Source organism: Leisingera sp. ANG1 (assembly GCF_000203975.2).
Lineage (GTDB): Bacteria > Pseudomonadota > Alphaproteobacteria > Rhodobacterales > Rhodobacteraceae > Leisingera.
In genome coordinates, this window is the sequence record NZ_AFCF02000003.1 from 64998 (window position 1) to 294104 (window position 229107).

Consider the following 229107-nt stretch of genomic DNA (forward strand, 5'->3'; position numbering starts at 1 on the left):
GATGTGATGCATGCAGCAAAATCAAAATTGGACGAATTATTGCGAAAAATCAGGTATTGACGCAACAGCTGTATGCAGCTTAGCAAATTGATCAGGCCGATATTTCGATTCGAGCCGCGACTGAAACACGAACAGGGAGGAAACCTTCGTGGGGATCGCAACATTTTTCAAAGCGGGTGCCGCTGCCGCAGGAATGCTGGCCGCGACGCTGCCGGCCGCGCATGCCGAAGACATCATTCTGGGCCATGTGATGGACACCCAGCACATTTTTCACCAAGTCTCCGAGCGTTTCTCGGCGCGGCTGGATGAGCTGTCCGGCGGTGAGCTGAACGTCGACTACCACCCGGGCGGCGATCTGGGTGACTGGACCTCGATTGTCGAGCAGGTGTCGCAGGGCGCGGTGCAGATGACCATGTCCTGGAACCATTCGGAACTGGACCCGCGCTGGGACGTCTCTGTCCTGGGCTATGTCGCCAGCGACTGGGAAACCGGGCGCGAGATCTATGGCCCGGGTTCGGTGATGAACGGTGTCTATGACGGCATCATGAACGATCTGGGTATGGTGCTCTTGGGAACCATTCCAACCGATTTCACTGGATTCGTAGTGCGCAAGGGCGTCGACGTGCCGACCAATTTCCCAGACGAGGCCCAGGGCTTCAAGATGCGGGTGCCGGGCATGCCGATGGCGATCGAGCGCTACAAGGCCACCGGCTTTGCACCCGTCCCGATGGCCTTCAGCGAGGTGCATACAGCGCTGCAGACCGGCGCCATCGACGGCCGCGCCTATTCGCCGCCGTCCGAAGTGCTGCTGTTCAAGGATGTGGTCAGCGCTTACGTCTTCACCCGCGAAAACTTCGAGCATACTTTCTGGACCGCCAACAAGCGCTGGTTCGATGGCCTGAGCGAAGAACAGCAGGGCTGGATCCGCACCGCCGCGGATGAGGCCGTGACCTGGGCCTGGGAAAACGCCGAAGCCGAAAGCCCCAAGTGGTTTGCCCAGATGACAGAGGCCGGCATCGAGGTTGTCGAGCTGACGCCCGAGCAGCTGGACGCTTACCGCCAGCAGGTGACCGCGGTGGAATACCCCTACATGGAGCAGATCATCGGCGCCGAAGTGATGGGCCAGATCAAGGCTGCCGCTGGCAGCAACTGATCCATCCCCCTCTGCGCCCGCCTCTCCCGCGGGCGCAGACCCCTTTCATGCACTGACCAGGGAGGAGAGCGCATGACCAAAGAGCTTCTGCATACGGACAGTCTGGACAATGTCCTGACCCCGGAACCGATCATGCCGGCAGGCGGCGACGCTGCAGCGCCGGTCTACCGCGGCCTTGGCGGGCTTTATGCCATCGAGGACAAGGCAGCACTCTTGATGCGGGTAATCCTGTTCGCCGCCATGATCGCGCTGGGGCTTTTGATGGCGGCTCAGGTGTTCATGCGCTACGTGATCGCCTCGCCCTTCCTAGGGATCGAGGAGCTGGCGCCGATGCTGGCCCTGTGGATCTACTTCATCGGCATGGCCTATTGCACCCGCGAGCGTGACCATATCGAGGGCGGCGTGCTGACCCTGCTGACGCAGAACCGCAAGACCCTGCTGTCTGTCCGCCTGTTCGGCACCCTATGCTGTCTGGTGACGGTTCTGGTCTTCGCCTGGTTTGCCTGGGATTTCGCAGCCTACAACCTCTCCCTGAACCGCAAGAGCACCTACATGCGGCTGCCCAAATACATCTGGGATTTCAGCATGGTCTCCGGCTTTGCGCTGATGATCCTCTACCTGGTTCTGCAATTTTTTCTCGAAGCGCGCGCGCTTGTGACCGGACAGGGCGGAGACTGACCTCATGACCTTCTTCCTCATTGCCTTCCTGGCCATCATCTTCCTGTTGCTGATTGAGGTTCCGGTCGGGTTCGCCTTCGGCGCCGGGGCGCTTGGCTACGGGCTGATGTCCGGCACCAATATCTCCTTCCATGCCGGCTACGGCTATTCTCAGGTCAGCGCTTTCTCGCTGCTGGCAATCCCGCTGTTCATCCTGTCCGGCACGCTGATGGGCGCCTCCGGCATCTCCGAGCGGCTGTTGAACTTCGTCAATTCCTTTGTCGGCCGCACCAAGGGGGGCTTGGGCGCGGTGACCGTGCTGACCTGCGCCCTGTTCGGAGCAATTTCGGGCAGTGCTTCGGCCGCCATCGCCGCCATTGGCAAGATCATGGTGCCGCGGATGATCAAGGAGGGCTACCCGCCCGGCCATGCCACCGCGCTTGTTGCTGTGTCCTCGGTGCTGGCGCTGATGATCCCGCCTTCGATCCCGATGATCGTTTTCGCCATTGCAATCAGGGAGTCTGTCGCCAAGTGCTTCCTCGCCACGATGGGGCCGGGCGTGCTGCTGGCGCTGATCTACTGCGGGCTGAACTTCTTTTTCCTGCGCAATAACACAACCATCACAACGGCACCCAAACTGCCGATGCGTGAAACCCTGGCCGAGGCTGCACATACAGGCAAGAAAGCCAGCCTGGCCATCATCATGCCGGTGATCGTTCTGGGCGGCATCTACAGCGGCATCGCCACCCCGACCGAGGCAGGCGCGGTGGCACTGGTCTACACGCTGATCGTGGGCATTGCGATCTACCGCTCGCTGCCGATGCAGATGCTGTTTAACTCCACCGTCGAGGCGGCGCGGCTGACCGGTGCGATCCTGATGGTGCTGTTCTTTCTGTTCGTGATGAGCCGCGGCATGGTGCTAGCCAAGGTGCCGACCCAGTTTGCCGACCTGCTGCTGACGATTTCAGACAACAAGATCGTGATCCTGCTGCTGATCAACCTGCTGCTGCTGATCATGGGGATGATCATCGACGATGTCTCCGGCGGCGTGCTGGCAGCCATCATCCTTCTGCCCGTCACCCAGAAAATCGGCCTGGACCCGATCCACTTTGCTGCCATCGTCGGCACCAACCTGGGGCTGGGCAATATCTCCCCGCCCTGCGCCCCGCTGCTCTACATGGCCGGCGGCGTCACCCGCCAACCGCTGTCGGTTTATGTCGGCCCGACGATGAAGTTCCTGCTTCTGGGGCATTTTCCGATGGTCCTGATCGTGACCTTCGTGCCGCCAGTAGCCCTGTATCTGCCGGGGCTGCTGGACTGATCCGTCCACAGTCCACCCCTCAATCCACCTAACAGAAGGAAGTCAGCACATGCTGGAAGAAGCCAAGAAACGCACCCTCATCCTGCAGGACCGCATGCGCCAGGCAGGTATCGGCAAAGCCGTGTTCACCGATGAAAGCTCGATCGCCTACCTGGCGGGCTTCTGGGGCTATCTCGGGATCGAATTCGGCCGTCCCTCAATGCTGGTGGTCGATGCGCAGGACGCGCCGGTTGTCATCACCCCGCTGATGGAATCCGAGATGGTGGCAGAAATGACCTGGGTCGAGGATGTGCAGACCTGGGAAGACATCGGCCCGCGCAGCTGGGGCCGCGCCCTGGCCAATGCCCTGGGTGAGAGCCCCAAGGAGATCTGGATCGAACGCGGCACCATCCCCGCGATCGTGCGCAACCACTTGGATGACACCTATCCCGGCGTGCCGCTGCGGGATATCTCGCCGGTGCTTGGTGCCATGCGCACCATCAAGACACCGTTTGAAATCGGCGTCATGAAAGAAGCCGGGCAGATCGCCGGCGCAATGATGGCAGCGGCGCATGACAGCTTGCGGGAAGGCGCACAGGAGTATGAATCCGCGCTCGCCGTGATCGAAGCAGGCTCACGCAAGGCGGCCTCCTTCTTGACGGACAAGGGCTGGGACCGCTTCGTCTCGCCGATGATCCACAACCTGCAGATCCTGCAGAGCGGCACCGATGCCTCCATGGTGCACCGCCGCGCCAGCGTCAAAGCCTATGAAAAATTCGATCCGGTCTATTTCTGTTTCTGCAACATGGCGCAGTTCAAGCAGTACAAGCTGGGCTTCGACCGCATGTTCCACATCGGCGATGTGACCGACCAGGCACGTGATGTGCAGGAGGCTGCCATTGAAGCGCAGCAAGCCGCGATTGCTGCCATGCGCCCGGGCGTTTTGGCCGAGGATGTCGCCGCCGCGGCCAATGAGGTCTACCGCGCGCGCGGATATGAGACCGGCTACCGCACCGGCCGTTCCATCGGTGTCGCCTATCTGGAGGCACCGGAGCTGAAGGAAGGCGACAAGACTGTTCTGCAGCCGGGCATGACCTTTGCGGTCGATGGCGGCATTTCGGTGGACGGTCTGACCGCGGGCCGGATCGGCGACTCGGTTGTGGTGACTGAAACCGGCATTGAATACATCACCAGCTATCCCCGCGAAATCCTGCTGAGCAAGGGCTGAGCCATGACAGGCAACCTGAATATCGCAGTTGCCCAAAGCCCTGCGGACCTTGACGGTCCGCAGGCGCGGCTGGCGTGGCTTGGCAGCTGTCTGACCCGGCTGCAAGGGCAGCACACCGATCTGCTGGTGCTGCCTGAGCTGTTTCTGACCGGATATAACATCGGCAGCCGGGTTTCGGACTGGGCGGAACCAGCAGACGGTCCATCGGCGCAGGTGGTCGCGGAACTCGCCCGGGAGCACCAGGTGGCGATCCACTACGGATTTGCGGAGCAATCTGGCGGTGACCTGTTTAACTCAGCCTCGTGCATCGGCAAGGATGGAAACCTGCTGGCAAGCCACCGCAAACTGCTGCTGCCTCCTGGCTTTGAAGGGGACCATTTCAGCCCTGGCGAAACCTACACGCTGTTCGAGCTGGAAGGGTTCAAAGCTGCCACACTGATCTGCTATGACGCCGAGTTCCCTGAAACCTTCCGGGCGGTTGCTCAAGCCGGGGCAGAGCTGGTTCTGGTTCCCACCGCTTTGGGCGCGCAATGGGGTGTGGTGGCAAACACCGTCATCCCTGCGCGCGCGTTCGAAAACGGGGTGTTCGTTTGCTACGCAAATTCCTGCGGGCATGAAAATGGTATGGACTATTTCGGGGGCAGCTGTGTCGTCGCGCCCAATGGGCAGGACTTGGCCAGAGCAGGGACGGGCGAAGAATTGTTGAAGGCACGCATGGGAAAAGGCGCGGTTCCAATGGCCCAATCCCGATTGCCATACCTGACCGACCGGCTAAAACTCCCCGATCTGATCAACTGAAAAGATGAATGGAACCTGGCGATTGGCCATTTGTGCAACAAAAGAGGTTCACTGACTTCGAAATGGCTGAACTGGCGTACTGAATGGGAGAGTCTCCAATCGGACCGTGTCAGCCAATTCGTTTGAGTTTTCCTTCAGCACTTCGGCAACCGGAAAGTGATCGTGGCAGTCATACTTGAATGAGATCAAAAATGATCTGGGAATAAGCTCTTTGCAATGTAAAGGCAGGTGCGCTCTGCCTTGCTGCGGTCGAATTCTTCTGCATGCAGGTGGAAGTCAGTCCACGTTCCCTCAAGGAGCGCTATCAGGCCGTCAGTTGCGAGTTCTGCGTCGGCATCAAGGTAATTCCCCTCGTCAATAAGAGTTTGGCAGAGCTCAATCATTACATCCCGCAGGCTCGCATCCCTGGAATCGATAGACTTGCGGTATTCCGGGTTCGAGTAAACCTCGGAGCGGAAGGCGAACCAAACAGCGACGTCACGCCGGTTCAGAAAGTCCGGGGAAAGATCCAGCTGGATGATCCTCCTCAACTTTTCTGCAGCGGGCAAGTCCGGGTCCAGGGCCACCTTGTTCCAGCGTTCGGAGTAACTGTTCGACAAGTCTTCGGCGACAGCCAGCAGAAGGTTTTCCTTGGTCTTGAAGTGCAGGTTGATCATGCCCCGAGACAGGCCTGAAATCTCCTGGATTGCGGCAATGGTTGCGCCCCGGAAGCCGTGTTTGAAAATGGCTTCCGCGGCGGAATCCAACAGGTGGCGCCGATTCTTCGACTTGCTGAATTCCCTGGCATTCAGCCCTTCCTCATGCTGGCCGGTATCGCTCACGTCTCCTCTGGACCTCTCTGCATTGAGTGAATGACCTTGAGTTTCCAATGACTTCCCACAGCCAAAGCCTAAAGGCAAAAGCTTTTGTTGACTTTGAATGTATGTATGTTCAGATTGTGATAAATGTTACAACACGGGTAAGGTCATGACGCTGCTGAATACCGATTTCGAAACCGTCCGCGATTGGGACAACGGGCATTTTGTTCACCCGTGGGAGGGGATGGCCTATATCGGCCAGAATGACCGCACCTTCACCGAAGGCGGTGAAGGCATCTATGTCACGACGGAAACGGGCGAGCGCCTGATCGATGGACCGGCAGGCATGTGGTGCGTGCAGATCGGTTACGGAAACACTGAGATCGTCGATGCGATGGCGGAACAGGCGCGCGAGCTGGCTTATTTCTCGCCATTCAACAACGCGAACTCCACCTCCGCACGCCTGGCCCACGAAATAGCCAAACGTACGCCGGGGGATCTGAACCACGTGTTCTTCACCACCGGTGGTTCGACCGCCGTGGACAGCGCGCTGCGGTTCATCCAGTTCCGTAACAACATTCTGGGACGGCCGGAAAAGAAAATCGTCATCTCGCGCCAGAAGGCTTATCACGGCTCGACCTATCTGTCGGCCTCGGTGAGCGGCAAGGAGCGCGACAAGGGCTGGCTGGATCAGGCGGAGCATCTGGCTCATTTCTTGCCCAACGTGAACCCTTATGTCCGCGCCGAAGGCCAGAGCATCGAGGCCTTTCTGGATGAAAAGGTGGCGGATCTGGAGAACGCCATTCTGCAGATCGGCGCTCATAAGGTGGCGGCATTCATTGCTGAGCCGATACTGTGTTCCGGCGGGGTGATTGTCCCGCCGGCGGGCTACCACAAACGCTGCCTCGAGGTGTGCCGTCGGCATGACGTGCTTTACATCTCGGATGAGGTGGTCACCGGTTTCGGCCGCCTGGGCCACTGGTTCGCCTCGGAAGAGGTGTTCGATATCGTTCCCGATATCATCACCTGCGCCAAGGGCATGACCTCAGGCTATGTGCCGATGGGTGCCTGTATCATCTCCGACCGCTTGGTCGCCGAGGTATCCGGGGACAAGTCGCAGGGCGCGACATTCTCTAACGGGTTCACTTACTCGGGCCATCCGGTCAGCGCAGCCGCTGCGCTCAAGAATATCGAGATCATCGAACGCGAAGGCATCCTTGAGCATGTTCGAAATGTCACTCCCCATTTCGAAGCACGGCTCGGAGCCCTCGCGGACCTCCCACTTGTCGGCGATGCGCGCGGCAAGGGGCTGGTCGGCTGTGTCGAGTGCGTGGCAGATGCGTCGGCCGACGATGTGCTCGCACTCGACAAGACCGTGGGTGCGATGATCGACGCCCATTGCCAGGAAAACGGCCTCATCCTGCGCCCGATCATCAACATGTGCGTGTTCTCACCGCCGCTGGTGATCACGGACGGTCAAATCGACCAAATGTTTGACATCCTGGAGGACGGTATCCGCAAGACAACCGACGATCTCATCAAACAGGGGGTGAACCTCGCATGACACAGTACCGCATGCCTCCCGAGTGGGTCCCGCATGAGCGCACCTGGATGGCCTGGCCTTGTGCCGAAGGAACCTTTGGCGACAGCCTGCCGCAAGTGCGGCGCGAATATGCTGATGTCGCCAAGGCCATCGCACAGTTCGAACCTCTGACCATGCTCTATGACCCGGAGAACTGCGATGGGCTCGGAGAGCTTGAAGGCGAAACCAATATTGAGCTGGTCGCTTGCCCGCTGGATGACAGTTGGCTGCGCGACAACGGGCCGACCTTCGTGCTGGGCGACGATGGCTCGCTTGCTGGTGTGGACTGGACCTTTGATGGTTGGGGCGGCGAGTGGCCTCACAAGAAAGATGCCAATGTTGCAGCCCGGATAATTGAGCTGGCGGGCGCAAAGCGGAACCCGTCCGCCATGGTCTACGAGGGAGGTGCGCTCAATATTGATGGCAAAGGCACCTGCGTTGTCACGCGGCAATGCTATGAACACCGCACCCGCAATGGCGGGCCAACCCCGGAAGAGTTCGAAGCAGAGCTGTGCAGACAACTGGGCCTGTCCAAGGTCATTTGGCTGAACCGCACGCTGGAGAATGATTCGACCAATGGCCACGTCGATGTCGTTGCGGCTTTTGTGCCCGGCGGCGTCCTATGCCAGGTCAGCGCCGATCCGGAGGATTCCGACTATCAGAACCTGCTGGACAACCGCGCCATTCTGGAAGCGGAGACTGATGCGGCAGGCCAGCCGCTGACCATTTTCCAGGTGACGTCGCCGCCTGTAGACCGCAAACCGGACGGCAGCCGCCGCTTTCTGTCGTACATCAACTTCTATCTGGTGAACGGCGGCGTGATCGTCCCGCAATACGGTTTCCCCGAGCACGACCAGGAGGCGCTGGACGTCCTGTCCAGCCTGTTCCCGGACCGCATTGTCGTCGGCGTTCTGACCAACGCGATCGCCGATGGCGGCGGCAACATCCATTGCATCACCCAGCAGCAACCCAAAGCCGGAGCCCCCGTCCATGCGTAATGTAACCCTCGCTGCCACCCAGATGAGCTGTTCCTGGGACAAGGAAAACAATATTGCCAAGGCTGAGGAGCTCGTGCGCGACGCAGCCGGCCGCGGTGCCAATGTGATCCTGATCCAGGAACTGTTTGAGACGCCCTATTTCTGCATCGAACAGGCGCACAAACATTTCGCGCTGGCCAGCACTGTGGAAGAAAACACGGCAATCCGGCATTTTTCCTCCGTAGCCAGGGAGTTGGGGGTGGTCCTGCCGGTATCCTTCTTTGAACGTGCCGGGCAGAGCTACTTCAATTCGTTGGCAATGATTGACGCAGACGGAACGGTAATGGGGATTTATCGTAAGTCGCATATCCCCAATGACGTCGCTTACCAGGAGAAACAGTTCTTCAGCCCCGGCGATACCGGCTTCAAGGTCTGGGATACAGCCTTCGGGCGCGTGGGCGCGGCGATCTGCTGGGACCAGTGGTTCCCTGAAGCCGCCCGCTGCATGGTGTTGCAGGGTGCGGAAATGCTGCTTTTTCCCACCGCCATCGGCTCCGAACCGACCCGCCCGGATGCCGATTGCATTCCCCATTGGCAGACCGTGATGTGCGGCCATGCCGGTGCCAACCTGGTGCCGGTCGTTGCCAGCAACAGGGTGGGCGAGGAAGTCGCCACGGAGGACGATAAACTGCGCATGGCCTTCTTCGGCGGCTCCTTCATCGCCGACCAATTTGGCCAGAAAGTAGCCGAGGCCGAGCGCGAGGACGGTGTGGTTCTGACCGCGGAGTTCGACCTGGATGCGGTGGCCGAAACGCGCCGCTACTGGGGGGTCTTCCGGGACCGCCGGCCGGACCTCTATGGCGCGATCAGCACCTTTGATGGACGCACGGGCTGACGGCCGGAGGGAGAAGCAAGGTGACTTTGGACAAGAATGCCAGACTGGGTCTGCTGCTGGCCACGCCGACGACGCTCTATGTTCTGTTGCTGATTGCAGCGCCTGTGGGGATGACGATTGCTTACTCCTTCTGGACCCAGGAATTCGTGGATGTGACGCGCGACTTCACCTGGGCCAACTACCGGGAAGTCTTTACAGACCCATTGTACCGCACGCTGATCTTCCGCTCGGTCCGGATCGCTGCGATGGTGACGCTGCTGACCGTTCTGCTGGCTTACCCTGTGGCCTACCACATCGCGTTAAATGTCAAGAAAAACAAGGCGATGTGGCTGTTTCTGGTGACCATCCCCTTCTGGACAAGCTACTTGCTGCGGGTGTTCTCTTGGAAGCTCATCCTTGCACAGAACGGGGTGGTCAATTCCGCGCTGCTGTGGCTCGGTGTCATCGACACCCCCATCGACACTCTGCTTTACAACTCCGAAGCCGTGGTGGTGACCCTGGCACACGCCTGGGCTCCCTTTGCGATCCTGCCGATCTTTGTGTCACTGGAAAAGATCGACCGCAGCTATTTGGAGGCGGCAAAAGATCTGGGGGAGGGGCCGGTGCGCAGCTTCCTGCGGGTGACCCTTCCGCTGTCGATCCCCGGCATCATCGGTGCCAGCATGATCATCTTCATTCCCACTGTTGGCGATTACGTCACCCCGGCGCTGGTTGGCGGGTCGGACGGCGCAATGGTCGCCAACATGATCCAGGTCCAGTTCGGCAAGGCCAACAACTGGCCTTTGGGGGCGGCGCTGGCGCTGTCGGCCGTGGTCTGCGTGACTGGTGCTGCCTGCCTGCTGGTGCTTTGCCTGAAACTGATTGAAAGGAGCCTGAAATGAACCGCGTTGTTGCCGTGCTGTCGCGGATTGGCAGGCTGCTGCCCGCCTATGCGGTGCTCTATATCGGGTTCTTGTACCTGCCGATCCTGCTGCTGCCGCTGTTTTCCTTCAATGACTCCAAAGTACTCGGTTTCCCGCTGACAGGCTTCACGACAAAATGGTACGCGAGCCTGGCTGAACAGACGGCCCTGTTTGAGGCTTTGAAAAACAGTCTGATCGTGGCCGTTGTTTCGGCGGTGGTGGCCACCAGCCTGGGCACGCTGATCTCACGCGCGATCACCAAGCACCGCTACCCGCTGCGCCGGACCAGCCAGACCATCGTCATGGCACCGCTGGTGATGCCCGAAATCATCATCGCCATTTCGCTGCTGATCGTGTTCCTCGGCATCGGCATCGGCACCACGCTTTTCACCGTGATCCTGGCCCATTCGCTGCTGACCATTCCGTTCTGCGTGTCGATCATGACATCAGCCTTCGGTCAGTTCGATGATGCGCTGGAAGAGGCCGCCGTTGACCTCGGGGAAACCTCCTGGGGCGCACTGCGGCGGGTGACGCTGCCGGTTGTCTCGCCGGGGATCATTTCCTGCCTGCTGATCAGCTTCACGGTCTCCTTCGATGAGTTCATCCTGGCCTTCTTCCTGTCCGGCAACAGCCCGACGCTGCCGGTCTATATCTGGAGCCAGGTGCGTTTCCCCGCGAAGCTGCCGAACGTGATCGCGCTCGGCTCGCTCCTCATCCTTGTTTCCATCCTGTTCCTGCTGGTGGCCGAACGCTTCCGCCACCGCAGCGAACGTTTCACCCAGCAACCCGAGTAGGACCGCCCGGCATGGATCAACAAATCGCCGTCAATATCGCCAATGTCAGCAAGTCCTTCGGCAGCTTCCAGGCTGTCAGGAACGTGAAGCTGCAGCTTAAGGAAGGGGAGTTCTTCTCGCTGCTCGGACCGTCGGGCTGCGGCAAGTCCACGCTGCTCAGAATGATCGCAGGCTTTGAGGAACCGTCGGAAGGCACCATCTCCATCGGCGGTCTGCCTATGGCCGGGATTGATGCCAACCACCGGCCAACGAATATGGTGTTTCAGAGCTACGCCATCTTTCCGCATTTGAACGTCGAGGAGAACATCATCTTCGGCCTGGCGCGCTCCGGTCTGAGTCGATCAGAAAAGCGGGCCAGGGCGGAAGACATGCTGGCCAAGGTCGGCCTGGAGGGGCTGGGCCGGCGCGGCGCGCATGAGCTGTCCGGCGGCCAGCGCCAGCGGGTGGCCCTGGCCCGGGCCCTGGTACTGGAACCCAAGGTCCTGCTGCTGGACGAGCCGATGTCGGCGCTCGACAAGAAGCTGCGCGAACAGATGCAGATGGAGCTGCGGGCATTACAGCGCTCGGTTGGGATCACCTTCCTGATGGTAACCCATGACCAGAATGAGGCGATGACGATCTCGGACCGCTGCGGCGTGATGTTCGAGGGCAGGCTCGCCCAGGTGGCTACACCGCACGAACTCTATCAGAAGCCCAATACCAAGCAGGTTGCCGATTTCATCGGCGGGATGAACTTCTTCGATGCCAGCATCAAGGCCAATGGCGGTGAAAAGCTCGAGGTCGAACTGCCCCGGTTCGGACAGCTTTCGATGGACGCGCATGGCGTTTCGGATGGCGTTGGAGCCGCAGTCACGATCGGCTTGCGGCCGGAGCGCGTTCATGTCGGCAGCAACCGTCCTGAAGGGGCCGATGTGGCGGTTCCGGCACGGGTAATCGACCGGGCCTTCTATGGCGAAACGATCCACTATTACCTGGAGTTGGAGGGCCGGGCTGACCCCCTGGTCGCTTCGGTCACCAATTTCGAACGGGCCGATCATTTTGAAATCGGCGATTCCGTGTGGTCGGGCTTCCGCGGTGGCGCCGCCGTGGCCCTGCCCCCGAAATAATCGAATAACCTGAGAGGAGGACTACCCATGAAGATCAAATCTCTTTCGGCCGGTCTGGCCCTGGGAACGCTGGCCGCCTTTGGCGCCAGTGCGGGCCAGATCACCGTGTTTGACTGGTCAGGCTACGACGATCCAGGCTTCTTTAACGCCTATGTCGAAAAACATGGAAGCGCCCCCGACTTCTCGTTTTTTGCGGATGACCACGAGGGCTTCAACAAGCTGCGTTCCGGTTTCAAGGCCGATCTGGCCCATCCCTGCAGTGGGTTGATCGGTAAGATGCGCGCTGCCGACCTGATCAAGCCGATTGACACCGCGCGCTTGGATGCCTGGGGCGAACTGCTTCCCACATTGGCTCAACTGCCGGAAGTGTCGTCGGACGGCCAAGTCTGGATGGTGCCTTTTGATTGGGGAAATACCGGTCTCGTCTACCGGACAGATCTCGTCGAAGGCGATATCGACCTGAAGATGCTGGCGGACCCGGCGCTGGCCGGCAAGGTTTCACTGCCGGACGTCGTCGAAGATGCCTACGGGTTTGCAGCGCTGGCTGTTGGCGTCAACGACTGGAGCGAAATGACGGATGAGAAATTCCAGGAGGCGTCGGACTTCCTGCGGGCTGTCCATAAAAACGTGCGTTTCTACTGGAGCGATCAAGGGCAGTTGGATGCGGCCATCAAGTCAGGAGAGATCCACGCCGCCTGGGCCTGGAATGCGACCGAACTGGCGCTGATCTTCGATAATGTTCCGGTGAAACTGGTGCGTGACCTTGAAGTGGGCGTTGCCAGCTGGGCTTGCGGCTATGTGCATCTCAAGGACGGCGAAGGCAGCGATGAGGACGTGTATGACTTCCTAAACGCGCTGTCGGATGCCGAGAGCGGTAAATACCTGATCGAGGCTTGGGGCTATGCACACGCCAACGCTGGTTCCTATAGGATCGCCGATCAGGAGGCTGTGAGAGCTTACGGCTATTCCGATCCCGAAGGCTTCATGGCTGAAAGCCTGTTCGGTTTCCGCGTGCCCAACGAGATGGCTGCGAAAATGCTGAAGGAATTCGAGCGGATCAAGGCCGGTTTCTGATCCGGCCGCAGATCACCCAATGGCGGCGCCAGCGCCGCCGCAACCCTGCCACCACATGAGAGATCCATGGTAAAAACACCCTACGCTGACGGTTTCCGTATGCCTGCCCGGTTTGCACCCCACGCCCGCACCTACATCGGCTGGCCGACCGAGCTGAACTACCGAAGTGACTTGGCGCGGTCCCGGGCGGAATATGCCGGTGTTGTCCGTGCGGTGGCGGAATTTGAGCCGGTGACCGTGATCGCCGACCCCGGCGACGCGGCCGACGCGCGGGCCGCGCTTGCCGATTGCGGCAATTCCGAGATTCTGGAAATCCCGATCAACGACGCCTGGCTGCGCGACAGCGGCTGGATCTTCGTCAAGAACGATGACGGCGAAGTCGCACTGGTCCAATTCCAGTTTAACGGCTGGGGCGGAAAATACGCCTGCGACAAGGACATGCGCGTTGCTGAACATCTTGCCGACCATCTCGGCATCAGGCTCTATCATGCGCCGTTCATTTGCGAGGGCGGCGGCATCACTGTCGACGGCGAAGGCACGCTGATCACCACCGAACAGGTGATGCGCAATGCCAACCGGTATAACGGTGTGTCGCGGGACGATCTCGAAGGGTTGCTGCGGGATTACCTTGGCATTGAGGAGGTCATCTGGCTGGGGCTGGGGCTGGTCGAGGACGCCGGCACCGACGGCCATGCCGACAACGTGGTGGAATACCTCGCGCCGGGTGTTGTGCTGGCTCAAACGGTGACAGATCCGTCGAACCCGAACTATCAGCTGTGCCAGGAAAACCTGCGCCGCCTCAAAGACGCCACGGACGCAAAAGGGCGCAAGCTCGAAGTGATCGAGATGCCGCGCTTGCCCTACACCGATCCGGCCCATGGGGAGCCCATGCCGGTGCCCTATGTGAATGCCTACGCCGTCAATAATGCGCTGATCACCCCGATGCTGGGAGGGGCAGATGATGATCAGGCCCGCGCCGAATTGGAAGGGCTGTTCCCCGGCCGCAGAATCGTGGGCGTTGACAGCACCTTCATTGCGCTCGATGGCGGCGGTATCGGCTGCATCACACAGCAGCAGCCTGCCGGTGCTTTGGCTGCTCCATTAGGCGCTGCAGGGCAAAATTAGTGAAAGTTGGCCTCGTACGGGGCCAACTTGACTTGGTGTTTGCCTCACGCGCATCGGTAAGTTTGGGCACTGACCCGGGTCTCTCGGCAAGCAGCAGAAAAGTCCGTTTTGGAGACGCTGCACAGCGGCGCAAGGAACTCCGGCAAATGGCAGGTTAGGGCCGTCCTTTACGAACCGCTGGCTTGGTTCAAGGCGGATGCTGCGCCGCATCCGAGGTCGGCTGAGAGCCCATTTTGCAAGATCTCGCGCGCTGCATCAATGGCAGGTTTGCTATCCTTGCTGCAGGAGCGCCTCCACAATTTTTCTAGGTCCATGCAACAATGTGGTCGATCAAGAGGCGCGAAAGAGAACGTCGCCGGCTGGTGCCGGGCCAGACGCCATAGGTGCCTAGATCCGGAATTGACCAGTCAGGGAGCACTTCAGCAAGGGTTCCGTTTTCCAGCTCTGGATCTGCCACCAAGGCAGGCAGTCTTTGGATCCCCAAACCTGCGCAAAGCGCAGACCGCAAGGCGGCAAAGCTATCGACAACCACGCGGCCCCGATTGGTGTGCAATGTTCTTTGGTCTTCGCCCTTTGTGAGGACAACCTGATCAATCAGACCTTCCATGGCTACAAAATCTGCGGTTTTCAGATCATCCGGCGTTGTCACGCCCGAAAGGGTTGCCAGATAGGACGGTGCGCAAACGAGCTTTCTGCCTGCGCTGCCCAAACGGTGCGAGCGCAGATTGGAATCGGGCAAGTCCCCCACACGCAAGGCCAGATCAATCCCTTCGGCCACCAGGTCAAAATTGCGGTCAAGGTAGCGGACGGTAAGTGCCACCGCCCGGTGCTGAAACGCGAAATCCCAGATGGCCCGTTCGTAACTGCTGCCTGCCATAAAGGCAGGCAGGGTTATAGTAAGTGCTCCGGCTGGCTCATTGCTGATGTCAACGACGCTGTTCAACCCGTCTTCAGCAGCTGCAACCATGCGCTGCGTGTGCTCAAGAAGCCTCTTGCCCTCACTGGTCAGCGAAAGCGAGCGGGTAGACCGGTAGAACAGCGTGACACCGAGCCGGTCCTCCAGCTTGGTCACATGTTGGCTGATCCCCGAAGTGGCCAGCCGCAGCCGTCGGCCCGCAGCCGAGAAACTGCCGGTTTCAGCGACAGTAGCGAAAATGGCCATGGCGCGAAGGTCATCGATCATCTTTCATCCTGACTGAATAATGATTTCAACATGATCCATATTTTTGAAAAGCGCTGCAACCGCTAGCTTGTTGCCAGAAGAGGACCTTGAACATGACACTCATCAGCATCTTTGTTGGGCTTCTCTCGGCCTTTTTTCTGTTTGCCAGTTCGATCAAGATTTTCGGCTGGCAAAAGTTTATCTTCGACACCCAATTAACGATGTTCATAAAATACGGCCTGAACCGGCAGATCATGATGCTTGTCGGTCTTGCCGAGTTGTTCGGAGCAGTTGCAATCTGGTTTCAGGGCTCAGTGTTTGGAACCTTGGGGGCACTGGCGCTCCTCGGCACCTCAATCGGCGCCGTCGGGTGCCACCTGATCTGGGACACATGGAAAGAAGGCGTTCCTGCGATGATCACAGGCATACTTTCTGCCGTTGTCGTGTGGTCGTGAATTCCGGCGCTCTTGGGCCTCCTCGGACTTTTCTAGTTCGCGCAGTTGGAGAAAAAACATGACAGAGAGCATCCGCGTTTCAATTGCAAAGGGTCTGTATCTGGAAGGCATTCGCGACGGCAAAATGGCCGAGGCCCTCGAAAAGTATACAGGCGATAGATATACCCAGCACTCCACTGGCGTGCGAGACGGCAAGGAGGGGTTATTGAATTCTTCACACCCTTTCTGGAACGCAATCCTGTCCGTGACATTCAGGTAGTGCGAACCATCGAGGACGGGCGTTTCCTTTTTTGCCACGTCTACCAAAGCCTCAACAACGGCGAGGTGCAGTGGGTCACCGGCGACATATTCGACACCGATGATGAAGGCCGTATCGTTGAGCATTGGGACGTCATCGCCGAATACAAATGGCCGACTGTTTCCGGGCGCACCATGGTGGACGGCCCCACCGGGATTGAGGACCTAGACCAGAAAAAGGCGAATAAGGCCTTAGTGCAGGACTTTGCCGAAAAGGTGCTGATAGACGGGCGCACCGATCTGGCACCCAACTACATCTCCGCCGGCCAATACGACCAGCACAACCCCGAAACAGGCGACGGGCTGGAAGGCTTGGCCAAGCACCTGAAAGAGATGATGAGGAGTGGCTAGGCCGCGCAATATGTGAAAAGTCACCGTTTGCTGAGCGAGGGCAACTTCGTGGTGATCTACAGCCATGTGAAACAAGGCGGTGATGACTGGGCCTTCTTCGATCTGTTTCGCCTCAAAGGGGGCAAGATCGTCGAGCACTGGGACATTCAGGAAAAGATCGGTCCAAAGGAGACCTGGAGAAACTCGGGCAAGTTCTATAGCCGCGTTCCACTCAAGCAGTCATTGCAAAATCGGTAACAAATTTTGGCTCCGTCCGGCACTATGTGAGTTTACCGGCCCCAAGTCCTCGCAGTCGCGGCGAACGGCAGAAACGGCGGGCTGCACCACAGAATCAGGATGCTGTTGCCAAGGTCGGGAATGGGCCGGATCATACGCAATCAGCCTTGGATCTTCGGAGCAGTGAAAAACACGTCACTGAACGAACATCGGTCGCAGCATGTCATCGGTGTCAAGGTTAAGTGCGCTGCGCCAGAGCGGGCTTTTAAACACATGACACACCTGCTTGGCAGGGCCGTCTTCGCGGGTCTCGAGTAGCAACCCCGCCCATTCGAGCGGTCGTAGCACGCAAGATGAGAACGCGGCCATCTCTCGCCACCCCTCGGTGTGCCAATCTTGTGGCTCACCATAGAAGGCTTCGAACAAAGCAGCCTCGGTCGTGCCCTGATCAGCCTCTACGTTTATCACGTTCATCCAGACGTCCCATTCTCCTATGGGGCGGTCGTCGAAGCGCGCATAGGCAGCGTGATCAATCCGGAACACAAAGTAGGGGATCAGCTTGGAAAACAAGTGGCCAGGGGCTTGTGCCAGTTGTGTACCACTCTTGGTCAGCCGAAATTCCCCCTTGAAGTGACGTCCCAGGCGCAGGGAAATCAGCAGGAAATGCAAAACCTCGAGCGGGGGAAACTCATACTCATTGATCACCTTGTTGTAGCGGAACATCTCTTCTGCACTTCTCCCCGGCCAGTCGAAATGCTCGACGGCCCAATGGACGAAGACGCGCTTGAAGGCCTTGGTTTTGGTCAAACCGATTGATCCGTGCTTCTGCGCATATTGCAGAGTAAGCAGAGCGCCCCGAAGCAGCGGAGAATGCGCGAGGTCGGGATGGTCATCGGCGAGAGTGCGGAATTCGATCATGCCAGGATGCTGCCACAGTCCGCGCTGTAGTGCCATGATGTCCGCACAGGGTGAATTTGGCGTTATCAGAATTTCGCGCCTGCAGCGAATGGCCAGTAAGACAGGCCGCGCGGCAACATGCGGCTTAATGCTGAATGGCAGTTGTGGGCCGTCTTTTCGGTGGATTTTGCCGCCATTGCGCAGATGTTGCGTGGTAACGAGGTTAGCTGTGAGGCCAATTTACCGGAATCGAACCATTCAAAATGGGTTTAGCGCTTCGGGCCAGCGCCTGGGATGTTCAGTAATCACCAGCAACACATCCGCCCCGGTCAGCGCCTTGCGCGCATCCTGGATCATTCGCAAATTCAGACTGTTGATTTCTGCCGCCGAGACCGGGCGGCCGGGATTGTAATAGACCGTCACCAAGAAAGTACGCCCAAGTTTGGTGACCGACATGTCCTGCAGCGCGCCGCCATCCTCGGCGATTGCAGAACGCAGGCTTTGCCGGGCTGCAGCGATACTCTCAGGGCTAGCGCTGGCACCGGCCAGTCGCCCAGCCCAACGCGAAAATCCCGAACATAGGAACCGATCGCCAGCAGACAAAGCAGCAGGACAGTCACTGAATCACCCACCGGTGCGACCGGCGCCAGCGGACCATCCCGGAACAAGTAGATGGCGCCCAGAGCGCGCAATTAATCCTTGGCGGACTTCGTACGGGCGCTATCAGAAGAAAACCGGTACGCCGCCGGGGGTGTAAAAGGCCTGGGACTGCCCGCAGCAATGTTTTCCTTCATTTCTTCGGGCCTATGCCAGCGGCCATGTATTCAAGCAGCTCGAGGCAGCGTTGAGCGGACGGGTTGCCCCGACCGAACCGGGTAAGCTTTGCATAGAGCCGGGTGCATCTTGAGTGCCAATCCACGGGCATTTCAACCAAGGAACCCCTGGCAAGATAGGAATCGGCAAAGCTGCGCCAACCCAGTCCCAAGCCGGCGCCGGCCGCAGCGGCCTCCAGCAAATAGACGTAGCTGTCGAACTTCTCTCTGACCTGCCAGCCAGAAAAGTCAGGATGTGCCCGTTGCCAGTCCCGCCAAGTCATCCAGCCGAAATTGTCCTTGCTCAATTCCAGCAGCGGCGGAGGGGCACAGGAACTTTCGAGCGCTGCTTTCGCCTGCTCGATCAGTTCAGGCGTGCCGACCGGTTTGATTTCCTCCTCGCAAACCACGACGTGCTCTTCCGTCGGAGGGAGTGATGAGTACTCGAATACGATATCAGCTCCAGTATCTATTGCCGACCGGGTGAGGTTGTATTCTGCGGTCAGCAGGCGCAGCTCAACCTCCGGGCCCAGAGCTTTACGCAGCTGACCATGGCGCGGCATCAGCAAAAGATGTGAAACCGAATGCGAACAGACCAGGGTGACCAGATTCCCGGTCCGCGCCAGGCCGCGGACCGAATCCTGCAGCATGTCGAGGCCCTGTACCGTCCCAGCATAGAATTGCTGCCCCTTTCTTGTCAGGCGGATGGGTGAGCTTCCCCGGTCAAACAGCAGTGTGCCGAAGCGGATTTCGAGATTGCGGATATGGCGGCTTATGGCGGGCTGTGACGTGTTCAACTCCTCCGCCGCGCGGGCAAACCCCTGAAGGCGGGCCACCGCTTCGAATGCAGTCAGCGCGTTGAAGGAGGGGAGAGAGTATTTCCGTTCCGGCATATCAGTTTCGATATGTCGCCATAGACGCAAAAGCAATGGAAATCCGCGGGGATCCCAGGGAAGCTCCTGTGTGAAAGACACCCTAACCGACCGGCAGATTGCAGCATGGACGACTACGAAAAACCACGTAAATGGGCGGATCCCAAGGTAAAGCTCTTCCCGCACCAGGTGGGCTTTACCTGCCCGCCGCATGATTTCGATGCAGCCCCTTCGGACTTCCTCCGCATGGCGCCGCGCAGTGTCGGAGCCCACGGCTGGATGCTGCATGTGCCAGATTATGCGCACCGGCTGGACCAGCGAAAAAAGAACTTCGGCATGCTTGAGGATTTTCTGGAATGCATGGCGAACAATGGTGCCGATGTTTGCGGCCAGGTGGGGTCGAACTGGGTGCATGCCTCCGGCCTTGGGGTCGAAGGGATCCGCCAGCACTGCGAAATGCTGAGCGATAAATACGAGACCCCGTTTCACATGGCCGGCTACGCCATGGTTGAAGCTCTGCGTGCAAGCAATGTCGAGAAGGTGGCGCTGAATGCCTGCTACCATCCTGCCAGCTGGTATCAGGGCACCGCGGGTTTTCTGAAGGAGGCCGGGTTCGACGTGCTTTGGGCCGGGAACTTCTTTGATCAGGGCTGGTTTGCTTCTCAGCAGGAGGTCGACGACTGCATCTGGTGTTTCGACGAAGAACTGATCTGGAAGTCATTTGAGTTTACCGCAGAGCAAGCCCCCGATGCCGATGCTTACCTGATCAACGGAATGAGCAATTACCGCCGCCCATCGGACGGGATTGCGCAGCGCCCGGTCCATTATGCCGCCGCGCTGGAGGAGCGTTTGGGCAAGCCGGTCATCGGCCATGACATCGCGCTTTACTGGCAGATTTTCAAAACTCTCGGCATTGCGCCGGAAACCCCGCTCGGCAGCCTGCTTTCATCTTTGAAGGACTGATCATGCATAAGATTGTTGCCCTTTGGGCCATTCCCCGTTCTACCTCCACCGCGTTTGAGTGGATGATGCGGCAGCGCGGTGATCTGGATTGCCTGCACGAGCCTTTTGGTGAGGCTTGGTATCAGGGCGAAGACCCTCTGTGGCCGCGGTTCAGGGAGGGGGAAAAAACAACGCCCGGTCTGACACTGGACAGTGTGTGGGATGATATCCGGGAACGGGCGCGCAAGGGTCCGGTCTTCCTTAAGGACTTTCCGCACTACATCAATCACATGTGGGACGCGAAGTTCCTGTCGCAATTTACCCATGCTTTCCTGATCCGCGATCCGGCCAAAACCATCACATCGATGCACCACAAGTGGCCCGACTTTGATGAGCTGGAAGTGGGATTTCCCGAGCAGCGGGCCCTGTTCGATCTGCTGACGGCGCTGAATGGCACACCTCCGCCGGTCGTCGACAGCGACGATCTGCTGGAATACCCGGAGGAGATGACACGGGCCTTCTGCGATGCAGTTGGCATCCCCTTCATTCAAGAGGCGCTGACATGGGAAGCGGGTGGCGACCCCTCTGCCCACAGTTGGTGGGACGGCGGGTCGTTTCATGCAAACCTGGCCCAATCCACCGGCCTGACGCCGCAGAGGCGCAAGTACATCGATCTTGAGGACACGCCGGAATGGGTCCAACGGGTGCATCGCCGGATGAAGCCGCACTATGATCACCTGTACAAGCACCGCATACGTGTGCTGCAACCCGCAGATTAAAGCAGGAGTATTTAGAGGATGCAGCAGCCCGGTTCAGTGAAAGAAGTCGTCGAAGCCGGTCTATGCATCGGCTGCGGACTGTGCGAGGCGCTGGCGCCTGAACGCTGGAAAATGGCCTTTACGCCGAAGGGCCGCCTGCGCCCGTCCAGGATAGGCGCGGGATCTGATGCGGAGATCCTGCAGGCCTGTCCAGGGGTGATCGCCCGCCCCATCAGCGAGGCCGCACCGCGGACGGACACGGTTTGGGGCGGCTATCACCGGATGCAGGAAGCCTGGGCGGTTGATCCGGACACCAGGTTCCGGGCGGCATCTGGCGGTGTCCTGACTGCGCTGGCTGCGCATCTTCTGCGAACCGGCGAGGTGGAATTTATCCTGCATTGCGAGGCTGACCCGCAGGCGCCGATGCGTTCTAAGTGGTGTCTCAGCGATACGCCGGGGCAGGTGCTGGATCGGGCCGGGTCGCGCTATGGGCCGAGCGACACGCTGGCAGGTCTGGCCGCTGCGCTTGACTGGGATGCGCCCTTTGCTGTGGTCGCAAAACCCTGCGACGCCGGTGCGCTGCGCGAGCTTGCCAAAACCGATCAGCGGCTTACCCGCAACCTTGTGGCGGTGCTGGTTATGGTCTGCGGCGGGGCCTCGGACCTGGGCAAGTCGCAGGCCGTGCTGGATGAGTACGATCTGTCCGAGGATGACATCGCTCTGTTCCGCTACCGCGGTTATGGCAACCCAGGGCTGACCCGGATCGAAACAAGCGATGGCCGGGCCTTTCAGAAAACCTATGGCGAGATGTGGGCAGACGAAAGCGGCTGGCGCATCCAGACCCGCTGCAAGATTTGTCCCGATGCCTTGGGGGAAGCCGCGGATGTAGCAGCCGCGGATATATGGCCGGATGCCAGCCCTGATGGCGATGACGAAGGCTTCAACGGGGTGATCACACGGACAGCGGCCGGCGAGCAGCTCTTCCGTGCCGCGAGCGAAGCAGGGAGCCTGACCGCCGGCGCAGACATCACCCCCCGCCAGTTCGACTCCTTTCAGCCGCATCAGGTCCGCAAGAAACACGCCTTGTCCGCTCGGCTCAGGGGCATGGCTGCCGCAGGCTCCCCGGTATATGAACATGAAGGTCTAAGGCTGGAAGCTCTCGACACCCACGATGCCCAGGAGGAGATGGGAACCCTGCAGCGTGTCCGCTGTGGCAAGTTCCATGAAGAACTTCCGTAGCAGGGTCCAGCCCAAAGGATTTGACCTGCGATGAAACTGGCGTACGCCGCACAGCAGCTTGTGTTAAGGTCCGCCTTGGTCCGAACTGATCGTTCAGCGGGACTTCCCAGGCAGTGATGCGTACGATCTTCATCGGTGGCTTCTTCTGGTGCTGTGCGCAGTTCCTATCTGGCGCGGATTTCATATGAGGCGACGGGCTTTCCGAAGATGCCGGTGTCGGGAGTAACGCCCAGCCCAGGCGTATCGGGTGGCGTGGCTTTGCCCCCGATGTTGCGTGCGCCCTGGCCCGGGACCGGATCGACCCCCAGATGATAGTGGCATAGCCAGCTGTCCATGTGATGCTCAGGCGGGGTGCTGCTGGCCAGGTGGACCGCCGCGGTGTCAGCCAGGGCGGATCCGCCTAGATCCTCGATATGCATCTTCCAGCCGACGGATACGGCGAAATCGCGCACCTGCAGGGATTTGGTCAGCCCGCCAAGCCGGTTGGGTTTGACCTTCAGCCCCGCGCAGGCATCTGTTTTCCAGGCGCGCAGATGATCGTCGAATGTGTGCAGACATTCGTCCAGCAGAACAGGTTGGCGCACATTTTGGGCGACATAGGCGCATTGTTCCAGCGTTTCGCAGGGCTGTTCGATCCAGCTGCGGGCATCCGACACGGTGTTCAGAACTTGCAATGCCACGCCCGGCAGCCAGGTCCGGTTGATGTCATAAGTCACGAATTCAGAAGGCAGCAGAGCCGAAGTTATCGCCTCGATCCGTTCGATATCGGTTTGCGGGTCGGACCCGCCTAGCTTTGCAGAATGGGTGCGGTACCCGGCGGCGCGCGCTTCGAGGATAAGAGCGATCATTTCATCGGGTGTGCCGGTGGAGATAGAGCTATTGACATGAACCGGCGCGGCTTGGGCTCCGCCCATCAGCTGCCACAGCGGCATTCCGCTGGCCTGCCCCAGAATGTCCCAGCAGGCCATGTCGACCGGGGATTTCACGTAAGGGTGGCCGGGCAGTTGTACGTCCATCAGCCGGTTTATGTGCCCAAGGCTGCGGGGGTCTTCGCCGATCAGAAACGGGGCCAGCGTTTCCAGGCCCGCACGGATGCCGGGCCCATGCGCCGGCAGATAGGTATGGCCCCACGGGCAGCCTTCGCCCCAGCCGGTAATTCCTTCATCGGTGTCGACGCGCACGAAGGTGGAATCGAGCTTTTCGAATTTCAGCCGCCCGCCGGACAGCCAGTAGGGCTTGGTGAGTGGCAAATCGAGCTGGTAGACTGTAATGCGCGAGATTTTCATGTTGCTGTCTCCTCTGCGGGCATTTGAGGATTGTCCGCGGCGGCGTTTTCTACCGACCGCCCCTCATGGGATTGCACTTTGCTCAGCGTCATTTCAGAGAGGTGGGCTGCTAACGCTGTGCTGCAGGCCGGAAGCGGCGGTGTGAATTCTGCGGCTTCTGATTTGCTGACAGTCATGCCGCCTGCCCCGCAAGCTCGAAAACCGGCGCCCCGAGATTGTAAAAGTCCGGCGTCACGCCCAGCCCCGGGGTGTCAGAGGCATAGAGCTTGCCATCACGCGCTGCCGGTCCGCCGATCCCGGTGCTGCGCGTGTTGTAATTCATCAGATCCGTCGAGTTGACCAGCATTTCCTCTGGCATGGAGGCGGCGAAATGCGCCACCGCCGAGGTCGTGATCTGACCTCCCCAAGAATCTTCGGAAACCACCGGTATGCCATGGTCAATCAGGAAATCACGCACCCGGCGGGCTTTGGACAGGCCGCCAAGGTTGGAGATCTTCAGACAGCAGATCTCAGCCCCGCGGTCATTCACGATGCGGCGGGCCATTTCGATGCCCGTCACGCATTCATCCAGCTTCATCGGCTGCTCTGCCACACGGCGCACCTGTTGGCATTCGTCATAGCTGTGACAGGGTTGCTCCAGGATAAAGTCCAGATCGCGGGTCGCGCGTGCCACACGGATGGCATTGTCGACACGCCAGCCCTGGTTCGCATCGGCCATTGCCTTCTCACCCGGTTTCAGCAGCGGCACGCCGTCGCGGATGCGGTCGATGTCGGTGACCCAGTCGCCGCCCACCTTGATCTGAAACTGCCGGTAGCCCGCTGCGCGATGCAGCTCCATCTCGGCAATGGTTTCTTCCAGCACAGGTTTTTGCGGCACAACCCGGTACATCGGCGCGCCATCGGTGAGCTTGCCCCCCATCAGCATCCACACCGGCTGGTTGGTGGATTGCCCAAGAATGTCCCAGCAGGCCGCATCAAAAGGAGCCTTGGCATAGCCATGGCCCTGCACGAATTTATCCATCAGCCGCTCGATCCGGCGCAGCTGGCGCGGGTCTTCCCCGAGCAGGCGCGGCGCGGCTAGGCGGGCAAACGCCTCCACCCCTTCAGAATGGGCAACCATGTAGTTTTCACCGCAAGGAGCAAACTCGCCGCAGCCTTGCAGCCCTGCGTCAGTATCAACCACAACCACCGACGACATCGAGGTGGTTATGGCGTTGCCCGCCCCCCAGCCATAGGAGCCGCCGACATAGGGCAGCGGGGTCTTGAATACTCGAATGCGTGTTATTTTCATGGTGTCACCACGATGTTTCCGACGTGCGATTTGGTCATGAAGGCCTGTTGCGCAGCGGCCAGATCGCGCAGCGGATATGTTTCAGCCAGAAGCGGCTTCAGGGCGCCGGTCTCGATCATGCCGACGACGCGCTGCATGGTGCCGGGCGGGCAAATCGTCGCGCCGGTCAGCTGCAGGTCCTTGTAAACCAGCTGGCGCAGGTCGAATTCCGCCATTTGCCCGGCAATGCAGCCGGAGGTCGAATAGCGGCCGCCCTGGCGCAGTGCGTTGATCAGCGGCATGAACATTGGCGCACCCACCACATCGAGAGCGATATCCACCAGCCCAACGGCAGCCTTGCGGATTGCAGCTTCCAAATCGGGCGTGTTGCGGTCGATGACGATGGCAGCACCCAGTTCCAGAAGCAGTGCCGCCTTGGCTGGGCTGGCCACCGCGATCACCTTGCAGCCCCGCAGCCGACACAGCTGAATGGCGGCGGAGCCGACGCCGCCCGATGCGCCAGTGATCACCACGGTCTCGCCAGGGCGCGGCGCGGTGCGCTGCACAAGGTTCTCGGCGGTGGTGTAGGCGCAGGGGAAGGTGGCCAGTTCCGCATCGCTGAGTGTGCTGTTGACAGGAACCGCGTTGGCCGCACGCACTATGGTATATTCGGCAAAGCCGCCATCGGCTTCGGATCCGAAGTAGCCGGAGTTTTCCGTGTTGAGCCAGTCACCATGGCCAAGCAGCCAAGGGTCGATCATGACCCGCTCACCGATCCGCGTTGCGTCTACGCCTTCCCCGACGCCAACGATTTCACCAGCAACATCCGCGCCCTGAATGACCGGAAAGTTCAAAGAGCCGCTGCCCCAGGTGCCGTCACCGGCATCCGCTTCCTCGAAGCCATCGGTGCTGCCGCTGCCCAATTCTGCATCGACGGATTTGGAATACCAGGCGGTACGCGTGTTGATATCGGTGTTGTTCAGCCCGCATGCGCCGACCTTGACCAGCACTTCGCCCTTACCGGGCTGGGGCGTCGGCACATCTGTGTACACCAGCTTGTCGAGCCCGCCGTGGCCGGTCAACACAACTGCTTTCATCGTTTTCGGGATCATCCCGGCCTCCCTGGTTTTCTTTGATATGTCTTTCTATCGGCGTTAAGGAGCGGCAGCTTCGCCGCTCCTTCTTGCGGATCATGCCGGCTGGTGAACGGCGTCGGTTGGTGGGCGCCCCGATTTCGGATCATAGGCCGGCCCACTCAGGATACGGCCCTTGCGCGGCTCACCTGCGGCGATGATCTCAACCTCCTTACCCAGCACATTCACGTGCAGTTTCACGAAGGCAAATGCGAGGATCTTGCCGACGGAGTGACCGTAGGCGACCGACGCGGTTGCACAGTCGGCAAGATCGGCATGCGTTCGAAGGAGTTTTCTAGCCAGGGCATGACGCGGTCGTAATCAGCCTCGAACAGCCAGTTTTCATATTCCCAGGGACATTCATTGTGCCAGACGGAGTTCGAGTTCTCTTTCTCGTAGATCCCGATCCGCCCCTTCTTTTGCACCATGCGGATGTAGCCCGAGGCCAACTTGTCGTCGCGGATCACCGGCAGTTCAGTGTCTAGATCCTTGAATCCGGGCACGTCCTCGGTGACGAAATAGTGGTGGGTCATCGACGTCATCGGCAGTTGCAGATCGGACCATTTGACCATCTGGCGTGCATAGGTGCCGCCGGCGTTGACGACGTGCTCGCAGATGACGGAGCCTTGCTCGGTTTCAACAACCCACTCACCGGCGTCGTTCTGGGTGATGTTCGTCGCGCGGAATTGGCGGAAGAGTTTCACTCCCTTTTGTCGGGCGCCAGTGGCCATCGCCATTGTCACGTTGGAGGGGGCAACGAGGCCGTCGTCTGGAGTGTACAGAGCGCCAATGACACCTTCGAGGTTATAGTAAGGGTGTTTCTCGGCGATGAATTCCAGACCGACCAGTTCGATATTGAAGCCAAGCGAGCGGCCAACAGACAAGGTGTGTCGCAGCCAGTCCATTTCGTCTTCTGTGTAAGCCAGACGGAAAGAGCCACAAGCGTGCGACGTGGAGCCTGAGGTGAGCTCCGCCTGTTCCAGCAGCACCGTTTTTTCGCCCCAGGCTTCATGACCCAATGATTGGCCTGGCCGCAGCCCAAAACGCCACCGCCGACAATGACGACCTTGGCGGTTCTTTTTTTGGACATCGCAATTTTCCTGTTCGAGAGACATGGGGTTCGATAGGCGCCCTGCTGCTACGTATGTACCAAAGTTACCATCAAATGGCACATATGTACATGCTTTGGATGAGCATGAATTACCCATTACACAAATGTACCAATCTCTGTTTTGAGGTCGCTTTCGTCAGATTTGGACGAGTTGACCCCTCAGCTGCGGAAGACCGCACGTTACGTAGGACATGTTGACAAAAGGGATTCACACTACCCGCTGAGCGTAATTCAAGCTGGTATCTGCGATGGAGACCAGCTCGGCACGAAATTTGATGCCGGACGAGGAGTGGGTGTTCTTTGAACGGTTAATCCTATCTGTCTGAGCCCCGTACGAACGCAAGCCCACCAAACACCGCCTTGTTCTCGATGGAATTTTCTGGATCGCCCGCACCGGCGTCTCTTGGCGCGATTTGACTAAGGAGTTCGGCAAGAGGTTAAGTGTCTACCGCCAGTTCCGGCTCTGGGAACAGATCATGGGTGTTTTGAACGAAGGCGGCACCGTTCCGGACCTGCTGCGCTTTGAAAGAAGCGGACCTACGGTCGCGGCTTCTTTCAGCACGGCGCTACGCCAAGCTAATCTTCTACCGTTTGCTGATCGAATTTGCCGGGACCTCCAGCCGCTTGGAAACAACGTCTACCTTTTCTCCGAAAGCAATATCGAGTTCGGTTCCAACAACGATCTGCGCGGGGTGCAGGTGGGGACAGGCGAGGAGCTGAAGCTGGGGGCTTGCCAAGCGAGTGGCTCGCTGGCTGCTGGAGCGGTCAGGGCGCAGTATTCCCAGCTACCTCTGACGCCCCCCGCTCTGACGGGAAGGCGATGTTTTCCGGCCAGTGTTGCAGGAAAAATCCGCCAGTGGGAAAAAATTAAGGAATGCTTTGCCTGTGCCGTGTAACCTCTGTGCTTGGGTGTCCCCATGAGACAAATTGAGTTTTTTTGCCTTCCTGGCTGCGCAGTTTGCGGTATTCAGTTCCTTGCTCCGCGCTGTCTGCAGAAAAAGAGAGGAATAGCCCTGTGAGCTTCAAGAATGCAGTTTCATTAACCTGCTTTTGTCTCAGCCTGCTGTTTGGTCATGTTGCGGCAGCCCGCAACCTGGTCATTGGCACGATCAGCGACGAGCCTGTAAAGGAAGCCCGGGTTTTCCTGCCTTTTGCCGAATATCTTGCAGCGCAACTGCAGGATGAGAGTATCACAGCAGGAGAAGTCAGAATTGCCCGGAACATTGCGCATATGGCGGAATTGCTGCGCAGCGGCGAGGTCGATGTCTTTGTCGACAGCCCGCTTGTCTCGCTCGCGGTCAGGGCAAAATGCGGTAGCCGCTTGGTGGCGCGAAGATGGAAAAAGGGTGTCGCCGAATACCGGTCTGTAGTCTTTGTCCGCCGGGACAGCGGCATCCAGTCGCTGGAAGATCTCAAGGGCAGGGTCATCGCCTTTGAAGAGGCCTTCTCCTCCAGCGGTTACATCCTGCCCCGGCACACGATTGCAACGCAAGGTGTTCAGCTCACCGCGATGAGCGGCCCGCGGGCGGCGCGGCCTGCGGAGGCCACGGGCTATGTGTTTTCCGGTGATGACGAAAACACCATCGAATGGGTGCTGCGCGGGCTGGTTGATGCCGGCGCCATGTCGCTGAATGGGCTGAAAAAACGCGCCGGAGATGATTTCGGCAGCCTTGACGTGCTTGTCCAGACGGAAAGTATCCCGCGGCATGTGGTCAGTTTGTCTCCTGGGGCATCCACAGAGTTCACCGCGGCGGTGCAGGCCGTGCTGATCGACATGGATCAAAGCGATGAAGGCCGCGGGATTCTGGAAAATTTTGAAAGAACGACGAAATTCGATGCCATACCGGATCAAACGCTGGACATGCTGGAAGAGTTTGAGACGCCGGTGACAGCCCTGATTGGCGACTATTGAGTTTCGCATGTCGGGCCTCAGGACAAAACTGGTTGTCTACACGGTTTTGATCGTCTTTGCGGTTACAGGGGCGGTTTCGGCCATTTCGATAACTTTGGCCCACCAAGCATCAGTTGCTGCGTTCGAACGCCATGCAAAGGTGCTGGCAAAGACACTGGGCGAGGCGGTTCTGGAACCGTTGTATGAGCTGAATGTCAAACTGATGCGCCAGCAGGTGAGCTCGGTCCTGGTCGGCGAGAGTGCCTTGCGGGTGATGATCCTGGATGCGGGCACGCGTGTTCTGACCGATGGAACCGATGAAAACCCGCTGCGGGGAAGGGAGTTCAACGAACCCTATCTGCGGCAGGCCAGGGAACGCGCTGAATGGGTCACCTCGCTGCAGGACGGCGTGATCCGGGTTGCCGGACCGGTGCAGGCAACGGCGGACCGGCGGCTGGGGTATGTGGTGCTGGAATATTCCACCGCGCAGCTTGATGCCGAATGGATGAAGCACATCCGGCTGACCCTGCTATTGGCCGGTGTCTGTGCCGGACTTGCCTCAATAGCAGCTGTTATCATGGCGAGCTGGATAACCCGGCCGATCAAGCGGCTGACGGACTTTGCCACCAGTATCCGCCTGGGCAGTGCCATGCGGAAAATCCCTGAGTGCGGCCACGATGAAGTCGGCCGCTTGGCAGATGCTTTCACCGACGTTCTGAGCCACTTGGATCATAGCAATGCCGAGCTCAAAGAGCTGGCAAATTCGCTTGAGCAAAAGGTAAAAGAAAGGACACAAGCGGCGGAAGCGGGCAACAAGGCGAAGTCCGAGTTTCTGGCGACAATGAGCCATGAAATCAGGACCCCGATGAACGCGGTGCTGGGCATGGCCTCGCTGCTGGAGGAAACCAGCCTGGACGAGGAGCAGGCGCTGTATGCCAGGACGATCTCTGAATCCGGCGAAGCGCTGCTGGACATCATCAACGGGCTACTCGATTTCTCCAAGGTAGAGGCCGGGAAACTGGAGTTGCGGACTGCGCCGCTTGATCTGGAGGAGCTTCTGAGCGGGGTGGTCCGTATGCTGGCCCCCAATCCGGCGGAAAGCCGGGTCTCGCTGCGGCTGGAATATGATCCTGAGGTGCCGAAGGACATCCTGGGGGATGAAGGGCGGATCCGGCAGATCATTGTGAACCTTGTCGGCAATGCGCTGAAATTCACCGAGGTTGGGTCGGTGACCATAAGAGTCACCGGCCGGACTGCTGGCGGCATGGCGAAGCTGCGGATCGCCGTGGCAGACACCGGGGTGGGCATTCCCGAAGACAGTCTCGAGAAGATCTTCACTGCGTTTTCCCAAGTTAACGGCACCGCTTCCCGGGATTTCGGCGGCACCGGGCTGGGTCTGGCGATCGCTTCCCGTCTCGCGCATCTGATGGGGGGCGGTATTGAGGTCCAGTCCGTGCTCGGGAAGGGGTCCACGTTCACCTTCACATGCGCCCTTGCAACCGCTGAAGATTTGGTGACGGGGTAACTGCGGTGTGCAAGGCCGGAGGCCTTGGCCTGGCTGGGCGGCATTGCAGGGGCGCGGAGAAACCAAAAGCTGAACTGAGCTGGCCGACGAACCCGGTCGCTGCGGGTCGTGTGTCACTTGGATTGCGTTTGCCATTGTCCCTAGGAAAGCCATGCGGCAGGTGGAGGAAGTCATGAAAGCAAAGATCAGCTTCAAGCAGCTGCAGGCCCTGGAAGCCGTGGCCAGGCATGGCAGCTTCACCCTAGCGGCAAGAGAGCTTGGCATGTCGCAGCCGACGGTCTCCAACCTCGTCTATAACGGCGGCTATGATGCTGTCCGGCGTTACGCGGCCACGTGGTCCATTTGCTGCCGCCGGACCTGGGTGGGTCGCCACATACAGCCGCTGTCACGCAATCGGTTTTGAATAGTCTTAGGCCGAACACATAATGATCGGAGTGGCCCACTTGGTCATCTTTGAGCCCATTGCTGCCGCCGGCCGCCAGGCTCTCCCTCGCATGTGCAGCGCATCGCGAACGGCGCTAAGCGGCCCTTGCAAGTTCAGCTAAGGAAAAACGGCTGACGGAATGCGCTCGGCGACACAACTGCGATGTGGGAGTATTGCCGCAGAACTAGCGCATCTCCTGGTGGCCTCCAGCCAGCCAGTCAAAAACCAACCGCGCCCGGTCTGATGACTGATTGTGCAGTTTGACATAGAACTCCAGCGGTGCCGTAATGGTGTCAGGCAGCAGCTTGACCAGCTTGCCGGATGCGACCAGATCTGCAGTCAAGCCCTCCCAGCCGAGCACGGCCCCCATGTCGTCCTGCGCGGCTTGCAGTGCGATGACATAATTGTTGACGCGGTGGGTAGACTTCAGCGGTCCTGAATAGCCCAAGGCCTGGGCCCACCCCTGCCAGTCGGTGCCGCCGGTTTCCAGCGAATCGAGATGGATCAGCGGAACCTCCGCGATGCCTGCCACGCTGCCTATCGGGTGCTGATCGGCAAACCGCGGGCTGCACAGCGCCATGATCCGGTCCCGGAACAATGCTCTGCAGTGGCCGCTGTCGCGGGACATATCGCTGTAATGCAGGCTGAGGTCGCAGTCGCCACCCGCCTTTTCCGTATCACTGACGATCTGGGCCACCGAGATATGCTCGTAGCTGCGCCAGAAATGCGCCAGCCGCGGCGTCAGCCACAGGGAACTGACAGCGGTGCTGGAGCGGATCGTTACCGAGCTTCGACCGTGCTGGGCCCGCAGCTGTTCAAATGCATCATTGATCCCCTCAAACCCCCTTTGCAAAGCGACCAGTAAGTAAGCACCGCTTTCCGTCAGTTCGACGCCGCGGTGAAACCGGTTGAACAGGCTGCACTGTAACTCGCGCTCGAGCGTCTTGATCTGATGGCTGACCGCCGCGGGGGTGACGTTCAGCTCTGCCGCGGCCAGTTTAAAGCTGGTGTTCCGGGCGGCGGCTTCGAAGCTGACCAGGGAGCTCATCCGGGGCAAATCATAGGGGCGGTTGGGCAAGGCGGTTTTATCCTACTGACAAAAATGCTGCTTTCTGGCTGCATCTTTTCTCGCATTTGGGCAAATTAAACTAAGCCAAGATGAAAATTTTTACAATTGCCGAATGAGGGAATGACGCCAGAATGCAGCATCATCCTCCGGCTCAGGATCAACACCAGCCGGGCGAGACAGTCAGGAATTCTGCCGCTGCAGCCAAGGCTGCCGGAAACCCGCAAACAGGAGTTGGACAATGAAGTCGCATGCAAAAGTGGTGGTCGTCGGCGGCGGCTGTGTCGGGGCCTCGATCCTTTACGGGCTGACCCAGCATGGCTGCAGCGATGCGGTGATGCTAGAGCGCACCACGCTGACTTCGGGGTCGACCTGGCACGCGGCGGGCCTCCTGGTGACCTTCGTGCGCTCGCACAACATCTCCAAGATGACGATGGAAACCATCCGCATCTATGGCGAGGTGGAGCAGAAGCTGGGCACCTCTGTCGGGCTGCGCCAGGTCGGCCAGCTGCGGGTCGCCAACAGCCAGAAGCGCTGGGATGAATTCCAGTCCTATATCTCCATCGCCGAAGCCGCGGGCGTGCCCTGCCGCCTGGTGAGCCCGGAGGAGATCAAGGAGATCCACCCGCTGCTGGCGCAGCACGAGAACATCCGCGGCGGCATCCTGCATGACCAGGACGGCTATGTGAACCCGGCGGACATCACCATGGGGCTGGCCAAGCTGGCCCGCGACCAGGGCGCAACCGTCTATCAGAACACCGAGGCGCAGGCCTATGAGAAGCTGGACAACGGCCATTGGAAGGTGACCACCAGCAAGGGCGAGATCACCTGCGAGCATCTGATCTTTGCCACCGGCAATTATGCCCGCGAGAACGCCCGCCGGGTGGGGCTGGACCTGCCCTGCATCCCGATCGTGCACCAGTACTGGACGACGGAGACCGTGCCGCTCTTGAAGGAGCGCCGCGCCGAAGGGCTGCCGGAGTTCCCGATCCTGCGCGACGAGGACTACGGCGCCTACCTGCGCGAGGATGTCGGCGGCTTCCAGTTCGGGCCTTATGAGTTCGAAAAGGACCTCAAGCTGTTTGCAGAGGACCGCGTGCCGCCCGAGTTCGGCGCCGACCTGCTGCCGGAGGATTTCGAGGCGGTGGAAACCCAGTGGGAGCGCGCGCTGGAGCGGGTGCCTGCCCTGGGCGAGGTCGGCATCAAGGCCAACACCCGCGGGCCGTTCCAGATGACCCCGGACGAGCTGCCGCTGTGCGGCCCGGCGCCGGGCCATGAAAACCTGTGGCTGGCCGAGGGCGTGCCCGGCGGCATCCTGTGGGGCGGCACCATGGGCGAGCGGCTGGCGCGCTGGATCGTCAATGGCCATCCCGGTATGGACATGTCGGAGATCGACCCGCGCCGCTTTGGCGACTATGCCTCCAAGCGCTGGACCATGGACAAGGTGCGTGAGACCTGGGGCACCCATATGGATGCCCATGTTCCGGGCGAGGATTTCCCCAACGCGCGGCCGATGAAGACGATGCCGTCCTACGATCTGCTGACGGCGCATGGCGCGGTCTGGACCACCTTCAACGGCTTTGAGTTCCCGCGCTGGTTTGCCAAATCGCCCGCCGAGGCCGTCCCAGAGCACAGCTTCCGCCGCACCAACCACATGGAGCTGGTGCAGGAAGAGGTGCGGCTGACCCGGGAGGAGGCTGCGTTCATCGAGATGTCGCCAATGACCAAGTTCACCGTCCGCGGCCGCGGTGCCGCCAAATGGCTGGACGGGATCATGGCCAACAAGCTGCCCAAGGTTGGCCGCATGACCCTGGCCGTGGCGCTGAACCTGCAGGGCGGCATGGAGGGCGAATACACCATCGTCCGTTATGGCGAGAACGACTTCTACCTGGTCTCGACCCCGAACGGGCAGGTCTACAACTGGGATTATCTCTCGCGCTTGCTGCCGGATGACGGCTCGGTTGTGATGGAGGATATTTCGGAACAGCTGGGCGTGATTGCCCTGGCAGGGCCGAAGTCGCGCGAGATCCTGCAGCAGCTGACCGACAACGATCTGTCGAACGAAGCCTTCCCCTGGCTCAGCGCCCAGATGGGCGAGGTGGGCTATGCCAAGGGCGTCCACCTGCTGCGCGTCAGCTACACCGGCGAGCTGGGCTGGGAGCTGCATCACCCGGTCGGATACAACCGGCATCTGGTGGATCAGCTGCTGAAGGCAGGTGTGAAACCTTTTGGCCTGGAGGCGCTGGAATCGATGCGGCTGGAGAAGTCCTACCGCGCGATCAACCGGGAGATCTGCAAGGACATGACCCCGTTTGAGGCCGGGCTGGACCGCTTTGTGGCGCTGGAAGGGCGTGAGTTCATCGGCCGTGATGCGCTGGTCCGGCAGAAGGAGGCGGGCGGTTACAACACGCTTGTCACCCTGAAGCTGCCGTTCTGCGACACTTCGGTGATGGCAGATGAGAGCGTCTATAAGGACGGCACGCTTGTCGGCCGCGTGACCTCGGGCGGGTTCTCCTATTACTGCAACCATGACATCGCGATGGCGCTGGTGCCGCAGGAACTCACCGCTGAGGGCACGCGCCTGCAGGTGATGGTCCACAACGAGCTGCGCGAGGCTGAGGTGATCGGCATCTGCGCGGTCGACCCAACCAGCGCACGCGCCCGGGCCTGATCCCGGCCTAGCCACAGGAGCATGACATGACGGAACTGAACACACGGGCGCCGCGCGGCGCCCGGGGCGGACGGGCTGCGCGCGTCAAAGCCCGCACCAACCCGGCCCCGGTCTATCTGCCCGCGCTGAACCGCCGGGTCGGCCCCATTGATCTTTTGGGTCCGGAAGGGGTGGAGAAGATCCACAATGCGGCGATGACGATCCTGGAAACCACCGGCATCGAGTTCCGCGACCCGGTGGCGCTGGCCGACTGGAAACGCGCCGGCGCCGATGTGCAGGGCGAGCGGGTGCGCATCGGCCGCGATATGCTGATGGAGCTGATTTCCTCGGTGCCATCGGAATGGGGCTATGCCGCCCGCAACCCGGAGCGCTCGCTGCGGGTGGGCAACCGGCACTCGGTCTTTGCCAATGCCTATGGCGCGCCTTTTGTCTATGACTTGGACGGTGTGCGTCGCCCCTCGGTGCTGGAGGATGCGCATAACTTCTTCAAGCTGAGCCAGATGAGCCAGTCGATGATGGTTCCGGGCATCCTGCCGGTGGAGCCGCAGGACGTGCCGGTGCCCGAGCGCCATCTGGAGCTGGTGCATGCGGCCCTGACGCTGACTGACAAGCCGATCAAGGGCTCGGTGCTGTCGGAGCAGGCGGCGCGCGACACGGTGGAGATGGTGCGCATCGTCTTTGGCGAGGAATTTGTCGACAGCAACGTGGTGCTGGCAGCACTTTTGAACTGCAACACGCCGCTGGTTTGGGATGAGACCATGCTGCAGTCTTTGCGGGTCTATGCCGGTGCCAACCAGCCCTGCCTGTTGTCGCCTTTTGTCTTGGCAGGCGCCTCGGCCCCTGCCAGCCTGCAGGGCGGTGTGGCGCTGCTGATTGCCGAAAGCCTGGCGGGTATGGCCTACAGCCAGATCATCCGCCGCGGTGCGCCGATGGTGCTGGGGGTGGCGATCATGGGCGTTTCGATGAAGACCGGCGCCCCGATGATGGGTTCGCCCGAGCCGGGGCTGATGAATCTGCTAGTGGGCCAGATGGCGCGGTTTTACGACGTGCCCTGGCGGACCTGCACCATGTGGACCGGTTCAAAATCGCCGGACATGCAGGCCGGGTTTGACACCGCCAACACCATGTGGCCGGTTCTGCTGGGCGGTGCGAACTACATCGTGCATTCGGCCGGTTTCCTGGAGGGAGCGCTGGGGGTCAGTTACTCGAAATGGGTGCAGGACACGCTGCAGCTTGAGAACTTTCACCGGTTCTTCAGCGGCCTGCAGGAGGAAAACCTGGATGCGCTGCTGGGTGATATCGAAGCGATCGGCCCCGGCGGCCATTTCCTGGGTACCGACCACACCCGCGAAAACCCGATGCATATGAACCCGCTGCAGAACAACGACAGTTTCGAGCAGTGGGAGGCAGAAGGCGCCAAAACCGCGGAACTGGTGGGCCGCGAAGAGGCGCAGCGGATGCTGGACAGCTACGTGCAGCCGCCGATGCCGGACGACCAGCGCAGCAAGCTGGATGAATTTGTTGCCAAAAAGCGCGCGCTGTACCAAGCCTGACACGAGCGGGCGCCAAGGCGCCCCTTTGACCCGACACAAGGACAGGATTTGAGCCCATGACCGCATCTTCGACAAAAACGCTCTCACTCGCCGAAGTGCGGGGTTTGGCCAAATCTGTCCTTGTGGCCGCGGGGATGGACGCGGCGGGCAGCGATGTGATTGCCGATATCGTCACCTGCTCTGAGCGCGACGGCCCGCGCAGCCACGGGCTGCGGATGCTGCCGGTCTATGCGCAGAGCTTCACCTCAGGCTATGCCAATGGCGCCGCGGCGCCGTCGGTTGAAAAGATAGCGCCGGGCGTGCTGCGCGGCGATGCGGACAACGGGTATTACCAGATCGCTGCGGCGGCCGCGCGTGATGAGCTGATTGCCCTGGCGCGGGAAAACGGCATTGCCGCCTTTACCTGTTCCAATTGCCACCACCTGGGGGGGCTGCGTTTTGACACCGAACCGCTGGCCGAGGCCGGGCTGGTGGCGCTGGCGGTAATCAACTCGCTGTCGATGGTGGTGCCGCAGGGGGGCGTTAAGCCGGTATTTGGCACCAACCCGATGTCCTTTGCCTGCCCGCGCGAGGGCGGTGAACCGGTGGTCTGGGATCAGGCGGCCTCGATGGTGGCGCTGATGGATATCCGAATGGCCGCGGCTGAGGGCCACGAGCTGCCGCGGCCGGCTGGGCTGGACCCCGAGGGCAATGCAAGCACCGACCCGAATGCCATCCTGGAAACCCGCAGCCTGTTGCCCTTTGGTGAGCACAAGGGCGCCGCGATTGCTTTTATGATCGAAGTGCTGGGCGCGGCTTTGGCAGGCGGGACCCTGTCCGTTGACAATCAGGAGCGTGAATCCTTCGGGGCCCTCAACATCAAGGGCGGCGCCACCCTGATTGCCATTGATCCGTCCCGTTTCGGAAATGCCGCCTTTGGCGACTACATCACCCGTATCTGCGCCGAAATTGAAGGCAATGGCGCCGCCCGGGTGCCCGGCGACGGGCGGCTGAAAAAACGCGCGGCGGCAGAAGCAGACGGCGTTGAAGTCAGCACCGAATTGCTGGCGCAGCTAAACCAGCTGGCAGGCGCCTGATGAAGCGGGTGGTGATCGCAGGCGGCGGCGTTGTCGGCATCTCCTGCGCGCTGGCGCTGCAGGCCGAGGGCCACCGCGTTACCGTGCTGGAGCCGGGACCGGTGGGCGAAGGCGCCAGCTGGGCCTCCTGCGGCTGTATTGCCGTAGGGGAAATTGTGCCGCTGTCGCAGCCGGGCATGCTGATGAAAGTGCCGGGCTGGCTGCGGGACCCCGAGGCGCCTCTGTCCCTGCGCCCGGCATCTGCACTGGGGCTGCTGCCGTGGTTTGCCCGCTTCACCGCCAATTCAATGCCCTTCCGCATGCGGACGATCGCTGCCGACCTGTCGCGGCTGACCTTTGCTGCAACAGCCGACTTCAAGGCGCAACTGGCGGACATCGGCGCTCCGGAATTGCTGGTGGAGCGCCCGGTGATCAAGCTGTTCGATGATGAGCGCGACAAGGCTACTATGGGCGCGGCCTTTGATCTGGCGCGCGAACTTGGCTGCATCATTGACGACATCTCCGGGCAGGAAGCCCATGAGATGGATCCGGCCATCGCCGCCGATTTCAAATATGCCTCGGTGCTGCGGGACTGGAGCTTTGTCACCTGCCCCAAGCGGCTGGTGGAAAAGCTGATGCAAACCTTTCTGCAGCGCGGCGGCACGGTGCTGCCGCTGGCCTGTGCAGGCTTTCAGCGCGACGGCGCCTGGGTTTCCGGTGTCCAAACAGCTGATGGCCAGCTGCTGCCCGCCGATGAGGTAGTGATTGCGGCTGGCACCCAGTCCAAGGGTCTCTCCAGGCAGCTGGGCATCCCGCTTCGCCTGGAAGGCGTCATGGGTTACTCAACCGGTTTGCAGGATCCAGGCGTGAATCTGAAGCACACGGTTTTCTACCCGGCGGGCGGGTTCGGCATCACACCTTACGAGAGCGAGCTGGCGGTTGCCGGCACGGTGGAATTTGCCAGCCTCTCTGCCGCCCCCAAATGGCGCCGGGCCGATGTGTTGGTCAAACGCGCCCACCGGGTACTGCCAGGGCTGCAGGATAGCCACCGCAGCCGCCGCATGGGCCGCCGCCCCTTCACTCCCGACACCCGCCCCATCATCGGGAGAACCGGCAAACTGGCCAATGTGACACTTGCTGCCGGTCACGGTCAGCTCGGGTTGACGTTAGGAGCCACCACCGGACGGATCATTGCGGACGTCATTGCAGGGCGGCGGCTAGGCGAGGAAATCAGCGCCTTCAGCCCGGACCGGTTTTAGGTTCGGACAATTCAGCATTGCCGGACTTGAGTGCGGCGCATTCAGAAGCGGCAGTTGCCGGTCGGCGCCCCCCCCGGTCTGGCCAACAACATACTTTGCCGGGTTGGCAATTATTAAACGCCGGAACGCCTTTCCTTCAGAGGCATCCCGTCCAACGTTTAAACTCCTGGCTCACGCTAGACACTTCGAACTGCGGACCCGAAAGAACGGCGCTATTCCGCAAGCCTGCCATCTAACCGCCGCTCGTGAAATGGCTCCTTCCACTTTAACGGGCATGCTGCCGCAGGACGGCTTTGAGCTGGGAGCTGTCCTTTCCAACTGCCCCGCGAACGTCCGGTTTGTCCTGTGTGGATGACGTCTGCAAAGTGGAGTTCGTCCCGATTTCCGGACAGTTTGATTATTGACCCTATGCAGCGTTTTTCCAATCCATGTTTTCATACGCTTGCGCGGGTGTTTGATAGCCGATGGCTGAATGCCGCCTCTGACGGTTGTAGAAGACCTCAATGTATTCGAAGATCGCAGCCTTTGCCTGGGCGCGCGTTTTGAAGCGCTCCCGATGAACCAGTTCCTTTTTCAGTGATGCGAAGAAACTTTCCATTGGTGCGTTATCCAGGCATTCGCCGGTTCGGCTCATTGATTGGATGATCTTCGCGGACCCGAGCAGCGCGCGGTATTCGCTGCCTGCATATTGCACGCCGCGATCCGAATGATGAATGAGCCCAGGAACGGGGCCACTGCGTCCCAGGGCCATGTTCAAGGCATCATAGCACAGTTCGGATCGCAGATGATCGTCCATGGCCCAACCCACGATTTCACGCGTGGCCATGTCCTTGATGGCGGCAACGTAGAGCCATCCTTCGTTCGTATCGACGTAAGTAATGTCCACTGCCTGACAGTGCATTCGCATCGCGAATGTCACGAGAAGGGTCGAGCCAAACCCGGTTCGGAACGGTACAATTGAACTGTTGCTCCAACAGATTTGGTGAGGGTTTGAGGCTGTGATTGCTGTCTGTGGTGCGCGGCTTTCGACGCTTGTGCAGGCGCGGAGAGACCCGGTTTTCCCGCATTATTCTGGCCACACGCCGCTCGGAGACATGGATCCCATCGGCGATCAGATCGCGGTGTATGCGCTTTGAGCCATATCGCTTCTTACTTCGAGAGAAAGCCGCTTTGATCTTGGCCAGCAGGTCTGCGTCCCGGTCGTCGCGCAACTTTTGCCGCTGATTTCGGGCTGGTTGCGACTGAGTAGAACCATAAAACCAACTGCGACCGATCCCCAGAATGCAGCACAGCAGGGAAATGGGATAAAGGGTCTTATGGGCAACGACAAATGCATGTTTCGCGGTCATGTTTTCGCTGCCCTTGAGGCGAAAAAAGCGGAAGCTTTCTCGAGGATTTCATTTTCCAGCTTCAAACGTTTGTTTTCCTTCCGCAGACGATCCAGTTCCGCCGCATCCGCCTGCTGCCTGCGCAGCGCCGCCATTGATCCTGCCGCTTCGATCTCCAAGCGCCACGTCTTCAACTGCGAGCTCGTCACTCCAAGCTCCTTGGCAACACCGCCTTGTGTGGCCCCAGGCTTATAAAGCCGACCAACAGCTGCGGCTTTGAACTCATCTGTGAACGTCCGTCTCGATTGTCCCATTCCATGCTCCATTCGTGGACAGGGGTAATTTACCCCGCTGTCCGGGAACAGGGACGAAGTTCACTGTACCTTGGATTTTCTCGCTGCGTGCGCTCGCAGCACGCCGGATACCGCAGATCCAGAAAAGTACGCGCTGCCTCGCCGCGTTCAAAGCCGCCATGGGTCGAAGTTGCAGCAAAAATTGACCAGGGAAGGATCGAGGCGCCGGACAAAGCCGTCGCTCCCGTCGCCGGGGACAATGGCTGCAGGCCGCCGTATTGCGAACCTTCGTCCTTATAGCAGATCACCGGGGTCGTTCATGCTCGCCGGGCGGAAGGCAAAAGTTCGCGGCAGCCAGCCTTCCACAAATTTTGCGCCATTAAATCGGACGTTCAAATGGGAGGTCTGGCGATCTATTGAAAACGAGACATCGACCCTTTGAACGTTGCCAGCGGGCTGGAATGGCGGTTTTTGGGGCAGTATAAGGCTTGTCTCTTTCCATGCCCTTCGCAGGCTACCTAATGTTTCACTATGTGAAGAGGCCGGAGAAAGCTGCAGTCAGCCGGTAAAGGTCGTCCGGAATGTAAAGCTGTAGCCGCCGGGTGCCAGGGCTTTGGGAGCACGCGGCATACGGGCTCTTTTTACCGCGGCTACTGCCGCTTGATCTAACTTGGCGTTGCCGGAGCTTCGGGTAACAGTAACGGTCATCAAACGCCCCTGGTTTGAGACCGTCAGGTGCAGCCGCACTGTCCCCTCCCCGCCGCCGCGGGGCGGGCGTTTCTGCCGCTCGATCCGTGAGATGATTGCTGCGCCCCAGCGGTTCTTGAGACTGGCAGTGCGCTTTGTATCTCCGGTGGTGGCCGCATCTGCGCCGCCGTCGCCCTTGGCCTGTTGGCGGCTGCTGCCGGCAGCTTGCTCTTGCATACTTTCCGTTGAAGGTGCGGGGGATGGGCCGGGTGCCGCTGCAGCGGGCGGAGGTGGTGGAGGCGGCGGTGATACTTGCCGCGCAGGTGCTGTGTCCGCGGCGAGTGCAGCGGCAAGCACAGGCGAACTGACAGCTGCCGGAGCGTGCGGGGCATAAGGCGCAGCCGGAGCGGCAGCCTGCACAGGCTGCTGCGGTGGGTCGGCCGGAGCCTTGGCAGGCGCTGGCGTGTGGATCTCCGGCGGACGGTTCCAGTCAGAGACCTGCTGCGTCAGCGCCTCAGAGGCGGCCGCCAGTGTCACTTGCCCGCTGCCGCTGCTGCCGAAGCCGGCTGCCCTTGTGCCGCCCTCGCGCATTGTCAGAAATGGCAAGGCGTGCAGCACAGCGGCGGCGGCAAGGCAGGCGGGGAACAAGGCGCGCCGGGTCAAGAGCCTGTGCCTGTCAGGCTGACAGCCTTGATGCCTGCGTCGCGCAGCCGGGAGATCAGCGCCGCAACCTCGCGGGCAGGCACCTCGGCATCGGCGCGCAGAGTTAGGACCTCAAGTTCTGCTGCCTGCGCCGCAACAGCGGCCAGGGCGTCCCCGCCTTCAGCCCCGGAGAAATGCAGCTGGCCGTCTGCGGCCATGAACAGCACCGCCTCCCGCATCGGAGGTTCACCGCTTTCCAGCTCCGGCGGGGTCACCGCAAAGGGCGCGCGTGGCGCGATTTGTGAGGACAGAAGGAAGAAGATCAGCAGCAGGAACACCACATTGATCATCGGCAGGATTGGCTCGCCTGCTTGCCGCTTTTGGGGGGTCGAGAAATTCATGCCGCTCACTCCATCACCACCAGGCCGGTGAAGCCGGCTCCGGACAGCAGACCAGCCGCATCCATCAGCTGCTGCAGCGAGGCGTTGGCGTCCGGTTGCAGGATGATCGCATCCGATTTCTTGTGGGTCAGCGCAGTCAACCTCTCCGCCAGGGCTTCTTCCTCCACTGGAACCCCGTTCAGCCGCAGCCCTTCAGCAGTCACCAGAACCAGCCGCGGCGGCCCCTGATAGGTGCTGCCCGCGCCGCCCATGGCCAATGGCACCACCCGGTCGCGGCCGAATTGCGAGGCGAGCATGAAGAACACCAGCAGAAGAAACACCACGTCGATCATTGGTGCGAGGCTGAGGCGCCTTTTCGCGCGCGGTGTTCCAAAGGCAAGTGTCATTCTGCGGCGTGCCGCAGTGCCGGACGGGCGGCTGCCGCAGTGAACACACGGGTGGCGGCGTCCTCCATTGCGGCTTGCTCACGCTCAGCCAGCCCCTCGATCCAGGAGGCAAGAGCCGAGGCCGGGATTGCCACCGCCATGCCCGCCGCCGTGGTCAGCAGCGCCTCCCAAATGCCGCCGGCCAGCACCGAAGGGTCAGCGCCGCTGCCGCTTTCCTGCAGGGCCTGGAACGCGCCGATCATTCCCAGAACGGTGCCAAGGAGCCCGACCAGAGGTGCTATGGCGGCAATCAGCTCCAGCGGGCGCAGGCCGCGGCGGAGGCCCGCCAGCTCTGCCTTGGCAATGCGGGTGGTCTCCTTTTCCGCGGTCACCGAGCTGAACTCAGGTGTCAGACGTGCCCGCATCGCGGACTGCGTTAGCCGATCCAGCGGCGTGCGGCCCGCGCTGATAGGCGGGGTGTCCCCTGCACTCCATTGATCGAGCCAGACTTCAGCCCGTGGCTTGCGCCAGACGCCCGCCTGTGCAAGCCCGATCACCTGCCAGAAGAACAGCGCCAAGGTCAGCACCGACAGCGCCGCGATCACCCACAGGGCGGGGCCGCCGCGGGCCATGAATTCGAGGAGAGGGGCAAGGGACATCGCAGCCTCCGTCAGTGGCCCGGATTTTCCGGGTCGGTTTGCTCAGCACCGCGGTCAAAGCGTTCGGCGTAAGCCTCGGTCAACCGGTTCGGACCATGCAGCACCCGCCATTGCCGGATGCCATTGCGCCAGCCGGCCCGGCCTTCGCGGGTGTCGGGCTCTACGGCATCCTCAGCCGGAATTTCCGTCTCCAGCAGCTCCCAGACCGCCTGCTTGCCCTGGCAGTATGCTTCGGCGCCCCAAGTGCTCAGCAGTTTCCGGAACGCGTCAAAGGCGGCGCGGTTGAAGACCTTGTCCTCGCCCAGGCGGCCTATCACCGGGTTCTCAGGATGGACGCCGCAGCAGGGCACCCAGCCTTCGGGGATGGGCGTGTTGGCGGAATGAGTGCGCTCGGCACGCAGCAGTTTGGGCAGCACATGGGTGTGCGGGCCTTCGGGAGACTTGCCGCCGGTGTCGGGATCGCCGATCATTTGATAAACTTCGACCCGGCCAAGGCGGGTCAGCAGCACCCGGTGCGGATGGTGCTTCAGGATTGCCCCCATCGCTGGGTTGCCGTGCTCAAACAGCGAGCGGCCGGCGTTTTCGTTCAGCACCTCCAGCAGCTCAGGGTCGGCGGTGCGGATGCAGAAATCCGCCTGGTACTGGCCCAACCCCATGTCGAACAACTGGGCGCCGCGGTCTTCGCCGCGCAGCGCATCTTCGTCGGGGCCAAGCGCGGTCAGCGCACCGCGCTGGTTCATCGCGGCGTCATCGTGCGGCAAGCACAGCGACACGGCTTGCGTCCAGCGGTGCGGCTTTGGACTGAGTGTCTCATAGGCGACCGGGCGCACGCCTTCCAGGGTGTCGATGCGCACGCCGCCGCGGGGGGGTACCTGCATAAGCCCGGCATGCTCCTGCGGGGCCGAGTCGCCATAGACATGGTGGAACTCGGCAATGGCGCCAAAGGACCCCATGTTCCAGCCGCAATCTTCTTGCATCAGCGCATCTTTCAGCACCTGTTGAAGCTCAGGCATGTGCTGCCCTCCTGTTGGTTGATTTCCATTCCAGGGCGCCTGTGTGGACGGCCTGGTAAACGGCTTTGCAGATGGCTTCGCCGGTGGCAGTGTGCAGCCCGGCATAGGGGTTTGCGCCAGCGGGAGCAGCTAGTGCGACGCAGTCGGTTCCGGTGCCGGTCGCCGTTCCGCTTGGCAAAATGATGTCAGCGTCCATCACTGCTGCGGTGCGGGCCTGGACCGCGATGCTCATCGCTTCGATCAGTCCGGCGTGGGTCAGCCCTTCGGAGAGGCGCAGTGCGACATTGATGGTCCCCCAGTTGCGGCTGGCGTAGTCCATCCGGCTGCCGACCCGTTCGGCATTGGACAAGCCGACAGTGGCCACCGCATGAGCGCTGATGCCTTCTACAGTGGCTGAGGCCTCGCAATAGCGGCGCACATCCCGCGAGGTCAGGAAGGCCACGGCATCCTCGCAGCCCCTCTGCGCCAGTTCACCCGCGAACCACTCGGTGACATCCAGATCACGCGGCAGGTCGCTGTTGCGGACTTCGCGCCACAGGATGCGGCGGGCGGTAACAAGGCCGGGGCGGTTCACAGCCCAGCTCAGCACTTGCATCTCTGCGCCGAGGTCAAACTCGATCCAGGGGCGTTCCAGGGTGACCGCGCCCATTACAGAACCTCCAGCGGCTGGAACACCGGCCCTTGCGCCGTTGTCTCATGCCAGACCGAGATGCCAAAGGCGCGCGCCATCAAGTTCGGTGTCAGCACTTCGGCGGGCGGCCCGTCGGCGAGGATGCTGCCTTCGGCCAGCAGGATCAGCCTTGTGCAATGGCGCGCCGCCAGTCCCAAGTCATGCAGCGAGACCAGCGCGGCGCGGCCTTCGGCAGCGAGGCTGGCAAAGACCTCCATAGTGGAGATCTGATGCGCCGGGTCCAGCCCGGCGGCAGGTTCATCGGCCATCAAGAGCGGCGTGTCCTGCGCCAATGCACGGGCAATCAGCGCGCGGGCCTGCTCGCCGCCGGACAGGCGGGAGGCGGCGCGCTGACGGAACGGGCTGAGCCCCATGCGCTCAATCGACTGGTCGACCAGCGCCTGATCGCCGGGCGGCAGCCGCAGCCCCTGAGGCAGATGCGGCAGGCGGCCAAGCGCCACCAGCCGCTCTACCGGGATCGGCCAAGCGATTTCGCGCGATTGCGGCATCCAGGCCGCCGCGCGGGCGCGTTCCGCGGCACTCATCTCCGCCAGCGAGCTGTGCCCCTTCGCCGGGATCAGCCCCAGGGCGGCGCGCATCAGGCTGCTTTTGCCAGCGCCGTTTGGCCCCAGCAGGCCGACGAATTCACCTGTTTGGATTTCAAAGGACACATCGCGGAGCACCGGGCGGTTCCGCAAGGTGACGGAGAGGTTCCGGACCGAAAGCACGCTCATGCCAGCCCCTTCCGCGTCTTATAGATCAGGTGCAGGAACAGCGGCGCGCCGACCAGGGCGGTGACCACTCCCAGCTTGAGGTCCCGCGACGGCAGGATTACCCGCACCGCAATGTCAGCCAGTTGCAGCATGATGGCGCCGCCAAGTGCCGAGGCCCACAGCAGCCGCGACGGCAGGCCGCCAACCAGCGGGCGCAGGATATGCGGCACCACCAAGCCGATGAAGCCGATAGCGCCCGCCACAGCAGTGGCGCCGCCGACAATGGCGGCAGTCCCGACAACCAACAGCAGCCGCAGCCGGTTCAAGTTCATCCCCATGGTCTGCGCCGCATCCTCGCCAAGGGTCAGCGCATCCAGACCCCGCGCCAGTGTCAGCAGGATCGCGCCCCCCGATAGCGCAAAGGGCAGCACCAGCCAGACATGCAGCATCGAGCGGTCCGCCAGCGAGCCCATCATCCAGAACACGATCTCATTGGCGGCAAAGGGGTTGGGCGACAAGTTCAGCACCAGCGAGGTCAGCGCCGCCGCCATCGCTGAAATCGCAATGCCCGCCAGGATCAGCGTCAGCGAGCCGCCCTGCGGCCCGGCCAGCGCCATCACCAGAAACACACCTGCCAGAGCACCGGCCAGCGCCGCCAGCGGCAGGCCCAAGGTGAGGCTGGCCGCCAGCCCGGTGTTGATCGCCAGCACCGCCCCCAGCGCCGCCGAGGAGGACACACCGATCAGCCCTGGCTCAGCCAGCGGGTTGCGCAGGTAGCCCTGCATCTCGGCACCCGCCAGCCCCAGCCCGCCGCCGATAATCACTGCCAGCAGCGCCCGCGGCAGCCGGATTTCCCGCATCACCAGGGTGAGCGGCCCGTAACCCTCGTCAAACAGAGCGGCCAGGCTTTCGCCGGCGCCCACATCGGCCGGCCCCACCGTGAGCGACAGCAGGAACAGCGCCAGCACCGCTGCGGCCAGAACCAGCATCAGACGGGTCATTCCCGGCTCTCCTTCTCCATGAACAGACGGCGCTCTGCGGCCAGGGTTTCCACCGCGCGCAGCACATGCGGGGTGCCGCAGACCCAATCCGCATCGCGCATCTGCCCGGCGCCGCTGCGGGCGGCCAGCTGCCGCACCACCGGATGCGCCAGATTGTCCTCACTGCGCGAGGCGCGCGGATAGGGCGACGTGCCGATCAGCAGATCCGGCGCGGCCAACGCCAGCAGTTCCAGCGGCATATGACCGGAGTGCGCATAGCCCAGTTCATCCGCGATATTGCGCAGCCCCGCCGCGCGCAGGATCCGGCCCGCGAGGGTCATACTGCCGGAAGTGAACCCGTTGGCGGCATAAAGCGCGGCGCGTGCCGCCTCCGGTCCGGCTTGCTCAAGCGTTGCCAGTCGCTTGTCGAAGTCTGCCAGCAGTGCGTGGGCCGCTTCTTCGCGGCCCAGAACCTGACCCATCTGCAAGATACGTGCGCGCACATCCTGCAGCGAGCTGGCGGGCTCGAACACCACCACCGGCACGCCAAGACGGCGCAGCATATCCGTGGTGGCAGGTGTCGAATAGGCGCCGGCAATCACCAGGTCGGGCTGCAGCAGATAGATCTCTTCGGCCAGCCCGTGGTTGGCGGGATAGGCCATGGCCGCGTCCGCCATGGCCGAGGCGCGTGTGTCCTGCGCGATGTAGGAGACCGAGGCCAGCTGGCCGGGCGCCGCAAGCAGCATCGCCAGCTGGTCAGTGCAGAGGTTCATCGACACCACGCGCGATGGCCCGGCAAAAGTACCGGTGGCGGCCCACAAAAGGGCCAGGGCTATGCCGGGGAGCCTGCGCATGGGTCAGAACGAGGCCCGCACGCCGATATAGGCGGCGCGGCCGCGCTTGGCGTAGCCCCAGACGTCGGCGTAGTCCTCGTCGAACAGGTTGGTGACGCGCCCAGTCAGCACCACGTTATCCGTCAGCTCATACTGAGCAGCCACATCAAAGGTTGTGTAATCCGGCAGCTCAGCGGTGGCAAACGAGCCAAAGAACTGGCTGTCCCAATTGCCTGCCACATGCCGGATGTCCGCGGTGACAGAGCCGCGGCCATTGAAAGTATCCAGTGTGGCACTCAGCAGAAGCTCGTGCTCCGGGCGGCGGATCTCGACCGAGCCATCGGGGTTGGTGGCGTCCAGATAGGTGTAGGACAGACGCAGATCGAGGTATTCGCTGGCTTCCAGGCTTGCTGCCAGCTCAACACCCTTGCGATCACTGTCACCGGCTTGGTTGCGGTAGGAGAACGTGGTTGCGTTCACCATGTAGCTCTCGATCTCGCCTTTCAGCGTCTCGTCGAAATAGGTCACATCAACCAGGCCGCGCCCTTGAAGGAACGGCACCTCAATCCCGAAATCGAAGCTGCGATTTTCCTCCGGCTGCAAGTTCGGATTGCCGAGATAGGTGGTGGAGCCGAATGTGCTGTTGGCAAACAGCTCAAAGTAAGAGGGGTTCACAACACCGGTTCCAGCCGAGCTGTGCAGGCGCACACCGCTGTCTGCAAAAGTGTAAGAAGCACTGGCGGTCCAGCTGGTGGCGTCTTCGAATACGCTGTTGTTGTCGTGGCGCACCCCGAGCTGCAGGTCCAGGCCGTTGGCAAAGCTGCCGCGGTATTCCAGGGCAATCGAATTGGTTTCGCGCGCAAAGGCCGGGTTGGAACTGCTGGAGTCCATTTCCCATTCCAGCATCGCGTTAAGAAGGTGGTCTGCTTGATCCGCTAACTGCCCGTCCAGGCCGAAGCTCAGCAGGTACTTTGCTGCTTCCGTTTTGGTCTCGGTCGGGGTGCCGCCATTGAAGGACCGGTCAAAGTCAGTGCGTTCGATTGACAGGCGGTGTTTCAGGCGGCCGCCCAATGTGTCCAGTTCAGCATAGACTTGCGCCAGTTGCTCATCCCGGTCACTGAATTGCGTCGGATCATCCACGACATAGCTAGCCGCATCCGTTGCGGTGAAGGAGGTGCGGTCGCTGTCATAGCGTTCATCCGACGTGCGGAAGTTGAAGCCAAGTTTCAGCCGGTCGGTGACCAGGTAGTCGCCTTTCAATTGCAGTGTATTGCGGCGGATGCCGTCTTCTTCACCGCCATCGCCCGAGGTGTCATAGCCGTCGTCATTGTCATGGGCGAAGCTGAAGGCGATACCGCCGCGCTCGGTCCGCGACGAAACCCGGGCCGAGGCCCGGTAGCCGTCGGACCCCGCTTCCGCGCTGCCGCCGTATTCCGTGCCGATGCCGCCGGACTTGGTGATGATGTTGATCACACCGGCCGAGGCGTTGGAGCCGTAGAACACCGATTGCGGGCCGCGCAGGACTTCGATCCGCTCGATATTGGCAGTGTCCAGGCCGGCCAGAATGTACTCGCTGTCACCGCCCGAGGCTTCGACGCCGTCGATCAGGATCAGTGTGTGATTGGCTTCTGCGCCGCGGATGCGGACCTGAGTAAAGCTGTCGCCGGAGCCGCTCACCATCAGGCCGGGTACCGAACGCAGCGCGTCCTGGACGGTGGTGATGCCGCGATCATCGATCTCCTCGCTGGTCAGGACCGAGACGGAGCGGCCGTACTTCTGGGCCTCGACCGGCGTGAAGCCGCCGGAGACGATGATCTCCCCCAGATCGGTGACTTCTTCATCCTGAGCGGTTGCGATTACAGGGGCGGCGGCCAGGGCGGCGGCCAGGGACAGGCTTGCCTTGCGCATATTCCATTCCTCCCGGCCCACGCAGCAAGCACAGGCCAAGCGGCTGCCCATACCGGGCAGCATGTTCATAATTTTGGTCTTTGGAAGGCAATGCCCCCGCAGACGGTGAAAACTGCCACCACTACGGAAGGTCCGTTATCTTCGGCGCGCCCCGCACCGCGATAGGGTGATCATCCTGGCAGGTCTCCTGACTTGCGGGTCGAGGCTTTGCTGCGCCTTCCCGCCCCTTGGGGCAGTGGCATACCGCAGCATTGCTCTCCGCTCACAGTTGCGGGGGCAGTCACGGATTCGGCGCCTGTTGGCTACACCTCACCGTGTTCCCTTTTAACCGGGTGGTCTCCCAGCCGGACCAGAATGGTCGGGGCTTAGGCAAACTGAACTTATTCTGTCAAGCGGGAGAATTCGCAACCTGAGTAGAAATGGCCTTGGGCTGGCATCCATATCGCCGAATTTGCCTTTCCAATTTTTCAAGTGACGATGATTGATTACGCATACAAAAAACTTCGAAAGGCAGCGGTGTTTCCCCGTTCCTCTGATAGGAACATGCCTGCCTATTGATCCCTGCAGCACTGCAGGAGAAAAACCATCGGCACCGGACGGCCAAGTGAACAGAACATGATTCTCTTGACTCAGAAATTTCGGTTTGCCATTCAGCCAAGGTGACCGGTTCCGCGAGTGTTTCAATGCGCAGCGGAAGAAATAGGGAACACGGTGCGGCGTACCCAAAAGGGACCAAATCCGTGACTGCCCCCGCAACTGTGAGCGGTGAGTGACGCTGAATACGCCACTGGGAACATCCCCGGGAAGGCCAGCCGAGCCAGGACCCGCGAGTCAGGAGACCTGCCGGACACGGGGACTGAGGCTCCGCTTGCGGGGTTACTGCCCTTTTCCACCGGACGCCGGGGTGCGCGTCTGGCGCGTGTGCCGTTCAGGCGTTTCCGTGCCGCTACTCCCCGTTGTTCATTCCTGATTGCAGGTGCGCCTGTATCGTCGAATGAGGACGAAATGAAACTGAACTACCTGGCCGCTGCTCTGGCCGTTTCCCTGCCGGTTACCGCTTCGGCGCATTTCCAGCTGAACTACACTGAACAAGCGCTGATCGAAAAGCCCGGCGACGTGCCGATGGGCCTGGTGTTCTGGCACCCGATGGCCAACGGCCATGCGATGGACATGGGCAAGCCGGAAGAGTTTTTCATGATCCACAAAGGTGAAAAGACCGACCTGTCGGACCGCCTGGAACCCGCCACCTTCAAAGGGGCTGAAAACGAAGCTTCGGCTTACAAGGCCTCGGTCCCGGTCAAGCGGTCCGGCGACTATGTCGTGGTGACGGTCCCTTCGCCTTACTACGAGGAAAGTGAAGACATCTATATCCAGCAGATCTCCAAGGTCGTGCTGAACCGCAACACGCTGCCCACAGACTGGGACCAGCCGGCTGGCCTGGCGACCGAGATCCTGCCGCTGAACAAGCCCTATAACGTCATCGTAGGCTCCACCTTTTCCGGTCAGGTTCTGGCGGACGGCAAGCCGGTTCCGGGTGCCGAGATCGAAGTCGAGTTCATGGCGTCGGAGCCGGATCTGGAAAAATTCTCAACCACTGATCCCACCGTGGGTGAGATGCCGGGCGGCGCAATTGTTGCCATCGCCGACCAGAACGGCGTTTTTTCCTTTGGCATTCCGAAAGCAGGCTACTGGGGCTTTGCGGCACTCGGGTCCGGTCCGGCGACCGAGCACGACGGCAAGGAACTCAGCCAGGATGCTGTTCTGTGGATCCACGCAGAAGAGCTGAAGTGAAAGTAGACCGATGCATATCGTAGACGGCGCACTGTCGAACCCGGTTGTGATCGGCGGCGCGGTTTCCGCCGTCGGCGGTATTGCCATGGGTCTGCGCAACCTGCCGCTGGAGCGGATTCCCGCGGCGGGTGTTCTGTCGGCCAGTTTCTTTGTGGCCTCCCTGATCCATGTCCCGATCGGGCCCAGTTCGGTTCACCTGATCCTAAATGGCCTTGCCGGGCTGGTGCTGGGCTGGGCCGCGTTCCCGGCTTTGTTTGTCGGGCTTCTCCTGCAGGCGGTCTTCTTCGGCTTCGGCGGGCTGACCGTGTTGGGCGTGAACGCCGTGAATATTGCCCTGCCCGCTGTTCTGGTCGGCCTGATGTTCCGGCCGCTGGTGGCGCGCGGCTCGCCGCTGCAGGGGGCTATCTGGGGCGGCATTGGCGGCGGTGCAGCAATTGCCTTCACAACCCTCGCAGTCGCAGTATCGCTGATGCTGTCCGGTGATGAGTTCATCCTTGCCGCCAAGCTTGTGTTCTTTTCCCATATCCCAGTGATGCTGATCGAGGCGCTGTTGTCCGGCGCCGCCATTTTCCTGGCCCGGCGGGTGAAGCCCGAACTGTTTGTTGACACGAAAGGAAGCCTGGCATGATCCGCTCCTGCGTGCTGATCCTTGCCCTGCTGGCACCGCTGCCGGCATTGGCGCACAATGTGATTTCCTCGGTGTTTCCATCTGGATCGGACATTGAGGGCGAGGTCGGCTTTTCCAATGGTGATATGGCTGCGGACTTGCTGATCGAGGTCTTTGACGAGGCTGGCGGCAAACTGGGTGAAACCAGGACCGACGCTGACGGCTTCTTCCTGTTCACCCCGTCAGAACCGGTGACGCATATCTTCCGCGGCGACCTTGGTGCCGGCCATGTTGCCGAAGTGATCATGGACGCCGCAGAGGTCGCACAGATCATGGGCCAAAGCCCAAGCATGGCAGCGCTTGCGGCGACTAGCACCGCAGACGTCACTTCGGCCTCCAGGTCTGCCGGTTTGTCCGATCAGGCCCGCGCTGAGCTTGCCACCATGATGCGCAATGAATTGCGCCCGCTTCGGCAGGAGCTTACCGCGTTTAAGAACAAGTCCGATTTTCAGTCTGTTCTTGGCGGCATCGGCTACATCTTTGGTCTTTTTGGTCTGGGCTTTTACATCGCTGCGCGGCGCAGAATCGGTGGCAAAGCATGACCTATGTCCTGACAGGCGCCGAAAGGCCGCTCAGTGGCATCGGTGCCTTCCGCGCCAAGGTCACCGCGCTTGACCCGCGGATGCGCATCGTAATGACCGCGGTCTATGCCGTTGTGGTGGTCTCCCTTAGCAACCTTTGGGTGCTGTCAGCTGCGCTTGGCCTGTCGATGTGGCTACTGGCTTTCTCCGGGCTGCCGCCCCGGAAGACGCTGAAGCGGATGGCGATGATGGACAGTTTCATCATCTTCATGCTGGTGCTGCTGCCGTTCACTGTTCCGGGCACCCCAGTCCTTTCTGTTTGGGGGCTGGAGGCGAGCTGGGAAGGCCTGCGGCGCGCGGCCGAGATTGCCCTGACCGCAAATGCCGTCATCCTGGCGGTCATGACGCTGGTCGGGTCCATGGAGCCCGTGACGATGGGACATGCTCTCTTTGCCCTCAAGACGCCGGAGCGGCTGGTGCATCTGATGATGTTCACTATCCGCTACATCGATGTCCTGCGCGAGGAATACCAGCGCCTGAGCACCTCGATGAAGCTGCGCGGCTTCCGCCCCGGCACCAACTGGCACACCTACCGCAGCTACGGCTATCTGGTGGGGATGATGCTGGTGCGCGCCATTGAACGGTCGGAACGCATTCTGGCGGCGATGAAATGCCGGGGCTTCTCCGGCCGTATCATCCTCCTGGAAGACTTCCGCCTGCGCAGGGCGGACCTGTTGTTTGCCGCGGCACTTACCGCCGCCCTTGCCGCCCTGATCTGGGCAGAGGCCTTTTATGCCGCTTCTTGATCTGAATGATATTCATTTTGCCTACCCTGGGCTTGATCCGGTGCTGGAAGGCGCCTCGATGAAGCTCAATGCGGGAGAACGGCTGTCGATTGTCGGACCAAATGGAGCAGGGAAATCCACGCTCCTAAAAATCATCATGGGATTGATTGCACCCGATAGCGGTTCTGTCACAGCATTCGGAAAACCTTGCAACAGCGAACCGGACTTTCACGAAGTGCGCCGCCGTGTGGGGTTCGTTTTCCAGGACGCCGATGACCAGCTGTTCTGCCCGACTGTGGCCGAAGATGTCGCCTTCGGCCCGCTGAACCTAGGCAAGTCCAAGCAGGAAGCTCTGGCGGTGGTTGATGCAATACTGTCACGCCTGCGGCTGATGCACCTGCGTGACCGGGTCACCCACAAGCTGTCGGGCGGTGAGAAACGGCTGGTGACGCTGGCCACGGTTCTGGCAATGGAACCGGAAGTGCTCATACTCGATGAGCCGACCAACGCGCTGGATCCAGAAAATTATGCACGGCTGGCTGAGATTCTGAAAGAGCTTGACCAGGCGGTTCTGCTGGTCAGCCATGATCCTGAGTTCCGTGAACAGATTGCTCCAACAGGGTATCACCTGATGGAGCGGACACTTACAAGGGTATAGCGGTTTTTTGGCTGAACAGGGCTTTAGCACACACGCTTCCTGCTAAAAAACCGCCGCTCCTGGTTAGCCATGCTGCGAATGCGGCCAATATCCGCAAAGTCCGGTCCCTGATCCGTCTCTGATCAACCTATGCTGCAACGCCGATCAATGGCCGCGTTGAACGCCGCGGGGCAGCGCGCAATTTTCTGCATCTGCGATATCCAGTGTGCAGCAAGCGCGCGCAGCTAGAAATGCCAATGAGCAAGTTGGGCTCACAGTCAAATTTCGCCGTCTGCCACACGAACATCTGCTGCCGATACGGGAACGTCTGGTCACCGTTCCAGGTCGCACGATTTCAAGGACTTGGCCGTAACTCTGGGTGGCCGCTTCTGTTGCCTCAGAGCCATCGGATTCGCCGCGTGAGCAGTCAGCAAAAGAGAGCCCCTTTGCGGTCAAAAGTTGGCTCGCCGCCTGCGCCATTTTCATACTTCGTGATCAGCAAAAAGCCGTCGTTTATGGTATTTCCAATGAAAGACTATGTTGTGAGGCAACTAGCCTACATTTGTTTGCTTGGCTCCCGTCCAGGTGATCTTCCTTTTGCACGGTCTTTGAATGTAATCGCCCACATCGCGGCCAGGATCATCAGCGTCGAAAGGTAGAAAGCACCGTCTGGGACAAGCCGGAACAGCATGAAATCCGCTAAAACGGCAAAAATCAGCGACAGATACTCGAATGGTGCGAGTTTTGAGATTTCGCTGTGCTGCAGAGCAAGGGTCATCATGATATGGGCAATGCCACCTGCAATTCCTGCACCGCAGAGGTAGACCAGCTGCAGAAAGTCAGGCTGGACCCAGCCCCAAAACACAGAAACTCCCCCAGCCACTGCACAGGTCAGTGCAAAGTAGAAGGCTATGGCTCCGGCGTTTTCCGTTTGAGCAAGGCTGCGGATCTGAATTTTGGCACCGGCCGTGAAGATCGCCATGGCGAAGGCCAGGCCTGCTCCGATCAAATAGGGTTGATCCGGTGTCGCAGCAGTCAAGCCAGGCAGCACTAGAACGAGCATTCCCAGGAACCCCAGGACAACGGCAAACCAGCGCATCCCGTTCACTTGTTCACCCAATAAGAATCGCGCCAGAACCACTGCCAGGACCGGGGCCAGATAGCCTATGATCGACGCATGGGCGAGCGGCAGGTATTTTAGCGAAGCAAATGAGGCGAACAGCGCAGTGCAGCCCAGTAGGCAGCGGGCAATATGGGACAGGGGTCGTTTAGTCCGCAAACCGCTAGGAAAGTCCCGTGTCCACATCAGGAACAGAACCAGTGGTATCAGGGCGACGGCGCTTCGAAAAAACACCACCTGGCCTAACGGGACCTCGTCGGCAAGCAGCTTCACAAACACGACCATGACTGTGAAAAACAAGGTTGCGCCGATGCGCAGTGCGATACCTGTGGCTTCCATTGTTTTGCCTCTTGGTGGGTTATCTGGTCTGTGCCAGTACGTCTCGGAGCCTGTCTCCAGCCAGATTGATTGCCAGCACGGAAACCAGCACGGCCAGACCCGGAAAAATCATAATGTGAGGAGCGGTCTGCATATAGGGTTTGCCATCCAGCAGCATGGCCCCCCATTCGGCGGTGGGCGGCTGCACTCCGAACCCCAGAAAGCTGAGCCCAGACACTGCAAGGATCGTGCGTGACCAGCTGCTGGTCCAAAGAACCAGCAGTGATGGCAGCACATTCGGCAGAATGTGGCGCCACAGGATCAGCCAGTCAGTCAGGCCGTTCAGGCGGGCCTGAATAACAAAATCCCGTTCTCCGATGGTCAACCCCAGACTGCGGGCAAGCCGCGCGAATTTCATCCAACTGACCAGAGACAGGGCAACCACTAGGTTGACAGTGCTGGGGCCGAACAGCCCGGCAAAGGCAACCGCTGCGATAAGCTCCGGAAAGGCAAAGAAACTGTCTGTCACTCGCATCAGCAGGGCGTCGGGGAAGGAACCGGAACGGGCAGCCAGCAGCCCGACGAGCGTCCCTGCGATCAGCCCCGCCAATGACACCACAAGCGCCAGCCCCAGAGACCAGAACGCACCATAAAGCAGCCGGGTGCCAATATCGCGGCCCAGATGGTCTGTGCCGAACCAGTGTGCAGGTTCAGGCGGCGCCAGTCGGTTGAGAAAATCCGCCTGTGCCGGCTGGTAGGGTGTCAACCACAATCCGATGCACAGCCCCAGTGCCAGCACCGCCAGTACCAGACCTGTTCTGCGCTTGAACCGGGACAGCGGGCTGTCCGGCAGCTTGGCGCCTTTTTGTAGGAGAACCTCACTCATACCCTCTGCTCCTGCGTGCGGGTCGCCGGGTCACTGGCGGCCTGCAGTGCCTCAGCCAGTGAATTGATCACGACATAAGCAACGGCAAAGAACATCACCAGAAACATCACCATAGGCAGGTCGCGCGACAGCACGGAGCCAGCCAGCAAAGACCCCAGCCCAGACCGGGCAAAGGTCAGCTCGACGATGATCGCGCCTTCCAGCAGGCTAGCAAAGTCGATCGCAATCATGGTCACAGCGGGCACCATCGCGTGGCGCAGCACGTGCCGAAAGAAGATCTCGCTCTCGGAAATGCCGCGCAGGCGCAGGGTTTCGACAAATGGCTGATTGGCCGCCTCCAGCATGAAGCTGCGAAGCAGACGGGTCTGCGAGGCCATCACCCAGAACGCCAGCGTCAGCGCTGGCAGCACCAGATGCGCGGGCGTGCCGGTGCCATATGACGGGAACCACCCCAGATGCACGGCAAAGCCCAGGATCAGCAGCAAGCCCAGCCAGTAGCTCGGCATGGCTGCGCCGACTGAGGAGAGCATCACGGCAGCCCGGTCCAGCCATGTCCCCGGGTGGCGCACCGCAAGACTGGCCAACAGAAACGCAACAGCCAGCCCCAGCCCCAGAGACGTTAGCGACAGGGTCACTGTTTCACCAAGATTGCCAATGAAAATGTCCCAGACCGACGTTTGCGAGGCATACGACAGGCCAAAATCACCGCGCAGCACATTGCCAAACCAATAGAGGTACTGGAGCCAGAACGGCTCCTCTAAGTGGAACTCGGCGCGAATGGCCTGGAGCAGTTCTGGTGGGAAGGCAATTTCTTCGGGGTAGCGCGCATGGGCAATAGCCTCAGCTCGGTCGCCGGGGGAGAAATAGCTGAGCGTGAAGGTAATCAGGCTGATCCCCAACAGAACAAAGGCAAGGCCCGGCAGGCGCGACAGAAAATACTTCATGCGGCCTCACTGGCGTGGCTCAATGTGCCGAGGCTGCGGGCGGCCTCGATCAGGTTTTCCGCATAGGGGCTGGCCGGTGCGGCAATGAACTCATCGCATGGCTGATAGGCTTCGACCTGCCCCATGCGCAGAACCAGAACCTTATCAGCATAGGCCGCGGCGAACCCCAGATCATGGGTGACCACAAGATATGCGGTCTGCGTCTTGCGCCGCAGCACTTCCATTTGGCGGGCGATCTTCTTTTGCACCAGAGCATCCAGCGCGCTCAGCGGCTCATCAAAAAAGATGAGCTTGGGCCGGGCGATCAAGGCCCGCGCCAGACAGGCCCGCTGTGCCTGACCCAGAGAGACCTGACCAGGGAACCTGCTGTAAAACTCCGATCCCAGCTGGACATCTTCCAGTGCGGCAAGAACGGCACTCTTGCGCTCCTGGACGGTCAGGTTTTGGCGGTAAAGGCTTTCCTGTATAGAGGCGCCAAGTGTCAGCCGCGGGTTCAGAGCAGCCAATGGATCCTGCATTACCCAGCGGGTCTGCGGCAGGCCAGGGTGCGTTGGCACAGCCCCGGTGATATCCGTGCCAGAGGGCGTGAACACTAGCCTGCGGCAAGTTGCGGGCAGAAACCCCTGCACGGCTTTCAGCAAGGTAGACTTACCTGCGCCGCTTTCTCCGATGACACATAGCATTCCACCCTGCTGGATGTCACAGGAAACATCTTGCAACAGCACTTTGTCTCCGGCCCTGACTGTCAGGCCTTCGAGTTGAAAGACCGGGTCATTCGGCGGCATGGCTGATCTCTGGCTTGGCTTTGTCCCAGCAGCGGTGCGCCACTAGCTCGCGGGAATAGGTATGCTGCGGGTTGGACAAAAGGATGTCAGAAACTCCGCTCTCAACAATCCGGCCGCGCTGCATAATTGCAATCCGTCCTGCAAATCGTGCGGCCAGCGCCAGGTCGTGGGTCACCATCATCACCGCGATCTCATGTTCCGCGGCGATGCGCCGGGTTTCCTGCAGCACCTGCGATGCAATCAGCGGATCCAGCGCTGAGGTCGGCTCGTCCAGGATCAAAAGTTTCGGAGCATCCATCAGGGCCATCGCCAGCAACAGACGCTGCTGCATACCTCGACTCCACTGATGCGGGTAGCTACCGCCCGGATCCGGCAGGCCAAGGGCCGATAGAATGTCCCGCTGATGTGAGGTGTGTTTTACCCTTTTGCGGCGGGCCAGCTGGTCCCATTGCCAGCGCAGGCGGCGCAGCGGATCAAAGCCATGGGCCGGGCTTTGCGGCACATATGCAATGCCATCCAGAGTGGTTTTTGCGGGCGAGGCAAAAGCACGCTGCGCGCCGTTGAACAGAATGTGCCCGCTGGTCGGACGCGCAGGGCGGGTCAGGCCCATCACGGCCCGCAAAAGAGTAGATTTGCCCGCACCGGAGCCGCCCACAACCGCCAGCCATTCTGTCGGCGCCATCTCAAGACTGACATCATGCAGAATACCCTGCCCGCCAATTTCGGCGGACAGGGCCTCGATTTTCATCAAAGGTGCCTGTTTACTCGGCAATCGCCAGCTCCGGGCTCGCCAGATAGGTTTCTGCCGGGTGGATGCGGTAGCCCTCAACCTTGCCATTGCCGACCGAAACCTGTGTCTTGTGGAACAGCGGGATCACCGGAAGGTCACGGTTGATAATGGCTTGAACCTCGGCATAGACCGGTTTGCGCTCTTCGCTTGAAAACAGGCTACGGCCCTTTTTAAGCAGTGCGTCCAGCTCAGGGTTGGAGTAGCCGGAAACATTATAGCTGCCATCCGTCGCCACCAATGTGCTGGGGAAGTAATCCGGATCGCCTTGCGGGGCGGTGCCCCAGGCCTGTAGGTGCAGGTCGATTTCGCCAGCTTTAAGTGCCTCGTTGTTTGCGCCGAATTCACCCATTGCGATTTCCGCGCCCAGACCGATCTGCTGCAGCATGATCTGCGAGATTTCCAGTGTCGGCCGCAGCGCAGCCCGGCCTTCGTAGCTACGGATCTTCAGCACGATGTCTTCGCCGTTCAGCTCCCGGATGCCATTGCCGTCACTGTCGGTAATTCCCGCCTCATCCAGCATGGCCAGCGCTTTGGCCGGGTCATAGGACAGGCTGATATCGCCGTTTACCCAGGATTTCATGCTGGCTGGGAAGATGCCATTGGCCGACTGCCCACCGACACCTGCCAGGGTCGCCGCAACGATGGTGTCACGGTCCAGGCCCAGCGAAACGGCATTCAGAAGCGTCTGGTTGGACAGTGGACCGTCATTCACCCGTGGCTGCAAGAAGAACAGTCGCGCGGTTGCCTCCGAGAACAGCTGGCCTTTGCCTTCTTCAAGCAGCTTGGCGAAATCCGGTTCCGGGTAGTTGGTGACCAGATCAACATCACCCGCCTGCAGTGCCAGTGCCGCAACCGAAGGGTCGCTGATCGCGTCGATCACCAGACGGTCAAGTTTCGGCGCGCCGCCCCAGTAATCGGCAAACCCAGTGGTCACATAAGTTTTGTCCGTTTCCGCATTTTCAAAGACAAACGGACCAGTGCCCACCAGCGGCATTGCATCGGTGCCGTCTTTCATGACAGCCGCCGACGGTTCGGTCAGCGACCACAGGAAAGCTGAGTTCGGTGCACTGGTGCGGAAGACCAGCGTTTTATCGTCAACCAGCTCGATGGATTCGATGTTCAGAAGCTTGACCAGGCGCGGGTTATTCCCGGGGTGGCCCTCTTCGCTCAGCTTTTCAAACGACTCTTTGACAGCCTGGGCGGTGACCGCAGAGCCATCATGGAATTTTACACCCTCGCGCAGGGTGATTTTCCATTCCCGTTCAGACAGGTTTTCAAAACCGGTGGCAAGGCGCGGCTGAAGGGTCATGTCATAGCCGATACCAATCAGCGTTTCCGACACGCCTGCCCGGTTGCTGAGCCAGCCATTCTGGCGGGCACGGGGATCAGGAATGCTGCTTTTGGGGCCAAACGGCGCGGCAATCACCATTTCCAATTTGGTTTCTGCGGCTGCAGGGCTCAAAAGCGCCGCAGCGGCGAGGCAGGTTGCGGCGAGGGTTTTGGTCCAGAAAGCGCGTGAATAATTCGGCATGTCCTTGGTCCTTAGGTTTCTGACAAGGGAATTTTGGGGTGAGGTGTACAAGTTATGTGATAATATAACAAGCGCTGATTCAGTGGACAGCTGCGTCAGCTCAGGTGTTAGGCAGGCAGCTGCGGAACCTGCATGGACAAGATGATGTCAGGGACGGCAACCGCACCTGCGGCTACGTCCAAGCAAGCCCAAACAGTGGGAGCAAGTTTCCGAGATACGCAGGATGCGTGCCATGAGGCCTCCTTCCAGGACGCCCCGTCCCGGTGTGGTTGAAATCGCGATGGCAGGTCTCCTGACTTGCGGGTCTTGGCTGCGCCATCCTTCCCAGCCATACGGCCAGTGGGTGCTTGGCGTCGCTATCCGCTTACAGTTGCGGGGGCAGTCACGGATTTAGCGCCTGTTGGCTACACCTCACCGTGTTCCCTTTTCATCCTCTCAGCATTTTGCCTTGAGGAACCATCGAAAGCAGGTAGGCGAACGCTGACAGAATTGTCAATTGCCCCGAACCAATAGGTAAGGGCTCGAGGTGGGCCAAAAGCTGCAAGTTTCAAGAGGGTCAGTTTCAATGGAAATGACCTTTGCAGCTAATGGTTCAGCCAAATTGCCTCAGTAGCCTGTATTGTAATGAACCGGCCTGTCAGGCAGTGCCTCTATTAAGTTGGCTTCCCTGCGCGAAGCCGACACTCGGGGCACCCCTAGCTGCAATTGGGGCGGAAGTCAGCTCCGTCCGGCGACCTGTGGATTCGGGTGACAGATCTCTCTGCAGCATGCTTGAACGGCTGTTTTTTACGCCGCTCAGCGGCGCCCAAAATGATGCAGTTGCGACGATTTTGTTGCGGCGAGCACGCGCAGCGAAGAAATCCAAGGTACAAGTTGGGCTCGAACCTGCCGTCCACTGCATGAAGCTGCGACGTCAGCTGCCTGCGTAAAGAGGGCACAGGATGGCGCCTTGGCTGCGTTTGCAGCGAAAACCGGCCTGTCTTGGGTCAGAAATGCTTGACAATTGGGGTGGAAATGCCTGGCAGGTGCAGGCAATTTTTCCTTAAAAACAGTCAGCATCGGGTCAGCTTTGCCTGACGTTTGACACAAATTGTCGGGCGACACATAGTTTTGCCATTTGCGACAGAACCTTTCCTTTTTCGTGTCTCCAACATCCCCGCTCGCGCCTCCTGTTCCGCCAGTGGTTTCAATCGGCATGGAACTTTGACCCCCTATAGGCATCCAAAATTGACCCCCTGTTTGACGTGCGGTTAGCTGGCCCGATGCGGTGTAGCCTCCACCAAGCGAAGCCGTATCGTGCCAGCGTCGGCTCGACTATTCTCGGGTTTTGAAGCGCCAGCTCTCGTTGCCCGTTTCGACGATGTCGCAATGGTGGGTAAGGCGGTCGAGCAGCGCGGTAGTCATCTTGGCGTCGCCGAAGACCGAGGGCCATTCGCCGAAGTCGAGGTTGGTCTTCACGATGATCGATGTGCGCTCGTAGAGGCGGCTGATGAGATGGAACAATAGCTGACCACCGGTTTGTGCGAAGGGGAGATAGCCAAGCTCGTCGAGGATCAGGAAGTCGAGACGGCACAGCAGATCTGCCGTGCGCCCCTGTCGGTCGGCGCGGGCTTCCGCATCGAGTTTGTTCACCAGGTCCACAACGTTGAAGAAGCGCCCCCGTCTGCCGCGGCGGATGCACGCCCGAGCGATGCTGACGGCAAGGTGGGATTTACCGGTCCCTGTGCCGCCGATCAGCACGACATTGCGTTGCTGCGCCAGAAACTCTCCGGTCGCCAGATCACGGACCAGCGCCTCGTTGACCGGCGTGCCTTCGAAGCTGAACTCATCGACCTCTTTCGCCAGGGGCAGCTTGGCAATCGTCATCTGGTATTTGATCGAGCGCGCCTGCTTCTCACTGATCTCGGCGTTCAGCAGATCGCCCCCTCTCGGCAGTATGCTGCGCATGCGCCTGCCGGGCAATGGATGATCTGTTGCGGTTCGTGCTGACGCTTCACCGCCGTGGCGATGGTCTCATCGTAGGCGGCCTTCATGCCGTAGAGCTTCAGCTGGCTCGTCGTGCCGGAGGCACGCCTACGGCGTGACGCGTCCAGCACCTGTGATCTTTCCACGGATGTGTCTCCTTAGGCGGTCATAGCGTTTGCAGTCGGCCACGGGCTCGCAGGTCAGTCGCGTCGTGCCAGAGGCACGAATTCAGCGTGACGCGTCCGGCGTATCGATGGTCAGCGGCGGCTCACGATGCCGGGCCAGAATGTTGGTGACGACCGAGGCCGCGGAGGCCCCTTCGTTCAGCGCTTCGGCACAGGCAGCATCCACTGCATCCAGCCCATCGGTGGGGATCATGCTCAGGATCTGGACCATCCACTGCCCGGCAGGGCATTGCGCAGCAATGTCCCGAGAGGGGGCTGGTCGCCATTGGGCACCTTGCCCAGTTTGCGCTGAATGCGCCTGATCGCTGATGGCAGCTCCCTGTCCTTGAAGGGAGCCCCATTCCTGAGGGCGTCCCGCTGCCCGGCAGCGCATGCGTGCATGCGCGAGAGGGGGCTTGCGGGCCAGCACCGGGATGTAGTGCAGCGGATCGTAGATGGCCTTGTCGCGCCCGAAGGCTCGTTCATGCCGCCCTACGATCTTGCCGTCCTGCCAGAACTCGACCCGCTTGGCATAGGCGCGGATCTCGACTGGCCGGCCGACGGCGCGGCCATCCACCGAGTAGCGGTTCTTGTCGAACCGGACGAGACAGGTCTTCGAGACTGATGCCGGAACAGCGTGGAAACCATCAAAGGGGCTGACGTATGGCACCAGACTCGCCCGCTCATCCTCGAAGACCTCCCAGATCGTGCGGTCTCGAAGCTCTTGGTGCGGATGAGATTTGGCCCAGGCGGCGCAGCGATCCTCGAGCCAGGCGTTTAGTTCGGCGTAACTCTTAAACTTGGGCCTGGGCACGAAGAAGCGACGCCGGACAACGCCTGCCTGGTTCTCGACCTGTCCACTCGCCATTGGGCTCGAACCAATGGCGCCTCAATGGCTCGTTCCCAGCCCGATGCTGGTGTGCAGGCAACGGGATCGACAAGATAATGCCCGCACATCTGCTGGAAGCGCCGATTGCAGGCCCGGTCGCGGCCAACGAAGATCGTGTCTGCCGCCGTCTTCGCGTCCATTGTCCTCGGACCAGTGGCGGACAATTTCCGCTGTCGTAGATCCCGCGCGTGCAGGCCCCGCCGAAGAAGGCGAAGGCCTTGTCATGGGCATCGAACATCGAGCCATTGGGAGCGCCATTGGTCCAAGCGGCAATGGCGAGGCTCCTGCGTCTCGCGCGGATAGGCCCGGACAAACAGCATGCGGCTGTGGCAGAGCCGGACATGCGCTACATTCACAGTGGTGGTCGCACCTTCGATCACAACAATCTCGTGGCTCCAGTCAAATTGGTAGGCCTCGCCCGGATCGAAAATCAGCGGGACATAGGCGGCCGCGGTGGCCTCTTGTTCTTCCTTGGACCACGTGGCCGCGTAACGCCGGACAGCGTCATAGCCGCCGTCATATCCAAGGGCTCTCAGTTCTTCGAAGATCCGGATGCGGGTTAACCGCTCGCGCTTTGGCTTCCTCGCATTCGCCGCCAACATCTCTTCGAGCTTGTCTTTCCATGGCCCGATCTTTGGCAGAGGCTGAACGCGGCGTTCGTAGGTTGCTTCCGTCACACCAGACCGGATCACCTTCCGCACCGTATTCCGCGATACCCGCAGTTCCCGGCAGATTTGCTTGATCGGCTTGTTCGGCATTGGCCTCGGACCAATGGCGGCTCAATGCCTCAATCCTGAAAATACGCCCGCCGGATCTTTGCTATCGTCTCCACGACCAACATCCCACTCTGTGCTCCCCGATAACCTCGAGGGCATGATTCACATCAGTGTAAGGGGGTCATCTTTGGACGCCGATTTCCCCGCTACGGGGTCAAAATTGCATGCCTGTTCACACGTTCGGGTGCTGTTGTGCCCCGGTTTCAGGTCCCGCAGCGTCCGAGCAAGCTGGATCCATTCGCGGACAAGCTGTCTGCTTGGCTTGCCGCGCAATCGCGCAAGCCCCGCAAGCAGCGGCGCACGGTTAAGCAGCTGCATGTGGACCTGGCGGCTCTCGGCTTTACCGGCTCGTACGGGCGGGTGGCGGCCTTCATGCGGGCATGGCGCGCGGTACGCCAGCGCGTTCAGCAGTCGTCAGGCCGCGGCACGTTTGTTCCGCTGGCGTTTCAGCCGGGCGAAGCCTCCCAATTCGACTGGAGCGAAGACTGGGCGATTCTCGGTGGAGAGCGCACCAAGCTCCAGATTGCCCATATCAAGCTGTCGCACAGCCGGGCCTTCCTGGTCTGAGCCTACCTTCTGCAATCCCATGAGATGCTGTTCGACGCGCACTAGTATGCGCTCCGGGTCTCCGGCGGCGTGCCCCAGCGCGGGATTAATGACAGTGGGAATTGCCCGCCACTGGTTCAAGGGCAATGACCGCGCACACAGCGGTTGAACGGGTCGGCAAAGGCGTTGAGCTGACTAAAAAGTCTAGTTCAGCCTGGACCATCTGAACGAATCATTGGTGCTTTAGTTTGAGGGCAGCTGTCGAGTGCCCCACAGTGTATCCAATCCTCAAGGGCTTTTCATGCCCAGACAGTTTGGGAATGTCCCGAATGACTAGCAGTGCAAACAATACTGTATGTTGCCACAGGTTTGCACAGGCGAAACCGCGTCGATCAGGGTTTTTCTTCAGGGCTTTGCCGCGAAAGCCCCGTGAGTTGTCTATTTTGATTTCAGCTGCTGGTTAGCTGCAACCGAAGCAGGGGTAAGTCACAGAATTCTTTTTCCGAACTTGTTGTTGTGAGCATTCTGATGGGGAAGACCGGTAGGGCAGCAGCCCGCGCCGGAGTGTCAGAAGAGGGTTTGGAAATGGCTGTAGAAAAGGTAGACACGCTAGTTGTTGGTGCCGGGCAGGCCGGTGTGGCCATGAGCGAGCATCTGACCAGCCACGGCGTACCGCATCTGGTGCTGGAAAAAAACCGGATTGCAGAGGCCTGGCGGACCGGGCGCTGGGACTCGCTGGTTGCCAACGGCCCCGCTTGGCATGACCGTTTCCCGAACCTGGAGTACGAAGGAACTGACCCTGAGGCCTTTCCGGCCAAAGAGAGGGTTGCGGACTACATGGTTGAATATGCGGAACGGTTCAATGCGCCGATCCGCACCGGAGTTGAAGTGACCAGGGCCGGGCGTATTGACGGCACCGGCGGTTTCCGGGTCGAAACCTCGGATGGTGTGATCGAGACAAAGCGGATTGTGGCGGCAACCGGCGCATTCCAGCATCCTGTGATCCCGCCTGTGGTGCCCGAGGGCGCAGGGGTGAACCAGCTTCACTCTTTCCACTACCGCAATCCGGATCAGCTGCCCGAAGGTGCAGTGCTGGTGGTCGGGGCGGGGTCATCCGGTGCGCAGATCGCCGATGAGCTGAACCGGGCAGGCCGCAAGGTTTATCTTTCGGTGGGGCCGCATGACCGCCCGCCGCGGATGTACCGGGGCCGCGACTTTGTCTGGTGGCTGGGGGTGCTGGGCCTGTGGGATCAGGCTGCGCTGGAGCCGGGCAAGGAGCATGTGACGATTTCCGTCAGCGGCGCCTATGGCGGTCAGACCATGGATTTCCGCCGCCTGGCAGGCGAGGGGGTGACGCTGCTGGGCCTGACCGAGTCCTATGACAATGGAACCATGAAGTTTGCCGGCGATCTTCCGGAAAACATTGCCAATGGTGATGCCGACTATTTGAAGATGTTGGACTTGGCAGATGCTTATGTCGAACGCACTGGTGTTGATCTGCCAGAGGAGCCGGAGGCGCGCAAGGCCTTCCCTGACCCGGACAGCCTGACCAACCCGGTACGCGAGCTGGATCTTGCGGCAGAAGGCATCACTACCATCCTTTGGGCCACCGGCTTCCGCCAGGATTTCACCTGGATGAAAGTGGATGCCTTCGACGAACGCGGCCGCCCGCTGCATCAGCGCGGAGTTTCGGCAGAGCCGGGGGTCTACTTCTTGGGCTTACCCTGGCAGTCTCGGCGCGGCTCGACCTTTATCTGGGGGGTCTGGCATGATGCCAAGCATGTGGCTGACCAGATCGCTATCCAGCGCCACTACGAGGGCTATCGTGGCCCCAGCGAACGCCGCGCCGACGTGCTCTGAGCGCGGCGCTTAGCAGCAGCCTAAGCAAGGGGTAGCCAGACGGTAGTTTTGCTGCCCCGACGTGTGTGCGACAGTCACTAGAAAAACAACGCTGGCCGCACACGTAATCCCGCCATGCCAGGAGGACATCATGGCCCATACCCGTATCCGCAAGTTCAACACATCGGACACTTATCCGGAACAGAACCTGGACAATGATCTGTGCCAGGCGGTGGTGACACACGGCGGCAAAACCGTTTACCTGCGCGGCCAGTGCCCGCAGAACCTGGACGATGCGAAGAACATTGAAAGCCACGACCCGGTGGAGCAGACCCACAAGGTGATGCAGAACATCCAGCAGCTGATTGAAGAGTGCGGTGGCACAATGGAGCATCTGGTGAAGGTCGTCGTCTACATCACCGATGTGCGCCACCGCGAGGCGGTTTACCGCACCATGGGCGAATACATTAAAGGGGTGCATCCGGTGTCGACCGGCCTGGTTGTGCAGGCGCTGGCGCGGCCCGAGTGGCTGGTGGAGATCGACGGCACCGCGGTTATTCCGGACTGATCCGGAAGCGGGAAGGGGGCTGTCTGCCCCTCTTGAGCCTGCGGCTCAATTCACCCCCGAGGATATTTCCGGCCAGATGAAGAATGGATCCGTTTCCAGTGGCTGGTGAGGAGGAAAGACGATGACATTTTCGCTTGTGGCGCGCTGCGCGGAAACGGGCATGTTCGGGGTGGCGATTTCGTCCTCCTCTCCGGCGGTGGCAGCACGCTGTTCATTTGCGCGGGCGGGTGTTGGCGCTGCCGCAAGCCAGAATGTAACCGATCCAAGCCTCGGTCCGCTGGCACTGGACCTGATGGAGCAGGGCATGAGCGCCGCTGAAGCGGTTGCGGAAGTTCAGCGGCGCGGCAGGTTCATTGAATACCGGCAAGTGCTGGCCGTAGACAAAAGCGGCGACACGGCCATTCACTCCGGGCCGAACTCCCTGGGCATCTGGACGCAAGCAGAAGGCCAGGATGTGGCCTCGGGTGGCAACCTGCTGGCCAACGATGGCGTATGCCAGGCCATTGTGGACGGGTTCGCGGCTTCAACCGGCCATCTTGGCGACCGGCTGATTGCCGCGATGCGGGCCGGGCTGGCAGCTGGCGGCGAGGCCGGGCCGGTGCATTCTGCGGGCATGAAACTGGTCGACAAGGTGAGCTGGCCGGTGGCCGACCTGCGCTGTGATTGGACCGGGGATTGCCCGATCGAAAACATTGCTGCGGCCTGGGATATCTACAAGCCGCAGCTGGATGCCTATGTCCAGCGCGCGCTCGACCCGCGCGAGGCGCCGTCTTACGGCGTGCCGGGCGACGAATAAACAGGAGTGGGACTATGCTGGACTATACATTTGACGACTGGAAATCCCGTGCAGCGGCTCTCTCATTCCGCAGCCAGGCTTTCATTGATGGCAAATTTACCGACGCTGTGTCGGGTAAGACTTTTGCAAGTGTGAACCCGGCGACGGGCGAAGTGCTGGCGCAAGTAGCCGAATGTGATGCAGAGGATGTGGACCGTGCGGTGGCTGTCGGCCGCCGCGCGTTTGAGGACGGACGCTGGTCGCGGATGGCGCCGGGTGACCGCAAGGCGGTGATGCTGAAGCTGGCGGATCTGATCCGGGAAAATCTGGAGGAGATGGCGCTGCTGGACAGCCTGGACATGGGCAAGCTGGTGACCGATGCGGCCACCATCGACGCGCCCGGGTCGGCGCATTTTTTTCAGTGGTATGCCGAGGCCATCGACAAGGTCTATGACGAGGTGGCGCCGACCGGGCCGGGTGATCTGGCATTGGTGTCGCGCGTGCCGTTAGGTATTGTGGGCGCGGTAACACCCTGGAACTTCCCGCTGGACATGGCGACCTGGAAAGCGGCGGCGGCGCTGGCGGCCGGGAACTCCGTGGTACTGAAACCGGCGGAGCAGTCGCCGCTGTCTGCACTGCGGCTGGCCGAGCTGGCGGCAGAGGCCGGGGTGCCGGACGGGGTATTCAACGTGGTGCCGGGCTATGGTGCCACTGCGGGTAAGGCGCTGGGGCTGCATATGGATGTGGACTGCCTCGCCTTCACTGGCTCCACCGCCATTGGCAAGATGTTCATGCAGTATTCCGGGCAGTCGAACCTGAAACAGGTTTGGCCTGAAACCGGCGGCAAAAGCCCAAATCTGGTATTCGCCGACTGCGAGGACCTGGATGCAGCTGCCGACATGGCTGCCTTTGGCATCTTCTTCAACCAGGGTGAGGTCTGTTCGGCCAACTCGCGGCTTTATGTCGAGCGTTCGGTCAAGGATGCCTTTGTCGAGAAGCTGATTGCCCGCGCCGAGGCGGCCCAGCCGGGGGATCCGCTGGATCCGGCCTCGAAAATGGGCGCCATCGTGGATGAGAAGCAGACCGAGGGCATCATGCGTTTCGTTGAGGCGGGCAAATCCTCGGCCAATCTGGTGGCGGGCGGTGAGCGCGTGACCGTCGGTGGCCAGGGCTGTTTTGTGCAGCCGACGATCTTTGACGACGTGAGCCACGACAACCCGCTGGCGCGGGATGAAATTTTTGGCCCGGTGCTGTCGGTCATTCCGTTTGATAGCGAGGAGGAGGCCGTCGCCATGGCCAATGACTCGATCTATGGTTTGGCGGCTTCGGTCTGGACGGCCAACCTCAGCCGCGCCTGCCGGGTGTCGGACAAGCTGCAGGTGGGCACGGTCTCGGTTAACACGGTGGACGCGTTGTCGGCGCAGACGCCCTTTGGCGGTATGAAGCAGTCAGGCTTCGGACGCGATCTGTCGCTGCATAGCCTGGAAAAATATACCGCGCTGAAAACCACTTGGATCAAATACCGGGCTTGATCGGCCCGGTCCTGCTCCGGCATAGTCGCTGACATGCCTTTGCGTTTCACACTGCGCCAGCTGGAGTATTTCGTCGCCGTGGGCGAGGCCGGGTCTATTGCCCTGGCCTCGGAGAAGGTGAATGTCTCCTCGCCGTCGATCTCGGCGGCGGTGTCGCAGCTGGAAAATGAGTTCGGCCTGCAGCTGTTTGTGCGTAAGCACGCACAAGGGCTGTCGCTGACCCAGGCCGGGCATCAGTTCATGGATCAGGCGCGCGCGGTTCTGTATGAGGCCGGGGCGCTCAGCCGACTGGCGGACAATATCTCGGGTTTCGTGCAGGGGCCTTTGTCGGTGGGGTGCCTGCTGACCTTTGCCCAGCTCATCGTGCCGGGCCTGCGCCGCCAGTTCGAGGCGCTTTATCCGGCGGTGACCATCAGCCAGACGGAGCGCGATCAGGCCGGGCTAATCAACCTGATCCGGCAGGCGCGGATCGACGTTGCGCTGACCTATGACCTGAACATCCCGGCGGACCTGACATTCAACGCGCTTGCGGAGCTTCCGCCCTATGCGCTGCTGAGCGAAAATCACCCGCTGGCGGACCGCGACAGCGTCACGGTGGAAGATCTGGCCGCGCATCCGATGGTGCTGCTGGATCTGCCGCTGAGCGCTGAGTATTTCCTGTCGTTCTTCGAGGATGCCGGAGTTACGCCGCAGATTGCCGAGCGCACCCGCGACATGGCGGTGATGCGCGGGCTGGTGGCAAACGGCTTTGGCTATTCCATTGCCAATATCCGTCCAGTGACAGACATGTCGCCGGACGGGCGCAAGCTGAGCTTCGTGCCAATTGCAGGCAAGCTGCGTCCTATGCGGATGGGGCTGCTGACGGCTGAGGGCGCCGAGAACGTTCTGACCGTCAAGACTTTCATCCACTATTGCCAGGAACGGATCACTGACGGAACCGTGCCGGGCATCCGCATCGGGGACGGCGGCGGCGCTTAGGCGGCGGCTAATCAATGCTTCCGTAAGCGCAACTTTCGCCTTTTGGCCGGTCCTGTACCTTTGAGGTGCTCTTGCACCGAAGGAGATGGAAATTGCGCGATCCCCGCTATGATATTCTGTTCGAGCCGATGAAGATCGGTCCGCTCACCGCCAAGAACCGCTTTTACCAGGTGCCCCACTGCAACGGCGGCGGCTACCGGGACCCCTCTGCGGCGGCTGCGATGCGGGGCATCAAGGCCGAGGGTGGCTGGGGCGTGATCTTCACCGAACAGTGCGAGATGCATCACACCTCTGAAATCACCCCCTTCATCGAATTGCGCCTGTGGGAGGACAAGGACATCCCGCAGCTCAGGAAGATGTCGGAGCGGATGAAGACCCACGGTGCACTGGCCGGGATCCAGCTGGCCTATTCCGGCATCAACGGCCCGAACCTTTATTCCAAGGAGGTGCCGCTGGCGCCGTCAGCGCTGCCGATCCGCACCTTCACCAATGATCCGGTGCAGGCCCGCGCGCTGGACAAGCAGGACATCAAGGACCTGCGCCGCTGGTTCGTGAATGCGGCGAAACGGTCGAAAGAGGCCGGATTTGACCTGATTTGCCTTTACGGCGCGCATGGCTTTGGCATCTTTCAGCACTTCCTGAGCCGGGCGACCAATCAGCGGTCGGATGAATACGGCGGATCCCTGGAGAACCGGGCGCGTTTCAGCCAGGAAGTCATCGCCGATATGCGCGATGCGGTTGGCGATACGATGGCGATCACCCTGCGGGTGTCGCTGGACGAAACCATCGGCGAACTCGGTTTCTCCAATGCAGAGGTGCGCGACTATATCGAGATGAACAAGGACCTGCCGGACCTGTGGGATCTGGCGCAGGGCACGTGGGAGGATTGCTCCGGCCCAAGCCGCTTCAAGGAAGAGGCTGCGCAGGAACAATTGGTGCGCGGCATTCATGAGCTGACGGACAAGCCCATCGTGGGGGTTGGCCGCTTCACCAGCCCGGATGTGATGGCCAAGATGGTGAAATCCGGCACGCTCGATTTCATCGGCTGCGCGCGGCCGTCGATTGCCGATCCGTTCCTGCCGAAGAAGATTGAGGAGGGCCGGATCGAGGACATCCGTGAATGCATCGGCTGCAATATCTGCATCACCGGCGACATGACCATGTCGATCAGCCGCTGCACCCAGAACCCGACATTTATGGAGGAATGGCGCAAGGGCTGGCATCCGGAGAAGATGAACACCAAGGGCGATAGCTCCAACGTGCTGGTCGTCGGCTCCGGCCCGGCAGGCCTGGAAGCCGCCTGGGCGCTGTGCCGCCGCGGCTATGACGTGGCAGTGGCCGAGGCCAAGGACGTGATCGGTGGCCGCGTGACCCGCGAACGCACTCTGCCGGGTCTCAATGCCTGGGGCCGTGTGGTCGACTACCGCGACTACCAGCTGAGCCAGCGCCCGAACGTGGAGATCTACCGTGAAAGCCCGCTGGATGCGGACAGCATTCTGGAGTTCGGCTTTGAGAACATCTGTATCGCCACCGGCTCCACCTGGCGCCGGGACGGGGTCTCGCGCCAGCATGTGGTGCCGATGCCGATCGCCGAAGGTGCCAAGGTCTATACGCCCGACGACCTGATGGACGGCACCATCCCCGAAGGCCGCGTGGTGGTCTATGACGACGACCACTACTACATGGGCGGGGTTCTGGCGGAACTGCTGGCCTCCAAGGGTGCGCAGGTGACGCTGGTCACGCCCTCAGCCTTTGTCAGCGATTGGACCAACAACACGCTGGAGCAGGTGGCGATCCATCCACGCCTGGTGGAGGCCGGGGTGGAGATTGTGCTGAACCGCGGCTTGACAGAAATCCACGCGGGCCATGTGGTCAGCAACTGCACCTACACGGACCGCACCTGGAACATCGAGGCGGATGCCGTGGTCATGGTCGCCTCGCGCACCGGTAACGACAGCCTCTTCGAGGAACTGCGCGCCCGTGAGGCGGAATGGGCGGATGCCGGCATCAAGTCGGTCAAGATCATAGGCGACGCCAGCGCGCCGGGGCCGATTGCCTGGGCGACCTATGCAGGCCACCGTTATGCGCGCGAGCTTGATGGCCCGGATATCGGCGATGCGCTGCCCTTCCGCCGCGAGATTACCGAGCTGGCCGTGGACTGACGATGACAGCAACGCTGGACATACTGGAGCGGCTGACCGGGTTCGACACGGTCAGCCGCAACTCCAATCTGGAGCTGGCTGCCTATGTGGAGGGCTTCCTGGTTGAGCGCGGTTTCGCAGTGGTGCGGCTGCCGTCGCCGGATGGCTCCAAGACCGGGCTGTATGCCGAGAAAGGCCCCGCTGGGCAGGGGGTTCTGCTGTCTGCGCATACGGATGTGGTGCCGGTGGACGGGCAGAAGTGGACCCGCGATCCGTTCCGGCTGACCCGGGATGGAGGCCGGGTCTATGGCCGCGGCACAACCGACATGAAGGGCTATGTCGCCAGCGCACTGGCGCTGGCGGATCGTGCCGCAAAGGTGGATCTAAAGGAGCCGCTGAAAATCGCGCTGTCCTATGACGAGGAGGTCGGCTGCGTCGGCATTCAGGAGATGCTGGAGCGCCTGGCTCCGCTGATCGGCAAACCGCGGGCCTGTTTTGTGGGGGAACCGACGGAGATGAGAGTCGCCATCGGCCACAAGGGAAAAGCTGCCCTGCGCGCGGTGTGCCAAGGCCAAAGCGGCCATTCAGCGCTGGCCCCCAATTTCACCAACGCTTTGCACCTCGCGGGGGATTTCCTGGCGGAGCTGCGGGCATTGCAAGAAGATTTTGCCGCCGTTGGCGCGCGGGACGCAGCCTATGCAGTGCCCTATTCCACGGTGCATGTTGGTAAAATGAATGGCGGCACCGCGCTCAACATCGTGCCGGACCGGTCAGAGCTGACCTTTGAATACAGACTTTTGGCGGCGGACAACGGGGAAGACATTCTGGCCCGCATTCAGGCCGCCGCCGAACGGGTCAGCAACCGCTACCCGGCTGAGGCCTGTATCGAGGTGGAGCAGTACAACGCTTACCCCGGCCTGGACGTGCCTGCAGATAGCCCAGTAGTCCCTTTTGCGCAGAAGCTTGCCCAGAGCGATGGCACCACCAAGGTCGCCTTTGGCACTGAGGCCGGGTTCTTTGACCAGTTGGGTGTGCCCACTGTGGTCTGCGGCCCGGGCTCGATGGAGGGGCAGGGTCACAAACCTGACGAATATCTGGAGCTGAGTCAGGTTGCCGCCTGCGACGCGATGATGGACCGGATCCTGAACGATCTGACAACTTGAGAAACACGGCACGGCGACAATCGCCTATCTGCAGGCCAGAGTTTATCGTTCCGGCTCATTTAGCATGGCAGCGGGTGAAAGGATTCCCTCAATGCTGGCGGCAGGCAAGCTGCCCTGCTCCTTCAGCACCGCACGGATGCTGCGGCCCGAGGCCAATGCCTCCTTGGCGATCCTGGCAGCGGCATCATAACCCAGATGCGGTGCCAGAGCGGTGGCCAGCACCAGGCTGTTGTCCAGAAGGGCGGCGCAGCGGCCCTCATTGGCGGTGATCCCCGAAACGCATTTCACAGTCAGCACGTCAACGGCATTTTTTAGGATACGGATGGATTCCAGCAGGTTATAGGCCACCACCGGCTCCATCGCATTGAGTTGCAGCTGCCCTGCTTCCGCGGCCATGGTGACGGTAAGATCATTGCCGATTACCTGGAAGCAAACCTGATTGACAACCTCAGGGATCACCGGGTTCACCTTGCCCGGCATGATCGACGACCCCGCTTGCACCGCGGGCAGATTGATCTCACCAAAACCGGCGCGGGGGCCGGAGGACAACAGCCGCAGATCGTTGCAGATCTTCGAGAGCTTCACCGAGACCCGTTTCAGGATACCGGAATAGGCGACAAAGGCGCCAAGGTCAGAAGATGCCTCGATCAAGTTGCCTGCCTGCTTCAGTTCAAATCCGGAAAGATGCGAAAGGTATTGCAGCGCCAGCGGGGCATAGCCGGGTTCTGCGTTTACCCCGGTGCCGATGGCAGTGCCGCCAAGGTTCACTTCGGTCAGCAGTTGGCTGATGTCGCGCAGCCGGTCGATGTCCTCGCCAACGGTGGTGGCAAAGGAGGCGAATTCCATGCCCAATGACATCGGTACAGCGTCCTGCAACTGGGTGCGGCCGACCTTGGCGATGCAGCAAAAGGCCTCTGCTCGCTCGCCGAATGCCTGCTGCAGCCGGTGCAGCGCCTTGCACAGCGGTCCGGTGCTGGCCAGAACCGCCAGCCGGATCGCTGTCGGGTAGACGTCATTGGTGGACTGGCCATGGTTCACGTCGTCATTCGGATGCAAGTGCGCGTAGTCGCCGGGTAGGTGTCCCATCCTCAGCAGCGCCAGATTGGCAATAACCTCATTGGCGTTCATGTTGGTGGAGGTGCCGGCCCCGCCCTGGATCATGTCGACGCAGAAGTGCCGGTGATGGCGGCCGCGCGCAATCTCATTGCATGCGTCCACAATCACCTTTGCTTTGTCCGGCACCAAGCCGCCGGTTTCCGCGTTTGCACTGGCTGCCGCGGATTTTACCATCGCCAGCGCTCGCACCAGCGCCGGGAAATGCGACAGCGGCACCCCAGTGATTGGGAAGTTTTGCCGGGCCCGTTCTGTCTGGATGCCATGTAGGCAATCTGCGGGCAGCTTCATTTGGCCGATGGAGTCCCATTCCGTGCGCGTATTATGCATTGCCGTCTGTCCTGCCGCTGGAAGTATTTTCCAAGGCCATAGCCAGATCCGCAGGCGAGCCGAAGATGCAGTTTCCGTTGCAAGGCTTAGGGTCAGGCGAAGCAGGTGATCAACTCTCCAGTGTATGCTCTAAGGCATTGTTTTGGAGTGACTTTCAAAGATTAGGTAAAGGCTAACATTTGCTGAGGGAGTCAATTCTTAAGCAAGCCTCCCGGCCTTCCTATGCTGGATCAAACGACACGCGGCAGAGGGGAGGCGCAAGTGCCCAGCAACAAGACAGATGCGATTGATGTGCGTAACGCGGTCAAACGCTATGGGGACTTCACTGCCCTCAAGCGGATTTCGCTGACCATCAAGGACAATGAATTTTTTACCCTGCTTGGCCCCTCCGGCTGCGGCAAGACTACGCTATTGCGGATGATCGCCGGCTTCGAGGATGTGACCGAGGGTGAGATCCTGCTTTATGGCGACGAAATCGAAAAGCTGCCGCCGCATCAGCGGCCGGTGAACACCGTGTTCCAGAACTATGCGCTGTTCCCGCATATGACGATCCTGGACAACGTGGCCTTTGGCCTGGAGATGCGCGGCAAATCCAAAGCCGACGCCCGCAAGCGCGCGGGTGAGATGCTGGAGCTGGTCCAGCTGTCGCAATTCGCTGCACGCAAACCGTCTCAGCTCTCAGGCGGCCAGCAGCAGCGTGTGGCGCTGGCGCGTGCGCTGGCGCCACAGCCAAAAGTCCTGCTGCTGGATGAGCCGCTGTCGGCGCTGGACCTGAAGCTCAGGAAGGCCATGCAGCTGGAGCTGAAGCACCTGCAGCGGGAAACCGGGATCACCTTCATCTTTGTGACCCACGATCAGGAGGAAGCGCTGACCATGTCCGACCGCATCGCGGTGATGTCGGCGGGCGAGATGCAGCAGCTGGGCACGCCGACCGAGATTTACGAACAGCCGCGCAACATGTTCGTGGCGGATTTCATCGGCGAAACCAACTTGTTGGAGGTTTCGGTGGATCAGGTGATGAACGGCCGCGCTACTTGCCACCTGGGCGGCGGCCACGCGCTGACCTGCAATTCGGTGGACGGCATCGGCGAAGGCGCCAAGGTGCATATGTCGGTGCGGCCCGAACGGCTGTTCATGTCCGATGCACCGGTGGAGGCCGAAAGCCTCAAGGGCCGGGTTGCCGAGAACATCTTTGTCGGCACCGACATCAGCACGCTGGTCGATCTGGCCGAGGGGCCGCAATTCATCGTGCGCACTTCCAATTCCGACCGCGGCAACAAGCGGATCTTTGAGCCGGGCAGCGAGATTTTCGTCAACATGGAGCTGGGGGCCGGGCGCCTCCTGATGGACTGATGGCAGCAGGCGCAGCAAGCGGCGGCTCAGCCCGCGCAGACACATACAAGGACGCCCGCGGCTGGCTGCTGCTGCCGTCCTGGGCGGTGCTCGGCATCTTTGTGCTGGGTCCCGTCTGCATGATGCTGATCTATTCCTTCCTGACCAAGGAATTCCGAGGCGGGGTGATCTGGGAACCTTCACTTGCGGCTTACGATCAGTTCTTCTTTGACCGCGGGCTGTTCGGAGATGAGCCGCCCAAGCTCGAGTGGACCTATATCACCATCTTCTGGCGCTCGATCTGGCAGGCCGGGGCGGCGACGCTCCTCAGCCTTCTGATCGGCTTCCCCACCGCCTATTTCATCGCTACGCGGCCGGAAAACGTGCGGCCCGTCTGGGTGTTCCTGATCACCATCCCCTATTGGGTGAATCTGCTGATCCGCACCGTCAGCATGAAATTCCTGCTGCGCGATCAGGGCCCGCTGAATGACTTCCTGATCGGCACCGGGCTGATCGACAGCCCCATTCACATCGTCAACACGAACTTTGCGGTGCAGTTGGGTCTGTTCTACTCCTACCTGCCGTTCATGGTGCTGCCGGTCTATGCGGCGGTGGAACGCTACAACTTCTCGCTCTCTGAGGCGGCGGCGGATCTCTATGCCAGCAAGTGGACCACCCTGCGACGGATCGTGCTGCCTGCGGTGAAACCGGGCGTGGTAGCGGGCTGCATCCTGGTATTCGTTCCCTCGATGGGCTCCTTCCTGGCGCCTGATCTGCTGGGCGGTGCCAAGAACTTCATGATCGGCTCCCTCATCGAGGAGCAGTTCAAGGGCAACGCGGGCAACTGGCCGTTCGGCGCTGCCGCGTCGATGATCCTGCTGACCATGGTGCTGATCATCCTGATGTTCTCCGCCCGCCAGCAGGCCAAAACAGACAAGGCAGGGGGCTGAGCCATGGCGCATGTGAATGACAATATCAAAGCCTACAAGGGTTTCCGCTCCATCACTCTCATGTGTCTGGCGGTCCTTTATGCGCCGCTGCTGATCGTCACCATCTACAGCTTCAACGCCTCCCAATCGATCACCAACTGGGAGGGGATCTCCTTGCGCTGGTACGCCGATGTGTTCACCGGGCCGGAAAGCGAGAAGTTCAAGGTCGCGGCCTTCAACAGCTTCACCATCGCCATCATCGCGGCGACGGCCAGCACAACAATTGCCACCCTGGCGGCAACCGCAATGGTCCGCGGCGGCAACTTCAAGCTGCGCACGGTGTCCTTCGGCCTGATCTCGCTGCCCCTGATGGTGCCGGAGATTGTAACGGCGGTTGCGACGCTGATCTTCTTCAACGCGATCGGCTTCACCCGCGGCTACATGACCATTCTGGTCGCCCATATCGCCTTCTGCATCCCCTTTGCCTACCTGCCGATCTCGGCCCGGATGCAGGGGATCGAGGACAGCTTTGAGCAGGCGGCGATGGACCTTTACGCGACCAAGCGTCAGGCCTTCACCAAGATCCTAATGCCGCTGATGGCGCCGGGCATCATCTCGGGCTTCCTCTTGGCCTTCATCGTCTCGCTCGACGACTTCATCATCACCAACTTCGTCAAGGGTGCAGGCGTTGAGACCCTGCCTACCGCGATCTTCGGCTCCGTCAAACAGGGCATCAAACCCAACATCATGGCGATCTCGACCATGCTGCTGAGCGTCTCAATCGTAATGGTCACCATCAGCTACTTCGTCAGCAAATCCGACAATACAAAATGATCCAACCTGGAGGGAAACACATGAAAAATCTGCTGAAATCCAGCGCCGCAGCTCTTGCTCTGAGTGTTGCTGCCACTGCCGCCGCCGCCGAGGGCAAACTGGTCCTCTACCATTGGTTCGAATACATGCCGCAGGAGGTGCTCGACAAGTTCACCGCCGAGACCGGCATCGAGGTGACTATGGACACCTACGATTCCAATGAATCCATGCTGGCGACGCTGAAGGCGGGCGGTATGGGCACTTATGACCTGGCAGTGCCGGGCGACTATATGGTCAGCATCATGGCGGGCGAGGGGCTTCTGGACACCATTGCCAATGGCGAACTGGCGAACAAAGGCAACATCGCGCCGGAATGGGCCGACCCCAGCTTTGACCCGGGCCGCGCGTCCTCGATCCCCTACCAGTGGGGCTCCACCTCCTTTGCGGTGAACCGCGACGCCTACAGCGGCGACATCCAGACCACTGCCATTCTGTTTGAGCCCCCGGCAGAGCTGTCGGGCAAGATCAACATGCTGGACAGCCAGGGCGAAGTGATGGCGATGGCCTCGCTGCATCTGGGCATTCCGCAATGCTCCACCGACCGCGAGCAGCTGAAAGCGCTGAATGCCATGCTGCAGGACGCCAAGCAGCATTGGGCATCCTTCAACTCGGATACTGCCAAGGAAGTGCTGGTGTCAGGGGATGCGGCTGTCGGACAAATCTACGATGGTTTCGCCGCCAAGGCGCGGGAGGAAGGCGCCAATGTGGAATACGCATATCCGACCCAGGGCTATGTTGCCTGGATGGACAATGTGGTGCTGCTGAAGGACGCGCCGAACCGGGAAAACGCGCTGAAATTCATGGACTTTTTGCTGGAACCTGAAAACATCGCGGCAGTCACCAACTATGCCCAGTACAATGCCGGGGTGACTGGGGTAGCCGGCTTCCTGGATCCTGCACTGGCCGCGCAGCCGGAAAAGAACCCTCATGCGGATGCGGGCGATGGGGTGTTTATCGAGGTCTGCAATCAGGAGGCCCAAGCGGTCTATGACCAGATTTGGACCAACCTTAAGAAGTAAGAACCTTACCTGATTTCCCCAATAGGCAAGCTGTCCCGGGCATCAATTGCCCGGGCTTTTTTGGTTGAAAACTCTGACTGGGGCCGCCAATGACAAATAAGTTCGGCAAAACTTACTCAGCGCTGAAAAGGCGAGTGCAACAAGGAACGCAGATCAGGACCCCTAGCAGCCTTTGGCGCAGACGCAGCGAATACTCACTGTGTCCGGCTCCTTGTGAGTGGCTCGTTCCAGCCTCGCTGCGCGCTGCATCAATGGCGGGTTTCATCGCCGCGACACAGCGCCAGATTTGAGCGCATGAAGCATTTCTTCCGCAGCAAGCGCGCGCAGCAAAAAATCACAATGACCGGGTTGGGCTCTGAGGGTGAGTTCGCTGCTGTCAGGGCAAATGGTCGGTCCAGGCTGCTTCGTCTATCGCTGCGCTGTCAGTGCGCCGCCAGATGAGCGAGGAATATGACATTTTCTGCATCCAGACCGGTATAGCCTGCATGGTTGAGAAGGACATCCACATTGTCGCCCGGTTGGCCGGTACCCCCTTGGCGGGATGCCGGGATGCCAATCACGCGAACTGACCACGCTGATTGCCAGCCTCGGCCTCGCCCTTTTGGACGAGGTTGTTAGGCGTGGAAACGTGCCTCGTCCTCCTCTTTGTCTGGAGGCAAACATGGCACAGAATATCTACGACAATCCCGATTTTTTTGCTGGCTACAGCCAGCTTCCCCGGCAGGTTCACGGGCTGGAAGGTGCGCCGGAATGACCGGCAATTCGGGCGCTGTTGCCCCGACTGTCAGGCAAGCGCGTGGCGGACCTGGGCTACAGCTTCGGCTGGGCAGCACGGTGGTTCTTCGGTCAGGGGGCTGCTTCAGTTCTTGGGTTTGACCTGTCTCAGAACATGATCGAATGTGCGAGGGCCGACACCGAGGATTCCGCAATCGAATACCGGATTGTTGACTTGGAAACGCTTGAATTGCCCTAGGCGGCATTTGATCTGGTCTACAGCGCTTTGACCTCCCACTACGTGCAAGATTTTGAACGGCTGATCCGCATGATCCATGCGGCGTTGGCGCCTGGCGGGGATCTGGTCTTCACCATCGAGCATCCGATCTTCATGGCAGCCGCCCGCCCCCAGTGGACGCAAGATGAAGACGGCCGAAAGACCTGCCGGTTAACGGCTATTCTCTTGAGGGCGAGCGCCGCACTGACTGGTTTGCCAAGGGCGTGCTGAAGCACCATCGGACCCTGGCGACAATGATCAACACGCTGATCAGCGCGGGGTTCGACCTGCGCCGGGTGGAAGAGTTTGCGTCCACACCTGAACAGACTGCGGAGTTGCCGGACCTGGCCGAAGAACTGGAGCGGCCTATGATGCTGCAGGTTTCGGCGCGCAAAATCTGATCCTATCGCCGCCCAGTCTAATCGCTTGGGCGGCGGACTTTCCAATGACCGGGTTGGGCTCGAACCTGCCGTCCACTGCATGAATCAGTAACGTTAGCTGCCTGCGTAAACAGGACACAGGATGGCGCCTTGGCTGCGTTTGCAACCAAAAACGGCCCGGCTTGGATCAGAAATGCTTGGCAGGTGCAGGCAATTTTTTCTTAAAAACAGTCCGCATCGGGTCAGTTTTGTCTGACGTTTGACACTTAATTGTCGGGCGACACAAAGTTTTGGCATTAGCGACAGAACCTTGCCTTTTTCGTGTCTCCAACATCCCCGCTCGCGCCTCCTGTTCCGCCAGTGGCGAAGCCTTCCCTGATTTTCACTTCGGAAGACCTCGTGTCTTCCGGAGGGCATGCGGACCAATCAAATGAAAATGCCGGGGCAGGGGGGAGCGGGCGCAGCCCGTCGATGCCCTGCCGCGACCCCTGGAACATGCAATCCGCGCGTGCCGCGAGGACTACTACTGTTTCTTTCTGAAGGCCGCAGTTGCCCAGCTGCCAATCAGCTCAGCCTTGTCCCGCAAAAAGGATCGTCACCCTCCGGGACGGAAACTGGGTAGTGCAAACGACTTGTGTCCGCGGTGAAAAGTGGCTCGGAACGAGACGCTTTCCGCCGCTCCCGGCCGCAGGGAGATTGAGCTATCCAATATCCGTCCAGATGCCGATGCAGTCGGTATCCGGATAGAGCCCGGTCACGAGCTGAAAAGTGCGGGATTTTCTGACCCAAGAATGGGCTCTGAAGACGAGCTCGGCAATGCGGACCTTATGCCTACACGGCAGGGCCTGCTAAACAACAGTCTGCAATGAGGCCTACAAAGCGTATTCAGCACCTGAAACAACGTTTGCGGTACTTTCCTAAACTGGACGTCGGGCAAGTAAATGGCGGTGCCAGACGAACTGTTTGCACGCATAAAGTTGAATGCCGCCCTGGGCCGAATTACCTGCACCGGGCTGAATACCGTCCGGTGCAGGCTGCGGTTCAGGCGAAGCTGACGCCATTCAGGTTCATTGGCAGCGCCGTCACCCGCGGGCCGTTGACTGCAATGGCATTGGCCAGCGCCGGCGCCGAGGGAGGCGTGCCGGGCTCACCGACCCCCGTGGGCATCTCTGCAGAGGGCACGATATGCACTTCGATGGCGCCGATGTCGCCGATCCGAAGCGGCTCATAGTCGGGGAAGTTGAACTGGTCCACTTCGCCCCCGGTCAGAGTGATCACGTTGCGCATCGCGTGGCCTAGGCCATAGCCGATACCGCCCTCCATCTGCGCTTTGATCACATCCGGGTTGACCGCGATGCCGCAATCCACCGCGCAGGTGACCTTCTCGATCTTCACGCCGCCATCGGCATTGCCGGAGATCTCTACCAGCTCGGCCACATAGCTGCCAAAGCTCTTGTGGACGGCGATGCCCTGGCTGCGGCCCTCCGGCGCGCTGCCCCAGCCGCCTTTGTCGGCGGCCAATATCAATACCCCCGCCAGCCGCTGCTGGTCGTCGCCGCCGCCCTCCAGCAGGGTGAGGCGGAAATCCACGGGATCGCGGCCTGCAGCGCGGGCGGCCTCGTCCATCATCACCTCCATCACATAGGCCGTGTGGGTGTGCCCGACCGAGCGCCACCACAGGACGGAAGTTGCCTTGGCCACGTCGGTGAGCCCGGTGAACTGCCCCGGGATCCTGTAGGGGGTGTCTGCCACGCCCTCGACCGAGCTGTGATCGACGCCGCCGTGCACCATCATGCTCTCAAACGCGGTGCCCTTGAGGATCGACTGCGCGGCGATGCGGTGGTCCCAGCCGGTGATATTGCCCGCCGCGTCCAGACCCACCCGCACACGGTGCGCCACCGCGGGGCGGTAATAGCCGCCGGTGATGTCATCCTCGCGCGACCAGACCAGTTTCACCGGGCGGGTGCGGTCAGTCAGGGCAAAGGCCAGCGCCGCCTCCACCTGGTAATCCGCCGTCGGCGTGGCGCGGCGGCCGAAGGAGCCGCCGGCAAACATCGTGTTGATGCGGACCTTCTCCATCGGCAGCTGGAAGATCTGCGCCAGCGCCATGTGCGGGCCGGTGGGGAACTGGCAGCCGTCGTGCAGGGTGACGCCGCCGTCCGCGTCGGCCTCGATGGTGCAGGTGAGCGGTTCCATCGGCGCATGCGCCAGCAGCGGGAAGTAGAAAGTCTGCTCGACCACCTGTGCCGCCCCTTCGATCTGCTCTGTGGTGGCGGCGTGGTCGGCGCCGGTCACGTTATACTCCGGCTCCGCGTTTACCGCGGCCAGCAGCTCCTCGCGGATCTGGTCCGAGCTGCGGCTTTCGGCGTTTGAGAAATCCCAGTCCACCGTGATCGCATCGCGGGCCTGGAACGCGGCCCAAGTGTCCTCGGCATAGACCGCGACGCCCGCCTGGTTGGGCAGCACGGCGGCGCGGATGTAGCCTTTGACCGCCTTGGCGCCGGCATCGTCAAACCCGCTGGCCAGCCCGCCCATCCGCGGGGTGCGGATGATGACGGCAACCATCTGGTTCGGCAGATGCAGGTCCATCGCATACATTGCGGTGCCGTTGGTCTTGGGCAGGGAGTCCTTGCGTTTGACCGAGGCGTTGCCGATCAGGCGGAATTCGCTGGGGTCCTTCAGCCGCGGCTCTGCCGGGGCTTCCATCTGGGCGGTGGCAGCGACAAACTCTGCCAGCGGCGCCTCTTGGCCTGCGCCCTTGATGACGCCGTCCTCAAGAGTCAGCTCTGTGGCGTCTGCGCCCCATGCCTCAGCCGCGGCCTTGATGAGCATCTCGCGCGCGGCGGCCCCGGCCTGGCGGTACTGCATAAAGGAATTGGCCATCGCGGTGGAGCCGCCGGTGCCCTGCATCTGGCCGAACGCCAGGTTGGCATAGCGCGAGGGGTCGGAGGGCGCGAATTCGTACTGGATGTCCTCCATCGAAACACCCAGCTCCTCGGCGATCAGCGTGGTGAGGCCGGTGGCCGGGCCCTGCCCCTTCTCGAAGTGCTTGACGATGGCAGTGACGGTGCCGTCTGCATCGATCTTCACAAACGGGTTCAGCTGCGCCGGTGCGGCGCCCGCCGCCAAAGCGCCGTCTGGACGGACGCCGACATAAAGGACCGCAGCAGCGGCAGCAGCGGATTCCAGGAAGCCGCGGCGGGAGGTATTGAGGGTCATTTCAGGCCTCCATCATTTCAGATGCGCGCTGGATCGCGGCGCGGATGCGCTGGTAGGTGGCGCAGCGGCAGGCGTTGCTGTTCATGTAATCGTCGATCTCTTCCACCGTCGGCTTGGGGTTTTCGCTCAGCAGCCCCACAGCGGACATGATCTGGCCGGACTGGCAGTAGCCGCACTGCACCACGTCCAGCTCCACCCAGGCGTCCTGCACGGCTTTGGACACCTTGGAGTCCAGCCCTTCGATGGTGGTGATCTCGGCGCCTTCGGCGTCCTCGACATAGGTCTGGCAGGAGCGCACCGGCTGACCGTCCAGATGCACGGTGCAGGCGCCGCAGGCGGCGACGCCGCAGCCGAATTTGGTGCCGGTCAGCTTCAGTTCATCCCGGATCACCCACAACAGCGGGGTTCCGGGCTCGGCCTCGACCTGATGCGTCCGGCCGTTGAGTTTCAGTGATAGTGCCATGGCTATGGGGCCTCCCCTTGGCTGGAATTTCTGGTTCAGGATTTTTCGAAGTCTGCAAAGGCACCGGCATAGTCGGGATGCCAGCGCGACAAGGCCGGGCGGTTCTCCAGGATATCGCCCAGGGCCCAGGCAACTCGGCGCCGGTCGCGGGCCGGCGTCACGTCGTTGTCCGGGCAAAGAATGTAGAAATCGCCCGCTGCCATGCGGGTCAGCAGGTGATCCACGGTCTGCTCCGAGGTCCAGGCAGAGGCGGGTTTCTCCAGAATGTGGCGGGCGATCATGCCGGTATAGGTGAAGCCGGGGACAAACAGATGCGCGGTGATGGGCGCCCCGGACTGCCGCAGGTCATGGGTTAGCATCTCTGTCAGCACCTTCACGCCGGCCTTGGAGACATTGTAGCCCGGGTTGCCCGGCGGCATGGTGATGCCCTGTTTCGAGCCGGTGTTGATGACAACCGCCGGGCGTGCGGCGGCGATCATCCGCGGCAAAAAGGTCTGCACGCCGTTCAGCACTCCGAACAGGTTCACCTCGATCATCGCGCGCCAGGCCTCGGGTTCTTCCCAGCTGCCGGAGGGGCGGCCGATGCCTGCGTTGTTCATCAGCACCGCCACCTCACCCGCGGCGAAGGCAGCATCCGCCAGGGCCTGAACGGCCCTTGCGTCGCTGACATCGGTGGGAACGGCCAGAACCTGCGCACCCGGCCGAACCTGGCTGCGCAGCTTCTCAGCCGCCTGATCCAGCGCCTCGCCCGGCAGATCGGCCAGAACCACGTCCAGCCCGGCCCGGGCAAAGCGTTCCGCGGCGGCAAAGCCAACCCCGCTGGCGCCGCCGGTCACAACCGCTAGGCCGCCTGCTGCAAGTGCGTCTTTATACATGGATGTGTCCTCCCAGAAATGCCGTGCTGCCGGTCAACTGCCGGGATTTGGCTATGCTGCTGGACCTTAACCTAGTGCCCGCCGGGCCGGTTCCTGTGCCCGATCCTCCGGAGGATCTGCCTGATCCTCCGGGATGCCGGGATTTGCAGTTCTTCCCCTGCCCCTGCCCGCCTATAGTCTGATCAAAGAGGAGGAGCGCCGATGGTACCGCAGGACCTGATTTCCGATGTTGCGGCATTTGTCCGGGAGCAAGGCGCGCTGGACACCGGCTGCGAAACCGGCGTGGGCGGGCTTTTTGCCTTTTGCAGCGAGAAGCGCACTGAATTTCAGGCGATGATCTATGAGCCGGTGATGTGCCTGGTCCTGCAAGGCGCCAAGGAGGCGCACCTGGAGGACCGCACGGTCCGCTACGGCGCAGGCAAATCGCTGATCGTCAGCCATGCCTTGCCGGTGTCGGCCGGGGTGATCGATGCTTCGCAGTACAAACCCTATGTCTCGCTGGCGTTGCAGCTGGATCTGGCGATGGTGCGCAGCCTCTATGACGAGATCGGCACCTTGCCGGATGCACGGCGGACCTCTCATTCGATGAGCGTAGCGGACGGCGATGCCGCTTTGTTCGATGCCGTCGGGCGGCTGTTCCGGCTGGCGCAGGACCCGGTGGAGGTACAGGCGCTGGCGCCCCTGGTGCTGAAGGAGATCCATTTCCGCCTGCTGCGCGCCCAGCACGGCGGGATGCTGCGCCAATTGCTGCTGCACGAAAGTCCGGCAAGCCGGATCACCAAGGCGATTGCCCTGATCCGTGAACAGTACAAGTCCCCGCTGCCGGTGGCAGATCTGGCCGCGGAGGCAGGCATGAGCCAATCCACGTTTCACGAGCATTTCAAGGCGCTGACTTCCACCACGCCGCTGCAATACCAAAAGGAGCTGCGGCTGATGGAGGCGCGCCGCCTGCTGCTGGGTGGCGGCAAGTCGGTGGCTTCGGCGGCCTATGATGTCGGTTATGAAAGTCCGACTCAGTTCAGCCGTGAATATGTGCGGAAATTCGGGGTTCCACCGCGACACGAGAAATTGCCTTCCATACCGGCAGCCGACTAGAGCTCTCCGGGAATGCCGCATTGGCATACTGAAAATGACATCGGCTTCTTCCATGTCCGAGCCGCCGGGATTTTCAGACTAGAGTGTTTTCGGTCATCTTGAATGGCTGGTTTGGGGAGGCAGCTCTGCGGTGACTAGTAACCCCTTTCAACGGCAGGTATGGGCCGAATACAGTGCAATCAGCAGATGGAGGGGCGGCAAAACGCTGCCCCTCCTGTCATTTCACCTCTTTGAATTGTCTCCCTTCAAAGGTCCAGCGCGGCTCACCACGTTGAAGCTGTCCGTGGAGCGCCCAGGTTTCGTCCTGGCGGGCAGCGTCGGCTTCTGCTTTTTCGGCAGCAGCTAGCGCGGCAAGCCGTTCCATCGCCAGACGGCGGTTCTGGTGCTGCGAGCGGGTGTCGCGCACGACGACGGCGTAGACTTGCCCATCGGCGCTGGTCCAGCGCGCCCTGATCGCGCTCGACGTTTTGTTCTGGTGCTGGCCGCCAGGGCCTCCCGCGCGAATGGCCTGCATTTCAACGGATGCCGGATCAATCCGCACCGCGTCAGTGGCCGCAGGCAGACGGAAAATCTGCACAAACCAGTTCTTCCGTTTGTGCCTGGGGCGCAGCTCGCTCTGGCACCGCCAAAGGACGGTACCTTCGACAGCGCACGCCAATTCTGCAGCGCGAGCGCCGCTCAGGATCACCACCGCTGAGGCGGGGCCGTGCGTGGCGTCCCTTGTCGCGACATCGAGTTCGACACCGTATTGCGTGGCCTTTGCTCCCAGCCAGGACAACAGATGGCCCACAGCCTGACGGCATTCACCCGGACCATTGCCGCTGGACAAGAGAAGGGCTTCCCTGCTGCTCATGCCGCACCTCTCGTCGTCTTGTAGGTGACAAGCGGCAGAAGACGCGCGACCGCGTTTGCGATCCCAAAGTCCGCCAGGTTCTGCAGTACCTGTTCCGGGTCTTTGTAGGCCTGGCCGGCTTCTTCCAGCAGAAGATCGCGGTCCCCGCAAATGACGCGCCCGCCGAAACGGGTGCGGGTCAGGGCTGCCAGATCCAAACGGGTCTTGCGGATCCGTCCATGCATGGAGGACCGGTCATACTTCCTGCCTGCCCCATGAGAGACGGAGCCAAGCGCCCCGGGTACGGCATCCGGCACCTCCAGGAGGTAGCTTGGCGCTTCGCGCGATCCCGCGAGCGGGACGAGGCCGCCCTCCGGGCAAGCCGCCCCTTTGCGGTGCAGCCAGCCATCTGAACGCGGCACGGCATGATTATGCACCGTGTCGCAGATCAGCCGGGCCTCACTGCCAAGCGCTTCAGACGCGGAAGAGGCAATCAGCGCCCGGTTCACGCGCGCCCAGCGGGTAGCCGCATCATGAAGGGCGAGATAGCGCGCCGCCGCATCGCTTCCCGCCGCGAAGCCCTGTTTCCAGCTGTCGTCCAGCCCCTGAAAAATCCCGGCGCCGCGCCCGCGCGAACCGGAATGCACCAGCAGGCACAGATCATCTTTTTGCAGGTCAGTACGGGTGTGATCCATGACTTCGCCGACCACCTGCACTTCGCAGAAATGGTTGCCGCCGCCGATGGTGCCGAGTGCCTCTGGACCGATCAGTCCCGTCAGGCCAGCTGCATCCAGTGCTGCAAGCGCCTGATGAAGATCAGCCCCGTCTTCCAGTACAGCCAGCCGCCGGGCGGCCTTGTCGAGTTTGAGCCGGCGCCGAGGCAGATCGAGGCGAAACAAAGCCATACCGCAGCCGATATCCGGCCCGACAAGCTGGGGCCAGATCCGGTCGGCCAGAAAAGCTGCACCAACGGGGCCGAAGCGGCCTGGATGCAGATCCGGAAATCCGGCGACGGCCGTCATGCCCGGCCAGCCAGCCACCTGTTCAAGTTGCTCTTCTGCACGCCCGTCGATCCAGGCCGCACGATTGTAGAATTTGGAGATACGGGCGCACGCGGCGCTCCGTTCCCCGGAAATGGGATTGCCCATCGTTCATCTTTTCATAGCAATAGAAGCGGCCCGAGAGGGTCGCGGATGGATCGGCACGATGTTGGGAAACCCCGAATTGGGGATCAGAACCGCGTCAGATCCTGCGGAAGGGAAATGTTGATGGTTACGGTCATGGCTTACCCTCCTGTCTGTTGCGGATGAAAAGTTGGGAATGGATAAGCCGCAGATGCCGCTCCCGGAAGTCCTTGATCTCAAAATCTGGGACGGTGATGCAATCACGCGACAGGGAGGCTTACCCAAGATGTGACGGCAGATGGCTGTTTGCCTCTTACCCGGTGCCTGCAAGCCGACAATGAAACGTGGTTGATGCTGCACCATGCTTTAATGGCCGTTTGGTGAAGCTGCGCTGCGGCGGTGAGAGATAATGCGAAATGAGGCTATGGGCTGACTGAGCCAGTAAGGTGCTAGCCGCACCAATCGTCCACTGAAAGACCCTGGCTGGTCGTTTCGGCCTTTTAAGGAGGATATGGAAACTCTTGTAACCGCCTTTGGTGAGCCAAAATGCCGAAAGGCGGACGTGAGTGTCTATAGGCCCAATGTCTCTCACGCCCGCCCGCTGTATATATTTCACCAGGTTATTGATGCGTCCGTGTCTTTTGCGGGTCGTAGACCGGGCTGCCAACCACTGTTGCGGCGGTTTGAAGAGTCTCGCTTTTAAGCCGCAGAACCGTTCCTGCTGCGATCCCAGGACGGACATGTGCCAGCGCCAGCGATTTCCCCATCCGGTGCGAATAGCAGGGGCTGTTGACCGCCCCGACTTCTTCACCGTCCAGCAGCAGGGCCTCACCGCCTTCCACCATGTCCGGATGATCAATGTCGAGGCAGACATTGGAAATCTTCTCGCCGCCCTTCGACGCCATCACCGCCGCCTTGCCGCGGAAATCGCCCTTAGCGGCGCTGACAGTGAACCCCAGGCCGACCTCCCATGGGGTGTGTTCCTCAGTCATGTCATAGCCGTAAAACAGCAACCCAGCTTCAATCCGCACCTTGTCGAGCGCGGTGAAAGAGCAAGGCATGACACCAGCCTCTGCCAGTTGGTCCCAGATATCAGCAATCACCGCGGCGCTGGCAAATATCTCATAGCCGCGTTCGCCCGAATAACCGGTGCGCGAGATCCGGCAGGGATGCCCGAACAGGGTAGCAGGAGCGTGTTCAAAATAACCCAGCCCGGCAAGATCGATATCGCAATGGGTATTCAGGATATCCAGCGATGCCGGACCTTGGACCGAGACGTCGTGCAGGTCGTCGGTGAACTCCAGCCAGACGTCACGGCCCTCTGCCGAGGCTTCCAGCAGCGCCATAGTGTCGCCCGAGCCATGCACAATCATCCATTCATCGCCGCCGTTGTTTGAGACAATGGCGTCGTCGGCAATACCACCCGCTTCGGTCAAAACGCAGAGGTAGGCGGATTTGCCCGGCGCCAGTTTGGATAGGTCGCGGGTGGTCAGGAAATCCAGCACCGCCTGCGCATCCTTGCCGCGGACAAACACCTTCTTCAGCGGCGACATGTCGAACATGCCGGCGCGCTCCCGCACCGCGTCGTGTTCGTCATTCGGGTCGGTGCTGTAGGTCCAGGCCGTGCCCATGCCGTTCCAGTCCTCCAGCCCCGATCCGAGGGCAATGTGGCGGGAAGCAAGCGCCGAGGCGCGGCTCAATTCTTCGGTCATGTTTCAGTGTCCTTTCTCAATACCATTCGTCGGGCATGGCGGCTTTGCGCCCCGCCACGAAGTCATTCAGGGCTGTGCGGATGGCTGCTGGCATTTCCGGCGGCTGATACTCCGTCAGCATCTGCCGCCAGCGGGGGGCAGCGCGCTGGTCAGCGGTCTGGCGGCCATTCTCGTTCCATGTTTCGAAGGGGCCGCCTTCGGGCACCTGCGGTTCAAAATTGGCGATGGTGTAGTGGCGCAGGGTGTGGCTGGTAGACAGGAAGTTCTCGCCCGGACCCGCCTCGGCGTAGGCATCACGGCCGAAGGCCTCGTCGTCCGTGCCAAACCCCTGCAGCATCTTCAGCATCGCGCCGCAATGGTCGAGGTCCATCACGAACTTCTCGTAGGACATCACCAGACCGCCTTCGAGCCAGCCCGCCGCGTGCCAGACCTGATGGCCGCCGGACAGAAGGGTGGCCCACATCGCCCCGGCACTGTCCTGCATTGCCTGACCGTCGGCGGCGTTGGAGGCAGTGACCTGACCGCCGCCGGAACGCACCGGCACCCCCAGCCTGCGGCCCAGCTGGCTCAGCGCCATGGTGGTCAGGTTCGCCTCCGGGGAGCCAAAGGTCAGCGCTCCGCTGCGCAGGTTCATCGAGGAGTGGAAGCTACCAAAGACCACCGGGCAACCGGGGCGCACCAGCTGGCTGAGGGCGATACCCGCCATTGCCTCGGCCAGTGTCTGGGCGGCGACGGCTGCCGGTGAGAGCGGCCCCATGGCGCCGGCAAAGATGGCAGGCGAGATGCAGACGCATTGGTTCGCCTCCGCATAGATACGCAGGGAGGCGGACATCACCCCGTCATAGATCAGCGGTGAATTGACGTTGATATTGGCCTGCATCACCGCATTTCGGTCCAGGAACTCCGAATCGAAGGCCAGCCGGGCCATTTCTATACTGTCCTGTGCGCCCTGCGCGGATGTCACTCCGCCCATGAAGGGTTTGTCCGACAGGATGAGATGGGCCAGCATCATGTCCAGATGCCGCTTGTTTACCGGCACATCAGTTGGTTCAACCACGGTGCCGCCGGTATGGTGCAGAGCGGACGAAATATGCGAAAGCTTCACGAAGTTTTCGAAATCCTCCAGCGCGGCATAGCGGCGGCCTTGCTCCAGGTCGGTGACAAAGGGCGAGCCGTAGCCGGGCATCAGCACCAGGTTGTCGCCACCCAAGGTCACCGTGCGGGCGGGATCACGGCCATGCAGCTGGAATTCGGCGGGAGCGGTTTTGCATAGCTGGCGCACATGGCCCGGTTCGAAGCGGACCCGGGCACCGTCAACGCGCGCTCCGGCAGCGGCAAACAGCGCAAGCGCCGTGTCATCGCCGCGGAATTCGACGCCGATATGCTCCAGGATCCAGTCCGCCTGGGCTTCGATGCGCCGAAGTGCGGTCTCGTCCAGCAGATCATATGCAGGGATCTGGCGGCGCCTATACGCCGGTGCCGCCTGGGGTGCATTGTGCCGGGTCAGCCGCCCCCGGCGCGACTTGCCGCGCTGGGTGATATGGGTGTTGGCGTACATATTTCCCAACGCTGTGACTCCTGAGAAATGTTCCGCGGTCCATATTTTAGGAAACTGGCCAGCCAACAATCGATTTTATTTGCCCTAAGTGTTCAGGAAATTTATACGCTTTTCGTTATGCCCGTAGAATTCCGCCATCACGATAGCCTGCGCCTGTTTGCTGAGATCGCCCGCTACCGCAGCTTTTCCGATGCCGCCGGGACGCTGAACATGACCAAGGGCGCGGTCAGCTATCAGGTGAAAACGCTGGAGGCGGATCTGGGCATTGCGCTGTTTCAGCGCAATGCCCGCGGGGTCGAGATGACGCCGGACGGGCTCAAGCTGCTGGCTGCCTGCCAAAGCCACTATGAAGAGATCGAGGCTGGTATTCTGGCCCTCAAAGGGGTCTCTGCTAAAACCCTGACGGTGGGTGTCTCCACCTATTTCGCCGCCCGCTGGCTGTCGCCGCGGCTGATGTCCTTCATGCAGGCGCATCCGGATATCCAGCTCCGGCTGCAACCGATGATCCGGCTTTTCGATCTGGAAGCCCAAGGTGTTGATATCGCAATCCGTTGGGGAAACGGGCAATGGGGGGATGGCGACGTTACGCCGTTCCTGCCGTGCCCGGCTTTTCCCGCAGGCAACGCTGCAGCACTGGAAACAGTGAAGCGGCTCGGCTGGGAACAAGCTGTTTCAACCTTTACGCTGTTGCGTGATCATGATGACAGCGATGCCTGGACAGACTGGCTGAATGCCGCGGGGCTGCCGCACCGGACGCGGCGGGACACACTGATCATCCCTGACCCCAATGTGCGGGTCCAGGCGGTTGTTGATGGTCAGGGGGTCGCCCTGATGGACACGCTGATCGAGCAGGAACTGGAAGAGGAGAAGCTGTTCCGCCTGTCACCACATGTGCTACAGGACTACGGCTACTTTCTGGTGCGTCCGCGCAAAGCTGCTTCCCAAGACTGCGCCGCAGCGTTTTCAAGATGGTTGCAAACCCAATAGATTGGCAAATCTTGCTGAATTTCTTCTTTGAACTTTTGTGCGAACAGGCTTGTTCCCCTGTCCGTCGTCAGAGATTTTGGGCCATTTGGCTGCCTGAGCGAAGAGAGGGTCTGGCTCATCTGGTTGGTTTGATTATGCGGCGGATCTTCGGTGAAGCAAGCGCCGGGTTTCGATAGTCTTTCGTTTGATCCTTTCTCGTTGTTTCAGGATGGTCTGGCCGCGCCCGAAGTAGACATCGGCCGGGGTGAGGTTCTGCAGGCTCTCGTGGTATCGTCGGTGGTTGTAATGCTCGACGAAGGCGTCGATCTTCTGCCTGAGATCGCCGGGCAGGAAGTAGTTCTCCAGCAGGATGCGGTTCTTCAGGGTCTGGTGCCAGCGCTCGATCTTGCCTTGGGTTTGCGGGTGATATGGGGCACCGCGGACATGATCCATGTGCCGATCTTCCAGCCAATCGGCCAACTCGCCCGAGATGTAACTCGACCCCCTCGCCATTGTCTCTCGGACCAATGGCGTTCCAATGGCTCGATCACTGAGCAGGCGGGGCTTGTGCAGGACCTTCGCCTGATCACAACCCGAAGCCTGCAGCGCCAGGTCGAGCGTGTCGGTCACATCGCCTGACTTCATCGTCGTGCAAAGTTTCCAGGCGATGATGTAGCGGCTGTAATCGTCGAGGATCGTGGACAGGTAGAACCAGCCCCAGCCGATGACCTTCAGGTAGGTAAAGTCGGTCTGCCAAAGCTGGTTCGGTCGGGTCGTCTTGTCACGGAACTCGTCAGAGGCGGACAGAACCACATAGGCCGGGCTGGTGATCAGGTCGTAGGACTTGAGGATGCGATAGACCGAAGCCTCTGACACAAAATACTTTTCCGTGTCAGTGAATTGCACGGCCAACTCGCGCGGCGACAGATCGCTTTCCTGCAGGGCCAGGTCCTTGATCTTCTCGCGCACCGGCTCAGGGATGCGGTTCCAGACCCGCGACGGCCTGGGACTGCGATCTTTCAGCGTCTCAGGGCCGCCGGACAAATACCGATCATACCAGCGGTAGAAGGTCGTTCTGGGGATGCCGAGCTTGTCCAGCGTGCGCCTGGTCGGCAGGTGCGATCCTTCCACCAGCCGGATGATCTCCAGCTTCTCAGATGCGGGATACCTCATTCGCCGTCGCCCCCATCTGCGATCATGCTTTTTTTGAGCAGCCGCAACTCCAGGGCCTGCTCAGCGACAACCTCCTTTAGATCTCGGGCTTCACGGCGAAGGTCTTTGACCTCGCTCGACGTCGCCGCACGCGCCGTATCGCCCGCCAAGCGTTTCTTCCCGGCTTCGAGGAATTCCTTGGACCAGCTGTAATACAAGCTCTGCGCAATGCCCTCGCGGCGACACAGCTCTGCAATGCTGTCTTCGCCCTTCAGGCCGTCCAAGACGATCCTGACCTTCTCCTCAGCTGAGTACTGCTTGCGGGTGGCGCGACGGATGTCCTTGACGACCTTCTCGCCGTGGCTCTGCTTGGTTCCGGGTTTCTGTCTCATCTCCACTCCTTGGTGGTTACGATGTGTCAGAAACTCTCTCTTATCAAATCACCCTAAACTGTCCCATTGGCGCTGACGTCAGACAAGGCGTTGTGTGAGCCCATAGCGGCTGATGCCGTGGAACGGACAAATGTCTTAGTCGCATTATAAAGCGGTCATTCGGCCATCGTTCCGGCAGTGCTGCTGAATGGACTGTATTCATCTGACCGGGGTGCCCTCGTGCATTCGCGGGCTTGCTCAGAGTGACTTAGGTGCCGGGTCTTCCTCCAGAACCCGTCGCGCCACGCGGAAACACTCCAGTGCCTGCGGCACGCCGCAATAGATGCCGATCACGTGGATGATCGCTCGGATTTCATCCTGAGTGACGCCATTGTTAAGCGCTCCGCGGCAATGGATTTCCCATTCGTGCATCTTGCCCAGGGCGCCTATCATCGACAGGTTCATCATTGAGCGCGTCTTGGCGTCGATCACATCATCGCCCCAGCCAAAACCCCAGCACCAGGCCGTCATCGCTTCCTGAAAGGGGCGGGTGAAGTCATCGGCGGCGGCGAGGTTTTTTTCGACATACCCGGCCCCAAGCGTAGCCTTGCGCTGCGCGAGTCCCTTCAGGAACAGATCTTCGTCAAATGTGCTCATCTCTTATCCTTTCAACCGGATCGCGATATTCTTGGTCTGCACGTAGTTCCAAAGCGCCTCGCGGCCCTTTTCGCGGCCATAGCCGGATTTGCCGTAACCGCCAAAGGGGGTCTCAACGCCGCCTGCGTACCATTCGTTGACAAAAACTTGACCTGCGCGCAGTTGCCGTGCCGCGCGGGTTGCGCGGGCAAGATCGGCAGTGAAGACGCCGGCCACCAAGCCATAGTCGGTGCTATTGGCGATCTCGATGGCCTGCGCCTCGTCGCGGAAGGACAGGACAGACAGGACCGGGCCAAACACCTCTTGGCTGGCGATCTCCATGTCTCGTGTCACGCCCGACAGCACTGTGGGTTCTAGGAATGCGCCGGGGCGGTTGGGCTTGCGCCCGCCCGCGGCAACTTGTGCGCCTTGTGCTTCGGCGCGCGCAATCATCGAGACGGCGCGGTCACGCTGACCGTCGCTCACCATCGCACCCATGTTCGCGCCGAACCCGGGGCGGTCGATGCCAGGACCAACTGAAAGGGATTTGGCGACTGCCGCCGCCCGCTCGACCAGTTCGTCATGGCGGCTTTCGTGAACGATCACACGGGACATGGCCGAACAAACCTGGCCGGCGTTGAAATAAATTCCCCAGCGGATGTCATTCTCGAAGGCGTCCAGATCGGCATCTTCATGCACGATGGCTGCTGACTTGCCGCCCAGTTCCAGCACGCAGGGCACCACGTTCCGGGCGGCTGCGGATGCAATGGCAATGCCCGTCGGCACCGAGCCGGTAAACACGATCTGGTTCACGTCAGGGTGCCCGGCCAGCGCCGCACCCACGTCGCGCCCCAGCCCGCAGACAACGTTCACGGCGCCGGGCGGGAAACCCGCCGCCTCAGCTGCCTGGGCCAGATAGGCATTGGTGAGCGGTGTCATTTCGGGTGATTTGATGACGCAGGCATTGCCGGTAGCCAGCGCGGCCGAGAGCGACCGGGCCGTCATCTCGACCGGATAATTCCATGGAATGATCTGCGCGGACACTCCGAACGGTTCGTATTCTGTCCAGTCCATATAGCCGGCGCCAAGGGGGATGGAGCGGCCTTCGACCGTGCTGGCCTGATTGCCGTAATACTCAAAATAGAGCGCAGCACCCTCGACCTCGACGTGGCTTTCCCAAAGGGGCTTGCCCTGCTCGAGTGTCAGAATGCGCGCGATTTCGTCCTTGTGGTCGAGCAGGTAACGGCCCATCGCCTGAACCATCCGGCCCCTTTCGATCGGGCGCATGGCGGTCAATGCGCCGGACAGATGAACCTGGCGCGCCGCTTGCACAGCGCGGTCCACGTCACCCGCATCAGCGAGGGCGTGCTCAGCGATCCGTTCGCCGGTCGCAGGGTCGGTCACGCTGATACGGCCCGCGCCGCCGTCGGCCCATGCGCCGTCTATATAGTTCTGCCAATAGGGTTTCACGTCAGTCATCAACGGCCTCCCGCATCCAGCGTTGAAGGTGCATCACAGAGTGTTCCGAATTGACACCGCAGGCGGGATCAACCACCAGCGGTCCGGGCACGTAACCGCGCGATTTCAGGCCGCGCTGCACACTTTCAACAAGGTGAATATCTTCCTCGACCGTGGTGGCGCGGTCCTGCTGCGCCATGCGGCGGACGGTTTCGTCGTCATAGCCGCCGGCAGAGTACCAGCCGCGCCAGACCACGACGTGATCTGCATCGACAGCCCGCCAATGGTAGGTGTTCAGCAGGTTGCCGGGATAGACCTGAAAGCTGAACATCGGCCACAGGAACCAGCTGGAATACTTGTCGTTGTTAGGGAACCCGCTGTCGATGCCGTAGGTCATCTGGCTCAGGTCATTGCATTCCGTCGTGTGGCGCAGGCAAAAGCCCTGCGGTTGGATATCGTAGGTTTCCGGCCGGATCACTCCAGTGGCGAAAGTCGGATGGTTCAGCGAGCAATGGTAGCACTCCGAGTAATTCTCGACCGAGACTTTCCAGTTGCAGTTCTCCGGGATTTCAACCCATTCCAATGGCTTCAGATCGGCCCAGTTGGGCACAAATGCCTCGATCTCGGCCCGCGCGTCCGGAAACCAGGCGTCCATCGGTTCGGCATCGGGATCAAGGTTGACGAAAACAAAGCCGAGGAAGACCTCTGTCCGAACCTCCGTCAGGCAAATTTCCGACGCGTCGAAGCCCGGCACGGATTTCGCGTTGGGTGCGGCGCGCAGCTTGCCGGTCAGCTCATAGGTCCATGCATGGTAGGGGCAAACTACGACGCGGGTGCTGCCGATCCCGCTGACAAGCTGATGCGCGCGATGCTGGCAGACATTGTAGAAGGTGCGGATTTCGCCATCGCGGCCCCTGATCGCAAAGAGGCTTTCATCACCCATCTCAAAGGCCACGTAGTCGCCGGGGTTTTCCAGCTGGCTGGCGTGGCAGGCGAATTGCCAAGTGCGCGCCAGCAGCCCGGCCTTTTCGATCTCAAAAACCTGCGGGTCGGTGTAGTAACGCGCGTCCAGTGACCGGACTGGTGGTGTTTCGTCCTTCATTCCGGCTCCTCCATGTAAATGCCAAGCTGATGCCGGCGGCTGTGAAATGTCTCGACCCGGTCAACGATCTCGTCGCTGGCTACGGCAATCACGAAACTCAAAAGCGTTTCAAGAAATGCGATGGTTGAGACGGATGACGGGAAGAATTGCGGCGTGTCCACGGCGACGGCAAAGCCATGGTCTGCGGCCCTGATGATCGGGCTGGCCGGGCTGTCGCTGAGGCCGATGATGGTCATGCCCTGTTCGCGAGCCACCTTGATGGCGGCCATGACCTCGCTGCGGTAAGGGCGCATGGACATTGCAATCAACACGTCGCGGCTGTCGGCCCAGGCCAGATCATCTGTGGGGGTGGAGCCGGGGCGCGGGATGGCGTGGAACTGCACCATGCCGGTAGAGGCGAGGTAGGTGAAGTTGCGCGCGTTCGCATTGTTCACACCGACACCCAGCGTAAAGACCTGCCGGCTGGCCCAAATCGCCTCCGCCGCGGATTTCAGGGCCTCGGCGCCGATGCTTGCGAATGTGTCTTCCAGGTTGCGGATCGCACCTTCGGCCATGTCGGCATAGAGCCCGCCCAGATCGCCTGATTTGCGGATGTCCTGCAGCCAGCGCGCCCGGTCAGGAAAGCTGACGGCCCCATTGCGGATCGCCTCACGGAAGGGCGCGCGGAAATCCTCGTAGCCCTCAAAACCCACCTGCCGGGCCATGCGCACGAAGGTGTTGGGTTTGACGTTGGCTGCCTCGGCGATCTCCCGAACGGTTGAAACCCCCACATCATTGGGGTTTTCCAATACATAGCGCGCGGCTTTCTGCGCTTCGGGCGTCAGCGCGTCCCACACTTCGGCGAGGCGGTCCAATACACGGCGTGATACATTTGTGTCATTCATGATTGACAGTGATACATATGTACTCTTAGCCTGTCCACATGTTTTGCGACTCCCGGACAAAGGAAGCGACCATGTCGGAAAAGCAGTTTCCCAGCCACGCCCGCGTGGTCATCGTAGGCGGTGGTGTGATGGGGGTCGGGCTTGCCTACCACCTCGCGCATGAGGGTTGGGGGCCAGAGGTAGTCTTGCTGGAAAAGGCTGAACTGACCTCGGGCAGCACCTGGCACGCAGCGGGGCAGATCACACATTCCACCAGCAGTTTCGGGCTGGGGAAATGCGTCGATTACAATATCGGGCTCTATTCCGGCGTGCTGGAAGCGGAAACCGGTCAGGCTGTGACATGGCATGGGTGCGGGTCGTTCCGGCTGGCCTATACCGAGGATGAGATGGACTGGCTGCGCCACACGCTATCGGTCGGCCGGTCTTTGGGGTTCAACATCGAGCTCACCGGCCCCGACCGCGTGGCGCAGCTGCACCCGTATTATAACCTCGACGGCGTTCTGGGAGCGTTGCACACGCCCGATGATGGCCATGTGGACCCTACCAATGTGACAATGGCCATGGCAGCCGGCGCCCGCGCAAAAGGCGCGCGCATCATCCGCCGCTGCCGGGCCACGAATATCACTCAGGCGGCAAACGGCGAGTGGGTGGTTGAGACCGAGCAGGGCACGATCACCTGCGAACACGTTGTCAACGCAGGCGGCACTTATGCGCGGCAGATGGGCGAATGGTCGGGCCTGCAACTGCCGATGACGTCGATGACGCACCATTATTTCGTTACCGACGAAGTGCCGGAATTCCGCGATCTGGAGCAGGAATTGCCTGTGATCCGCGATGATCGAAAGGTCTCGGGCTACATCCGGATGGAACAGAAGAAGGGCCTGATCGGCATCTATGAAAAGGCCAACCCCAACACGGTATGGGAGGATCACTGCCCTTGGGAGGCAGAGAACGAACTTTTCGCGCCGGACTATGATCGTGTCATGCCCTGGCTTGAGGAAAGCCTGAACCGGATGCCGATTTTCGCTAAACTTGGTATCAGCCGCGACGTCCATGGCGCCATCAGCCATCCGCCCGACGGCAATCCGCTGATTGGCCCCGCGCCGGGCGTGCGCAATTACTGGTGCTGTTGCGGCACCCAGATCGGCATCGGCTGGGGCCCGGGCCTGACACGCGAACTGGCGCGCTGGATGGTGCATGGCGCGGCGGATATCTCGATGCGCGACTATGACCCGCGCCGGTTTGGTTCTTATGCTGACAAGGACTGGCAGGTCATTAAGGCCAAGGAGGACTACTGCCTGCGCCACGAAGTCCCTTTCCCGCATTTCAACCGTCTTGCCGGGCGGCCGGTCAAGCCGTCACCGCTGCACGAGACGCTGAAGGCGAAGGGGGCAGTGTTTGAAGAAGTCTACGGTTTTGAGCGGCCGCGCTGGTTTGCCAAAGGCATCGAACAGCGCGATTACTATTCCTTCCGACGCACGCCTGCAGACGGCATGGTCGCCGCAGAGGTCAAGGCGGTGCGCGAGCGCGTTGGGATCATGGATGTCACGGCTTTCACCAAGGTGCTGATCGAGGGGCCGGAAGCCTATGCGCTGCTGGACCGGCTGACCGCAAACCGGATGCCGCAGAAGACAGGGTCGATCACGCTCACGCACATGCTGAACCGGCGCGGGCGGATCGAGTTGGAAACAACGATTGTGCGCATGGCTGAGGACCGGTTCTATCTCGTCTGCGCTGCGTTCTTTGAACAGCGCCTCCTGGATCATCTGGCCGCGCATCGCGATGGGGCGGATGTGACCATTACGGCCCTCTCGGACAGCTGGGGTGCGCTTTCGCTGAACGGGCCAAATTCCCGCGATGTTTTGGGCGCTTGCACTGATACGCCGCTGGACAATACATCCTTCCGCTGGCTCTCGGCGCAACAGATTACGGTTGCCGGGCACACTGTCTGGGCCTTCCGCATGTCCTACGCGGGAGAGCTGGGCTGGGAGCTCCACATGCCCTTCGACGCGATGGCGGACGTTTATGACGCGCTCTGGCAAGCGGGCCAGGCGCATGGCATCGCTGACTATGGCAGCTTTACCATGAATGTGATGCGCATGGAGAAAGGCTTCAAAGGCGCGGGTGAGCTGACCAATGAGGTCACCTTGGCCGAGGCAGGCGTCTTGCGCTTTGTCCAGGCGGATAAAGATTTTCTTGGCAAGGACAAGACGCTGAACACCGGCCTGCCATGGATTTGCGCCTATCTGGAGATAGACCCCGACGGCGAGATCGACGGGCATGGCGGCGAGGCCGTTCTGCATGGCGGCAAAGTCGTCGGCTCAACCGCATCGGTTGTTTATGGCCACACGGCCGGAAAGATCCTCGCCTTTGCCTATATCAAGCCCCATGCCGCCGAACCCGGCACCGCATTGGAGGTGATCATCCACGGCCGGCCGCGCGCTGCTCGTGTACTGGGCGAACCGGCTTATGATCCGCAAGGCTTGCTCCCCCGCGCGAATGCTGTTCAGGAGCCCGCCGAATGAACCCGCTTGCCTCTCCAGCGCTCGCGCCTGCCGGTACTGGGCCGCGCATCACGCGGTTGCGTCTGTGGCATATGCCGCTGACCAGCCACACGGCCTACTACATGGCCGATGGCAAGACGTGCGACACGGTCGAAACTGTTGTGATCGCAGCCGACACCGATGCCGGTCTGACCGGCTGGGGTGAGGTTTGCCCGATCCCGCATTACTTGCCTGCCTATGCCCGCGGCGTGGCACCAGCCCTGCAGGAGCTGGCGCCGGTAATCCTTGGGGGTGATCCTATCGGTGCCGAGGCGCTCATGGCCAAGGCCGATGCCTATTTGCCAGGGCATGTTTATGCGAAATCCGCGCTGGACATCGCGCTATGGGATATTACCGGGCAAGCTGCGGGATTGCCGATCCATGCCCTGATGGGGGGGCGCCGGCAGGACACTCTGCCGCTGTATCATTCCATCACCTGTGTCGATCCGGAAGAAATGGCCCGCATCGCTCGTGAGGCGCAGGCGACGGGGCTTAGCCAGTTCCAGGTCAAGCTCGGTGCATCGGGCGATTGGCAAACGGACGTCGAACGGCTGACAAAGGTACGTGAGGCGGTTGGGCCCGGCCCGCTGGTTTACGGTGATTGGAACTGCGGCGCGACCACGCTGGACGCGATCCGCACGGGCCGCGGGGTGGCGCATCTGGACGTAATGCTGGAACAGCCCTGCGCCACGCTGGAAGAGTGCGCGCGGGTGCAATCGGCCACAGGTCTGCCGATGAAACTGGATGAACTGGCACATGATACTGCCACGCTTCTGCAGGGGCACCGGCTGGGCATCATGGACGCAGTTGCGCTGAAGCTGTCAAAGTTCGGCGGGCTTTCGGCTGCGCGCCGCGCGCGCGACCTGTGCCTTCATCTTGGGGCAAAGATGTGCATCGAGTGCACCTGGGGCAGCGATATCGTCACTGCGGCAGCACTGCACATTGGGGCTGCAACCCCGCCCAGCCGTGTTCTGAACGTTTGCGACCTGTCGGGCTATGTCAGCCCGCGCCTCGCCCCCGGCGCGCCAACGCGCGCCGATGGCCGCATAACTCCGCCCGATGGCCCCGGTTTGGGCATCGCTATCGACCAAGACCGTCTCGGCACGCCCGACCTGATACTGGATTGACCACATGAACCGCCTTCACTCCCAAGCAGATTGGATCACCCGTGCGCGCGAGGTTCTTCCCGCCGCCGGTTTCGGCAACTTCGACGCTTCCACCGTGATTGCGAGGGGCGAGGGGAGCCGTGTCTGGGACGAGGATGGCCGCGAATACGTGGATTACCTGATCGGCTCCGGCCCGATGCTTTTGGGCCATGGCCATCCGGAAGTCATGGAAGCGGTGCTGGAACAGCTGCCCCAGGGCATGACCTTTTTTGCCAACAATGCAAAAGGCATCGAACTGGCCGAGGCTATCGTCGAAGCAGTGCCCTGCTGTGAACAGGTCCGTTTTGTCACGTCTGGCAGCGAGGCGGACATGTATGCCATCCGCCTCGCCCGCGCTTATACCGGCAAGCCGAAGATCCTCAAATTCGAGGGCGGCTATCATGGCATGTCCGCTGAGGCGCAGATGAGCCTGGCCCCGGCCCGCGAGGTCAACTTCCCCTCGCCCGTGCCAGACAGCGCAGGTATCCCGCAAGGCGTGGCCGACGACATGCTGATCGCGCCGTTTAACGATTTGGAGGCGGTCGGGTCGCTTTTGGCCGAACATCAGGATATCGCCGCCATCATCGCAGAACCCTTGCAGCGTATCATCCCTGCCCAGCCCGGCTTCCTGCAAGGCTTGCGCGATTTGTGCGACAGGCACGGCGTGCTGCTGATTTTCGACGAGATTGTCACCGGTTTCCGCCTTGCCTATGGCGGCGCCCAGGAACGTTACGGCGTGACACCGGATATCTGCACGCTCGGCAAGATCATCGGGGGCGGCTTTCCTTTGGCGGCGCTCGGTGCCAACACCGAAATCATGTCGCACTTTGACAAGGCGGCCGTGGGGGCAGAACGGTGGCTCATGCAGCTTGGCACGCTGTCGGGCAATCCGGTGGCTTCTGCCGCTGGCCTCAAAACGATGGAGATCCTGCGGCGTCCGGGACAGTATGAACGGCTGCGCGAACTGGGGCAAACCCTGATGGACATGCAATCCGCCGCACTCAACGAGCAGGGTATCGCCCACCGCATTTGCGGTGATCCGGCATTGTTCGACATCTTCTTCACAAATGCGGAGCCGATCGATTACCGAAGCGCAAAGCATAGCGATCCGGGGCTTAATGCGCACTGGAACAGCACATTGCGCGCCAACGGCGTCTTTAAGTCGCCTGGGAAACTTTATCCGTCTCTGGCCTTGAATTCCGGCGACTTGGAATTGACCAATTCAGCTTTCCAGCACGCAGCAAACGCTTTGTCAGAATATGGAAATAAGGCGACGTAGCCTTCACGAACGCGACCGTCTTGCACACGGAAAACGGGCAAGGTCAGTTCGGCATTTCCCTCTTCCAGAGCGGCGGCCTCTCGCCCCATTATCGAACGCTGCTACTTATGACCTTAGAACAGCAGCCTCTCACCATCGGGTTGGCGCTCCCGCGTGAGGCTGAGCAGGCGATTGCCGGAAAGCCAGTTCCACTAGGGCAAATACGCGGCCACAAAGCTAAGCTGTTTCCGTATTCACTGCGCTGAGTCGGACCTAACTCTGGTAATCTAGTGTTTTTTCGATCGTCGGGAGCAAAACTGCCGAAGCGATTGCACTACTAGACGCTTGTGATGAAGTTGACTGGATCGGATTGTGACGTATGCGAGTCTCTTGCAGCATGCGATCGCCAAAGACGACCTGAGCCGCCGCTCAGCTTGATCGTCAGCGAGAGGCACCGCGGAGGATGCGCAAGATAAGCGCCAGTGCGAAGAGCACCAGAAAAATGAAGAATAGGATCTGTGCGATCCCAGCGGAGGCCGTTGCGATGCCGCCAAATCCAAAAATGCCGGCAACGATGGCCACGACCAAGAAGACGAGGGCCCAATAGAGCATGCCGTGTCCTTTCAGTTGCGAGTTGCTGTTGAGAAAACTATTGACGCCGCCAAAAGTTCCACGCCAGCGTCAGGAAATCGCGTAAATGGCCGCTTGCATGCCGCAGTAAGTCAGAACAACAGTCAGTGCGGTCGATTGCCCATAATGCAAGTACGACATTCAGGGCGTGTTTCGTGGCGTTGTTCCGATAGCGGCTTCACGAAGCCTTGGGCTGCCGCAGAGATTCAAATCTGAGAATGGATCGAACTGGCGTCCGATCTTCAAGGAGGCTGCATTAGATCAGCGGCCGCCGTTCTGGCGCGGCCAATTCGATCATTGCCATTTCCGCCAGCGCAGGCAGGTTTCTGACTTTCAGCATTCCATTTTGCCATTTTGCCAGTTTGCTCTCCCGCAGTGTTTTCAGCATCTTATTGGTATGCACCAGAGACAGGCCAAGTGCATCTGCGAGGTCCTGCTGGCGATAGGGCAGCGGTACCGTGTCCTTAACATCCATGCCGACTGATCTGAGCCGTTCAAATATCCTCACTAGTGCCCAGGCAATGCGCTGTGAGGCATCACGCTGACCCAGAGACGCAATGGTTTCACCCAGAAAATGCTCCTCCACTGCGGCAATCCAGGTCAGATCATACGCGCGCTCCGGATGGTGCTGGAAAAGCTCGTACAGCGCGGCCCGGCGGAACACGCACAACGTCATAGAGGTAGACGCTTCGACTGAATGCTTCATTTCTCCCATCAGGCTGGCCTGCAGCCCGGCAAAATCGCCGGGAAAAAGAAAATTGATGACCTGACGGCGGCCATTTTCTAGCGTTGTGTAGCGCGTACCCATGCCTTTGAGCACCGTGTAGAGTTGCGGGCTGTTCGAGCCTTCCAGAAGGATAGTCGTGCCTGCATCCACTGTCAGCTCGCCGGTTTTGAACTCTTGGGTAAAGGCGACTTCCTCACGCGACATTGGTGTGAACACGGGCCGCTTTCGCAACGGGCAGTTCTGGCAGGTTGTTGGCGGCATGGCCCTCTCCCTTCGTACCTATGTCATAGTTAAATGCGCCTGCGCCGAAAAAGTTCCAGTATGTCCCATTGTAGGGGGGCGAAAGCAATGGAAGAGCCCAGTCAAGACCGAGCACACATTTATCTTGTGGTGTCCAGAAATTACCTGATTACTTGCGATATCTGCGATACCATCTCGGATTTCGATCCGGTGGCTGAAATCAGCGTGCAAGAGGGGCATGAACACGCTCTTGTTACGATCATGCCTTTGCGGCGGATTGCAGTAGCTTTCGTGGAGGCGGGGTCCGAACAGGTGACTAAGCTCAAGATAGATCAGGCTGTTCAGGGCCGCGGCGGCCGGCTTGTCTTGATGGGAAATGCGGCCGAAGATGAACTGGACGGGCATTCCCCGCGCTTGAGGTGGCCGGTGCTTGCCCGGCCAGTTTCCACCCGGATGATACTGAAACAGCTGGCGCTGCCGCAGCACAGTATTCGAAGTAAACGGTGTTTTGCAGGCCTGAGATAGGGGTTGGACTGGCTGCGCGTGTGGGTCCAGCTGGGCTGTTTTACTTTGCCAGCTCATCCATGGCGCGGCCGACCGTGAAGCCGTGAAGCATAGTCGACAGCAGGATGGTCAAACCGATTAGAGCCCATAGCTCAGGTTCATTGACAAACTCCAGATGCGCACCGGCATAACAAAGATAGTAGACTGAGCCGATCCCCCGGACACCAAATACGGATACCACCAGACGGTCACGCTTACGCAGACGCGACCCGGCTAAAGAGATCCAGCCTGCTAGAGGGCGTATCACAAGGATGAGCAGAAATGCCAGCAGCAGGTGCGTCCATGTGAAGTCCTCCAGAACAACTGGAAGGACGTGACCAAGCGCGACCAGCAGCAGCGCTGTCAAAGCGTGTTCGATAGTTTCGCAGAAGTCGTGCAGCCTACGGTGAAACCGGTGTTCATTTTCGATCCGGCGCAGTGCCAGGCCCATAACGGTGACGGCTATGAACCCATAGCCTTCGACCAGTTCGGTTGAACCGTAGCACAGCAATACACCTGCTATCGCTACCACACCTGAACCCGTGTCGGCCAGAACTGCCGAACGGGGAAACAAAAACAGCACCTGCCCCAGTGCCCATCCGCCGCAGGCGCCCATCACAACACCAGCTGAGATCCGGTAGGCGACGTCAATCATCAGCCAATCGGCCAGCCAGGCCTGAGGGTTCAGCCCCTGAACGGCAACGATGAGACCGAGATAGACAAAAGGAAAAGCAAGCCCGTCATTGAGCGCCGCTTCCGTTGTCAGCGTAAAGCGCACCGGATGCTCGTTGCCTTCCATAGGCGGACCAACCTGCACGTCACCCGCAAGCACCGGGTCTGTCGGGGCCAGCACGGCCCCCAGAAGAATTGCCCCCGCAGCCGTCATGCCGCCCAATCCCCACCCCAGTAAGGCAACCGCCAGAATTGTGAGCGGCATCGCGATGAGGAGGAGTCTGGCTGTCGGAGCCCAATCTTTCCACGACCTCAAGCTGTCCAAGCGGAGGCCGGCAGCAAAAAGCGCCACTATCACGGTCAGCTCGCTGACGACTTCCCAAGGCTTCGGGTGAACGCGCGGATCAGGAAGCTCAGGCAGGCCCGGGACCAGCCAGTATGCCGCCATGCCCAACAGCATGAGAAGCGGCGCGGCGGCGGGTTCCCTTGTGGAAAAAAGGCGCGGCGACCAATGGGCGAGAATGATCACTACACCCACCGCCGCAAGCATGAGGTGATAGGGGGCTAAACCGAAGAATTCAGATTGATCCATGAGCACCATCGAGCAGAGTATACGGCCTTTGGCGCTGCTGAGTGCAGCAAAATAAACGGGCCAGCCGTTAACATGCCGAGGAGCGTGCGGCCTGGCCCGCCACTACGTCAACCTGTCAAAATTTTCGGATCAGGTCTTCGGGCTTCGGTTGCCTGCCGCGTTTCTTGCACCTCCTTTTTTATTTAATGCTGAACCAGACCAGTTGGAAAAGCCCATTTCTTATCTAGTCTGCGCCCCCATTGCTCTCGCTCCCGGGCTTTCCTGCCTGGTCAGATGCTGTCCAGGATCCGGTCGACAGTCTGGCGGACTTCATCCTTGGTCTTGCCCAGTTTCTGCTGCAGCAGCCCTTCCAGCTGCTCGCGTTCGCCCTTCGCCTGCTCCAGCTCGTCATCAGTCAGGTCGCCATAGGCCTCGCGAAGTCGGCCTTTGAGTTCGGTCCATTTGCCGGTGAACCGGTCGTCATCCATGAGTCGTTCTCCTTTGAAAATCATTTGGAATCCGGGTCAGTCGCGGTGCGGCGCCCTTGGACAGAAAACGCGCCAGCGGCTGCTTGGTTCCGGTATCACGCCGTGTCCGTGTCCGTGTCCGTGTCGGAGGCGGCACCTAGAAGCATGGCAAAAGCCGAAAGCGACAACCAGGTTAGCCGGATATTGACGCCGCACGATACGCCGAAGACCTGATTGTAGGAGTCGAAGGTTTCAGTATGAACCGTGATCCCTGCGCTGGCGGTGAACCACAGAAGGCAAGCGGCAGCGGCTCCCCTTGGTGATCCAAGGCTGGTCGGCAGCCGGGCGGTTTTGGCCGTAGCCGCACAGAACTTATATCCCGAACGCACCGGTCAGCATCAGTACCGGCAAGCGGGCCAGCCCGAACAATTGCTCAAGCAAGAATCTGCAGGTCCAGCGGGCAAAGGCTGGCAGGGCGCGTCACCGTGCCCGCCACGATCAGCAGCATGATTGCGAACAGAGACAGCCCCAGTTTCAGGGCGGACAGCACCGCAATGCTGCGGGATTCCTTGCAGTCCAGAACCTCTCTCAGCCCGACCATCGCACTCCGGCGGCTGCGGATACCCGCTAAGCCGCCGACAGCAGCACATAGGTGTTCTCGGTAAACTGGTGATCGGGATCATAGTCCGGGAACGCCCGCCTTGCGTTGCGCTGAGGAGCCCTTATTCGCCGACCATCTCCATAACAGCATCAAGATGGGCGGTTTTGAACGGGCGGGTAAGCATGGGCAATGCCTTCAATTCTGGCTCGGCCGTATCCCCATTGACCAAGATGACCCGCCACTTCTTAGATAGCGCGTCGGTAAGCCAGTCCCGAGCAGCAGGGTTGCTGAGCGGGAAGGCAAAGAACACCAGTCGTGGCGGCGGCAATCCGTCTTCCAGAAAGCCAGTGCAATGCTCGACTTTACTTTCGGTCAAGATGGCGTTCAAACCACGGCGTGTCAGGTAATCGCTGATATCAACTGCTTCAAACGCGTTGTTGGTAAGGATCAGTACGGGTGCTTCCGCACCTTGAGTTTCGCTGCCCATATGGCCTCCATTTTTTGGAGGAACTTTGGCACCGTGCCAGGCGTCATGCATTAAACTGTGACATAGTTCTGGGCAAACCATGCCATTGAAACGTTTTATTTCCAAAGCCCCCTCCAAAAGGAGAAAACAAAAAATAGCTAGACAAAAACTAGCCAGATATTTGATATATATAAATAATTTGCTGTTTCTCCGGGGAGCCGCGCCCAGTGATGGAGAAAATCCGAAGCAAATTTCAGTCCGATCGCCCTGAGAAGTCACTTGTCGTGTGACAATCCGATCTTGCAGCCGCTCCTTTCAGCTTTGGATCCGAAGGCCTAGCGAAGTGCGAAACGGCCGTTGGCAGCAATGGTAACGCAGTCTCGGCCCTACGACATGGCGGAAACCAGGCGTATTTGAAGCGGGCATCCCGGATTGGTGGGGGCCAAACGCAACCCAGCGGGAGGTGTTCCTCTGCTTTCCTGCTGAACACTTGCAGAAACTGGGGGTAGACAACGCATCGTCATGGCGGGTGAACTGCCTTTATCCGCGCAACGCGGACCTGTCTTTTGCAGCGGGTGCGAATTTGATCGGGAGAATGCAAAAATTGGAACTCGTAGAGTGTTTTGCTGAACCAAGCAGGGAAAGCACCGTTGCCCCGCTAAGCAAACTGCGGTTGTTCTTGCATTGCGTGGCTGTATCGGCAGTGCTGTTCTTGGGAACTGTGGCCGGTCAAGCGGAGATAGCTCGTGAACCGGTGCAGACCGACAGCCTGATCGAAGTTGGTGATGCGGCCGTACGGGATGGTGAGATTCTGAGCAGAATTGAAAACCTGCTGGCTGAAATCAACGGCTATGGAAGCGTGAAAGTGTCAGTTTCCGAAGGTGTTGTTCGTGTTTCGGGTCAAGTAATCGACAATGCGGCGCAAGACCGGCTTACGCAGATCATCAACCGCGTGGCCGGTGTTGTGGCTATTGAGAATGAAACCGAAATCAGCGGCACCCTTGAAGAACGGCTGGCTCCGGCCATGGAGCGGATTGCTGCCCGCACACGCAATCTGCTGGCAAACGGTCCGATCTTCCTGGTCGCAATGGCGGCCTTTCTGCTGGTGGCTGCGGGCGGGTGGCTGCTGACGACGCGGATAGGCATCTGGACCCGGCTGGCACCCAACGCTTTCATTGCGGATGTCTACAGGGCGGTTGCACGCATCCTTTTCATCCTGACCGGACTGGTTCTGGCTCTGGATATCATGAACGCAACAGCGCTGATCGGGGCAGTTCTGGGTGCGGCAGGCGTGGTTGGCCTCGCGCTTGGCTTTGCAGTGCGCGACACGGTTGAGAATTTCATTGCCTCCATTCTTCTCAGTCTTCGCCAACCATTCCGGCCAAATGATTTCGTCGACATCCAAGGGGATCAAGGAACGGTGGCGCGGTTGACGTCGCGGGCGACCATCCTGATCTCACCCGATGGCAACCATATCCGCATTCCCAATGCCACAGTGTACAAGGGGCGTATCGTGAATTTTACCCGTGATCCCCATCGCCGGTTCTGTTTTGACCTAGGGGTAGATGCAGATGCCGACTTGGCCGCTGCGCTGGCCACCGCCGTTGCTGCGCTGGAGGCTCAGAAATTCGTGCTGAAGGAGCCGGAGGTCGGCGCCTGGATCAATGAAGTCGGAGACTCCAATGTGATCCTGACTTTCACCGGCTGGGTGAACCAGACGGAAGTGAATTTCGCCAAGGCGCGCGGTGAGGCGATCCGGGCTGCCAAGATGGCGCTGGAAAGCGCAGGATTTGGTCTGCCGGAGCCGATTTACCGGGTGCGGCTGGATGGGGCGAGCGCCACTGCGGCGGCAAAGCGAGACTCCGTTGAAGAAGAGCGGGCTCCTAAACCTGAATTGGCAGCATTGCCCGAGGCTGCCGATCCAGCGCGGGCAGAGCCGGCAATCGCGGATGCCGCGGAGCGGGAGCGTGAAGTGCTGGATGGCGGGGAAAACCTTTTAGACGATCAACAACAAGCGGAGTGAAGAGTTTTTGCACCCCTGCGGTGCCGGACAGCGGTCAAATCACCTTGTTTAAGGGGTCCTGCGCAGGTTCGTCCGCGGCCCCGGGCTGCGGGGCTAGCAGAACCCCCAGCCAAAGCAAAAGCGGCAGTGTGACAAATGCTCCGACCGGTCCCCAAAGCCACAGGCCAAATACAATTGCCAGGAATATCAGCAGCGGGTTTATTGCCATGCGCTGCCCAACAACAAGAGGTGTCACAATATTAGCCTCTGTCAGGTTGATCAGCAAAAACGCCAGTGGTGGCAAAACAGCAAACAACCCATGGAACTGAAGCAGTCCGGCGATTGCCAGACTGACTGCAATCAGTAAAGGGCCAAGGTACAGGACGTAATTCAGCAAAGCTGCCGCCAGCCCCCAGATCAAAGCATATTCAACGCCGAGCGCAATTAGTGCAGCCGCGGTGACGGCACCCAGTCCGGTATTCACCAAAGTGATGGCAGCGAAATACTTGGCGACGACGGTGTCGGCGTGTTTCAATCGGATTTCCAGTGGCCCTGTCAGGCGGTACAGGTCATTGCGTGTCAGAGTGAAAAAAAACAACGTTCCAACAAATATGAACACTTGGGAGACGAAGCTGGGGGCCAGCCAGAGTGCATCCCCTACCGAAGGGATCGCAGTTTGTGGTTCCACGGCTTCGGCGCCTACGCTTTCCTCAATTTCCTGGCTGATTGTCTCGATTCCGCGCAGCAGAGACGATGCTTGGTCGATCAAAGCTCCCATCACGGACTTGATGCGGGGTAGCTCTTCGATGAGGACATTGATCAGCGGCTCAATCAGCAAAAGAATGACTGCTACGAACAGCGTAGAAAGGATTAAAAGCGACAGGGCGATCGCCAGCCGTGGCACTCCATACCGGGCCAGTTTGTCGGCGAGCGGCGAAACCACTACACCCAAGACTAGCGCAAAGCTCATCGGCGCGAGGACTTGCTGTGCCAGGTGCAGGGCTGCAGTGATGCCGATGATTGTCAGAATCATCAGCATCACACGAACCCCCCGGCCGCTGAGGACATTTTCTAGAATTCCGGACATTATTAGCTGGCAGCGGTGTGCAGTGATTTTTTGCTGGCAGATGGATCCAGCTTGGCGTTGGCTGTTTGATACAGTTTGTCCATCTCGTCGCGCAAAGCCTTTTCAGCTTTTGCCGCCAGCGCATCTCGATGCGCTCCTAGAACTTCATCCTCCCGGCGAGTGGAAGGCAGCAGGGCGCCGATCAGCGCACCAAGGCCAAGCGCAATCGCGCCGGCAGCAAGTGGGTTCTCTTCAAAAAAGGTCTGGCCTCTGGCCGCGGCTTTGGATGCGTGTGCCTCAAGCTTCTCCTGCGCCTGCAGAGCTGCCCTGCGGGCGTTGAGCACACGTTTCCGGGCGGCCTCAGGCAAGCCGTCCAGTCCTGCGTTCAAAGTCTCGCGCATATTGGTCGAGCGGAAGCTTTCTTTACTCATCCCGGTCATCTCCTTTTTCATAGCAGCATCCGCGGCGGCGACGCGGTTATCAAAACCGGCAAAGGAGTCCTCCAGCGGAACTGCTGTTGGATTGGCGACGGGGCTAGTCGGACGGCGGCCGGTCCCCGCAAACATCAGGGCAAGCCCCGCGCCGGTCAGCACCAGTGCCGCTGGGTTGCGTTTGGCTGCGGCCACTGCCTGCTGACTAAGCTGGCCGCCGTACCCGTGAGCCGTGGCCTTGAGCTGCTTGGTCACCGATTGCGGAGCGAGCATATCTGTCACTCCCGACAGCGAGGCAGCCAGTTTGCGGCGGTCTGCATCCACCTTTTTTTCGAGGTTGTCAATTTCCGGCATTTCCAGCCTCCCTGATACTGGCAGCGTCCTGCTTGATACTGCGAATGGTGCGCGACGGCAGAAGCGCCTTGCTGCTGAGGCGGAACTTGCCCGCCAGAAGCAAGCACACAGCCGCGGTCAGAAGAGCACCGCCTACTACAAGGGCGGCAAGGCCTGGGGATAGCCCGGCGGCGGCAATCCAAGCGACAAGTGCCGCAGCAAGGACGTGCAAACCTGCCAGAGCGGCAATGGCAGCGGCAGTCATGAAGGCGAGCCCGGTTCCAGCCTGCGCGGCCTTCTCCTTTAATTCACCTTTGGCTAGCTCCGATTCGCTGCGCAACAGGGCAACGAAGTTACGGAGAGTGCCAAGGAACAGCTCTGGGGCCGCGCGTAAATCAGGATGCGTCATGGCCACTCCCTTCACGCGCCGGACTCAGCATTCCTTCCTGAGCAAATGAGGCGGCATCCGCCGGTGCACGCGCCTTCAGAAAGCGGGTGGCCGCGAACCCGGCAAGGGATGCGGCACTGAGAAACAGCAGTGGGTTTTTGCGAGCAAATGAACCGATATCCCGTACCGTCTGTTCGAAGTCCATTGAGCGGACACGTTGCGCGGCATCCTCCAGATGGCCCGCAACCATCTGCGCCGCCTGCGCCTGAACGCTGCCCGGTTCAAATGCATCTGCGGCGGCATCCGCGGCATCTGCAGTCGACTGCACCTTTCGCGCAGCGTGCTCTTTTGCGGCGCCGGCGGTGTTGCGGACGGTGTCTGCAACTGCATCCTTTGCCTTGCGGCCCAGATCCGCGGCCTGCGCGCGAGCCTGTCTTTCCAATTCAGAAGTATCGGTCATATCATCAGCCTTTCCGGTATCGGGGATACAAAGAGGACGCGTGCGCTGGCGTTGTTTGTTCTCTTGGAACAAACGGGGCCCGGCCTGTAATTGCCGGACCGCTTCAGGCCAATGCCGGCTGGTCAAATCTTTGCGGCAGAGGATTTCGGGCCTGCAATAAGCCAGATGATAAAGCCCACGACGGGCAGAATGAGAATCACCAGGGTCCAGAGGATTTTGGCTGCGGTGGAGGCGCCGGAGGACAAGATTTGAATGATTGCGTAGATATCTGCGGCCAGCACAAGCAGGCCAATCAGCCCATATTCCATGATAGTCTCCCTTCAGTTTCCTGTTCTGATCAGAAAACGCACAGGGAAGAAAAATGGTTCCCTGACACCGGGTAATTTTCCTTGTCGCGCTACCGGCGATGCCGTTTTCAGACCGCTTGGAAAAACCAAAAGCCGCGCCAAAAAGCGCGGCTTTCATTTACTGTTTTGAACCGTTGCCTTAGAAACGGCTGCGCATGGCCAAACCAAGCAATACGCCGGCCCCCAGAGCACCAGCGATGGCAAGGCCAGGATTTTCTTTTACAAATGCCCGCCCCTGTGAAGCCACACGCTGAAGTTCACCAGAACTGTACTGCAGCCCGGCACCAATTTGCTCTTGCGCCTGCTGGACAGTCTCTGCGGCCTGTTCTTTCACGCGGCCGGTAAGGCTGCCGTTTGCCGCTTCTGCTGTGGCTCCGGTGCCCTCAGGTGAATGCTTTTTTGCTTCGGCTGTGTTGGTCATGTGTCGATATCCTTTTATTAGCTGCCGTTCTGCAGTCCGCGGGAGCTCTGCCGCGTCAGCGCTTGATAAAACGAACAATGATCGAGAGAGCGAAGAGCACCAGGAAGATCACAAACAGGATCTGAGCGATCCCGGCGGAGGCTCCGGCGATGCCGCTGAAACCAAGAATTGCGGCCACAAGCGCGATTACTAGAAATGTGATTGCCCAGCCAAGCATGACTCTTCTCCTTCAATATTTACGCGCTGCTGTGCGCCATCTTTAACATCAACGGCTTTGCGGGCGATTGGTTCCGGATTTCCTTGCCGCCGGTGCTGTAATAGCTCCGCTGGATCAAGAGAAAGCGCGGCTGCCAAGCTGCGTTTCAGGTATTCCAGCACCTGATCAGCTGCCGCTGCGGATCTCTTTTTCAGGTTTTTGGAACTTGATTTCGGGGAAAGGTAACCGACACACCCTCTATGCCGAATTCGATGCTTTCAACTCCGGCGTCAAATTCGAGAAGCTGGCCGCCTTCGTCCAAGGCGACGATGTCTGGAAGGCGGGTTTCTTAGACTCTGGCCGATGCCGCTCGTGCAGATGCCGAATACCAGCAAAGGGATGCCCGCATCGAAGGCAATTGAAGCAGGAGGGTTCATGACACAGTTTTTTAGGCTGCAAGCCTCATTCAATGCGGCCGCGGACGGAAGGGGACCTGAACAGCGGCCAAATACGGTGGAGACCTGCTTGTCTCGGTTAGGCAAAACTGGGTGACACAAGAGAAAATGACCCCCGCCGCAGCAATGTCGGGAGCCCAGTGGAACGACCAAGTTGGGGACAAGTCGTGCAGCGCTTTAAGGCTGCCAGCAGTTGTAAGACGCACAATGCCGGGTTCGGTTCCGAAAAAGTCCTTGAACGCAAACATATTTCCTTATCGACTAGCCCAGCAAAAAAGGCATTGACCAGCCCCCGCTCTCGAAAACATGTGCATCGGCTGAAAACTCATTCAATTTCTTCAGGGCATGGATGGGGAGCGTAGCGTTGTCCCCATTTGGTAATGCCAGAAACGAAAACAGGCGCGGGCCACGATTGCGTGGCCCGCAAACTAATCGGGTCAGAAACCGGCAGAGTCCTCAGTTGACTGGGCCATTGGACAGAATTCCCGCAGTTACACTGTCTGTGAGTTCCAGCGCCTCGTCATCTTGAAGGCTAAGCAAATCAGCAAGCGATGCACGCGCGCGTCCAACCCGGCTTTTAATCGTCCCGACAGCGACACCGCAGGTTTCAGCAGCTTCTTCATAGGAAAACCCGCCTGCACCGACCAAGATCAACGCCTCGCGCTGAGTGTCCGGAAGTTTTTCGAATGCCTGCATGAAATCCCGCATGTTAAGGCGGCCATCGTGATCGGGTTTTGAAGCCAACGCCAAGGCCAGCGATCCGTCAGCATCCTCAACCTCGCGCTTGCGCTTGCGGCGCAGCGAATAGAAAGTGTTACGCAGAATGGTAAACAACCAGGCCCGCATGTTCGAGCCGGCATTGAACTTCTCGATATTACTCCAAGCTTTGATCAGAGTGTCCTGCACAAGATCATCTGCAGTTGCCGAGTTCCTGGTGAGACTGAGCGCAAAGGCACGCAGCGCGCCCAGATGCTCAGTCAACTCATCTCGCGGATCAGCTGTCATTGGATGTCCTTCTTGTGAAGTTCAGCTTTGCGCAGCTGCTCAAGCAGATCAGTGAACCGCTCCGGCAACGGTTCCGCCGCCAGCTCGTCAAAGGCATGCTTTAGGCTGCGGTCGATATGGTCCGCTTCACGGGGGACGCGGTGGATGTTCTTTTGCTTCGCCATTGTTCCCTCTGCTCGACGCTCACAGGTTCTCAACGCGTCAAGCAGCGAAATGGTTCCTGCGATGCTGAAAAGAGGATTAGCCCGGACAATTGCTCACCTCATGCAGAAATCAGTTGGCGCGTCGCTGTCATCATCTGACCCGGAAAGTTAGTTCATGTCGGGCCGGTCATCTGCGCCACGGTGTGCCATCAAGCGGCTGACGGACAAAAGCAGTGCTGCCAACCCTGCAGTAAGAAAGGCCATCACTGTGAAGCCGAGCCCTGCTGCCATTCCAACCGCCCCAGAAACCCAGATGCTGGCAGCCGTGGTGATACCGCCGACACGTTTGTCGCCCTTGATGATCGCCCCTGCGCCAATGAAGCCTATCGCACCCATCAAGCCCTGGGTCACGCGGGTCGGATCTGAAGACAGGCCCTCGGCCTGCATCTGACGGCCAAATTCCAGACCTACGATGATGAAAGCCGCTGCACCAAGTGAAACCATCATGTAAGTGCGGATGCCTACCCTGCGGTGGCGCAATTCCCTGTCCAGTCCCAGCAGTGCGCCGCCGGCCAGGGCAACGGTCAATCGCAATGCCCAGTCCAGCTGTGTTGAATGGCTTGCTGCGCTCGCGAAAAAGTCCACTCTGCCTACCCTCCCGGCACCACTGCTTTTCCCTGCGCGGCTGCAGGGTTCTGCACGACAAACACTTGAACCGGCAAAGAGTTCCCTAGCCTGGCATATCTTCGGGTGAGCTGCCAGGAAACAATTCGGGGGCTTTTCCACAGACCGCAATCGCGCATCCATGCTTCGTCTTCCAAATTTCAACACTTGTTCTTCAGTGGTAATCAGGAGCGAACCTGAGCGTTTCCAACTTTAGCCAATCAATTTAGGAACCGTTCAAGAAGCTCGTGCGTTTCTCCGTTGCATCCCCATTCGGGGCAGAAATGTAAGGAGCAATAAGATGACTCAACTGATCCGAACCGCCGCCCTCGTTTCGGCCATGGCGACGGCAGCTGTGGCCGGCCCCAAAGTCTCCGAAATCGACGTAACAGCAGATCTGAGCGCGATCGAAAACCACTCAGCCGCCGCAGTTTGGACCAGCCTGGAAACCGACCTGGAGACGGCGCTCGCTGAGCGTCTGATCGGACAGATCGCGGATGCTGATACTGAGGGCGCGGAAATTCATGTCGAGATTGACTCGGTTCTGCTGGCCAGCAACTTCGAACAGGCGCTTGGTGTCGGCGAATGGGTGCTGAAGGGCGATGTGGATATCGACATGCCTGATGCATCCAAGGACATGCGATACGATCTCACGGTCTCCGCGGATCAGCTTGATGCCTACTACCCTGAGGGCACCGATCCTGCGACTGTTACCGTTGACAGCGAAGCGTTCTATTCCGCCATCATCGGTGCCTTTGCCGGTAACGTGGCATCCAAACTGAAATAAGGAAAACGTTATGCGCATCATTCTCGCGTTCTTTGCGCTGGTCGGTCTGGCCGCATGTGAAACTGCCGAGGGCTTCGGCAGGGATGTTTCGAACCTCGGCAATGAGATCACCGAAGAATCTCAGGAAGCGCAGTAAAGCCTTACTTGCTCTTCCAAAACTGAATGGCTCGGCTCATTTGGGTGCCGGGCCATTTTTTCGTCCGCAGCAAAGCACCTGCGGGCCATCCTGACTGCTGGCGGTTCAAACGATGTCTTCGGTCGCCCCGGGCAAAGGTTGCTGCAAATCCGACATCCTGTCCTGATCATGCAACACTAGTAGACCGCGGCGCGCTTCCGGGCGCCGCACGTTGTTGCGGCGGATCTCATTTTGCCACCATGGAGCTGCTGTTGCCGGGTTCAGCGCTTCAAGCGGCAGATCCTCTTGCCACCAGTGCCGCGCCAGCGCATGCCACAGCTGTCTGACCCTGTCCTTCTGCGGTATCCGCAGAGCCGCTTCGGTATCCCATCGCATTGAGCGCCCATTCAAATTGGCTGAACCAACCATAGCAAAGCACCCGTCAGTGATTAATACCTTGCTGTGGAGATAGATCATGGGGGATCCCGTCAATACAGAGGGCGCATCGCGGGCCGCCATGCGCGGCTGAACCGGGCTGGCAATACAGGCGCGTGTGCCAAAGGCTGTGCTGATCTCCTGCAGTGCTTCGGCCTGCAATGCCATGCCATAACGCGCATCCAATTCACGGCTGCCCTCAAAAGCAACCTCCTCGGGCAGCGCAGGCAGAATCAGGATCAAGGACAAATCCGGGTTGCGGCGCGCCGCATCGGCCAGCCCGCGGGCAATTACGCTGGAGCGCAGGTATTGGGTTTCCAGGTAGACCAGATGCCGGGCCTGTGCGAAGGCCTCTAAGTGATCGTCCTCAATTTCTTTCAGGACCGTCCGTGGCGACAACGCCCAAAACCCGCCGCGGCGCGGCACAGAAAGCGTTCGACGGATGTGTTTGCCTTCGGAGGGGCGCTTGCGCAGGGCGATTTCCTCCTGGAACTGCTCAAGATGGTTTGCTGCCTCAGCGGCTTCTGGCCCACGCACCATCAGCTGCACATCAGCCCATGTTTCGTGCGCTGGTTGGTCGTGCTTCTGAGTGTCGAACCGGCGCCGGTTCAAATCCAAGCCGCCGATGTAAAGGATTTTACGGTCGATCACCGCAATTTTTTGGTGTTGAGAAACCGGGTGAAGCTGCGGCAACCCCTGACGGCTGGCCGCTTGGGGCCGCAATCGTTTGGGCAGGTTGCGCAGTTTTTGCAAAACGAAAGGTGAAAAGGCTATCCGCGGCAACAGCCCTGCTCGCGCGGGATGCATCGCGGCGGAGACCGAGAGCAGGGCCGCCTGCTCAGGCCCGAGAGAGTCAGCAATTTGCTGTGCTTGCTTCAATGTCTTCTGTGCAGCTGCATGCAGCGGAGTGGCCATGACCGGATCAAAATCGCTTACCACCAGCCTGACACGGACACCGCGCCGAAGCGCATCGGAAATGAGATCTGCCCAGGTTTCCCCGAATTGCAATGTTTCCGGAGAAAGAAGAGGCGTGGCAAAATCGAACAAGCGGAAGCTGGCAATGATCTCCTTGCGGGCTTTCAGTACTGCCCGTTCGAAGGCGGGCCAGGCCTGCTCGGCGGTGATCAGTACCTCAAAATCCCCGCGGCGGTGTTCATGCGGCGGGTTCTTTTGCATCTTGCTCCTGCTCCGTCATTGAGGCCTCTGGCGGTGATGCCCCTGCAACGGCGGGGAACCCCAGACGGTATGTATACCTGCTCTCTGTTTCATGGGTGGTGGCATCACCATCAAGCTGTGTGGCAAAGGCTGCCATCAGGCGTGCGCCGATACCGGTGCCCCCGATTTCCTCGTCAGGGTCCAGCATCGGTTGCCCCTTGGTATTGGTCACCTCAAGCTCCAGCCAGTTTTCTGCCGTTTCGCGCAGGCTGACACTGATTGCCGGCCGTCCGCCCTCCGGTACGCCGGTGTATTTCACAGCATTGGTCATTGCCTCCGAGACGAGCATCGAAAGGGTTACCGCCTGATCCTGGCTGAGCGGTCTTTGCGCAACGTCGGTCTCGATTGCTACATCCTGTCCGGTGCCAGAACTCATGGTGCCGATCTCTTCTATCAGCTCGTTGATAAGTTCGCGGCTGTCTACGGTGGAAACGTCCGGATTGGTGTTAAGACTGCGATGGATGGTGGCCAAACCGCGCACCCGCCTCTGCAGCTGTGACAGCATCCGCCGGGCCTCCGGTGTTTGGGCGTTCCGGCCTTGCATGTTCATGATGGATGCCACCAGCTGCAGGTTGTTCTTCACACGATGATGCACCTCGCGCAGCAACATTGTTTTTTCTTCCAGATCAAGCTCGCGCCGCCTTTCTGCTTCACTCAGGATCGCCACCATGCGATTGAAGGATTGCTGCGCCTCCCCAAACTCCCGTGGGGGCGAATTGAGTTCAAGGGTTGTGTTCTCTCGCTCCCCCAGCGCATAGCGGCGCATTGCTCTTCGCAATGCGTTAAGATGGCGGATCACCATCTGCTGCAAGCCTAGGACAGCGACTGATATCCCAGCAATCCACATCAGCACCGGGAAGGCCAGGGTCATCCAGGAGGTCGGGCTGGTGCTCACGGACAAGGCATTCTCCACTGGCCAGCTGCCGACAACTGCTACTTGGCCGGGAAGGATTTGGCTCACGGCAAAAAAACGCTCCTGGCCGGAACGCGAATCTTCAAAGAATGTGCTGCCGGCGCGCTGCAGCAGTTCCCGTCGCGGGACCGAAACCGGCAACGCCTGTGCGGCCTCCTGCTCCGGTACGCTTGCGGACAGGATCTCCCCTTGCGCGTCCAGGGTTACAAACCGGATGCCCTGCTCGGCCCATCTGGTGCCAGCCAGCGATTTGGTCAACTGGTGCGGAATTGCGATGGAGATATATCCTAGAAGGGTGTCGGCGCGTTGCACCGGGCTGGTTGCTACCAGTTGGGGGCCACCAGCGCCGAGTATCCCGTCTCCCACTGCAAACGAGAGGCGCGCGGCTTGCTGGCTCTTGAGAAACATCCACTTCTCGGACACATCCGCCGTGCTGCCATCTGATGAGCATTCCATTTTCCCCCCAGGGGTGATGAAAGCTGCAAAGGTGAAGGGATTCTGGCCTTGAACAAATGCCGTCATCAAGTCTGTGCAGCGGTCGCCCTCGCCGTAAATAGGCAGGATCGCGGCAGCCAACCCCTCAGTGGCGCCGCCAGCCCGCTGCAGCAGTTCGCGTTCCTTGGCTGCGGCTTGCTGGGTATGTGCCAGCAAAGACGCATGGGATAACCGGTTGGCTTCCTCGACCACGGCGTTGGTCTGGTACAGCGCAATCAGGCCCAGCGGCAGCAGCGCAAACGTCATCAGCGCGGCCAGCCGTGTAAGAAGGCTCCCTTGAAGCCGTGACCCTGCGATCATGCGGCGCTTTGCTGGGCAACGATCCCAGCTGTGACAGTATCAGTCAGTTCCATTTTGTCTTCGCCTTCCAGACCCATCAGCTCCGTTAGACGGGCACGCGCACGGTTCACACGGCTCTTGATCGTTCCTGTCTTCACGCCGCACATCTCTGCGGCTTCGTCATAGGAAAAACCTCCCGCGCCAACCAGAACCAAGGCTTCACGCTGCTCGTCACTTAAGTGCTCAAATGCCGCGTTGAAGTCCTGCATGTGGAGCCGCCCGTCATGATCGGGTTTCTGGGCAAGGGCACCAGTGAGCACACCATCAGCGTCCTCCACTTCGGATTTGCGTTTGCGGTTAAAAGAATAATAAGTATTGCGCAAAATGGTGAATAGCCAGGCCCGCATGTTCGAGCCGGGATTAAACTTCTCGATATTAGCCCAGGCCTTGACGACAGTGTCTTGCACCAGGTCATCGGCAGTGGCGCTATTGCGGGCAAGACTGATGGCAAAGGCGCGCAGTGCACCCAAGTGGTTGACCAACTCATCTCTGGGATCTGGCGCGGCCTCAGTCATCGGAAGATTTCTCTTCCAGCTGATGTGGATTGTGCGCCTCGAGCGCTTCCTTTTCCTTCAGTTTCTTCAAAAGATCAGTAAACCTGTCGGGCACAGGCTCACTTGCGATCTGATCAAAGGCTCGCTTAAGGTTCTCATCAATTTCGCGGTCGGCCTGTTCGTTGCGCGGCCGGGCGTGTTGTGGTCGTTTCATGCAATCCAACAGTTTTCTGCGCAGCTTTTGGAACTAAACGCTTTGAGGCGCGTTTGGTTCCATATCTATTGTAAAAAAAGGGACTACGCAAAATGACCGCTCAATCGGGAGAACTGATCGCCAGTCAGATCGGCGCTAACCTGCCCTATTTGCGCCGCTATGCCAGGGCGCTGACCGGCAGTCAGGACACCGGTGACAAGTATGCGCTGGCGACGCTCGAAGGCATTCTTGCTGGCGAAGAAGATTATGACAGCACGCTGTCTCCCAAATTAGCGTTGTTCCGCGTCTTTCATGCTATCTGGTCCTCTTCAGGAGCTCCCGCCGCGGAAAATGAAGACGAGCCCAGTCTGGCAGCCAAGGCACAGAAACACTTGCGGCGGCTTACACCGAACACCCGAGAAGCGCTTCTGCTTCACACCATCGAAGAGTTCAGCGCAAAAGATACCGGCAGAATCATGGGCGTGAGTGAAAAAGAAGCCTCTGAACTGATTTCAATTGCTTACGAGGAAATGGCTCGCGCCACCTCTGGCCAGGTTATGATCATCGAAGATGAGGCGGTTATTGCAATGGATCTCGAAGCGATCGTGACCGGAATGGGCCATAGCGTGACGGGTATCGCCCGCACAGAAACCCGCGCGAAGGAGGTGGCCGCACAGGTTTCGGCGGACCTCATCCTGTCTGACATCCAGCTGGCAGACAACTCCAGCGGCATCGACGCGGTGAATGGGATCCTGGCAACTCATGGCGAACGGCCAGTGATTTTCATCACGGCCTATCCTGAACGCCTGCTGACAGGTGAGGGGCCGGAACCGGCGTTCTTGATTTCAAAACCTTATACTGAGGAGCAGGTGCATTCGGCAGTGAGCCAGGCGATGTTCTTTTCGTCCACCGAAACGCTGAAGGCCTGATTAAGCTTAGTGGAGAGAGGTGCTCAGTCCAGGTCCGTATTGGCAACGGAGCAATAAATGCTCCGTTAGTCATGCACAAGCTAAGTCCATTGGGCAGGTGCTGCAAACAACGTTGTATTCTAGACGTTTAAAGCAATCTGTTTGCTGCTGCTTCGCTGTCTTGGATTCTGCTGGCGCAATGAAGACTAGTCTTCAGCGCCAGCTAAAACACAGATTGACAGTTTGGGCACCTTTCATACCAGTTTAAGCCAGATACCGCGCGCGGATGAGTGGGGGTTCACGCCAGTGTGGCAATCCGGCTCTGACTTGGTGGAACCGGCAGACTCGCAAAATTTGGTTGCTGCAAGCGCTAACGTAATTTGTGCTCTTTTTCCAAATTCAGTCGCCGAAGCAGCAAATGCCCCATTAGTTTTGCTTATCCATGAGTTTCATATCGTGTGTTGACAGAAGGCCGCGAAAGGGCCCGCATGCACCAGCAGCTGTTTGTAACCGCCTCCTGTGGCCGGTATTTTCCCGGCGGCGGTCAAGAGCTCCTTCCAGCCGATCAGGGCTGAAACCGCGGAAATGTCCTGCACATCAAGCTAGTTGTTATCTCTAGAAGTGCAGCGGAGTTTGGAATGAGCAGTACCCCTCTTACTTTCGCAGACCGTCACCAACGATTGAAGTTCTTCCGGTTTGCGCCATGGCAATGCTCAATTCTTCGCTAAGGGCATTCCAAAGTTGTTCCAGCCCCGGCTCACCAGCAGCCGCTATCGCGTATTGCAGAATCCGGCCGATAAAGACGAAGTCCGCACCCACTGTAAGAGCTTTGAGAACATCCTCGCCTGACCGGAGGCCGCTGTCATAGAAAACTGGGGCCTCCGGACCCACCGCCGCACGTATTTTCCTGAGCATCTCTATCGGTGCCGGAGTTGCTTCCAATTGGCGCGCGCCATGGCTGGAAACCTGGATGGCATCAACGCCTGCAGCGACCAGCGTGCGGGCATCTTCTACGTCGAGCACGCCCTTCACCACCAGCTTGCCGGGCCAGAGATCGCGCAGCCGCGCCAGTGTGTCCCAAGTGGCGCGCGCCCGGCTTTCGGTTCGGTCGAATTCGTAGCCCTCCATCTCGAAATTCGCCATCACTGGCTTACCTTTCATCAAAGTGGTCAGAGACCAGCGCGGATGCAGGGCAAAATCAATGAACTGCCGCGGGCCGATGCGGAACGGCATCTTGAAGCCGTGGCGCAGCTCGCGCGGGCGGCGGCCGACCTCGGGCACATCGACCGTGAGCACCAGCGTCTGATAGCCGGCCGCGCGGGCGCGCTCGGCCAGCTTGAAGGTGCCAGTGCCGTCGCCGCTGAAATAGAGCTGGAACCAGGCATAGCCCTCTGACGCCGCCAGGATGGTCTCCAAAGGAGTCGAGGCGACGGTGGAAACCCCATGCGGCACACGGTAGCGCGCCGCCAGCCGGGCCAGCATCAGGTCGGCCCCGGGGGCCGACAGGTTGCACATGCCCATGGGGGCAATGCCGAAGGGCCGGTCCGCCTCGGCACCGAAAACCCGGGTGGCCAGCGAGCGCTGGCTGACATCGCGCAGGATACGGGGCCGCAGGGTGATGGCGTCCAGGGCAGCGCGGTTGCGCGCCGCCCCGGTTTCCTGTCCGGCGGCGCCGTCGATATAGTCAAACACCATCCAGGGCAGCCGCCGCCGGGCCAGGCGCCGGGCATCCTCGGCGGAATGGATGGCGCCTGCGCCCATCAGCCGGCCACGGCCTTCATGAAGCGGTCGCGGATCACCACTGGGTCCATCGTGATCACCGGCATCTTGGCGTTGCCGCTGTCGCATTTGACCACCAGCACGGTGGCTTCACCGCTGGCGAGCGCTTCCTCCAGCGCCGGCCCGGTGTCCTTGTCCTGCACCTCCACCACCCGGGCGCAGCCAGCGGCGCGGGCCATGCCCGCCAGATCGGTGCGCTGGCTGGTATAGGTTGGCTGATCACCGGTGGAGCCATAGGAGCCGTTGTCGATGATCATCAGGATGTAATTGCCGGGGGCATTGTTGCCGATGGTGGGCAGGGTGCCGAGATTGGTGAGGATCGAGCCGTCACCGTCGATCACGATCACCGGTTTCGGCTGCGCCAGCGCCAGCCCCAACCCGATGGAGGAAGCCAGCCCCATGGTGCCCAGCATATAGAAATTTGTCGGCTGGTCGTCGATCGCGTGCAGCTCCTGGCTGGGAATGCCGATGTTACAGACCACCAGCTGGTCCCGCAGGATGGGCGCGATCTCTTTCAGGATTTCGGAACGGATCATTGGTCGCCATAGCCTCCCCAGAAGTTGGCGTCGGTCAGGATGGCAACGGGCTTGTTGCACATGAAGGTGTATTTCAGGATGTTGTCCAGCTCCTCGACATCTTTCTGCCAGTGGAAGTGGTAGGCCGGGATATTGAGCTGGGCCAGCAGCGCCTTGGTATGCACCGCCATTTCAACCTGGCAGGCCACCGGCTCGCGCAGCTCGCCGCGGTAGGAAATCAGCATCGGCAACGGCATCCGGTAGTATTGGATCAGCGTTGCCAGCGTGTTGATGGTGACCCCGATGGCGGTGTTCTGCATGATGATGGCGGGACGCTTGCCGCCCATCCAGGCGCCGGCGCAGAGCCCCATGCCCTCGTCCTCCTTGTTGGAGGGGATGTGAAAGATGTCGTCGCGCTGGTCGATCTCCTCGATCACGCCGGCCAGTTGCTTGCAGGGCACGGTCGTGACGAAGGAGACGCCGTTGGCGGCCAGATCGTCAGCGATCCTCTTGTCTATGTTCATGGTGGGTAGCCTTTGCTTCGGAGGTCGTGTTTCTGAGTCAGGAAGTGCGGCAGACATGCACCGCGCAAGGTGCGTGGCGAACCACGCGGGCGGCTGTCGAGCCGAGGAAAAAGTCGCTAAGCCCCGGTTTGTGGGAGCCGACCACGATGCAGTCCATGCCGTGCTGCTCTGCGTATTCGACAATGGCGCGGTAGGACCGGCCTTTGACGATTTCCGCCGTCACATTGTCCAGGCCTGCGGTCTTGGCCGCGAGCAACTGGCGGGCCTTGTCGAAGCCTTCGCGCACGGTGTCTTCATCCAGGTAGGCGGTGACCGAACTGTGCACCGCCTCATAGACATGCAGCGCGGTGATCTGCCCGCCCGGATTGCACAGGGTGGCGGCGGCCTTCAGCGTGGTCTCAGAGACCCCGTGATCCAGGGCCATGGGAACCAGGATTTTGTCATACATGGTTGCTCTCCGTTTGCTCCGTGCGCGGGCTCATGCCCAGGGGTCGAGGATGATCTTGGGTGCCGCCACCGCGCCGGACCGCAGGTCGCGGAAGGCAGCTGCGCCGTCCGACAGTGGCCGCTGCTCAGTCCAGTCTAGCGGGCCGAGACGGCCGTCGAAGATTGCCTGCGCAGTGTCGCGGAAATCCTGCGCGGTATAGGTGTAGGTGCCGATGAACGTGATTTCCTGCAGCGTCATGCGGCGGATTTCCAGGCCGCCCGCGTCCTCGCCCAGTCCGACATGGGCAATCACCCCGCCGGGCGCGGCAGTTGCTGAGGCCGCGGCGCGGGTGGCGGCATAGCCCACGGCGTCCACCACCAGCGTCGCCATGCCCTGAAACTCCGCCACCACCTTTTGCCCGCAGCGGTCCGTCAGGAAGGCCCGGCGCGCTTCGTTCGGCTCCTGGATGGTCACCTCCGCCACCCCCATCGCCCTGAGCGCCAATGCCGCAGCCAGGCCGATGGCGCCGCCGCCGATCACCAGCGCGCCGGGCTCCGTGCTTGGGTGCAGCGCCTCCAGTGCCAGCCGGGCGGCGTGCCAGCTGACCGCCAGCGGTTCGGCCAGCGCGGCCTTTTCCAGCGGCACCGCCTCCGGCACGGTCACAAGGTTGCGCTCCGGCATCGCCACGAACTGGGCAAAGGCACCCTCGCGCGGGGGCATGGAGATGATCTGGCGGCTGGCGCAGAGGTTTTCGCGCCCCGATGCGCAGGCAGCGCAGCTGCCGCAGGTCACCAGCGGATTGATCGTCACCCGGCGGCCTGCTTGCGGTCCGTTTTCGATCACCCCCGCGGCTTCATGCCCCAGGATCAGTGGCGCGGGCCTGCGGTTGTCATGGCCCAGATAGGCGTGCATGTCCGACCCGCAAATGCCGGAGGCGCGGATGCGGATCAGATGTTCGCCGTCCCGGCCCGCTGCCATTGGCACATCGCGCAGCGCAAGCGTTTCAACCCCTTCATAAACCAAGGCTTTCATTTCGCCGTGAACCCCCCGTCAACCATCAGGATTTGTCCGGTGACATAGGCCGACGCCTCCGAGCACAGGAACAGCAGCGGCCCGTCGATATCCTCCATCCGGCCGTTGCGGCCGATGCAGGTCTGCGCCGCATTGCGGGCGGCGCGGGCGTCATCCTCGAATACCGCCTGGGTCAGCTCAGTCGGGAAGAACCCCGGCCCGATCGCGTTGGCGGTGATGCCATGAGACGACCAGGCTTCCGCCATGGCGCGAGTTAGCTGGCCAATCCCGCCCTTGCTGGCGCCATAGGCAATGCCGCCGGGAAAGGCGCGGGTTGTCTGGAGCGAGGCGAAATTGACGATCCGTCCCCAGCCCCGCTCCTTCATCGCCGGCACCAGCGCCTGGCTCAGGAAGAAGGGCGCCGAGAGGTTCAGCGCCAGGGTCTGATCCCAGCCCCCCGCTGTCACCTCATCCGCGGTCTGCCGCGGGTTGACACCCGCCGCATGCACCAGGATGTCCGGCGCCCCGAAGGGGGCGGAGACCGCTTGCCGCAGCGCTCCCAGCTTGCTGCGGTCCGCCACATCCGCGGCCGCATATGCGGCCGCTGGCCCGATCTCCGTGCAGAGGCTCTCCAAAGCCTCCGCCCGCCGCGCCACCGCCACCACCTGCGCCCCGGCTGCGGCCAGCGCGACCGCTGCCCGCCGGCCCAGACCAGAGCTGGCGCCGGTGATGCAAGCGCTCCGGCCTGCCAGATCGAACAGGGTTCGCGGGTCAGCCATTGGCGGTCAGGTCAAAGGTTTCATCCGGGAAATACTTGGCCAGCCGCACGTCGGCCGCGCGGGCGTGGCCCTCCATCCCCTCCAGCCGGGCAATCCGGGCCGTGGCCTCTGCCACCGGCTTGGAGCCCTCGCGGGTAGCGCGCTGCCAGGTGACGATTTTCATGTATTTGTGGACACTGAGACCGCCGGTATAGCTGGCCGCGCGCGAGGTCGGCAGCACGTGGTTGGTGCCCGCCGCCTTGTCTCCGTAAGAGACCGTGGTCTCCTCGCCCAGGAACAGCGAACCGTAGCAGGTCAGTTGCTCCAGCCACCAGTCCAGGTCCTCTGCCTGCACGGTCAGGTGCTCGGGCGCGTATTCGTCGGAACAGGCGGCCATATCCTCGCGGTCCGCACAAAGGATCACCTCGGCATAGTCGCGCCAGGCCGCGGTGGCGTTCTCGCGGTTCACCTCGGGCAGATCGTCGATGTAGCCGGGCACTAGCCGCATTACTTCTTCCGCCAGGGCGCGGTTGTCCGTCACCAGCCAGACCGGAGAGTTGTAGCCATGCTCTGCCTGGCTCACCAGATCGGTGGCGACGATATGGGCATCCGCGGTGCTGTCGGCCAGGATCAGGCTGTCGGTGGGGCCTGCGATCATGTCGATGCCGACACGGCCGAACAGGATGCGCTTGGCCTCCGCCACGAACTGGTTGCCGGGGCCGACCAGGATATTGGCCTTGGGCAAACCGAACAGTCCGAAGGTCATCGCCGCGACGCCCTGCACGCCGCCCATCGCCATGATCTGGTCCGCGCCGCAGATGTGGGCGGCATAGACGATGGCGGGGGCCACGCCCACCCCGGGACGCGGCGGCGAGCAGGCGGCGATGTGCTTGCAGCCGGCCACCTTGGCGGTGGTCACGGTCATGATGGCGCTGGCGATATGGCTGTAGCGCCCGCCAGGCACATAGCAGCCTGCCGCGTCCACCGGGATCACCTTTTGTCCGGTGACAAACCCGGGAGAGATTTCGGTTTCCACATTCTGCATCGTGCTTTTCTGCAGCTCAGCAAAGCGGCGCACATTGTCGTGGGCGAACCGGATGTCGGCCTTCAGCTTCTCCGGCACTTGCGCACAGGCGGCCTCGATCTCCTCGGCCGTCAGCAGCACATTGCCTTCGTACCGGTCGAATTTGGCGGCATATTCCAGAGCCTTGGCATCGCCGCCGACCTCAATATCATCCAGGATGCCCTGCACGATCTTATGAGTCTCGGAGGCATCCGACTTGGGGGTCAAGGCGGCTTTTTTCAGGTATTCACGGGTCATTTCCGGGGGTCCTACTTGTAGATATCAGGAAGCAGCGTGGTCGAGATCGGCGGGAAATAGGCGATCAGCAGCACCACGATCAGCATGGTCAGCACGAAGGGCACGGCGCGGGCGGCGATCTTGAGGATGGATTCGCCGGTGATGCCGGAGACAACGAACAGGTTCAGCCCCAGCGGCGGGGTGATGAAGCCCACACCCAAAGCAGTGATCATCATGATGCAGAACTGGATTTCGTTCATTCCGATATTGTCCGCCAAGGGCTTCAGGATCGGTGCCAGGATCACGATGTTGGGGGTCGTCTCCATCACGCAGCCGGCGGCAATCAGGATGCAGATCATCAGGAGAATCAGCAGCGAGGGATCATCGGTCAGCCCGGTCACCGCGGTCACGAAACCCTGCGGCACGCCCATGATGGCCAGCGCCTCGGCCAGCGGGGCGGAGAAGGCGATGATCGGCAAGATCACCCCGTTCACCTTGGCAGAGCTGACCAGCATCGCCGGGAAGTCCGACAGCTTCAGGGTGCCGAGCAGGAAGCCCATCAGGATGGTGACGACGACCGCGGTGGCGCCGGCCTCGGTCGGGGTCAGGCGGCCTGAGAAGATGCCGTAGAAGATGATCCCCGGCACGATGAAGGCATACCAGCCGGATTTTAGCGCATGGCCCAGGTTGCCCAGCCACTCGCCCAGTCCCATATTGCCGCCGGTCTCATAGGTATAGAGCCGGTTCATGATGATGTTGGTGACCAGGATCGACACCAGGATCGCCAGACCCGGGATCAGCGCGGCCAGAAACAGGGTGGATGCGGAAATGCCGAGTACCAGACCGATGATGATATAGGCGATGGAGGGCGGGATCAGGATGCCGGTGCAGGCGCCCGCCGCCACCAGCGCGCAAGCATAAGGCCGCGGATAGCCGCTTTCGACCAGCCGCGCGATGGTCATCCGGCCCACGGCGGCAGCACCGGCGGCGTCAGAGCCGGAGATCGCCGCGAACATGCCGCAGACCAGCACCGTGGCAGAGCCGAAGCCGCCCCGTGTCCAGCAGGTCAGCGCCTCGGCCACATCCAGGAACTTCTTGCTGAGCCCGGTCCGAACCAGCACATCGCCGGTCAGGATGAACAAGGGCACCGCGGTCAGCGCAAAAGCGTCGATGCCGGTGAACAGGCTTTCGCCGATGGCGCTGAGCGGCAGGTCGCCAGACATCACCAGCATGGTGATCGCCGCCGCGCCAATGGCGGCCCAGACCGGCACTGCCAGCGCTATCAGCGCCACGAACATGATCACTGGCAGGTAGAAGTCCCAGCCCAGCTCGACTGTTTGGTTGAGTGAATTCCACAGCATCGCTTAAGGCCCCTCAATCAAACAGCTTGTCGCCTTCAAAGACGGGGGTGCCGTCGCGAAGGCTGCGGTAATCGCGCAGGAAGGATTGCAGCAGGCGCCAGATCATCAGGGCAAAGCCCGCGGGCACCGCCATCAGGAACCACACCATCGAGATGCGCAGCCCGTGGCTGACCGATCCGAATTTGGCGGAGACCAGCACCGTCTCGAACGACCAGTAAAGCGCGACCAAGGCCACGATGAACATCACCAGGTCGCCGAAGATGTAGACCAGCGCTTTGGTGCGAGGCCCCAGGTAATGCAGGATCACGTCGATACGGATGTGGGCGCGCTCCTTGACCGCCGCCGCGGCGCCGATCCAGGCCAGGTAGATAAAGGAATAGCGGACGATTTCCTCGCCCCAGATCGAGGAAAAGGCAAACAGCTCGCGCCGGATCACCTCGATCGCCATGGTGATGACCAGCATCACATAGAACACCAGGAGCAGCCAGCGTTCTGCGTTCTTGTCGATGTTTCGCAGGATGTGCATTGCCATTCCCGGGGTTCAGGCACACCCCCACAGCCAGCCCGGCGGGCTGTTGCGAAGGCTGCTGTTGAAAAATGCGGGGGCCGGATGAAGGCGCTCCCGCCCTCTTAGGCTCAGGCGTCGTGGACGTAGTATTTGCCCTGGGTGCCTGCGGCCTCTTCCAGCTTGGCGAAGTTGTCCATCGAGCCTGCCAGCTCGGTCTTGAAGGAATCCCACTCGCTGCGCTGATAGCCGCCGGCTTCCTGCCACTCGCCCAGCTGATCGTCGCTCAGTGCATGGAATTCGACACCGGCCTTGGTCAGTTCCGCCATCGCATAGGCGCGGGCGGAGGGCACTTTGGACAGGTTCTGATGCGCGGTCATTTCCGATCCCCACATCACGCCGTCCTGCACGTCGGCAGGCAGTGAATTGAACCATTCCAGATTGCAGGAATAGACCTGACTGTCTGGTACCGCCTGGGTGAAGGTCACATGGCTCAGGATATCCTTGAAGCCAAAGACATAGAGTGCCCCGACGGAGGGATCGAGCGCATCCGCCACCCCCTGCTTGATGGCGGAGGGCGTCTCGCCCCAGGCCACCGGCGTCGGGTTGGCACCGACCATGCGGTAATACTGCTGCAGCATCTTGGATCCCGGCACCCGGAATTTCACTCCGGCCATGTCGCCCGGCGACATCACCGCGTTGCCGCCCTTGCGCACCGCCACGACGCGGGGGTCGATATTGACATAGAACAGCGCCTTGAAGCCTGCGACCTCCACTTTTGGGTGCACTTCCGCGTTCCAGAAATCGGAGGTCACCAGATTGGTGAAACGCTGGTTGGAGCCGCAGAGATAGGGCATGTTGATCAAGTCAACAGTGGAGGCGAAAGGCGCAAAATTCGACAGCGAATGCTGCGCTGCCTGAATGGTTCCGCCCTGCACCTTCTGCACCAATGCGCCGCCCGCACCCAGCTGGCCGCCAGGGGCCAGCTTGACATAGATCTTGCCATTGGTGGCGTTTTGGATGTTCTCCTTGAGATCCAGCTGCATGATCGGATAGCTGCGCGACGCGCCCAGCACATAGGCCGTGGCAACGGTCATGATATGCTCCGCTGCACGTTCCCGCTCTTTCTCTTCCTTGGCGGTTTGCGCGGCGGCTTCGGACGACCAAAGAACCCCGCCGGCACCGGCCACCAGCGCCGCGGTGAAAGAGCCGGTCGAGGCCAGTTTCAGAAAATTGCGGCGCTCAGCAGATTTGAGGCCATCCTTGCCATTCGTCATTGTCTTCCTCCCTAAAGATCCGTCAGCTGCCGTTCTTGTTCTTGTGGTCAGCCTCGCGCTTGAGAATGGCCGCCACGAACAGGATCGAGGCAGCGAACAGAACCAGCATCTCTCCGACATCGCCCAGGAAGCCGCCGCCGCCAAACGCACCCATGGCGACATTGGCAAAGAACACGGCAAAGACGGCAGCGGCAGCCCAGAGAAACATCGCAAATTCCCGGTTTGTTATCCCAATCCCATTTGTAAGCGCTTACATTAATAATGCAAGCGCTTACATTGATAGCTGGCAAGCGCTGCATTTTGTGGTATGACGAGGGGCAAAGGAAATGGCAGACGTCACATGGGAAAAACCCGCTCAGCTCCGACACTTAACGATGTTGCAAAGGCCGCGGGCGTTTCCACCGCCACGGTGTCGCGCTGCCTGAATTCTCCGGATCGGGTGATCGAAGCAACCCGCCAGAGGGTGATGCAGGCGGTCGAATCACTGGGCTACACGCCGAATTTCGCGGCGCGCGTGATGGCAGCCAAACGCAGCTTCACCATCGGCGCCATCATTCCGACCATGGACAACGCCATTTTTGCCCGCGGCCTGCAGGCCTTTCAGGACCAGCTGCACGAGAACGGCTATACGCTCCTGGTGTCCAGTTCGGCCTACGACCCTGAGGCGGAACGCGAGCAGATCCGCACCCTGGTGGCCCGCGGCGCCGACGGGCTGCTGCTGATCGGGCACGCGCGCGACGCAGAAATCTACGAGTATCTGGAGCGCCACCAGATCCCGTCACTGGTCGCCTGGTCCTACGATCCCGAGGCACAGCGGCCCTCTGTCGGTTTCAGAAACACAGACGCAATGTGCGAACTGGCGCGGAGCGTGATTTCGGCCGGCCACCGGCGGATTGCCATGATCTCGGGCATGACACAGGGCAACGACCGGGCGCAGGGCCGTTTGCAGGGCGTCAGGCAGGCAATGGAGGAGGGTGGACTGGACACCAGCGACTTAAAAGTGATCGAAACAGCATATGAAATTGACAAGGGGGCTGAGGCCTTTGCCCAGTTAATGGACCTGACGCCTCGCCCAACAGTGGTTATATGCGGCAACGATGTACTGGCTGCAGGGGCCGTGCACGAAGCACGAAAGTTGGGGATTAAGGTACCAGAGCAGGTATCCGTCACGGGCTTTGATGATATCGAGCTGGCGGAGATCGTTAGCCCAGCCCTGACCACCGTTCACGTTCCGCACCGAGAAATGGGACGCAAGGCAGCGTGCGAACTGACAGCAATGGTTGAAGGCAAGTCGGAAGGCAGAACAATCTGCATCAGTACAAGGCTTGTTACCCGCGACTCTTTGGCAATGCCGCCTTTTCTTTCATAAAGAAAGACTCGCAAAATAGGTTAGTGCACCTGACACTTACGGAATAGCAAATTCCAAATGGTCCGCCCGAGGCTCACCTGATCGTTTCATTTCCGGCACCACCGCTCCCTGTCGCCCCAAATGAGGACAGTCTGATTGGAGCATTTTCCTCCAAACATGACACGGTGAATTGCCAAGCCGGAAAATTACCTCACTTCCGCTTCAAGAAACATCAGGTTTCGGACTGGCTAATGAGTTTTGCACCAAAACGTGTCAGATCAATTTCCCAAGAGCTCTGGCTCCTTTTTGCAAGGACGGCAGAAACTCCATCAACTCAGACAAACTGCGGCGCTGCACTGGGGCATGAACCGAGAGTGTGGCTAGCAGCCGGTTGCGGGCATCCCTGACTGGAACAGCAACGGCGGCCATTCCAGCTATGAATTCCTCATCATCAGTGGAATAATCGCGGCTTTCGATCGTCTCAAGCTCTGCGCTGAGCGCATCAGGATCCGTACAGGTCTGCCCGGTTAACGCTTCGAGAGTACGCGCACGCAAGACAGCTACCCGTGTGCTTGGTTTTAGAGTAGATAGATACATCTTGCCACTTGCTGTGCAATGGAAGGGAACCTGAGTGCCTATTGGCAGTTGAATACGCAGTGGCCATTTGGTTTCCACCCGGTCCAAATAAAGCATCCCCTCACGGTCCGGGATTGCCAGATTGCATGTTTCTCCCAATTCTTCAGCAACGCCTTTGAGAATGATCAAACGCGCTGTGCTCAAATGTTCCGACGACATAGTAGCAAGTGCCAGCTTGCGCAGCCTCGGCCCGGGCCCGTAGGCCCGCCCGTCGAGGTCGCGCTGCAGGAAACCCTCGGCCTCGGCTGTTTGCATCAGCCGGTGCACGGTGGGCTTGGGCAGGCCCATCGCCTCGATCATCTCGGCCGGCTTCACCGCGACGCCGCGGCGGGCGACCTCCTCCAGCAGCACCAGAAGGCGCAGGTTGGTGGGGATCTGCCCCTCTTTCTTTTCCGGCGCATCTGCTGCCATCGCCGCCTCATCGCTACTTGTTGGGCAGCAGCACCAGCGCGAAATCAGGAACCAGTGAGACCAGTACCCAGACCCCGATCAGGGCTGCAAGGTAAGGAACCGTATAGCGGAGCAGGCGGAAATACGGAACACCGGTCACACCGGATGCGACGTAGAGGTTCAGCCCGTAGGGCGGGGTGATGAAGCCGATGGAGGCGCCGACTAGGAAGATCACTGAGAAATGGATCGGGTCGACCCCAACAGAGGCCGCGATGGGGGCCAGGATCGGCGCCAGGATGATGGTCACCGGCAGGCTTTCCAGCACCATGCCGGAGAAGAACACGATGACCATCGAGGTGAACAGCACCGCATGGTAGCCACCCATTGAAGTGACAAACCCGCCGATCGCCTGCTGCGCCCCGAGGAGCGACAGGATCTGCTGCATCACCACGGAAATCGCGATCAGCGGCGCCAGAATGCCAGTGATCTGGGCCGAGCGCACCACGATGCCGGGGATCTGCGGGATGGTGAAACCCTCAACCACCAGCATTTCAGCATAGGATTTTTCTTCCCACGTTTTGTCACTGCGGGCACCGGTGATTTTGGTCACCACCCAAGACAGCACGCCCGCAATCACGCAGAAACCAACGGTAACGCCCGCCGCCTCAGTAGGGGAGAACTTGCCGGTGTAGATGCCCCACAGCACCAGCCCGATGGCAAAGAAGCCAAGCCAGGCGCCGAAGGCTGTTTTCAGGACCCGGTTCAGCTGCAAGGGGATCAGGAAGCCCCAGCCGTTCTTGCGGCAGATGATCCAGCAGGCCAGCTGCATGCCGATGACCATCATCGCGCCAGGCAGGATGCCCGCGACGAACAGGTCGGAAATCGGCAGGTTCATCAGGAACCCGTAGACGATAAAGATGATCGACGGCGGGATGATGATGCCCACGGTGCCGCCCGCGGCGGCGGTGGCCGCCGAGAAACGCTCGTCATAGCCGCCCTTGACCATTTCCGGGTGCAGCATCGAGCCGATGGTGGCCGTTGTCGCCGAGTTAGAGCCTGAAATGGCGGCAAACAGCCCGCAGGCGCCGAGCGAGGCCATCGCCAGCCCGCCGCGCATCCAGCCAAGGCAGGCATAGGCAAAATCCGAAAGGCGCCGGGCGATGCCGGACTGGTTGATCAGGTCGCCGGTCAGGATGAACAGCGGCATCGCCAGGAGCGCAAAGCCCTTGTTGAACACATTCAGAAGCTCCGCCCCCATGTTGTCGAGCGTCAGCCCCAGCACGAAGGAGCAACCGATCACCCAATAGCCGATCACCAGCAGCACCGGCACGCCCAGCATGAACAGGAAGGTGACCCCAATCGAGATCAGCGTGACCCAGGTTCCCGTATCCATTACACGTCTCCTCCGATCACAGCCTGTTTGATCAGCGGCGCGCCGCTGCGGTAGTTGCGGATGTCGTCGGCCAGGTTTTCAAACACCCGGGCGATCATCAGGACAAAGGACAGGGGCGCGGTGATCAGGAACCACCACTGCAGCACGCTGTCGGTGCCCAGCACGATCTGGAAGTTCGAGGCCGACAGCGCCGTCAGCCGGGTGGTGGTGACAAAGACGATCACCGCAAAGCCGAACCACAGGACCGCATCCAACGTCAGGCAGCCCATCTGCGCCCAGCGGGGCATGACGGTGCGGAATTCCGAGAAGCTGAGATGGGTCCGCAGCCGCACGTTGAAGGCGGCCCCGAACCAAGCCATGATCATGAACAGCAGCGGCGGAATGGTGGTGGACCAGGGCTGCTGGTTCTTGAACACGAAGCGGTCAATCACACCCCAGAAAATGATGAAGGCAATCGCCAGGTAGCTCCACACCATGATGGTGCGCTCCAGGTGCCGGTCCATCAGCGGCACCAGCCGGTAGACCAGCATCACCAGAAGGCCGCCGAGCGCGGCGGCGGCGGTGCCCAGCACCCAAGCGGCATTGCTTTCTAGGGCATTGCGGATTTCCCAGCTATCCTGGGACGCGAAGGCGCTGAAAATGGCAGCGATATCCGGCCAAAGCTGCATGTGTTCCTCCCCTCATTTCCCCTGTGATCCTGCCGGATCCTGTCGGGCAAACAAGGCCGACGCAATCTGGCACCGGCCCTATGCTCATTGTTCAGGCCTTTGTCAGCCCTTCCACCAGCGGCGCGGTTCTACGTTTTCGGGCTTCATGTCTTTGTCGACTTCGCGCGCGATGGTGTAGATTTCCTGGTAGGTGTCGATGCCGCCAGCCCATTTGTTCAGGCGGTCGCGCCACTGCTCCCACAGCTGCGGCTGGAACTCGGGCGAGCACATTTCCTCGGCCATGCGGATTTCGCTGTCTGGCAGGAAGGCCGGGCGGACGCCGTGTTCCGCAAACACCGTGCCCGGCAGCTGCGGGTCGGAGAAGCCGACGGTCTTCACCAGCGCCGCCTCGTTTGCAGCCTGCACATGGGCCTGTGCCCAATAGGCGCTCTCCATCACCGCGTCCTGCAGATAGCCCTCGAGGCCGTCGAAGACCTTCGCCGACATCGAGGTATGCTCGGTGCCGCAGAAGAACTTGAGATCGACGGACTGCGAGACCACTGGCGCCATGTTGGCATAGGCCACTGCGGAAGCCCAGGTTTCGGCGCCGTCGATCAGGCCCTGCTTCAGCCCGTCGAGGGTCTCTTCCCATGCCACTGGCACCGGGTTCAGGTTCAGGGCATTCATCGCAATCCGGCCCAGCTGGGTGCCGGTAACGCGGTTCTTGGTCCCGAACAGCTGCTCCAGCTTGGTGATGGTCGGCTGGTCCTTGTATTTCAAGCCCAGCTGGATGCCGCGCAGCTCGCAATGGCTGAACAGGAACTTCAGCCCGTGGCGCTTCTCCAGCGGGTCGCGCAGGATTTCCTGGCTCTTGGGGTGATAGAGGAAGTGGTACTGGGACGCGCGGCCGGGGAACATGAAGGCATAGTCCAGCACGTTCAGGTAAGGTGCGCCGCCGGCCGAATTCTGGGTCGAAGCGGCGTAGATGTCGACAATGCCCTGCTGGGTTTTCTCGACGCAGCTCAGCTGGCCGCAGATCTGGTTGTCGCCGATGAACTCGATCCGGATTTCGCCGTCGGTGCGGGCCTCAAGGTCACGGGCGAACTCCAGAGCACCGGCCCGCTCGATCAGCAGATTGCGCGCGTTGAAGCCGGAAGCGCCGAACTTCAGCGTGTGCTTGGCGGGCTTAGCGTAGCGCTTCTCATAGGTCGATTCCGCAGCCGAGGCGAGATTCGCCAGGCTCATCGCGCTGCCGAAACCACCTGCTGCCAGCAGCGTCGAGCTCATCCCGTAAGTGCCTGCAACGCGGAACAGATCCCGCCGCGAAATACGGCTCAGTTTGTTAGTAAGCCCCATAATTCTCCTCCCTAAGATCAATTATTGAGACGTTTCGTATCAAAAAAGCCTAGATTATTTCATGTGATCTGTATAGAAGTTTTTTCCACACAGGGCGGAGAGAAGGTCGTGGAAGCAGATTTCATTGTTATCGGAGCGGGGTCATCGGGGTGCGTCATCGCCAACCGGCTGAGCGCCAACCCAAGCAACAAGGTGGTGCTGCTGGAGGCAGGCGGGCGGGATATCAATCCCTGGATCCACATCCCTGTTGGCTACTTCAAGACGATCCACAACCCCTCGGTCGACTGGTGCTACAAGACCGAACCGGATCCGGGCCTGAACGGCCGTTCGATCGAATGGCCCCGCGGCAAAGTTCTAGGTGGCTCATCTTCTCTGAACGGGCTTCTGTATGTGCGCGGACAGCCGCAGGACTATGACCGCTGGCTACAGATGGGTAATGCCGGCTGGGGCTGGGAGGATGTCCTGCCGCTGTTCAAACGCTCCGAGAACAATGAGCGCGGCGAAGATGAATTCCATGGCACCGGCGGTCCGCTGTCGGTTTCCAACATGCGCATCCAGCGCCCCATAACGGATGCCTGGGTCGCGGCTGCGCAGGCGGCGGGATACCCGTTCAACCCGGATTACAACGGCGCCACCCAGGAGGGCGTCGGTTTCTTCCAGCTCACGTCCAAGAAAGGCCGCCGCTGCAGCGCCGCCGTGGCCTTCCTGAATCCGGTGAAGAAACGCGAGAACCTGCAGATCATCACCCGAGCGATGGTGCAGAAGGTCGACATCCAGGACGGCCGCGCCGTGGCGGTTCTGTACAAGGACAGGTCGGGGCAAATGCAGCGCATCACCGCGCGGCGCGAGATCGTACTGTCGGGCGGCGCCATCAACTCGCCCCAGATCCTGATGATGTCGGGCATCGGCGAGGCGGCACAGCTTGCCGAACACGGCATTGAGGTCAAAAAGGACCTCTATGGCGTCGGCAAAAACATGCAGGACCATTTGCAGGCGCGGCTGGTTTACAAATGCAATGAGCCGACGCTGAACGACGAGGTCCGCACCCTGTTCGGCCAGGCCAAGATAGGCCTGAAATATGCGCTATTCCGGGCCGGTCCGATGACAATGGCCGCGAGCTTGGCCACCGGATTCATGAAGACCCGCGACGACTTGGAGACCCCGGACGTCCAATTCCACGTGCAGCCGCTGTCGGCCGAGAACCCGGGCAAGGGGGCAGATCCCTTCTCGGCCTTCACCATGTCGGTCTGCCAGCTGCGCCCTGAAAGCAAAGGCGAGATCCGGATCGTGTCCGCCGATCCGAACACCTATCCCAAAATCATACCGAAATACTTGTCGGCCGAAACCGACTGCCAGACCATCGTGGCCGGGGTGAACATTGCCCGCAAGATCGCCCGCCACGCGCCGCTGACCTCGAAGATCTCTGAGGAGTTCCGCCCAAGTGCGGATCTGCCGATGAACGATTACGAGGCGACGCTGGACTGGGCACGCAGCAACACCGCGTCGATTTATCACCCCACCGGCACATGCAAGATGGGACAGGGCGGCGACGCGGTGGTTGATGCGGAACTCCGCGTGCATGGCATTCGGGGCCTGCGGGTGGCGGACTGCTCAATCATGCCGGAGATCGTGTCGGGCAACACCAACGCGCCCGCGATCATGATCGGGGAAAAGGCCAGTGAACTGATATTGCAGTAGTTTCGGTTCACCTAGAACCAAGAGTGCGACTTACCTTCCTGACGTCAACCCAAGGATGCACAAGGTTTTCCTCCAAACACAGCCTCAGCAACGTACAAGCGGCATTTGCAATCCTCTTAGACTGTCCGGTTCTGATTGAGGGGCTGATGGGAGAATAGAGAATGGGACTATTTCCTTGTGCTGCCGACCACAGTGAACCAGACGTGCGCTACAGCGATTCTGAGCTTTCAAGAAAATGCATGTAGCTGGAGGCGGATATGCTCGCAGAAAATTTATAGCAGCACCCAGTTCATCCACCGAATTGCTGTAAGCGTATTTCGAAGCTGGTGTCTGACGCCACAGAACAGAGCGTGGCACGGCTGACCCTCAAGTTCGCTCAGATACCAAATTCCCAGGCATCCGGAATGCCGCGGCCGACACGGTCATGGCGAATACACTCCCTTTCTTAGTTATGTCTGGTCGCTCAGGAACGAGCCAATAAAATAGTTTCCAACTGGAAGAACTGTAGGAAGCAGTATCTCCCCGACTGGCTTTGCACTGCTGACATGCGGGTGCCGGGCCCCGTTACCTTCACGAATTACAGCCAGTTAGGACCCATTGCCACTCCTTCCAAATTGCGACGCGAGGAAACCTTATCATCTGGCGGCGACGTTACCGTTTCAGATCCTATTCTGGTATTGGTCCGTCGTCGCGCTGTATCCAACTAGCAAGTCCTGCCTGACGCTTCTCTCAGCTGCTCTTCCCGGCCACGCGATCCGTGATCTCCTCAAGGATCCTGTTCCGCTGGATCTTACCGGATGGGCCTTTGGGGAGGTCGTCCAGAATGTGGACCTCGTCAGGAGACTTGAAATTACCGAGCTGGGACCGGCAGATTTCAATAAGCTCCAGCGTGGTAAGACTGGAGCCGTCGCGGATTTTCACCGCCGCTTCCACTGTTTCACCGTAGGTATTGCAGGGGCGTCCGTAGGCGGCGGCCTCAATCACGTCAGGATGAGAATAAAGCGCCTCGTCGATCTCGCGCGGGGCGATGTTTTCGCCGCCCTTGATGATCAGTTCCTTGAGCCGCCCAGTGACATAGACGTAGCCATCGCCGTCGATACGGCCCAGATCGCCGGTGCGCAGCCAGCCGTCTGGGGTGAAGGTCGCGGCCGTGGCTTCCGGGTTGTTCAGGTATTCCAGCATGACGTTGGGGCCGCGCACCGCCAGTTCGCCCTCGCTGCCATCACTGACGGGCTGCAGCCGGGCATCGAGGATTGTCACCTCGTTGCCGTAGGCAAAACCGGGCGAACCAATCTTGCGGATGCCCGGGGGCAGGGGGTTGGACAGGATCTGGGCCGCGGTCTCAGTCAGGCCCATGGTCTCGATGATCGGGACTCCAAAGCGATCCTCAAACGCGCGCTGAACGTCGGGAGCCAGTGCGGAAGAGGCGGAACGGCCGAAGCGCAGCCGCGCCTTAGTGCTGTCAACGGGGTCCAGATCCGAGTGCAGCAAATGCGAGATGATGGTGGGGACCACAGAGAACCAGGTGGCCTGCGACCAGCCGGCATGGGCCCAGAAGCGGCTGGCGGAAAAGCGTTCGCACATGGCCAGCGAGCCGCCAGAGGTCAGCGCGCCCATCACCGTCACGCAGAGCCCGTTGATATGGTAGATGGGCAGCACGCAGAGGCCGCGGTCCTGCGGTGTCAGCTCATGCGCCACGGCGGTGGTCCAGCCGCCCGCCAGCAGGCTGGCGTGCGTATGCACCACCCCCTTGGGCTGGCCGGTTGTGCCTGAGGTGTACATCAGCAAAGCGTGGTCACCGGCAGAAAGCGGGTGCAGCTCTGCCGGTGACCCGCCGGTTGCTGCCGCCTGGTCCAAAGGGGAGAGAAAGGGCAGGCTGGCAGTCTCTTGAAACAGGTCCGTTTGGCTGGGGTGGACAAAGGCAAAGCGAGCGCCGCTGTGCTGCAGGGCGTAAGACACCGCGCTGTTGCCGGCAACAAGGTTGATCATGGTGGCGCGGAAGCCGCCGTAGAGCACGCCGAAAAGGCATTCAAGCGCTTCGCGCCCGTTGGGGTGCAGGATGGCGATGCTTTCGCCCTTGGCGATTCCCTTGGCGGTCAGGTAGCGGGCGATTGCCTCTGCCGTCTTGCGCAGCTCCTGCCAGCTCAGATCTGGGCCGCCGTCCGGAAAGACAAAGCCGGTGCCGCCTTCTGCTGCGCGTGTGTCGAGCCAGTCACGGGTGGTTCCCTTGGGCGGTTCCATCATTGGCCCACCTCCGCCCAGTAGGTGGCAAAGATGTCGTCCAGCGCCGGTTCGCGGGCGGGAATCTCGCGTACAATCTTGGTGGACTGGACGAAGTGGCGCCAGTTGAGGTTGGTGTCGATGGAATTGCCGCCCCAGCTGCCGCAGCCCATCGACAGGGAGAACGGCATGCCATTGGTAAAGGCGCCGCCGGTGGCGAAAGTATGCGCCTGGTTGACGATCACCCGGCAGGTGGGCAGTTCGCGGCCAAGTTCGACGGCGCGCCCGTCCAGGGCGGTGTGGATGCCGATGGAGTGGCCGGCGCCCTGATGGGTGAGGATGCGGGTAGCGATGGCCTTGGCATCTGCGTAATCCGCGGCCCGGTAGACGGCGAGGATGCGGCTCAGCTTCTCTCCGGACAGCGGGTGATCCGGGCCGATGCCCCTGGTTTCCACCGCCAGGAATTTGGTGTCTGAGGGGACTTTGCCGGCCATGCCCAATGCGCCCAGCATCTTGCTGGCATCCTGGGCGATGACCGCGCGGTTCAGATGGCCGTCCGGCCAGAGTCTGGCGATGATGCCATCTGCCTCAGCCTCCGGCACCAGCGCGCCGCCTTCCTGGGCGAGCGCTGCAATGAACTGGTCATAGATGGAATCCACCACCACGACGGAATTTTCCGAGGAACAGGAGGTGGCGTTGTCGAAACACTTGGAAGCGGTGATCTTGGCCGCGGCATCGGCCAGATCCGCGGTTTCTTCCACGATCACGGTCACATTGCCGGCCCCCACGGCCACGGCAGGCGTGCCGCAGGACTGGGCGCGGTGGACGTTGTTCTGGCTGCCGGTGCAGATCACCCGGTCGGCGGCCTCCATCAACGCCTGGGTTTTGGCTTTGGAACCGGGTGCAGGGATCATCTGCACCAGATCAGGATTAAGGCCCAGCTTGGCAAACTCGGCGTGGATATAGGCCAGCAGCAACTCGCAGGAAGCGACGCCCTTGGGGGAGGGGGCCACGACGATGGCATTGCCGCCCTTCAGCGCGTTGATGATGTTGTTGGCAGGCGTCGCCGCCGGGTTGGTCGAGGGAACAACGGCGCCGATCACGCCGATGGGGCGCATGATCTCGGTGATGCCAGTTTCAGGGTCGTCGCTGATGATGCCATGGGTCTGGACGTCCGCGATGTCGCGCAGCAGTCCCAGCGTCTTGCGGTGGTTCTTGGTGATCTTGTCCGGCACATTGCCGAGGCCGGTGCTTTCCACCGCCAGCTCGGCCAGGGCGCGGTTGCGGGCGGGCTCCATGATGGCCCATCCGGCCGCCAGGGCAGCTTTGTCATAGAGAGCCTGGCTTCCCTTGGCTTCAAAGTCCTGTTGGGCGGTGCGGGCGCGCACCACGATCTGTTCCACCTCGGCGGCGCCGGAGGCGAGTGCGTCCTGAGCGTTCATGTCTTACCTCGATTTCTAGGCCGGGGCGCGCTGCGGCTGTGCGCGCCCCGGAGGAGTTCCGGCTGGGATCAGAGCCCTGCCAGAAGCTCTTTCAGTGTCTGTTCGCGGGCGGCCCACATCTCCTTGACCTCGTCGCGGGTCATGATGTGCATGGGTGAGCCGCCGGCCGCCATCTTCTTGGAGACCCGGTCATTGGCGAACATCGCAGGCACGGTTGCAGCGAGCTTGTCGATCACCTCTTGCGGCGTGCCCTTGGGCACCATCACGCCGCGGAAATTGACGGAGGAATTGTCGACCTCCAGACCTTGCTCTTGCATGGTGGGCACGTCGGGCAGGAAATCGGAGCGCTGCAGGTCGGCAACCCCCAGGATCCTGACGTTGCCGGCCTCCTGCGCACGGTAGGCATCCGACAGGTTGTTGATGCCGCCCATTACCTCACCGGCGATCACTGCCTTCATCGCAGCGGCACCGCCGCCCTTGGTCGGGATGTAGGCCATTTTCACGCCTGCGGCCTTTTCGATCTGCAGCGCCGCGATGTGGTGGCCAACAAACAGGCCGGCGCCGGAAAAGGTCAGCTTGCCCGGGTTTTCCGTGGCATAGGCAACCACATCCGCCATCGAATTGAAGGGACTGTCAGCACCGACCACAAAGACCGCCGGGTCTGCGCCCCAGTTGGCGATGGGTTCAAAGCTGTCTGCGGAATAGGACACGCCGCCCTTGATCGACTGCGCAATGAAGTGTGGCACGTTGTAGGCCGCGAGCGTGTAGCCGTCGGCATCGGCCTGGGTCGCAAACCAGTTCCAGCCGACACGGCCGCCCGCGCCGGGCTTGTTGATGATGGCGATGGGCATTCCCAGCGCATCCTCGTTGCCGGCGGTCATGGTGACGATCCGGGCCTGAAAATCAGTTGCCCCGCCGGCCCCGTAGGAGACCATCATCATGATCGGGCGTTCCGGGTACTCTTCGGCCATGGCAGCGCCTGCCAGGCCCATCAGCGCGATGGCAGCGCCTGCAATCAGTTTCTTCATTTTCTTCTCCTCCCTATTGGTTTCTGACCGCGTTCCCGCGGTCAGAACAGAATTTCCCGCGGCGTGTAGACACTCAGCAGTTTTGCAAAGAGGCCGTACATCACCGCCACGAAGACGGCGGTGACCAGCATGCGTTTTACCCAGGTTTTGCCTTCGGAATGCGGCGCCGGGTCGTAGAGCGACAGCAGGATGAAAAATCCGATGGCGGTGGCGGTGTAGAACCCCAGCGCCTTGGCTGCCCAAAAGACATAGATCAGCATCACCGCCAGACCCGGAACCATGTTCAGGAACATCGTCCGGGACACGCCGGAGCCGACCTTGCTGAGGCCGAGGGCAGCCTTGCCGAAGGTCCAGCCCGCCAGCACCACAAAGACGGATGCGATCAGGCGCGGAAACAGGAAGGCCTCGGCAGGCTGCTGGGTGTAACTGACCCAGGCGACCCAGATGCCGACGGCAAAGACCAGACCGGAGCCAAGGATGTGCTGAGACCGGTTCATGCTTGCGCCTCCTCTTTGGTGGTGTAGCGGCGGCTGCGCAGTTCCATCCAGGCCGAGTAGGCGATGGAGGCGACGACCACGGCGATCAGTAAGATGTTCAGCCCGCCCGACAGGAAGTAACTGGCCTTGCCGACGGTGGCGTCCGCGATCATGCCGCCTTGGATGAAGTTCGCCTCAGCGATTGGACCAAGGATCAGGCCCAGCACCAGCGGCGCGGCGGAAAAGCCGAAACGTTCCAGAAAGTACATGCCGATGCCGAGGCAGGCCATCACGTAGACGTCGCCCATCGAGCTTTGCACCGAGTAGGCGCCGAAGGCGGAGAGGGCGAGCACGATGGCGGCCATCACCGATTGCGGCACCTGGGCAACGCGGGCGGCGAGGCCCGCCACATAGAGACCGAACAGGCACATCAGGACCTGGCCGACCAGCATCGAGTTGATGAAGGTCCAGGCCACATCCGGGTGATTGTCGAACAGATCAGAGCCGGGGAAAATGCCGTGGATCAGCAACCCGCCCAGCAGCACCGCGGCGGTAGGGCTGCCGGGGATCGACAACGTCAAGAGTGGTACCAGCGACGGGCCGACCATGGCGTTGTTGGCGGCCTCTGCGGCGATCACGCCTTCGCTGTGGCCCTTGCCGAACTTCTCCTTCTCGGAGGAGAACTTCTTGGTCTGGTCATAGGCCACCAGCCCGGCGATCTGGCCGCCGACGCCGGGTATCAGCCCGATGATGGAGCCGGTGATGGTGCCGATGCTAAGGGCGCGCGGGCGGCGCAGCAGTTCGCGGGTGGCGTCAAGCACGGAATGCTTCTGCACCTCGATCACCTCGGCGCCGTCCGCACGGCGGCCCTTGGCGAACATGGTAAGCACCTGCGGGATGGCAAAGAGGCCGATCAGCGCCGCGATGATGTTGATACCGCCGCCAAGCGACGGATGGAAGATGAACCGCTGGGCGCCCATGATGTCGTCGAACCCGATGGTGGCCAGCCACAAGCCGATGCAGCCCGAGAGCAGCCCCTTGACCACGGAGGCCGAGTCCAGCGAGCCGATCACCGTGACGCCCAGGATCGCCAGCCAGAACAGATGCGAGGGGCCGAAGGCCAGCGCCCACTGGGCTAGCAGCGGGGTCAGGAAGATCAGCAGCAGCACGCCGAAGATGCCGCCGACGGCGGAGGCCAGGAACGACAGCTGCAGCGCCTTGGCGCCCTGGCCCTGCTTGGCCATCTTGTGGCCGTCCAGCGTGGTGGCGATGTTTGCGGGTGCGCCGGGGATCTTCAGAAGGATCGCGCTGACTGCGCCGCCGGCCACGGTGGAGGTATAGGCGGCGCCCAGCAGAATCAGGCCCTGAACGGCCTCCAGATGGAAGGTGAAGGGGATCAGCAGCGCCACCGCCATTGTCGGCGAAAGCCCCGGTGTTGCCCCCAGGATAAGCCCGCCGATTGTGCCGCCCAGCAGCAGCAGGAATGACAGCGGCGAGAACACATCTCCGAAGTAAAATATGAAGTCCATTCGGGGCCTCCCAACCCGGCTGATCGCGCTTTTACTTTTGTTGACAAAACAGGTTAGGCTATGAAAATAGTATTGCAAACGTTTTCATAAATCTTGCCGGGGGGAGGGGAGATTATGGCGCCGAAACAGAAGGGTAACGTGGATATCGTTGCGGTGGCAAAGGCTGCAAAAGTGTCGCCCTCAACGGTGTCGCGCACCTTCAATCACCCCGATCTGGTAAGCCCGGCGACTCGCAAGAAGATCACCCGTGCGGTGCAGAAACTGGGATATGTCAGAAACCGCGCGGCGCAGATGATGCACGGCAAGCGGTCGGGCACCATCGGGCTGGTGGTGCCGACCATCAACCACGCGATCTTTGCCGAGGTGATCCAGGCGTTCTCGGATGCGATCGACCGGGCCGGCTTTACCCTGCTTCTGGCCTCGCACGGCTATGATCTGGAGCGGGAATACGAGATGGTGCGCAAGCTGATGGAGCACCGGGTGGATGGTGTGGCGCTGATCGGGCTGGAGCATTCCGAAGCAACCTCGCGGCTGATTGCGCAGCAGGAAACGCCGGCAATGGCGATTTGGAATTATGCAGAGGATGCCGAGCTGCCCTGCGTCGGCGCCGACAACAAACTGGCCGGGCGGATGGCCGCAGAGCACTTGGTAGCCCTGGGGCACAGGGACATCGGCCTAATCTTTCCCGACACCCGCGGCAACGACCGGGCACGGCACCGGCTGGAGGCGGTTCTGGAAACACTTGAAGCCGCTGGCGTGGCGGTGCCGGAGGGGCGCAAGTCGGAAGCGCCATACAGTGTTTCGCAGGCCAAGCAGGCGGCCCTTGCGCTGTTGTCGGCACCGTCCCGACCGAGCGCGCTGCTATGCGGCAATGACGTGATTGCCCAGGGCGCGCTTTATGCAGCGCAGCGCTGTGGGCTGCGGGTGCCGGAGCAGCTGTCGGTCATCGGCATCGGCGATTTCAAAGGATCCGCCGAAGTCGAACCGGGGCTGACAACGGTTCGCATCCCTGCTGGCACCATCGGGACGCTCGCCGGCGAGCAGTTCACAGCCTTCATAACCTCTGAAACGCCGGAGCCTTTCAGAATCTGCTGTAAACTGGAGCACGTTTTACGCGGAACAACCGGTGCTGTTTAAAACCAACAGCGCCAGTTGGACAAGCCCGCACTGCCACAAGCAACAGCTTTTCATACAGAAGCCTGCTGCATTTGAACCGGAAAACCTGATCTTCAGGACCTGATGGAGTAAGCGCTCCGAAAAAATGGGGGATTACCCATCCAGCTGACCTATGATGGCCCGTCACCGAAGACTTCCTCCAAGGCACCAAAAATCTTGCCGAGAGCATGGCCCAGAACCTAGTTGTTGTCCGGAATATCTGGACCCAAGAGGCCGGTACCGAACACTTTGGCTCCACCTATCTGATCAAAGCCCTAGAGCACCTGGAAGCCTACAAGGCCATGCATATTCCGCACCTGGCCTCGATCGGCATCGAAATCGTCAGCGACCACGTATTTGATGTGAGGGAATGACCCAGCCAATTCAACCGCACCCCGTTTCAGACTGTTTTTTTAAAGGCTCTATTAATTAAACGTCCTCTCCTGTCAGCATCAGAAGAGGCACTCTCCAGCTTCGATAGCAGGTTACAGCTGAAGAAGTTTTTGGACAGTCAAGAAAGCCGCACCCGGCGGAAGCCAGATACGGTTTTTCAGGTCATCGTTTGCCTGCGACAATCCGGTCGAGGATCAGGGCGCAGAACAGGATCGCTAGGCCCGCCAGGATGCCTTGGCCGGCGGCGGCATATTGCAGCGCTTCCAGCACGTCCTCTCCCAGCCCCTTGGCGCCGATCAGCGAGGCCACGACCACCATCGCCAGTGACAAGAGGATGGTCTGGTTGACGCCGGCCATGATCGTCTTGCGCGCTAGCGGCAGGTCCACCCGCCACAGGAGGTAACGCGGGGTGGCGCCGAAGGCGAGCGCGGCCTCACGCACGGTTTCCGGCACCTGCTGCAGGCCCAGCACGGTGAAGCGGATCACCGGCGGGCTGCCGAAGATCATGGTGGCGACCACGCCCGCGGGCTTGCCGGAGCCGATGAAGGCTACCACCGGGATCAGGTAGACGAAGGAGGGCATCGACTGCATGAAGTCCAAGACCGGGCGCACCACCGCAAAAACCTTGGGGCGGCGGGCGCAGTAGATGCCGAGCGGGATACCCAGGGTGATCGAGATCAGCGCTGCGGCTCCCAGCAGGGCAATGGTGGTCATCGCCTTTTCCCAGAAGTCCAAGAGGCCCAGGTAGGCCAGCGCCGCGCCGGTGAAGATCGCCACCCGGGCGCCTGCCGACAGGTAGGCCAGCATCACAATGACCAGCGCCACCACCGGCCAGGGGGTATCGACCAGCACCACCTCGATCCAGTCCAGAAGCGTGCGCATGCCGGCGGTCAGCCCGTCAAAGAAACCGCGCCCGGAGGTCTTGGTCCAGTCGAACGCCGCCTGCACCCCGTCGCCGACGTTCAGCCGCCAGTCGCGGTTGGTGGGGAAGGCGTTCAGCAGCGAGAAGGCATCGGGCATCGCGAATTTCAGCGCCGACAGCACAACCACGGCGGCGGCCAGCACGGAGGAGACGATTAGCCGCGGCAGTGACCAGCCGCTGGCGACGCGGCGGTCGGAGCGCCAGCGGGCAAACTGCCCCTCCAGCGTCCAGTTCGCCAGCGACGCCGCCAGGAACTTGACCGCCAGCAACAGCGCCGCGCCGGCGATCAGGTAGATGGTGCCGCTGGCATTGGCGGCTGCCGCGGCCTGCTGTGCGCCGGTCAACGCCGCCTCCAGCGACTCTGCCGCGCGTTTCAGGGACTCGAGCGAGGACGCGCCCGAGGCCTCGGCTGCAGCGATCTGCTGGTGCCGCAGGTCCAGCGTCTGGGCAATCTGTTCCGCGCGCAGGCGGGAGTCCCGGCCGAGGTCACCGAACAGCCCCATCGCGATCTGGATATAGGCCAGCGTTTCCAGCAGCAGAAAGCCCAGGAACCAGGACCACAGGCCCCGGGCGCCGAACCAGACTGGCCCCAGCAGCGCGGCGGCGCGGTTCAGGGTGAAGCGGTAACCGGGCGCCTCCATCATGTAGGAGAAAACGCGCTGGTAATAGGCCTGCGACTGACCGGTGAATTCCGCCACCAGCGCATTCAGGCGTCCGGCGGTCTCCGGTTTGATCTGTGATTGGTCGATGTGTTGCATCACCCTTCTCCTCACGCCTGGCTGTCCTGAATGGCGCGGATCAGGCCCGCGCGGTTGATCACCCCGACGGTGGTGCCATCATCCGCCACTTTGACGATGCCGTGGCCGTCCACTGCCAGTTCCATCAGGTCGCTTAGGTCCATGTCGGGCCGCGCCTCCCTGGCGTCGGCGGGCAGGGCGCCGTGGGTGGCTTCGAACTCCGCCACTGGCTTCATCACCGAATGGGCGAAGATCATGTTGAGCTTGGAGATGCCAGCCACGAAATCCGCCACGTAGTCATCAGCCGGGTTGAGGATGATCTCCTCCGGCGTGCCGATCTGCACGATGCGGCCGTCCTTCATGATGGCGATGCGGTGGCCGATGCGGATCGCCTCGTCCAGGTCATGGGTGATGAACATGGTGGTCTTGCCCAGCTTGCGGGAAAGCTCCATGAACTGGTCCTGCAGCTGCTTGCGGATCAGCGGATCCAGCGCTGAAAACGGCTCGTCCATCAGCAGGATCTCGGGGTCGGAGGCGATGGCGCGGGCCAGCCCGACGCGCTGCTGCATGCCGCCCGACAGCTCATGGGCGTATTTGTCCTCCCAGCCCGAAAGCTCCACCAGTTCCAGCACCCGGTCGGCTTCCTCCCAGCGGCGGGCCTTGCCGGTGCCGCGGATTTCCAGCGGCATCGCCACGTTGTCGCGCACCGTGCGGTGCGGCATCAGGCCGAAGTTCTGGAACACCATGGCAACCCGGCGGTTGCGCAGGTCGCGCAGGCCTTCGGCGTTCAGCCCCATCACATCGTCGCCGTTGATGTAGATATGGCCGTCGGTCGGCTCCAAGAGCCGGTTCACATGGCGCACAAGCGTCGATTTGCCGGAGCCAGACAGGCCCATCACGCAGAACAGCTCGCCGCGTTCGATCTGGAAGCTGGCATCGGCGACGCCGACCACGCAGTTGAACCGCTCCAGCACCTGCGGCTTGGTCAGCCGTTCGGCGTGAATGGCCTTCAGCGCCTCGGCGGAGCGTGCGCCGAAGATCTTCCAGACGCCGCGTGCGTCGATTGCAATGTCCTTTTCCATCCGGACCCCCGTCTAACTTAATGAAGGTGCCCCGGCGGCAGGCCGCCGCCGGAGCGCGCGTGTGGGAGGGCGTGTTATTTCAGGCCAAGCCAGGTATCGACGGTACCGCCATTGTCGGCGATCCAGTCTGCAACAACCGCGTCGATCTCATTGCCTTTGACCACCACCTCGTAGGTGAGTTCGGACAGGGCTTCGGCGCTCATGTCGATGCTGGACAGGAAGGAGGCAGCGGCCGGGTTGCGGTCCTTCAAGGAGCTGGAATAGGCCACGGTCACGGTCTTGACCGGCTCGCCGGTGGAGATGTGCGAGTTGTTGTACCAATCGGCATCCTGATCCGGCTGCACCATCTTGTAGGTGGCTGCGTCATGCTCCGGCTCTTCCAGGATGGTCACGTCATAGAGCGCGTGCACATAGTGCGGCGCGTAGCAGTAGAAGGCGGCGCCTTTCTCCTGGTCGACCAGATCCTTGAGGCGGGAGTAGAACACGGTTTCGTCTTCGGTGGTCGGGGTCAGGAAGGTTTCGATGCCGTAGTCGCGCACCCGCACCTTGAAGGTGTTGGTCGAGGCCCAGCCGGAGGCGCCGACCCAGACCTCGCCCATGCCGTCACCGTCGCTGTCAAACAGCGCCTGTGCTTCGGGAGTGGCAAGGTCGAAGATCGATTTGATGTTGTGTTTCTCCACCATGTAGTTGGGCACACAGATGCCTGCGCGGCCCTCGTAGCTGCCAGAAGAGAGGGCCACGGAGCCTTTCTGATCGACATATTCATCGGTGAAGGAGGCCTGGTTCGGCAGCCAGACATCCGGGTGCACGTCGATATCGCCGCGGCCGCCGTCCATCGAGGCGAAGATCACCGCGTTGGCGCCGGGGGCATAGCCGGCCTCGCTGCCGAGGCGGCTTTCGATCACCTGGCCGATGATCCGGCTCATGATCTTGGCGCCGGGCCAGCTGGGCTCACCCACCATGACTTTCTCCTGTGCCGTGGCACTAGTGGCCGCAGCTGCGCCCAGGGCGGTAACGGCGGTGACGAAGATGATATTTTTCATCGTTTTCTCTCTCCTGTTGGTGTTTGTTTCAAGCGCCTCAGGCGCGCGCCCGCTTGCGCTGCGGGTCTATGAAAGGAATATCCGTGACGGTGGCACCGAGGCGTTTCATCCGGCCGTCGAGCTGGCCGATTTCCAGCCGGGTGCCGTTTTCCGCGTGCTCGACACCCAGCCGGGCGATGGCGATGGCGTGTTCCAGAGAGGGTGAGCGGGTAGCGGAGGTGACGGAGCCGACCTGCCGTTCGCCGGCATAGACCGGGCTGCCGTGCAGCGGCACGTCATTGCAGCCCAGCAGCAGGCCCTTGAGCAGCCGGCGCGGCTCGCGCGCGTTGCGCTCCAGCGCCGCCTTGCCGGTGAAATCGGCTTTGGTCAGGTCGACGGCAAAACCGAGGCCTGCCTCAAACGCATCCACGCCCGGTGCGAATTCGGCGTTGGCGGCGGCCAGCCCGGCCTCAATGCGGATGACCTCCAACGCGGCGGAGCCCATCGGGGTGATCCCGAATTCCCCGCCTGCCTCCATCACCGCGTCCCAGATTTCCAGCGCATGCGCCTGGGAGCAGAAGATCTCATAGCCCAGCTCGCCGGTGTAGCCGGAACGGGACAGCATGAAGGGCGCACCCTCGCGGTCGTGCAGCCGCGCCACGGTGACGCCGAACCATTTGAGCTGGTCCAGCTGCGGCACATGCGGCTGGGTGAAGGCGATCTTGCGTAGGAGGTCGCGCGACCTGGGGCCTTGGATCGCCAGGTTCGGCATCGCGCCGCGCATGTCGTGGATGCGGACCTGCAGGCCCATCTGCTGCGCCAGCGTCTCCAGCACCCGGCCGCTTTCCTCGGAGCCGCAGCACCAGCGGAACAGGTCGGGGGCGAGCCGGAACAGGGTGCCGTCGTCGATCACCGTTCCAGCCTGGTCGCACATCAGCGTATAGGAGCCGCGCCACACCGCCAGTTTGGCGACGTTGCGGGTCGTGGCCTGCTGCAGCAGCACTTCGGCGTCGGGGCCGGCGATGTCGTATTTGCGCAGCCCGCTCATGTCCTGCAGCGTCACTGCATTGCGGCAGGCCCAGTATTCGCCTGTGGTGCCATGCGACGGGAAACTCACCGGCGCCCAGAGATCACGCGCGGGGGCAAAATGCTGGGTCAGCGGCTCCAGCCGCTCGTGAAAGGCGGAATTCTGGCTGATCGACATCGGGGCGTCTTCCTTCTCGCGGTAGGCAACAGCGCGGCGCAGAGGTGTTTCGGGGCGGTAGATGCGGACGTGCACGTCCGTCGGGTTCCAGCCGTTAATCGGGTCAATGTCGTCCGGGCAGGCGGTTGAGACGCAGACCAGGTCTTCCAGCGCTCGCATCGCCACGTAGTCGCCGGGACGGGAGTGGGATTCCTCGGTCAGGATGTGGTGCGAATTGGGATCGACCCAGGTGTTCCAGAAGAAATTGATCGCAGGCCAGGCCGCGCGCGGCGCCACGCCGTAAGGCGCCAGCGCGCGGGACATGTTGTCAGAGCAGTTCACATGGCCGGGGAAGCCGCGCTCCTCGTACCCGCGCGCGGTGCAGGCGAGGCCGAATGTGTCATGGCGGCCGCAGGTGTCCTGGATCACGTTCAGCATCGGGTGCATGCCGGGATCGAAGAACTTGTCCAGCAATCCCGGCCCCGGGTAGGCGCGGCGCACCATCGAGCGGGTGGCGGTGCTGTCAATCATCAGCTCCTCGCCGCGCTCCAGCCCGGTGGCGCGGAAGGCGGTGAAGTCAGAACACTGCTGCCCCTCCACGTCGATGATCTGGATGATCTCGCCTTTCTTCACCTCGTAGGCGCAGCCGGTGCCGCGGCTGACGGTGAATTCGTCGCGGGTGTCGCCCAGCAGTGGCGGCAGTAGCGGAGCGGAGCCCGGTCCGGGCTGCCAAGTGATCTCCAACCCGCCTGAAACGGTGCCGTGCACCAGGTCGTGCGGCAGTGCGGTGCGGAAGATCCAGACCGTGGCCCTGGCCGCGGCTTTCAGGATCAGCGGCTCCTCCGCGGCGGTGAGGGTGCAGGCGGGGATTGCGTCGGCGCTGTCGCCGCCGCGGGCGTTGATCCAGCCCAGAAGCGCGCCGGGATCGCATTCCGCCAGGTGCAGCGTGCCATCTGCGTTCAGCCCCAGCGCATGCAAAGCCGGGCAGCCCCCGGCGCCAAAGGCAGCGATCTGGCATCCCGACCCGGTCAGCGACAGCAGATTCCCCGGCCGCATCTCCTGCATCAGGCCTTGGCGGGGGGCGAGGCGGTGCGTCACGCCTTCGCGGGGCTTGGGGAAGCCGGGGAAGGAGCGGGCGGGGGTACTGAACCCCATGTTGTCGAAGTCGCGCAGGACTGCGTAGCGGGTCATTTTCATGCCGAATCTGGTTATGTAACTGGTTACATGGTTGATGAAACCAGTTACATGTGTCAAGAATTTCATTAAGGACGAACCGGAACCGGCAAAGGAAGGCAGGCGGAATGCAGCGGAGCACCAACCGGAAACGCGCCAATTTGCGGGATGTTGCGGCGGCGGCGGGCGTCTCAGTCGCCACCGTTTCCCGCGTCATGAACGCACCGGAAACCGTGGCCGAGGCGACCCGGAAGCGGGTGGAAGAGGCGATGAATAGCCTGCACTGGGTGCCGAGCGCTGCCGCCCGCGCGATCAATACCGGGCGCACACGGTTTGTCGGGGCGCTTGTGCCGACGCTGGACAACGCCATCTTTGCCCGGGTGCTGGCCAGCATGGAAAGCCGACTGGCGGCGCACCGGCTGTCGCTGGTGGTGGCGACAACCGACAATGACCCTGCCCAGGAGGCGGAGAAAGCCAAGGGACTGGTCGATATCGGCGCGGAGGGGCTGATCGTGTCCGGTATTACCCACGCGCCGCAGTTCTACAGCCTGATCGAACGCTGTCAGCTGGCGACGGTTTCCACATCGTTCTATGATCCGGGCTACCGTCTGCCCACTATCGGATATGATAACGCAGCAGCGGCCCGTACCGCTCTCACCCATCTGACGGATCTGGGCCACCGCCGGATCGCGGTGGTGCATGGACCAAGTTCCAGCAACGACCGGACGCGATCGCGCATTGCCGGGCTCGAGGGTCACAGCCCGAAGCCTGACCTGAGTTTCCATGAAGTCCCTTTGTCCATTGCTGGCGGCTGCGAAGCGGGCCGCGGCATCCTGCAGGCGGAGGAGCAGCCAAGCGCTGTTCTGTGCCTGTCGGACGTGCTGGCGTCGGGCGTGCTGTTTGAGCTTCAGCGCGAGGGTGTGGCTGTACCACAGGAAAAATCGGTGATGGGGCTCGACGACTTGGCCGCGTCAGCCCATTTGTTTCCCGCGCTGACCACCGTCCACTTGCCGGTGTCGCGGATGGGCACAGCGGCGGCAGACGCAATAGCCTCATGGGTAGAAACCCAACAGGCGCCCACGCCCAGCTTGTTGAAATCAAAACTGGTGGTCAGGGATTCGACAGCGTTCTTATCGGCAGCTGCCAAGCCTGGCACTGGCAATAGGGATGGTTCAGATTCGGATGGGCAATCCATTCCGGGCACTGCCTGAAACCGCTGCAAGTAAACGGTGTCCGTTCCCGCATCTCCTTCCCCTTAGACAGCCATTTCATTGGCCACGCATGCTATTTGCGTTGGGTTCTCTACTTTGCACCATGTCCCCTTGCACGCCGCAGATGTCCGACGGTGCGGTCGAATTTTGGCCGATTGCCTGCCCGGCATCTGGCAAAATGATAAGCATGCCGAAAACGCGGCAAGTGAGGGCTTAAACAAAATCTGTGATAACTGCGGGGGATCCGCTATGTTTTTAGTATCAGCCCTAGGCAGAATCCTGAATTGGCACCAGGCTGCCGGCAACCGGATTTTGCTTTTTGATGGGATACCGCAGAACGCAGTCAGAGCCGCAGATCACTCCTGCAGATGCTATCAAAGCACTTGAGAAGCAGCTGGCGCAGGAAAAGGCACGGTTTGCCGCCACCGCCGCAATCCTAAAGGTCATCGGACAGTCGCGGGAAGACATTCAGCCGGTTTTCGACATCATTGTAAAAAGCGCCACCGAGTTGTGCGGCGCACGGTTCTGCATGCTGTGGCGCTGCAGCGACGGCATGATCCACTACTGCGCAAGCCACGGCTTCACGCAGGCGTTCATGGACGGTTACCTGGCCAATTATCCGGCACCGCCAGCTGCCGGTTCCATTTCCGGGCCGGCTATCCGAACGGGCCGCACGGTTCATCTGACCGATGCCCAGGCGCCGGACTATTACGATCACAAGACCGCGCGTCAGTTCGGCTACAAGGAGATGGCCGCTATTCCGGTCAAGGCTGGGCCAGGCATATGGGGCGTTCTTGTTCTGGGGTGGCCAACAGGAAAGGCTGCTCTGGCAACTGACATCAGCTTGCTGGAAACCTTTGCCGAACAGGCCAGCATCGCCATCAGCAATGCGCGGCTATTCAGAGACACTAAGGAAGCGCTGACGCATCAAACCGCGACATCTGAGGTGCTGGGTGTGATCTCCCGCTCGCCCAATGAGATCCGGCCGGTGCTTGACGTCATTCTGAAAGTAGCCTCTGACATCTGCAAACCGCAGACGGCCTATGCGACACTGCTGGATCCCGACGGCAAATACAGGATCGCAGCGGCGCATGGCATGACGCCGGAATTCCGCGGGTTCCTTGCGGAGCAGGCGTTTGAGCCAGAGGCCGGCAGTTGCACGGGGAGAACGGCGCTGCTGCAGAAAACAGTGTATATCAGGGACACCGAAGCCGACGCGGAGTTCAAATGGAAAGCCGCCGCCAAGCAGGGAAATTTCCGGTCGGCGCTGGGGGTGCCGCTGATCAAGGAAGGTGTCGTGGCGGGTGTCATAACCCTTGGCCACGAACAGACCGGAGCTTTCACGGAGAAGCAAATCAGCCTTTTAGAAACCTTTGCGGCGCAGGCGGTGATAGCGATCAGCAACACGCAGCTGTTCGAGGAAGTACAAATGCGCACGGCTGAGCTGAGCGAAGCGCTAGAGTATCAGACCGCGACATCGGAAGTGCTGAGTGTGATCTCACGGTCGCCGAGCGAACTGGAGCCAGTGCTGGACTCTATCCTCCAGGTGGCCTCCCGGCTGTGCGATCCTGAATATGCGTTTTTTGCAATGCTGGACGCAACAGACGGGCTGTACAGGATCAGCCGGTCCCACAACGTACGGCCTCGGTTTCTTCGCTATCTTGAAGACAACCCGATTGCACCGGGGGAAGGCAGCTGTATCGGCCGGACGGCTTTGACTGCCAGGACAGTGTATATTGCGGATACGCTAAATGACGACAGCTACACTTGGAAGGAAGCGGCGGGAATTGGCAATTTCAGAAGCACGCTGGGGGTGCCTCTGATCAAGGACGGTGTGGTCCTCGGGGTGATCGTGATGGCGCACAGCCAGCAGCGGGCCTTTTCCAAAAAACAACTGGGCCTGTTGGAGACCTTTGCCTCTCAAGCGGTAATTGCAATCAGTAACACCCGGCTATTCGAAGAGGTGCGGGCGCGCACCGCAGAGCTGAGCGAGGCGCTAGAGTATCAGACCGCGACATCAGAAGTGCTCAGCGTTATCTCGCGTTCGCCGAATGAGCTGGAGCCGGTTCTTGAAGCGGTGCTCAAAGTCGCTGTGCGGATTTGCAGCCCTGAGGTGGCCTATGTGGCGCTGCTGAACGAAGAGAGCGGCGCCTATGACGTGGCCGTCACCCACAATGCGAATGACATCTTTGAGGAGATTCTGGCTCAGCAGGAATTCGTGCCGGGGATGGCGACGACAACCGGCAGGGCCGCATTGACAGGCCGAACAATCTACATACCCGACATCGAGGCCGATCCTGACTACGGCTGGCGGGAGCAGGCGCGCAAGGGCGGCTTCCTGTCCAGCCTCGGTGTGCCGCTGATCAAGAACGGCAAAACCATCGGCGTGATCACACTGGCCCATGTCCGCAGGAATGCCTTCAGCACCAAGCAGATCGCCCTGTTTGAAACCTTTGCGGCGCAGGCAGTGATTGCGTTGAGCAATGCGCGGCTGTTCACGGACTTGCAGAATGCGCTGGTCCGCCAAACTGCCAGCGCCGATATCCTGCGAGTGATCAGCAGTGCGCAGGAGGATGCAAAACCGGTTTTTCTGGCGATCGCAGCGGCAGGGGTGCGGCTGCTAGACTGCGACGGGGCCGCAGTGCTGATCCGGAATGGGGATCATTTCTCCCCGGCCGCGGGAATGCGCAGAGACGGGCCGATGGACACTTTGAATCCCGATCCGGTGCTGATTGACCCCAAGCTCAATTTTCCTAGCCAGGTCTTTGTGACTGGAAAGATGGTGCATGTTCCGGACTTCGCCGAAACGGACCTGCCCCCGCATGAAGTCGCAACGGTGGAAAAATTCGGCCTGCAGTCCTGCCTGTACCTGCCGTTGCTCCGCGACGGCGATTGCGTCGGGGTGCTGGCGTTTTCGCGTGCGGACAGCAAACGCGCCTTCACCGGCGAGCAGGTCCGGCTGGCAGAGAGCTTCTGCGACCAGGCGGTCATCGCCATTCAGAATACGCGCATGTTCAACGAGACCCAGTCGGCCCTGGCGCGCCAGACGGCCAGTGCTGATGTGCTGCGGGTGATCAGCAAATCACCGACCGACACCAAGCCGGTGTTCGACGAGATCGTGCGCCTGGCGATCTCATTGATTTCCTGCGATCTGGCGATTGTGACCGAATGCGATGGCAAGGCGTTCTGGCAGACTGCGGTCGCAACGCCTGCCGGTGTGGAAACTGAAATCAGCCAGACCCGGCATCCCGTCGACCCAGCACAGAACTTTCCGTCGCAGTCCTATACAGGCAAGAAGATCCTGCACATTCCCGACTGGTCAAAGGTGGAGCTTCCCCCGATGGACTGGCGGATCTATCACGCCAGCGGCTTCCGCTCCTCCTTGATGCTGCCCTTGCTGCGGGACGGGGTGTGCATCGGCGGCCTGGGATTCATCCGCAAGGCAGCGCGGGCGTTCTCCCGGGATGAAATTGCAATGGCAGAATCCTTTGCCGACCAGGCGGTGATCGCCATCGGCAACGTCCGCCTGTTCCAGGAGGTGCAGGAGGCCCGCGCCGCGGCAGAGAAAGCGAATGAGGCCAAAAGCGCGTTCCTGGCCACGATGAGCCACGAAATCCGCACCCCGATGAACGCGGTGATCGGCATGAGCGGGCTGCTGATGGACACCGAACTGAACGTTGAGCAGGCCGACTATGCCCGCACCATCCGCGACAGCGGCGACGCGCTGCTGGGGATCATCAACGAAATCCTCGATTTTTCCAAGATCGAGGCGGGCCAGATGGCCATCGAGGCGCACCCTTTCGATCTGCGCGACTGCATCGAAACCTCCTTGGACCTGATCAGCGGGCGAGCTGCGAAAAAGCAGCTGGATGTTGCCTATGTCATGGACGACAGCGTGCCGCCTGCCATCAGCGCCGACCTGACCCGGCTGCGGCAGATTCTGCTCAACCTCCTGTCCAACGCGGTTAAGTTCACCGACACCGGCGAGGTGGTGCTGTCGGTAACGTCGGACCCGCCTGCAGATGGCCGGGTAAAGCTGCATTTCGATGTCCGCGATACCGGCATCGGCCTTTCCGCGGAGGGGATGAGCCGCCTGTTCCAGTCCTTCAGCCAGGCGGATTCCTCAACCACGCGCAAATACGGCGGCACCGGGCTGGGGCTGGCGATTTCGAAACGGCTGGCAGAACTGATGGGCGGCACGATGCAGGCGGCCAGCGAGGGGCCGGGCAGGGGATCGGTGTTCAGCTTCACCATCCTGGTGGAACCGGCAGGGATGCCGAAACCGGCGGCCCGCAGCTTGCTGGGCCAACAGCCGGAATTGGCTGGCAAGCGCATCCTGATGGTGGATGACAACGAAACCAACCGGAGAATCCTGACGGCGCAGACCCGCAAATGGGGGACGCAGACAACCGCCGTGGCCTCAGCCGGTGCGGCGCTGGAGGTGCTGGCGAAGGATGCTGAATTCGACCTGGCGATCCTGGACATGCACATGCCCGGAATGGACGGGGTGGCACTGGCGCGCCGGATCAGGGCGACGAACAAGGACCTGCCGCTGGTGCTGTTCAGTAGCCTTGGGGATCGCGGCACCGGTGCGGAAGAGGGGCTGTTTGCGGCCTGTCTGGCCAAGCCGCTGCGCCAGTCGCAACTGTTCGATACGCTGGCCGGGCTGTTTGCGCCGTCGGCTGTGCCTGCGGCAAGGGCCGGCACGGGCGGCAAACCGGCAGCCGATCCGGAAATGGCCGCGCGCCACCCGCTGCGGATCCTGCTGGCAGAGGACAATCTGGTTAACCAGAAGCTGGCGGTCCGGCTGCTGGAGCAGATGGGCTACCGCGCCGACCTTGCCAGCAACGGGATCGAGGCGCTGGAAAGCGTGGCACGCCAGGTCTACGATGTGGTGCTGATGGATGTGCAGATGCCTGAAATGGACGGGCTGGAAGCCTCGCGGCGGATCACCGGCGCATATCCGCAGGACGGCAGGCCCGCGATCATCGCGATGACCGCAAATGCGATGCAAGGCGACCGGGAGATGTGCCTCGAAGCGGGTATGGACGGCTACATTGCTAAACCCATCCGCGTCGAACGGCTGATCGAGGCGCTGGAAGGCATTCAACCGCGCGGAAAGGAGACGCCATGAGCGCCAGCCCCCTGGACCCCGCTGTCTTTGCAGAGCTGCAGGCCGCCACCGGCGCGGATTTCGCGGCAGAACTGGCCGCCACCTTTCTGGAAGAGGCGCCGGGCATGATCGCACAGCTGAAACAGGCGGCGGCGGCCGGCGATGGCGACGCTTTCCGCCGCGCCGCGCATTCGCTCAAGTCCAACGCAAACACCTTCGGCGCCACTGCGCTTGCGGCACTGGCACGGCAGATGGAACTGTCCGGGCTTGGCGGCCCGGCACCGGATCTTGCCGCGCTGGATAGGGTATACACCCGCGCGGATGCCGCGCTGCGGGGGCTGCTGGATGGCTGAGGCGCTGGGGCATGTGCTGATTGTGGACGACAACAAGGTCAACCGGCTGCTGCTGGCGCGCAATGTCGAGCTGCTGGGGCACCGCTCCGAGGCCGCGGAAAACGGCAAGGTCGCGATGGAGCGGCTCAGGGCCGAAACCTTTGACCTGATCCTGCTGGACATTGAAATGCCCGAGATGGACGGCTTCGAAGTGCTGGCGGCAATCAAGGCGGCACCGGATCTGCGCGATATGCCAGTGATTGTCACCTCTTCGCTGGAAGGGCTGGAAAATATCGTGCGCTGCATCGAATTGGGCGCGGAAGACTACCTCCCAAAACCCGTGAACCAGGTTCTGCTGGGCGCCCGGCTCAGCTCGAGCCTGGAAAAGAAGCGCCTGCGGGATGAGCAAAAGCGGCTGCTGGACCGGTTTGCAACCCACGAGGTGGCGCTGGACCTGCAGAACTCCGGTTTTTCCATTGGGGGCAAGCGGCTCACCGCATCGGTCCTGTTCTGCGACATACGCGATTTCACGGCTTTGTCCGAAGATCTGCCGCCGGAGGCCACCATCGAGCTGCTGAACACCTATTACACGCTGATGTTCGACGCCGTCAGCAGCAACGGCGGCATCGTGAACCTGATGATTGGCGACGGGCTGATGGCGCTTTTCGGCGCGCCGCAGCCTCTGGCAAACCCGGCGCAAAGCGCGGTGGCAGCGGCCGGGGAAATGTTCGGCATGATCACGGTTCTGAACCAGGAGCAGCGCGCGGCGGGCGCGCCGGAAATCCGGCTGGGGGCCGGCATTGCCACCGGCGAAGTGGTGGCGGGTTATGCCGGCACGGACGACCGGGCCGCCTACACATGCGTTGGGAAAACCGTCAATCTGGCGGCCCGTCTGGAGGCGCATACCAAGATTGCCTGCCGCAGAATACTGATTGACGAGCAAACCCGGAACGGCCTGCCGGACTCCGCCAAAGCTGAGAAGATTGAGCAAGTGGAGTTCAAGGGGTTCTCAGAAGCGCTGGATATTTTCGCTCTTTGACCCAGTTGCAAGTCGCCGAGTCCGCTGGGCCGCCGAATTTGAAAAAGGCCTGATCAAGGACAGAACTATGCAAAGCTTCCGCTGCAGAAAAAACGTGCTTCAAACCGGCGGATTGCCGGCGTCACGGCAGACGTGCAAAATATCTTGAACAAATAGCTCTACTGCATATCGCGGGATCTGACCGCGGCGTGTTGCCAAATAGAAGGTCGAATTCCAACGCAGCTGCTTGTTCCTGACCTCTTTGAGTTTGCCTTCTGCTACCCGGCTATCAGCAAAGTGTTTTGGCAGCGGCCCCAGAAAATGACCGGTTTCGATCAGCATTGCCATCGCTTCCATATTGGCGACGACGGCCTTTGGTTCCGGTGTTCCTAGGTCGGGCGATACCAGCATATCGTAAGAGCGCTGGCACAACTGGTACTGAAAGATGGTTTCTAGGCTGGCCTCCTTGTCCTGTTGCTCAAAGAGGGGATGCCCCGGTGCGCAATACAGACGGTGCTCTTCAGCGCATAGCGGCACATAAGTAAGCTCTGGCACCTGATGACGGAACGGCGCGAAGGCCGCATCAAGCTCACCCATAATCAGCTGCTGCGTCAGATCCGTGGGGGAGGCAACCACCATCTTAATTCTGACTTCATTCGGCCGAGATAAGAACCGCTGCAATGCCTTGACCAGATCAAGGTCTGGCAAGCTGTCGATTGCATCCACCATCCCGACTCGCAGGTCCCCGGCAAGAGTATTACGCAGCTCCAGAAGCTCTGCATCGAAATCGCGGGCACTGCGCAGCATATCACGTGCCTTCTGATAAGCGATCGCGCCGCGTTCCGTCAGCCGGAACCCGCCACGGCCGCGTTCGCAAACCCGGTAACCGAGAGAGGTTTCCAGGTCGCGGATACGAACACTGATCGCGGACTGTGTGATCCCAAGGGCATATTGCGCATCGGAGAACCCGCCGCACTCAACTACAGTGACAAAGGTTTCCAGCAAAGTGTTGCGCAGCAGTTTCATAGTCAGTGTGGTCCCTGTGAAGCGCGCTAATTACATAAAAAATTCTCATGTGAAGATATGCAACATAATATTTTGCCACACTGCACACTGTGGTGATGTCTCTCAAGACCCCGTCAAAAACGTAAAGGGTAAGGGCACTCACATGAACAATGACTTAAAACTGGCAGCTTCACCTTTGCTATGCCCGGCCCCCGCCCTTGCTTTTTTGTGGACTGGAATTCGCCATAGTGAAGCTTCCGGACTTAATCACGAACACCCACGAGCAGGAGTTCAATGGCGCTTCACGAACGCGCCGCCGGCTGCGTTTCCTTGGAGGTCTGCCCGATGGGTAAGCTCGTCTCCATGGCGGAGACCATTCAGCAGGCAGCGGACGGACGCCTTTCCGCAAATCGTCCTGCTCCTTCCGGAGCCGGTCTATCATTGAGAAATTCGGAGAATCATATGTCTGGACACGGTTACGAATCCGGCCGCCTGAACCTGCCCTTTGTCGGCATCGCCACCTTCGGCAAGAAACCCTATGTCGAGGATTGGGACAGCATCGACGCCGATGTGGCAATCCTGGGCGCCCCGTTTGATTTCGGCTGCCAGTTCCGCTCAGGCGCGCGGTTCGGCCCACGGGCTGTGCGCGAAGCTTCGACGTTGTTCAGTTTCGGTCATGCCGGCGCCTATGATCACGAAGATGATGCCACGTACCTGGGTGAGGACGTGCGCATCGTCGACCTGGGTGATGCCGACATTATTCACACTAAGACCGAGGAAAGCCACGCCAACATCGAATACGCCGTAAGGAAAATCTTGGATGCAGGCGCACTGCCCGTCACTATCGGTGGCGACCATTCCGTCAACATCCCATGTATCAACGCCTTTGCCGAGGACTGCGCCAGGAACGGCTCTCTCCATTTGGTCCAAATCGACGCCCATCTGGACTTTGTCGACGAGCGCAAGGGCGTCACCGATGGCCACGGCAACCCGATGCGCCGCGCGATCGAAAAGGAATACGTCTCCGGCATGACTCAGCTGGGCATCCGCAATGTGTCATCAACTGCCAAGGAAGGCTATATCGACGCGCGTGAACGCGGCTCGGACATCCTCTCGGTGCGCCAGGTGCGCAAGCTGGGGACGGACGCCGTGCTGGATCGCATCCCCGCAGGTGCACGCTACTACGTGACCATCGACATCGACGCCTTCTGTCCGTCGATCGCACCCGGAACTGGTACCCCCAGTCACGGAGGCTTCCAATACTACGACGTGCTGGAAATCTTGCAGGGACTCAGCAAACGCGGCGAAGTTGTCGGAATCGACCTTGTTGAAGTGGCCCCGGCCTATGACCCCTCCGAAAGCACCCAGATCCTGGCGGCCCAGCTTTTGCTGAACTTCATCGGCTTTATCTTCCACAACAAGGCATAAGCCCCTCCCGAGGCGCCTGCAAATTCAGCCCCGGTGTCAGCCGGGGCGTGTCGGCATCTGTGCATCAGGCCTCTTGCCAACAAGCGAGCGCTCCGTTTACCTGCAACAACAGCACCGTTTCAGGCGTAGTGTTTGTTCCGGGACATTTTGCCGATTCCGGGATTCATGCTGTTTGTGGGATCTACCGTTTTGTAGAACGCCGCCAGGTCCGGTTTGGCCGGGTACAGATGGCCGACGTTGTGCTCAGCCGGGTATTCCACCCCGCGTTTGTCCAGCAGTGCCAGCATCGCGTCCTTCAGCGCTTTCACGTCTGCCCCCTTCTTCACGATGTAATCCTGATGCAGCACGTGGCACATGAAATGCCCGTAATAGAGCCTGCTGACCAGCTGATCCCCGATCTCCGGCGGCAGCTCCTCGAACCAGTCCTGATCGTTGCGGCGCAGGGCGATGTCCAGGGCGATGATGTCCTCCACCTCTGCCCGGTGCACGGCCATATAGCGCACCGCGGCGCCGGCCGCGGCAAAGCGGTGCAGCCCTGCCATCTTGGCCTCGCGCGGGGTGCATTCGAAGTAGCTGAGGTCGCCGTCCCCCGCCATTTTATCCAGCAGCGCGCGGGCCTCGGCGATGCCGCCATCGCGCATTTTGAGGATCAGGTGATGCGGGTGGGACTGGCGGAACGCCCGCATCCGCCGCGGCAGGATGTCCGGCCACAGGCGCAACAGCATCTGCATCACCCGGTCGGTCAGATTGCCCAGGCCGGGAATGCCCGCCAGCCGCGCATCCACCGCGCCCTTCAGGGCAAAGAACACCGGCAGCCGGTCTGTGCCCAACTTGTCGATCATCACCATGGTGTCCTTGCCATAGCGGTCCGACAAGTCAAAGACATCCCTGTGCATGTATTCGGCGCTCACCGGCAGGGTGGCAAACTCCGCCAGGATGCGGCGGCGCAGGGCGGTCAGCGCCGCGGTGGTTTGGCTGCCGACATAGAAAGTCAGCTCCTCAGCATTCTTGGCGTAGGTATCCAGCCGCACCGCAAAGACCGCCAGCTTGCCCGCACAGCCCGCAGCCTCGTAAAGCCGCGACTTGTCGGCATTGAACCGCGCCGGGGTCGGCGCGTCGATGTCTCTAACCCTGCGCGCATAGGAGGTGTCGGAGGCTTTCCGGTTGCCGGTCTCAACATCCTCAGGGCGGTAATCGCCGCGTTGCAGTCGGGTCAGGATCTCCTCCGGGCTGGCGCCCAGATTTATGCCCAGGTGGTTAACCAGCTCCAGCTGGCCGTCCCCGGTAATGCGAGCAAACAGCGACAGCTCGGTATAGGACGGCCCCCGCTCTACCAGCGACCCGCCGGAGTTGTTGCAGACCCCGCCCACAATCGACGCCCCGATGCAGGAGGAGCCGATCACCGAATGCGGCTGGCGGCCCAGCGGCGCCAGCAGCTTTTCCAGCGCAAACAGGGTGCTGCCCGGGAAGCTCACCACCTGTTTGCCGCCCTCCAGCAGCTGCAGCTGGTCCATCCGCCGGGTGTTGATCAGCACCACATCGCGGTCATAGCTGCCTTTGGGGGTGGAGCCTTCGGTCAGCCCGGTGTTGGCCGCCTGCATGATGACGATCTTGTCCGCAGCGACACAGGCCTGCAGCACCTTCCATTGCTCCAGCAGGGTTGCAGGCCGGACAACCGCCAGCGCCTCCCCTTCGCCGGAGCGGAACCCCTTGCGGAACCGCCGTGTGGCGCGGTCGCCGGTCAGCACATGGCGGCGCCCGCAGATGGATTTCAGTTCACGGATCAGCTCTGCAACACTCATGACATCCGCCCTCCCCTGCTCAGTAAGCCACAGATGGCAGCCAGGTTGCCAGCGCCGGCCACAGGTAGACAAACATCAGCCCGGTCAGCTGCAGCAGCACGAAGGGAATGATGCCCTTGTAGATATGGCCTAGGCGGATCTCCGGCGGGCAGACGCCCTTGAGGTAGAACAGCGCAAAGCCAACCGGCGGCGTCAGGAAGGAGGTCTGCAGCGTCACCGCCACCAGGATCACGAACCACACCAGCGCCGGCTCATCAATGGCACCAAAACCGGGGATGTCGAGGCCAAGGCCGTTCACGATCGGGCGCATCAGCGGCAGCACGATCAGGGTGATCTCGATCCAGTCCAGCACAAACCCCAAGAGGAACACGATGAACAGGATCATGAAGACGGTGCCCTCGGGGCCAAAGCCGGTGCCCTGGATCATCTCCTCGATCAGCGCATCACCGCCCAGCTCCCGCAGCACATAGGAAAACACCGTGGCGCCGAGGAAGATCGCAAAGATATAGGCGGTGGTGTTGAAGGTCGCCTTGAGCACATTGACCAGCTTCGCCAGGGTCAGCTTGCGGTAGCCAAGCGCCAGCAGCGTCGCCCCCAGGGCACCGACGCCCGACGCCTCGGTCGGCGTGGTGAGGCCCGCAAAGATAGAGCCTAACACGGCCAGAATCAGCCCCAGCGTCGGCAGCACCGCAATCAGCACGTCCTTGACCGCCGCCCAGTCCGGGCGCTTGGCCCCCGCAGGCACCGGCGCGACGTCGCGTTTGATCAGCGCAATCACGAAGATATAGGTGAGGTAGAGCGCGCCGATGATCACGCCCGGAAACACCGCCGCCATGAACAGGTCCCCCACGCTCAGCGCCATCTGGTCGGCCATGATCACCAGCATGATCGAGGGCGGGATCAGAATGCCCAGCGTGCCGGAGGCCGAGACCACGCCGGCCGCCAGCGCCGGCGAATACTTCTGCTCCATCATCGACGGCAGCGACAAGACGCCCAGCAGCACCACCGAGGCGCCGATAATGCCGGTGGAGGCCGCCAGGATGATGCCGATCATAGTGACGGTGATCGCCAGCCCGCCGCGCACGGTGCCGAACAGCCGCTGCATTGCGGTCATCAGCCGTTCCGCCACGCCGCTTTCATCCAGCATCAGACCCATGAAGATGAACATCGGCAGCGCCACCAGCACCGCGTTCGACATGGTGGCATAGACCCGGTTCACCACCGCACCCAGCGTCAGATAGTCCAGCCCGGTCAGGGTTTCCTCCAGCCCGGTCCAATTCATCATTCCGTTGTCGAACAGATAGGCCAGCCCGCAATAGGCCACGCCCACACCAGCCAGCGTCCAGGCCACCGGAAAGCCGGTGAACAACAGCGCAATGAAGGTGAGGAACATGGCGATGACCAGCTTTTCCTCGGTGGTCTCCACCAGAAAGGTCAGCGCGGTGGCCACAATGGCAAAACCGACAAGCGCCCAGATCACCAGACGCAGGCTTTTGCCAGCGCGCTCCTCTGCCGGGCCTGCCAGCAGCGCGTGTCCGTCATGGATCAGCCGCGCCAGCGCCGCCGCCGCCAGAAGGACAAAGCTCAAGGGGATTACCGCCTTCAGCGCCCAGCGGGCCGGCAGGCCGGTGGGGCTGTCGGAACGTTCGCTCACCCGCCAGCTTTCGTAAAAATAATCATAGCCCTGATCGATCATCAGATAGATGAACGGCACCAGCAGGGTCAGGATGCCGATCACCTCGATGATCCGCCGGGCGCGGCGGCTCAGCTGCATATGCAGAACATCGACCCGCACGTGGCTGTCGGTGACCAGCGCATAGGAAATGCCGATCATCGTCACCAGCCCGTAGAAATGCCACTGGATCTCGTCCAGCTTGGGATAGTTCTGGTTCAGCATGTAGCGCAAGGCGACCTGCGAGACGACGGCCAGCACCAGCAGCAGGTTGGCCCACATCACTAGATTTCCGGTGCCCTTGACCGCGTTGTCGATCCACACCGCCAGCTGCTGCCGGTCCTCGTCGCCATGCTCAAGGATCTCTTCGTAGCGTTCGATCGGGTCGTCCTGCAGGTGCAGATTCTCAGCCATGGTTTCCTCCTCCGGAACGTGGCGTGCGCGGACGTGAATGCGCCCGTGTCAGTCAGGGAAATGACGAAAATCAGGGAAAGCGGGGCGGCGGGAATATGGCCGCCCCGAGGTTGCGCAAGCGGCTTACTTGCGCGGGAGGAATGCGTTTTCCTTCCAGACCGCATAGCCTTCGCGGAAGGTTTGCATGTCCAGCAGCACCCGGCCGAAGAACTGGTCGTTGGTGGCCTCTTCCGCGGCAACCTCATCCCAGGTGGCGCGGAACAGCTCCAGCATCTGCGCGTCCCACTGCTTGATGTGGACGCCGTTGTTTTCGACGTTGTCGATCAGCGCCGCGTGCTGGATCGCCTCGCCTTCGGCAAAGCTGTCGGCCATCGAGGCCTTGCAGGCATTTTCGATGATGGCCTTGTGCTGGGCGCTGGCCTCGTTCCAGACATCCTTGTTGACCAGCAGTTCAAACACGGTGGCCTGCTGGTGCCAGCCGGGGAAGTAGTTGTATTTTACCAGCTTGTGGAAGCCCAAACGGGCGTCGATCGCAGGCATCGAGAACTCGGTTGCGTCGATGGCGCCCTTCTCCAGCGCCGGGAAGATCTCGCCGCCGGGCAGCAGCGATGTCGCCACGCCCAGCTTTTGCATCACCTTGCCGCCGAGGCCAAAGAAACGCATCTTCAGGCCGTTCAGGTCCTCGGCGCTGTTGATCTCCTTGGCGAACCAGCCGGAGGTCTCCGGCGCGATCACCGCGCAGGGCAGCACCTTCACATTGTATCCCGCCTGATCGTACATCTCCTGATACAGGGTCATGCCGTTGCCATAGTAGAGCCAGGCCATGTATTCGCCCGCCTCCGGCCCGAACGGCACGGCAGAGAACAGCGGCGCAGCCGGGATCTTGCCCGCCCAGTAGCCGGCGGTGGTGTAGCCGGAGTTGATCTTGCCCGAGGACACCGCATCCAGGATCTCGAACGGCGGCACCAGTTTGCCGGGCTCATAGACTTTCATCTTCAGGCTGCCGCCGGACATCAGGTCCAGCTGCTCTGCCACCCGCGGGATCGGCGTGCCGAGGCCCGGCAGCGCGGTCGAAAAGGCAATCGGGGTCTTGAGCAGCAGCTTGTCAGCGGCCTGCGCGGCAGGGGCTGCCAGCAGCGATGCGGCCACGGCCAGCGAAGTCAGGGTCTTTTTCATGGGGTCTCCTCCGGGTTCAGTCCGGCCGCTCCTCCGGCCGCAATTCCAACCGCTGATGCGGTATGACTGGTAAATATTGTTGACCAAACAATTCAGTCAACAACTTTATTTACCACTGAGGTGACTGTCCGCGGGAACGTGAAGCGTACAAAACCGCATGTTTTTTCCGCACTTTGAAGGCAGGTTCAGAAAAGATTGTTTTCTTTCATGCTATTGTATCAACCCCGGATATCCGTATTTCTGGGTACATCAGCTTGCAGTTTTTCGGGGCAGTGGTAAAGTTTCAGAATGACCTCTGTTTCGAGGTTTCCCAGCATCTAAGTGGACGCCATGACCGACATCCGCCCGTTTGACCCCGTTGGACACGAATCAATTGCCGATGCCGTGGTCGAGCAGATTGAGGCGATGATCGTCGACGGCATCCTCAAGGAAGGCCGCAAATTGCCCTCCGAGCGGGAGCTGGCAGAGGCCATGGGGGTGTCGCGCCCCAAGCTGCGCGAGGCACTGCAAACGCTGGAAAGCCGCGGCCTGGTCAATGTCCGCCATGGCGAGGGCACCTTCATCGCGCCGCTCACCGGGCGGGCCATGTCCCCCGCGCTCCTGTCGCTCTACACCCGCCACGGCGGCGCCTTTTACGACTACCTCGAATACCGCCGCGAGCAGGAGGCCTTCGCCAGCCGCCTGGCCGCCACCCGTGCCACAGACTCTGACAAGGCACGACTCGCCGAGATCGTCGCCGATATGCAGACCGCCTGGGAGCAGGACGATCAGGACGCCAGCCAGGAGGCCGACTTCCGATTGCACACCGCAGTGGTCGACGCCAGCCAGAACACCACGCTGATCCACATGATGGCCTCGGTCTACGACCTGACCCGGCAGGGGGTGTTCTACAACCGGGAATTCCTGCGCACGATGGATGGCACCGGCGCGGAGCTGCTGAAACAGCACAAAGAGATTGCCCAGGCGATCATCGACGGCAACCCGGACCGCGCCGAGACCGCTGCACGGCGGCATATGGATTTCGTTGAGGAATCCTTCCGTGCCGGCCAGGAGCAGCAAGCCCGCGAGATCCGCGCCGCAAAGCGGCGGCAGCTGACGAGGTAGGTTTCTAGCCTGTGCCGCCAAAGGGCATAGCCGAGCGGCGTCAAGTCAGCTGCAAAGGCGCGGCATACTGACTTCAAAGAAAATTGACGAGCCCTTGAGAGTTGCCATTTTTCACAATAAATCAAAATCTTATGCAAAATCTCTCCAACCATTGGTCACATTTTTTTCAATCGTTTACGAACCACACTTCCAACTTTCTTCATCTCAGTGCGAGCCAACAGGCAGCGGCAGTGACTGGTATGCAATTTGGTGAGCTGAAAGGGCTCGATTTCGCCCCGGACGGGACTGCTGGCTCAGGTTGTGCGAATGGACGCTGAACGTATGGACACGGCCCGACAGTACCAGAGGTGAACTTCGCCATCACCGGTAAACTCAGCCTGACATCAGCTAGCTGACAAGGCCGCTGAAACTGGCCCGGCGCTGCCAGTTGGCGCCGGGTGTCCTGTGCGGTCATTGCGGCCGTGTTCAGCTGGACATCAGCACCGGGATCCGTGCCTCTTGCAGCACGTGCTCGGAGGCATCGCCGAAGATCAGCCGGTGCAGCCTGGAATGGCCGTAGCCGCCCATGATCAAGAGGTCGCATTGCTGGCTGGCCGCCTCCATCAGCAGGCAGAGTCCTGCGGGGTGTTCACCGTCCGGAATGTCCCGTACTTCTGCCGTCACCCCGTGGCGGGACAGCACACGCGCGATCTCGTGCCCTTCGGTGGAGGTATCGGCGTAGGTGTGCGGGTGCTCCTCGATTGTGACGACCTCTGCAAAGGCCGCGTCCTTCAGGAACGGCAGCCCGTCGTGCAGGGCGCGGGCCGCTTCGCGGGAGGGTTTCCAGGCTGCCAGAACCCGGGTGCCGATGGGTTGATCGCCCCAGTCATTCGGCAGCAGCAGCAGCGGGCGGCCGCTGTTGGCAACTAGATCCTTCTGGAACCCTCTTTGGTCGAACCGTTCCCGCTCCGCGTCCGGGAAAAGGGCCACGGTCAGATCGGAGCGGATGGCGGACTCCCGCAGCTCATCCGCGGCATCCGGTGAGCGGGCGGCCTGCGAGCGCCATTCCGAAATGCAGCCGGTTTGATCCGCTGCGGCCTTGAACAGCTTTTCGATCTTGCGGTCTTCTTCTGACACCCGACTGCTGAAATCCCCGATGGTGATTTCGTCTGCGGCGATGGCAATGCCGGAGTAGGGCACAAAAGCCTCCCGCGTGTGCAGCCCGGTCAGATGGGCATCGAACCGCACGGCCAGGCCGCAGGCCGCGGGCAGCAGCCGTCTGGCGGCAAACTCCGATGTCAGGCAGGCCAGAATGGTCTTGTAGCTCATGGCATCTCCTCCCGGTGTGGCGGCCAGGGCGCGGTATGTGCGTGCCCGGGGCCGCCAGTGGCTTATAGCAGGTTCAGCCGCCAGCTCCCTTGACCGCGGTCAAGGGCTGACGCACGGGGCAGGGGGCGTTTACCCCGGTTAATGCACCGGCGGCGGCGCTGGCCGAGGCTGGAAGGGTAGCGACTCACCCGGTTTCGGAGGAAACTGAAGGCGGCCCTTGGCGCATTCAGCCGGCAGGCGGCAAGACAGGAGCAGGCCGGGGGCGGTCCAGAAAGGATAGGCCCATGCTTGTACATGAGATCATGACCGTGCCCGCGCGCTTTGCGGCGCCGCAGGACAGTGTCGGCAGCGCGGTACAGCAGATGCAAAACCTTGGCATAGGGGTGCTGCCGGTGGTCGAGGAGGGCCGGGTTGTGGGCATACTCACGGACCGGGATCTGGTTCTGGCGCTGGCGGGCCAAGACAGCGCGCTGGAGGGGCTGCCGGTTGCGGCTGTCATGACCCCCGGGGTGGTCTGCTGCCAGGCCGAGGACACCGTCGAGGCAGCGGCGGCCCTGATGGGGGACCACCAGATCCGGCGGCTGCCGGTGCTGGATGAGGAGGGGCGGCTGGCAGGGCTGCTGTCGATCACCGACATTGCCGTGCATGCCTCGGAACAGCTGGCGGGCGAAGCGCTGGGGGAAATTGCCGAATACCGCTAGGCGCGGGGGCTTAGCCCAGAACCGGGGTGATCTCGGTCGCCAGCCGGTCAGGGTCGGTGCCTGCAACCTCTGCCAGGACGGAGAGATCATTGATCCGGATGTCCATGTGATCGGCGGTATCAACAAGCCCGTTTCTGACAAAGCGGCGCAGGGTGCGGCAGACATGCACCGCCGTCAGGCCGGTAAAGTCGCCGATGTGCTGCTGGGTCAGCGGCAGGTGGAACGCGCAATTCTCGGACAAGCCCAGCGGTTTCAGCCGCAGGCACAGTTCAATCAAAGCATAGGCGATACGGCTTTGGGCGCTGCCGCGGCCCAGGCGCAGCATGCGTTCGGACAGCCGGGTGCGTTCGGCGGCCTGGACAATTTCATTTGCCCGCGCCAGCCGCGGCGAGGCCGCCAGCATCGCGTGCCAGGCGGGCAGGGGGATGACGCAGACCAGAGCGTCCGTCACCGCCTCGATGCTGAGGCCGGCTGTTTTCCCGTCCGCGGAGGTTGGATCCGCTGCATCCCCCGGCAACAGGAAATCGATCAGCTGCACCTCGCCGTTCATTGAGGATTTCGAGGTCGCCAGCCAGCCGTCGATTACGATGATGATCTTGCCGCTGTCTTCGCCGTCCTGCAGCAGCAGCCGGTTGGCCGGCACGGTCTGGATGTTCTTGCGGAAGCTGTGCAGCGCGGGGTCGCTGCCGTCAAAATCCATGGCACCGATGCGCAGGCAGGTGACATCGGCGTTCCGGGGCGGGATCGGGCCTTCCTTGGTCACAGAAACGTTTCCTGTCGCAAATGCAGTACGGGTTCCGGTCCGGAGGCCGCTGCGCGCAGGCGGTGGGCTGCGGCGTGCTGGGGCGGGCCCGGTGTCACAGTGCAACAGCGACGTTACGCCCGCAAAGCGATTCTGTCGACGGGACGGGGCGGTCCTGGGGGCGAGGGCGCGGCGTCTGCGCCCCCGCGGGTCTCAGATGTGCAGCGCGTGCCCCAGCGCGCGCAGGCAGGCCTCCTGCAGGCCTTCCGACTGGGTCGGGTGGGCGTGGATGGTTGCGGCGATGTCTTCCAGGCAGGCGCCCATTTCGATGGCCAGCGAAAAGGCGGCCGACAGCTCTGAGACACCGGCGCCAACCGCCTGCAGCCCCAGCACCGCGCGGTCGGCGTCGCGCCAGACAACGCGGATGAAGCCATCCTCGCGCTCTGTCGTCATCGCCCGGCCATTGGCGGCAAAGGGGAACTCGGTGCTGCTGCTGCCCTCCACTTCGCCCGGCAGGGCGCCGCAGGTGACAATCTCGGGGTCGGTGAAGCAGACGGCGGGAATGGCGCGCTTGTCCCATTCCACGGCGTGGCCCGCGGCATGTTCGGCCACCATTTCACCCTGGGCCATGGCGCGGTGCGCCAGCATCGGCTCGCCGGTGACGTCGCCGATGGCGTAGATGCCGCGCATCGAGGTCTGGCAGGTCTTGTCGATGCGGATGAAGGGGCCGTTCAGGGTCAGCGCCAGCTCATCGATGCCGATGCCCTCGGTGCGGGGGCGGCGGCCGATGGTCACAAGGACCTTGCCGGCCTCGATCCCGCCCTGGCTGGAGGCCAGAACGCCGCCGACATAGCCTTCGGCGCGGGCGCCGGTCATCACCTTGACGCCCAGGGCCTCCAGCCGTTTGGCGACGGGCCGGGTCAGGGCCGCATCGTAAAGCGGCAGAATGCGGTCCTCGGCCTCGACCACGGTGACCTTGGTGCCGAGCTTGGCAAAGGCTGTGCCCAGCTCCAGCCCGATATAGCCCGCGCCAACGACGGCGAGGGTTTCCGGCACCGCCTGCAGCGACAGCGCCCCGGTCGAGGACAGGATATCGCCGCCGAAGGGCAGGGCGGGCAGTTCCACCGGCGCAGAGCCGGAGGCGATCACGATGCGCTCGGCGCGGATCTGGGTGGTTTCGTCACCGTTTTTCACCGCGACGGTCTTGCCGTCGAGGAAACGCGCGCGGCCTTCGACCACGCGCACGCCCGCCTTGCGCATCAGGCCGCTGACGCCGCCGGTCAGCCGCTTCACGATGCCGTCCTTCCAGACCATTGTCCGGCTCAGGTCGATCTCCGGCGTGCCTGCGGAAATGCCAAGCGGCCCATCGGCCGCGTGCGCCATCTTGTGGAACTCATCCGCGGCGTGGATCAGCGCCTTGGAGGGGATGCAACCCACGTTGAGGCAGGTGCCGCCGGGGTTGGCCTCGTCCACCACAATGGTGTCGACGCCCAGCTGGCCCGCGCGGATTGCGCAGACATAGCCGCCGGGGCCTGCGCCGATGATCATCAATTTGCATTTAAGGTCAGTCATTTAGCCCTCGACAAACAGCATGGCCGGAGTTTCCAGCAGGGATTTCAGTTTCTGCACGAACACCGCCGCGTCCCAGCCGTCGACCACCCGGTGATCGAAGGAGCAGGAGATGTTCATCATCTTGCGGGGGCGGAATTGCTGGCCGTCCCAGACCGGGCGGATCTGCATCTTGTTGACGCCGACAATTGCCACCTCCGGGTGGTTGATGATCGGAGTGGTGGCAATTGCGCCGAGCGGCCCCAGCGAAGTGATGGTGATGGTGCCGCCGGTCAGCTCCTCGCGCTTGATCGAGCCGTCGCGGGCGGCCTCGGCCAGCCGGGCAAGCTCGCCTGCGTTGTCCCACAGGCTGTTTGCCTCGGCATGGTGCAGCACCGGCACGTTGAGGCCCTGAGGCGTCTGGGTGGCGATACCGATGTGGACGCCGCCGTGGCGGTAGATCACGCCGTCCTCATCATCAAAACGCGCGTTGAGGCCGGGCTGTTCACGCACCGCCTCGACGATGGCGCGCATCAGGAAGGGCAGGAGGGTCAGCTTGGGGCGGCTGCCCTCGTGCTTCTTGTTGAGCGCCGCGCGCAGATCCTCCAGCGCGCCCATCTCCACCTCTTCGACGATGGTGATATGCGGGATGTTGCGTTTGGACAGTGCCATCTTCTCGGCGATCTTGCGGCGCATGCCGATGACGCGCTGCTCCTCGACGCCGGTGTTGCGGCCGCGGGTGACGCTGCCCTGGCGGATGCCGCCGGATTCGATCCAGCTGTCCAGATCCTCTTGGCTGATCCGCCCGCCTGGGCCGGTGCCGGGCACATGGCGCAGGTCGACGCCTTCGGAGCGCGCCCGCGCCCGCACGGACGGTGCGGCCAGCGGCTTGGCACCCTCGGGCCGGGGCAAGCGGTGGCCGGGTTTCTTGGCGGCAGCCGGGGCAGGGGCCTTTGCAGGCGCCGGCTGCGGTGCTTCCTCAGCCGCCGGCTGCGCCGCTTCCTCCGGGTCCGGCGTAGGCTGCGGCGCCGGGGCGGCGGGTTTGGCTGTGTCAGAGACAGAGGCAGAGCCGGGCGTCTCGTTGCCCTCTCCCTCGACCTCGATCCGGATCAGCACGGAGCCGATCGCCATCATCTGGCCGATCTCGCCGCCCAGTTCCAGTACCTTGCCGGAAACCGCTGAGGGCACCTCGACCGCGGCCTTGTCCGTCATCACCGCCGCCAGGATATCGTCCTCGCGCACGATATCGCCGGGCTTGACGTGCCATTCTGTCAGTTCCGCCTCGGCAATGCCTTCCCCGACATCGGGAAGGCGCATCGCAAACACACCCATCCGGTCAGCCCTCCATCACTTTTTTCAATGCCTCGCCGACGCGGGCAGGGCCGGGGAAATACTCCCACTCCTGCGCGTGCGGGTAGGGCGTGTCCCAGCCGGTGACGCGGATAATCGGCGCCTCCAGATGGTAAAAACAGCTCTCCTGCACCAGGCTCATCAGCTCGGCGCCGAAGCCCGACGTGCGGGTTGCCTCATGCACGATCACGCAGCGGCCGGTCTTTTCGACGGAGGCCTGGATCGTTTCCAGGTCCAGCGGCAGCAGGGTGCGCAGGTCGATCACCTCGGCGTCGATGCCAGAAGCCTCTGCCGCGGCTTCGGCCACATAGACCATGGTGCCATAGGCTAGAACGGTGACATCCGCGCCTTCGCGGGTGATGCTGGCCTTGCCCAGCGGCACGATCTCCGCACCCTCCGGCACCTCGCCCTTGGGGTGGTTCTTCCAGCTAGTGACCGGGCGGTCATGATAGCCGTCAAACGGCCCGTTATAGAGCCGCTTTGGCTCCAGGAAGATCACCGGATCGGGATCTTCGATGGCGGCCAGCAGCAGCCCCTTGGCGTCGTACGGGTTGGAGGGCACCACCACCTTCAGCCCCGACACATGGGTAAACAGGGCTTCCGGGCTCTGGCTGTGGGTCTGGCCGCCGAAGATACCGCCGCCGGTGGGCATGCGGATCACCAGCGGACAGGTGAAATCGGCGTTGGAGCGGTGCCGCAGCCGCGCTGCCTCAGACACGATCTGGTCATAGGCGGGATAGACGTAGTCGGCGAACTGGATCTCGATTACCGGCTTCAGCCCGTAGGCCGCCATGCCGATGGCGGTGCCAACGATGCCGGATTCGTTGATCGGCGCGTCAAAGCAGCGGGATTTGCCGTATTTCTGCTGCAGGCCCGCGGTGCAGCGGAACACACCGCCGAAAAAACCCACATCCTCGCCGAAGACGACGACGCGGTCGTCTGCCGCCATGGCAACATCATGGGCCTCGCGGATGGCCTCGATCATGGTCATGCTGGCCATCTCAGTACCCCGCCTCCTGGCGCTGCCGGATCAGATGCGGCGGCATGGTTTCATAAACGCCCTCGAACATGTCGCGCGGGCTGGGGGCCTTGCCGCCGCCCAATGTGCCGACGGCCTCAGCCTGTTTCTGGGTGGCGATGACGCCGTCCAGGATTTCCGCCTCGGCCTGTTTGTGGCGGTCCTCGCTCCACTCGCCGATGGTGATGAGGTGCTTCTTCAGCCGCTCTATCGGGTCGCCCAGGGGCCAGGCGGCGGCCTCGCGCTTGGAGCGGTAGGCGGAGGGGTCGTCGCTGGTGGAATGGCCGCCGGCGCGGTAGGTGACATGTTCGATCAGGGTGGGGCCATGCCCCTGGCGCGCCCTTTCACAGGCCCATTTCGCCACCGCGTGCACGGCCAGGTAATCGTTGCCGTCCACCCGGATCGAGGCGATGCCAAAGCCGTGGCCGCGGGCGGCAAAGGTGCCGACGCCGCCGCGGGCAATGCCCTGGAAGGTGGAAATGGCCCATTGGTTGTTGACGATGTTCAGGACCACCGGCGCGTCATAGGTCGAAGCAAAGACCATGGCGGAGTGAAAATCGCTCTCCGCCGTGGAGCCGTCGCCGATCCAGCCGGTGGCGATCTTGGTATCGCCGGAAATCGCCGAGGCCATCGCCCAGCCGACCGACTGCACAAACTGGGTGCCGAGGTTGCCGGAGATCGAGAAGAACCCGTGTTCCTTGGAGGAATACATGATCGGCAGCTGGCGCCCGTGCAGCGGGTCGTCGGCGTTGGAATAGATCTGGTTCATCATGGTCAGCATCGGATAGCCGCCCGCAATCAGCAGCCCGGCCTGGCGGTAGGTCGGGAAGTTCATGTCGCCCGGGCGGAGGGCGCGGGAAAAGGCGCAGCTGACCGCCTCTTCGCCCAGGTGCTGCATGTAAAAGCTGGTCTTGCCCTGGCGCTGCGCGTTCAGCATCCGCGCATCGAAGGCGCGCAGGGTCAGCATGTGGCGCAGGCCCTCGCGCAGCTCTTCCGGGCTGAGCGCGCCGGCCCAGTCGCCCACCGCCTCGCCGTCCTTGTTGAGCACGCGGACGATGGAAAACGCCATATCGCGGATCGCATCAGGATCCACATCCGTTGGCGGGCGTTTGACTGCCCCGGCGCGCGGAATTTCGAAGTCCGAGAAATCAGGCGTGCTGCCCGGCCTGCAGCCTGGTTCCGGCACATTCAGCGATAGCGGCGGGAAGTCATCACTCATGCGGTTTCCTTCTTGTCTGGGCGTGTTCAGGCGGCGCGCGGTTTGTTTTCAGGCGCGCAGCCTGTCTTTCCAGCTTAGCAAAACCGGTTGGTTGAAAAGCCTCAATTTTGGGGCCGGTGCGGTAAATTTTAGAGAAAAAGCAACGGATTGAGGGGAATCTTGGTGGTTTCCGCTATGAATTCAAAAAGGTGGAGAGGCTTGCCGCTCCGCGGGGCAGGGGCGAAACAAGGCTGGAAGAAGTTTTGTAAGAAGCAGAATATTCATCGTGACCCAGCCGCCTGGAAGCGCGTGAGGCCCTGGTCTCATTGAATTTCAAAGCCAGCAGAGGGCGAGGACGGCAAGAGCGATAGCTGACAGTAAGGCTTTTGGGCAGCTGCCGTAATGCGTTGCGACCCGCTGCCAGCCCTTCAGCCCTGCGTGCATAATCTCTATGCGGTTGCGACGTTTGTCGGGTCGCTTGTCGTATCTGATGGCTCCCTTGCGCTGTTTTAGGCCGGGGATGCAGCACGTATCCGTTTGCCATTTTGCCTGGCCTGAAGAGATCGCGCGTAGCGTAAGACTGTTAGGCAAGACACTCAAAATCATCGTCATTGCCGCCGCGGTGTAAGCTGGTGTCTCAGAACTTGGGAAGAATGCCGCTGCTAACGCGCCTTGCTCTGCCATTGCAGGAAGGCATTGAACAGCTGCTGCTGTGTGCTGATGCCCAGTTTGGCATAGGCGTTCTTGCGGTGGGTCTTGACCGTCGGCAGGGCAATCCCGAGGGTCAGGCTGATCGACAGGCTGGAATGGCCCTTGAGGATCATCTGCACGATCTCCGCCTCCCGCGGGGAGAGGATGGTGCGGGCAAAGTCCTGCAGCGTCCGCTCTGGTTTGGCTGCGCTGAGATCCGGGGCCTGCCGGGACCAGAGCCGGGCGAATGCTGCCCCGAACAGCGGCAGGAAGGGGCGCAGCCGGTCCAGCAGATCATCGGGAAAACCGCCGTCTGCCGCAGGACGGGCAAAGCTGACTTCGCCCATGGCTCCGCCGGGCAGTTCTGTCAGCAGGGTGAGTTCCACCAGCCCTGCGGGCCAGCCGGGGGTGCGGTAGCCGATTTCCTCGGCGTCCTCGACCAGAATGCCCGGGGTCTCCGGCGCCGGGTTCCAATTGTCGGGTGCCAGGTCCGCCATCCTGTAAAGCCCCGGCTGCAGCCCGTCGAGCAGCGCGTTATAGACCGGGTTCAGCAAGTAGGTGCTGTTCACATAGAGCTGCACTGCGTCCTTGGCGGCGCCTTGCGGGTAGCTGTCATCCAGGTAGTGCGGGCGCTGGCCGGGGCGGTTCACAACACAAAAGGCAGCAGTGAAGGGCAAAAGCGGGCGGGCGGCGGCGATCAGCCCGGCCGCGCCGCGCTGGCCGCTGATGACGCTGGCCAGCGCGCTGTTCGCAGCCGCAATGTCAGTGCCTTGAAATTCCACATGATCCTCCCGGTTGATCCGCCATAGCACGCGGCAGGGGGGCGTGCATCATCCTTGGGGATGATGGCGGCGGGGCAGGCGCGCGCGCTACCCTTCGGGCAAAGAAGGAATATGCCGATGATGAAAACCCCGATTGTGTTGGATGCCGAAGCCGTGGCGCAGCTGCTGCCGCAGGTCGATGTGCTGCAGGAAATGCGCGCGCTTTTTGCAGACCTGGGCCTTGGTCAGGCGGTGCAGCCTGCACAGACATTGACGCTGTTTCCGGAAGGGCAGGGGGATTTCATCACCTATCTGGGGGCGGCTGCCGGGGCAGGCACCTTTGGCGCCAAGCTGTCGCCTTATCTGCCGCGCGCGGGCGGGCCGGTTATCACCGCCTGGACCGTGCTGATGTCGATGGAGACGGGCCAGCCGCTGATGCTGTGCGACGCCGGCCGTTTGACCACCGAACGCACCGCGGCCACCACGGCGCTGGCGGTGGATCTGCTGGCAGGCGAGGGGGCTGCGCGGGTGGCCGTGATCGGCTCCGGCGCGGTGGCGCAGGCGCATTGGCGGCATGTGCAGGGTCTGCGCGATTGGCAGGAGGTGCGGGTCTATTCGCCCGGCCTGGGTGCGGATGCGGGCAAGCAGGCCGCGTGGCGCGGGATCTGCCCGGAGGCAGAGTTTGCCGCCAGTGCGGAAGAGGCCGCGCGGGGGGCGGATGTGGTGATGCTCTGCACCTCTTCGGGGACACCGGTTCTGGATGCAACCGTGGTGGCGCCCGGCGCGCTGGTCACCTCGATCAGCACCAATGCGGCAGAGGCGCATGAAATTGCGCCCGCCTTCCTGGCCTCGGCGCAGGTCTATTGCGACTATCGCGAGACCACGCCGGCTAGCGCCGGGGAGATGGTACTGGCCGCGCGGGATCATGGCTGGAGCGCGGATCAGCTTCGGGGTGATCTCGCGGGGCTTGCTGCCGGAACCTGCGAAGGGCCTGAAGCCGGCCGGTTGGTATTCTTCCGCTCCATCGGGCTGGGGCTGGAGGATATCGCCGTGGCCAACGCTATCTACCGCGCCGCCAGCGCTTGAGAGACAGGAGAGAGACATGCATATCGAACCTTTCGGTGTCGAAATCTGGATGAACGAGTGGGAGACCAAATGCGAATGGAACCTCGCTGAGACCTGTGTTGAGAGCCTGACCATCGAGGAGCTGCTGCAGCTGGCCGGGAAAAACTCTGCCGATCTGTCAGAGCTTCTGGCGATGAAGATGACTTATGGCGCGATCGAGGGCTCGGACCGGCTGCGCAATGCCATTGCGGCTTTGTATCAGGGACAAGGCCCGGAAAATGTGATCGTCACCCATGGCACCATCGGCGCCAACATGCTGGTGCACAAAGCGCTGGTCGAGCGTGGCGACCGCGTGGTGGCGGTGGTGCCAACCTATCAGCAGCATTACTCGATCCCGGCCAGCATTGGTGCGGATGTGCATCAGCTGCGCCTGCGGGAGGAGAACGGGTTTCTGCCTGACTTGGACGAGCTGCGGGCACAGGTGACGCCGGGGACGAAGCTGATTGCCATCAACAATCCCAACAACCCGACCGGCGCGCTGATGGACCGGGCGATGCTGGAGGAGATCGCCGCCATTGCCCGCGAGGCGGGTGCCTGGATCCTGTGCGACGAGGTTTACCGCGGCACCGATCAGGAAGGGGACGGGATGACTGCCTCGATCGCGGATATCTATGAAAAGGGGATTTCCACCGCCGGCATGTCCAAGGCCTATTCACTGGCCGGGTTGCGGCTGGGCTGGATCGCCGGGCCGAGGGAGGTGATTGAGGCGGTGGCCATTCACCGCGATTACGACACCATCTCGGTGGGCATGATCGACGATCACTTTGCCGCGCTGGCGCTGGAAAACCGCGAACAGGTGCTGGCGCGCAGCCAGCGGATCACCCGCGGCAATCTGGAGATCCTGTCCGACTGGGTGGATCAGGAGCCGAAGATCTCCTGGGTGAAGCCGCGCTCGGGTACCACCGCGCTGCTGAGGTTCGATCTTCCGATGACTTCGCGGGAGTTCTGCGTGGCACTGCTGAAGGAGAAAGGGGTGATGTTCACGCCGGGGTCGGCCCTGGGCATGGAGGGCTATGTGCGCATCGGCTATGCCAATGGGCCGGAAGTCCTGAAGCAGGGGCTGGGCCTTGTGTCCGGTTTTTTGGCAGCACAGTGGTAGTCAAGAGGATGCGCGGCGGCTGAACGCCGCCGGCCCGCTGTCTGTTTGAGGCAGTGTATTATTGCGTTGCTTGGCGCAAACAAGGCTCTGAGCCTTCATCTCAAGATCCTCATTGGCCTTGCCAGGCTTCTGTGAAGCCTGCTTTCCTAGCCTGTTCTGGGGTTCGGGCAAGCCAAACGCCACTGAGACAGATTGCCAGGGGATTTGATCTTGCCAGATCATAGGAGGCGCTGCCGTCACGACGTTCACCAGGCGCCAATCGCGTGGTCCGGGACCACATGTCAGCTGGGAAGGCCGCTGGCGGAATGCCGCGTCAGAAGCCCCTCAGCGCCTTCAGCGCGGTGAGGTCCAGCCTGGCCCGGAACGGAACCGGGGCTTGATGGGCAAGATCGGGTCCTTCCAGATATTCGCAGAACTTGCAGACGGGAAGCCTGCACATGTCTGCTGCAGGCACATGTCACACATTGCAAACTTCGGACAGCCTCCAAGCAGCCCGCTTCAGGGAAGTCGCCAGCGTGTTTTCTCCATGCCAAATGTTCTGGCAGCCCGCTCAAAAATGCGGCGCAACCACGTTGTCTGAAAATCAGCCCGGCTCCGCGGTCTTTACAGCCCTCCGGCATTCTCATCACGCTCTGCCGCATGCCCGATGCCCTGTCCATTGTTGTCGTCGAAGCCGACCGCGAACGCGCCTTCCTGATTGTAGAGGGGCTGCGGGTTGCCGGGGAATTCGACATTGAGGTCATTTCGAGCCCTTCGGGCCTGGCCCGTCAGATTCAGATGCGTGACCCGGATGTCGTGCTGATAGATATTGCAGATCCCTCGCGAGACGCGCTCGAGGAACTGACGCTGGCCTCCGGCCCCAAGGACCGGCCAGTGGCGATTTTCGCCGACCGCAGCGCGGACGGGCTGTCTGCTGCTGCGGTGGAGGCGGGGGTTTCGGCCTATGTGGTTGACGGTTTGCAGCCCGCCCGGCTGAAACCGGTTCTGGATGCTGCAATTGCCCGCTTCCGGCTGTTTCAGCGGATGCGCACGGAGCTTGCCGAGACCAAGCGGGCGCTGGAAGAGCGCAAGGTGATCGACCGCGCCAAGGGGATGGTAATGAAAGCTCGGGGCGTTGGCGAGGATGAAGCCTATGCGCTGCTGCGCAAGGCGGCGATGGATCAGAACAAGCGTGTGGCCGAGGTGGCGCAGGCGCTGGTCACGGCGGCGGGGCTGCTGGCATGAGCGTGACGCGGATCCCCGCCGGTTATGTCCCGCTGACCGATGCGGCGCCGCTGATTGCGGCGCAGGAAATGGGGTTTGCCGCCGAAGAGAAACTTGCGCTGGACCTGCACCGCGCGCCCTCCTGGTCGTCGCTGCGGGACATGCTGGCCTTTGGACAGGTGGACGCGGCCCAGATGCTGGCGCCGGTGCCGGTTGCGGCGGCGCTTGGCCTGGGCGGCGCCAGCGCGCCTTTGTCGGTGCTGTCGGTGCTGTCCGTCAACGGCACGGTGATCGGGGTCAGCAGCAGCCTGGCCCGCAGACTGGCTGATACTGGGCATGGGTTTTCCTTTGACGATGCCCTGTCTGCTGGACAGGCGCTGATCGTTGCGGGCGGCCCGGAGTTGCGGATCGGCGTCCCGTTTCCATTTTCCATGCACGCTGAACTGCTGAACTATTGGCTGAAGGGGCTGGGGGCGGACACGCCCCCGGACATCGGCATCCGCACGGTGCCGCCGCCGCAGATGGTGGAGGCCATCCGCCGCGGCGAAATCGACGCTTTCTGCGTTGGCGAGCCCTGGGGGTCGATGGCGGTGGAGCAGGGGGCCGGCGCGCTGCTGCTGCCGGGCCGGGCGATCTGGTCTTTTGCTCCGGAGAAGGTGCTGGCCGTGCGCAGTGCCTGGGCAGACGCGGAGCCCGGCCTGGCCAACCGCCTGATCCGGGCGCTGTGGCGGGCAGGGCGCTGGCTGGCCGATCCGGCCTCGCGCGGGCTGGCGGCGGAAATCCTGTCCGCGCGGCGATACCTGGATCTGCCCGCTGAAATCATCGAGCGCGCGCTGTCTGGGATGTTCACGGTGACGCCGCAGGGGCTGCAGCGCGAAGCGCCCGGTTTTATCGGTTTTCACGAGGGTGCGGCGGGGTTTCCCTGGCGCACCCAGGCACAGTGGATTGCCCTGCAACTGGCCCAGCGGAACGGATTGGACCAGCAGACGGCGCTGGAAACCGCGGGAGCCGTTTTCCGCAGCGATCTGTACCGTGCCGCCCTGCGGGGCACTGGCGCGGAATTGCCGGGCGCCGCCTCGAAACCGGAGGGCGATTTTGGCGCGCCGCGGACGGCTGGCAGAGAATCGGAACCTGCCGGCCTGCTGCAGAACCGGTTTTTTGATGGCCGCGTTTTTGATCCCCTGATCGCGGACTGATGAAAATACAGGCAGCTTGCCGCGCCGCAGCGCTGCAATGCAGAATTTCTTGCTGCGAGAGCAAAGAAACCTTTGGCGCAGGCCGGGCCTTGCGGCAATCTGAGGTCAGGCAGGCAACGGAGCCTGACTGAGAATTTTCCCGAAGACCGGGGTTCACTGAGCAAAGCCGCTCGACCCACCGCCACTCCTTCCGGCGGTGCGTGTCAGCGGCTTTTTCTGTTCCGGCGCCTGCCGCCGGACGCAGCTAGGAAAAGGAACCAACCCGATGAAGACACTCATCATGGCGCTTGCGGCCTCAACTGCACTGACCGGACCGGCTTTGGCCGCCACCCTGGATTTGGAAAAGGACGTGCTGACCTTCGGCTTCATCAAGCTGACCGATATGGCGCCGCTGGCGGTGGCCTATGAACAGGGCTTCTTTGATGACGAGGGGCTGTTTGTCACGCTGGAAGCGCAGGCGAACTGGAAGGTTCTGCTGGATGGCGTAATCAGCGGCACGCTGGACGGCGCCCATATGCTGGCAGGCCAGCCGCTGGCCGCGACCATCGGCTATGGCACCGAGGCGCATATCGTCACGCCGTTTTCCATGGACCTGAACGGCAACGGCATCACGCTGTCCAACGAAGTGTGGGAGATGATGAAGCCGAACCTGCCCACGGACGCAGACGGCAGGATCGCGCATCCGGTCTCCGCCTCCTACCTGAAGCCGGTGATTGAGGATTTCAACGCCAAGGGCAAGCCGTTCAACATGGGCATGGTGTTCCCGGTTTCCACCCATAATTATGAGCTGCGCTATTGGCTGGCGGCGGGCGGCATCAACCCCGGCTATTACTCGCCCGAGAACGTGACCGGGCAGATCGGGGCAGAGGCGTTCCTGTCGGTGACCCCGCCGCCGCAGATGCCCGCGACGCTGGAGGCCGGCACGATCTCCGGCTACTGCGTCGGCGAGCCGTGGAACCAGCAGGCGGTGTTCAAGGGCATTGGGGTGCCGGTGATCACCGATTACGAGCTGTGGAAGAACAACCCGGAAAAGGTGTTCGGCATCACCGCGGAATTTGCCGAGGAAAACCCGAACACCATGCTGGCGGTGGTCAAGGCGCTGATCCGCGCGGCCCAGTGGCTGGATGAAAACGAAAACGCCAACCGCCCGGAAGCGGTGGAGATCCTGTCGCGCCCCGAGTACGTCGGCGCCGATTACGAGGTGATTGCCAATTCGATGACCGGTACCTTTGAATACGAGAAGGGCGACAAGCGCGACGTCCCGGATTTCAACGTGTTCTTCCGCTACAACGCCACCTACCCGTTTTATTCGGACGCGGTCTGGTACCTGACCCAGATGCGCCGCTGGGGGCAGATTGCCGAACCCAAGCCGGACAGCTGGTATGACGAGGTTGCCCGCTCTGTCTACAAGCCGGAGATCTATCTGGAAGCCGCGAAAATGCTGGTGGATGAAGGGCTTGCCAGCCCGGAGGATTTCCCCTGGGACAGTGACGGCTACAAGGCCCCGACGCCCGCAGAGGACATCATCGACGGCATTCCCTTCGATGGCAAAACACCCAACGCCTATATCGACAGCCTGCCGCTCGGACTGAAGTCCGGCCAGACCGTCGTTGGCAGCGCCATTCAGGGCTGACCCCGGACAGGAGGGCAGGGGGGCGGTGCGCCCGCAAGAGCGGGCGGCCTTCCCCTCCCTCAGCATTTCCCAGAGGACGACACCATGACGATCGCCGACCCCGACACTCTGAACCCCGCCAGTGAACAAAAGGAGGCCCGCCGCGCCCGGCTGTTCACCCGCATCAGCAAGATGGACGCCTGGTTCCAGGTTTTTGGCCTGGCCTGGGTGACGCCGGTGCTGAAAGCCGCCTCCGGGGACAATCCCAGGGCGCAGATCAGGGAAATCTGGCGCTTGCTGGCGGTTCCCGTCATCGCCATTGCCGCCTTCCTGATGCTGTGGGCCGTGCTGGCGCCCAAGGTGCAGACCTCACTGGGCGCCATCCCCGGGCCCGCTGCTGTGTGGAGCGAAGCGGTGAACCTGCATCAGGATGCGCAGGCCAAGGCCGCCAAGGAGCGCGCCCATTACGAGAAGGTGGAGGCCCGCAACCAGCGCTTCATCGACCGCGGCCAGCCGGAGCGGGTGAAAGACATCCCCTTTACCGGCGCGCCGTCTTATTACCGGCAGATCGGGACCTCGATCCTGACCGTTTTCTTCGGGTTCCTGATTGCTGCCGCCGTGGCGATCCCGCTGGGCATCCTGGCCGGGCTTTCACCGGCTGCAAACGCGGCCATCAATCCGCTGGTGCAGATTTTCAAACCGGTGTCGCCGCTGGCCTGGCTGCCGATCGTGACCATGGTGGTTTCGGCGCTTTATGCCAGCAACGACGGGCTGTTCTCCAAGTCATTCCTCGTTTCCGCAGTCACCGTGACCCTGTGCTCGCTGTGGCCGACGCTGATCAATACCGCGCTGGGGGTGGCCTCCATCGACAAGGACCTGGTGAATGTCTCCAAGGTCCTGAAAATGAACACCTGGACCAAGATCACCAAGCTGGTGCTGCCCTCGGCACTGCCGCTGATCTTCACCGGGCTGCGGCTGTCGCTGGGGGTCGGCTGGATGGTGCTGATCGCGGCGGAGATGCTGGCGCAGAACCCGGGCCTTGGCAAATTCGTCTGGGACGAATTCCAGAACGGCTCCAGCCAGTCGCTGGCCCGGATCATTGTTGCGGTGCTGACCATCGGTATCATCGGCTTCCTCTTGGACCGGGTGATGTACGCGCTGCAGTCGCTCTTTACCTTCACGAACAACCGGTGAGCCGTCATGAGCATTCTTGAGTTCAAAAACGTCTCCAAGAGCTTTGGCGAGGGCAACAGCCGCACCGACGTTCTGAACAACATCAGCCTGCAGGTGCAGGAGGGCGAGTTTCTTGTGCTCTTGGGCTTTTCCGGCACCGGCAAGACAACCCTAATCAACCTGATGGCCGGGCTGGAGAGACCGGCGGAGGGGTCGGTCAAGTACCGGGGCAGGGAGGTCACCGGCCCCGGTCCCGAGCGCGGGGTGATCTTCCAGAGCTATTCGCTGATGCCGTGGCTGACGGTGAACGGCAATGTTGCGCTTGCGGTTGACACGGTCTTTCCCGGCCTCCCGAAGGCGGAGAAACAGGCGAAAGTGGACCATTATGTGGAAATGGTCGGCCTCAGCCACGCTGCGCACCGCCGCCCGGCGGAGCTGTCGGGGGGTATGCGCCAGCGGGTCAACGTGGCGCGGGCGCTGGCGATGGATCCGGAGATGCTCTTGCTGGATGAGCCGCTGTCGGCGCTGGACGCGCTGACCCGCGCCAATCTGGCGGATGAGATCGAGGCGATCTGGGAGGCGGACAAGAAGACCTGCGTGCTGATCACCAACGACGTGGATGAGGCCATTCTGCTGGCCGACCGCATCCTCGCCCTGAACCCGGACGGCAGCCTGGGGGAGGCGTTCACCGTCGCCATTCCCCGCCCGCGCGACCGCTCCGCGATGAACACGGACGAGAGCTTCAAGCGCCTGCGGGCGTCGGTCACCTCCCGCTTGATGGATGTGGGCATCCAAGCGAGGGCCGAAGGCACGAAGACCCTGCCGGACGTGACCCCGATCCACGGGCTGCCGACGGCTGTGGCGGAGGCTGCAAAGTCGATCACCGAGGAGCGGTTTCTGGATTTCTCGCAGCTGCACAAGATCTACCCGACACCCAAGGGGCCGCTGACCGTGGTCGAGGATTTCAATCTCAAGATCAATAAGGGCGAGTTCATCTCGCTGATCGGCCATTCCGGCTGCGGCAAGTCCACGGTGCTGACCATGGCCGCGGGGCTGAACCCGATCTCCAAGGGGGCGATCAAGCTGGACCGCCGCCACGTCGAGGGTGCCGACCCGGAACGCGCCGTGGTGTTCCAGTCGCCCAACCTGTTTCCCTGGCTGACCGCGCGGGAGAACTGTGCCATCGGGGTCGACAAGGTCTATCCCAAGGCGTCGCAGGCCGAGCGGCAGGACGTGGTCGAATACTACCTGGAGCGCGTCGGCCTGGCGGATGCGATGGACAAGCCCGCACATGCGATGTCGAACGGCATGCAACAGCGGGTCGGCATCGCCCGCGCCTTTGCGCTTTCCCCGAAACTCCTGCTGCTGGATGAACCCTTCGGCATGCTCGACAGCCTGACCCGCTGGGAGCTGCAGGAGGTGCTGATGGAGGTCTGGAGCCGCACCAAGGTGACCGCCATCTGTGTCACCCACGACGTGGATGAGGCGATCCTGCTGGCCGACCGGGTGGTGATGATGACCACCGGACCCCAAGCCACCATCGGCAAGATCACCGACGTGGACCTGCCGCGCCCGCGCACCCGCAAGGCGCTGCTGGAGCACCCGGATTACTACACCTACCGGCAGGAGGTGCTCGATTTCCTGGAGGAATACGAGCACGGGGCGAAACCCGCTCCCAAACCAGCCGCAAAACAGATCGCAGCGGAGTAAGACCATGACCCAGAAACTCGTCATCATCGGGGCCGGCATGGCCTCTGGCCGGGTGATTGAGCATCTGCTTGATGCCGATCCCGGCGCCTATGACATCACCCTGTTCAACGCCGAGCCGCGCGGCAATTACAACCGCATCATGCTGAGCCCGGTGCTGTCGGGCGAGAAGACCTATGAGGAGATCGTCACCCATTCGGACGCGTGGTACGCGGAGCGCGGCATCACCTGCCGGTTCGGCGAGCATGTGGTGAAGATCGACCGCGAGATGAAAGTGGTCGAGGGTGAGAACGGCCATGTGCCTTACGACAAGCTGGTGATCGCCACCGGCTCCGCCCCCTTCATCATCCCGGTGCCGGGCCACGACTTGCCTGGGGTGATTTCTTACCGCGATCTGGATGACACCAACGCGATGATCGAGGCCGCCACCAAGGGCGGCAAGGCGGTGGTGATCGGCGGCGGCCTCCTCGGGCTGGAGGCCGCGGCGGGGCTCAAGGAGCGCGGCATGGATGTGTCCGTGCTGCACCTGATGGGCCACCTGATGGAGCGCCAGCTGGATGAGGCCGCAGGGTATCTGCTGCGCAAGGATCTGGAGGCGCGCGGCATCACCGTGAAAACCCAGGCCTCGACCAAGGCGATTTTGGGCGAGGACCGCGCCCAGGCGGTGCTCTTGGAAAGTGGCGAGACGCTGGGGGCCGATCTGGTTGTGATGGCAGTGGGCATTCGCCCGGAAACCCGGCTGGCCACGGACGCGCATCTGGATGTGGTGCGCGGCATCGAGGTGAACGCGCAGATGCAGACTTCCGCCCCGGATGTCTATGCGGTGGGGGAATGCGTGGAGTTCGGCGGTCATCTGTTTGGCCTGGTGGCGCCGCTCTACGATCAGGCCAAGGTGCTGGCGGACAGCCTGCTGAACCGGCCCAATGCCTTTGCCGTCAAGGAACTGGCGACCAAGCTCAAGGTCACTGGCTGCGACCTGTTTAGCGCCGGGGATTTTGCCGAGGGGGAGGGGCGCGAGGACATTGTTTTCCGCGACCCGGCCCGCGGCATTTACAAGCGGCTGGTCATCGAGGACGACCGTTTGATCGGTGCGGTGATGTATGGCGACACCGCCGACGGCAGCTGGTTCTTCGGGCTGATCAAGGACAGCACGGATATTGAGGAGATGCGCGAGACGCTGATCTTCGGCCCGGCCTTTCAGGGGGGCGCCTCCGCGGACCCTCTGTCAGCCGTTGCAGCCTTGCCGCCTGAGGCGGAGATCTGCGGCTGCAACGGCGTCTGCAAGGGACAGATCACCAGCGCCATCGAAGGCGGCGCAACCGACCTTGGCGCGATCCGCGCCACGACCAAGGCCAGCGCCTCCTGCGGCACCTGCACCGGGCTGGTGGAACAGCTGCTGGCGGTGACGCTGGGCGATGGCTATGCCGCCCCGCAGGCGCAGCCAGTCTGCGGCTGCACCCATCACACCCACGAGGACGTGCGCCGCCTGATCAAGTCGCAGGAACTGAAAAGCCAGGCCGCGGTCTGGCAGGAACTGGGCTGGACCACCCCCAACGGCTGCCATGTCTGCCGCCCGGCGGTGAACTACTACCTGCTGGCGGACTGGCCGCTGGAATACTGCGACGATCCGCAAAGCCGTTTCGTCAACGAGCGCAAGCACGCCAACATCCAGAAGGACGGCACGTTCTCCGTGGTGCCGCGGATGTGGGGCGGCATCACCACCCCGGACGAACTGCGTGCGATTGCCGATGCCGCTGACAAATATGATGTGCCGAAGGTCAAGGTGACTGGCGGCCAGCGTATCGACCTGCTGGGGGTCAGGGGCGAGGACCTGCCCGCGATCTGGTCCGACCTGAACCGCGCCGGGCTGGTGTCGGGCCATGCCTATTCCAAGGGGCTGCGCACGGTAAAAACCTGTGTCGGCACCGACCATTGCCGGTTCGGCACTCAGGACTCGACCGGGCTGGGCATCAAGCTGGAGAAACACCTGTGGGGGTCCTGGACGCCGCACAAGCTGAAGCTGGCGGTCTCCGGCTGTCCGCGCAACTGCGCCGAGGCGACCTGCAAGGACATCGGCGTGGTCAGCGTCGACAGCGGCTATGAAATCCACGTCGGCGGCGCCGCGGGGATGGAGATCAAGGGGACCGAGCTGCTGTGCAAGGTGGCGAGTGAGGACGAGGCGATCGAAGTGATCTCGGCGATGACCCAGATCTACCGCGAGAACGCCCGGTATCTGGACCGGATCTACAAATGGCTGGCCAGGGTCGGGCTTGATTGGGTCAAGGTGCAGATCGTGGACGACGTGGAGAACCGCAGGGCGCTGGCGGAGCGGTTTCAGCTGTCGCAATCCGTCTACCGCAAGGACCCTTGGGCGGAGCACGCGCAGGACAGCGCCACCCGGGCGCGATACGCGCCGCTTGCCAATCTCACCCTGAAGGCTGCGGAATGAACTGGATCGACATCGGCCATATCGACGACATCCCGCCGCATGGCGCGCGGGTGGTGAAAACCCCGGTGGGCTGCGTTGCCTTGTTCCGCACCGGCGCGGCAGAGGTCTTTGCCGCCGACGACCGTTGCCCGCACAAGGGCGGGCCGCTGTCCGAGGGGATCGTGCATGGCCAGAGCGTCACCTGCCCGCTGCACAACTGGGTGTTTGATCTGAACACCGGTGCAGCGCAGGGGGCGGATGAGGGGCGGATCGGCACCTATCCGGTGCGGGTGGACAGTGGCCGCCTGCTGATTGACGGTGATGCTATTGGAAAGCGGAGCGCGGCGTGATGCCGGGGGCCGCCTGCCAGGAAGTCCGCTCCACCTGTCCCTATTGCGGCACCGGCTGCGGCGTGCTGCTGCGCCCGGACGGGCAGGGCGGGCTGGCGGTGCGCGGTGATCCGGACCATCCGGCCAACCGCGGGCAGCTCTGCTCCAAGGGGCTGGCGCTGGGGGAAACCCTGGGGCTGGAGGGCCGCCTGCTGGCACCGCGGGTGCACGGGCAGGAAACCGATTGGGACAGCGCCCTGGACCTGGTGGCCGCCAGTTTCCGGCAGGCGGTGGAGCAGCACGGCCCGGACAGCGTCGGTTTCTACCTGTCGGGCCAGATGCTGACCGAGGATTACTATGTCGCCAACAAGCTGATGAAGGGCTTTCTCGGCTCCGCCAATATCGACACCAACTCGCGCCTGTGCATGGCCTCCACCGTTGCGGGCCACAAACGCGCCTTTGGCACCGACACGGTGCCCGGCACCTATGAGGATCTGGACGAGGCGGATCTGATTGTGCTGGTGGGTTCCAACCTGGCCTGGTGCCACCCGGTTCTGTATCAGCGAATTCTGGCGGCGCGCGGAAGCCGCGGCACCAGGCTGGTGGTGATCGACCCGCGCCGCACCGCCAGTTGCGACCAGGCGGACATGCACCTGAAACTGCGGGCAGGCAGCGACGTGGCGCTGTTCAACCACCTGCTGGCGGCGCTCCGCGCAGGCGGCGCGCTGGATGCGGACTATCTACGGCATGTGAATGGGCTGGGCGCGGCGCTGGACGCCGCCGCCGCGGAGGATGCCTCTGTGACCGGGTTGTCCGAGGGAGAAATCAAGGCTTTCTGCGATCTGTGGATTCGCACCGAGAAGGTGGTGACGATCTTTAGCCAGGGGGTGAACCAGTCCACCTCCGGCGCGGACAAGGTGAATGCGATCCTGAATTGCCATCTGGCCGCGGGGCGCATCGGCAAGCCCGGCTGCGGGCCGTTTTCCGTCACCGGCCAGCCCAATGCCATGGGCGGGCGCGAGGTGGGCGGGCTGTCCAATATGCTGGCCTGCCACATGGATCTGGACAACAGCCGCCACCGCGATGCGGTGCAGGCGTTCTGGGACGCGCCCGCGATGCCTGACCGCGCGGGCCTGAAGGCGGTCGACCTGTTCTGCGCTGCAGGCGACGGGCGGCTCAAGGCGCTGTGGATCATCCACACCAACCCCGCCGTCACCATGCCGGAGGCCGATGCCGTCTCCGCCGCGATAAAGGCCTGCGATTTCACCGTGGTCAGCGACATTACCGCCGCAACCGACACCGCCCGTCTGGCGGATGTGCTACTGCCCGCTGCCGCCTGGGCGGAAAAGGACGGCACCGTCACCAATTCGGACCGCACCATCAGCCGCCAGCGCGCCGCCCTGCCGCCGCCGGGTGAGGCCCGCGCCGATTGGGACATTCTGGCCGGTGCGGGCCGGCGCATGGGCTGGGGCGCGGCGTTTGATTACCAGTCTCCGGCGCAGGTCTTCCGCGAACATGCGGCCTTGTCCGGGCTGGCAGGCGGCTTCGGGCTGGACTTCGATATCTCCGGCCTCAGCTCCCTGTCCGATGCTGGCTATGACGGGCTGGCCCCGGTGCGCTGGCCGGTCAACCGCGACAGGCAGGGCGGGCGGTTCTTTGCGGACGGGCGGTTCTTTCACCCCGACGGCAAGGCCCGGATGCTGGCGGTCCGGCACAGGCCCCCGGCGGCCGCCCCGGACCGCCAGTACCCGTTCCGCCTGAACACCGGCCGCATCCGCGACCAGTGGCACACGATGACCCGCACCGGCATGGCGCCGCGCCTGTCCGGACATCTGGCCGAGCCTTTCGCCGATATCCACCCGGAGGACGCCCGGCGGCTGGGCGTGCAGCCCGCCGACCTGCTGCAGCTCAGCAGCCCGCACGGGCAGGCCATCCTGCGCGCCCGGATCACTGCGGATGTGCAGCCCGGCGACCTGTTTGTGCCGATCCACTGGACTGGAGAAACCGCCCCTTCTGCGCGCATCGATACCCTTGTCGCCGCCGCTGTTGATCCGGTTTCGGGCCAGCCCGAAAGCAAAGCTGCCGTTGTTGCGGCGGAACGCTGGCAGCCCGCCTGGTACGGCTTTGCCGTATCCTGCAGTCCGATGACCCCCCAGGCAGAATACTGGGCCGCGGCACGCACCGGATCCGGATACCGGGCGGAACTAGCGGGGCTGGCTCCGCTTGTGGATCTTGAAGCCGTTGCGCGGGGGCTCTTCGGCTTGCCGGACGTCGGCGTTCAGGTGATGACCGACCGCCGCAAGGGCATCGCCCGGCTGGCCCTGTTTCAAGACGGCAGGGTCATGGCCGCGCTGTTCACTGCGCCGGAGCCGATAGCGGTCAGCCGTGACTACCTGGCGGGTCTGCCGGGCAGCTGCACGGCAGAAGTGCTGACCGGCGTTCCGGCGGCGGGGCGGCCTGATCCCGGTCCTGTGGTCTGTGCCTGTTTTGGCGTCGGTGCCAACACCATCTTGCAGGCCATCGAAAGCGGCGGGCTGTTGAGCGTGGACGAGGTCGGCGCTGCCTTGCACGCGGGCACAAATTGCGGCTCCTGCCGCCCTGACATTGCAGACCTGCTGGCACGGCGCCCGTTCAGGCAGGCCGCGGAATAGGAGGGTTTCAGATGCCGGTTCCTCCAGCAAAGGTGTCCGCGATCTGCTCACTCTGCGCGCTGTGCAAGGGCTGCAGCAGGCTGATACGGTTTTTCGATCGCCTTGTCGAGAAAGAGGTTCTGAGCCTTGCTCGGCCTGCAGCCAAACGGGTCTTTGCCAGGAAACACGTCGGGGCCCACAGCTGGCCGCAGGACAGGATCAACGCGGCCGTTGTGGGGGAGGCCTTGAAGGGCCGCCGGGTCGTGCGCCTGAAATCGGGAGATCCCAGTATCTTCGGGTGTGCTGCGGCAGAACTGGCCGCCGCGCTTGCAGCAGACATCGATGCGGAGATCGTTCCCGGGATCACCACTGCCTGCGCCGCCGCTGCGCAATCCGGTACGCCACTGACCGAACGCGGCCTGTCTGACACGCTTGTGCTGACCACTGCCAGATGCAAAGCCGGCGACTCTCTGCCCGATTACGTCCGGCATGAAATGCCGGGAACCACAATTGCCTACTACATGTCGGTGGAGCAGGCACCGCGGGTGCGCGACGGTCTGCTCGGCCAAGGCTTGTCAGCCTCCACTCCGGTCACGATAGCTGCGGATGTTTCCAAGCCAAGTGCACGGACCGTCTCTTGTGGCCTCAGCGTGCTTCCGGACACCCTGAAACTTCATGAAATCTCCGGTTGTGCAGCAATTATCATCACATTTCCAAAACTCGGGTCCGGGCAGGTTTCTCTCCCAAAAACTAAGTCTTGCCGGCAAATAGCACGGCCTTAGGCGGGCTGCCGGAACGCGCGAAATTCCTTCTGCCATGCGGCGCGAGTTTTTGAGCATTGCAGAAGATCAGGCTCTGGTCTCATTGAATTTCAACGCCAGCAGATGGCGAGGGCGGTAAGAGTTATAGCTGACAGGAAGACTTTTGAGCATTGCTGTACCGTGTGGCGGCCCGCCGCCAGTCCTTCTGCCTGCCGAACATAATCTCAATGCGGTTACGCCGCTTATATCGGCGTTTGTCGTATCTGATGGCTTTCTTGCGCTGCTGTCGGCCGTGGATACGGGCACGTATCATTTTGTCTTTAAACATTTTTTAACCTACATCTTGGGCGTCCGTCATCCAGAAATGATCAGACACACACCATTCGTTTTTCAACCGTGAATCATGCCGCCAATCGGATATCAATAGGTCCTGAGCCTTATAGGAGACGCAGTTTGGGGTAGCGTGTACCCGGGCAAAAATGAATTCCAATAATCATACTTATGTTAATTAATTTAACCGCGCTAACTGCCTGATGCGGACCAGTCAGTCCGTCCCTTCAGCCAGACTTTGCACCGACTGAAGGTATGTGATGACGCTGCCCAGGGAGCGGGATACCATCATAGGCTGACCGCTTGGCAGGGCCAAAGTCACAAATTGATCCTCATCCAGGGTCGGGCCAAACATTGGCATATCACCGTGGGCGGCAACCGGCTGGCGGCCATCTATTTGCTTGGCAACAGCTGCCATCGGGAATTCACCGTAATTGCGCGCGGCCAAGTGGGTCAGGTCCGGCGGCTGCAAGGCCATCATCTCCGCCATCGGTCCCAGGCTTGCCGCGTCCTTGCCGTGGCATTCAGCGCAGAAATACAGGAACAGGTCCCGCCCCTCTTCCACGCCGTGGCTTTGCGCCCAGCCCGGCCCTGCCGCAATTGCAAGTGTTGTCGCCAGCCGCATCAGCATTGCTGTTCCCCTTTGCTCCGGAACCTCCGTGCCGCCCGGCCCGAACCCGGTATCTACCGCACATGATGTGATGATAGCGGCAATCCGGCAGCGCAGGATTGACTCAGAGCAAGGCAGGATGAGCGGAACCCGGCTAGGCTCCGCAACTGCTGCAACGGGACGGGGTGCTTTGCCATGACCAAAACTGCCGGTGCACTTCTTGCCGCGGCGGCTGTTCTGCTCTCGGCCGCTGCCGTCTATCTGTTCGTTTCTGAAAACGGCGCGGGCCTGCCCGATGGTTTCGTCCAGGGCAACGGCCGGATCGAGGCCGAACAGGTTGAGATCGCCGCCGCCCGGGCCGGCCGGGTGGCCAAGGTGCTGGCCGCCGAGGGCAGCCTGGTGGCGGCGGGCAGCATCCTGGTGGAAATGAACACGGATGAGCTGGCGGCGGCGCATGACCGGGCCACTGCCGAAGCCGCGCTTGCGCGCCAGACCAGGGCCGAGGCCGAGGCGCTGGTGGTCCAGCGCCAGAGCGAGCAGCGCCGCGCAGAGCATGAGCTGGACCGCGCCACCGCCCTGCTGGCCGGGCACAACATTTCAGAAACGGTGTTTGAAGAACGCGAAACCGCCCACCAGGTCGCCGAGGCGGTGCTGGGCGCGGCCAAGGCGCGAGTCGCCACAGCGGAGGCAGGGATTGCGGCCGCTGAAGCAGAGGTCCGCCGGATCGCCGCGCAAATCGAGGACAGCACCCTCACCGCACCGGTGCCGGGCCGCGTCTTGTACCGGCTGGCGGAACCGGGTGAGGTGGTCGGCGCCGGCGGCCCGATCCTGACGCTTCTGAGCCTTGAAAACATCTATATGGAGGTGTTCCTGCCCGCCCGCGAGGCCGGTCTTCTGCCAATCGGCGCCGAGGCGCGCATCGTGCTGGACGCCCTGCCCGATTACGCCATTCCCGCCACAGTCACCTTCGTCTCGCCAGAGGCCCAGTTCACCCCCAAGCAGGTCGAGACCCTCAGCGAACGCGAGCAGCTGGTGTTCCGCGTCCGCGTCCGCATCCCGCAGGATCTGGTGGCGGCGCGGATCGAACATGTGAAAACCGGCCTGCGCGGCATTGCGGTGATCCGGCTCGACACCGCCAAGGAATGGCCCGAAGCGCTGGAGCGGCGCATCCCGCCTGAGCTGTTCGAATGACTGCCCGGGCAGACAGTCCCGGGATACGCATCGCGGAGGTCAGCCACCGCTACCGCAAGCATACTGCGCTGGACACGGTCTCCCTGGACCTTCCACCGGGCCGGCTGGTCGGTTTCATCGGCCCGGACGGGGTCGGCAAGTCGACCCTTCTGGGCCTGGTCACCGGCGCCAAGAAGCTGCAGGCCGGCACCATAGATGTCCTTGGCGGCCCCATCGGCGACGCCGCGCACCGGCGCCGCATCTGCCCTGCCATTGCCTTCATGCCGCAGGGTCTGGGCCGCAACCTCTATCCTGAGCTTTCCGTACGCGAAAACCTGGAGTTCTTCTCGCGGCTGTTCGGCCAGGGCGCGGCAGAGCGCGAGGCCCGCATCGCATCGCTCCTCACAGCCACCGGGCTGGCGCCGTTTGAAGACCGGCTGATGGGCAGGCTGTCGGGCGGCATGAAGCAGAAGCTGGGCCTCTGCTGTGCCCTGATCCACGACCCCAAGCTGCTGGTGCTGGATGAACCGACCACCGGCGTTGACCCGCTGTCGCGCCGCCAGTTCTGGGCGCTGATCGGCGCCATCCGGAAAACCAGCCCCGGCCTCACCGTGCTGGTTTCCACCGCCTATATGGAGGAGGCGCAAAGTTTCGACTGGATCGTCGCCATGGATGCAGGCCGGGTGCTGTACCAGGGACCGCCGGATGACCTGAAGCGCCAGACCGGCGATCTGGAAACCGCATACCGCCAGCTGCGGGCAAACGGCAGCCCGCCGCCGGTTCAGCACCCTGCCCCAGCGGCGCACAGCGGCGAGCCGGTCATCACCGCCCGCGGCCTGACCCGCCGCTTTGGCGATTTCACCGCCGTTGACCACGTCGATTTCAGCATTGCCCGCGGGGAAATCTTCGGCTTTCTTGGCTCCAATGGCTGCGGCAAGTCGACAACCATGAAGATGCTGACCGGCCTCTTGCCCATCAGCTCCGGCGAGGCGCAGCTGTTCGGCAAGCCGGTGGATGCCAGGAACCGCGCCCTGCGCCGCGAAATCGGCTATATGAGCCAGGCGTTCTCGCTTTATGGCGAACTGACCGTTGAGCAGAACCTGCAGCTACACGCCCGCATTTTCGGGATCAAGGACCGCGCGGCCCGGGTCGCCGAACTGACCCGGCGCTTCGGCCTGGAGGCGCACAGCACCTCCCTTGCCGCCGCCCTGCCCCTGGGTATCAAGCAGCGCCTGTCGCTGGCGGTAGCGGTGATCCACCGTCCGCGGGTGCTGATCCTGGACGAACCGACCTCCGGCGTCGACCCGGGGGCGCGGGATATGTTCTGGGCGCTGCTGCTTGAGCTGTCGCGCAACGACGGTGTGACGATATTCGTCTCTACCCATTTCATGGGCGAGGCCGAACGCTGCGACCGGGTTTCCTTCATGCACGCGGGCAAGGTTCTGGCCGAGGGCACGCCCAAGGCGCTGATGGCATCGCAGGTTGCGGACACGCTGGAACAGGCCTTTGTCTCCATCCTCAGGGCCGCCGACCCCCCTGCCCCGGTCTCCGCACCCGAAACAACGGTTCAGACAAAAGGCCGCGCAGCGGGCGGCCTCACCCGTGCGCTGGCCTATGCGCGGCGCGAAACGGTGGAGGTGCTGCGCGACCCGGTGCGGCTTGCCTTTGCCTTCCTCGGCTCGGTGATCCTGATGCTGGTGTTCTGCTTCGGTATTTCGCTGGACATCGACGAGCTGGACTATGCCGCCCTCGACCTGTCGCAAAGCCCCGAAAGCCGCGCCTACCTCGCGGAGATTTCCGGCTCCCGCTACTTCCGCCCCGCACCGCCCCTGGCCAGCGCCGCCGACGGGCGCAAACGGCTGGTCTCGGGCGAGGTCTCGCTGGTGGTGGAGCTGCCGCCCGATTTCGGTCGCAAGCTGCGCGCAAATGAACCGGCAGAGGTGCTGGCGATTGTCGATGGCGCCATCCCCTTCAAGGGTGAAACGGTGGAGGGTTACGCCGCCGGTCTGCATCAGACCTTCCTGAGCGCCGAGGCCGCCGCCAGCGGCATCCGGCAGGGTGAAACCGCCCGCATAGAGCCGCGGTTCCGCTACAATCAGAGCTTCGAGAGCATCGCCGCCATGGCGCCCGCAATGCCCGCCATCCTGCTGATCATGCTGCCCGCGGTGCTGATGGCGGTCAGCGTCGCGCGGGAAAAGGAACTGGGCTCGGTCACCAATTTCTACGTCACGCCCACCACCCGGCTCGAATTCCTGATCGGCAAGCAGATCCCCTATATCGTGATCGCCTATTTGAACTTCCTGCTGCTGACGGTGATGACCATCGCGGTCTTCGGGGTGCCGCTCAAGGGCGACCCGCTGCCCCTGGCACTTGGCGCGCTGCTCTATGTCTGGGCCGCCACATCCTATGGGCTGCTGATTGCCACCATGACCTCCAGCCAGGTGGCGGCGACCTTTGCCACCACCATCGCCTCGGTGGTGCCGACGATCCAGTTCTCCGGCCTGCTGCAGCCGGTCTCGACACTGGAACCCGGCGCCCAGACCATCGGCGCGCTCTGGCCGTCATCCTATTTCCTGCATCTGAACGTCGGCGCCTTCACCAAGGGGCTGGGCTGGGAGGCGCTGCTGCCCGATATCCTGGCGCTGGCCTGCTTCGGACCGGCCCTGACCCTGCTGGCCGCGCTGGCGCTGCGCGCGCAGGAGAAGTAGATGCGGCGGCTCTCCTGCATATTCTGGCTCGGCCTCAAGGAGATGATGAGCCTGCGCCGCGACTGGGTGATGATGGCGCTTCTGGTCTGGTCCTTCACCCTGGCGCCGGTGATGGAGGCAACCGGGGTCGCAACCTCGGTCAACAACGCCTCGATCGCCTTTGCGGATGAGGACAACTCGCCCCTGTCCCGCACCCTGGCCGCCGCGTTTTTCCCGCCGGAGTTCCAGCCGGTGGTGCAGATTGAACCCGGTACCGGTGCCGCCCGGATGGACGCCGGCCACTTCCTGTTCGTGGTTGCCGTGCCGCCGGGGTTCGAAAAGGACGTCCGCGCGGGCCGGGTGCCGGAGATCCAGGTGCTGATCGACGCCACCGCGATGGAACAGGCAGGCATCGGTGCCAATTACATTACCAGCATCCTCAGCGCCGAGATCCGCCGCTTCGCGGTGGGCGCCGGCCTCGCCGCGCCGCAGAGCCTGGAGATCATCATCCGCAGCGCCTTCAACCCGAACCGCGACACCGTGCGCTTTGCCGGCATCAACGCGCTGATCGGCCAGATCATGTGGCTGACCACGATCCTGACCGGCGCCGCGATGATCCGCGAGCGCGAGCACGGCACCATCGAGCACCTGCTGGCGATGCCGCTGTCGCCCTTCGACATCGCCGCGGCCAAGATCTGGGCCAACGCCGCGGTAGTGCTGGCGGCGGCAGCTCTGTCTCTGGTCTTTGTGATGCAGGGGGTGCTGGACATCACCATTGCAGGCTCCACGGCACTGTTTCTCGGCGGCACCGCCCTGTTCCTGTTCACCGCCACCGCGCTGGGGGTGTTCCTGGCAACGGTCGCCCGCTCCATGGCGCAGTTTGCGCTGCTGGTGATGCTGACCATCCTGCCGATGCTGATGCTGTCAGGCGGCGAAACCCCGGTGGAAAGCCAGCCCGCCTGGCTGCAGGCCGCCACCACCCTGCTGCCCTCGCGCCATTACATGTCCGCCAGCCAGGCCATTGTCTTCAAGGGTGCAGGAGCCGAAACCGTCTGGCCGGAATTCCTGTGGATGGCGCTGCTGGGCGCGGCCCTGCTGGCGGCCAGCCTGGTGCTGTTCCGCCGCTCCGTGGCGCAGGACGGCTAGCGGATCACCACCACGGTGCATTTGGCATGGCGCACCACCCGCGCCGCCGTCGAGCCCAGGAAATAGTCCTGCAGGCCCGGCCGGTGCGAGGCGATGACAATGCAATCCGCGCCATGCGCGTCCGCATAATCGGTGATCGTGCGCCCGGCATGGCCGGTCACCACATCCGCCTTGACGTCCGTCACCCCGCCCAGGTCTGCCTTGAGCGACGCCAGCATTTCTGCGCGGGTGCCTTCCAGCAGCCCCTCCGGCAGCTGCTGCACCACATAGCCGGGGATCTCGTCAGCAACGGTCAGCGCGGTGATCCTTGCATCGCTGTCCGCCAGCAGGCGGGCAGCCTCCAGCGAGCGGGCCGTATTGGCACCGTGATCCGGTGCGACGGGAACCAGAATATGCTTGTACATCGTGATCCTCCTTTGATGCCGCCCGAGTGTACGCCGCCCGCCGCCGCCCCGCATTGACGGAGGTTAGCCGCCCCAAGGCCGCCGATTGATCCGGATCATGGCACCTGCCGGCAAACCTGTTCTACTGATCAATGCGGTGCGCACCCGCCTGCCGCGATCCAGCCCGGAGGCCCGCCATGCAACGCAAAACCTCTCTCTTCGTTCTTGCCACTGACACCAGCGACGCAACCATCACTGCCGCCGCCGAGGCAGCGCAGGGCCAAAACACCTACCTGGCCTGCCTGCTGCTCGATAATCCGCCCGGCAGACCCTACTTTGTCTCCGGCACAACAGCCTTCGGCTCGGCTGCGATGCCCGCGAACTGGGTTGATCATCTGCGGGACGCCCGCCAGGCGGCAGAAACCCGCGCGGCAGAGGTGAACGATCTCCTCACCCGCAACACCTGCTCTGGCGATGTGCACTATGCGGTCTGCGCCGGCTCGGACATCCGGATGCTTTGCGCCCAGCGGGCCAAGACCTGCGACACCGCGCAGTTTGCCGATGGCCTCAGGGACCACGAGGCTGTCTTCCGCGAGGCGCTGCACGGCCTCCTCTTCCAATCGCCGGTTCCGGTCATTGTGAACGGCGCGCCCTTTGCCAGCTACAGCCGCGTTTTCCTGGCCTGGGACAGCAGCCTTGCCGCCTCCCGCGCGGCCCACGCGGCCCTGCCCTATCTGCGCCACGCCGAGGAGGTTGTGATCGGCTGCTTTGAAACCAGCGTCTCCGATCAGCGCGACGGCGAGGATCCGGGCACCGATGCCGCCGTCTGGCTCAGCCACCAGGGCTGCAAGGTGACCGTGTCGCAATTCCCCGGCGGCGGCCAGGACGTCGGCCACGGCATCCAGCAGCGCGCGCGCGAGGCCGGGGCCGGGCTGGTGGTGATGGGGGCTTATGGCCATTCCCGCCTGCGCGAGGCCGTTTTCGGCGGCACCACCCGCACGATGATCGAGCAGACGGACCTGCCGGTCCTGTTTGCCCACTGATCGCTTACGCTCAAAAATTCAGGAGCCGCCTTATGACCAGCCAGGCCCCCTTTGACGCCTACAAGCCTGCCGAAATCGCAAGACTGGTAGAGACCGCCGGAACCGCCAAGGCCCGGCTGCCGCTGCCGCAGATGTTCGTGCTGGCGATGCTGGCGGGCGCCTTCATCGGGTTCGGCGCGGCGGCCTATACCATGACCCTCACCGGCACGGTGCCCGTCACAGGCGCGGTCCGGGTGCTGGGCGGGGCGGTGTTCTCGCTCGGCCTGATCCTGGTGGTGATCGCCGGGGCAGAGCTGTTCACCGGCAATGTTCTGATGGTGATCGCCGCGGTGGACCGCAAGATCCCGCTGCGCCTGCTGCTGCGCAGCTGGGGCGTGGTCTATGCCGGCAATCTGGCTGGCGCTGCCGGACTGGCCGCCGCCTTTGCGCTGACTGGACTGCTGAACGGCTCGATGGGCGCAACCGCCGCCGGGATCGCAGAGGCCAAGGCCGGCCTCGCCCCGCTTGAGGCCTTCATGCGCGGCGCGCTGTGCAACGCCCTGGTCTGCCTCGCCGTCTGGCTGTCTTTCGCCGCACGCACAGCGGCCGGCAAGGTTCTGGCCATCCTCTGGCCGATCACCGCCTTCGTGCTGCTGGGGCTGGAGCACTCCATCGCCAACATGTATTTCTTTCCGCAGGCTTGGGGCGCCGGAGCGGACCTTTCCCTTTCCGCGGCAGCCGCCAACCTGTTCTGGGTCACCCTCGGCAACATCGCGGGCGGCGCGGGCGGGGTCGCCCTGGCCTACTGGTTTGCCTTCCTGGGCGGCTCTGCGCAGCGCCAGCCTGAACGCTCACCCGAGCAAAGCCGCTGACACCGCCAACTTACTCTGTCTTGCGGTCAGGAAGCCGGATCTCCTGCAGCACCGCCAGATAGCCCGTCAGGTCAGACAGCGTGACCACCCCCAGCAGCTGGCGGTCTTCCGCCACCAGGAATTTGCGCCGCCCGGTGGAGGAGATCTTTGCCATCAACTCCGCAGCCGGCATGTCAGGGCCTACCGTATTGTCCGCATCCGCCGCCACATAGACGTCGCCGACATGGGTTGCCGCCCAGTCCGCGCGCGGGGTCTGTGCCAGCAGCCCGGTGTCGGCATAGCCCAGCAGCACATCGCCCAAAACCACCGGTACAAAACTTTTGCGCCCGCTCAGCATCACGTCATCCGCAAGGTATTTCAGGCTGACCTCCGGCTGCACCGAAATCACATCACGTGTCATCAGCACGGCAACCGCCTTGCCCTTGAACGCAGCCTCCTGCAGCTGGCTGGCATAGGTGCCCTTGGCCGCCGCCAGCACAAACACCCCGATCAGCACTTGCCACAGCGAAGCGACCGGATTGCCGGAAAACAGCCCGATGACACCAAAGAGGATTAGCGCATAGGCAAAATAGCTGCCGATCCTTGTGGCGGTGGCGGTCGCCTGCAGCAGATCGCGGCTGCGGCTCCACAGGAAGGCGCGGAAGATCCGCCCGCCATCCAAGGGAAAGGCCGGCAGCAGATTGAACACCGCCAGCACCAAGTTGATCAGCGCCAAGTAATCCAGCACAGGGTTCAGCGCCATCCCCGGCGCAAGCCACCCGCCCATCTGCGCCAGCAGCCAGAAGCCAAGGGCCAGCGCCAGGCTCATCAGCGGGCCGGCTATGGCAATCCAGAACTCGCTGGCGGCAGTCTTCGGCTCCGATCCCAGCTCGGCAACCCCGCCGAAGATGAACAGCGTGATCCCCTTGATCTCAACCCCGTAGCGCCGGGCCACCACCGAATGGGACATCTCGTGCAGGATCAGAGAGGCAAAGAAGCCCAGCATCGCCAGCAGCGCCAGTGTGAGATAGACGCTGCCGCCGGCACCGGGATAGACCATCGGGAAGTACTGCGCCGACAGGCTCCAGGTGATCAGCGCGGCAATCAGCGCCCAGCTCGGATCGATGCGGATGTCAAACCCCTGCAGGGTGGCAATCTTGATGGCATTTGAAAACATCGGCTCCCCCTCCGGTCCCCAGCTTAGGGCCAAACCGGCCCCGCCCCCTTGATCCGGCTCAAACCCGGAACAGGCTGCCGGCCAGATAGGCCACCGCGGCAGCGCAGGAGCCGATTGCCAGCGTCTCCAGTCCCGATTTCCACCAGGGCGCCAGCGACCAGACGCTCTTGCTGGCGCCGATGCCGAAAAACACCGCCCCGGTGGCCAGCGCCGCCGTCAGAAACGGATCCGGCAGCCCCAGCATGAACGGCAAGAGCGGCACGATGCCCGCGGCCATAAAGGCGGCAAAGGTGGTCAGCGCCGCCGCTACCGGGTTGGGCTCGGCCGGGGCCAGCCCGTATTCGCTGGTCAGCATCAGCGAGATCCATTTTTCCGGCTTGGCGGCAACCGACCGCACCGCCCCTTCCAGCACCTCGCCGCTCAGCCCCAGCTCCTGGAAGATCTGGCGCAGCTCCTCGCGCTCGCCCTCCGGGTACTGGCGGATATGGCGCTTCTCCACCTTGTAAAGCCGCCGCCGGTCGTCCAGATCCGCCTTGGTGCCCAGGTAATTGGCCGCCGCCATCGAAAACCCGTCCGCCAGCACGTTGGCAATGCCCAGGGCGATGATCACACCTTGCGAAAACCCGGCCCCCTCAACACCTGCAGCAATCGCAAAGGTGGTGACCGCGCCGTCAATGCCGCCGTAAACCGCATCCCGCAGCCGCCCGGTGCCGTTGCTGCCCGCAAGCCGCCGCGCGATGTCCTCCTTGCTGTGCCCGTGATCGCCCTTCATGCCCGCAGGATGACCCGAAACGGCAAAACCCGCATTGAGGGAGGTCAAGCCGCCGCAGCTGCCCGGCTGGTCCGGCGGCTGGCGAGATAGCGCAGGGTTTTCAGCACCTCCGGCACCACCAGGACCGGCAGCACCAGCAGCGCGATCAGCCCCCACTGCTCCACCTGCAGCGGCACCGTATGCAGCAGCACCTGCAGCGGCGGCCAGTACACCGCCGCCACCTGCGCCCCGATGGTCACCGCCAGCGCCGCCAGAAGCAGCGGATTGCTGAACACCCCGATCCGCCAGCACGGCAGATGCAGGGAGCGGAAGGCAAAGACGCTGGCCTTCTCAAAGACCACCATGGCAGTAAAGGCGGCGGTGCGGGCCAGATCTTCGTTGCCGTCCAAGAGATGCAGGAACAGCCACAAGCTGGCGAGTCCGGTATAAAGCCCCAGCGCCAGAATGGTCAGCAGACCGGCCTTTCCCACAATCGGCGCGTCCTTCCTGCGGGGCGGATGCTCCATCTGGTCCGGCTCGCCCTTCTCCAGCCCCAACGCCACCGCCGTCACCCCGTCCGTGACCAGGTTCATCCACAGGATCTGGGTCGCCAGAAAGATCAGCGGCCCGCCGATCAGGATATTGATCAAGAGCGCAATCACCTCCCCCGCGTTGGAGGACAGAAGGTAGCGCACGAACTTGCGCACATTGGTGAACTGCCGCCGCCCCTCGCCGATGGCCCGCACGATGGTGGCAAAGTTATCGTCCAGCAGCACCAGGTCAGAGGCATCCTTGGCCACATCCGTGCCCCGCACCCCCATTGAAATCCCGATGTCGGCCTGCTTCAGAGCCGGCGCATCGTTCACCCCGTCACCGGTCATCGCCACGATCTGATGCTGCCCTTGCAGGGCAGAGACGATCCGCATCTTGTGGGCGGGCCTTGTACGGGCAAACAGCACATCCTGCTGCAGGATCCGGTCCAGCTCCGCATCCTCCAGCGCCTCCAGCGCGTCGCCGGTCAGGGTCTTTCCGGCAGGCAGGCCCAGCCGGGTTGCGATCGCCTTGGCAGTCAGCGGGCTGTCGCCGGTGATCATGATCAACCGGATGCCTGCCGACTGGGCCGCGCCGATGGCGTCCCGCACCTCCGGCCGCGGCGGGTCGATCAGCCCCGCCAGCCCGAGGAAGGTCATGTCCTGCTCGCGGATCTCCCCGCCGTGCGCCGCGCCAGCCGCCAGGCCGATCACCCGCAGCCCCTCCGCTGCCATCACCTCATAGGCTTCGGTGATGGCGGCCCCCTCCCCTGCGCCCAGCTTCCGCGGGCCATCCTGCGTCAAAACTTCTGTGCAGAGGCCCAGAACCTGCTCCGGTGCGCCCTTGGTCAGGACCTTTTCGCCGCCGCCGCTGCGCGCCAGCACGCTCATCCGCTTGCGCTCGCTGCTGAAGGGGATTTCCGCCAGCACCGCATCTGGCGGCGGCAGCGCTGCCCAGCCCTTGTAGCCCAATGTGACCAGCGCCCCCTCGGTCGGGGCGCCGGTCATCTGCCAGTGGTCGCCCTCCTGGTGCAGGCTGGCGTGGGTGCAGGTCAGCCCCGCTTCCAGCAGCTCTGCCAGCACCGCATCCTCCCGCGCACCGGTAACGGCCCCCTCACAGGCAATATGGCCCGCCGGATCATAGCCGGTGCCGGTCACCTGATAGCTGCGGTCCAGCGTCCAGACCCGCGTCACGGTCATCTTGTTTTCAGTCAGGGTGCCGGTCTTGTCGGTGCAGATGACCGAGGCCGCGCCCAGCGTTTCCACCGCCTGCAGACGCCGCGCCAGCGCCCTTTGGCGCACCATTGCCGCCGCCCCCAGCGCCAGGGTGATGGTGACCACCGCAGGCAGCCCCTCCGGCACCATCGCCACCGACAGCGACAGGCCGGTCATGAACATCTCCGCCGCGTCCCGCCCCATATACAGCCCCAGCGCCAGGATCGCCGCCGCCACCGCCAGCGCCGCAAACCCCAGCTGCCGCGCCAGACGGCCCAGCTGCACCTGCAGATTGGTCTTCTTCAGGCCCACCGCCCCGGTCAGCGCCGCAATCTCGCCAAAGGCGGTGCGCGCGCCGGTCGCGGTGACCACCGCCAGCGCGCGGCCCGCTGCCACCACCGTGCCGGCAAACACCTCTGCTGTGTCTGTGCCGGGCGCCTTGTCCACCGGAACCGATTCCCCAGTCAGCGCGCTTTCATCCAGCCGCAGCCCGGCGGCTTCGTGCAGGCGCGCGTCAGCAGGCACCCGGGCGCCCGCCTCCAGGATGATCAGATCGCCCGGCACCAGCTCGCGCGCCTCGATCACCTGCTCGCGCCCGTCCCGCACCGCCAGCGCCTGCGGCGACAGCATGCTGCGCAGGCTTTCCAGCGCGGTCTCCGCCCGCCATTCCTGCAAAAAGCCCAGGATCCCGTTCAGCCCGATTACCAGCCCGATCGCCAGCGTGTCGGCATATTCGCCCAGCGTGAAGGCAATGATCCCGGCGGCGATCAGGATCAGCACCAGGAAATTGCTGAACTGGCGCAGAAACACTTTCAACGGCCCGGTCCGCCTGCCCCGCGGCAGCTCGTTCCAGCCATAGGTCCGCCGCGCCGCCTCCGCCTGCTGCCGCGTCAGCCCGCTGCGCCGCCCGCCACTGCTGTCCTGAACCGGGTTTGCCATGCGCTTTGCCCTCCGCAGCCGCCTCCGGCCGCCGTTTCCAGCCTGCCGCAACTTTGGCCCTTCCGGCAACTGCACCAACGCCGCAGGGGGCCTTCCGAAGGCGAACCGGAAAATAAACCGGAACTGAAAGCGGAACAGAATCAGCAGAAAGCACCCGCAAAACATTTATAACACAATGATAGTAATGTTATTTTATCCTGTTTCCTGGCGGCCGGAAACGGACTATAAAACGGAACTTGAACAGGAACAAACGGGCGTCACACCCCGAAACCGGAACAGAGGCAATGCATGGCGGCGGACAGGCCAACCAACCTGGCGGATGATGGCGAGCCGATCACCATCGTCGAGCCGCTGATCCCCGAAGAAGCCTCCCGGCACCGCCCTGCCCTCAACGATCTGGCGGTGGAACTGGCGATGGCCTCCTCAGCCCTGCGCGCCGCGCTGCCAGAGGCGGTCCGCACCCCGCTGGCCGGCCTGGTGCGGTCGATGAACTGCTACTACTCGAACCTGATTGAGGGCCACAACACCCACCCGGTCGATATCGAACGCGCGCTCAATCAGGATTTCAGCCAGGACCAGGCCAAGCGCGATCTGCAGCTGGAGGCGGTCGCCCATATCGCGGTGCAGAAATGGATTGATGAGGGCGGGCTGCCCGGCCACCCGCTCGACCCCGCCGTGCTGCAGGTGATCCACCGCCGGTTCTGCGAGAACCTGCCCGGCAGCCTGCTGGTCACCCGCAGCCCCGACGGCACGGAGACCCGGATCATCCCCGGCGCCTTCCGTACCGACTATGTGCAGGTGGGAAAACACGTCGCCCCCAGCCCCGGCGCGGTGGCGCGGCTGCTGGCCCATATGCGCAGGATGTACGGCACCCAGGGCCGCAGCGGCGCCATCATCGCCACCGCCTGCGCCCACCACCGGCTGGTCTGGGTGCACCCCTTCATCGACCTGAACGGGCGGGTGTCGCGCATGGTGGCCCACGCCATGCTGCGCCAGAACGTGAATTCCGAGGGCCTGTGGTCCGCCTCCCGCGGCCTCGCCCGCAAGGAGGCCGAGTACAAGCAGCGCCTGATGGCCGCAGATGAGCCCCGCCACGGCGGCGCCGACGGCCGCGGCAACCTGTCGGAGCAGCGGCTGGCAGAGTTTGCCGCCTTCTTCCTGGAAACCGCGCTGGATCAGGTCCGCTTCATGGAACAGCTGATGCAGCCGCAGGCCCTGCGCGCCCGGGTTGAGGCCTGGTGCCAGGGAGAAATCCGCGCAGGCCACCTGCTGACCGGCGCCGAAACCGTCATGCGCGAGGCTCTGACACTGGGCAAACTGGAGCGCGGAAGCGTGCACGGCCTGCTTGGCGTCAGCGACCGCCAGGCCCGCAAGGTGACCGCCGGATTGCTGGCGGCCGGCGCCTTGGCATCGCCAACCCAGCGCGCACCTTTGCAGCTGAACTTCCCGGCCACCCTGGCCGGAGACTGGATGCCCGGCCTGTTTCCCAGCCGCTGACACCGCGCCCCTGCCCGCCCGGCAGCCGCCAACTATAGAAAACGCTTGCACGAAATCCCGCTCTTTGGCCAACAGTCCCGGAAAAGAGGCGGCAAACGCCAAATTCCGTGAACGCGCCAGGCAGCAAACACACGGGTAAAATGCAGAGCGGCGCAGATGGCAGGCACAAGGGAAGATGGGTCGTGCATACACACCTGAGGATCTGAATGCGGTGATCCTTCTGCATTCAGAATGTATTGCGGCCCAGCTCCACGTGCAGCACGAGTTCTTGAAAAACCGATTGCAAACCAGGCGACTACCTGCTCCGTCGGCACGATGGTGATCACATGCAGTTCATCGGCGTGATGAATTTCAAGGGCGGCCCCGGCAAAATCACCACCTCCGCCCATCTGACGCAGCGCCTCGCGCTCAAGGGCTACAGTGTGCTGGCGATCGACCTTGACCCGCAGGCGTCCCACCTTGCCCTGCACGGCGTCCAGCCGGAGTTCGACCTCAAGGACGGCGGCACGCTTTACGACGCCATCCGCTATGACGACCCGGCGCCGATCTCCTCGGTGATCCGCAAGACCTATATCCCGAACCTCGACCTGATCCCCGGCAACCTCGAACTGATGGAGTTCGAGCACGACACCCCCCGTGCGCTCGCGCAGGGCAGCGCCGGATTGTTCTTTTTCCGGGTCAAAGAGGCTCTAACACATGTCGATTCCGACTATGACGTGGTGGTGATCGACTGCCCGCCGCAGCTCGGCTTCCTCACCATGTCGGCGCTCTCCACCGCAACCGGCGTGCTGGTCACCATCCACCCGGAAATGCTCGACGTGATGTCGATGTCGCAATTCCTGCGCATGACCGCCGACCAGATGGACGTGATTGCCTAGTCCTGCGCTGACATGAGCCACGACTGGATGCGCTACCTCTTGAACCGCTATGAACCGTCGGATGCGCCGCGGAACCGCATCGTTGCCTTCCTGCGTACCATGTACGGCTACAAGGCGCTGTTCGCGCAGGAGCTGGTCGAAAATAGTTTTGGCAACTAGTCGCAGGTCGTCGAGGTGCTGGCCGTCACCAAATCCTCCGTCTCAATCGCCATTGACGAGGCAATCGGCACCGATCTGATCCGCGCCATCGGCTCGGCACAGGGCATCGGCCGCCACCGCTGGGACGCGCTGGCCAAGGCGATTCACGGGCCGCTCGTCTTTTTGTCTTTCGTGATGATGGCATAGGATATATGCCCCTCACGCCTTTTGGGCGTCAAGTGAAGCGGGCCCGGAATTGATCCGGGGGATCAATTCCTCGCTGAACGGGGGCGTGGCCGCCTGATTGGTCGAACCAAAGGCGGCATGAATACCAAGCTGCACGCCATCTGCGACAGCCAGGGACGCCCGCTGGACCTATTCGTTACAGCTGGGCAAGTCAGCGACTACATCGGCGCCCGCGCTTTGGTGGGCGGCTTGCCAAGGGTGGAAAGGCCGCTGGGTGATCGAGGCCATGATGCTGATTGGTTCCGAGAAGCGTTGAAAGACAAAGGGATACGCGCCTGCATCCCCGGCCGGAAACAGCGGAAGAAACCGGTGAAACACGACAAGCGACGTTACAAATGCCGCAATCGGATAGAGATCATGTTTGGCAGATTGAAGGATTGGCGGCGCCTGGCGACCCGATACGATAGGTGACCGAAGGTATACCTATCAGCAATCGCCCTCGCAGCAATGGTCATATATTGGCTATGTGTCCTGACCCTAAAAGGCTGATACCGTTTTTCAAGACAACCCTGACCAAATCACGTGCAAAACGTCATGCTTTTCACTGGCGTCGATGTTTTACCAGTCCTGTCGATGATGAATGGCCGGGCTTCTGAGGTGTAGAGGAGCAGATCATCCCACGGTTTATCAAGTGCCAGGAAAACGTACTGAAAAAACTGGCACAGGACTTTTCAACTGCTGAAACCCACGCTCACCCGCAAGCCTGGGCTTGCGTTGGAAAGAGACAACTCTGCACCATGCAGATCGGCGATGGCCGCCACGAGACTGAGGCCAAGGCCGCTGCCTGGTGTGGTACGGCTCTGTTCCAAGCGGTACAAGCGGCGCAGCACGTTTTGGTGTTCGGTTTCTGGGATACCAGGCCCGTGGTCGCGGACCATCAGAGTTGCCTTTGCCGCTTCCTGTTGCAGAGATACCGCAACATCCGTTCCCTCAGGTGTATGACGCAGTGCATTTTCGATAAGGTTGGCAAGCATCTGGTCGATAAGCGCCTTGTCACCGGTAATCATCACCGGTGCTCCCGGTAGATCAAGCACCAAATTGCGGCCCTGCTCCTCTGCTGCAGGTTCGTAGATGTCGGCAAAAGTACTGGCGATCTCGCATAGATTTACCGTCCCGAACCGGGACCGTGGCGTTCCTTCTTCCAGTTGGGCGATCTGCAACAAAGCCTGGAACGTGCTTATGATGCCCTTGGTTTGCTCCAGCGCCTTATCCGCTAGTAACTGTGCCTCTTCCGGCAGTTCCGGAGTTTCCTGCAGGCGCTGAAGCTGCAATTCCAACCGCTGGACAGGTGTCTTCAGGTCATGGGCAATATCCGCCGACACTTGCCGCAGCGCCTCGGTGGACTGCTGCTGCGCGTCGGCCATGCGGTTCACGCTGCGGCCGATGCGGGCGATATCCCCCTGACGATCTGGCATTTGCGGCACCCGGGCGCACAGATCACCTGAGGTCAGCGCCGACAGCGTGGTTTCGATACCCGCCAAAGACCGGGCGGCGCGCCGCGCAAGAAACACCCCGCCCAATACCGCAGCGGCGATGGCAGGAAGCAGGCTGAACAGAACCACCCGAAGATAGGTCTGGCGCAAGTCGTCCAGCGGCTTGGCGCTTTGCGCAATCGTCAACAGGCCGCCATGCACATAGGCGCTGAGTGAAATAAAGCGGCCTTCGATCGCCACCGGCGCCGGGCCGAGCGCCACCACCCGGAACCCCTCCTGCTGCTGCGTGATGGCGGCATTGCCGGCCACGATCCGCCCGCCGGGCCGACGGTAGCTGAGCAGGCGGCGCTGCGGGTCGGTCTCTGCCGTTTCGGCATTGACGAGCGCCGCCAGCGCCGCGGCAGAGGGCGTTGCGCGGAATCCCGCCATGTCCTGCATCAGGCTTTCCCGGATGGCCCGGTCCTGCGTGCCATGCGCCACATAGTACGTGACCCCAAGACTCAGTGCACTGGCCGCAACAAACAAGAGCGACAGCCACAGCGACTGCCGCACTGGTGAGGAGCGCAGCAGAACGCGCGCACGGGTCAGGGCATCATTCGGCAATGCGGTACCCCGCGCCGCGCACGGTTTCGATCAGGCCGGTGTCAAAAGGCCTGTCGACCTTGGACCGCAGGCGCGAAATATGGGTCTCCACAACATTGGTCTGCGGGTCGAAACTGATTTCCCAGACCGCTTCCAGCAGCATGGTGCGGGTTTGCACCCGCCCCTTGCGGCGCAATAGGTGCTCCAACAGGCGGAACTCGCGCGGCAGCAGCTCGATCTCTTGGCCTGCGCGGGTAACTCTGCGGCGGACCAGGTCCATCTCCAGATCCCCTGCCCGCAGAAAGGTCTCCTGCACTTGCAGGCCCGGGCGCCGGGCCAGTGCCGCGACACGGGCTGCCAGCTCGCCAAAGGCAAAAGGTTTGACCAGGTAATCATCCGCCCCAGCCTCCAGCCCGTCAATCCGGTCGTTTACCCCGCTCAGCGCGGTCAGCATGATGGCTGGTGTGCGAACACCAGCGCCGCGCAGGGTCTTGATCAGGCTCAGCCCGTCCAGCGACGGCAGCATCCGGTCGATGATCAGCACATCGTACTCCGCCGCAGCGGCCTGCAGAAGCCCTTCGCGGCCGTCGGTCACAAGATCAGCAATATGCCCCTCTTCACGCAAGCCCGAAGCAACGTAGGGGCCGGTCGTGGCATCGTCTTCTATCACCAGGATCTTCAAGCCATCCCCCGCTTCGCTGCGCCTCCCGGGTCTTAAACCGGATCCGGGTTCAGCGCACATTACAGATCTGTATAGAATGCGTCAGGCGATTGAAATGACGGCCTGCCATCTGCCTTGCATCCCTAGTGAAGCAAGGAATTGAAGATGCCCCAAACCAACGCTCCCAAACGGTTCGCCTTTGCCCTGACCGCCGCCGCCTCTGCCGCCGCAATGATGGCTCCGGCGCCCGCCCCCGCCCTGGCCGTGCCTGCAGGCGGCTATGCCGATCTGGTTGAAACCATTTCCCCGGCCGTCGTCTTTGTCGAAGTCACCGCCAAGGCGGAACCCACCACGGACCAGCAGGGAATGTACAATGACAAGTTCATGGAAGACTTCATGCGCCGCTTCGGCGGGCGCGCGCCGGATTTCGGCAACAGCCGCCAGGTCAAGGGCGCAGGCTCCGGTTTCGTGATTTCTGAAGACGGGCTGATCGTCACCAATCACCATGTGATCAACAACGCCCAGACCGTCTCCGTCACCCTCTCTGACGGCAGCAAGCATGACGCCATGATGATTGGCGCCGACCCGCTGACCGACATCGCGCTGCTGAAGGTCGAAACAGGTGCGCCGCTGACCGCGGTGGAGTTCGGCTCTTCCGGCGACCTGCGCGTCGGGGATGAGGTGCTCGCCATGGGCAGCCCCTTCGGCCTTGCAGGCACCGTGACCTCCGGCATCGTCTCGGCCACCTCTCGCAACATCAACTCCGGCCCGTTTGACGACTTCATCCAAACCGATGCAGCCATCAACAAGGGCAACTCCGGCGGCCCGCTGTTCAATGCCGAAGGCGAGGTCGTCGGCGTCAACACGATGATCTACTCGCCGGGCGGCGGCTCCGTCGGCATCGGCTTTGCTGTGCCATCCGATATGGTTCAGAAGATCGTTGCCGACCTCGAAGACGACGGCGAGATCACCCGCGGCTGGCTGGGCGTGCAGATCAAGCCGCTCTCTGAAGACGCCGCAAATGTGCTGGGCCGCGAGGCCGGCAAGGGTGTGGTGATCGAAGGCGTCGAGCCCGGCAGCCCTGCGGCGGAGGCAGGGCTGAAACCCGGCGACGTTGTGTTGCGGTTCGGTAAAACGGAAACCGTTGAAGTGCGTGATCTGACCTCCGCCGTGGCCATGAATCCCCCTGGTGCAGAGACCCGGATCCAAGTCTTGCGCAAGGGCAAAGAAGTCACCTTGAACGTGATCCTGGGCGACCGTGCCAGCCAGGATGCCTGAACCATTACATAACATCACCTCCTGCCTGGAAGCAGACAGGAGGCACGACCGCTAACTTCGCTGGACCTTTTGAAGCTGACAAGCAATCGCATTTGCAACCGTGCTGGAATCAAGACCAAGCATTCTTGTTCCGCATGCAACCGATCCATCGTATCCAAGACCGGGACGCGGGATATGAACCTGCCTTTAGACACAACTGCAGGAAATGTGATTATCGGCCCTGCAAGTCTAGCCGAAGGTGGCAAACGCCAATCTTGCCGAAGCAATCAATCAACTGTCTCAAGCAGGCACCCAGAATTAGAACAAGTTCTACCTGCTTTGGGTCGGGAATGCGGCAGGTAAAATAGTTTATTGCGCCGGCGGAATTCACATTAGAATTCAGCGGTTCCGGAACCCCTGTTACCGCAAAGCACTGTCCGTGCGCCCAGTTTGAGATCAACCACAGATATTTTGTAACGTGTGACGGGCGGAAGGCCTAGCCGGATCAGCTCATAGCATAACTGGCTTTCTTGCCCTCACAGACATGAAAAATGACGATTCTAGTGCCAAATTTGCACACAGGGTCAGTAGAAAAAACCTCTCTGGCCATGCATCTGGAGGTGATCAAAACTAGCGTGTCCGACGCACTGCCTTCGGTTAACTTTGTGCTTGTCTACGCAGAGACCAGCCTCTCAACGGCACAGCTCAAGAAAATGGGCGCCACCTATAGCAAGCGCGCAAGCCGGCGGCTCTTGAATGGCTCAGCCAAGTTGAGCGCGCTTTTCTTCTGCCAAGCGCGTCTACCAGTGTGTTTACCGAATAGGACCCAATTGGCCGCAGTAAATACCTGATCCTGGACCGGACGCCGCGGCGTCCGGATCAAGCAGCCGGTCAGTCTGCTGTCCATTCTTCTACACATACCGATGACATCAGCTCAAACAGCGCGTTGAATCCACCGAGGCCAAGCACCACAACGGCTAGTACAGCACGCTCACTTGGTTGGCCTCCATTTATCTAAGCCCACCATTTCCAATTGCAATGAGCACGAAGCATACAGTGCAGGGTCAGCACCAGCGCTCTTTGGCGGTCACGGTCATTTCTTTTCTTTCCCTAGATCGGACGAACGTAGCGGCAAATTTCCGGTACAGGCAGTTGACAGTCTTGACGGTTAGAGCTTGCCAATGACGCACGAAAAAGAATTTGGGTTCCTTGGCAAGACAATAGCCTTGGGCTCAACAGGCTATCGCACATTTCTCAATTCTAATGGCTACGGTCAGCCAAGCCTTCCAGCTTGCCTGCAAGAATGCGTTCAGGGTCAGCAAGCAGCAGTCACAATGATTTCCACCTTGAGCTCCGGCCGGGCCAGCTTTGCCTCCCCGCAGGCCCGGGCCGGGGCATGGCCCTGGGGCACCCAGGCGTCCCAGACCGCGTTCATCTCGGCAAAATCCTTCATGTCGGCCAGCCAGACAATTGCCTGCAGGATCTGCTGCGGCGATGAGTCGGCCTTTTCCAGCAGCGCTTCGACCCGGGACAGGCAGTCGCGGGTCTGTTCAACCACATCGGCGCCATCACCGACCTGGCCGCAGAGATAGGCCACACCGTTGTGCTTCACGATCTTGCTCATCCGGGGGCCGGTTTCGATCCGTTCGATCATCTTGTTCTCCTATTCAGCGGCGGTGGCAGCAGGGTCGTCCATCGCTGCCAGTTCGCCCAGTGTCACGGGTTTTATCGGCGGACGGATCCGGTAGTAACCCGTCTCATCCGGGGTCTGCCCGCTGGCCTCGGCCAGCAGCGCGGTAACCGTCAGCCCGCAGTAGCGGCCCTGGCACGGCCCCATGCCCGCGCGGCCAAAGGCCTTGGCCTGGTTCGGACCCAGGCAGCCCAGCTTGGCATAGCTGCGGATATCGCCTGCAGTGACTTCCTCGCAGCGACAGACAATGGTGCTGTCCGCAGGCCGCAGGGCGCCTGCATAGGGCGGGTAGGCCGCATCCAGAAACGGCCGGACTGCGGTTTCCCGGCTGCGCTGGCTGAACAGCGGGGCAGCCCGGCGGTCGCGCTCCTGCGCGGTGATCCGGCCCAGCTCTTCCGCCGCTTTCAGCGCCGCGATCCGCCCGGCAAATTCGGCGGCCATGGCGCCGCCGATGCCGGCACCGTCACCGGCGATCAGAACACCGTCCTTGCCGGTCTCGCCCCAGGTGCCGGTTTCCGGTACAAAGCACTGCTGCGCTTCGGACCAGGCATGCGGCACCCCGATGGAGCGCGCAGCCTGGGTGTTCGGCACCACCCCGTGATGCAGCAGGACGGTATCGCACGCGATGCTGTGCTCCTGCCCCTTGCTGCGGAAGGACACGGCTTCGGCCCGGGTGCTGCCCGTTACCGCGATGTTTGCCGCACCGGTATAGCGCGGCACGCCGGCGCGTTTGATCTCCGCCAGCATTTTCAGGCCCTTGGCCAGATAGCGCCAGCCACGCAGCGCACCCGGCAGGTGGCGGGCGGATGCCATCAGGCTGGCCGCGGTCTGGGTCTCCACCAGGGCCAGCGGAGGCGTGCCGGCACGCACCATCTGCGCTGCAATCAGATAGAGCAGCGGCCCGCTGCCGGTCAGTACGGCACAGCGCGGCAGGACGCCGGATTGCTTCAGGAGAATCTGTGCAGCGCCTGCGGTCATCACGCCCGGCAGGGTCCAGCCGGGGGCGGGCATCGGGCGTTCCAGCGCGCCGGTAGCCAGGATTATCCGTTCCGCCTCCACCTGCCCGGCCCGGCCATGCCGGGTAAAGGAGATGCGGAACCCGTCCTCGATGGCCCAGACAACGGCACCGGACAGATGCGTGATCCCGGCCCCGCCAAGACCCGCCGTCAGGGTCGCCCCACACAGATACTCTTGCCCCAGAATGGCGCCGCGCGTGCCCGCGGCGCGGTCCACATCGCGATAGATCTGCCCGCCGGGGCGGTTCTGTTCGTCCAGCAGGATAACGCTCAGACCCTGTTGGGCTGCCTCGGCAGCGGCGGCCATGCCGGCCGGGCCGGCGCCGATGATGGCCAGGTCACAGCATTGCATCATTGGCCTCCGCTTCATGCGGGCGGGCAATCTGCATACCCTCTTCCACTTCCAGCATGCAGGCCTGCTGCACGCGGCCGCCGGTTTCCACTAGGCATTCGAAACAGGCGCCCATCATGCAAAACGGCGCCCGCGGCGCGCCCGACACCGGCGTGTGGCGGAACACCTGCACGCCAACGGCCAGCAGCGCGGCGGCCAGGTTGGCGCCTGCGGGCAGGTCCAGCGCCAAACCGTCAAACCAGACCCGCACACGGGGGGCATCGCCTGCCAGCTCAAGAAACGGGGAATCGGTCTTCACTGAACACCTCCAGATCAGGGGCGGCTTCGGTGCCTTCCAGCCAGTCGGGCAGGAAGAGCGCATGGGCCGCGGCCAGGGTGATGCCGCTGTGGCAGGTGACAAGGTAAGCGCCCGGCAGTTCGGGGCTTTCCTGGTAGATCGGCAACCCGTCGGGCGACAGGATGCGCAAAGCGCCCCAGCTGCGCACCAGCTGCGCGCGGGCCAGCGCCGGATAGGCCGCGATCGCCTCGGCGGCCAAAGCGGACAGGCCCGGCTGCGTCACCCCGTCATCCAGCCCGACCTCTTCGTTGGTGGCGCCGATCTGGATGCCGCCCTCGTCCACCTGGCGGGCAATCAGCGAGGGGCGGTTGATCAGTTTCGGCATCTTCTCGGTGATCAGCACCTGGCCGCGCTGCGGCCGCACTGGTGCCTTGAAACCCAGCTTGGGGCCCAGCTCCATCGCGCCGAGCCCGGCGGAGAGCACAACCTTGCCTGCCGTAACCACGGTGCCGTCGCTGCACTGGACCTTGAAGGCATCGGGCTTGGAAACCCTGGTAACGGTCTTACCGTTCAGAACTGTGCCGCCCAGCCGCCGCACGTCCTCCGCCAGAGAGACCAGCAGGCGCAGCGGGTTTGCGTGGCCATCCTGATGATGCAGGATCGCGCCCGCCACCTTGGGGCCGATATGCGGCTCCTCGCGGCTCAGCGCGTTGCGGCCCAGAACCTCGTAAGGGTAGTTGCCGCTCAGCCTGTCCTTCAGCGCATCGTACTGCGCCACGGTGGCATAAAGCGTTTCCTCGGAGAAATGCAGGTCATAGCCGCCGTTCTGCTGCAACCCGACAGAGCGGCCGGTGCCGTCTTCCAGTTCTGCCGCAAACCCGGCCCAAGCTGCAGCGGACTGCTGGCTCCAGCTGGCATAACGCGGCTGCTTCATGCCCTTGGACTGCACCCAGACCAGGCCGAAGTTGCCGCGGCTGGCCCGGAACGCGCCGTCATCGCCGTCCAGCACCGTGACGCGCTTGCCGCGCCGGAGCAGCCCCCAGGCCACGGACAGGCCAACAACGCCGCCGCCGATCACTGCATAATCTGCTTCCATCCTGCCGTATCCCAAAGGTTGGCTGCGGTTGCGGGGCGGCGCGCGGCCGCCCCTGTCCTTGATACGGGATTACTTGCCGATCTGGTCAAGAATGCCCTGGCCCCAGTCGGCGCCAACGTCTTCCAGAACCACCGGCCAGACGTCTTGGCGCACCTTGGCGGCCATCGCAGCCAGTTCGTCGCCGCTCAGATCGACCACCTTGGCCCCCAGTTCATCGGCCAGGCGCTGCTCCCATTTGCCCTGATCCTCTTCGGCGACGGTCCAGCGCTGCGCTTCAAACTCCGCTGCGGCGGCTTTCAGCGCCTCCTGGTCATCGGCATCCAGCTCAGCCAGCGAACCGTTGGAGATGATCATGTACCAGACCTCAAAGTGAGTGTTGGCAGGCACATAGGCCTTGGTCACGTCGCGGAACGAAGCGTAATAGCCTTCGGCGCCGGAACCGATGACGCCGTCAACTACGCCGGTCTGGATCGCGGTGAACGCCTCGGAGAACGGGATCGGCGACGGGATGTAGCCCAGAGCTTCGCCGGTCAGCTGGAAACTCTTGATGCCGGGCACCCGCACCTTGATGCCGTTGGACTGCGACGGGTCGCCCGGGCTGACCGCATCGGTATTCAGCGCAATGCCGCCGAAATACACCGGGTAGGCCGCCAGCATGGTGATGTCCTGCTTGGCATAAAGCTCTGCCATCACGTCGCGCACCGCACCGCCGGGGCCGTAGATCTTGCGTGCCTCATCCCAGTTGTTGGCCAGATAGGGGAAGGAGCTGATCTGCATCCGGCGGTCAGCCGCGGCTGCGGCCGGCTGGGTTGCCATGTCGATGGCGCCAACGCTGATGCGCTCCTGCACGGTGGTGTAATCGCCGAGCGCAGAGGCCGGGAAGATGTTGATCGACACATCGCCACCGGTGGCTTCGTCCACCTGGGCTGCAAAAGCGCGCAGCTCCTTGTCGATGGTGGTGTCCTGGGGGCGCACGTGGCTCATCTTGAGGTCGGCGGCCGAGGCGAGGCCTGCCAGCGACATCAGGGCAGCAGCAGCGGTGCCGGTCAGAAAGTGTTTCATGGGTAGTCTCCTCCGTAGGGTGTCAGGTGTTTGTCAGGGGTGGGGTCAATAGCCGAAGAAACGCGGCAGAAAGAGCGACAGGTCGGGCCACAGCGAGGTCAGGAAGACCACCGGCACATAGCCTGTCAGGATCAGGATCATTGCGGGCGGGATCACCTTGGTGACCTTCACATTGCCGATCCGCGCGCCAAGGTAGAGGATCGAGGCATAGGGCGGGGTTACGCCGCCCATCGCGGTGTTGACGCCCATGATCGCGGCAAACTGCACCGGGGTGACGCCGATCGCCTGCATCAGCGGCAGCAGCAGCGGCGCAATCAGGATGATGGCGGTGACGTCGTTCACGACCATACCGACCAGGAACAGCAGGATGTTGATGAAGATCAGCAGCAGCACCTTGTTGTCGGTGATCTCGAAGATTGCGCTGACCATCTTTTGCGGGATCGCTTCATAGACGAACATCTGGCTCAGGATCATCGAGAACAGGATCATCACCATGATCGCGCCCACCGCCGTGGCGGCTTCTTTGCCGGCCTCCAGGAAGCTGTCCCATTTCAGGCCCTTGTAGATGAAGAAGCCGACCGGCAGCGCATAGATCACCGACAGCGCGGCGGCTTCCGTCGGGGTCATGATGCCGCCGTAGATGCCGCCCAGGATGATCACCGGCATCAGCAGTGCCGGGGTCGCGTTAAAGCCTTTCTTGGCCACATCGCCTGCCAGCTGGGAGAAGGTGGGCGCATCATCCAGCACCAGGTCGAACTTGCGGCTCATCCACAGGTTCATGGCCGAGAAGTTGAACATGATCAGCAGGCCCGGCCCCAGGGTCGCCAGGAAACAGGCGAGGATCGAGGTATCGGTCACCCAGCCATAGACGATCATGGTCACAGACGGCGGGATCAGCAGCCCCAGGATCGACGAGTTGGCAATCAGCGCAGTAGCGTATTCCCGCGGGTAGCCGCGCTTTTCCATCTCGGGGATCAGCAGCGGGCCGATGGCGGCGATGCCGGTCAGGCCGGAGCCGGAGATCGCGCCGATGATGGCGCAGCTGACCGCCGCCACAACGCCCAGGCCGCCGCGGATATGGCCGATGAAGGCATTGACGAAATTCAGCAGGGAGGCGGCGATGCCGCTGGCTGACATAATGGTTCCTGCCAGAACAAACAGCGGAATGGCCAGCAGAACCGGGTTGCCCAGCTGCTGGGAACCCCACAGCATCATGCCTTTCATGGTCACATCGCCCAGGAAATACATAATCATCAGGGCGGCGCCGAAACAGTAGGGCAGCGGCACGCCCAGGGTCAGGGTCAGCACCAGAACGGCGATGGCAAGGAGTGCGATTTCAATCATTTTGCGGCTCCGGCGCGCAGGGCGTTGATATGGCGGAACAGGTGCACCGCGGTGTAGAGCATCATCAGAGCCAGACCGGCCACGAGCGCCACTTCGGAATAGAATGTCGGCAGGTAGAGCGTCGGGCTCTCCTTCCAGACGCGCCAGGCGTACTGGGTGTACTCCCAGGCCCAGCTCAGCAGCCACACGCCGACGGTCAGGCTGATGATTTCCCCGATGATCGCCAGCACGGTATGGCCGCGCTCTGTCTTGATGGCGATTTCCAGCACGTTGGCGCGGATGTGGGTATCCTCGCGCGAAGCGTTCACGGCACCCAGAATGTAGAGCCAGATGGTCGGGTAGAGCATGGTCTCCTCCAGCCCCATCACCGGGATCTGCAGCAGATAGCGGGTGACCACCTGGACGAACTGGCCAAGGGCCACCAGGCAGATCAGCCCGGTCAGCAGATATTTTGAAAATGTGTCCATCTGTCCTCCTTCCGGTGTCCCCTCACCGGGTTTGGTGGATTTGGCTGGACAAGCGTCATAAGATCAATTTCAAAATATCTGTGACTCCATAAACTGACTTGATACCCCAGCCATGAACTTCTCGATCCGCCAGATCTTCACCTTCCGCGAGGTCATGCGCAGCGGCTCCATCTCCCAGGCCGCGCGCACCGTCGGGCGCACCCAGCCCGCCGTCAGCACGATGATCTCCACGCTGGAGGGCGAGCTGGGCTTCAGCCTGTTCGTCCGAGAACAGGGCAAGCTGATCCCGACGCCGGAAGCGCAGTTTTTTCTCGAGGAGTGCGAAACCGTTCTGGAGCGCATCGAGCGGATCGAACGCACGGTCAGCAAAATCCGCAGCCACGAGGCCGGCAAGCTGCGCGTCGCGTGCCACCCGGCGGCCTCCGGGATGTTCATGCCGCGGATTCTAACGGATTTTCTGCAGGGCAAGGATGAGCTTGAGGTCGCCCTGATCATGCGCTCCTCAGACGTGATCGAGGATCTGATCGCCTCGCAGCAGTTCGACATCGGCTTTGCCGAGACCCCTGCCCCGCGCCCCTCTGTCCGGCAGATGGATTTCGATCTGGAGTGCGTCTGCGTCGTTCCTGCCAGCGACCCGCTTGCGGCAGCCGCAGAGATCACCCCGCAGGATCTGGACGGCAAACCGATGGCGGTGCTGTTCGATCAGCACCCGCTGACAGTGCGGACTGAGGCCGCCTTTCACCGGAGCGGCTGCTGCTTCCATAAGCGACTGGAATTGCGGACTTGGGCGCCTGGCCTGCAATTCGTTGCGGCAGGTATGTGCTACATGATCTGTGACATGATCACCGCCTATAGCTGCCTGCAGCAGCGCCAGACCAAAGAAGATCTGGTGTTTCGCCGGTTCCGACCGCGAATCGGAACAGGCGTGTCGATCCTGACGCCGGGCTACGCCACCCAGTCGCTGACATCCAAGGCGTTCACAGAGCAGCTATGCAACGCCATCGAAAACATGCAGGCTGAACTGAACAACAGCCTCTAACAGAGGCGCACAGACCTACGGCAGTTTCCGGAACACTGTGTTGCGTGATTTGGCTGCACCTGAACTCGCCAGCCCGCCTGGAACCAAACCGTTCCAATTCTGCGAAGGCAACACTGCCAGCCTTGCACCTAAGAAGCTCTTTCTTAATCGGCCTACTAAACAGGGCGTCTCAGGCCTGCCTGTTTTTCCCACTCAGAAATAGTCGGGAAAAAATGCTCGGGTGGTAGTCCGGCAGATTTCTACTGCGCCTATTCTGCTGAACTCATCTGGATGGGCGTGAAAATCGGTCCACAAACCTTCCAGTAAAGACATGATTGCCATGGCCACTTTTTCTGGATCGCCGCGGGTGCCGCTGGCTTCGCACAGCACTCGGCAGCAGCTGCGCACATGGTCATGCAGGGCGGTTCCGCGGGTTTCAATATAACCGGGTCCCAGCGCCTGCAGATCTGGCTCGGCGCGGAAGGCAAAAGTCAGCCGGGCGCTGCGCTTGTTGAGCACCGCTTCTGAGAAATCCGTTTCGAACAGCGCCTGCAGGCGGGCGGCGGCATCTTCCGGCGTGCTGACCCCTGCGGCGGCCTGGCTGGTGAAGCTCTGCCAGGCGTCATTGTACTGCCGCGTCATGTGGATGGCGAGTTCGCGAATCAGATTGTCCTTGGACTGGAAATGCAGGTTGATCATGCCGCGCGACAGCCCGGATTCCTCCTGAATACGGCTGATCGTGGCGCCGCTCACGCCGTGCCGGAGGATTACGCTGGCAGTAGCCTCCAACAGGACCTCCCGGTGCAGATCCTTGTCTACCTTCCGCTTTTTCTTGGCTTCTTCGGCACTTGCCATCTGCCCGCCCCTCTTTTTCTTGCCACCGGTCCGCTGCCTTTCCAGCACCATGCCCGCGTTTGCAACAGATTTCCATCGACAATGAACGATCATTCACTTAAGCATAATGTATGAACGTTCATTCATGATAGCAACACTCCGGACAGAGGGCCGAGATGACCAAACTTGGAAACGACTTCGAAAACTTCAAAACCTGGGACAAGGAGAATTACTTCCATCCGTGGGAAGGGCTGGAAGTCCAGGGTGCCGGAAAAGCCGACAGGACGTTCAGCGAGTACGCCGAAGGCATCTATGTCTACGACGAACACGGCAACAAGATGATCGACGGCCCCGGCGGCATGTGGTGCATGCAGCTGGGCTACGGCAACACGGAAATCGCCGATGTGATGGCGGCGCAGGCCCGCAAGATGGCCTATTGCTCGCCCTTCAGCGAGGCCACATCCGTCAGCGCGGAATTCGCCCATGCCATCGCCGAACGCGCACCGGGCGACCTCAACCGGGTCTACTTCACCACCGGCGGCTCCACCGCGGTGGACACCGCCATCCGCTTTGTCCACTTCCGCAACAACCTGCTGGGCAAGCCGTCCAAGAAAAGGATCATCACCCGGGCGCATGCCTACCACGGCGGCACCTATCTGACCGCCTCGCTCAGCGGCAAGCCAAGCGAGCGCCAGTGGTTCGACACTGACCAGTCCATCCCCCATTTCCTACCGGACGTGAACGCCTTCCGCCGCCCCCAGGGCATGAGCATCGACACATTCCTGGATGAAAAGGTGGCGGATCTGGAAAACGCCATTTTGGAATTGGGCGCGGACAATGTCGCCGCCTTCATCGCAGAGCCGGTGCTGGGCTCCGGCGGCGTGATCGTGCCGCCCGCGGGCTACCACAGCCGCTGCCTGGAGGTCTGCCGCAAGCATGACGTTCTCTACATCTCGGATGAGGTCGTCACCGGCTTCGGCCGCCTCGGCCACTGGTTCGCCTCCGAGGAGCTGTTCGGCATTACCCCCGACATCATCACCTGCGCCAAAGGGCTGACCTCGGGCTATGCGCCGATGGGTGCCGCGATCTTCTCCGACCGGCTGTTTCAGGACATCGAGGGCGATATCTCCAAGGACGTCTATTTCACCAGTGGCTACACCTATTCCGGCCATCCGGTCTGTGCCGCCGCGGGCCTCAAGAACATCGAGATCTTCGAGCGTGACGGCATTTTGGAGCATGTCCGTAAGGTGACGCCGCATTTCCAGAAGCGCCTGCATCAGATGCTGGAGCTGCCGCTGATCGCGGATGTGCGCGGCATGGGGCTGGTGGGCTGCATCGAATGCTCGCTGACCCGCGACGGCCAGGCCAGCGCCGAGATTGACGCCACCATCGGCGCCGTGATCGACGCCCGCTGCCAGGAACTGGGGCTGATGGTCCGCCCCTACGGCAGCATGGCGATCTTCTCGCCGCCGCTGGTGATCACCAAAGCCCAGATCGACGACATGTTCGACATTCTGACCGAAGGCGTCCAGCGCGCAACCCGGGAACTGCTGGGCCAGGGCCTTGAACTGGAGGCAATGCGGGCCTGAGGCCCGCATCCCTTAGAAGAACCAAAACAAACCCAACACGGGAGGGAACCATGAAAACCAAGCTGACAACCAGCCTGCTGGCCGGATCGGCTGCCATCTGGGGCGCCGCCGCTGCGGCAGAAGGCGAACTGGTGATCTACAACTGGAGCGACTACCTGGACCCCGCGATCATCGAGGCCTTCGAGGCAGAAACCGGCATCGAGGTCACCTATGACACCTATGATTCCAACGCGATGCTGGAAACCAAGGTGCTGGCGGGCAGCTCCGGCTATGACATCATCGTTCCCTCCTCCACCGGCACCGCGCGGCTGATCTCGGCCGGGGTGCTGCAGAAGATCGACAAATCCAAGATCCCCAACCTGCAGCACGTCTGGCCCAAGATCGCCGGGCTGATCGAGACCTTTGACCCGGGCAACGAATACCTGGTGCCCTACAACTGGTGGACCTTCGGCATCGCTTACAACACCGGCAAACTTGCTGAGCGGCTGGGCGAAGGCCACCCCAAGTCCTGGGACCTGCTGTTTGATCCGGAGATCTCCGGCAAGCTGGCTGACTGCAGCGTGATGATCGTAGACTCCCCGATCGACGTGATCGGCGCCGCGCTGATCGACATGGGCCAGGACCCGAACACCAGCGACAAGGATCAGATCACCGCCGCCGGGGCGCATATCGGCGCGATCCGGGACAATATCGCCCAGATCTCCACCGATGCCATGATCGGCGCCCTGTCCGACGGCGATGCCTGCCTCGGCCTGACCTGGAGCGGTGACGCCTATTGGGCCGCCGATGGGGCCAAGGAAGCCGGCAATGGTGTCAACTTGGAATACATCATCCCGGAAGAGGGCACGCTGCTGGACTTTGACGGCCTCGCTATCCTGGCTGATGCCAAAAACGTGGATGAGGCCCATGCCTTCCTGAACTACCTGCTGCAGCCTTCGGTCTCAGCCCAGAACGCCAACTTCATCCGCTACGGCAGCGCCAATCTCACCGCCCAGGCTGAGATCGATCCAGAGCTGACCAGCAACCCCGCCGTCTATCCGACCGAGGCGACGATGGAGATGCTGACCACCCCGGTGCTTCAGGACCGCAAGACCGAGCGCCTGTACACCCGCACCTGGTCCAAGGTCCGCACCGGCCAGTGAACCCCGGCGCGGCTTCCGGGCCGCGCCAATCCTGCCCTGCTGCGGCCTGCGGGCCGCGCATCAATTGCCCTGCCGCGGCGCCCGCTCACATCGCGGCAGGGACTTGCAACAGGGGAACCTGCACCAATGAACTTCCATGATCCGGCCAGTGCCGCCGCCGCCCGGGCCGAACCCGCCAGTCCGCTGAAACCAGCCCGCCCGCCCTTGATCCGCTTCGAGAATGTGACCAAGACCTTTGGCAGCTTCACTGCGATCTCGGATCTGAACCTGGATATCCAGGAACGCGAGTTCTTCTCGCTCCTCGGCCCCTCCGGCTGCGGCAAGACCACGATGATGCGGCTGCTGGCCGGGTTTGAGGAGGTGACCTCAGGCCGCATCCTGCTGGACGGCCAGGACCTGACCGGCATCCCCGCCAACCGGCGCCCGATCAACATGATGTTCCAGTCCTACGCGCTGTTTCCGCATATGACGGTGGCGAAAAACATCGGCTTCGGGCTCAAACAGGAGCGCTGGAAGAAGCGCGACATCCAGGACCGGGTCGACGAAATGCTGGCGCTGGTGCAGCTCGAAGGCTTCGCGGACCGCAAGCCGCACCAGCTGTCCGGCGGCCAGATGCAGCGGGTGGCGCTGGCGCGCTCTTTGGCCAAGAAACCCAAGGTGCTGCTGCTGGACGAGCCGCTGGGCGCGCTCGATAAGAAGCTGCGTGAAGAGACCCAGTTCCAGCTGATGGACGTGCAGGACCGGCTGGGCCTCACCTTCATTATTGTCACCCACGACCAGGACGAGGCGATGACCGTCTCCTCCCGCATCGCAGTGATGAAGGCAGGCAAGCTGCTGCAAACCGACACGCCTGCGCGGATCTACGAGCATCCGGCGTCCAGCTATGTCGCTGATTTCATAGGCAACGTGAACCTGATCAATGTTGAGCTCGCGGGCATGGAGGGCGATCTGGCGCTGGCCCGCTGGGATGGCGGAACCCGGCTGGCGATCCGCCCGCAGCCCGAGGATGTGATGACCCCCGGCGCCCGCAAGACACTGGTGCTGCGTCCCGAGAAGATCCACGTCACCAAGGACCGGCCCGCAGACGCCCACAACGTGAACATGGTGGAGGGCACGGTTGAGGAGATCTCCTACACCGGCAGCGCTTCCACCTTCCTGGTGCGGCTCGACGGCGGCATGCTGATCCGCGCTCAGGAGGCCAACCGCCTCCTGACCTCGCGCCGCGAAATCGACTGGAACGACCGGGTCTGGCTCAGCTGGCGCGCAGGCGCCTGCGTGCTGGTCGACGCGTGAGGGCCGGACCATGAGGACATCACGCCGCCTGCTGATCCTGCTGCCCTATCTCTGGCTGGGGCTGTTCTTCCTGGTGCCCTTCCTGATCGTCATCAAGATCGCGCTGTCCGATTCCGTCACCGCCAGCCCGCCCTATGCCCCGACATTCAGCCTCGATGAGGGGCTTGCAGGCCTGCGCGCCTCCTTCGCGCAGTTCGATTTCGAGAACTTCCTCTGGCTGGCCGAGGACGGCATCTATCTCAAGGCCTATCTCAACAGCGTGAAGGTCGCCGCCATCGCAACCCTGCTCACCCTGCTGATCGGCTACCCGGTGGCCTATGCCATGGCCAAGGCGCCGCAGGACTGGCGCAAAACCCTCCTCCTGCTGGTGATCCTGCCGTTCTGGACCAGCTTCCTGATCCGCATCTACGCTTGGATCGGCATACTCAAGAACGAGGGCTTCCTGAACCTCGCGCTGATGAAACTTGGCATCATTGAACAGCCGCTGGCGATCATGCACACGGAGATCGCGGTCTATGTCGGCATCGTCTATTCCTACCTGCCGTTCATGATCCTGCCGCTGTATGCCTCGCTGGAACGGATCGACGGCCGGCTGCTGGAAGCCGCCGAGGATCTCGGCTGCGGCGCCCTTGCCGCCTTCCGCCAGATCACCCTGCCGCTGTCACTGCCGGGGGTGGTTGCGGGCTGCTTCCTGGTCTTCATCCCGGCGATCGGCGAGTTTGTGATACCCGACCTCCTGGGCGGCTCCGGCACGCTGATGATCGGCAAGACCCTGTGGCTCGAGTTCTTCTCCAACCGCGACTGGGGCGTGGCGGCGGCGGTGGCCATCGTACTGCTGACCATCCTGATCGTGCCCATCGTGCTGTTCCAGCGCCACCAGCAGAAACATCAGGAGGAGCTGGGATGATCCGCCGTTTCAACATGTTCAACCTGACCTCGCTGACCTTCGGCCTGGCCTTCCTCTACCTGCCGCTCTTGCTGGTGGTGATCTACTCTTTCAACGACTCCCGCCTGGTCACCGTCTGGGGCGGTTTCAGCACCAAATGGTACGGCATCGTGCTGAACAACGACGCCTATCTGGAGGCCGCCTGGATCACCCTGCGCATCGCCTTTGTCTCGGCCACGCTGGCGACAGTGCTGGGCACGCTCAGCGCGGTTGTCATGGTGCGGGCGGGCTCCTTTCCGGGCCGCACCCTGTTCTCCGGCATGATCTTTGCGCCTCTGGTGATGCCAGAGGTGGTGACCGGCCTGTCGCTCCTTTTGCTGTTCGTCGCTATCGGCCTCGACCGCGGATTCTGGACCATCACCATTGCGCACGCGACCTTTTCCATGTGCTATGCATCGGTAGTGATCTCCTCCCGGCTGGCCAGCTTCGACCGCTCCCTTGAAGATGCCGCGCTGGATCTGGGGTGCACACCGCTTTCGGCCTTTCGCCAGGTGACCCTGCCGGTGATCGCGCCTGCAGTGATCTCGGCCTGGCTGCTTTCATTCACCCTGTCGCTTGATGATTTGGTGATCGCCACCTTCACCTCCGGCCCCGGCTCCACCACCCTGCCGATGAAGCTTTATTCCTCGGTCCGGCTGGGTGTTTCGCCAGAAATCAACGCGCTGTCCACGATGCTGATCGGTATCGTTACCTTTGGCGTCATCGCCGCGTCGCTGATCAACCGGCGGCAGGAGCGGCGCCAGAAACAGGAAAACCGCGCGGCGGCCGCCGCCGCGTGAAACGCAATCAAACAAATTTGGATACGGCAATGCAGTACAACATGTCCCAGTTCTATATCGGCGGCACCTGGACAGGTCCCCTCGGCAGCAGCTCGGCGGAGGTGATTAACCCCGCGACAGAACAATCCATGGGCCCGCTCGCGCTTGGCAGCGAAGCTGACATTAATGCCGCTGTCGCCGCGGCGAAGGCGGCGCTGCCCGGATTTGCCGCCACCAGCCGCGAGGACCGCATTGCGCTCCTTGAAAGGGTTCTGGAGGTCTACACCTCCCGTATTGATGATTTCGCAAAAGCCATCTCGCTGGAGATGGGTGCCCCGATCACCATGTCGCGCGAAATGCAGGCGCAGGTGGGCATCGACCACCTGGAGGCCATCATTGCCGATCTGAAGGCGCTCGATTTCGAAGAAACCCTGCCCAACGGCGACACGCTGGTGCGGATGCCGGCTGGCGTCTGCGGGCTGATCACGCCCTGGAACTGGCCGATCAACCAGATCGTGCTGAAGGTCGGCCCTGCTCTAGCTGCGGGCTGCACTATGGTGCTGAAGCCCTCCGAGCTGACACCGCTGTCGGCGATCCTCTATGCCGAAGTGCTGCACGAGGCCGGCGTGCCCGCGGGCGTCTTAAACCTCGTCCACGGCGAAGGCCAGGTGGTTGGCGCCGCGCTGTCGCGCCACCCGGATGTCGCCCTGATGTCCTTCACCGGCTCCACCCGCGGCGGCGTCGCAGTGACCCGCGAAGCCGCGGAAACCGTCAAGAAGGTGGCGCTGGAGCTTGGCGGCAAATCCCCAAACCTGGTGTTTGCCGACTGCGATCTGGAAACCGCCATCGCCGAAGGGGTGGAAGCCTGTTTCGTCAACACCGGCCAAAGCTGCGACGCCGCCACCCGGATGCTGGTGGAGCGCAGCGTTTACGGCCGCGCGGTGGAGCTGGCGCAGGCGAAATGCGCGCAAATGACCGTGGGCAATCCGGCGGAACCGGGCGATCACATGGGGCCGCTGTCCAGCGCGCAGCAATACGCCCGCGTGCAGGAGATGATCGAGGCAGGCATCGCCGAAGGCGCGCGGCTGGTGGCCGGCGGGCCGGGCAAGCCGGAAGGCTTTGAGGCCGGTTATTATGCCTGCCCCACAATCTTCGCCGATGTGACCAACGACATGCGCGTGGCGCAGGAGGAAATCTTCGGCCCGGTGCTGGTGATGATCCCCTTTGACGGCGAGAAAGAAGCCATCGCCATCGCCAATGAC

205 protein-coding genes, 10 pseudogenes and 3 riboswitches (1 of these 218 cut by a window edge) are annotated in these 229107 nt (G+C 61.8%); of the genes and pseudogenes, 96 read left to right on the forward strand and 119 right to left on the reverse strand.

Going from position 1 to position 229107, the window contains the following annotated elements; all coding sequences use genetic code 11:
• Positions 1–148: 148 nt before the first annotated feature.
• From dctP (GC1_RS06455) to GC1_RS06475, 5 genes are all read left to right on the forward strand, one after another.
• A complete protein-coding gene (gene dctP / locus GC1_RS06455; RefSeq protein WP_019294442.1) occupies positions 149–1153 on the forward strand; it encodes a TRAP transporter substrate-binding protein DctP in 1005 nt (334 codons plus the stop codon).
• Between the two features lie 72 nt (positions 1154–1225).
• A complete protein-coding gene (locus GC1_RS06460; protein ID WP_019294441.1) occupies positions 1226–1831 on the forward strand; it encodes a TRAP transporter small permease in 606 nt (201 codons plus the stop codon).
• Between the two features lie 4 nt (positions 1832–1835).
• Complete coding sequence (locus tag GC1_RS06465) at positions 1836–3131, forward strand: TRAP transporter large permease (RefSeq protein ID WP_019294440.1); 1296 nt, start codon at positions 1836–1838, stop codon at positions 3129–3131.
• A 49-nt stretch (positions 3132–3180) separates the two neighbouring features.
• Positions 3181–4338: a M24 family metallopeptidase gene (locus GC1_RS06470; RefSeq protein WP_019294439.1), complete on the forward strand. Its 1158-nt coding sequence runs from the start codon at positions 3181–3183 to the stop codon at positions 4336–4338.
• A 3-nt stretch (positions 4339–4341) separates the two neighbouring features.
• Positions 4342–5136, forward strand: a complete 795-nt coding sequence (locus tag GC1_RS06475; RefSeq protein ID WP_019294438.1) for a carbon-nitrogen hydrolase family protein — start codon at positions 4342–4344, stop codon at positions 5134–5136.
• A 185-nt stretch (positions 5137–5321) separates the two neighbouring features.
• Here GC1_RS06475 and GC1_RS06480 read toward each other — a convergent pair whose 3' ends face one another.
• Complete coding sequence (locus GC1_RS06480) at positions 5322–5957, reverse strand: TetR/AcrR family transcriptional regulator (protein WP_019294437.1); 636 nt, start codon at positions 5955–5957, stop codon at positions 5322–5324.
• Positions 5958–6102: 145 nt separating this feature from the next.
• Here GC1_RS06480 and GC1_RS06485 point away from each other — a divergent pair, with 145 nt between their 5' ends.
• From GC1_RS06485 to GC1_RS06520, 8 genes are all read left to right on the forward strand, one after another.
• Positions 6103–7497, forward strand: coding sequence for an aminotransferase (locus GC1_RS06485; protein WP_019294436.1), 1395 nt, complete (start codon positions 6103–6105; stop codon positions 7495–7497).
• Positions 7494–8513, forward strand: coding sequence for an agmatine deiminase family protein (locus GC1_RS06490; RefSeq protein ID WP_019294435.1), 1020 nt, complete (start codon positions 7494–7496; stop codon positions 8511–8513). Before GC1_RS06485 ends, GC1_RS06490 begins: the two co-directional genes overlap by 4 nt.
• On the forward strand, positions 8506–9387 hold the full coding sequence (aguB, locus tag GC1_RS06495; protein ID WP_019294434.1) for an N-carbamoylputrescine amidase: 882 nt from the start codon (positions 8506–8508) through the stop codon (positions 9385–9387). Before GC1_RS06490 ends, aguB begins: the two co-directional genes overlap by 8 nt.
• Before the next feature lie 26 nt (positions 9388–9413).
• Positions 9414–10268: an ABC transporter permease gene (locus GC1_RS06500; RefSeq protein WP_019294433.1), complete on the forward strand. Its 855-nt coding sequence runs from the start codon at positions 9414–9416 to the stop codon at positions 10266–10268.
• The gene (locus tag GC1_RS06505) at positions 10265–11083 is read left to right on the forward strand and encodes an ABC transporter permease (protein WP_019294432.1); all 819 of its coding nucleotides are present in this window, start codon (positions 10265–10267) and stop codon (positions 11081–11083) included. The genes GC1_RS06500 and GC1_RS06505 overlap by 4 nt, the downstream gene beginning before the upstream one ends.
• An 11-nt stretch (positions 11084–11094) precedes the next feature.
• Positions 11095–12189, forward strand: coding sequence for an ABC transporter ATP-binding protein (locus GC1_RS06510; protein ID WP_019294431.1), 1095 nt, complete (start codon positions 11095–11097; stop codon positions 12187–12189).
• Positions 12190–12216: 27 nt separating this feature from the next.
• Entirely contained in the window at positions 12217–13263 is a 1047-nt protein-coding gene (locus GC1_RS06515; RefSeq protein ID WP_019294430.1) for an extracellular solute-binding protein, read from the forward strand.
• A 66-nt stretch (positions 13264–13329) separates the two neighbouring features.
• Positions 13330–14388 (forward strand): agmatine deiminase family protein, encoded by a 1059-nt coding sequence (locus GC1_RS06520; protein ID WP_019294429.1) that lies wholly within the window; start codon positions 13330–13332, stop codon positions 14386–14388.
• Positions 14389–14692: 304 nt separating this feature from the next.
• On the opposite strand, the gene GC1_RS06525 is transcribed toward GC1_RS06520, so the two are convergent.
• A complete protein-coding gene (locus tag GC1_RS06525) occupies positions 14693–15571 on the reverse strand; it encodes a LysR family transcriptional regulator (RefSeq protein ID WP_019294428.1) in 879 nt (292 codons plus the stop codon).
• A gap of 92 nt (positions 15572–15663) precedes the next feature.
• Here GC1_RS06525 and GC1_RS06530 point away from each other — a divergent pair, with 92 nt between their 5' ends.
• From GC1_RS06530 to GC1_RS22755, 4 genes are read left to right on the forward strand one after another with little or no spacing between them, the layout of a single operon-like run.
• Positions 15664–16005 carry a DoxX family protein gene (locus GC1_RS06530; RefSeq protein WP_019294427.1) on the forward strand — a complete coding sequence of 114 codons (342 nt, stop codon included), beginning with the start codon at positions 15664–15666 and terminating at the stop codon, positions 16003–16005.
• 58 nt (positions 16006–16063) lie between these two features.
• Entirely contained in the window at positions 16064–16264 is a 201-nt protein-coding gene (locus GC1_RS22745; protein WP_199275855.1) for a hypothetical protein, read from the forward strand.
• Positions 16264–16653: a hypothetical protein gene (locus GC1_RS22750; RefSeq protein ID WP_019294426.1), complete on the forward strand. Its 390-nt coding sequence runs from the start codon at positions 16264–16266 to the stop codon at positions 16651–16653. Before GC1_RS22745 ends, GC1_RS22750 begins: the two co-directional genes overlap by 1 nt.
• Positions 16654–16701: 48 nt before the next feature.
• Positions 16702–16890, forward strand: coding sequence for a hypothetical protein (locus tag GC1_RS22755; protein WP_199275856.1), 189 nt, complete (start codon positions 16702–16704; stop codon positions 16888–16890).
• 174 nt (positions 16891–17064) lie between these two features.
• Here GC1_RS22755 and GC1_RS06540 read toward each other — a convergent pair whose 3' ends face one another.
• The 3 genes from GC1_RS06540 to GC1_RS22380 all read right to left on the reverse strand — a co-directional run bounded on the left by GC1_RS06540 (position 17065) and on the right by GC1_RS22380 (position 19471).
• The gene (locus GC1_RS06540) at positions 17065–17787 is read right to left on the reverse strand and encodes a hypothetical protein (protein ID WP_019294424.1); all 723 of its coding nucleotides are present in this window, start codon (positions 17785–17787) and stop codon (positions 17065–17067) included.
• Positions 17788–18024: 237 nt separating this feature from the next.
• Positions 18025–18222 (reverse strand): hypothetical protein, encoded by a 198-nt coding sequence (locus GC1_RS06545; protein ID WP_019294423.1) that lies wholly within the window; start codon positions 18220–18222, stop codon positions 18025–18027.
• A gap of 334 nt (positions 18223–18556) precedes the next feature.
• Positions 18557–19471: a LysR family transcriptional regulator gene (locus tag GC1_RS22380; protein ID WP_019294422.1), complete on the reverse strand. Its 915-nt coding sequence runs from the start codon at positions 19469–19471 to the stop codon at positions 18557–18559.
• 105 nt (positions 19472–19576) lie between these two features.
• Here GC1_RS22380 and GC1_RS06555 point away from each other — a divergent pair, with 105 nt between their 5' ends.
• Genes GC1_RS06555 through GC1_RS06565 form a run of 3 tightly spaced genes read left to right on the forward strand, consistent with a single transcriptional unit; the run spans position 19577 to position 22389 of the window.
• Positions 19577–20413 carry a hypothetical protein gene (locus tag GC1_RS06555; protein ID WP_019294421.1) on the forward strand — a complete coding sequence of 279 codons (837 nt, stop codon included), beginning with the start codon at positions 19577–19579 and terminating at the stop codon, positions 20411–20413.
• Positions 20414–20415: 2 nt separating this feature from the next.
• Positions 20416–21171 (forward strand): hypothetical protein, encoded by a 756-nt coding sequence (locus GC1_RS06560; protein ID WP_019294420.1) that lies wholly within the window; start codon positions 20416–20418, stop codon positions 21169–21171.
• A gap of 18 nt (positions 21172–21189) precedes the next feature.
• Positions 21190–22389, forward strand: coding sequence for a Coenzyme F420 hydrogenase/dehydrogenase, beta subunit C-terminal domain (locus GC1_RS06565; protein ID WP_019294419.1), 1200 nt, complete (start codon positions 21190–21192; stop codon positions 22387–22389).
• A gap of 164 nt (positions 22390–22553) precedes the next feature.
• Here the strand turns inward: GC1_RS06565 and GC1_RS06570 are convergent, their stop codons facing one another.
• From GC1_RS06570 to GC1_RS06585, 5 genes are all read right to left on the reverse strand, one after another.
• On the reverse strand, positions 22554–23675 hold the full coding sequence (locus GC1_RS06570; protein ID WP_019294418.1) for a mandelate racemase/muconate lactonizing enzyme family protein: 1122 nt from the start codon (positions 23673–23675) through the stop codon (positions 22554–22556).
• A 172-nt stretch (positions 23676–23847) separates the two neighbouring features.
• A complete protein-coding gene (locus tag GC1_RS06575) occupies positions 23848–24966 on the reverse strand; it encodes a mandelate racemase/muconate lactonizing enzyme family protein (protein WP_019294417.1) in 1119 nt (372 codons plus the stop codon).
• Entirely contained in the window at positions 24963–26057 is a 1095-nt protein-coding gene (locus GC1_RS06580; RefSeq protein ID WP_019294416.1) for an alcohol dehydrogenase family protein, read from the reverse strand. Before GC1_RS06580 ends, GC1_RS06575 begins: the two co-directional genes overlap by 4 nt.
• A gap of 78 nt (positions 26058–26135) precedes the next feature.
• Positions 26136–26279, reverse strand: a complete 144-nt coding sequence (locus GC1_RS23005) for a hypothetical protein (RefSeq protein ID WP_019294415.1) — start codon at positions 26277–26279, stop codon at positions 26136–26138.
• A complete protein-coding gene (locus GC1_RS06585; protein WP_199275857.1) occupies positions 26276–27193 on the reverse strand; it encodes an FAD-dependent oxidoreductase in 918 nt (305 codons plus the stop codon). The genes GC1_RS23005 and GC1_RS06585 overlap by 4 nt, the downstream gene beginning before the upstream one ends.
• A gap of 244 nt (positions 27194–27437) precedes the next feature.
• Here GC1_RS06585 and GC1_RS22095 point away from each other — a divergent pair.
• The 4 genes and pseudogenes from GC1_RS22095 to GC1_RS06605 all read left to right on the forward strand — a co-directional run.
• Positions 27438–27710, forward strand: a pseudogene (locus tag GC1_RS22095) (transposase); the annotation flags it as partial.
• 416 nt (positions 27711–28126) lie between these two features.
• Complete coding sequence (locus tag GC1_RS06595; RefSeq protein ID WP_082020150.1) at positions 28127–29101, forward strand: phosphate/phosphite/phosphonate ABC transporter substrate-binding protein; 975 nt, start codon at positions 28127–28129, stop codon at positions 29099–29101.
• Between the two features lie 7 nt (positions 29102–29108).
• Positions 29109–30605 carry an ATP-binding protein gene (locus tag GC1_RS06600; RefSeq protein WP_019294411.1) on the forward strand — a complete coding sequence of 499 codons (1497 nt, stop codon included), beginning with the start codon at positions 29109–29111 and terminating at the stop codon, positions 30603–30605.
• 172 nt (positions 30606–30777) lie between these two features.
• A complete protein-coding gene (locus GC1_RS06605; RefSeq protein WP_152612192.1) occupies positions 30778–31008 on the forward strand; it encodes a helix-turn-helix domain-containing protein in 231 nt (76 codons plus the stop codon).
• A 205-nt stretch (positions 31009–31213) separates the two neighbouring features.
• Here GC1_RS06605 and GC1_RS06610 read toward each other — a convergent pair whose 3' ends face one another.
• A complete protein-coding gene (locus tag GC1_RS06610) occupies positions 31214–32077 on the reverse strand; it encodes a LysR substrate-binding domain-containing protein (protein ID WP_199275858.1) in 864 nt (287 codons plus the stop codon).
• 259 nt (positions 32078–32336) lie between these two features.
• On the opposite strand from GC1_RS06610, the gene GC1_RS06615 reads away from it, so the two are divergent.
• From GC1_RS06615 to GC1_RS06630, 4 genes are read left to right on the forward strand one after another with little or no spacing between them, the layout of a single operon-like run.
• Positions 32337–34766 (forward strand): GcvT family protein, encoded by a 2430-nt coding sequence (locus GC1_RS06615; protein ID WP_019294408.1) that lies wholly within the window; start codon positions 32337–32339, stop codon positions 34764–34766.
• Between the two features lie 26 nt (positions 34767–34792).
• The gene (locus GC1_RS06620; protein WP_019294407.1) at positions 34793–36319 is read left to right on the forward strand and encodes a trimethylamine methyltransferase family protein; all 1527 of its coding nucleotides are present in this window, start codon (positions 34793–34795) and stop codon (positions 36317–36319) included.
• A gap of 56 nt (positions 36320–36375) precedes the next feature.
• Entirely contained in the window at positions 36376–37395 is a 1020-nt protein-coding gene (locus tag GC1_RS06625; protein WP_029204619.1) for an Ldh family oxidoreductase, read from the forward strand.
• Positions 37395–38633: an NAD(P)/FAD-dependent oxidoreductase gene (locus tag GC1_RS06630; RefSeq protein ID WP_019294405.1), complete on the forward strand. Its 1239-nt coding sequence runs from the start codon at positions 37395–37397 to the stop codon at positions 38631–38633. The genes GC1_RS06625 and GC1_RS06630 overlap by 1 nt, the downstream gene beginning before the upstream one ends.
• 406 nt (positions 38634–39039) lie before the next feature.
• Here the strand turns inward: GC1_RS06630 and GC1_RS22390 are convergent, their stop codons facing one another.
• The 13 genes from GC1_RS22390 to GC1_RS06690 form a co-directional block, all read right to left on the reverse strand.
• Entirely contained in the window at positions 39040–39540 is a 501-nt protein-coding gene (locus tag GC1_RS22390; RefSeq protein WP_337589011.1) for an IS3 family transposase, read from the reverse strand.
• Complete coding sequence (locus GC1_RS22395; RefSeq protein WP_082024003.1) at positions 39446–39982, reverse strand: IS3 family transposase; 537 nt, start codon at positions 39980–39982, stop codon at positions 39446–39448. Before GC1_RS22395 ends, GC1_RS22390 begins: the two co-directional genes overlap by 95 nt.
• Positions 39979–40275, reverse strand: a complete 297-nt coding sequence (locus GC1_RS06640) for a transposase (RefSeq protein ID WP_036761687.1) — start codon at positions 40273–40275, stop codon at positions 39979–39981. Before GC1_RS06640 ends, GC1_RS22395 begins: the two co-directional genes overlap by 4 nt.
• 537 nt (positions 40276–40812) lie before the next feature.
• Positions 40813–41178 carry an energy transducer TonB family protein gene (locus GC1_RS22600; RefSeq protein ID WP_019294403.1) on the reverse strand — a complete coding sequence of 122 codons (366 nt, stop codon included), beginning with the start codon at positions 41176–41178 and terminating at the stop codon, positions 40813–40815.
• Positions 41179–41600: 422 nt separating this feature from the next.
• On the reverse strand, positions 41601–41984 hold the full coding sequence (locus GC1_RS06650) for a biopolymer transporter ExbD (RefSeq protein ID WP_029204618.1): 384 nt from the start codon (positions 41982–41984) through the stop codon (positions 41601–41603).
• Between the two features lie 5 nt (positions 41985–41989).
• On the reverse strand, positions 41990–42370 hold the full coding sequence (locus GC1_RS06655; RefSeq protein WP_019294400.1) for an ExbD/TolR family protein: 381 nt from the start codon (positions 42368–42370) through the stop codon (positions 41990–41992).
• Positions 42367–43008: a MotA/TolQ/ExbB proton channel family protein gene (locus GC1_RS06660; protein ID WP_019294399.1), complete on the reverse strand. Its 642-nt coding sequence runs from the start codon at positions 43006–43008 to the stop codon at positions 42367–42369. Before GC1_RS06660 ends, GC1_RS06655 begins: the two co-directional genes overlap by 4 nt.
• Positions 43009–43019: 11 nt before the next feature.
• Positions 43020–44021 (reverse strand): DUF6925 family protein, encoded by a 1002-nt coding sequence (locus GC1_RS06665; protein ID WP_019294398.1) that lies wholly within the window; start codon positions 44019–44021, stop codon positions 43020–43022.
• The gene (locus tag GC1_RS06670; RefSeq protein ID WP_019294397.1) at positions 44014–44670 is read right to left on the reverse strand and encodes an adenosylcobinamide amidohydrolase; all 657 of its coding nucleotides are present in this window, start codon (positions 44668–44670) and stop codon (positions 44014–44016) included. The genes GC1_RS06665 and GC1_RS06670 overlap by 8 nt, the downstream gene beginning before the upstream one ends.
• Positions 44670–45425, reverse strand: coding sequence for an ABC transporter ATP-binding protein (locus tag GC1_RS06675; RefSeq protein WP_019294396.1), 756 nt, complete (start codon positions 45423–45425; stop codon positions 44670–44672). The genes GC1_RS06670 and GC1_RS06675 overlap by 1 nt, the downstream gene beginning before the upstream one ends.
• The gene (locus GC1_RS06680) at positions 45422–46405 is read right to left on the reverse strand and encodes a FecCD family ABC transporter permease (RefSeq protein WP_019294395.1); all 984 of its coding nucleotides are present in this window, start codon (positions 46403–46405) and stop codon (positions 45422–45424) included. Before GC1_RS06680 ends, GC1_RS06675 begins: the two co-directional genes overlap by 4 nt.
• Positions 46402–47238, reverse strand: a complete 837-nt coding sequence (locus tag GC1_RS22400) for an ABC transporter substrate-binding protein (RefSeq protein ID WP_029204616.1) — start codon at positions 47236–47238, stop codon at positions 46402–46404. The genes GC1_RS06680 and GC1_RS22400 overlap by 4 nt, the downstream gene beginning before the upstream one ends.
• A 3-nt stretch (positions 47239–47241) precedes the next feature.
• Entirely contained in the window at positions 47242–49125 is a 1884-nt protein-coding gene (locus GC1_RS06690; RefSeq protein ID WP_029204615.1) for a TonB-dependent receptor plug domain-containing protein, read from the reverse strand.
• Positions 49126–49285: 160 nt separating this feature from the next.
• Positions 49286–49494, reverse strand: a riboswitch (cobalamin riboswitch).
• A gap of 278 nt (positions 49495–49772) precedes the next feature.
• Positions 49773–49987, forward strand: a riboswitch (cobalamin riboswitch).
• A 143-nt stretch (positions 49988–50130) separates the two neighbouring features.
• Between GC1_RS06690 and GC1_RS06695 the strand changes: the two genes are divergently transcribed.
• From GC1_RS06695 to GC1_RS06715, 5 genes are read left to right on the forward strand one after another with little or no spacing between them, the layout of a single operon-like run.
• The gene (locus tag GC1_RS06695) at positions 50131–50916 is read left to right on the forward strand and encodes a DUF4198 domain-containing protein (protein WP_019294587.1); all 786 of its coding nucleotides are present in this window, start codon (positions 50131–50133) and stop codon (positions 50914–50916) included.
• A 10-nt stretch (positions 50917–50926) separates the two neighbouring features.
• Positions 50927–51544, forward strand: coding sequence for a cobalt transporter CbiM (gene cbiM, locus GC1_RS06700; RefSeq protein ID WP_019294586.1), 618 nt, complete (start codon positions 50927–50929; stop codon positions 51542–51544).
• Complete coding sequence (locus tag GC1_RS06705; RefSeq protein WP_019294585.1) at positions 51541–52125, forward strand: cobalt ABC transporter permease; 585 nt, start codon at positions 51541–51543, stop codon at positions 52123–52125. The genes cbiM and GC1_RS06705 overlap by 4 nt, the downstream gene beginning before the upstream one ends.
• Positions 52122–52910 carry a cobalt ECF transporter T component CbiQ gene (cbiQ, locus tag GC1_RS06710; protein WP_019294584.1) on the forward strand — a complete coding sequence of 263 codons (789 nt, stop codon included), beginning with the start codon at positions 52122–52124 and terminating at the stop codon, positions 52908–52910. The genes GC1_RS06705 and cbiQ overlap by 4 nt, the downstream gene beginning before the upstream one ends.
• Positions 52897–53547 carry an energy-coupling factor ABC transporter ATP-binding protein gene (locus GC1_RS06715; protein WP_019294583.1) on the forward strand — a complete coding sequence of 217 codons (651 nt, stop codon included), beginning with the start codon at positions 52897–52899 and terminating at the stop codon, positions 53545–53547. The genes cbiQ and GC1_RS06715 overlap by 14 nt, the downstream gene beginning before the upstream one ends.
• 535 nt (positions 53548–54082) lie before the next feature.
• On the opposite strand, the gene GC1_RS06720 is transcribed toward GC1_RS06715, so the two are convergent.
• From GC1_RS06720 to istA, 9 genes and pseudogenes are all read right to left on the reverse strand, one after another.
• Positions 54083–54985, reverse strand: a complete 903-nt coding sequence (locus tag GC1_RS06720) for a DMT family transporter (protein WP_019294582.1) — start codon at positions 54983–54985, stop codon at positions 54083–54085.
• Positions 54986–55004: 19 nt separating this feature from the next.
• Complete coding sequence (locus tag GC1_RS06725; RefSeq protein ID WP_019294581.1) at positions 55005–55850, reverse strand: ABC transporter permease; 846 nt, start codon at positions 55848–55850, stop codon at positions 55005–55007.
• Entirely contained in the window at positions 55847–56794 is a 948-nt protein-coding gene (locus tag GC1_RS06730) for an ABC transporter permease (protein ID WP_019294580.1), read from the reverse strand. The genes GC1_RS06725 and GC1_RS06730 overlap by 4 nt, the downstream gene beginning before the upstream one ends.
• Complete coding sequence (locus GC1_RS06735) at positions 56791–57579, reverse strand: ATP-binding cassette domain-containing protein (protein WP_272946432.1); 789 nt, start codon at positions 57577–57579, stop codon at positions 56791–56793. The genes GC1_RS06730 and GC1_RS06735 overlap by 4 nt, the downstream gene beginning before the upstream one ends.
• Positions 57566–58327, reverse strand: a complete 762-nt coding sequence (locus tag GC1_RS06740; protein WP_019294578.1) for an ATP-binding cassette domain-containing protein — start codon at positions 58325–58327, stop codon at positions 57566–57568. Before GC1_RS06740 ends, GC1_RS06735 begins: the two co-directional genes overlap by 14 nt.
• 13 nt (positions 58328–58340) lie before the next feature.
• On the reverse strand, positions 58341–59900 hold the full coding sequence (locus GC1_RS06745; protein ID WP_019294577.1) for an ABC transporter substrate-binding protein: 1560 nt from the start codon (positions 59898–59900) through the stop codon (positions 58341–58343).
• A gap of 265 nt (positions 59901–60165) precedes the next feature.
• Positions 60166–60376: riboswitch (cobalamin riboswitch) on the reverse strand.
• A gap of 319 nt (positions 60377–60695) precedes the next feature.
• The gene (locus GC1_RS22405; RefSeq protein ID WP_152610579.1) at positions 60696–61097 is read right to left on the reverse strand and encodes a hypothetical protein; all 402 of its coding nucleotides are present in this window, start codon (positions 61095–61097) and stop codon (positions 60696–60698) included.
• A gap of 117 nt (positions 61098–61214) precedes the next feature.
• A pseudogene (istB, locus tag GC1_RS06750) lies at positions 61215–62011 on the reverse strand (IS21-like element helper ATPase IstB).
• Positions 61974–63759: pseudogene (gene istA, locus GC1_RS06755) on the reverse strand (IS21 family transposase). The pseudogenes istB and istA overlap by 38 nt, the downstream one beginning before the upstream one ends.
• A 124-nt stretch (positions 63760–63883) precedes the next feature.
• On the opposite strand from istA, the pseudogene GC1_RS06760 reads away from it, so the two are divergent.
• The 8 genes and pseudogenes from GC1_RS06760 to argE all read left to right on the forward strand — a co-directional run.
• Positions 63884–64303 (forward strand): annotated as a pseudogene (locus tag GC1_RS06760) (IS21 family transposase); the annotation flags it as partial.
• Positions 64304–64825: 522 nt separating this feature from the next.
• Positions 64826–66100 carry a flavin-containing monooxygenase gene (locus GC1_RS06765; protein WP_019294910.1) on the forward strand — a complete coding sequence of 425 codons (1275 nt, stop codon included), beginning with the start codon at positions 64826–64828 and terminating at the stop codon, positions 66098–66100.
• A gap of 130 nt (positions 66101–66230) precedes the next feature.
• Positions 66231–66647, forward strand: a complete 417-nt coding sequence (locus GC1_RS06770; RefSeq protein ID WP_019294911.1) for a RidA family protein — start codon at positions 66231–66233, stop codon at positions 66645–66647.
• 121 nt (positions 66648–66768) lie between these two features.
• Complete coding sequence (locus GC1_RS06775) at positions 66769–67443, forward strand: DUF1028 domain-containing protein (protein WP_019294912.1); 675 nt, start codon at positions 66769–66771, stop codon at positions 67441–67443.
• A 14-nt stretch (positions 67444–67457) separates the two neighbouring features.
• The gene (locus GC1_RS06780; protein ID WP_019294913.1) at positions 67458–68954 is read left to right on the forward strand and encodes an aldehyde dehydrogenase; all 1497 of its coding nucleotides are present in this window, start codon (positions 67458–67460) and stop codon (positions 68952–68954) included.
• A gap of 33 nt (positions 68955–68987) precedes the next feature.
• Positions 68988–69932, forward strand: a complete 945-nt coding sequence (locus tag GC1_RS06785) for a LysR family transcriptional regulator (protein WP_019294914.1) — start codon at positions 68988–68990, stop codon at positions 69930–69932.
• Positions 69933–70024: 92 nt separating this feature from the next.
• Positions 70025–72094 carry an oxidoreductase gene (locus tag GC1_RS06790; protein WP_019294915.1) on the forward strand — a complete coding sequence of 690 codons (2070 nt, stop codon included), beginning with the start codon at positions 70025–70027 and terminating at the stop codon, positions 72092–72094.
• Positions 72095–72096: 2 nt separating this feature from the next.
• Positions 72097–73236 carry an acetylornithine deacetylase gene (argE, locus tag GC1_RS06795; RefSeq protein WP_019294916.1) on the forward strand — a complete coding sequence of 380 codons (1140 nt, stop codon included), beginning with the start codon at positions 72097–72099 and terminating at the stop codon, positions 73234–73236.
• Between the two features lie 42 nt (positions 73237–73278).
• Here the strand turns inward: argE and GC1_RS06800 are convergent, their stop codons facing one another.
• On the reverse strand, positions 73279–74679 hold the full coding sequence (locus tag GC1_RS06800; protein ID WP_019294917.1) for an aspartate ammonia-lyase: 1401 nt from the start codon (positions 74677–74679) through the stop codon (positions 73279–73281).
• 222 nt (positions 74680–74901) lie between these two features.
• Here GC1_RS06800 and GC1_RS06805 point away from each other — a divergent pair, with 222 nt between their 5' ends.
• The 6 genes and pseudogenes from GC1_RS06805 to GC1_RS22810 all read left to right on the forward strand — a co-directional run bounded on the left by GC1_RS06805 (position 74902) and on the right by GC1_RS22810 (position 80224).
• Positions 74902–76032, forward strand: a complete 1131-nt coding sequence (locus tag GC1_RS06805) for an ABC transporter ATP-binding protein (RefSeq protein WP_019294918.1) — start codon at positions 74902–74904, stop codon at positions 76030–76032.
• Positions 76032–76961, forward strand: coding sequence for an ABC transporter permease (locus tag GC1_RS06810; RefSeq protein ID WP_019294919.1), 930 nt, complete (start codon positions 76032–76034; stop codon positions 76959–76961). Before GC1_RS06805 ends, GC1_RS06810 begins: the two co-directional genes overlap by 1 nt.
• 3 nt (positions 76962–76964) lie before the next feature.
• Positions 76965–77774: an ABC transporter permease gene (locus tag GC1_RS06815; protein ID WP_019294920.1), complete on the forward strand. Its 810-nt coding sequence runs from the start codon at positions 76965–76967 to the stop codon at positions 77772–77774.
• A gap of 20 nt (positions 77775–77794) precedes the next feature.
• The gene (locus tag GC1_RS06820; protein WP_019294921.1) at positions 77795–78832 is read left to right on the forward strand and encodes an extracellular solute-binding protein; all 1038 of its coding nucleotides are present in this window, start codon (positions 77795–77797) and stop codon (positions 78830–78832) included.
• Positions 78833–79628: 796 nt separating this feature from the next.
• Positions 79629–80054 (forward strand): annotated as a pseudogene (locus GC1_RS22805) (class I SAM-dependent methyltransferase).
• A gap of 23 nt (positions 80055–80077) precedes the next feature.
• The gene (locus GC1_RS22810) at positions 80078–80224 is read left to right on the forward strand and encodes a hypothetical protein (RefSeq protein WP_237754567.1); all 147 of its coding nucleotides are present in this window, start codon (positions 80078–80080) and stop codon (positions 80222–80224) included.
• A gap of 1020 nt (positions 80225–81244) precedes the next feature.
• On the opposite strand, the gene GC1_RS06830 is transcribed toward GC1_RS22810, so the two are convergent.
• Genes GC1_RS06830 through GC1_RS06840 form a run of 3 tightly spaced genes read right to left on the reverse strand, consistent with a single transcriptional unit; the run spans position 81245 to position 84760 of the window.
• Positions 81245–83422, reverse strand: a complete 2178-nt coding sequence (locus GC1_RS06830) for a xanthine dehydrogenase family protein molybdopterin-binding subunit (protein ID WP_019294895.1) — start codon at positions 83420–83422, stop codon at positions 81245–81247.
• 1 nt (position 83423) lies between these two features.
• Entirely contained in the window at positions 83424–83885 is a 462-nt protein-coding gene (locus GC1_RS06835; protein ID WP_019294896.1) for a (2Fe-2S)-binding protein, read from the reverse strand.
• Between the two features lie 35 nt (positions 83886–83920).
• Positions 83921–84760, reverse strand: a complete 840-nt coding sequence (locus tag GC1_RS06840) for an SDR family NAD(P)-dependent oxidoreductase (RefSeq protein ID WP_019294897.1) — start codon at positions 84758–84760, stop codon at positions 83921–83923.
• A gap of 201 nt (positions 84761–84961) precedes the next feature.
• On the opposite strand from GC1_RS06840, the gene GC1_RS06845 reads away from it, so the two are divergent.
• The gene (locus GC1_RS06845; protein WP_019294898.1) at positions 84962–85855 is read left to right on the forward strand and encodes an AraC family transcriptional regulator; all 894 of its coding nucleotides are present in this window, start codon (positions 84962–84964) and stop codon (positions 85853–85855) included.
• Between the two features lie 217 nt (positions 85856–86072).
• Here the strand turns inward: GC1_RS06845 and GC1_RS06850 are convergent, their stop codons facing one another.
• From GC1_RS06850 to GC1_RS06865, 4 genes are all read right to left on the reverse strand, one after another.
• Positions 86073–86708: a peptide chain release factor-like protein gene (locus GC1_RS06850; RefSeq protein WP_019294899.1), complete on the reverse strand. Its 636-nt coding sequence runs from the start codon at positions 86706–86708 to the stop codon at positions 86073–86075.
• Positions 86705–87835, reverse strand: coding sequence for an RNA ligase RtcB family protein (locus GC1_RS06855; RefSeq protein WP_019294900.1), 1131 nt, complete (start codon positions 87833–87835; stop codon positions 86705–86707). The genes GC1_RS06850 and GC1_RS06855 overlap by 4 nt, the downstream gene beginning before the upstream one ends.
• Positions 87836–88431: 596 nt before the next feature.
• A complete protein-coding gene (locus tag GC1_RS06860; RefSeq protein WP_019294902.1) occupies positions 88432–89523 on the reverse strand; it encodes an aminomethyltransferase family protein in 1092 nt (363 codons plus the stop codon).
• Positions 89524–89539: 16 nt separating this feature from the next.
• Positions 89540–91081, reverse strand: a complete 1542-nt coding sequence (locus GC1_RS06865) for a trimethylamine methyltransferase family protein (protein ID WP_019294903.1) — start codon at positions 91079–91081, stop codon at positions 89540–89542.
• Between the two features lie 117 nt (positions 91082–91198).
• On the opposite strand from GC1_RS06865, the gene GC1_RS06870 reads away from it, so the two are divergent.
• Positions 91199–92068 (forward strand): LysR substrate-binding domain-containing protein, encoded by an 870-nt coding sequence (locus tag GC1_RS06870; protein ID WP_019294904.1) that lies wholly within the window; start codon positions 91199–91201, stop codon positions 92066–92068.
• A gap of 132 nt (positions 92069–92200) precedes the next feature.
• On the opposite strand, the gene GC1_RS06875 is transcribed toward GC1_RS06870, so the two are convergent.
• The 5 genes from GC1_RS06875 to GC1_RS06900 form a co-directional block, all read right to left on the reverse strand.
• A protein-coding gene (locus GC1_RS06875; protein WP_156131905.1) for an IS3 family transposase occupies positions 92201–93591 on the reverse strand; the annotation gives its coding sequence in 2 pieces (ribosomal slippage) (positions 92201–93255 and positions 93255–93591; 1392 coding nt in all).
• Positions 93592–93828: 237 nt separating this feature from the next.
• Positions 93829–94227 (reverse strand): carboxymuconolactone decarboxylase family protein, encoded by a 399-nt coding sequence (locus tag GC1_RS06885; RefSeq protein WP_019296322.1) that lies wholly within the window; start codon positions 94225–94227, stop codon positions 93829–93831.
• Between the two features lie 3 nt (positions 94228–94230).
• Positions 94231–95685: an aldehyde dehydrogenase family protein gene (locus GC1_RS06890; RefSeq protein ID WP_019296323.1), complete on the reverse strand. Its 1455-nt coding sequence runs from the start codon at positions 95683–95685 to the stop codon at positions 94231–94233.
• Positions 95678–96766: an aromatic ring-hydroxylating oxygenase subunit alpha gene (locus tag GC1_RS06895; RefSeq protein ID WP_019296324.1), complete on the reverse strand. Its 1089-nt coding sequence runs from the start codon at positions 96764–96766 to the stop codon at positions 95678–95680. Before GC1_RS06895 ends, GC1_RS06890 begins: the two co-directional genes overlap by 8 nt.
• The gene (locus GC1_RS06900; RefSeq protein ID WP_029204827.1) at positions 96763–97650 is read right to left on the reverse strand and encodes a MurR/RpiR family transcriptional regulator; all 888 of its coding nucleotides are present in this window, start codon (positions 97648–97650) and stop codon (positions 96763–96765) included. The genes GC1_RS06895 and GC1_RS06900 overlap by 4 nt, the downstream gene beginning before the upstream one ends.
• 71 nt (positions 97651–97721) lie before the next feature.
• On the opposite strand from GC1_RS06900, the gene GC1_RS06905 reads away from it, so the two are divergent.
• The 3 genes from GC1_RS06905 to GC1_RS06915 are packed head-to-tail and all read left to right on the forward strand — an operon-like array spanning position 97722 to position 102617.
• On the forward strand, positions 97722–100175 hold the full coding sequence (locus GC1_RS06905; protein WP_019296326.1) for an FAD-dependent oxidoreductase: 2454 nt from the start codon (positions 97722–97724) through the stop codon (positions 100173–100175).
• Positions 100172–101320, forward strand: coding sequence for a mandelate racemase/muconate lactonizing enzyme family protein (locus GC1_RS06910; protein ID WP_019296327.1), 1149 nt, complete (start codon positions 100172–100174; stop codon positions 101318–101320). The genes GC1_RS06905 and GC1_RS06910 overlap by 4 nt, the downstream gene beginning before the upstream one ends.
• A gap of 4 nt (positions 101321–101324) precedes the next feature.
• On the forward strand, positions 101325–102617 hold the full coding sequence (locus GC1_RS06915) for an aspartate aminotransferase family protein (protein ID WP_019296328.1): 1293 nt from the start codon (positions 101325–101327) through the stop codon (positions 102615–102617).
• Positions 102618–103037: 420 nt separating this feature from the next.
• On the opposite strand, the gene GC1_RS22110 is transcribed toward GC1_RS06915, so the two are convergent.
• Together GC1_RS22110 and GC1_RS06925 are read right to left on the reverse strand one after the other, a co-directional pair.
• The gene (locus tag GC1_RS22110) at positions 103038–103208 is read right to left on the reverse strand and encodes a DUF1328 domain-containing protein (RefSeq protein WP_019296329.1); all 171 of its coding nucleotides are present in this window, start codon (positions 103206–103208) and stop codon (positions 103038–103040) included.
• Positions 103209–103482: 274 nt separating this feature from the next.
• Entirely contained in the window at positions 103483–104214 is a 732-nt protein-coding gene (locus GC1_RS06925) for a Crp/Fnr family transcriptional regulator (RefSeq protein WP_019296330.1), read from the reverse strand.
• An 87-nt stretch (positions 104215–104301) separates the two neighbouring features.
• Here GC1_RS06925 and GC1_RS06930 point away from each other — a divergent pair, with 87 nt between their 5' ends.
• Entirely contained in the window at positions 104302–104718 is a 417-nt protein-coding gene (locus GC1_RS06930) for a hypothetical protein (protein WP_019296331.1), read from the forward strand.
• 40 nt (positions 104719–104758) lie between these two features.
• Here GC1_RS06930 and GC1_RS06935 read toward each other — a convergent pair whose 3' ends face one another.
• From GC1_RS06935 to GC1_RS06945, 5 genes are all read right to left on the reverse strand, one after another.
• Positions 104759–106000 (reverse strand): cation:proton antiporter, encoded by a 1242-nt coding sequence (locus GC1_RS06935; RefSeq protein ID WP_036762041.1) that lies wholly within the window; start codon positions 105998–106000, stop codon positions 104759–104761.
• A 269-nt stretch (positions 106001–106269) separates the two neighbouring features.
• On the reverse strand, positions 106270–106467 hold the full coding sequence (locus GC1_RS06940) for a CsbD family protein (protein ID WP_019296333.1): 198 nt from the start codon (positions 106465–106467) through the stop codon (positions 106270–106272).
• Positions 106468–106562: 95 nt separating this feature from the next.
• Positions 106563–106835 carry a YhjD/YihY/BrkB family envelope integrity protein gene (locus GC1_RS23010; RefSeq protein WP_082008914.1) on the reverse strand — a complete coding sequence of 91 codons (273 nt, stop codon included), beginning with the start codon at positions 106833–106835 and terminating at the stop codon, positions 106563–106565.
• 44 nt (positions 106836–106879) lie between these two features.
• A complete protein-coding gene (locus tag GC1_RS22410; protein ID WP_019296334.1) occupies positions 106880–107047 on the reverse strand; it encodes a hypothetical protein in 168 nt (55 codons plus the stop codon).
• Positions 107048–107168: 121 nt separating this feature from the next.
• Positions 107169–107534 (reverse strand): hypothetical protein, encoded by a 366-nt coding sequence (locus GC1_RS06945; RefSeq protein ID WP_019296335.1) that lies wholly within the window; start codon positions 107532–107534, stop codon positions 107169–107171.
• 469 nt (positions 107535–108003) lie between these two features.
• Here GC1_RS06945 and GC1_RS06950 point away from each other — a divergent pair, with 469 nt between their 5' ends.
• A complete protein-coding gene (locus GC1_RS06950) occupies positions 108004–109536 on the forward strand; it encodes a mechanosensitive ion channel domain-containing protein (protein WP_237754568.1) in 1533 nt (510 codons plus the stop codon).
• A gap of 34 nt (positions 109537–109570) precedes the next feature.
• On the opposite strand, the gene GC1_RS06955 is transcribed toward GC1_RS06950, so the two are convergent.
• The 10 genes from GC1_RS06955 to GC1_RS06995 form a co-directional block, all read right to left on the reverse strand.
• On the reverse strand, positions 109571–110554 hold the full coding sequence (locus GC1_RS06955) for an AI-2E family transporter (RefSeq protein ID WP_237754569.1): 984 nt from the start codon (positions 110552–110554) through the stop codon (positions 109571–109573).
• A gap of 50 nt (positions 110555–110604) precedes the next feature.
• Complete coding sequence (locus GC1_RS06960; protein WP_019296338.1) at positions 110605–111366, reverse strand: hypothetical protein; 762 nt, start codon at positions 111364–111366, stop codon at positions 110605–110607.
• Positions 111353–111754 carry a phage holin family protein gene (locus GC1_RS06965; RefSeq protein ID WP_019296339.1) on the reverse strand — a complete coding sequence of 134 codons (402 nt, stop codon included), beginning with the start codon at positions 111752–111754 and terminating at the stop codon, positions 111353–111355. The genes GC1_RS06960 and GC1_RS06965 overlap by 14 nt, the downstream gene beginning before the upstream one ends.
• On the reverse strand, positions 111741–112265 hold the full coding sequence (locus GC1_RS06970) for a hypothetical protein (protein WP_152612444.1): 525 nt from the start codon (positions 112263–112265) through the stop codon (positions 111741–111743). Before GC1_RS06970 ends, GC1_RS06965 begins: the two co-directional genes overlap by 14 nt.
• 50 nt (positions 112266–112315) lie before the next feature.
• Positions 112316–112501, reverse strand: a complete 186-nt coding sequence (locus tag GC1_RS06975; protein WP_019296341.1) for a PLD nuclease N-terminal domain-containing protein — start codon at positions 112499–112501, stop codon at positions 112316–112318.
• Between the two features lie 178 nt (positions 112502–112679).
• On the reverse strand, positions 112680–112961 hold the full coding sequence (locus tag GC1_RS06980; RefSeq protein ID WP_019296342.1) for a hypothetical protein: 282 nt from the start codon (positions 112959–112961) through the stop codon (positions 112680–112682).
• 55 nt (positions 112962–113016) lie between these two features.
• On the reverse strand, positions 113017–113178 hold the full coding sequence (locus GC1_RS22120; protein WP_019296343.1) for a DUF1328 domain-containing protein: 162 nt from the start codon (positions 113176–113178) through the stop codon (positions 113017–113019).
• Between the two features lie 890 nt (positions 113179–114068).
• Entirely contained in the window at positions 114069–114617 is a 549-nt protein-coding gene (locus tag GC1_RS06990) for an RNA polymerase sigma factor (protein ID WP_019296345.1), read from the reverse strand.
• The gene (locus tag GC1_RS22605) at positions 114614–114781 is read right to left on the reverse strand and encodes a NepR family anti-sigma factor (RefSeq protein ID WP_019296346.1); all 168 of its coding nucleotides are present in this window, start codon (positions 114779–114781) and stop codon (positions 114614–114616) included. The genes GC1_RS06990 and GC1_RS22605 overlap by 4 nt, the downstream gene beginning before the upstream one ends.
• A gap of 147 nt (positions 114782–114928) precedes the next feature.
• Positions 114929–115354: an MgtC/SapB family protein gene (locus GC1_RS06995; protein WP_237754570.1), complete on the reverse strand. Its 426-nt coding sequence runs from the start codon at positions 115352–115354 to the stop codon at positions 114929–114931.
• A 370-nt stretch (positions 115355–115724) separates the two neighbouring features.
• On the opposite strand from GC1_RS06995, the gene GC1_RS07000 reads away from it, so the two are divergent.
• Positions 115725–116210, forward strand: coding sequence for a hypothetical protein (locus GC1_RS07000; protein ID WP_019296348.1), 486 nt, complete (start codon positions 115725–115727; stop codon positions 116208–116210).
• A gap of 10 nt (positions 116211–116220) precedes the next feature.
• Complete coding sequence (locus GC1_RS07005; RefSeq protein ID WP_019296349.1) at positions 116221–116346, forward strand: entericidin A/B family lipoprotein; 126 nt, start codon at positions 116221–116223, stop codon at positions 116344–116346.
• A gap of 105 nt (positions 116347–116451) precedes the next feature.
• On the opposite strand, the gene GC1_RS07010 is transcribed toward GC1_RS07005, so the two are convergent.
• The 4 genes from GC1_RS07010 to GC1_RS22125 are packed head-to-tail and all read right to left on the reverse strand — an operon-like array spanning position 116452 to position 120430.
• On the reverse strand, positions 116452–117936 hold the full coding sequence (locus GC1_RS07010; protein WP_019296350.1) for a phospholipase D-like domain-containing protein: 1485 nt from the start codon (positions 117934–117936) through the stop codon (positions 116452–116454).
• Entirely contained in the window at positions 117914–119683 is a 1770-nt protein-coding gene (locus GC1_RS07015; protein ID WP_019296351.1) for a sensor histidine kinase, read from the reverse strand. The genes GC1_RS07010 and GC1_RS07015 overlap by 23 nt, the downstream gene beginning before the upstream one ends.
• A complete protein-coding gene (locus GC1_RS07020; RefSeq protein WP_019296352.1) occupies positions 119680–120237 on the reverse strand; it encodes an RNA polymerase sigma factor in 558 nt (185 codons plus the stop codon). The genes GC1_RS07015 and GC1_RS07020 overlap by 4 nt, the downstream gene beginning before the upstream one ends.
• Entirely contained in the window at positions 120230–120430 is a 201-nt protein-coding gene (locus tag GC1_RS22125) for a NepR family anti-sigma factor (RefSeq protein ID WP_082008917.1), read from the reverse strand. The genes GC1_RS07020 and GC1_RS22125 overlap by 8 nt, the downstream gene beginning before the upstream one ends.
• A gap of 92 nt (positions 120431–120522) precedes the next feature.
• On the opposite strand from GC1_RS22125, the gene GC1_RS07030 reads away from it, so the two are divergent.
• Complete coding sequence (locus tag GC1_RS07030) at positions 120523–121338, forward strand: response regulator (RefSeq protein ID WP_019296354.1); 816 nt, start codon at positions 120523–120525, stop codon at positions 121336–121338.
• Positions 121339–121971: 633 nt separating this feature from the next.
• On the opposite strand, the gene GC1_RS07035 is transcribed toward GC1_RS07030, so the two are convergent.
• From GC1_RS07035 to GC1_RS07085, 11 genes are all read right to left on the reverse strand, one after another.
• Positions 121972–123078 (reverse strand): alpha-hydroxy acid oxidase, encoded by a 1107-nt coding sequence (locus GC1_RS07035; protein ID WP_019296355.1) that lies wholly within the window; start codon positions 123076–123078, stop codon positions 121972–121974.
• Positions 123078–123632 carry a sulfopyruvate decarboxylase subunit beta gene (comE, locus tag GC1_RS07040; RefSeq protein ID WP_019296356.1) on the reverse strand — a complete coding sequence of 185 codons (555 nt, stop codon included), beginning with the start codon at positions 123630–123632 and terminating at the stop codon, positions 123078–123080. Before comE ends, GC1_RS07035 begins: the two co-directional genes overlap by 1 nt.
• Complete coding sequence (gene comD / locus GC1_RS07045) at positions 123629–124135, reverse strand: sulfopyruvate decarboxylase subunit alpha (protein WP_019296357.1); 507 nt, start codon at positions 124133–124135, stop codon at positions 123629–123631. The genes comE and comD overlap by 4 nt, the downstream gene beginning before the upstream one ends.
• 37 nt (positions 124136–124172) lie before the next feature.
• On the reverse strand, positions 124173–124583 hold the full coding sequence (locus tag GC1_RS07050) for a universal stress protein (RefSeq protein ID WP_019296358.1): 411 nt from the start codon (positions 124581–124583) through the stop codon (positions 124173–124175).
• Positions 124584–124613: 30 nt separating this feature from the next.
• Positions 124614–125594 (reverse strand): zinc-dependent alcohol dehydrogenase, encoded by a 981-nt coding sequence (locus GC1_RS07055; RefSeq protein ID WP_019296359.1) that lies wholly within the window; start codon positions 125592–125594, stop codon positions 124614–124616.
• Positions 125591–126352 (reverse strand): SDR family NAD(P)-dependent oxidoreductase, encoded by a 762-nt coding sequence (locus tag GC1_RS07060; protein ID WP_019296360.1) that lies wholly within the window; start codon positions 126350–126352, stop codon positions 125591–125593. The genes GC1_RS07055 and GC1_RS07060 overlap by 4 nt, the downstream gene beginning before the upstream one ends.
• The gene (gene hisD, locus GC1_RS07065) at positions 126345–127652 is read right to left on the reverse strand and encodes a histidinol dehydrogenase (protein ID WP_019296361.1); all 1308 of its coding nucleotides are present in this window, start codon (positions 127650–127652) and stop codon (positions 126345–126347) included. Before hisD ends, GC1_RS07060 begins: the two co-directional genes overlap by 8 nt.
• An 11-nt stretch (positions 127653–127663) precedes the next feature.
• Positions 127664–128992: a TRAP transporter large permease gene (locus GC1_RS07070; protein WP_019296362.1), complete on the reverse strand. Its 1329-nt coding sequence runs from the start codon at positions 128990–128992 to the stop codon at positions 127664–127666.
• Positions 128993–129005: 13 nt separating this feature from the next.
• Positions 129006–129518, reverse strand: coding sequence for a TRAP transporter small permease (locus GC1_RS07075; protein ID WP_029204831.1), 513 nt, complete (start codon positions 129516–129518; stop codon positions 129006–129008).
• A gap of 110 nt (positions 129519–129628) precedes the next feature.
• Complete coding sequence (locus GC1_RS07080) at positions 129629–130774, reverse strand: TRAP transporter substrate-binding protein (RefSeq protein ID WP_019296364.1); 1146 nt, start codon at positions 130772–130774, stop codon at positions 129629–129631.
• A gap of 22 nt (positions 130775–130796) precedes the next feature.
• Entirely contained in the window at positions 130797–130982 is a 186-nt protein-coding gene (locus tag GC1_RS07085; protein ID WP_019296365.1) for a hypothetical protein, read from the reverse strand.
• A gap of 132 nt (positions 130983–131114) precedes the next feature.
• On the opposite strand from GC1_RS07085, the gene GC1_RS07090 reads away from it, so the two are divergent.
• Positions 131115–132143, forward strand: coding sequence for a LacI family DNA-binding transcriptional regulator (locus tag GC1_RS07090; RefSeq protein ID WP_019296366.1), 1029 nt, complete (start codon positions 131115–131117; stop codon positions 132141–132143).
• A gap of 252 nt (positions 132144–132395) precedes the next feature.
• Here the strand turns inward: GC1_RS07090 and GC1_RS07095 are convergent, their stop codons facing one another.
• The 4 genes from GC1_RS07095 to GC1_RS07110 form a co-directional block, all read right to left on the reverse strand.
• On the reverse strand, positions 132396–133169 hold the full coding sequence (locus GC1_RS07095; RefSeq protein WP_019296367.1) for an IclR family transcriptional regulator: 774 nt from the start codon (positions 133167–133169) through the stop codon (positions 132396–132398).
• A gap of 13 nt (positions 133170–133182) precedes the next feature.
• Complete coding sequence (locus tag GC1_RS07100; protein WP_019296368.1) at positions 133183–134541, reverse strand: TRAP transporter large permease; 1359 nt, start codon at positions 134539–134541, stop codon at positions 133183–133185.
• Positions 134541–135209 (reverse strand): TRAP transporter small permease, encoded by a 669-nt coding sequence (locus GC1_RS07105; RefSeq protein WP_019296369.1) that lies wholly within the window; start codon positions 135207–135209, stop codon positions 134541–134543. Before GC1_RS07105 ends, GC1_RS07100 begins: the two co-directional genes overlap by 1 nt.
• Positions 135210–135311: 102 nt before the next feature.
• The gene (locus GC1_RS07110; protein WP_019296370.1) at positions 135312–136544 is read right to left on the reverse strand and encodes a TRAP transporter substrate-binding protein; all 1233 of its coding nucleotides are present in this window, start codon (positions 136542–136544) and stop codon (positions 135312–135314) included.
• A 108-nt stretch (positions 136545–136652) separates the two neighbouring features.
• Here GC1_RS07110 and GC1_RS07115 point away from each other — a divergent pair, with 108 nt between their 5' ends.
• Entirely contained in the window at positions 136653–138242 is a 1590-nt protein-coding gene (locus GC1_RS07115) for a GMC family oxidoreductase (protein ID WP_019296371.1), read from the forward strand.
• A gap of 729 nt (positions 138243–138971) precedes the next feature.
• Here GC1_RS07115 and GC1_RS07120 read toward each other — a convergent pair.
• The 5 genes from GC1_RS07120 to GC1_RS07140 form a co-directional block, all read right to left on the reverse strand.
• Positions 138972–140486 (reverse strand): class I adenylate-forming enzyme family protein, encoded by a 1515-nt coding sequence (locus GC1_RS07120; RefSeq protein ID WP_019296372.1) that lies wholly within the window; start codon positions 140484–140486, stop codon positions 138972–138974.
• Entirely contained in the window at positions 140483–141904 is a 1422-nt protein-coding gene (gene sauS / locus GC1_RS07125; RefSeq protein WP_019296373.1) for an acylating sulfoacetaldehyde dehydrogenase, read from the reverse strand. Before sauS ends, GC1_RS07120 begins: the two co-directional genes overlap by 4 nt.
• Positions 141905–141972: 68 nt before the next feature.
• Entirely contained in the window at positions 141973–142932 is a 960-nt protein-coding gene (locus GC1_RS07130) for a Bug family tripartite tricarboxylate transporter substrate binding protein (protein WP_019296374.1), read from the reverse strand.
• A gap of 41 nt (positions 142933–142973) precedes the next feature.
• A complete protein-coding gene (locus GC1_RS07135) occupies positions 142974–143429 on the reverse strand; it encodes a tripartite tricarboxylate transporter TctB family protein (RefSeq protein ID WP_019296375.1) in 456 nt (151 codons plus the stop codon).
• On the reverse strand, positions 143426–144937 hold the full coding sequence (locus GC1_RS07140; protein WP_019296376.1) for a tripartite tricarboxylate transporter permease: 1512 nt from the start codon (positions 144935–144937) through the stop codon (positions 143426–143428). Before GC1_RS07140 ends, GC1_RS07135 begins: the two co-directional genes overlap by 4 nt.
• A 114-nt stretch (positions 144938–145051) precedes the next feature.
• On the opposite strand from GC1_RS07140, the gene GC1_RS07145 reads away from it, so the two are divergent.
• Positions 145052–146074 carry a LacI family DNA-binding transcriptional regulator gene (locus GC1_RS07145; protein ID WP_019296377.1) on the forward strand — a complete coding sequence of 341 codons (1023 nt, stop codon included), beginning with the start codon at positions 145052–145054 and terminating at the stop codon, positions 146072–146074.
• 170 nt (positions 146075–146244) lie between these two features.
• Positions 146245–146466, forward strand: a pseudogene (locus GC1_RS07150) (YdhR family protein); the annotation flags it as partial.
• A 181-nt stretch (positions 146467–146647) separates the two neighbouring features.
• Here the strand turns inward: GC1_RS07150 and GC1_RS07155 are convergent.
• The 4 genes from GC1_RS07155 to GC1_RS07170 form a co-directional block, all read right to left on the reverse strand.
• The gene (locus GC1_RS07155; protein ID WP_019296379.1) at positions 146648–148165 is read right to left on the reverse strand and encodes an ABC transporter permease; all 1518 of its coding nucleotides are present in this window, start codon (positions 148163–148165) and stop codon (positions 146648–146650) included.
• Between the two features lie 11 nt (positions 148166–148176).
• Positions 148177–149226: a quaternary amine ABC transporter ATP-binding protein gene (locus GC1_RS07160; protein WP_019296380.1), complete on the reverse strand. Its 1050-nt coding sequence runs from the start codon at positions 149224–149226 to the stop codon at positions 148177–148179.
• Between the two features lie 74 nt (positions 149227–149300).
• Positions 149301–150269, reverse strand: a complete 969-nt coding sequence (locus GC1_RS07165) for an ABC transporter substrate-binding protein (RefSeq protein WP_019296381.1) — start codon at positions 150267–150269, stop codon at positions 149301–149303.
• 37 nt (positions 150270–150306) lie between these two features.
• Positions 150307–152622, reverse strand: coding sequence for a DUF1989 domain-containing protein (locus tag GC1_RS07170; protein WP_152612446.1), 2316 nt, complete (start codon positions 152620–152622; stop codon positions 150307–150309).
• A gap of 110 nt (positions 152623–152732) precedes the next feature.
• Between GC1_RS07170 and GC1_RS07175 the strand changes: the two genes are divergently transcribed.
• The 4 genes from GC1_RS07175 to GC1_RS07190 all read left to right on the forward strand — a co-directional run bounded on the left by GC1_RS07175 (position 152733) and on the right by GC1_RS07190 (position 160299).
• Complete coding sequence (locus GC1_RS07175) at positions 152733–153815, forward strand: substrate-binding domain-containing protein (RefSeq protein WP_019296383.1); 1083 nt, start codon at positions 152733–152735, stop codon at positions 153813–153815.
• A 322-nt stretch (positions 153816–154137) separates the two neighbouring features.
• On the forward strand, positions 154138–158949 hold the full coding sequence (locus GC1_RS21880) for a GAF domain-containing protein (protein ID WP_019296384.1): 4812 nt from the start codon (positions 154138–154140) through the stop codon (positions 158947–158949).
• A complete protein-coding gene (locus GC1_RS07185; RefSeq protein WP_019296385.1) occupies positions 158946–159281 on the forward strand; it encodes an Hpt domain-containing protein in 336 nt (111 codons plus the stop codon). Before GC1_RS21880 ends, GC1_RS07185 begins: the two co-directional genes overlap by 4 nt.
• Entirely contained in the window at positions 159274–160299 is a 1026-nt protein-coding gene (locus GC1_RS07190; protein ID WP_019296386.1) for an adenylate/guanylate cyclase domain-containing protein, read from the forward strand. The genes GC1_RS07185 and GC1_RS07190 overlap by 8 nt, the downstream gene beginning before the upstream one ends.
• Before the next feature lie 99 nt (positions 160300–160398).
• Here the strand turns inward: GC1_RS07190 and GC1_RS07195 are convergent, their stop codons facing one another.
• Positions 160399–161304 (reverse strand): LysR family transcriptional regulator, encoded by a 906-nt coding sequence (locus GC1_RS07195; protein WP_019296387.1) that lies wholly within the window; start codon positions 161302–161304, stop codon positions 160399–160401.
• Positions 161305–161745: 441 nt separating this feature from the next.
• On the opposite strand from GC1_RS07195, the gene speB reads away from it, so the two are divergent.
• Entirely contained in the window at positions 161746–162711 is a 966-nt protein-coding gene (speB, locus tag GC1_RS07200) for an agmatinase (RefSeq protein ID WP_019296388.1), read from the forward strand.
• A gap of 119 nt (positions 162712–162830) precedes the next feature.
• Here speB and dld read toward each other — a convergent pair whose 3' ends face one another.
• The 3 genes from dld to GC1_RS07215 all read right to left on the reverse strand — a co-directional run bounded on the left by dld (position 162831) and on the right by GC1_RS07215 (position 167775).
• Positions 162831–164513, reverse strand: a complete 1683-nt coding sequence (gene dld, locus GC1_RS07205) for a D-lactate dehydrogenase (RefSeq protein ID WP_019296389.1) — start codon at positions 164511–164513, stop codon at positions 162831–162833.
• A gap of 19 nt (positions 164514–164532) precedes the next feature.
• The gene (locus GC1_RS07210; RefSeq protein ID WP_019296390.1) at positions 164533–166599 is read right to left on the reverse strand and encodes a TRAP transporter large permease subunit; all 2067 of its coding nucleotides are present in this window, start codon (positions 166597–166599) and stop codon (positions 164533–164535) included.
• A 123-nt stretch (positions 166600–166722) separates the two neighbouring features.
• A complete protein-coding gene (locus tag GC1_RS07215) occupies positions 166723–167775 on the reverse strand; it encodes a TRAP transporter substrate-binding protein (protein WP_019296391.1) in 1053 nt (350 codons plus the stop codon).
• 330 nt (positions 167776–168105) lie between these two features.
• Between GC1_RS07215 and GC1_RS07220 the strand changes: the two genes are divergently transcribed.
• Entirely contained in the window at positions 168106–168879 is a 774-nt protein-coding gene (locus GC1_RS07220) for a FadR/GntR family transcriptional regulator (protein ID WP_029204832.1), read from the forward strand.
• 465 nt (positions 168880–169344) lie between these two features.
• Here the strand turns inward: GC1_RS07220 and GC1_RS07225 are convergent, their stop codons facing one another.
• The gene (locus GC1_RS07225; protein ID WP_019296393.1) at positions 169345–170187 is read right to left on the reverse strand and encodes a universal stress protein; all 843 of its coding nucleotides are present in this window, start codon (positions 170185–170187) and stop codon (positions 169345–169347) included.
• Between the two features lie 284 nt (positions 170188–170471).
• Between GC1_RS07225 and GC1_RS07230 the strand changes: the two genes are divergently transcribed.
• Entirely contained in the window at positions 170472–170888 is a 417-nt protein-coding gene (locus tag GC1_RS07230) for a CBS domain-containing protein (protein ID WP_019296394.1), read from the forward strand.
• A 10-nt stretch (positions 170889–170898) separates the two neighbouring features.
• On the opposite strand, the gene GC1_RS07235 is transcribed toward GC1_RS07230, so the two are convergent.
• The 7 genes and pseudogenes from GC1_RS07235 to GC1_RS07260 form a co-directional block, all read right to left on the reverse strand.
• On the reverse strand, positions 170899–171651 hold the full coding sequence (locus GC1_RS07235; RefSeq protein WP_019296395.1) for a Crp/Fnr family transcriptional regulator: 753 nt from the start codon (positions 171649–171651) through the stop codon (positions 170899–170901).
• A gap of 192 nt (positions 171652–171843) precedes the next feature.
• On the reverse strand, positions 171844–173202 hold the full coding sequence (lpdA, locus tag GC1_RS07240; RefSeq protein ID WP_019296396.1) for a dihydrolipoyl dehydrogenase: 1359 nt from the start codon (positions 173200–173202) through the stop codon (positions 171844–171846).
• On the reverse strand, positions 173203–174510 hold the full coding sequence (locus GC1_RS07245) for a dihydrolipoamide acetyltransferase family protein (RefSeq protein ID WP_019296397.1): 1308 nt from the start codon (positions 174508–174510) through the stop codon (positions 173203–173205). It lies immediately after the preceding gene.
• A 4-nt stretch (positions 174511–174514) separates the two neighbouring features.
• A complete protein-coding gene (locus tag GC1_RS07250) occupies positions 174515–175528 on the reverse strand; it encodes an alpha-ketoacid dehydrogenase subunit beta (RefSeq protein ID WP_019296398.1) in 1014 nt (337 codons plus the stop codon).
• A gap of 1 nt (position 175529) precedes the next feature.
• On the reverse strand, positions 175530–176765 hold the full coding sequence (locus GC1_RS07255; protein WP_019296399.1) for a 3-methyl-2-oxobutanoate dehydrogenase (2-methylpropanoyl-transferring) subunit alpha: 1236 nt from the start codon (positions 176763–176765) through the stop codon (positions 175530–175532).
• Between the two features lie 312 nt (positions 176766–177077).
• Positions 177078–177272: pseudogene (locus GC1_RS22820) on the reverse strand (IS5/IS1182 family transposase); the annotation flags it as partial.
• Positions 177273–177406: 134 nt separating this feature from the next.
• Positions 177407–178216, reverse strand: coding sequence for a response regulator transcription factor (locus GC1_RS07260; protein WP_019296400.1), 810 nt, complete (start codon positions 178214–178216; stop codon positions 177407–177409).
• A gap of 117 nt (positions 178217–178333) precedes the next feature.
• On the opposite strand from GC1_RS07260, the gene GC1_RS07265 reads away from it, so the two are divergent.
• The 11 genes from GC1_RS07265 (at position 178334) to GC1_RS07315 (ending at position 193479) form a co-directional block, all read left to right on the forward strand.
• Entirely contained in the window at positions 178334–179281 is a 948-nt protein-coding gene (locus GC1_RS07265; RefSeq protein ID WP_029204833.1) for an ornithine cyclodeaminase family protein, read from the forward strand.
• 16 nt (positions 179282–179297) lie between these two features.
• Positions 179298–180419, forward strand: a complete 1122-nt coding sequence (locus tag GC1_RS07270) for an aminotransferase (protein ID WP_019296402.1) — start codon at positions 179298–179300, stop codon at positions 180417–180419.
• Between the two features lie 639 nt (positions 180420–181058).
• Positions 181059–181643, forward strand: a complete 585-nt coding sequence (locus GC1_RS07275) for an ANTAR domain-containing response regulator (RefSeq protein WP_019296404.1) — start codon at positions 181059–181061, stop codon at positions 181641–181643.
• Positions 181640–182818 (forward strand): CmpA/NrtA family ABC transporter substrate-binding protein, encoded by a 1179-nt coding sequence (locus GC1_RS07280; RefSeq protein ID WP_019296405.1) that lies wholly within the window; start codon positions 181640–181642, stop codon positions 182816–182818. The genes GC1_RS07275 and GC1_RS07280 overlap by 4 nt, the downstream gene beginning before the upstream one ends.
• 265 nt (positions 182819–183083) lie before the next feature.
• A complete protein-coding gene (locus GC1_RS07285; RefSeq protein WP_019296406.1) occupies positions 183084–184451 on the forward strand; it encodes a CmpA/NrtA family ABC transporter substrate-binding protein in 1368 nt (455 codons plus the stop codon).
• Positions 184452–184535: 84 nt separating this feature from the next.
• Positions 184536–185624 (forward strand): ABC transporter permease, encoded by a 1089-nt coding sequence (locus tag GC1_RS07290; RefSeq protein ID WP_019296407.1) that lies wholly within the window; start codon positions 184536–184538, stop codon positions 185622–185624.
• A gap of 6 nt (positions 185625–185630) precedes the next feature.
• Positions 185631–187313 carry an ABC transporter ATP-binding protein gene (locus GC1_RS07295; protein ID WP_029204834.1) on the forward strand — a complete coding sequence of 561 codons (1683 nt, stop codon included), beginning with the start codon at positions 185631–185633 and terminating at the stop codon, positions 187311–187313.
• A 4-nt stretch (positions 187314–187317) separates the two neighbouring features.
• Entirely contained in the window at positions 187318–189759 is a 2442-nt protein-coding gene (gene nirB, locus GC1_RS07300) for a nitrite reductase large subunit NirB (RefSeq protein WP_019296408.1), read from the forward strand.
• The gene (gene nirD / locus GC1_RS07305) at positions 189756–190088 is read left to right on the forward strand and encodes a nitrite reductase small subunit NirD (RefSeq protein ID WP_019296409.1); all 333 of its coding nucleotides are present in this window, start codon (positions 189756–189758) and stop codon (positions 190086–190088) included. Before nirB ends, nirD begins: the two co-directional genes overlap by 4 nt.
• Positions 190088–192718 (forward strand): nitrate reductase, encoded by a 2631-nt coding sequence (locus GC1_RS07310; protein WP_019296410.1) that lies wholly within the window; start codon positions 190088–190090, stop codon positions 192716–192718. The genes nirD and GC1_RS07310 overlap by 1 nt, the downstream gene beginning before the upstream one ends.
• Positions 192719–192729: 11 nt before the next feature.
• Positions 192730–193479, forward strand: a complete 750-nt coding sequence (locus GC1_RS07315; protein WP_052260499.1) for an SAM-dependent methyltransferase — start codon at positions 192730–192732, stop codon at positions 193477–193479.
• Positions 193480–193568: 89 nt separating this feature from the next.
• On the opposite strand, the pseudogene GC1_RS22130 reads toward GC1_RS07315, so the two are convergent.
• Positions 193569–193780, reverse strand: a pseudogene (locus GC1_RS22130) (transposase); the annotation flags it as partial.
• 222 nt (positions 193781–194002) lie between these two features.
• Complete coding sequence (locus tag GC1_RS07320; RefSeq protein ID WP_019296411.1) at positions 194003–194419, reverse strand: c-type cytochrome; 417 nt, start codon at positions 194417–194419, stop codon at positions 194003–194005.
• Between the two features lie 174 nt (positions 194420–194593).
• Between GC1_RS07320 and GC1_RS07325 the strand changes: the two genes are divergently transcribed.
• Genes GC1_RS07325 through GC1_RS07335 form a run of 3 tightly spaced genes read left to right on the forward strand, consistent with a single transcriptional unit; the run spans position 194594 to position 199401 of the window.
• Entirely contained in the window at positions 194594–195589 is a 996-nt protein-coding gene (locus tag GC1_RS07325) for an HlyD family secretion protein (RefSeq protein WP_019296412.1), read from the forward strand.
• The gene (gene rbbA / locus GC1_RS07330; RefSeq protein WP_019296413.1) at positions 195586–198276 is read left to right on the forward strand and encodes a ribosome-associated ATPase/putative transporter RbbA; all 2691 of its coding nucleotides are present in this window, start codon (positions 195586–195588) and stop codon (positions 198274–198276) included. The genes GC1_RS07325 and rbbA overlap by 4 nt, the downstream gene beginning before the upstream one ends.
• Positions 198277–199401 (forward strand): ABC transporter permease, encoded by a 1125-nt coding sequence (locus GC1_RS07335; protein WP_019296414.1) that lies wholly within the window; start codon positions 198277–198279, stop codon positions 199399–199401.
• Here the strand turns inward: GC1_RS07335 and GC1_RS07340 are convergent.
• Positions 199398–199805, reverse strand: a complete 408-nt coding sequence (locus GC1_RS07340; protein ID WP_019296415.1) for a universal stress protein — start codon at positions 199803–199805, stop codon at positions 199398–199400. The two genes, GC1_RS07335 and GC1_RS07340, sit on opposite strands and share 4 nt — an antisense overlap.
• 176 nt (positions 199806–199981) lie before the next feature.
• Here GC1_RS07340 and GC1_RS07345 point away from each other — a divergent pair, with 176 nt between their 5' ends.
• The gene (locus GC1_RS07345) at positions 199982–200827 is read left to right on the forward strand and encodes a universal stress protein (RefSeq protein WP_019296416.1); all 846 of its coding nucleotides are present in this window, start codon (positions 199982–199984) and stop codon (positions 200825–200827) included.
• A gap of 32 nt (positions 200828–200859) precedes the next feature.
• Complete coding sequence (locus GC1_RS07350; protein WP_019296417.1) at positions 200860–201678, forward strand: formate/nitrite transporter family protein; 819 nt, start codon at positions 200860–200862, stop codon at positions 201676–201678.
• A 10-nt stretch (positions 201679–201688) separates the two neighbouring features.
• Here the strand turns inward: GC1_RS07350 and GC1_RS07355 are convergent, their stop codons facing one another.
• Genes GC1_RS07355 through GC1_RS07365 form a run of 3 tightly spaced genes read right to left on the reverse strand, consistent with a single transcriptional unit; the run spans position 201689 to position 206269 of the window.
• Positions 201689–202834 carry a site-2 protease family protein gene (locus GC1_RS07355; protein WP_019296418.1) on the reverse strand — a complete coding sequence of 382 codons (1146 nt, stop codon included), beginning with the start codon at positions 202832–202834 and terminating at the stop codon, positions 201689–201691.
• Positions 202835–202892: 58 nt separating this feature from the next.
• Positions 202893–203606: a VIT1/CCC1 transporter family protein gene (locus tag GC1_RS07360; protein ID WP_029204835.1), complete on the reverse strand. Its 714-nt coding sequence runs from the start codon at positions 203604–203606 to the stop codon at positions 202893–202895.
• Positions 203607–203650: 44 nt separating this feature from the next.
• The gene (locus GC1_RS07365) at positions 203651–206269 is read right to left on the reverse strand and encodes a cation-translocating P-type ATPase (protein ID WP_036762055.1); all 2619 of its coding nucleotides are present in this window, start codon (positions 206267–206269) and stop codon (positions 203651–203653) included.
• 288 nt (positions 206270–206557) lie between these two features.
• On the opposite strand from GC1_RS07365, the gene GC1_RS07370 reads away from it, so the two are divergent.
• From GC1_RS07370 to GC1_RS07380, 4 genes and pseudogenes are all read left to right on the forward strand, one after another.
• Positions 206558–207766 carry a Fic family protein gene (locus tag GC1_RS07370; protein ID WP_019296421.1) on the forward strand — a complete coding sequence of 403 codons (1209 nt, stop codon included), beginning with the start codon at positions 206558–206560 and terminating at the stop codon, positions 207764–207766.
• A 175-nt stretch (positions 207767–207941) separates the two neighbouring features.
• A pseudogene (repA, locus tag GC1_RS07375) lies at positions 207942–208779 on the forward strand (plasmid partitioning protein RepA); the annotation flags it as partial.
• A 39-nt stretch (positions 208780–208818) separates the two neighbouring features.
• Positions 208819–208989 carry a hypothetical protein gene (locus GC1_RS22415; protein ID WP_019296424.1) on the forward strand — a complete coding sequence of 57 codons (171 nt, stop codon included), beginning with the start codon at positions 208819–208821 and terminating at the stop codon, positions 208987–208989.
• An 81-nt stretch (positions 208990–209070) separates the two neighbouring features.
• Positions 209071–209439, forward strand: a pseudogene (locus GC1_RS07380) (IS5 family transposase); the annotation flags it as partial.
• 260 nt (positions 209440–209699) lie between these two features.
• On the opposite strand, the gene GC1_RS07385 reads toward GC1_RS07380, so the two are convergent.
• Together GC1_RS07385 and GC1_RS07390 are read right to left on the reverse strand one after the other, a co-directional pair.
• On the reverse strand, positions 209700–210899 hold the full coding sequence (locus GC1_RS07385) for a sensor histidine kinase (RefSeq protein ID WP_237754571.1): 1200 nt from the start codon (positions 210897–210899) through the stop codon (positions 209700–209702).
• Positions 210900–211053: 154 nt separating this feature from the next.
• Positions 211054–211725, reverse strand: a complete 672-nt coding sequence (locus tag GC1_RS07390) for a winged helix-turn-helix domain-containing protein (RefSeq protein ID WP_019295398.1) — start codon at positions 211723–211725, stop codon at positions 211054–211056.
• A 144-nt stretch (positions 211726–211869) separates the two neighbouring features.
• On the opposite strand from GC1_RS07390, the gene GC1_RS07395 reads away from it, so the two are divergent.
• Positions 211870–212982, forward strand: a complete 1113-nt coding sequence (locus GC1_RS07395; protein WP_036761829.1) for a trypsin-like peptidase domain-containing protein — start codon at positions 211870–211872, stop codon at positions 212980–212982.
• Positions 212983–214276: 1294 nt separating this feature from the next.
• Here the strand turns inward: GC1_RS07395 and GC1_RS07400 are convergent.
• From GC1_RS07400 to GC1_RS07430, 7 genes are all read right to left on the reverse strand, one after another.
• Positions 214277–214615, reverse strand: coding sequence for a RidA family protein (locus GC1_RS07400; RefSeq protein ID WP_019295400.1), 339 nt, complete (start codon positions 214613–214615; stop codon positions 214277–214279).
• A gap of 9 nt (positions 214616–214624) precedes the next feature.
• A complete protein-coding gene (locus GC1_RS07405) occupies positions 214625–216019 on the reverse strand; it encodes an FAD/NAD(P)-dependent oxidoreductase (RefSeq protein ID WP_019295401.1) in 1395 nt (464 codons plus the stop codon).
• Complete coding sequence (locus tag GC1_RS07410; RefSeq protein ID WP_019295402.1) at positions 216006–216317, reverse strand: (2Fe-2S)-binding protein; 312 nt, start codon at positions 216315–216317, stop codon at positions 216006–216008. Before GC1_RS07410 ends, GC1_RS07405 begins: the two co-directional genes overlap by 14 nt.
• Positions 216292–217392 carry an NAD(P)/FAD-dependent oxidoreductase gene (locus GC1_RS07415; protein WP_019295403.1) on the reverse strand — a complete coding sequence of 367 codons (1101 nt, stop codon included), beginning with the start codon at positions 217390–217392 and terminating at the stop codon, positions 216292–216294. Before GC1_RS07415 ends, GC1_RS07410 begins: the two co-directional genes overlap by 26 nt.
• A 69-nt stretch (positions 217393–217461) precedes the next feature.
• The gene (dctP, locus tag GC1_RS07420; RefSeq protein WP_052254243.1) at positions 217462–218454 is read right to left on the reverse strand and encodes a TRAP transporter substrate-binding protein DctP; all 993 of its coding nucleotides are present in this window, start codon (positions 218452–218454) and stop codon (positions 217462–217464) included.
• Between the two features lie 45 nt (positions 218455–218499).
• The gene (locus tag GC1_RS07425; protein WP_039137818.1) at positions 218500–219798 is read right to left on the reverse strand and encodes a TRAP transporter large permease; all 1299 of its coding nucleotides are present in this window, start codon (positions 219796–219798) and stop codon (positions 218500–218502) included.
• The gene (locus tag GC1_RS07430) at positions 219795–220265 is read right to left on the reverse strand and encodes a TRAP transporter small permease (RefSeq protein ID WP_019296843.1); all 471 of its coding nucleotides are present in this window, start codon (positions 220263–220265) and stop codon (positions 219795–219797) included. Before GC1_RS07430 ends, GC1_RS07425 begins: the two co-directional genes overlap by 4 nt.
• 112 nt (positions 220266–220377) lie before the next feature.
• Here GC1_RS07430 and GC1_RS07435 point away from each other — a divergent pair, with 112 nt between their 5' ends.
• Positions 220378–221304, forward strand: coding sequence for a LysR family transcriptional regulator (locus GC1_RS07435; RefSeq protein WP_019296844.1), 927 nt, complete (start codon positions 220378–220380; stop codon positions 221302–221304).
• A gap of 192 nt (positions 221305–221496) precedes the next feature.
• Here GC1_RS07435 and GC1_RS07440 read toward each other — a convergent pair whose 3' ends face one another.
• Positions 221497–222189, reverse strand: a complete 693-nt coding sequence (locus tag GC1_RS07440) for a TetR/AcrR family transcriptional regulator (protein WP_019296845.1) — start codon at positions 222187–222189, stop codon at positions 221497–221499.
• Between the two features lie 104 nt (positions 222190–222293).
• On the opposite strand from GC1_RS07440, the gene GC1_RS07445 reads away from it, so the two are divergent.
• From GC1_RS07445 to GC1_RS07470, 6 genes are all read left to right on the forward strand, one after another.
• Positions 222294–223706, forward strand: coding sequence for an aminotransferase (locus tag GC1_RS07445; RefSeq protein ID WP_019296846.1), 1413 nt, complete (start codon positions 222294–222296; stop codon positions 223704–223706).
• 50 nt (positions 223707–223756) lie between these two features.
• Positions 223757–224848: an extracellular solute-binding protein gene (locus tag GC1_RS07450; RefSeq protein WP_019296847.1), complete on the forward strand. Its 1092-nt coding sequence runs from the start codon at positions 223757–223759 to the stop codon at positions 224846–224848.
• Between the two features lie 126 nt (positions 224849–224974).
• Entirely contained in the window at positions 224975–226141 is a 1167-nt protein-coding gene (locus GC1_RS07455; protein WP_019296848.1) for an ABC transporter ATP-binding protein, read from the forward strand.
• 10 nt (positions 226142–226151) lie between these two features.
• Positions 226152–227048, forward strand: a complete 897-nt coding sequence (locus GC1_RS07460) for an ABC transporter permease subunit (RefSeq protein WP_019296849.1) — start codon at positions 226152–226154, stop codon at positions 227046–227048.
• A complete protein-coding gene (locus tag GC1_RS07465; protein WP_019296850.1) occupies positions 227045–227866 on the forward strand; it encodes an ABC transporter permease in 822 nt (273 codons plus the stop codon). Before GC1_RS07460 ends, GC1_RS07465 begins: the two co-directional genes overlap by 4 nt.
• 29 nt (positions 227867–227895) lie before the next feature.
• Positions 227896–229107, forward strand: the 5' portion of a protein-coding gene (locus GC1_RS07470) for an aldehyde dehydrogenase family protein (RefSeq protein ID WP_019296851.1). The gene runs 216 nt beyond the window's last position; only the first 1212 of its 1428 coding nucleotides appear in the window; its start codon is at positions 227896–227898; the stop codon falls past the right edge of the window.

What these genes read in the sequence shown, in the direction of transcription:
- GC1_RS07190 (WP_019296386.1), top strand. Translation starts at nt 159,274, where the DNA reads ATGGCTGAGGCGCTGGGGCATGTGCTGATTGTGGACGACAACAAGGTC.
- GC1_RS06975 (WP_019296341.1), bottom strand. Translation starts at nt 112,501, where the DNA reads ATGGAATATGGGCTGATTGGCCTGCTTGTGCTGGCCGCAGATATCTAC.
- GC1_RS06740 (WP_019294578.1), bottom strand. Translation starts at nt 58,327, where the DNA reads ATGAAAATCGAGGCCCTGTCCGCCGAAATTGGCGGGCAGGGTATTCTG.
- GC1_RS07275 (WP_019296404.1), top strand. Translation starts at nt 181,059, where the DNA reads ATGCCCGATGCCCTGTCCATTGTTGTCGTCGAAGCCGACCGCGAACGC.
- GC1_RS07110 (WP_019296370.1), bottom strand. Translation starts at nt 136,544, where the DNA reads ATGGGGCTTACTAACAAACTGAGCCGTATTTCGCGGCGGGATCTGTTC.
- GC1_RS06605 (WP_152612192.1), top strand. Translation starts at nt 30,778, where the DNA reads ATGAAAGCAAAGATCAGCTTCAAGCAGCTGCAGGCCCTGGAAGCCGTG.
- GC1_RS07160 (WP_019296380.1), bottom strand. Translation starts at nt 149,226, where the DNA reads ATGGAAAAGGACATTGCAATCGACGCACGCGGCGTCTGGAAGATCTTC.
- GC1_RS07415 (WP_019295403.1), bottom strand. Translation starts at nt 217,392, where the DNA reads ATGGAAGCAGATTATGCAGTGATCGGCGGCGGCGTTGTTGGCCTGTCC.
- GC1_RS06815 (WP_019294920.1), top strand. Translation starts at nt 76,965, where the DNA reads ATGGCGCATGTGAATGACAATATCAAAGCCTACAAGGGTTTCCGCTCC.
- GC1_RS07440 (WP_019296845.1), bottom strand. Translation starts at nt 222,189, where the DNA reads ATGGTGCTGGAAAGGCAGCGGACCGGTGGCAAGAAAAAGAGGGGCGGG.
- GC1_RS06890 (WP_019296323.1), bottom strand. Translation starts at nt 95,685, where the DNA reads ATGACTGACGTGAAACCCTATTGGCAGAACTATATAGACGGCGCATGG.
- GC1_RS07320 (WP_019296411.1), bottom strand. Translation starts at nt 194,419, where the DNA reads ATGCTGATGCGGCTGGCGACAACACTTGCAATTGCGGCAGGGCCGGGC.
- GC1_RS07210 (WP_019296390.1), bottom strand. Translation starts at nt 166,599, where the DNA reads ATGGCTGAGAATCTGCACCTGCAGGACGACCCGATCGAACGCTACGAA.
- GC1_RS06905 (WP_019296326.1), top strand. Translation starts at nt 97,722, where the DNA reads ATGTCGGAAAAGCAGTTTCCCAGCCACGCCCGCGTGGTCATCGTAGGC.
- GC1_RS07430 (WP_019296843.1), bottom strand. Translation starts at nt 220,265, where the DNA reads ATGGACACATTTTCAAAATATCTGCTGACCGGGCTGATCTGCCTGGTG.
- GC1_RS06720 (WP_019294582.1), bottom strand. Translation starts at nt 54,985, where the DNA reads ATGGAAGCCACAGGTATCGCACTGCGCATCGGCGCAACCTTGTTTTTC.
- speB (WP_019296388.1), top strand. Translation starts at nt 161,746, where the DNA reads ATGTCTGGACACGGTTACGAATCCGGCCGCCTGAACCTGCCCTTTGTC.
- GC1_RS06840 (WP_019294897.1), bottom strand. Translation starts at nt 84,760, where the DNA reads ATGTATAAAGACGCACTTGCAGCAGGCGGCCTAGCGGTTGTGACCGGC.
- GC1_RS07095 (WP_019296367.1), bottom strand. Translation starts at nt 133,169, where the DNA reads ATGGCAGCAGATGCGCCGGAAAAGAAAGAGGGGCAGATCCCCACCAAC.
- GC1_RS06660 (WP_019294399.1), bottom strand. Translation starts at nt 43,008, where the DNA reads ATGTCCCTTGCCCCTCTCCTCGAATTCATGGCCCGCGGCGGCCCCGCC.
- GC1_RS06930 (WP_019296331.1), top strand. Translation starts at nt 104,302, where the DNA reads ATGGAAGAGCCCAGTCAAGACCGAGCACACATTTATCTTGTGGTGTCC.
- GC1_RS06490 (WP_019294435.1), top strand. Translation starts at nt 7,494, where the DNA reads ATGACACAGTACCGCATGCCTCCCGAGTGGGTCCCGCATGAGCGCACC.
- GC1_RS06820 (WP_019294921.1), top strand. Translation starts at nt 77,795, where the DNA reads ATGAAAAATCTGCTGAAATCCAGCGCCGCAGCTCTTGCTCTGAGTGTT.
- GC1_RS06845 (WP_019294898.1), top strand. Translation starts at nt 84,962, where the DNA reads ATGGTACCGCAGGACCTGATTTCCGATGTTGCGGCATTTGTCCGGGAG.
- GC1_RS06800 (WP_019294917.1), bottom strand. Translation starts at nt 74,679, where the DNA reads ATGCATAATACGCGCACGGAATGGGACTCCATCGGCCAAATGAAGCTG.
- GC1_RS07400 (WP_019295400.1), bottom strand. Translation starts at nt 214,615, where the DNA reads ATGATCGAACGGATCGAAACCGGCCCCCGGATGAGCAAGATCGTGAAG.
- GC1_RS06715 (WP_019294583.1), top strand. Translation starts at nt 52,897, where the DNA reads ATGCCGCTTCTTGATCTGAATGATATTCATTTTGCCTACCCTGGGCTT.
- GC1_RS06745 (WP_019294577.1), bottom strand. Translation starts at nt 59,900, where the DNA reads ATGCCGAATTATTCACGCGCTTTCTGGACCAAAACCCTCGCCGCAACC.
- GC1_RS07175 (WP_019296383.1), top strand. Translation starts at nt 152,733, where the DNA reads ATGCAGCGGAGCACCAACCGGAAACGCGCCAATTTGCGGGATGTTGCG.
- nirD (WP_019296409.1), top strand. Translation starts at nt 189,756, where the DNA reads ATGAACTGGATCGACATCGGCCATATCGACGACATCCCGCCGCATGGC.
- hisD (WP_019296361.1), bottom strand. Translation starts at nt 127,652, where the DNA reads ATGACCCGTGAATACCTGAAAAAAGCCGCCTTGACCCCCAAGTCGGAT.
- GC1_RS06555 (WP_019294421.1), top strand. Translation starts at nt 19,577, where the DNA reads ATGGACGACTACGAAAAACCACGTAAATGGGCGGATCCCAAGGTAAAG.
- GC1_RS22810 (WP_237754567.1), top strand. Translation starts at nt 80,078, where the DNA reads ATGATCAACACGCTGATCAGCGCGGGGTTCGACCTGCGCCGGGTGGAA.
- GC1_RS07060 (WP_019296360.1), bottom strand. Translation starts at nt 126,352, where the DNA reads ATGGCTGACCCGCGAACCCTGTTCGATCTGGCAGGCCGGAGCGCTTGC.
- rbbA (WP_019296413.1), top strand. Translation starts at nt 195,586, where the DNA reads ATGACTGCCCGGGCAGACAGTCCCGGGATACGCATCGCGGAGGTCAGC.
- GC1_RS07165 (WP_019296381.1), bottom strand. Translation starts at nt 150,269, where the DNA reads ATGAAAAATATCATCTTCGTCACCGCCGTTACCGCCCTGGGCGCAGCT.
- comD (WP_019296357.1), bottom strand. Translation starts at nt 124,135, where the DNA reads ATGAACATAGACAAGAGGATCGCTGACGATCTGGCCGCCAACGGCGTC.
- GC1_RS07230 (WP_019296394.1), top strand. Translation starts at nt 170,472, where the DNA reads ATGCTTGTACATGAGATCATGACCGTGCCCGCGCGCTTTGCGGCGCCG.
- GC1_RS06695 (WP_019294587.1), top strand. Translation starts at nt 50,131, where the DNA reads ATGAAACTGAACTACCTGGCCGCTGCTCTGGCCGTTTCCCTGCCGGTT.
- GC1_RS06900 (WP_029204827.1), bottom strand. Translation starts at nt 97,650, where the DNA reads ATGAATGACACAAATGTATCACGCCGTGTATTGGACCGCCTCGCCGAA.
- GC1_RS06580 (WP_019294416.1), bottom strand. Translation starts at nt 26,057, where the DNA reads ATGATCCCGAAAACGATGAAAGCAGTTGTGTTGACCGGCCACGGCGGG.
- GC1_RS06730 (WP_019294580.1), bottom strand. Translation starts at nt 56,794, where the DNA reads ATGAAGTATTTTCTGTCGCGCCTGCCGGGCCTTGCCTTTGTTCTGTTG.
- GC1_RS06650 (WP_029204618.1), bottom strand. Translation starts at nt 41,984, where the DNA reads ATGAATTTCTCGACCCCCCAAAAGCGGCAAGCAGGCGAGCCAATCCTG.
- GC1_RS06565 (WP_019294419.1), top strand. Translation starts at nt 21,190, where the DNA reads ATGCAGCAGCCCGGTTCAGTGAAAGAAGTCGTCGAAGCCGGTCTATGC.
- GC1_RS06675 (WP_019294396.1), bottom strand. Translation starts at nt 45,425, where the DNA reads ATGAGCGTGCTTTCGGTCCGGAACCTCTCCGTCACCTTGCGGAACCGC.
- sauS (WP_019296373.1), bottom strand. Translation starts at nt 141,904, where the DNA reads ATGAACGCTCAGGACGCACTCGCCTCCGGCGCCGCCGAGGTGGAACAG.
- GC1_RS07135 (WP_019296375.1), bottom strand. Translation starts at nt 143,429, where the DNA reads ATGAACCGGTCTCAGCACATCCTTGGCTCCGGTCTGGTCTTTGCCGTC.
- GC1_RS07295 (WP_029204834.1), top strand. Translation starts at nt 185,631, where the DNA reads ATGAGCATTCTTGAGTTCAAAAACGTCTCCAAGAGCTTTGGCGAGGGC.
- GC1_RS07100 (WP_019296368.1), bottom strand. Translation starts at nt 134,541, where the DNA reads ATGGATACGGGAACCTGGGTCACGCTGATCTCGATTGGGGTCACCTTC.
- GC1_RS06525 (WP_019294428.1), bottom strand. Translation starts at nt 15,571, where the DNA reads ATGATCGATGACCTTCGCGCCATGGCCATTTTCGCTACTGTCGCTGAA.
- GC1_RS22110 (WP_019296329.1), bottom strand. Translation starts at nt 103,208, where the DNA reads ATGCTCTATTGGGCCCTCGTCTTCTTGGTCGTGGCCATCGTTGCCGGC.
- GC1_RS07385 (WP_237754571.1), bottom strand. Translation starts at nt 210,899, where the DNA reads ATGCAGGACATGGCGGGATTCCGCGCAACGCCCTCTGCCGCGGCGCTG.
- GC1_RS07080 (WP_019296364.1), bottom strand. Translation starts at nt 130,774, where the DNA reads ATGACGAATGGCAAGGATGGCCTCAAATCTGCTGAGCGCCGCAATTTT.
- GC1_RS07055 (WP_019296359.1), bottom strand. Translation starts at nt 125,594, where the DNA reads ATGAAAGCCTTGGTTTATGAAGGGGTTGAAACGCTTGCGCTGCGCGAT.
- GC1_RS06705 (WP_019294585.1), top strand. Translation starts at nt 51,541, where the DNA reads ATGATCCGCTCCTGCGTGCTGATCCTTGCCCTGCTGGCACCGCTGCCG.
- GC1_RS22125 (WP_082008917.1), bottom strand. Translation starts at nt 120,430, where the DNA reads ATGAAACGACCACAACACGCCCGGCCGCGCAACGAACAGGCCGACCGC.
- GC1_RS22600 (WP_019294403.1), bottom strand. Translation starts at nt 41,178, where the DNA reads ATGCAAGAGCAAGCTGCCGGCAGCAGCCGCCAACAGGCCAAGGGCGAC.
- GC1_RS07405 (WP_019295401.1), bottom strand. Translation starts at nt 216,019, where the DNA reads ATGCAATGCTGTGACCTGGCCATCATCGGCGCCGGCCCGGCCGGCATG.
- GC1_RS07450 (WP_019296847.1), top strand. Translation starts at nt 223,757, where the DNA reads ATGAAAACCAAGCTGACAACCAGCCTGCTGGCCGGATCGGCTGCCATC.
- GC1_RS07360 (WP_029204835.1), bottom strand. Translation starts at nt 203,606, where the DNA reads ATGAAGGGCGATCACGGGCACAGCAAGGAGGACATCGCGCGGCGGCTT.
- GC1_RS07245 (WP_019296397.1), bottom strand. Translation starts at nt 174,510, where the DNA reads ATGGGTGTGTTTGCGATGCGCCTTCCCGATGTCGGGGAAGGCATTGCC.
- GC1_RS07255 (WP_019296399.1), bottom strand. Translation starts at nt 176,765, where the DNA reads ATGAGTGATGACTTCCCGCCGCTATCGCTGAATGTGCCGGAACCAGGC.
- GC1_RS07370 (WP_019296421.1), top strand. Translation starts at nt 206,558, where the DNA reads ATGGCGGCGGACAGGCCAACCAACCTGGCGGATGATGGCGAGCCGATC.
- GC1_RS06805 (WP_019294918.1), top strand. Translation starts at nt 74,902, where the DNA reads ATGCTGGATCAAACGACACGCGGCAGAGGGGAGGCGCAAGTGCCCAGC.
- GC1_RS22380 (WP_019294422.1), bottom strand. Translation starts at nt 19,471, where the DNA reads ATGCCGGAACGGAAATACTCTCTCCCCTCCTTCAACGCGCTGACTGCA.
- GC1_RS07340 (WP_019296415.1), bottom strand. Translation starts at nt 199,805, where the DNA reads ATGTACAAGCATATTCTGGTTCCCGTCGCACCGGATCACGGTGCCAAT.
- GC1_RS06945 (WP_019296335.1), bottom strand. Translation starts at nt 107,534, where the DNA reads ATGGGCAGCGAAACTCAAGGTGCGGAAGCACCCGTACTGATCCTTACC.
- GC1_RS06925 (WP_019296330.1), bottom strand. Translation starts at nt 104,214, where the DNA reads ATGCCGCCAACAACCTGCCAGAACTGCCCGTTGCGAAAGCGGCCCGTG.
- GC1_RS07195 (WP_019296387.1), bottom strand. Translation starts at nt 161,304, where the DNA reads ATGAAACTGCTGCGCAACACTTTGCTGGAAACCTTTGTCACTGTAGTT.
- GC1_RS21880 (WP_019296384.1), top strand. Translation starts at nt 154,138, where the DNA reads ATGGGATACCGCAGAACGCAGTCAGAGCCGCAGATCACTCCTGCAGAT.
- GC1_RS06885 (WP_019296322.1), bottom strand. Translation starts at nt 94,227, where the DNA reads ATGAGCACATTTGACGAAGATCTGTTCCTGAAGGGACTCGCGCAGCGC.
- GC1_RS06680 (WP_019294395.1), bottom strand. Translation starts at nt 46,405, where the DNA reads ATGACCCGTCTGATGCTGGTTCTGGCCGCAGCGGTGCTGGCGCTGTTC.
- GC1_RS07355 (WP_019296418.1), bottom strand. Translation starts at nt 202,834, where the DNA reads ATGTTTTCAAATGCCATCAAGATTGCCACCCTGCAGGGGTTTGACATC.
- GC1_RS06665 (WP_019294398.1), bottom strand. Translation starts at nt 44,021, where the DNA reads ATGCCTGAGCTTCAACAGGTGCTGAAAGATGCGCTGATGCAAGAAGAT.
- GC1_RS06465 (WP_019294440.1), top strand. Translation starts at nt 1,836, where the DNA reads ATGACCTTCTTCCTCATTGCCTTCCTGGCCATCATCTTCCTGTTGCTG.
- GC1_RS07290 (WP_019296407.1), top strand. Translation starts at nt 184,536, where the DNA reads ATGACGATCGCCGACCCCGACACTCTGAACCCCGCCAGTGAACAAAAG.
- GC1_RS06560 (WP_019294420.1), top strand. Translation starts at nt 20,416, where the DNA reads ATGCATAAGATTGTTGCCCTTTGGGCCATTCCCCGTTCTACCTCCACC.
- GC1_RS06780 (WP_019294913.1), top strand. Translation starts at nt 67,458, where the DNA reads ATGCTGGACTATACATTTGACGACTGGAAATCCCGTGCAGCGGCTCTC.
- GC1_RS06575 (WP_019294417.1), bottom strand. Translation starts at nt 24,966, where the DNA reads ATGAAAATAACACGCATTCGAGTATTCAAGACCCCGCTGCCCTATGTC.
- GC1_RS07220 (WP_029204832.1), top strand. Translation starts at nt 168,106, where the DNA reads ATGACCGACATCCGCCCGTTTGACCCCGTTGGACACGAATCAATTGCC.
- GC1_RS22605 (WP_019296346.1), bottom strand. Translation starts at nt 114,781, where the DNA reads ATGGCGAAGCAAAAGAACATCCACCGCGTCCCCCGTGAAGCGGACCAT.
- GC1_RS06530 (WP_019294427.1), top strand. Translation starts at nt 15,664, where the DNA reads ATGACACTCATCAGCATCTTTGTTGGGCTTCTCTCGGCCTTTTTTCTG.
- GC1_RS07155 (WP_019296379.1), bottom strand. Translation starts at nt 148,165, where the DNA reads ATGCAACACATCGACCAATCACAGATCAAACCGGAGACCGCCGGACGC.
- GC1_RS07075 (WP_029204831.1), bottom strand. Translation starts at nt 129,518, where the DNA reads ATGCACATCCTGCGAAACATCGACAAGAACGCAGAACGCTGGCTGCTC.
- GC1_RS06690 (WP_029204615.1), bottom strand. Translation starts at nt 49,125, where the DNA reads ATGCGCAAGGCAAGCCTGTCCCTGGCCGCCGCCCTGGCCGCCGCCCCT.
- GC1_RS07145 (WP_019296377.1), top strand. Translation starts at nt 145,052, where the DNA reads ATGGCGCCGAAACAGAAGGGTAACGTGGATATCGTTGCGGTGGCAAAG.
- GC1_RS07090 (WP_019296366.1), top strand. Translation starts at nt 131,115, where the DNA reads ATGGGAAAAACCCGCTCAGCTCCGACACTTAACGATGTTGCAAAGGCC.
- GC1_RS22120 (WP_019296343.1), bottom strand. Translation starts at nt 113,178, where the DNA reads ATGCTTGGCTGGGCAATCACATTTCTAGTAATCGCGCTTGTGGCCGCA.
- lpdA (WP_019296396.1), bottom strand. Translation starts at nt 173,202, where the DNA reads ATGACTGACCTTAAATGCAAATTGATGATCATCGGCGCAGGCCCCGGC.
- dctP (WP_052254243.1), bottom strand. Translation starts at nt 218,454, where the DNA reads ATGAAACACTTTCTGACCGGCACCGCTGCTGCTGCCCTGATGTCGCTG.
- GC1_RS07435 (WP_019296844.1), top strand. Translation starts at nt 220,378, where the DNA reads ATGAACTTCTCGATCCGCCAGATCTTCACCTTCCGCGAGGTCATGCGC.
- GC1_RS07315 (WP_052260499.1), top strand. Translation starts at nt 192,730, where the DNA reads ATGCCGGTTCCTCCAGCAAAGGTGTCCGCGATCTGCTCACTCTGCGCG.
- GC1_RS06955 (WP_237754569.1), bottom strand. Translation starts at nt 110,554, where the DNA reads ATGCTGATGATTCTGACAATCATCGGCATCACTGCAGCCCTGCACCTG.
- GC1_RS06540 (WP_019294424.1), bottom strand. Translation starts at nt 17,787, where the DNA reads ATGATCGAATTCCGCACTCTCGCCGATGACCATCCCGACCTCGCGCAT.
- GC1_RS06735 (WP_272946432.1), bottom strand. Translation starts at nt 57,579, where the DNA reads ATGCCGCCGAATGACCCGGTCTTTCAACTCGAAGGCCTGACAGTCAGG.
- GC1_RS07120 (WP_019296372.1), bottom strand. Translation starts at nt 140,486, where the DNA reads ATGATGGAACCGCCCAAGGGAACCACCCGTGACTGGCTCGACACACGC.
- GC1_RS06600 (WP_019294411.1), top strand. Translation starts at nt 29,109, where the DNA reads ATGTCGGGCCTCAGGACAAAACTGGTTGTCTACACGGTTTTGATCGTC.
- GC1_RS06960 (WP_019296338.1), bottom strand. Translation starts at nt 111,366, where the DNA reads ATGCCGGAAATTGACAACCTCGAAAAAAAGGTGGATGCAGACCGCCGC.
- GC1_RS07285 (WP_019296406.1), top strand. Translation starts at nt 183,084, where the DNA reads ATGAAGACACTCATCATGGCGCTTGCGGCCTCAACTGCACTGACCGGA.
- GC1_RS22410 (WP_019296334.1), bottom strand. Translation starts at nt 107,047, where the DNA reads ATGGTCGGGCTGAGAGAGGTTCTGGACTGCAAGGAATCCCGCAGCATT.
- GC1_RS06670 (WP_019294397.1), bottom strand. Translation starts at nt 44,670, where the DNA reads ATGGGCGCGGTCACCCTGGAACGCCCCTGGATCGAGTTTGACCTCGGC.
- GC1_RS06630 (WP_019294405.1), top strand. Translation starts at nt 37,395, where the DNA reads ATGAAGCGGGTGGTGATCGCAGGCGGCGGCGTTGTCGGCATCTCCTGC.
- GC1_RS07215 (WP_019296391.1), bottom strand. Translation starts at nt 167,775, where the DNA reads ATGAAAAAGACCCTGACTTCGCTGGCCGTGGCCGCATCGCTGCTGGCA.
- GC1_RS07030 (WP_019296354.1), top strand. Translation starts at nt 120,523, where the DNA reads ATGACCGCTCAATCGGGAGAACTGATCGCCAGTCAGATCGGCGCTAAC.
- GC1_RS07085 (WP_019296365.1), bottom strand. Translation starts at nt 130,982, where the DNA reads ATGTTTCTCTGGGCTGCCGCTGCCGTCTTTGCCGTGTTCTTTGCCAAT.
- GC1_RS22390 (WP_337589011.1), bottom strand. Translation starts at nt 39,540, where the DNA reads ATGCGAATGCACTGTCAGGCAGTGGACATTACTTACGTCGATACGAAC.
- GC1_RS07460 (WP_019296849.1), top strand. Translation starts at nt 226,152, where the DNA reads ATGAGGACATCACGCCGCCTGCTGATCCTGCTGCCCTATCTCTGGCTG.
- GC1_RS07270 (WP_019296402.1), top strand. Translation starts at nt 179,298, where the DNA reads ATGCATATCGAACCTTTCGGTGTCGAAATCTGGATGAACGAGTGGGAG.
- GC1_RS06520 (WP_019294429.1), top strand. Translation starts at nt 13,330, where the DNA reads ATGGTAAAAACACCCTACGCTGACGGTTTCCGTATGCCTGCCCGGTTT.
- GC1_RS07425 (WP_039137818.1), bottom strand. Translation starts at nt 219,798, where the DNA reads ATGATTGAAATCGCACTCCTTGCCATCGCCGTTCTGGTGCTGACCCTG.
- GC1_RS06610 (WP_199275858.1), bottom strand. Translation starts at nt 32,077, where the DNA reads ATGAGCTCCCTGGTCAGCTTCGAAGCCGCCGCCCGGAACACCAGCTTT.
- GC1_RS06485 (WP_019294436.1), top strand. Translation starts at nt 6,103, where the DNA reads ATGACGCTGCTGAATACCGATTTCGAAACCGTCCGCGATTGGGACAAC.
- GC1_RS06725 (WP_019294581.1), bottom strand. Translation starts at nt 55,850, where the DNA reads ATGAGTGAGGTTCTCCTACAAAAAGGCGCCAAGCTGCCGGACAGCCCG.
- GC1_RS07070 (WP_019296362.1), bottom strand. Translation starts at nt 128,992, where the DNA reads ATGCTGTGGAATTCACTCAACCAAACAGTCGAGCTGGGCTGGGACTTC.
- GC1_RS06515 (WP_019294430.1), top strand. Translation starts at nt 12,217, where the DNA reads ATGAAGATCAAATCTCTTTCGGCCGGTCTGGCCCTGGGAACGCTGGCC.
- GC1_RS06585 (WP_199275857.1), bottom strand. Translation starts at nt 27,193, where the DNA reads ATGTCTCTCGAACAGGAAAATTGCGATGTCCAAAAAAAGAACCGCCAA.
- GC1_RS06850 (WP_019294899.1), bottom strand. Translation starts at nt 86,708, where the DNA reads ATGAGCAGCAGGGAAGCCCTTCTCTTGTCCAGCGGCAATGGTCCGGGT.
- GC1_RS06640 (WP_036761687.1), bottom strand. Translation starts at nt 40,275, where the DNA reads ATGGGACAATCGAGACGGACGTTCACAGATGAGTTCAAAGCCGCAGCT.
- GC1_RS06895 (WP_019296324.1), bottom strand. Translation starts at nt 96,766, where the DNA reads ATGAAGGACGAAACACCACCAGTCCGGTCACTGGACGCGCGTTACTAC.
- GC1_RS07265 (WP_029204833.1), top strand. Translation starts at nt 178,334, where the DNA reads ATGATGAAAACCCCGATTGTGTTGGATGCCGAAGCCGTGGCGCAGCTG.
- cbiQ (WP_019294584.1), top strand. Translation starts at nt 52,122, where the DNA reads ATGACCTATGTCCTGACAGGCGCCGAAAGGCCGCTCAGTGGCATCGGT.
- GC1_RS06510 (WP_019294431.1), top strand. Translation starts at nt 11,095, where the DNA reads ATGGATCAACAAATCGCCGTCAATATCGCCAATGTCAGCAAGTCCTTC.
- GC1_RS06620 (WP_019294407.1), top strand. Translation starts at nt 34,793, where the DNA reads ATGACGGAACTGAACACACGGGCGCCGCGCGGCGCCCGGGGCGGACGG.
- GC1_RS07445 (WP_019296846.1), top strand. Translation starts at nt 222,294, where the DNA reads ATGACCAAACTTGGAAACGACTTCGAAAACTTCAAAACCTGGGACAAG.
- GC1_RS06940 (WP_019296333.1), bottom strand. Translation starts at nt 106,467, where the DNA reads ATGGATGACGACCGGTTCACCGGCAAATGGACCGAACTCAAAGGCCGA.
- GC1_RS07000 (WP_019296348.1), top strand. Translation starts at nt 115,725, where the DNA reads ATGACTCAACTGATCCGAACCGCCGCCCTCGTTTCGGCCATGGCGACG.
- GC1_RS07350 (WP_019296417.1), top strand. Translation starts at nt 200,860, where the DNA reads ATGACCAGCCAGGCCCCCTTTGACGCCTACAAGCCTGCCGAAATCGCA.
- GC1_RS06935 (WP_036762041.1), bottom strand. Translation starts at nt 106,000, where the DNA reads ATGGATCAATCTGAATTCTTCGGTTTAGCCCCCTATCACCTCATGCTT.
- GC1_RS06655 (WP_019294400.1), bottom strand. Translation starts at nt 42,370, where the DNA reads ATGACACTTGCCTTTGGAACACCGCGCGCGAAAAGGCGCCTCAGCCTC.
- GC1_RS07005 (WP_019296349.1), top strand. Translation starts at nt 116,221, where the DNA reads ATGCGCATCATTCTCGCGTTCTTTGCGCTGGTCGGTCTGGCCGCATGT.
- GC1_RS07050 (WP_019296358.1), bottom strand. Translation starts at nt 124,583, where the DNA reads ATGTATGACAAAATCCTGGTTCCCATGGCCCTGGATCACGGGGTCTCT.
- GC1_RS22400 (WP_029204616.1), bottom strand. Translation starts at nt 47,238, where the DNA reads ATGCGCAGGCTCCCCGGCATAGCCCTGGCCCTTTTGTGGGCCGCCACC.
- GC1_RS06570 (WP_019294418.1), bottom strand. Translation starts at nt 23,675, where the DNA reads ATGAAAATCTCGCGCATTACAGTCTACCAGCTCGATTTGCCACTCACC.
- GC1_RS06810 (WP_019294919.1), top strand. Translation starts at nt 76,032, where the DNA reads ATGGCAGCAGGCGCAGCAAGCGGCGGCTCAGCCCGCGCAGACACATAC.
- GC1_RS06860 (WP_019294902.1), bottom strand. Translation starts at nt 89,523, where the DNA reads ATGACCGAAGAATTGAGCCGCGCCTCGGCGCTTGCTTCCCGCCACATT.
- GC1_RS06775 (WP_019294912.1), top strand. Translation starts at nt 66,769, where the DNA reads ATGACATTTTCGCTTGTGGCGCGCTGCGCGGAAACGGGCATGTTCGGG.
- GC1_RS07105 (WP_019296369.1), bottom strand. Translation starts at nt 135,209, where the DNA reads ATGCAGCTTTGGCCGGATATCGCTGCCATTTTCAGCGCCTTCGCGTCC.
- GC1_RS07015 (WP_019296351.1), bottom strand. Translation starts at nt 119,683, where the DNA reads ATGATCGCAGGGTCACGGCTTCAAGGGAGCCTTCTTACACGGCTGGCC.
- GC1_RS22405 (WP_152610579.1), bottom strand. Translation starts at nt 61,097, where the DNA reads ATGCCGATTGAAACCACTGGCGGAACAGGAGGCGCGAGCGGGGATGTT.
- nirB (WP_019296408.1), top strand. Translation starts at nt 187,318, where the DNA reads ATGACCCAGAAACTCGTCATCATCGGGGCCGGCATGGCCTCTGGCCGG.
- GC1_RS07185 (WP_019296385.1), top strand. Translation starts at nt 158,946, where the DNA reads ATGAGCGCCAGCCCCCTGGACCCCGCTGTCTTTGCAGAGCTGCAGGCC.
- GC1_RS07250 (WP_019296398.1), bottom strand. Translation starts at nt 175,528, where the DNA reads ATGGCCAGCATGACCATGATCGAGGCCATCCGCGAGGCCCATGATGTT.
- GC1_RS06915 (WP_019296328.1), top strand. Translation starts at nt 101,325, where the DNA reads ATGAACCGCCTTCACTCCCAAGCAGATTGGATCACCCGTGCGCGCGAG.
- GC1_RS06765 (WP_019294910.1), top strand. Translation starts at nt 64,826, where the DNA reads ATGGCTGTAGAAAAGGTAGACACGCTAGTTGTTGGTGCCGGGCAGGCC.
- GC1_RS06460 (WP_019294441.1), top strand. Translation starts at nt 1,226, where the DNA reads ATGACCAAAGAGCTTCTGCATACGGACAGTCTGGACAATGTCCTGACC.
- GC1_RS07465 (WP_019296850.1), top strand. Translation starts at nt 227,045, where the DNA reads ATGATCCGCCGTTTCAACATGTTCAACCTGACCTCGCTGACCTTCGGC.
- GC1_RS06835 (WP_019294896.1), bottom strand. Translation starts at nt 83,885, where the DNA reads ATGGCACTATCACTGAAACTCAACGGCCGGACGCATCAGGTCGAGGCC.
- GC1_RS06545 (WP_019294423.1), bottom strand. Translation starts at nt 18,222, where the DNA reads ATGTCGGTCACCAAACTTGGGCGTACTTTCTTGGTGACGGTCTATTAC.
- GC1_RS06990 (WP_019296345.1), bottom strand. Translation starts at nt 114,617, where the DNA reads ATGACAGCTGATCCGCGAGATGAGTTGACTGAGCATCTGGGCGCGCTG.
- dld (WP_019296389.1), bottom strand. Translation starts at nt 164,513, where the DNA reads ATGAGTGTTGCAGAGCTGATCCGTGAACTGAAATCCATCTGCGGGCGC.
- GC1_RS07130 (WP_019296374.1), bottom strand. Translation starts at nt 142,932, where the DNA reads ATGAAGAAACTGATTGCAGGCGCTGCCATCGCGCTGATGGGCCTGGCA.
- GC1_RS07170 (WP_152612446.1), bottom strand. Translation starts at nt 152,622, where the DNA reads ATGACCCGCTACGCAGTCCTGCGCGACTTCGACAACATGGGGTTCAGT.
- GC1_RS07035 (WP_019296355.1), bottom strand. Translation starts at nt 123,078, where the DNA reads ATGGGCGCAGGCGCCATCCATTCCGCCGAGGATGCCCGGCGCCTGGCC.
- GC1_RS07455 (WP_019296848.1), top strand. Translation starts at nt 224,975, where the DNA reads ATGAACTTCCATGATCCGGCCAGTGCCGCCGCCGCCCGGGCCGAACCC.
- GC1_RS06855 (WP_019294900.1), bottom strand. Translation starts at nt 87,835, where the DNA reads ATGGGCAATCCCATTTCCGGGGAACGGAGCGCCGCGTGCGCCCGTATC.
- GC1_RS07310 (WP_019296410.1), top strand. Translation starts at nt 190,088, where the DNA reads ATGCCGGGGGCCGCCTGCCAGGAAGTCCGCTCCACCTGTCCCTATTGC.
- aguB (WP_019294434.1), top strand. Translation starts at nt 8,506, where the DNA reads ATGCGTAATGTAACCCTCGCTGCCACCCAGATGAGCTGTTCCTGGGAC.
- GC1_RS06865 (WP_019294903.1), bottom strand. Translation starts at nt 91,081, where the DNA reads ATGTACGCCAACACCCATATCACCCAGCGCGGCAAGTCGCGCCGGGGG.
- GC1_RS06770 (WP_019294911.1), top strand. Translation starts at nt 66,231, where the DNA reads ATGGCCCATACCCGTATCCGCAAGTTCAACACATCGGACACTTATCCG.
- cbiM (WP_019294586.1), top strand. Translation starts at nt 50,927, where the DNA reads ATGCATATCGTAGACGGCGCACTGTCGAACCCGGTTGTGATCGGCGGC.
- GC1_RS06475 (WP_019294438.1), top strand. Translation starts at nt 4,342, where the DNA reads ATGACAGGCAACCTGAATATCGCAGTTGCCCAAAGCCCTGCGGACCTT.
- GC1_RS06965 (WP_019296339.1), bottom strand. Translation starts at nt 111,754, where the DNA reads ATGACGCATCCTGATTTACGCGCGGCCCCAGAGCTGTTCCTTGGCACT.
- comE (WP_019296356.1), bottom strand. Translation starts at nt 123,632, where the DNA reads ATGATCCGTTCCGAAATCCTGAAAGAGATCGCGCCCATCCTGCGGGAC.
- GC1_RS07010 (WP_019296350.1), bottom strand. Translation starts at nt 117,936, where the DNA reads ATGCAAAAGAACCCGCCGCATGAACACCGCCGCGGGGATTTTGAGGTA.
- GC1_RS07335 (WP_019296414.1), top strand. Translation starts at nt 198,277, where the DNA reads ATGCGGCGGCTCTCCTGCATATTCTGGCTCGGCCTCAAGGAGATGATG.
- GC1_RS06785 (WP_019294914.1), top strand. Translation starts at nt 68,988, where the DNA reads ATGCCTTTGCGTTTCACACTGCGCCAGCTGGAGTATTTCGTCGCCGTG.
- GC1_RS07345 (WP_019296416.1), top strand. Translation starts at nt 199,982, where the DNA reads ATGCAACGCAAAACCTCTCTCTTCGTTCTTGCCACTGACACCAGCGAC.
- GC1_RS07140 (WP_019296376.1), bottom strand. Translation starts at nt 144,937, where the DNA reads ATGGACTTCATATTTTACTTCGGAGATGTGTTCTCGCCGCTGTCATTC.
- GC1_RS22745 (WP_199275855.1), top strand. Translation starts at nt 16,064, where the DNA reads ATGACAGAGAGCATCCGCGTTTCAATTGCAAAGGGTCTGTATCTGGAA.
- GC1_RS22395 (WP_082024003.1), bottom strand. Translation starts at nt 39,982, where the DNA reads ATGACCGCGAAACATGCATTTGTCGTTGCCCATAAGACCCTTTATCCC.
- GC1_RS06625 (WP_029204619.1), top strand. Translation starts at nt 36,376, where the DNA reads ATGACCGCATCTTCGACAAAAACGCTCTCACTCGCCGAAGTGCGGGGT.
- GC1_RS07365 (WP_036762055.1), bottom strand. Translation starts at nt 206,269, where the DNA reads ATGGCAAACCCGGTTCAGGACAGCAGTGGCGGGCGGCGCAGCGGGCTG.
- GC1_RS07395 (WP_036761829.1), top strand. Translation starts at nt 211,870, where the DNA reads ATGCCCCAAACCAACGCTCCCAAACGGTTCGCCTTTGCCCTGACCGCC.
- GC1_RS07325 (WP_019296412.1), top strand. Translation starts at nt 194,594, where the DNA reads ATGACCAAAACTGCCGGTGCACTTCTTGCCGCGGCGGCTGTTCTGCTC.
- GC1_RS06470 (WP_019294439.1), top strand. Translation starts at nt 3,181, where the DNA reads ATGCTGGAAGAAGCCAAGAAACGCACCCTCATCCTGCAGGACCGCATG.
- GC1_RS06505 (WP_019294432.1), top strand. Translation starts at nt 10,265, where the DNA reads ATGAACCGCGTTGTTGCCGTGCTGTCGCGGATTGGCAGGCTGCTGCCC.
- argE (WP_019294916.1), top strand. Translation starts at nt 72,097, where the DNA reads ATGACAGCAACGCTGGACATACTGGAGCGGCTGACCGGGTTCGACACG.
- GC1_RS07020 (WP_019296352.1), bottom strand. Translation starts at nt 120,237, where the DNA reads ATGACTGAGGCCGCGCCAGATCCCAGAGATGAGTTGGTCAACCACTTG.
- GC1_RS06615 (WP_019294408.1), top strand. Translation starts at nt 32,337, where the DNA reads ATGAAGTCGCATGCAAAAGTGGTGGTCGTCGGCGGCGGCTGTGTCGGG.
- GC1_RS07280 (WP_019296405.1), top strand. Translation starts at nt 181,640, where the DNA reads ATGAGCGTGACGCGGATCCCCGCCGGTTATGTCCCGCTGACCGATGCG.
- GC1_RS07225 (WP_019296393.1), bottom strand. Translation starts at nt 170,187, where the DNA reads ATGAGCTACAAGACCATTCTGGCCTGCCTGACATCGGAGTTTGCCGCC.
- GC1_RS06830 (WP_019294895.1), bottom strand. Translation starts at nt 83,422, where the DNA reads ATGACCCTCAATACCTCCCGCCGCGGCTTCCTGGAATCCGCTGCTGCC.
- GC1_RS06870 (WP_019294904.1), top strand. Translation starts at nt 91,199, where the DNA reads ATGCCCGTAGAATTCCGCCATCACGATAGCCTGCGCCTGTTTGCTGAG.
- GC1_RS06910 (WP_019296327.1), top strand. Translation starts at nt 100,172, where the DNA reads ATGAACCCGCTTGCCTCTCCAGCGCTCGCGCCTGCCGGTACTGGGCCG.
- GC1_RS06980 (WP_019296342.1), bottom strand. Translation starts at nt 112,961, where the DNA reads ATGACCAACACAGCCGAAGCAAAAAAGCATTCACCTGAGGGCACCGGA.